At 74.1% G+C, this 229816-nt stretch carries 220 protein-coding genes, 3 tRNA genes and 2 riboswitches (1 of these 225 running past the window's edge); of the genes, 125 read left to right on the forward strand and 98 right to left on the reverse strand.

The window, feature by feature from the left end; translation table 11 throughout:
• Window positions 1-143: 143 nt before the first annotated feature.
• Window positions 144-1751 carry a methyl-accepting chemotaxis protein gene (locus O2W53_RS15705; protein WP_269163997.1) on the forward strand — a complete coding sequence of 536 codons (1608 nt, stop codon included), beginning with the start codon at window positions 144-146 and terminating at the stop codon, window positions 1749-1751.
• 23 nt (window positions 1752-1774) lie between these two features.
• On the opposite strand, the gene O2W53_RS15710 is transcribed toward O2W53_RS15705, so the two are convergent.
• The 3 genes from O2W53_RS15710 to msrA all read right to left on the reverse strand — a co-directional run bounded on the left by O2W53_RS15710 (window position 1775) and on the right by msrA (window position 3762).
• Entirely contained in the window at window positions 1775-2065 is a 291-nt protein-coding gene (locus O2W53_RS15710; protein WP_269163998.1) for a hypothetical protein, read from the reverse strand.
• 45 nt (window positions 2066-2110) lie between these two features.
• The gene (locus O2W53_RS15715; protein WP_269163999.1) at window positions 2111-3025 is read right to left on the reverse strand and encodes a haloalkane dehalogenase; all 915 of its coding nucleotides are present in this window, start codon (window positions 3023-3025) and stop codon (window positions 2111-2113) included.
• 83 nt (window positions 3026-3108) lie between these two features.
• Window positions 3109-3762, reverse strand: a complete 654-nt coding sequence (gene msrA / locus O2W53_RS15720; RefSeq protein WP_269164000.1) for a peptide-methionine (S)-S-oxide reductase MsrA — start codon at window positions 3760-3762, stop codon at window positions 3109-3111.
• Window positions 3763-3859: 97 nt separating this feature from the next.
• Between msrA and O2W53_RS15725 the strand changes: the two genes are divergently transcribed.
• The 5 genes from O2W53_RS15725 to O2W53_RS15745 all read left to right on the forward strand — a co-directional run bounded on the left by O2W53_RS15725 (window position 3860) and on the right by O2W53_RS15745 (window position 7220).
• Window positions 3860-4627, forward strand: coding sequence for an SDR family NAD(P)-dependent oxidoreductase (locus tag O2W53_RS15725; RefSeq protein ID WP_269164001.1), 768 nt, complete (start codon window positions 3860-3862; stop codon window positions 4625-4627).
• Window positions 4624-5646 carry an NADP-dependent oxidoreductase gene (locus tag O2W53_RS15730; protein ID WP_269164002.1) on the forward strand — a complete coding sequence of 341 codons (1023 nt, stop codon included), beginning with the start codon at window positions 4624-4626 and terminating at the stop codon, window positions 5644-5646. Before O2W53_RS15725 ends, O2W53_RS15730 begins: the two co-directional genes overlap by 4 nt.
• Before the next feature lie 129 nt (window positions 5647-5775).
• Window positions 5776-5976 (forward strand): hypothetical protein, encoded by a 201-nt coding sequence (locus O2W53_RS15735; RefSeq protein WP_269164003.1) that lies wholly within the window; start codon window positions 5776-5778, stop codon window positions 5974-5976.
• A gap of 22 nt (window positions 5977-5998) precedes the next feature.
• Entirely contained in the window at window positions 5999-6727 is a 729-nt protein-coding gene (locus O2W53_RS15740; RefSeq protein WP_269164004.1) for an alpha/beta fold hydrolase, read from the forward strand.
• A gap of 58 nt (window positions 6728-6785) precedes the next feature.
• On the forward strand, window positions 6786-7220 hold the full coding sequence (locus O2W53_RS15745) for a hypothetical protein (RefSeq protein ID WP_269164005.1): 435 nt from the start codon (window positions 6786-6788) through the stop codon (window positions 7218-7220).
• A 192-nt stretch (window positions 7221-7412) separates the two neighbouring features.
• Here O2W53_RS15745 and O2W53_RS15750 read toward each other — a convergent pair whose 3' ends face one another.
• From O2W53_RS15750 to O2W53_RS15770, 5 genes are all read right to left on the reverse strand, one after another.
• Window positions 7413-8516: a mandelate racemase/muconate lactonizing enzyme family protein gene (locus O2W53_RS15750; protein ID WP_269164006.1), complete on the reverse strand. Its 1104-nt coding sequence runs from the start codon at window positions 8514-8516 to the stop codon at window positions 7413-7415.
• A gap of 248 nt (window positions 8517-8764) precedes the next feature.
• A complete protein-coding gene (locus O2W53_RS15755; RefSeq protein WP_269164007.1) occupies window positions 8765-9067 on the reverse strand; it encodes an antibiotic biosynthesis monooxygenase in 303 nt (100 codons plus the stop codon).
• 82 nt (window positions 9068-9149) lie between these two features.
• Window positions 9150-10094 (reverse strand): UDP-glucuronic acid decarboxylase family protein, encoded by a 945-nt coding sequence (locus O2W53_RS15760; RefSeq protein ID WP_269164008.1) that lies wholly within the window; start codon window positions 10092-10094, stop codon window positions 9150-9152.
• A gap of 113 nt (window positions 10095-10207) precedes the next feature.
• Window positions 10208-11230, reverse strand: a complete 1023-nt coding sequence (locus O2W53_RS15765) for a 1-aminocyclopropane-1-carboxylate deaminase (RefSeq protein ID WP_269164009.1) — start codon at window positions 11228-11230, stop codon at window positions 10208-10210.
• Entirely contained in the window at window positions 11214-11861 is a 648-nt protein-coding gene (locus tag O2W53_RS15770) for a GntR family transcriptional regulator (RefSeq protein WP_269164010.1), read from the reverse strand. Before O2W53_RS15770 ends, O2W53_RS15765 begins: the two co-directional genes overlap by 17 nt.
• A 281-nt stretch (window positions 11862-12142) precedes the next feature.
• Between O2W53_RS15770 and O2W53_RS15775 the strand changes: the two genes are divergently transcribed.
• The gene (locus O2W53_RS15775) at window positions 12143-12421 is read left to right on the forward strand and encodes a rhodanese-like domain-containing protein (protein ID WP_269164011.1); all 279 of its coding nucleotides are present in this window, start codon (window positions 12143-12145) and stop codon (window positions 12419-12421) included.
• A 3-nt stretch (window positions 12422-12424) separates the two neighbouring features.
• On the opposite strand, the gene O2W53_RS15780 is transcribed toward O2W53_RS15775, so the two are convergent.
• Complete coding sequence (locus O2W53_RS15780; protein WP_269164012.1) at window positions 12425-12778, reverse strand: winged helix-turn-helix transcriptional regulator; 354 nt, start codon at window positions 12776-12778, stop codon at window positions 12425-12427.
• A 105-nt stretch (window positions 12779-12883) separates the two neighbouring features.
• On the opposite strand from O2W53_RS15780, the gene O2W53_RS15785 reads away from it, so the two are divergent.
• Entirely contained in the window at window positions 12884-13537 is a 654-nt protein-coding gene (locus O2W53_RS15785; protein WP_269164013.1) for an FMN-dependent NADH-azoreductase, read from the forward strand.
• A 16-nt stretch (window positions 13538-13553) separates the two neighbouring features.
• Here O2W53_RS15785 and O2W53_RS15790 read toward each other — a convergent pair whose 3' ends face one another.
• From O2W53_RS15790 to O2W53_RS15810, 5 genes are read right to left on the reverse strand one after another with little or no spacing between them, the layout of a single operon-like run.
• A complete protein-coding gene (locus tag O2W53_RS15790) occupies window positions 13554-14105 on the reverse strand; it encodes a GNAT family N-acetyltransferase (protein ID WP_269164014.1) in 552 nt (183 codons plus the stop codon).
• Window positions 14102-14827 (reverse strand): GntR family transcriptional regulator, encoded by a 726-nt coding sequence (locus O2W53_RS15795; RefSeq protein WP_269164015.1) that lies wholly within the window; start codon window positions 14825-14827, stop codon window positions 14102-14104. Before O2W53_RS15795 ends, O2W53_RS15790 begins: the two co-directional genes overlap by 4 nt.
• Window positions 14824-15621, reverse strand: coding sequence for a glucosamine-6-phosphate deaminase (nagB, locus tag O2W53_RS15800; protein ID WP_269164016.1), 798 nt, complete (start codon window positions 15619-15621; stop codon window positions 14824-14826). The genes O2W53_RS15795 and nagB overlap by 4 nt, the downstream gene beginning before the upstream one ends.
• A 2-nt stretch (window positions 15622-15623) precedes the next feature.
• Window positions 15624-16778 carry an N-acetylglucosamine-6-phosphate deacetylase gene (locus O2W53_RS15805; protein WP_269164017.1) on the reverse strand — a complete coding sequence of 385 codons (1155 nt, stop codon included), beginning with the start codon at window positions 16776-16778 and terminating at the stop codon, window positions 15624-15626.
• Between the two features lie 23 nt (window positions 16779-16801).
• The gene (locus tag O2W53_RS15810) at window positions 16802-18091 is read right to left on the reverse strand and encodes a PTS transporter subunit EIIC (protein ID WP_269164018.1); all 1290 of its coding nucleotides are present in this window, start codon (window positions 18089-18091) and stop codon (window positions 16802-16804) included.
• A gap of 213 nt (window positions 18092-18304) precedes the next feature.
• Between O2W53_RS15810 and O2W53_RS15815 the strand changes: the two genes are divergently transcribed.
• The 3 genes from O2W53_RS15815 to O2W53_RS15825 are packed head-to-tail and all read left to right on the forward strand — an operon-like array spanning window position 18305 to window position 19534.
• A complete protein-coding gene (locus tag O2W53_RS15815; RefSeq protein ID WP_036335999.1) occupies window positions 18305-18535 on the forward strand; it encodes a glucose PTS transporter subunit EIIB in 231 nt (76 codons plus the stop codon).
• Window positions 18532-19008, forward strand: coding sequence for a PTS sugar transporter subunit IIA (locus O2W53_RS15820; RefSeq protein WP_269164019.1), 477 nt, complete (start codon window positions 18532-18534; stop codon window positions 19006-19008). Before O2W53_RS15815 ends, O2W53_RS15820 begins: the two co-directional genes overlap by 4 nt.
• Window positions 19009-19024: 16 nt before the next feature.
• On the forward strand, window positions 19025-19534 hold the full coding sequence (locus O2W53_RS15825; protein WP_269164020.1) for a PaaI family thioesterase: 510 nt from the start codon (window positions 19025-19027) through the stop codon (window positions 19532-19534).
• Window positions 19535-19636: 102 nt separating this feature from the next.
• Here O2W53_RS15825 and O2W53_RS15830 read toward each other — a convergent pair whose 3' ends face one another.
• Complete coding sequence (locus O2W53_RS15830; RefSeq protein WP_269164021.1) at window positions 19637-20149, reverse strand: VOC family protein; 513 nt, start codon at window positions 20147-20149, stop codon at window positions 19637-19639.
• A 55-nt stretch (window positions 20150-20204) separates the two neighbouring features.
• Window positions 20205-20813 (reverse strand): ATP-dependent Clp protease proteolytic subunit, encoded by a 609-nt coding sequence (locus O2W53_RS15835; protein ID WP_269164022.1) that lies wholly within the window; start codon window positions 20811-20813, stop codon window positions 20205-20207.
• A gap of 174 nt (window positions 20814-20987) precedes the next feature.
• Here O2W53_RS15835 and O2W53_RS15840 point away from each other — a divergent pair, with 174 nt between their 5' ends.
• Both O2W53_RS15840 and O2W53_RS15845 read left to right on the forward strand, forming a co-directional pair.
• Entirely contained in the window at window positions 20988-21596 is a 609-nt protein-coding gene (locus O2W53_RS15840) for a GNAT family N-acetyltransferase (RefSeq protein WP_269164023.1), read from the forward strand.
• A gap of 125 nt (window positions 21597-21721) precedes the next feature.
• A complete protein-coding gene (locus O2W53_RS15845; protein ID WP_269164024.1) occupies window positions 21722-23020 on the forward strand; it encodes an Nramp family divalent metal transporter in 1299 nt (432 codons plus the stop codon).
• A 20-nt stretch (window positions 23021-23040) separates the two neighbouring features.
• Here the strand turns inward: O2W53_RS15845 and O2W53_RS15850 are convergent, their stop codons facing one another.
• Window positions 23041-24030, reverse strand: coding sequence for a helix-turn-helix transcriptional regulator (locus O2W53_RS15850; RefSeq protein WP_269164025.1), 990 nt, complete (start codon window positions 24028-24030; stop codon window positions 23041-23043).
• 61 nt (window positions 24031-24091) lie between these two features.
• Here O2W53_RS15850 and O2W53_RS15855 point away from each other — a divergent pair, with 61 nt between their 5' ends.
• Genes O2W53_RS15855 through O2W53_RS15865 form a run of 3 tightly spaced genes read left to right on the forward strand, consistent with a single transcriptional unit; the run spans window position 24092 to window position 25896 of the window.
• Window positions 24092-24499 carry a VOC family protein gene (locus O2W53_RS15855; protein WP_269164026.1) on the forward strand — a complete coding sequence of 136 codons (408 nt, stop codon included), beginning with the start codon at window positions 24092-24094 and terminating at the stop codon, window positions 24497-24499.
• A gap of 42 nt (window positions 24500-24541) precedes the next feature.
• Window positions 24542-25456, forward strand: coding sequence for a hypothetical protein (locus tag O2W53_RS15860; RefSeq protein ID WP_269164027.1), 915 nt, complete (start codon window positions 24542-24544; stop codon window positions 25454-25456).
• Entirely contained in the window at window positions 25342-25896 is a 555-nt protein-coding gene (locus O2W53_RS15865; RefSeq protein ID WP_269164028.1) for a dihydrofolate reductase family protein, read from the forward strand. Before O2W53_RS15860 ends, O2W53_RS15865 begins: the two co-directional genes overlap by 115 nt.
• Window positions 25897-25902: 6 nt before the next feature.
• Here O2W53_RS15865 and O2W53_RS15870 read toward each other — a convergent pair whose 3' ends face one another.
• Both O2W53_RS15870 and O2W53_RS15875 read right to left on the reverse strand, forming a co-directional pair.
• Complete coding sequence (locus O2W53_RS15870; RefSeq protein ID WP_269164029.1) at window positions 25903-26544, reverse strand: hypothetical protein; 642 nt, start codon at window positions 26542-26544, stop codon at window positions 25903-25905.
• A gap of 114 nt (window positions 26545-26658) precedes the next feature.
• Window positions 26659-27138, reverse strand: coding sequence for a hypothetical protein (locus O2W53_RS15875; protein WP_269164030.1), 480 nt, complete (start codon window positions 27136-27138; stop codon window positions 26659-26661).
• 25 nt (window positions 27139-27163) lie between these two features.
• On the opposite strand from O2W53_RS15875, the gene O2W53_RS15880 reads away from it, so the two are divergent.
• Window positions 27164-27943 (forward strand): SDR family NAD(P)-dependent oxidoreductase, encoded by a 780-nt coding sequence (locus tag O2W53_RS15880; protein ID WP_269164031.1) that lies wholly within the window; start codon window positions 27164-27166, stop codon window positions 27941-27943.
• 78 nt (window positions 27944-28021) lie between these two features.
• Here O2W53_RS15880 and fabG read toward each other — a convergent pair whose 3' ends face one another.
• From fabG to O2W53_RS15905, 5 genes are all read right to left on the reverse strand, one after another.
• Window positions 28022-28777 carry a 3-oxoacyl-ACP reductase FabG gene (gene fabG / locus O2W53_RS15885; protein WP_269164032.1) on the reverse strand — a complete coding sequence of 252 codons (756 nt, stop codon included), beginning with the start codon at window positions 28775-28777 and terminating at the stop codon, window positions 28022-28024.
• A gap of 101 nt (window positions 28778-28878) precedes the next feature.
• Window positions 28879-30288: a DUF6297 family protein gene (locus O2W53_RS15890; protein WP_269164033.1), complete on the reverse strand. Its 1410-nt coding sequence runs from the start codon at window positions 30286-30288 to the stop codon at window positions 28879-28881.
• 162 nt (window positions 30289-30450) lie between these two features.
• Window positions 30451-31128, reverse strand: coding sequence for an ABC transporter ATP-binding protein (locus tag O2W53_RS15895; RefSeq protein ID WP_269164034.1), 678 nt, complete (start codon window positions 31126-31128; stop codon window positions 30451-30453).
• A complete protein-coding gene (locus tag O2W53_RS15900) occupies window positions 31128-31757 on the reverse strand; it encodes a TenA family protein (protein WP_269164035.1) in 630 nt (209 codons plus the stop codon). The genes O2W53_RS15895 and O2W53_RS15900 overlap by 1 nt, the downstream gene beginning before the upstream one ends.
• Window positions 31754-32377, reverse strand: coding sequence for a TenA family transcriptional regulator (locus O2W53_RS15905; protein ID WP_269164036.1), 624 nt, complete (start codon window positions 32375-32377; stop codon window positions 31754-31756). Before O2W53_RS15905 ends, O2W53_RS15900 begins: the two co-directional genes overlap by 4 nt.
• A 44-nt stretch (window positions 32378-32421) precedes the next feature.
• Window positions 32422-32532, forward strand: a riboswitch (TPP riboswitch).
• Here O2W53_RS15905 and O2W53_RS15910 point away from each other — a divergent pair.
• The 7 genes from O2W53_RS15910 (at window position 32523) to O2W53_RS15940 (ending at window position 37789) form a co-directional block, all read left to right on the forward strand.
• Window positions 32523-33866, forward strand: coding sequence for a purine-cytosine permease family protein (locus O2W53_RS15910; RefSeq protein ID WP_269164037.1), 1344 nt, complete (start codon window positions 32523-32525; stop codon window positions 33864-33866). It overlaps the preceding riboswitch by 10 nt.
• The gene (thiE, locus tag O2W53_RS15915) at window positions 33863-34489 is read left to right on the forward strand and encodes a thiamine phosphate synthase (RefSeq protein WP_269164038.1); all 627 of its coding nucleotides are present in this window, start codon (window positions 33863-33865) and stop codon (window positions 34487-34489) included. Before O2W53_RS15910 ends, thiE (O2W53_RS15915) begins: the two co-directional genes overlap by 4 nt.
• Window positions 34486-35598: a glycine oxidase ThiO gene (gene thiO, locus O2W53_RS15920; protein ID WP_269164039.1), complete on the forward strand. Its 1113-nt coding sequence runs from the start codon at window positions 34486-34488 to the stop codon at window positions 35596-35598. The genes thiE (O2W53_RS15915) and thiO overlap by 4 nt, the downstream gene beginning before the upstream one ends.
• Window positions 35595-35801: a sulfur carrier protein ThiS gene (gene thiS, locus O2W53_RS15925; RefSeq protein WP_269164040.1), complete on the forward strand. Its 207-nt coding sequence runs from the start codon at window positions 35595-35597 to the stop codon at window positions 35799-35801. The genes thiO and thiS overlap by 4 nt, the downstream gene beginning before the upstream one ends.
• Before the next feature lies 1 nt (window position 35802).
• Window positions 35803-36627 carry a thiazole synthase gene (locus O2W53_RS15930; RefSeq protein ID WP_269164041.1) on the forward strand — a complete coding sequence of 275 codons (825 nt, stop codon included), beginning with the start codon at window positions 35803-35805 and terminating at the stop codon, window positions 36625-36627.
• On the forward strand, window positions 36624-37202 hold the full coding sequence (locus tag O2W53_RS15935) for a thiamine phosphate synthase (protein WP_269164042.1): 579 nt from the start codon (window positions 36624-36626) through the stop codon (window positions 37200-37202). Before O2W53_RS15930 ends, O2W53_RS15935 begins: the two co-directional genes overlap by 4 nt.
• Window positions 37203-37348: 146 nt before the next feature.
• A complete protein-coding gene (locus O2W53_RS15940; RefSeq protein ID WP_269164043.1) occupies window positions 37349-37789 on the forward strand; it encodes an ATP-binding protein in 441 nt (146 codons plus the stop codon).
• 11 nt (window positions 37790-37800) lie between these two features.
• Here O2W53_RS15940 and O2W53_RS15945 read toward each other — a convergent pair whose 3' ends face one another.
• Window positions 37801-40272 (reverse strand): SpoIIE family protein phosphatase, encoded by a 2472-nt coding sequence (locus O2W53_RS15945; protein ID WP_269164044.1) that lies wholly within the window; start codon window positions 40270-40272, stop codon window positions 37801-37803.
• Window positions 40273-40413: 141 nt separating this feature from the next.
• Between O2W53_RS15945 and O2W53_RS15950 the strand changes: the two genes are divergently transcribed.
• Window positions 40414-41553 (forward strand): hypothetical protein, encoded by a 1140-nt coding sequence (locus O2W53_RS15950; protein ID WP_269164045.1) that lies wholly within the window; start codon window positions 40414-40416, stop codon window positions 41551-41553.
• Between the two features lie 28 nt (window positions 41554-41581).
• Here O2W53_RS15950 and O2W53_RS15955 read toward each other — a convergent pair whose 3' ends face one another.
• A complete protein-coding gene (locus O2W53_RS15955) occupies window positions 41582-43393 on the reverse strand; it encodes a gamma-glutamyltransferase family protein (RefSeq protein WP_269164046.1) in 1812 nt (603 codons plus the stop codon).
• A gap of 123 nt (window positions 43394-43516) precedes the next feature.
• On the opposite strand from O2W53_RS15955, the gene O2W53_RS15960 reads away from it, so the two are divergent.
• Both O2W53_RS15960 and O2W53_RS15965 read left to right on the forward strand, forming a co-directional pair.
• Window positions 43517-43888 carry a hypothetical protein gene (locus O2W53_RS15960; protein ID WP_269164047.1) on the forward strand — a complete coding sequence of 124 codons (372 nt, stop codon included), beginning with the start codon at window positions 43517-43519 and terminating at the stop codon, window positions 43886-43888.
• A gap of 582 nt (window positions 43889-44470) precedes the next feature.
• Window positions 44471-45415 carry a nucleoside hydrolase gene (locus O2W53_RS15965; RefSeq protein ID WP_269164048.1) on the forward strand — a complete coding sequence of 315 codons (945 nt, stop codon included), beginning with the start codon at window positions 44471-44473 and terminating at the stop codon, window positions 45413-45415.
• On the opposite strand, the gene O2W53_RS15970 is transcribed toward O2W53_RS15965, so the two are convergent.
• Genes O2W53_RS15970 through O2W53_RS15985 form a run of 4 tightly spaced genes read right to left on the reverse strand, consistent with a single transcriptional unit; the run spans window position 45416 to window position 49056 of the window.
• Window positions 45416-46396: a glycine betaine ABC transporter substrate-binding protein gene (locus tag O2W53_RS15970; protein ID WP_269164049.1), complete on the reverse strand. Its 981-nt coding sequence runs from the start codon at window positions 46394-46396 to the stop codon at window positions 45416-45418.
• The gene (locus tag O2W53_RS15975; RefSeq protein WP_269164050.1) at window positions 46396-47226 is read right to left on the reverse strand and encodes an ABC transporter permease; all 831 of its coding nucleotides are present in this window, start codon (window positions 47224-47226) and stop codon (window positions 46396-46398) included. The genes O2W53_RS15970 and O2W53_RS15975 overlap by 1 nt, the downstream gene beginning before the upstream one ends.
• The gene (locus O2W53_RS15980; RefSeq protein ID WP_269164051.1) at window positions 47223-48422 is read right to left on the reverse strand and encodes an ABC transporter ATP-binding protein; all 1200 of its coding nucleotides are present in this window, start codon (window positions 48420-48422) and stop codon (window positions 47223-47225) included. Before O2W53_RS15980 ends, O2W53_RS15975 begins: the two co-directional genes overlap by 4 nt.
• Window positions 48415-49056, reverse strand: a complete 642-nt coding sequence (locus tag O2W53_RS15985) for an ABC transporter permease (RefSeq protein ID WP_036335960.1) — start codon at window positions 49054-49056, stop codon at window positions 48415-48417. Before O2W53_RS15985 ends, O2W53_RS15980 begins: the two co-directional genes overlap by 8 nt.
• Before the next feature lie 425 nt (window positions 49057-49481).
• On the opposite strand from O2W53_RS15985, the gene O2W53_RS15990 reads away from it, so the two are divergent.
• Window positions 49482-49838: an STAS domain-containing protein gene (locus tag O2W53_RS15990; protein WP_269164209.1), complete on the forward strand. Its 357-nt coding sequence runs from the start codon at window positions 49482-49484 to the stop codon at window positions 49836-49838.
• A 98-nt stretch (window positions 49839-49936) separates the two neighbouring features.
• Window positions 49937-50422 carry an ATP-binding protein gene (locus tag O2W53_RS15995; RefSeq protein ID WP_269164052.1) on the forward strand — a complete coding sequence of 162 codons (486 nt, stop codon included), beginning with the start codon at window positions 49937-49939 and terminating at the stop codon, window positions 50420-50422.
• Window positions 50423-50444: 22 nt separating this feature from the next.
• On the opposite strand, the gene O2W53_RS16000 is transcribed toward O2W53_RS15995, so the two are convergent.
• A complete protein-coding gene (locus O2W53_RS16000) occupies window positions 50445-50870 on the reverse strand; it encodes an AAA family ATPase (protein ID WP_269164053.1) in 426 nt (141 codons plus the stop codon).
• Between the two features lie 104 nt (window positions 50871-50974).
• Between O2W53_RS16000 and O2W53_RS16005 the strand changes: the two genes are divergently transcribed.
• Both O2W53_RS16005 and O2W53_RS16010 read left to right on the forward strand, forming a co-directional pair.
• Window positions 50975-51322: a PRC-barrel domain-containing protein gene (locus O2W53_RS16005; RefSeq protein ID WP_269164054.1), complete on the forward strand. Its 348-nt coding sequence runs from the start codon at window positions 50975-50977 to the stop codon at window positions 51320-51322.
• A 166-nt stretch (window positions 51323-51488) separates the two neighbouring features.
• Complete coding sequence (locus O2W53_RS16010) at window positions 51489-52334, forward strand: hypothetical protein (RefSeq protein WP_269164055.1); 846 nt, start codon at window positions 51489-51491, stop codon at window positions 52332-52334.
• Between the two features lie 12 nt (window positions 52335-52346).
• On the opposite strand, the gene O2W53_RS16015 is transcribed toward O2W53_RS16010, so the two are convergent.
• Both O2W53_RS16015 and O2W53_RS16020 read right to left on the reverse strand, forming a co-directional pair.
• Window positions 52347-53045, reverse strand: a complete 699-nt coding sequence (locus O2W53_RS16015) for an NYN domain-containing protein (RefSeq protein WP_036332547.1) — start codon at window positions 53043-53045, stop codon at window positions 52347-52349.
• A 178-nt stretch (window positions 53046-53223) separates the two neighbouring features.
• Window positions 53224-53619 carry an SRPBCC family protein gene (locus O2W53_RS16020; RefSeq protein ID WP_269164056.1) on the reverse strand — a complete coding sequence of 132 codons (396 nt, stop codon included), beginning with the start codon at window positions 53617-53619 and terminating at the stop codon, window positions 53224-53226.
• A gap of 190 nt (window positions 53620-53809) precedes the next feature.
• Between O2W53_RS16020 and O2W53_RS16025 the strand changes: the two genes are divergently transcribed.
• On the forward strand, window positions 53810-54349 hold the full coding sequence (locus O2W53_RS16025) for a GNAT family N-acetyltransferase (RefSeq protein ID WP_269164057.1): 540 nt from the start codon (window positions 53810-53812) through the stop codon (window positions 54347-54349).
• A gap of 5 nt (window positions 54350-54354) precedes the next feature.
• Here O2W53_RS16025 and O2W53_RS16030 read toward each other — a convergent pair whose 3' ends face one another.
• On the reverse strand, window positions 54355-55638 hold the full coding sequence (locus O2W53_RS16030) for a competence/damage-inducible protein A (protein ID WP_269164058.1): 1284 nt from the start codon (window positions 55636-55638) through the stop codon (window positions 54355-54357).
• Window positions 55639-55787: 149 nt separating this feature from the next.
• Between O2W53_RS16030 and O2W53_RS16035 the strand changes: the two genes are divergently transcribed.
• Window positions 55788-56618 carry a hypothetical protein gene (locus O2W53_RS16035; protein WP_269164059.1) on the forward strand — a complete coding sequence of 277 codons (831 nt, stop codon included), beginning with the start codon at window positions 55788-55790 and terminating at the stop codon, window positions 56616-56618.
• Complete coding sequence (locus tag O2W53_RS16040; protein WP_269164060.1) at window positions 56615-56950, forward strand: hypothetical protein; 336 nt, start codon at window positions 56615-56617, stop codon at window positions 56948-56950. Before O2W53_RS16035 ends, O2W53_RS16040 begins: the two co-directional genes overlap by 4 nt.
• A 9-nt stretch (window positions 56951-56959) precedes the next feature.
• Here the strand turns inward: O2W53_RS16040 and O2W53_RS16045 are convergent, their stop codons facing one another.
• The 3 genes from O2W53_RS16045 to O2W53_RS16055 form a co-directional block, all read right to left on the reverse strand.
• Entirely contained in the window at window positions 56960-58690 is a 1731-nt protein-coding gene (locus O2W53_RS16045; RefSeq protein ID WP_269164061.1) for a SpoIIE family protein phosphatase, read from the reverse strand.
• Window positions 58691-58884: 194 nt separating this feature from the next.
• Complete coding sequence (locus O2W53_RS16050; RefSeq protein WP_269164062.1) at window positions 58885-60618, reverse strand: protein kinase domain-containing protein; 1734 nt, start codon at window positions 60616-60618, stop codon at window positions 58885-58887.
• Between the two features lie 148 nt (window positions 60619-60766).
• Window positions 60767-61870, reverse strand: a complete 1104-nt coding sequence (locus O2W53_RS16055) for a glycerate kinase family protein (RefSeq protein ID WP_269164063.1) — start codon at window positions 61868-61870, stop codon at window positions 60767-60769.
• Window positions 61871-62059: 189 nt separating this feature from the next.
• On the opposite strand from O2W53_RS16055, the gene O2W53_RS16060 reads away from it, so the two are divergent.
• From O2W53_RS16060 to O2W53_RS16070, 3 genes are all read left to right on the forward strand, one after another.
• Window positions 62060-62455 (forward strand): hypothetical protein, encoded by a 396-nt coding sequence (locus O2W53_RS16060; RefSeq protein ID WP_269164064.1) that lies wholly within the window; start codon window positions 62060-62062, stop codon window positions 62453-62455.
• Between the two features lie 374 nt (window positions 62456-62829).
• A complete protein-coding gene (locus O2W53_RS16065) occupies window positions 62830-63759 on the forward strand; it encodes a 3-hydroxyacyl-CoA dehydrogenase family protein (protein WP_269164065.1) in 930 nt (309 codons plus the stop codon).
• 10 nt (window positions 63760-63769) lie between these two features.
• A complete protein-coding gene (locus O2W53_RS16070; protein ID WP_269164066.1) occupies window positions 63770-64570 on the forward strand; it encodes an enoyl-CoA hydratase-related protein in 801 nt (266 codons plus the stop codon).
• A gap of 49 nt (window positions 64571-64619) precedes the next feature.
• Here the strand turns inward: O2W53_RS16070 and O2W53_RS16075 are convergent, their stop codons facing one another.
• A complete protein-coding gene (locus O2W53_RS16075; RefSeq protein ID WP_269164067.1) occupies window positions 64620-64835 on the reverse strand; it encodes a hypothetical protein in 216 nt (71 codons plus the stop codon).
• Between the two features lie 145 nt (window positions 64836-64980).
• Between O2W53_RS16075 and O2W53_RS16080 the strand changes: the two genes are divergently transcribed.
• A complete protein-coding gene (locus tag O2W53_RS16080; RefSeq protein WP_269164068.1) occupies window positions 64981-65619 on the forward strand; it encodes an MBL fold metallo-hydrolase in 639 nt (212 codons plus the stop codon).
• Here O2W53_RS16080 and O2W53_RS16085 read toward each other — a convergent pair.
• Entirely contained in the window at window positions 65580-67448 is a 1869-nt protein-coding gene (locus tag O2W53_RS16085; RefSeq protein ID WP_269164069.1) for an EAL domain-containing protein, read from the reverse strand. The two genes, O2W53_RS16080 and O2W53_RS16085, sit on opposite strands and share 40 nt — an antisense overlap.
• A 104-nt stretch (window positions 67449-67552) precedes the next feature.
• On the opposite strand from O2W53_RS16085, the gene O2W53_RS16090 reads away from it, so the two are divergent.
• Window positions 67553-68668, forward strand: coding sequence for a GAF domain-containing protein (locus O2W53_RS16090; protein WP_269164070.1), 1116 nt, complete (start codon window positions 67553-67555; stop codon window positions 68666-68668).
• 11 nt (window positions 68669-68679) lie between these two features.
• Here O2W53_RS16090 and O2W53_RS16095 read toward each other — a convergent pair whose 3' ends face one another.
• A complete protein-coding gene (locus tag O2W53_RS16095) occupies window positions 68680-69420 on the reverse strand; it encodes a GntR family transcriptional regulator (RefSeq protein ID WP_269164071.1) in 741 nt (246 codons plus the stop codon).
• Window positions 69421-69505: 85 nt separating this feature from the next.
• On the opposite strand from O2W53_RS16095, the gene O2W53_RS16100 reads away from it, so the two are divergent.
• Window positions 69506-70534 (forward strand): ATP-dependent 6-phosphofructokinase, encoded by a 1029-nt coding sequence (locus O2W53_RS16100; RefSeq protein WP_269157651.1) that lies wholly within the window; start codon window positions 69506-69508, stop codon window positions 70532-70534.
• A gap of 5 nt (window positions 70535-70539) precedes the next feature.
• Here O2W53_RS16100 and O2W53_RS16105 read toward each other — a convergent pair whose 3' ends face one another.
• From O2W53_RS16105 to O2W53_RS16115, 3 genes are all read right to left on the reverse strand, one after another.
• A complete protein-coding gene (locus O2W53_RS16105) occupies window positions 70540-71448 on the reverse strand; it encodes a hypothetical protein (RefSeq protein ID WP_269164072.1) in 909 nt (302 codons plus the stop codon).
• Window positions 71449-71651: 203 nt separating this feature from the next.
• Window positions 71652-72965 carry a metallophosphoesterase gene (locus O2W53_RS16110; protein WP_269164073.1) on the reverse strand — a complete coding sequence of 438 codons (1314 nt, stop codon included), beginning with the start codon at window positions 72963-72965 and terminating at the stop codon, window positions 71652-71654.
• Window positions 72966-73002: 37 nt separating this feature from the next.
• Window positions 73003-74580 (reverse strand): CYTH and CHAD domain-containing protein, encoded by a 1578-nt coding sequence (locus O2W53_RS16115; RefSeq protein ID WP_269164074.1) that lies wholly within the window; start codon window positions 74578-74580, stop codon window positions 73003-73005.
• A 128-nt stretch (window positions 74581-74708) separates the two neighbouring features.
• Between O2W53_RS16115 and O2W53_RS16120 the strand changes: the two genes are divergently transcribed.
• Entirely contained in the window at window positions 74709-75683 is a 975-nt protein-coding gene (locus tag O2W53_RS16120; protein ID WP_269164075.1) for an endonuclease/exonuclease/phosphatase family protein, read from the forward strand.
• A gap of 172 nt (window positions 75684-75855) precedes the next feature.
• On the opposite strand, the gene O2W53_RS16125 is transcribed toward O2W53_RS16120, so the two are convergent.
• Both O2W53_RS16125 and O2W53_RS16130 read right to left on the reverse strand, forming a co-directional pair.
• Window positions 75856-76071 (reverse strand): RNA-binding S4 domain-containing protein, encoded by a 216-nt coding sequence (locus O2W53_RS16125; RefSeq protein ID WP_269164076.1) that lies wholly within the window; start codon window positions 76069-76071, stop codon window positions 75856-75858.
• Between the two features lie 60 nt (window positions 76072-76131).
• Window positions 76132-77067 carry an aldose epimerase family protein gene (locus O2W53_RS16130; RefSeq protein ID WP_269164077.1) on the reverse strand — a complete coding sequence of 312 codons (936 nt, stop codon included), beginning with the start codon at window positions 77065-77067 and terminating at the stop codon, window positions 76132-76134.
• A gap of 172 nt (window positions 77068-77239) precedes the next feature.
• Here O2W53_RS16130 and O2W53_RS16135 point away from each other — a divergent pair, with 172 nt between their 5' ends.
• From O2W53_RS16135 to O2W53_RS16150, 4 genes are all read left to right on the forward strand, one after another.
• On the forward strand, window positions 77240-77761 hold the full coding sequence (locus O2W53_RS16135; RefSeq protein ID WP_269164078.1) for a DUF1707 SHOCT-like domain-containing protein: 522 nt from the start codon (window positions 77240-77242) through the stop codon (window positions 77759-77761).
• Window positions 77762-77848: 87 nt separating this feature from the next.
• Window positions 77849-78226, forward strand: coding sequence for a nuclear transport factor 2 family protein (locus O2W53_RS16140; RefSeq protein WP_269164210.1), 378 nt, complete (start codon window positions 77849-77851; stop codon window positions 78224-78226).
• 145 nt (window positions 78227-78371) lie between these two features.
• Window positions 78372-79022, forward strand: coding sequence for an RNA polymerase sigma factor (locus O2W53_RS16145; protein WP_269164079.1), 651 nt, complete (start codon window positions 78372-78374; stop codon window positions 79020-79022).
• Window positions 79019-80047 carry a hypothetical protein gene (locus O2W53_RS16150; protein ID WP_269164080.1) on the forward strand — a complete coding sequence of 343 codons (1029 nt, stop codon included), beginning with the start codon at window positions 79019-79021 and terminating at the stop codon, window positions 80045-80047. Before O2W53_RS16145 ends, O2W53_RS16150 begins: the two co-directional genes overlap by 4 nt.
• A gap of 47 nt (window positions 80048-80094) precedes the next feature.
• On the opposite strand, the gene O2W53_RS16155 is transcribed toward O2W53_RS16150, so the two are convergent.
• Window positions 80095-80177 (reverse strand) — tRNA-Leu (locus O2W53_RS16155).
• Window positions 80178-80400: 223 nt separating this feature from the next.
• On the opposite strand from O2W53_RS16155, the gene O2W53_RS16160 reads away from it, so the two are divergent.
• The 7 genes from O2W53_RS16160 to pknB all read left to right on the forward strand — a co-directional run bounded on the left by O2W53_RS16160 (window position 80401) and on the right by pknB (window position 89601).
• Window positions 80401-81198: an FhaA domain-containing protein gene (locus O2W53_RS16160; RefSeq protein ID WP_269164081.1), complete on the forward strand. Its 798-nt coding sequence runs from the start codon at window positions 80401-80403 to the stop codon at window positions 81196-81198.
• Between the two features lie 21 nt (window positions 81199-81219).
• Window positions 81220-81681: an FHA domain-containing protein FhaB/FipA gene (locus O2W53_RS16165; RefSeq protein WP_269164082.1), complete on the forward strand. Its 462-nt coding sequence runs from the start codon at window positions 81220-81222 to the stop codon at window positions 81679-81681.
• Window positions 81678-83099: a PP2C family protein-serine/threonine phosphatase gene (locus O2W53_RS16170; protein WP_269164083.1), complete on the forward strand. Its 1422-nt coding sequence runs from the start codon at window positions 81678-81680 to the stop codon at window positions 83097-83099. Before O2W53_RS16165 ends, O2W53_RS16170 begins: the two co-directional genes overlap by 4 nt.
• On the forward strand, window positions 83099-84526 hold the full coding sequence (locus O2W53_RS16175; RefSeq protein WP_269164084.1) for an FtsW/RodA/SpoVE family cell cycle protein: 1428 nt from the start codon (window positions 83099-83101) through the stop codon (window positions 84524-84526). The genes O2W53_RS16170 and O2W53_RS16175 overlap by 1 nt, the downstream gene beginning before the upstream one ends.
• A complete protein-coding gene (locus O2W53_RS16180; RefSeq protein ID WP_269164085.1) occupies window positions 84523-85962 on the forward strand; it encodes a peptidoglycan D,D-transpeptidase FtsI family protein in 1440 nt (479 codons plus the stop codon). The genes O2W53_RS16175 and O2W53_RS16180 overlap by 4 nt, the downstream gene beginning before the upstream one ends.
• On the forward strand, window positions 85962-87677 hold the full coding sequence (locus O2W53_RS16185; RefSeq protein ID WP_269164086.1) for a serine/threonine-protein kinase: 1716 nt from the start codon (window positions 85962-85964) through the stop codon (window positions 87675-87677). Before O2W53_RS16180 ends, O2W53_RS16185 begins: the two co-directional genes overlap by 1 nt.
• Before the next feature lie 136 nt (window positions 87678-87813).
• Entirely contained in the window at window positions 87814-89601 is a 1788-nt protein-coding gene (gene pknB / locus O2W53_RS16190; protein WP_269164087.1) for a Stk1 family PASTA domain-containing Ser/Thr kinase, read from the forward strand.
• 27 nt (window positions 89602-89628) lie between these two features.
• On the opposite strand, the gene O2W53_RS16195 is transcribed toward pknB, so the two are convergent.
• Together O2W53_RS16195 and O2W53_RS16200 are read right to left on the reverse strand one after the other, a co-directional pair.
• Window positions 89629-90291 carry an aminodeoxychorismate/anthranilate synthase component II gene (locus O2W53_RS16195; protein ID WP_269164088.1) on the reverse strand — a complete coding sequence of 221 codons (663 nt, stop codon included), beginning with the start codon at window positions 90289-90291 and terminating at the stop codon, window positions 89629-89631.
• 145 nt (window positions 90292-90436) lie between these two features.
• Entirely contained in the window at window positions 90437-91183 is a 747-nt protein-coding gene (locus O2W53_RS16200; RefSeq protein WP_269164089.1) for a DUF881 domain-containing protein, read from the reverse strand.
• A gap of 151 nt (window positions 91184-91334) precedes the next feature.
• Here O2W53_RS16200 and crgA point away from each other — a divergent pair, with 151 nt between their 5' ends.
• Window positions 91335-91607: a cell division protein CrgA gene (gene crgA / locus O2W53_RS16205; RefSeq protein ID WP_269164090.1), complete on the forward strand. Its 273-nt coding sequence runs from the start codon at window positions 91335-91337 to the stop codon at window positions 91605-91607.
• 592 nt (window positions 91608-92199) lie between these two features.
• On the opposite strand, the gene O2W53_RS16210 is transcribed toward crgA, so the two are convergent.
• Window positions 92200-93360 (reverse strand): thiolase family protein, encoded by a 1161-nt coding sequence (locus O2W53_RS16210; RefSeq protein ID WP_269164091.1) that lies wholly within the window; start codon window positions 93358-93360, stop codon window positions 92200-92202.
• A gap of 99 nt (window positions 93361-93459) precedes the next feature.
• Here O2W53_RS16210 and O2W53_RS16215 point away from each other — a divergent pair, with 99 nt between their 5' ends.
• Window positions 93460-93861 (forward strand): PH domain-containing protein, encoded by a 402-nt coding sequence (locus tag O2W53_RS16215; protein ID WP_269164092.1) that lies wholly within the window; start codon window positions 93460-93462, stop codon window positions 93859-93861.
• On the opposite strand, the gene O2W53_RS16220 is transcribed toward O2W53_RS16215, so the two are convergent.
• From O2W53_RS16220 to dnaA, 15 genes are all read right to left on the reverse strand, one after another.
• Entirely contained in the window at window positions 93858-94601 is a 744-nt protein-coding gene (locus O2W53_RS16220; protein WP_269164093.1) for a rhomboid family intramembrane serine protease, read from the reverse strand. The two genes, O2W53_RS16215 and O2W53_RS16220, sit on opposite strands and share 4 nt — an antisense overlap.
• 131 nt (window positions 94602-94732) lie before the next feature.
• Entirely contained in the window at window positions 94733-95269 is a 537-nt protein-coding gene (locus O2W53_RS16225; RefSeq protein ID WP_269164094.1) for a peptidylprolyl isomerase, read from the reverse strand.
• 96 nt (window positions 95270-95365) lie between these two features.
• A tRNA-Ala gene (locus tag O2W53_RS16230) sits at window positions 95366-95438 on the reverse strand.
• Window positions 95439-95523: 85 nt separating this feature from the next.
• On the reverse strand, window positions 95524-95664 hold the full coding sequence (locus O2W53_RS16235) for a DLW-39 family protein (protein ID WP_166754335.1): 141 nt from the start codon (window positions 95662-95664) through the stop codon (window positions 95524-95526).
• 116 nt (window positions 95665-95780) lie between these two features.
• Window positions 95781-95854: transfer RNA gene (locus tag O2W53_RS16240), tRNA-Ile, on the reverse strand.
• 71 nt (window positions 95855-95925) lie between these two features.
• A complete protein-coding gene (locus O2W53_RS16245; RefSeq protein WP_269164095.1) occupies window positions 95926-96951 on the reverse strand; it encodes a DUF3566 domain-containing protein in 1026 nt (341 codons plus the stop codon).
• Between the two features lie 156 nt (window positions 96952-97107).
• On the reverse strand, window positions 97108-99576 hold the full coding sequence (gyrA, locus tag O2W53_RS16250) for a DNA gyrase subunit A (protein ID WP_269164096.1): 2469 nt from the start codon (window positions 99574-99576) through the stop codon (window positions 97108-97110).
• 126 nt (window positions 99577-99702) lie between these two features.
• On the reverse strand, window positions 99703-101739 hold the full coding sequence (gyrB, locus tag O2W53_RS16255; protein ID WP_269164097.1) for a DNA topoisomerase (ATP-hydrolyzing) subunit B: 2037 nt from the start codon (window positions 101737-101739) through the stop codon (window positions 99703-99705).
• 257 nt (window positions 101740-101996) lie between these two features.
• Complete coding sequence (locus tag O2W53_RS16260; RefSeq protein WP_269164098.1) at window positions 101997-103787, reverse strand: ABC transporter ATP-binding protein; 1791 nt, start codon at window positions 103785-103787, stop codon at window positions 101997-101999.
• Between the two features lie 14 nt (window positions 103788-103801).
• Window positions 103802-104827, reverse strand: coding sequence for a hypothetical protein (locus O2W53_RS16265; protein WP_269164099.1), 1026 nt, complete (start codon window positions 104825-104827; stop codon window positions 103802-103804).
• A gap of 22 nt (window positions 104828-104849) precedes the next feature.
• Window positions 104850-105350, reverse strand: a complete 501-nt coding sequence (locus O2W53_RS16270) for a DUF721 domain-containing protein (protein WP_269164100.1) — start codon at window positions 105348-105350, stop codon at window positions 104850-104852.
• Window positions 105343-106542 carry a DNA replication/repair protein RecF gene (recF, locus tag O2W53_RS16275; protein ID WP_269164101.1) on the reverse strand — a complete coding sequence of 400 codons (1200 nt, stop codon included), beginning with the start codon at window positions 106540-106542 and terminating at the stop codon, window positions 105343-105345. The genes O2W53_RS16270 and recF overlap by 8 nt, the downstream gene beginning before the upstream one ends.
• Window positions 106543-106648: 106 nt before the next feature.
• Window positions 106649-107590, reverse strand: a complete 942-nt coding sequence (gene gnd / locus O2W53_RS16280; RefSeq protein ID WP_269164102.1) for a phosphogluconate dehydrogenase (NAD(+)-dependent, decarboxylating) — start codon at window positions 107588-107590, stop codon at window positions 106649-106651.
• Between the two features lie 172 nt (window positions 107591-107762).
• Window positions 107763-108935 (reverse strand): DNA polymerase III subunit beta, encoded by a 1173-nt coding sequence (gene dnaN, locus O2W53_RS16285; protein ID WP_269164103.1) that lies wholly within the window; start codon window positions 108933-108935, stop codon window positions 107763-107765.
• Between the two features lie 731 nt (window positions 108936-109666).
• A complete protein-coding gene (dnaA, locus tag O2W53_RS16290; protein WP_269164104.1) occupies window positions 109667-111445 on the reverse strand; it encodes a chromosomal replication initiator protein DnaA in 1779 nt (592 codons plus the stop codon).
• Between the two features lie 719 nt (window positions 111446-112164).
• Here dnaA and rpmH point away from each other — a divergent pair.
• From rpmH to O2W53_RS16330, 8 genes are all read left to right on the forward strand, one after another.
• Complete coding sequence (gene rpmH, locus O2W53_RS16295) at window positions 112165-112302, forward strand: 50S ribosomal protein L34 (protein WP_036333061.1); 138 nt, start codon at window positions 112165-112167, stop codon at window positions 112300-112302.
• A gap of 1 nt (window position 112303) precedes the next feature.
• Window positions 112304-112696 carry a ribonuclease P protein component gene (gene rnpA / locus O2W53_RS16300; protein WP_269164105.1) on the forward strand — a complete coding sequence of 131 codons (393 nt, stop codon included), beginning with the start codon at window positions 112304-112306 and terminating at the stop codon, window positions 112694-112696.
• Complete coding sequence (yidD, locus tag O2W53_RS23945) at window positions 112693-113118, forward strand: membrane protein insertion efficiency factor YidD (protein ID WP_269164106.1); 426 nt, start codon at window positions 112693-112695, stop codon at window positions 113116-113118. The genes rnpA and yidD overlap by 4 nt, the downstream gene beginning before the upstream one ends.
• On the forward strand, window positions 113111-114214 hold the full coding sequence (gene yidC / locus O2W53_RS16310; protein WP_269164107.1) for a membrane protein insertase YidC: 1104 nt from the start codon (window positions 113111-113113) through the stop codon (window positions 114212-114214). Before yidD ends, yidC begins: the two co-directional genes overlap by 8 nt.
• A gap of 90 nt (window positions 114215-114304) precedes the next feature.
• Window positions 114305-114940, forward strand: coding sequence for a Jag family protein (locus O2W53_RS16315; RefSeq protein ID WP_269164108.1), 636 nt, complete (start codon window positions 114305-114307; stop codon window positions 114938-114940).
• 101 nt (window positions 114941-115041) lie between these two features.
• Entirely contained in the window at window positions 115042-115653 is a 612-nt protein-coding gene (rsmG, locus tag O2W53_RS16320; protein ID WP_269164109.1) for a 16S rRNA (guanine(527)-N(7))-methyltransferase RsmG, read from the forward strand.
• A 76-nt stretch (window positions 115654-115729) separates the two neighbouring features.
• Window positions 115730-116845 (forward strand): ParA family protein, encoded by a 1116-nt coding sequence (locus tag O2W53_RS16325; RefSeq protein WP_331253805.1) that lies wholly within the window; start codon window positions 115730-115732, stop codon window positions 116843-116845.
• A gap of 67 nt (window positions 116846-116912) precedes the next feature.
• A complete protein-coding gene (locus O2W53_RS16330) occupies window positions 116913-117944 on the forward strand; it encodes a ParB/RepB/Spo0J family partition protein (RefSeq protein ID WP_269164110.1) in 1032 nt (343 codons plus the stop codon).
• Window positions 117945-118006: 62 nt separating this feature from the next.
• Here the strand turns inward: O2W53_RS16330 and O2W53_RS16335 are convergent, their stop codons facing one another.
• From O2W53_RS16335 to O2W53_RS16375, 9 genes are all read right to left on the reverse strand, one after another.
• The gene (locus tag O2W53_RS16335; RefSeq protein WP_269164111.1) at window positions 118007-119011 is read right to left on the reverse strand and encodes a D-alanine--D-alanine ligase family protein; all 1005 of its coding nucleotides are present in this window, start codon (window positions 119009-119011) and stop codon (window positions 118007-118009) included.
• Window positions 119008-120450, reverse strand: coding sequence for an aminotransferase-like domain-containing protein (locus O2W53_RS16340; RefSeq protein WP_269164112.1), 1443 nt, complete (start codon window positions 120448-120450; stop codon window positions 119008-119010). Before O2W53_RS16340 ends, O2W53_RS16335 begins: the two co-directional genes overlap by 4 nt.
• A 35-nt stretch (window positions 120451-120485) precedes the next feature.
• Window positions 120486-121616 carry an N-acetylmuramoyl-L-alanine amidase gene (locus O2W53_RS16345; protein ID WP_269164113.1) on the reverse strand — a complete coding sequence of 377 codons (1131 nt, stop codon included), beginning with the start codon at window positions 121614-121616 and terminating at the stop codon, window positions 120486-120488.
• 236 nt (window positions 121617-121852) lie between these two features.
• Window positions 121853-122182, reverse strand: a complete 330-nt coding sequence (trxA, locus tag O2W53_RS16350; protein WP_036333052.1) for a thioredoxin — start codon at window positions 122180-122182, stop codon at window positions 121853-121855.
• Between the two features lie 59 nt (window positions 122183-122241).
• Complete coding sequence (gene trxB / locus O2W53_RS16355) at window positions 122242-123258, reverse strand: thioredoxin-disulfide reductase (RefSeq protein ID WP_269164114.1); 1017 nt, start codon at window positions 123256-123258, stop codon at window positions 122242-122244.
• 48 nt (window positions 123259-123306) lie between these two features.
• Window positions 123307-124941: a protein kinase family protein gene (locus O2W53_RS16360; protein WP_269164115.1), complete on the reverse strand. Its 1635-nt coding sequence runs from the start codon at window positions 124939-124941 to the stop codon at window positions 123307-123309.
• A gap of 70 nt (window positions 124942-125011) precedes the next feature.
• Complete coding sequence (gene murJ / locus O2W53_RS16365; RefSeq protein ID WP_269164116.1) at window positions 125012-126907, reverse strand: murein biosynthesis integral membrane protein MurJ; 1896 nt, start codon at window positions 126905-126907, stop codon at window positions 125012-125014.
• A 146-nt stretch (window positions 126908-127053) separates the two neighbouring features.
• Entirely contained in the window at window positions 127054-129333 is a 2280-nt protein-coding gene (locus O2W53_RS16370) for a DUF6049 family protein (RefSeq protein WP_269164117.1), read from the reverse strand.
• Window positions 129330-129806 (reverse strand): NUDIX hydrolase, encoded by a 477-nt coding sequence (locus O2W53_RS16375; RefSeq protein WP_036333049.1) that lies wholly within the window; start codon window positions 129804-129806, stop codon window positions 129330-129332. The genes O2W53_RS16370 and O2W53_RS16375 overlap by 4 nt, the downstream gene beginning before the upstream one ends.
• A 42-nt stretch (window positions 129807-129848) precedes the next feature.
• Here O2W53_RS16375 and O2W53_RS16380 point away from each other — a divergent pair, with 42 nt between their 5' ends.
• Window positions 129849-131351 carry a CCA tRNA nucleotidyltransferase gene (locus tag O2W53_RS16380; RefSeq protein WP_269164118.1) on the forward strand — a complete coding sequence of 501 codons (1503 nt, stop codon included), beginning with the start codon at window positions 129849-129851 and terminating at the stop codon, window positions 131349-131351.
• Here the strand turns inward: O2W53_RS16380 and O2W53_RS16385 are convergent, their stop codons facing one another.
• Complete coding sequence (locus tag O2W53_RS16385) at window positions 131352-132677, reverse strand: MFS transporter (protein WP_269164119.1); 1326 nt, start codon at window positions 132675-132677, stop codon at window positions 131352-131354.
• A 108-nt stretch (window positions 132678-132785) separates the two neighbouring features.
• On the opposite strand from O2W53_RS16385, the gene O2W53_RS16390 reads away from it, so the two are divergent.
• Window positions 132786-133457 carry a YqgE/AlgH family protein gene (locus O2W53_RS16390; RefSeq protein WP_269164120.1) on the forward strand — a complete coding sequence of 224 codons (672 nt, stop codon included), beginning with the start codon at window positions 132786-132788 and terminating at the stop codon, window positions 133455-133457.
• Window positions 133458-133589: 132 nt separating this feature from the next.
• Here the strand turns inward: O2W53_RS16390 and O2W53_RS16395 are convergent, their stop codons facing one another.
• The 3 genes from O2W53_RS16395 to O2W53_RS16405 form a co-directional block, all read right to left on the reverse strand.
• A complete protein-coding gene (locus O2W53_RS16395) occupies window positions 133590-134354 on the reverse strand; it encodes a hypothetical protein (RefSeq protein ID WP_269164121.1) in 765 nt (254 codons plus the stop codon).
• Between the two features lie 86 nt (window positions 134355-134440).
• Entirely contained in the window at window positions 134441-135520 is a 1080-nt protein-coding gene (locus O2W53_RS16400) for an inositol-3-phosphate synthase (protein ID WP_269164122.1), read from the reverse strand.
• 80 nt (window positions 135521-135600) lie between these two features.
• On the reverse strand, window positions 135601-136248 hold the full coding sequence (locus O2W53_RS16405) for a PadR family transcriptional regulator (RefSeq protein ID WP_269164123.1): 648 nt from the start codon (window positions 136246-136248) through the stop codon (window positions 135601-135603).
• 374 nt (window positions 136249-136622) lie between these two features.
• On the opposite strand from O2W53_RS16405, the gene O2W53_RS16410 reads away from it, so the two are divergent.
• Window positions 136623-139082, forward strand: a complete 2460-nt coding sequence (locus O2W53_RS16410; protein ID WP_269164124.1) for a transglycosylase domain-containing protein — start codon at window positions 136623-136625, stop codon at window positions 139080-139082.
• Window positions 139083-139107: 25 nt separating this feature from the next.
• Window positions 139108-140625: a glycosyltransferase family 87 protein gene (locus O2W53_RS16415; protein WP_269164125.1), complete on the forward strand. Its 1518-nt coding sequence runs from the start codon at window positions 139108-139110 to the stop codon at window positions 140623-140625.
• Here the strand turns inward: O2W53_RS16415 and O2W53_RS16420 are convergent.
• Complete coding sequence (locus O2W53_RS16420) at window positions 140580-141395, reverse strand: deoxyribonuclease IV (protein WP_269164126.1); 816 nt, start codon at window positions 141393-141395, stop codon at window positions 140580-140582. The two genes, O2W53_RS16415 and O2W53_RS16420, sit on opposite strands and share 46 nt — an antisense overlap.
• A gap of 171 nt (window positions 141396-141566) precedes the next feature.
• Here O2W53_RS16420 and rpsF point away from each other — a divergent pair, with 171 nt between their 5' ends.
• From rpsF to O2W53_RS16460, 8 genes are all read left to right on the forward strand, one after another.
• Window positions 141567-141854 (forward strand): 30S ribosomal protein S6, encoded by a 288-nt coding sequence (rpsF, locus tag O2W53_RS16425; RefSeq protein ID WP_036333081.1) that lies wholly within the window; start codon window positions 141567-141569, stop codon window positions 141852-141854.
• A 2-nt stretch (window positions 141855-141856) separates the two neighbouring features.
• A complete protein-coding gene (locus tag O2W53_RS16430; protein ID WP_269157708.1) occupies window positions 141857-142363 on the forward strand; it encodes a single-stranded DNA-binding protein in 507 nt (168 codons plus the stop codon).
• 99 nt (window positions 142364-142462) lie between these two features.
• Window positions 142463-142699, forward strand: a complete 237-nt coding sequence (gene rpsR / locus O2W53_RS16435; RefSeq protein WP_036333041.1) for a 30S ribosomal protein S18 — start codon at window positions 142463-142465, stop codon at window positions 142697-142699.
• A gap of 11 nt (window positions 142700-142710) precedes the next feature.
• On the forward strand, window positions 142711-143157 hold the full coding sequence (gene rplI, locus O2W53_RS16440) for a 50S ribosomal protein L9 (protein WP_269164127.1): 447 nt from the start codon (window positions 142711-142713) through the stop codon (window positions 143155-143157).
• Window positions 143158-143711: 554 nt separating this feature from the next.
• Entirely contained in the window at window positions 143712-145082 is a 1371-nt protein-coding gene (gene dnaB / locus O2W53_RS16445; RefSeq protein ID WP_269164128.1) for a replicative DNA helicase, read from the forward strand.
• A 5-nt stretch (window positions 145083-145087) separates the two neighbouring features.
• Window positions 145088-145618, forward strand: a complete 531-nt coding sequence (locus tag O2W53_RS16450; RefSeq protein WP_269164129.1) for a GNAT family N-acetyltransferase — start codon at window positions 145088-145090, stop codon at window positions 145616-145618.
• A gap of 104 nt (window positions 145619-145722) precedes the next feature.
• The gene (locus O2W53_RS16455; protein ID WP_269164130.1) at window positions 145723-146334 is read left to right on the forward strand and encodes a hypothetical protein; all 612 of its coding nucleotides are present in this window, start codon (window positions 145723-145725) and stop codon (window positions 146332-146334) included.
• A gap of 108 nt (window positions 146335-146442) precedes the next feature.
• Complete coding sequence (locus O2W53_RS16460; protein ID WP_269164131.1) at window positions 146443-147318, forward strand: GmrSD restriction endonuclease domain-containing protein; 876 nt, start codon at window positions 146443-146445, stop codon at window positions 147316-147318.
• 27 nt (window positions 147319-147345) lie between these two features.
• On the opposite strand, the gene O2W53_RS16465 is transcribed toward O2W53_RS16460, so the two are convergent.
• The gene (locus O2W53_RS16465; RefSeq protein ID WP_269164132.1) at window positions 147346-147804 is read right to left on the reverse strand and encodes a cupin domain-containing protein; all 459 of its coding nucleotides are present in this window, start codon (window positions 147802-147804) and stop codon (window positions 147346-147348) included.
• Complete coding sequence (locus O2W53_RS16470; protein WP_269164133.1) at window positions 147801-148391, reverse strand: class I SAM-dependent methyltransferase; 591 nt, start codon at window positions 148389-148391, stop codon at window positions 147801-147803. The genes O2W53_RS16465 and O2W53_RS16470 overlap by 4 nt, the downstream gene beginning before the upstream one ends.
• Before the next feature lie 31 nt (window positions 148392-148422).
• Here O2W53_RS16470 and O2W53_RS16475 point away from each other — a divergent pair, with 31 nt between their 5' ends.
• On the forward strand, window positions 148423-149757 hold the full coding sequence (locus O2W53_RS16475) for a DNA polymerase IV (RefSeq protein ID WP_269164134.1): 1335 nt from the start codon (window positions 148423-148425) through the stop codon (window positions 149755-149757).
• Between the two features lie 61 nt (window positions 149758-149818).
• Window positions 149819-150757 (forward strand): tetratricopeptide repeat protein, encoded by a 939-nt coding sequence (locus O2W53_RS16480; protein ID WP_269164135.1) that lies wholly within the window; start codon window positions 149819-149821, stop codon window positions 150755-150757.
• Window positions 150758-150772: 15 nt separating this feature from the next.
• Here O2W53_RS16480 and thiD read toward each other — a convergent pair whose 3' ends face one another.
• The 3 genes from thiD to thiM all read right to left on the reverse strand — a co-directional run bounded on the left by thiD (window position 150773) and on the right by thiM (window position 153044).
• A complete protein-coding gene (gene thiD, locus O2W53_RS16485; protein WP_269164136.1) occupies window positions 150773-151591 on the reverse strand; it encodes a bifunctional hydroxymethylpyrimidine kinase/phosphomethylpyrimidine kinase in 819 nt (272 codons plus the stop codon).
• Entirely contained in the window at window positions 151588-152253 is a 666-nt protein-coding gene (gene thiE / locus O2W53_RS16490; protein WP_269164137.1) for a thiamine phosphate synthase, read from the reverse strand. The genes thiD and thiE (O2W53_RS16490) overlap by 4 nt, the downstream gene beginning before the upstream one ends.
• Complete coding sequence (gene thiM, locus O2W53_RS16495) at window positions 152250-153044, reverse strand: hydroxyethylthiazole kinase (RefSeq protein WP_269164138.1); 795 nt, start codon at window positions 153042-153044, stop codon at window positions 152250-152252. The genes thiE (O2W53_RS16490) and thiM overlap by 4 nt, the downstream gene beginning before the upstream one ends.
• Window positions 153038-153131: riboswitch (TPP riboswitch) on the reverse strand. Its footprint overlaps the gene before it by 7 nt.
• 103 nt (window positions 153132-153234) lie before the next feature.
• Between thiM and O2W53_RS16500 the strand changes: the two genes are divergently transcribed.
• The 4 genes from O2W53_RS16500 to O2W53_RS16515 all read left to right on the forward strand — a co-directional run bounded on the left by O2W53_RS16500 (window position 153235) and on the right by O2W53_RS16515 (window position 157097).
• The gene (locus O2W53_RS16500) at window positions 153235-153795 is read left to right on the forward strand and encodes a hypothetical protein (RefSeq protein ID WP_269164139.1); all 561 of its coding nucleotides are present in this window, start codon (window positions 153235-153237) and stop codon (window positions 153793-153795) included.
• Entirely contained in the window at window positions 153792-155174 is a 1383-nt protein-coding gene (locus O2W53_RS16505; protein WP_269164140.1) for a LamG-like jellyroll fold domain-containing protein, read from the forward strand. The genes O2W53_RS16500 and O2W53_RS16505 overlap by 4 nt, the downstream gene beginning before the upstream one ends.
• Window positions 155175-155262: 88 nt before the next feature.
• Window positions 155263-156630: an HNH endonuclease signature motif containing protein gene (locus O2W53_RS16510; RefSeq protein ID WP_269164141.1), complete on the forward strand. Its 1368-nt coding sequence runs from the start codon at window positions 155263-155265 to the stop codon at window positions 156628-156630.
• A 20-nt stretch (window positions 156631-156650) separates the two neighbouring features.
• Window positions 156651-157097 (forward strand): GNAT family N-acetyltransferase, encoded by a 447-nt coding sequence (locus tag O2W53_RS16515; RefSeq protein WP_269164142.1) that lies wholly within the window; start codon window positions 156651-156653, stop codon window positions 157095-157097.
• On the opposite strand, the gene O2W53_RS16520 is transcribed toward O2W53_RS16515, so the two are convergent.
• Window positions 157094-158878, reverse strand: coding sequence for a helicase (locus O2W53_RS16520; RefSeq protein ID WP_269164143.1), 1785 nt, complete (start codon window positions 158876-158878; stop codon window positions 157094-157096). The two genes, O2W53_RS16515 and O2W53_RS16520, sit on opposite strands and share 4 nt — an antisense overlap.
• 91 nt (window positions 158879-158969) lie before the next feature.
• Here O2W53_RS16520 and O2W53_RS16525 point away from each other — a divergent pair, with 91 nt between their 5' ends.
• Window positions 158970-159812 (forward strand): alpha/beta fold hydrolase, encoded by an 843-nt coding sequence (locus O2W53_RS16525; protein ID WP_269164144.1) that lies wholly within the window; start codon window positions 158970-158972, stop codon window positions 159810-159812.
• Entirely contained in the window at window positions 159809-161536 is a 1728-nt protein-coding gene (bluB, locus tag O2W53_RS16530; protein WP_269164145.1) for a 5,6-dimethylbenzimidazole synthase, read from the forward strand. Before O2W53_RS16525 ends, bluB begins: the two co-directional genes overlap by 4 nt.
• Here bluB and O2W53_RS16535 read toward each other — a convergent pair.
• Window positions 161533-163359, reverse strand: coding sequence for a SpoIIE family protein phosphatase (locus O2W53_RS16535; protein ID WP_269164146.1), 1827 nt, complete (start codon window positions 163357-163359; stop codon window positions 161533-161535). The genes bluB and O2W53_RS16535 overlap by 4 nt on opposite strands.
• A 116-nt stretch (window positions 163360-163475) precedes the next feature.
• Here O2W53_RS16535 and O2W53_RS16540 point away from each other — a divergent pair, with 116 nt between their 5' ends.
• From O2W53_RS16540 to O2W53_RS16550, 3 genes are all read left to right on the forward strand, one after another.
• Entirely contained in the window at window positions 163476-164321 is an 846-nt protein-coding gene (locus O2W53_RS16540) for a helix-turn-helix domain-containing protein (protein ID WP_269164147.1), read from the forward strand.
• 4 nt (window positions 164322-164325) lie between these two features.
• Window positions 164326-164751: a VOC family protein gene (locus O2W53_RS16545; protein WP_269164148.1), complete on the forward strand. Its 426-nt coding sequence runs from the start codon at window positions 164326-164328 to the stop codon at window positions 164749-164751.
• A gap of 66 nt (window positions 164752-164817) precedes the next feature.
• Complete coding sequence (locus O2W53_RS16550; protein ID WP_269164149.1) at window positions 164818-165231, forward strand: DUF4190 domain-containing protein; 414 nt, start codon at window positions 164818-164820, stop codon at window positions 165229-165231.
• Window positions 165232-165249: 18 nt separating this feature from the next.
• On the opposite strand, the gene O2W53_RS16555 is transcribed toward O2W53_RS16550, so the two are convergent.
• The gene (locus tag O2W53_RS16555) at window positions 165250-168510 is read right to left on the reverse strand and encodes a DEAD/DEAH box helicase (RefSeq protein WP_269164150.1); all 3261 of its coding nucleotides are present in this window, start codon (window positions 168508-168510) and stop codon (window positions 165250-165252) included.
• Window positions 168511-168586: 76 nt separating this feature from the next.
• Here O2W53_RS16555 and pgm point away from each other — a divergent pair, with 76 nt between their 5' ends.
• Both pgm and O2W53_RS16565 read left to right on the forward strand, forming a co-directional pair.
• The gene (gene pgm / locus O2W53_RS16560) at window positions 168587-170221 is read left to right on the forward strand and encodes a phosphoglucomutase (alpha-D-glucose-1,6-bisphosphate-dependent) (protein ID WP_269164151.1); all 1635 of its coding nucleotides are present in this window, start codon (window positions 168587-168589) and stop codon (window positions 170219-170221) included.
• 498 nt (window positions 170222-170719) lie between these two features.
• Window positions 170720-171169, forward strand: a complete 450-nt coding sequence (locus O2W53_RS16565; protein ID WP_269164152.1) for an endonuclease domain-containing protein — start codon at window positions 170720-170722, stop codon at window positions 171167-171169.
• A 106-nt stretch (window positions 171170-171275) separates the two neighbouring features.
• Here the strand turns inward: O2W53_RS16565 and glpK (O2W53_RS16570) are convergent, their stop codons facing one another.
• From glpK (O2W53_RS16570) to O2W53_RS16585, 4 genes are all read right to left on the reverse strand, one after another.
• On the reverse strand, window positions 171276-172793 hold the full coding sequence (gene glpK, locus O2W53_RS16570; protein ID WP_269164153.1) for a glycerol kinase GlpK: 1518 nt from the start codon (window positions 172791-172793) through the stop codon (window positions 171276-171278).
• Window positions 172794-172857: 64 nt separating this feature from the next.
• Entirely contained in the window at window positions 172858-173595 is a 738-nt protein-coding gene (locus tag O2W53_RS16575) for an MIP/aquaporin family protein (protein WP_269164154.1), read from the reverse strand.
• A 158-nt stretch (window positions 173596-173753) separates the two neighbouring features.
• Complete coding sequence (glpK, locus tag O2W53_RS16580; RefSeq protein ID WP_269164155.1) at window positions 173754-175256, reverse strand: glycerol kinase GlpK; 1503 nt, start codon at window positions 175254-175256, stop codon at window positions 173754-173756.
• Entirely contained in the window at window positions 175249-175944 is a 696-nt protein-coding gene (locus tag O2W53_RS16585; RefSeq protein ID WP_269164156.1) for an IclR family transcriptional regulator, read from the reverse strand. The genes glpK (O2W53_RS16580) and O2W53_RS16585 overlap by 8 nt, the downstream gene beginning before the upstream one ends.
• A gap of 160 nt (window positions 175945-176104) precedes the next feature.
• On the opposite strand from O2W53_RS16585, the gene O2W53_RS16590 reads away from it, so the two are divergent.
• From O2W53_RS16590 to O2W53_RS16605, 4 genes are all read left to right on the forward strand, one after another.
• Window positions 176105-177835, forward strand: a complete 1731-nt coding sequence (locus O2W53_RS16590) for a glycerol-3-phosphate dehydrogenase/oxidase (protein WP_269164157.1) — start codon at window positions 176105-176107, stop codon at window positions 177833-177835.
• A 119-nt stretch (window positions 177836-177954) separates the two neighbouring features.
• Window positions 177955-178581 (forward strand): TetR/AcrR family transcriptional regulator, encoded by a 627-nt coding sequence (locus O2W53_RS16595; protein WP_269164158.1) that lies wholly within the window; start codon window positions 177955-177957, stop codon window positions 178579-178581.
• Window positions 178582-178604: 23 nt separating this feature from the next.
• Entirely contained in the window at window positions 178605-180845 is a 2241-nt protein-coding gene (locus O2W53_RS16600; RefSeq protein ID WP_269164159.1) for an MMPL family transporter, read from the forward strand.
• A 33-nt stretch (window positions 180846-180878) separates the two neighbouring features.
• Window positions 180879-181967: a M20 family metallopeptidase gene (locus tag O2W53_RS16605; RefSeq protein ID WP_269164160.1), complete on the forward strand. Its 1089-nt coding sequence runs from the start codon at window positions 180879-180881 to the stop codon at window positions 181965-181967.
• A gap of 20 nt (window positions 181968-181987) precedes the next feature.
• On the opposite strand, the gene O2W53_RS16610 is transcribed toward O2W53_RS16605, so the two are convergent.
• The gene (locus O2W53_RS16610) at window positions 181988-182992 is read right to left on the reverse strand and encodes a LacI family DNA-binding transcriptional regulator (RefSeq protein WP_269164161.1); all 1005 of its coding nucleotides are present in this window, start codon (window positions 182990-182992) and stop codon (window positions 181988-181990) included.
• A gap of 201 nt (window positions 182993-183193) precedes the next feature.
• Between O2W53_RS16610 and O2W53_RS16615 the strand changes: the two genes are divergently transcribed.
• The 10 genes from O2W53_RS16615 (at window position 183194) to O2W53_RS16660 (ending at window position 191819) form a co-directional block, all read left to right on the forward strand.
• On the forward strand, window positions 183194-184033 hold the full coding sequence (locus O2W53_RS16615) for a BtpA/SgcQ family protein (RefSeq protein WP_269164162.1): 840 nt from the start codon (window positions 183194-183196) through the stop codon (window positions 184031-184033).
• Window positions 184030-184920, forward strand: a complete 891-nt coding sequence (locus tag O2W53_RS16620) for a carbohydrate kinase family protein (RefSeq protein WP_269164163.1) — start codon at window positions 184030-184032, stop codon at window positions 184918-184920. Before O2W53_RS16615 ends, O2W53_RS16620 begins: the two co-directional genes overlap by 4 nt.
• An 86-nt stretch (window positions 184921-185006) precedes the next feature.
• Complete coding sequence (locus O2W53_RS16625; RefSeq protein ID WP_269164164.1) at window positions 185007-186023, forward strand: substrate-binding domain-containing protein; 1017 nt, start codon at window positions 185007-185009, stop codon at window positions 186021-186023.
• 3 nt (window positions 186024-186026) lie between these two features.
• Window positions 186027-186788, forward strand: coding sequence for an ATP-binding cassette domain-containing protein (locus O2W53_RS16630; protein ID WP_269164165.1), 762 nt, complete (start codon window positions 186027-186029; stop codon window positions 186786-186788).
• Entirely contained in the window at window positions 186785-187816 is a 1032-nt protein-coding gene (locus O2W53_RS16635) for an ABC transporter permease (protein WP_269164166.1), read from the forward strand. Before O2W53_RS16630 ends, O2W53_RS16635 begins: the two co-directional genes overlap by 4 nt.
• The gene (locus O2W53_RS16640) at window positions 187813-188850 is read left to right on the forward strand and encodes a phosphotriesterase family protein (protein ID WP_269164167.1); all 1038 of its coding nucleotides are present in this window, start codon (window positions 187813-187815) and stop codon (window positions 188848-188850) included. Before O2W53_RS16635 ends, O2W53_RS16640 begins: the two co-directional genes overlap by 4 nt.
• Before the next feature lie 3 nt (window positions 188851-188853).
• The gene (locus tag O2W53_RS16645) at window positions 188854-189603 is read left to right on the forward strand and encodes a glutamine amidotransferase (RefSeq protein ID WP_269164168.1); all 750 of its coding nucleotides are present in this window, start codon (window positions 188854-188856) and stop codon (window positions 189601-189603) included.
• Window positions 189600-190235, forward strand: a complete 636-nt coding sequence (locus tag O2W53_RS16650; protein WP_269164169.1) for a TenA family protein — start codon at window positions 189600-189602, stop codon at window positions 190233-190235. The genes O2W53_RS16645 and O2W53_RS16650 overlap by 4 nt, the downstream gene beginning before the upstream one ends.
• Before the next feature lie 70 nt (window positions 190236-190305).
• Entirely contained in the window at window positions 190306-191247 is a 942-nt protein-coding gene (locus tag O2W53_RS16655) for a hydroxymethylglutaryl-CoA lyase (RefSeq protein ID WP_269164170.1), read from the forward strand.
• 47 nt (window positions 191248-191294) lie between these two features.
• Window positions 191295-191819, forward strand: coding sequence for a flavin reductase family protein (locus O2W53_RS16660; protein ID WP_269164171.1), 525 nt, complete (start codon window positions 191295-191297; stop codon window positions 191817-191819).
• Here O2W53_RS16660 and O2W53_RS16665 read toward each other — a convergent pair.
• From O2W53_RS16665 to O2W53_RS16680, 4 genes are all read right to left on the reverse strand, one after another.
• Window positions 191816-194131: a SpoIIE family protein phosphatase gene (locus O2W53_RS16665; protein WP_269164172.1), complete on the reverse strand. Its 2316-nt coding sequence runs from the start codon at window positions 194129-194131 to the stop codon at window positions 191816-191818. The genes O2W53_RS16660 and O2W53_RS16665 overlap by 4 nt on opposite strands.
• A 75-nt stretch (window positions 194132-194206) precedes the next feature.
• On the reverse strand, window positions 194207-194695 hold the full coding sequence (locus O2W53_RS16670; RefSeq protein WP_269164173.1) for a hypothetical protein: 489 nt from the start codon (window positions 194693-194695) through the stop codon (window positions 194207-194209).
• Window positions 194688-195053 (reverse strand): hypothetical protein, encoded by a 366-nt coding sequence (locus tag O2W53_RS16675; RefSeq protein WP_269164174.1) that lies wholly within the window; start codon window positions 195051-195053, stop codon window positions 194688-194690. Before O2W53_RS16675 ends, O2W53_RS16670 begins: the two co-directional genes overlap by 8 nt.
• A gap of 54 nt (window positions 195054-195107) precedes the next feature.
• A complete protein-coding gene (locus tag O2W53_RS16680; protein ID WP_269164175.1) occupies window positions 195108-196100 on the reverse strand; it encodes an aldo/keto reductase in 993 nt (330 codons plus the stop codon).
• Window positions 196101-196291: 191 nt separating this feature from the next.
• Here O2W53_RS16680 and O2W53_RS16685 point away from each other — a divergent pair, with 191 nt between their 5' ends.
• From O2W53_RS16685 to O2W53_RS16790, 22 genes are all read left to right on the forward strand, one after another.
• Window positions 196292-197251, forward strand: coding sequence for a siderophore ABC transporter substrate-binding protein (locus tag O2W53_RS16685; RefSeq protein WP_269164176.1), 960 nt, complete (start codon window positions 196292-196294; stop codon window positions 197249-197251).
• A gap of 13 nt (window positions 197252-197264) precedes the next feature.
• Entirely contained in the window at window positions 197265-198302 is a 1038-nt protein-coding gene (locus O2W53_RS16690) for an ABC transporter permease (protein ID WP_269164177.1), read from the forward strand.
• The gene (locus O2W53_RS16695; RefSeq protein ID WP_269164178.1) at window positions 198299-199282 is read left to right on the forward strand and encodes an iron chelate uptake ABC transporter family permease subunit; all 984 of its coding nucleotides are present in this window, start codon (window positions 198299-198301) and stop codon (window positions 199280-199282) included. Before O2W53_RS16690 ends, O2W53_RS16695 begins: the two co-directional genes overlap by 4 nt.
• A gap of 13 nt (window positions 199283-199295) precedes the next feature.
• Window positions 199296-200054 (forward strand): iron ABC transporter ATP-binding protein, encoded by a 759-nt coding sequence (locus O2W53_RS16700; RefSeq protein WP_269164179.1) that lies wholly within the window; start codon window positions 199296-199298, stop codon window positions 200052-200054.
• Between the two features lie 93 nt (window positions 200055-200147).
• Complete coding sequence (gene ngg, locus O2W53_RS16705; RefSeq protein WP_269164180.1) at window positions 200148-201914, forward strand: N-acetylglutaminylglutamine synthetase; 1767 nt, start codon at window positions 200148-200150, stop codon at window positions 201912-201914.
• Entirely contained in the window at window positions 201911-202294 is a 384-nt protein-coding gene (gene crcB, locus O2W53_RS16710; protein WP_269164211.1) for a fluoride efflux transporter CrcB, read from the forward strand. The genes ngg and crcB overlap by 4 nt, the downstream gene beginning before the upstream one ends.
• Window positions 202291-202644, forward strand: coding sequence for a fluoride efflux transporter FluC (locus O2W53_RS16715; RefSeq protein ID WP_269164181.1), 354 nt, complete (start codon window positions 202291-202293; stop codon window positions 202642-202644). Before crcB ends, O2W53_RS16715 begins: the two co-directional genes overlap by 4 nt.
• 80 nt (window positions 202645-202724) lie before the next feature.
• Window positions 202725-204116 (forward strand): alpha,alpha-trehalose-phosphate synthase (UDP-forming), encoded by a 1392-nt coding sequence (locus O2W53_RS16720; RefSeq protein ID WP_269164182.1) that lies wholly within the window; start codon window positions 202725-202727, stop codon window positions 204114-204116.
• Window positions 204113-204856: a trehalose-phosphatase gene (gene otsB / locus O2W53_RS16725; protein ID WP_269164183.1), complete on the forward strand. Its 744-nt coding sequence runs from the start codon at window positions 204113-204115 to the stop codon at window positions 204854-204856. Before O2W53_RS16720 ends, otsB begins: the two co-directional genes overlap by 4 nt.
• Before the next feature lie 326 nt (window positions 204857-205182).
• Window positions 205183-207690: a chemotaxis protein CheA gene (locus O2W53_RS16730; protein WP_269164184.1), complete on the forward strand. Its 2508-nt coding sequence runs from the start codon at window positions 205183-205185 to the stop codon at window positions 207688-207690.
• Window position 207691: 1 nt separating this feature from the next.
• Complete coding sequence (locus O2W53_RS16735) at window positions 207692-208144, forward strand: chemotaxis protein CheW (protein WP_269164185.1); 453 nt, start codon at window positions 207692-207694, stop codon at window positions 208142-208144.
• Window positions 208145-208233: 89 nt separating this feature from the next.
• Window positions 208234-209841 (forward strand): methyl-accepting chemotaxis protein, encoded by a 1608-nt coding sequence (locus O2W53_RS16740; RefSeq protein WP_269164186.1) that lies wholly within the window; start codon window positions 208234-208236, stop codon window positions 209839-209841.
• 349 nt (window positions 209842-210190) lie between these two features.
• Window positions 210191-211786, forward strand: a complete 1596-nt coding sequence (locus O2W53_RS16745) for a methyl-accepting chemotaxis protein (protein ID WP_269164187.1) — start codon at window positions 210191-210193, stop codon at window positions 211784-211786.
• Window positions 211787-212247: 461 nt separating this feature from the next.
• The gene (locus O2W53_RS16750) at window positions 212248-213864 is read left to right on the forward strand and encodes a methyl-accepting chemotaxis protein (RefSeq protein WP_269164188.1); all 1617 of its coding nucleotides are present in this window, start codon (window positions 212248-212250) and stop codon (window positions 213862-213864) included.
• 153 nt (window positions 213865-214017) lie between these two features.
• Window positions 214018-214926: a hypothetical protein gene (locus O2W53_RS16755; RefSeq protein WP_269164189.1), complete on the forward strand. Its 909-nt coding sequence runs from the start codon at window positions 214018-214020 to the stop codon at window positions 214924-214926.
• Window positions 214927-215161: 235 nt separating this feature from the next.
• Window positions 215162-217717 (forward strand): glycoside hydrolase family 3 N-terminal domain-containing protein, encoded by a 2556-nt coding sequence (locus O2W53_RS16760; protein ID WP_269164190.1) that lies wholly within the window; start codon window positions 215162-215164, stop codon window positions 217715-217717.
• 152 nt (window positions 217718-217869) lie between these two features.
• Window positions 217870-219009 carry a protein-glutamate methylesterase/protein-glutamine glutaminase gene (locus O2W53_RS16765; RefSeq protein ID WP_269164191.1) on the forward strand — a complete coding sequence of 380 codons (1140 nt, stop codon included), beginning with the start codon at window positions 217870-217872 and terminating at the stop codon, window positions 219007-219009.
• On the forward strand, window positions 219006-219830 hold the full coding sequence (locus O2W53_RS16770; protein WP_269164192.1) for a CheR family methyltransferase: 825 nt from the start codon (window positions 219006-219008) through the stop codon (window positions 219828-219830). The genes O2W53_RS16765 and O2W53_RS16770 overlap by 4 nt, the downstream gene beginning before the upstream one ends.
• Window position 219831: 1 nt before the next feature.
• On the forward strand, window positions 219832-220227 hold the full coding sequence (locus tag O2W53_RS16775; protein ID WP_269164193.1) for a response regulator: 396 nt from the start codon (window positions 219832-219834) through the stop codon (window positions 220225-220227).
• Window positions 220224-220724, forward strand: coding sequence for a chemotaxis protein CheX (locus tag O2W53_RS16780; protein WP_269164194.1), 501 nt, complete (start codon window positions 220224-220226; stop codon window positions 220722-220724). The genes O2W53_RS16775 and O2W53_RS16780 overlap by 4 nt, the downstream gene beginning before the upstream one ends.
• The gene (locus tag O2W53_RS16785; RefSeq protein ID WP_269164195.1) at window positions 220721-221083 is read left to right on the forward strand and encodes a response regulator; all 363 of its coding nucleotides are present in this window, start codon (window positions 220721-220723) and stop codon (window positions 221081-221083) included. The genes O2W53_RS16780 and O2W53_RS16785 overlap by 4 nt, the downstream gene beginning before the upstream one ends.
• Entirely contained in the window at window positions 221080-221565 is a 486-nt protein-coding gene (locus O2W53_RS16790; RefSeq protein ID WP_269164196.1) for a hypothetical protein, read from the forward strand. Before O2W53_RS16785 ends, O2W53_RS16790 begins: the two co-directional genes overlap by 4 nt.
• A gap of 91 nt (window positions 221566-221656) precedes the next feature.
• On the opposite strand, the gene O2W53_RS16795 is transcribed toward O2W53_RS16790, so the two are convergent.
• The 3 genes from O2W53_RS16795 to O2W53_RS16805 form a co-directional block, all read right to left on the reverse strand.
• A complete protein-coding gene (locus O2W53_RS16795) occupies window positions 221657-222592 on the reverse strand; it encodes an alpha/beta fold hydrolase (RefSeq protein ID WP_269164197.1) in 936 nt (311 codons plus the stop codon).
• A gap of 64 nt (window positions 222593-222656) precedes the next feature.
• Window positions 222657-223847 (reverse strand): ATP-binding protein, encoded by a 1191-nt coding sequence (locus O2W53_RS16800; protein ID WP_269164198.1) that lies wholly within the window; start codon window positions 223845-223847, stop codon window positions 222657-222659.
• A 204-nt stretch (window positions 223848-224051) separates the two neighbouring features.
• The gene (locus O2W53_RS16805) at window positions 224052-224786 is read right to left on the reverse strand and encodes a TVP38/TMEM64 family protein (RefSeq protein WP_269164199.1); all 735 of its coding nucleotides are present in this window, start codon (window positions 224784-224786) and stop codon (window positions 224052-224054) included.
• 253 nt (window positions 224787-225039) lie between these two features.
• Here O2W53_RS16805 and O2W53_RS16810 point away from each other — a divergent pair, with 253 nt between their 5' ends.
• Window positions 225040-225429 carry a phage holin family protein gene (locus O2W53_RS16810; RefSeq protein ID WP_269164200.1) on the forward strand — a complete coding sequence of 130 codons (390 nt, stop codon included), beginning with the start codon at window positions 225040-225042 and terminating at the stop codon, window positions 225427-225429.
• A gap of 158 nt (window positions 225430-225587) precedes the next feature.
• Window positions 225588-229816, forward strand: the 5' portion of a protein-coding gene (locus O2W53_RS16815) for an NAD-glutamate dehydrogenase (protein ID WP_269164201.1). 655 nt of this gene lie beyond the right edge of the window; only the first 4229 of its 4884 coding nucleotides appear in the window; the start codon lies at window positions 225588-225590; the stop codon falls past the right edge of the window.

The following is a 229816-nucleotide window of genomic DNA, read 5'->3' on the forward strand; positions in this document are numbered from 1 at the left end:
GTGCCGGGCGGCCCGCGAGAGCCCGACACCGACCCGTGCACCTGATCGGGTGATCTCGTTCCGGAAGCGCGGCCTCGATGCCGATGGGATCACTGCCGATCGTGGCTCCACGGGCGGCGGGAGACACGCTCACGGGAGACCTCATGCCCCGCACCACGCGCCTGCCGGGCGCCCAGTGGTTCGCCGACCGGCCGGTACGGATCAAGATCCTCGCGTCCACGGCCGCCGCCGGCGTCGTCGCGTCGGTGATCGGCGGCCTCGGCCTGACCGCGCTCGCCGACTCGGCGGCGACCAGTGAGGCGATCTACGCCGACAACGTCCTCAGCATCGAGGAGATCGGCCTGATGATCGACGACGTCGAGCAGATCCGGCTGGCGATCAGCACCGCGACCGCCATCGACACCCACGCCCCACAGCTGTCCGACGTCCACACCCTGATCGCCGACTACGAGCACCAGGTGAGCGCCTACGCCGCGACCCACCAGACCGGGCGGGAGCACGACCTGCTCGTCGAGGCGACGGACGACCTGGCCCAGATCGACACGCTGACCAGCGCCGTCCTGGTGCCCGCCGCCGCAGCAGGCGGTGGGACGACCGCAGTGCCGCCCGGGGCCGAGCAGGTCGACCCGCTGCTCACCGAGGTGATCGCAGACCTCGACGAGCTGCGTGCCATCGACACCCGCGAGGCGGCGGCCGCGGCGGCCAACGCCCGGGAGTCCTACGAGCACCACCGGACCATCGCCCTCGTGGTGCTGGCAGTGGGGCTGGCGGTCGCCGTGGGCATCGGTCTGCTGGTGGCCTCGGTCATCACCCGGGGCATCCGCTCGGTGCAGCACGTGGCCGAGGGGCTGGCCCAGGGTGACCTGACCCGCAGCACCGGGCTGACCAGCAAGGACGAGCTCGGCCGGATGAGCGCCGCGCTGGACCAGGCGACCGGCACGATGCGTGGCGTGATGGCCGAGGTGGGCTCGTCCGCGGACGCGGTCGCCGCCGCCGCGGAGGAGCTGTCCGCCTCCGCGGCGCAGATCGCCTCCTCGGCCGAGGAGACCAGCACCCAGTCCCAGGTGGTGAGTGCGGCCGCCGAGGAGGTGTCCCGCAGCGTCAGCACCGTCTCGGCGGGCGCGGAGGAGATGGGCGCATCGATCCGGGAGATCTCGCTGAGCGCCAACGCAGCGGCCGGCGTCGCCGCCCAGGCGGTGGCCCAGGCCCGGGCGGCGACCACGACCGTCACCGCCCTCGGCGAGTCCAGCCGGGAGGTCACCGCGGTGGTCAAGCTGATCACCTCGATCGCCGAGCAGACGAACATGCTCGCCCTCAACGCCACCATCGAGGCCGCCCGGGCCGGTGAGGCCGGCAAGGGCTTCGCCGTCGTGGCCGGTGAGGTCAAGGAGCTGGCCGAGCAGACCGCCCGGGCCACCGAGGAGATCGTCCGTCGGGTCGAGGCCATCCAGGCCGACTCCTCGGGGGCGGTCACCGCCATCGACGGGATCAGCGGCGTCATCGAGCAGATCAGCGACCACCAGGCGACGATCGCCAGCGCGGTCGAGGAGCAGACAGCGACCACCGCGGAGATGGCCCGGTCGGTGACCGAGGCGGCCGGCGGCTCGAACGAGATCGCCGCGAACATCACCGGCGTCTCCCAGGCCGCGGACTCCACGACCCAGGCACTGACCCAGACGACGACGGCGGTGGCCGAGCTCTCCCGGATGGCGACCGGCCTGCGCGGGGCGGTGGGCCGCTTCACCTGGTGAGCCCCGGGCCGGACGGGCCGAGGTCAGGAACTCCCCTCGGCGCGGGACCGCGGTGCGTGCGTCGCCCTGCGCCGGCGCCACAGGGCGCCTGCGACGTCGACCAGGGTGCTGAGCACGGTGGCGAGGGCGAACGCCTGGACCGCCTGAGGGGCCAGGTCCCGGGTGTCGGCGGCGAGCAGGACCACGAGGTACACCGCCCAGACCGGGGCCAGCAGCAGCCAGCGACGTCGGTCCGTCAGGCCGGAGCGCCGCGTGACCAGCTCCGCGTAGCCGTAGCCCAGGCAGACACCGACGATCGTGACGAGCAGGTACACGCCTGGTCCCTCCTCCTGTCGACGGGGCGCAGCCTCGCGACCGGGCTACCGGGGAGTGGCCGCGATCAGGTCGACGGTCACCTGGGCCAACTGCGGGCCGACGTCCTCCTGGAGGAAGTGGCCACCCCCGGCCAGCGTGGTGTGCGGCAGGCCGTGAGCCCCGGGCACCAGCTTCTGGAACACCGCGTCGCCGCCGCCGGTGATCGGGTCGCGGTCGGAGAAGGCGGTGAGGAACGGCTTCTCCCAGGTGCGCAACACCGCCCAGGCCGCCCGGTTGGCCTCGGCCGCCGGGTCGTCGGGGCTGGTGGGCACCAGCGAGGGGAAGACCCGGGCGCCGGCCTTGTACCGGCCGTCGGGGAACGGGGCGTCGTAGGCCGCGACCACCTCGGGCGCCATCTCCGTCGCCGTCCCGTTGGAGACGATCCGGCCCACCTGCATGTCCGTCATGCCGGCCGCCGCCCGCTGCCAGGCCAGGAACGCCTCGCTCATCGGGTGGTCACCGGTGGGCAGGCCGGTGTTGGCGACGACGACCCGGACGAACCGGTCGGGGTGCTCGGCCACGAGGCGCAGGCCGAGCAGCCCACCCCAGTCCTGGCAGACCAGGGTCAGGTCGGTGAGCCCCAGCTCCTCCAGCAGCGCCTGCCGCAGCCACGCCACGTGCCGGGCATAGCTGTAGTCGGTCAGCTCGGTGGGCTTGTCCGACCTGCCGAAGCCGACCAGGTCCGGGACGACGACGCGCAGCCCGGCCGCGGTCAGCACCGGGATCATCCGGCGGTAGAGGAACGACCAGGACGGCTCGCCGTGCATGAGCAGCACCGTCTCGCCGTCGTCCGGGCCCTCGACGAGGACGGCCACCCGCAGCCGGCCGCCGTCCCCGTCGTCCACCTCGACGTACCGGGGCTCGAAGGGGAACTCCGGCAGGTCGGTGAACCGGTCCTCGGGTGTGCGCAGCGCGTCCATCACAGGCCTCCTCGACTGGTGGGACGGCCCCCTGCAGGGGCCCGCCGCGAGCTTGCGAGCGGTGGGGGGCAGGGGGTGTTTCTTCAGACGCCGGGGAGGCCGACCGGGCAGCTCACGCCGGTGGAGTTCACCGGGCAGTAGCCGCCCGGCACCTTGTAGAGGTACTGCTGGTGGTAGCCCTCGGCGTAGAAGAAGTCGCCCAGCGGGGCGATCTCGGTGGTGATGTCGCCGTAGCCGGCCGCGGTCAACCGCTCCTGGAACAGGTCGCGGCTCACCTTGGCGGCCGCCTCCTGATCCGGGCCCTGGGTGTAGACGGCCGAGCGGTACTGGGTGCCGATGTCGTTGCCCTGACGCATGCCCTGGGTCGGGTCGTGCTCCTCCCAGAACTCCTTCAGCAGGCGGTCGTAGGAGAGGATGGCCGGGTCGAACACGACCAGCACCGCCTCGGTGTGGCCGGTGCGGGCCGAGCACACCTCCTCGTACGTCGGGTTCGGGGTGTGGCCGCCGGCGTAGCCCGCGGCGGTCGAGTACACGCCCGGGGTCTCCCAGAAGACCTTCTCCACCCCCCAGAAACAGCCGGCGCCGAAGACGGCGGTCTGCAGACCCTCGGGGAAGGGCGGCTGGATGCGGTTGCCGTTGACCGCGTGCACCTCGGGGATGCCGGGCAGCGGCTCGGTACGGCCGGTCAGGGCGTCCGCCGCGGTGACCGGCTGGGTCTTGGCGCGGGAGAAGAACATGCCTGGACTGTAGGTCCGTCCTGCAAGGCGTCCCGCCCTGCGCCAAGGTGGCGGGGGCGCAAGGCAGCGCCACCGACGTGGAGGAGACCGCAGACACATGGGGACAGACGAGCTGTCGGGCCGGGTGGCCCTGGTGACCGGTGCGGCCAGCGGCCTGGGCCGGGCGGTCGCCGTCGCCCTGGCCGAGGCCGGGGCGACGGTCGCGCTGGGCGACGTCGACACCGAGGGTGCGGAGAAGACCCGCGCCCAGATCGGCCGGGACGCCGAGGTGGTGGCGCTCGACGTCACCGACGACGACGCCCGCCGGCGGGTGGTCGCCGACCTGTTCGCTCGGCACGGCGACCGGTTCGACCTGCTGGTGAACGTCGCGGGCATCGACCGGCCCGGCTACATCACCGACATCGACCTCGCCGACTACCGGATGGTCCAGGCGGTGAACTGCGAGGGCCCGGTCTTCCTGACCAGCGAGTTCCTCAAGACCGTCCAGCACCGCCCGGCGGACACCGTCGCCGACGTGGTGCACGTGACGTCGCTGTCGGCGGTGACCTCCGGCAGCGGCGCGATCGCGTACAACAGCTCCAAGGCCGCCTTCCGCAGCGCCACCCGGTGCATCCAGCGGGAGCTGCGGGAGAAGGGGACGGTCAGCCCGGACGGCACCGAGGTGCCCTTCCCGGCGCGGGTGCACAGCATCGTGCCGGCCGCGATGGACACCCCGATGATGGAGCGCTGGGGCATCCCGGCGCACCGGATGATGCCGCCCTCCGACGTGGCCCGGATGGTGCTGACCATGGTCACCATGCCGGACACCAGCTTCGTGCCCGAGGTCTTCGTGATCCCCCGCAACGAGCCGGACTTCCCGCGATGAGCATCTCCACCCGTGAGTGGCAGCTGGTCCGGCGCCCGCACGGCGAGCCGGTGGCCGAGGACTTCCGTCTCGTGACGATGGAGCGGCCGGACCCCGCGGACGGCGAGGTGGTGGTGCAGACCATCGCGATGTCGGTCGACCCGTACATGCGCGGCCGGATGAGCGCCGCGAAGTCCTACGCCGCCAGCTGGGAGCTGGGCGAGACGATGCAGGGCGGGACGGTCGGCCAGGTGGTCGCCTCCCGCTCGGACGCCGTCCCCGAGGGCGCGCTCGTGCTGCACGGCCAGGGCTGGCGGGACGTCGCCGTCGTCCCGGCCACGCACGTCTCCGTCGTCGAGCCGCTGCCGGGCCTGCCGTTGTCGCTGTACCTGGGCGTGCTCGGCATGCCGGGGCTCACCGCGTACGCGGGGCTGTTCCGGCTGGCCGACTTCCGGGAGGGGGACGCCGTCTTCGTCTCCGGCGCGGCCGGGGCGGTGGGCAGCCTGGTCGGCCAGTTCGCCCGGCTGCGCGGGGCGTCACGGGTCGTGGGCAGCGCCGGGACGCCAGAGAAGGTGCGCTGGCTGCAGGAGGAGCTGGGCTTCTCCGCGGCGTTCGACTACCACGACGGCAAGGTCGCCGACCTGCTCGGTGCCGCCGCACCCGACGGGATCGACGTCTTCTTCGACAACGTGGGCGGGGAGCACCTGGAGGCGGCGATCGGCGCCTTCCGGACCTACGGGCGGGCCGCGCTGTGCGGCTCGATCTCCGGCTACAACGCGACCACCGCGCCCCCGGGGCCGCGGAACCTGGGGTTCGTCGTCGGCAAGCAGCTGACGCTGCGCGGGTTCATCGTGGGCGACCACGCCGACCTGCGGCCGGAGTTCGTCGGTGCGGTGTCGGGGTGGCTGCAGGACGGCTCGCTCGTCGCCCGGGAGACGGTGGTCGACGGGCTGGACTCCGCCGTCGACGCGTTCCGGGCACTGCTGAGCGGTGGCAACACCGGGAAGATGGTCGTCCGGCTGGCGCCCGACCCCTCCTGACCCCGCGCGGGTGATCACCACAGGCTGAGGGCTGTCTCCGCTCCACCGAGACCACCCTCAGCCCGTGGTGATCATGCGGAGCCCGCGGCCGCCGGTTGGCGACCGCAGGATCAGGGCAGAGTGCTGATCATGTGGCTCTTCCTCACCCGCCGTTTCCGCATGTGGGTCATCCTCACCGTCCTCGCGCCGCTGGCCACCAATGTGCTGCGCAAGCTGGGCCAGGCCCTGCAGAAGCGCAACGGTCCCTCGGCGATCAGCAACGGCCTGCTCAAGGCCGGCGACCTCGGCGAGAAGGCGCGTGTGAAGCTGGGCGGCAAGCGCCGCCGTTGACCGCCCCCACCCCGAGGACGACGTGACCGCATCACCCACCCCCGACGCCGACCGCCCCGACCCCCGCTCCCCCGAGCTGGAACAGCGGTCGGCGGTCGGGGAGACCCGGGGCATCGCCCTGTTCTGTCACGGCGGAACCCCCGCCAGCATCGAGCCACCGAAGACCCGGGCGCTCTCGCTGGTGCGGATGCGGGCCTTCGAGCAGTACGTGCACGCCACCACCGCCGACCAGGGCATCGCCACCGCTGTGCTCCGGTACCGGGTCGCCGGCTGGAACGGGGAGGCGGCCGACGCCTACCAGGACGTCCGCTGGGCGATCGGGCAGCTGCGCGAGCAGCACGGCACCGACGTCCCGATCGTGCTGGTCGGGCACTCGATGGGCGGCCGAGCCGCGCTCCGCGCGGGCGGGGAGCCGTCGGTGACCGCGGTCTGCGCGCTCGCCCCGTGGACCCCGCCCGGTGAGCCGGTCATGCACCTGGGCGGTCAGACGGTGGTGATCCTGCACGGCCGCGGCGACCGCTGGGTGCCCGAGCGGCTGTCCGCGGAGTTCGCCGTCCGGGCCCGGCGGGCGAAGGCCCGGGTCGCCCGCTTCACCATCGTCGGTGGGCACGGCATGGTCCGCCGGTCGCAGAGCTGGCACCGCTTCGCCCGGGACGTCGTCCTGGCCGGGACCGGACTGGCGCCGATGCCCGAGGCGATCGCCTCCGCTCTCGCCCAGCCGAGCCCCGAGGGCCTCGCCGTCCCGCTCTGACCGGAGCCACCCGGCACTCGGCCTGGACGAGGGCGGGGTGTCCGGAGAGGGTGCCTGCGTGGATCGTTCCGACGTCACCTACAGCGCTCGGAGCCGACACCGCCAGGGCCGCTTCCTGCGCACCGCACGGCTGAACGCCGTCGGGTTCGGCGCCCTCGGTGGGGTGTGCCTGGTCGCGGCGGCCCTCTGCGCGCCGGCGCTGCGGAGGACGGGCTGGCCACTGCTCTTCCGGGCTGCGCCCGGACCGGTCGTCGTGGTGACGGGCCTGGTCGTCCTCGACCGACGGAAGTGGGCCGGGATGGTCACGAGCTCCTCGTTCACCGACGACCCCGCGGAGATGCGGGCGGTGGCCGACCGGCTGGGCGCCCTCGGCCTGCCGGTGAGCCTCGAGGAGCGTCCTCCGGGGACGCCTGTGCTGCGCTACGCCCACCGGCACGCCCGCCAGGTGCACGCTGCGTTGGCGGACATGGGGGTCCCCGCGCCCGTTCCCTGACCGCGACGACGAACCGCCGGGCCCTCGTCCGGGCGGCCTCCTCGGCCGCCCGCCGCGGTGGAGTCCCGACCAGCGCGACCGGTCTTCTGCTGAATGGAGTAGTAGCGGAGAGCGACTGGCGGAATGGGTGGGCGACTCCTACACCGGGCGGCCTCGCTCGACGAGCTCCTCACCCGGCAGGGCCGAGCCGATCTAGGCGAACGATGCGACGGGAAGGCCGAGGGCGCCGTCGTCGGGGACCACGCCGAGCCCGGGACCGGTCGGCACCTGGATGCGGCCGCCCTCGACCCGGACCGGGTGCGCCGAGTCGTAGTGGCGGTCCACGAAGGGTTCGGCGATCCAGACGCCCTCGAGCAGGCGGGGGTGCACGGTCGCGGCGACGTGGACGCAGGCCGCCGCGATGATGTCCCCGCCCCAGGAGTCGTCGCAGGTGTGGGGCAGCGAGCGTGCCTCGCAGACGTCGCGGACGGTGGCCATGGCTCCGAGGCCGCCCAGGCGGGTGACCTTGAGGCCGAACCCGTCGCACACCCCGAGCGAGATCGCCCGCAGCACCTCGCCGAGGTCCTCGGTGCTCTCGTCCAGGTAGACCGGGTGGTCCAGCTGGGGCCGGATCGCGGCGATCTCCTCCATGGTGTTGCAGGGCTGCTCGAACACGAACGGGATGTCGGCGCACTCCCGGTCGATCCGCAGGACGTCGCGCGTGAGCAGCGCCCGGTTGGCGTCGACGACGAGCGGGGTGCGGCCGGTCGCCTCCCACACCTTCCGGATCGCCTCGATGTCGACCTCGACCGGCCGTCCACCGACCTTCATCTGGAGGCGGGGGTAGCCCTCGGCGACCTTCTCCGCCGCGACGCGGGCGGTCTCGTCGGGGTCGTCGAGCGTCAGCGACCAGTACGAGTCGACCTGATCGGTCGTCGCGCCGCCGAGCATGTCGCACACCCTCAGGTCGTGCGCCTTGCCGAGCAGGTCGTACACCGCGATGTCGATCGCGGCCTTCGCGTAGTTGTGGCCGTGGAGCAGGCCGTGCAGCGCGCGCTGGACCGCCGCGGGCCCGGTCACGGTCCGGCCGATCAACCCCGGGGCCATCTGGGTCAGGGCCGCGCGGGCGCCGAGGGCGTGGGCCGCGGCGTGGGTCGGGCCGATGGGGCACGTCTCGCCCCATCCGGAGAGCCCGGTGTCCGACACGATCTGCACGACCGTCGAGTCCAGGGCGGTGTGGGCGCCCTCGGACATCCGGTAGACGGTGCCGTTCAACGGCAGGTCGACCTGGTAGAGGTGGATCTCGGCGATCCGCATGGCGCTCCTCCCGATCCGCGTGTCGCCTCGGGCAGCGCCCAGTACGACATCTGAGCCTGCGCAGCGAGGAAGATCGTACGGAGCCCCACGTGCCCGACCGCGACGTCGTCGCCCGCTCGGGCTGTCGACCATGAGGTTTCCGTGCAGGTCGGCCGATCAGTGCAACGGCCCAGAACCCGCATCCGAGATCAAACGGCCCGAGACCCCGGCCGTCTACCGCTCGCGGGTCGCCCACTCGATGGAGCAGGTCAGAACGCGGTCGGCTCCGCCAGCAGATCGCTGACCAGCTCGAGCGTCAACTCGGGAAAGCGTTCAGCCACCGACTCCGACATCAACCGCTCCCCCTCGGGTTCGTCGAACCCGCAACGCTCCCGGGTGGACGCGTCGGGCCAGCGGGCATAGGCGACCCACGTGCCGTCGGCCGCACGGTGCAAGCGGGACCCGTAGCTGCCGCAACCGGCGTGGATCGCGCGGGTCACCCGTTCCCAGCCGTCACGGAACTGCTCCTCGCTGCCTGGCCGCAGCCGCCACCGATAGACCACCGCGTACACGTGTCCTCCTCGTCCGGCGACGCGCTGCGCGTCGTCCGGGACGACCCTCACACCTCAAGGGCACTCGAGATCAACCCTCGGATCAGGCGACGACGGCGCGGAAGGACTCGATCGTGCGCTCGAGGCCCTCGCGCAGCTCCACCGTCGGCGCCCAGCCCAGCTGCTCGCGGGCCCGGGTGATGTCCGGCTGTCGCCGGGTCGGGTCGTCGACCGGCAGCGGCCGGCGGTCCAGCCCCGAGGCGGAGCCGGTGAGCTCCACGACCAGGTCGGCGAGCTCCCGGATGGTGAACTCGCCGGGATTGCCCAGGTTGATCGGCCCGGTCACCTCGCGCGGGCTCTCCATCATCGTCACCAGGCCGTCGATGATGTCGTCGACGTAGCAGAACGACCGGGTCTGCGCCCCGTCCCCGTAGACGGTCAGCGGCTCACCGTTCAGCGCGGCGACCACGAAGTTGGAGACCACCCGGCCGTCCTGCGGGTGCATCCGCGGGCCGTAGGTGTTGAACAGCCGGACGACCTTGATCTCCAGCTCGTGCTGCCGCCAGTAGTCGAAGAACAGCGTCTCCGCCGCCCGCTTCCCCTCGTCGTAGCAGGCCCGCGGGCCGATCGGGTTGACCCGGCCCCAGTAGTCCTCGGTCTGCGGGTGCACCTCGGGGTCGCCGTAGACCTCCGACGTCGAGGTGAGCAGGATCCGCGCCCCGGTCCGCTTCGCCAGGCCCAGCGCGTTGATCGAACCGTGCACCGCCGTCTTGGTGGTCTGCACCGGGTCGCGCTGGTAGTGGATCGGCGAGGCGGGGCAGGCCAGGTGGTAGATCTCGTCGACCTCCACGTACAGCGGGAAGGTGACGTCGTGCCGCATCAGCTCGAAGCGCGGGTGCCCGAGCAGGTGGGCGATGTTGGCCTTCGTCGACGAGTAGAAGTTGTCCACGCACAGCACGTCGTGCCCGAGGTCGACCAGCCGGTCGCACAGGTGCGAGCCGATGAAGCCGGCACCCCCGGTGACCATGACCCGCTTGCTCTGCGGCACGTCGTGCCCTCCTGTCGTCCTGCTGCGCACCCGGTCGAGTGGCCCCGCGGGATGCTCCCACGTCGGCCGCCGCCCGCTCCGCGGCGCACGGAGCGGACGGCGACCGGAGCGGGTCAGGAGAACAGCGCGCTGTAGCCGTTGAGCGCCGGCTGGCCGCCGAGGTGGGCGTAGAGCACGGTCGACGACCGGTCGATCTCGCCCCGGCCGACGAGGTCGATCGTGGCGGCCATCGACTTCCCCTCGTAGACCGGGTCGGTGACCATCCCCTCCGTGCGCGCGGCCAGCTCCATCGCCCGGATCGTCGTCTCGTCCGGGATCCCGTAGATGCCGGCGTGGTACCGCTCGTCCAGCTCCACGTCGTCCAGGGTCAGCTCGCGCTGCAGCCCGATCGCCGACGCCGTCCGCTGGGCGATGCGCAGCACCTGGTCCCGGGTCTCCGCGGGCTTCGCCGAGGCGTCCACGCCGAGCACCCGGCGCGGCCGGGCACCCTGCTCCTCCAGCTGCGCGAAACCGGCGACCATGCCGGCCTGGGTCGACCCGGTCACCGAGCAGACGACGACGGTGTCGAAGAAGACCCCGAGCTCCGCCTCCTGCTGCGCCACCTCGTGCGCCCAGTTGGCGAAGCCCAGCCCACCGAGCGGGTGGTCCGACGCGCCGGCCGGGATCGGGTACGGCTTGCCCCCGCGCGCCTCGATCTCCCGGAGCGCCGACTCCCAGCTCTCCTTGAACCCGATGCCGAAACCGGCCTTGACCAGCCGCACGTCGGCCCCGGCGAGCCGGGAGATCAGGATGTTGCCGACCTTGTCGTAGACGGCGTCCGGCCAGTCGACCCAGCTCTCCTGCACGAGCACGCACTTCAGGCCGAGGTGGGCGGCGACCGCGGCGACCTGGCGGGTGTGGTTGCTCTGCACGCCGCCGATCGACACCAGCGTGTCGCAGCCCTGGGCCAGCGCGTCGGCGACCAGGTACTCCAGCTTGCGGGTCTTGTTGCCACCGAAGGCGATGCCGGAGTTCACGTCCTCCCGCTTGGCCCACACCGCCGCGCCGCCCAGGTGCGCGGTCAGCCGGTCGAGCCGGTGCACCGGCGAGAGGCCGAAGAGCAGGGAGTGGCGGGGGAAGTCAGACAGACTGGGCATCGGGGGTCTCCTCCAGTTCGGACAGCAGCGCCGTCCAGATCTCGGTGGTGGTGGCGGACGCGGCGTCGACGTCCCCGGCTGCGCACGCGGCGATCAGCCGGTCGTGCAGTCCGACGGACTCGCGGCCGTGCGCGGCGGCGAACCGCTGCCGCTCCAGCCGGCGGATCGCCGGGGTGAAGCGGTCGATCGTGGCCCGGACGGCGCCGTTGCCGCAGCGGTCGAGCAGGACGTCGTGCAGCTCGTCGTCGGCGGCCAGCGCCCCGCCGGCGTCCCCGCGGTCGACGGCAGCAGCGAACCGCTGGTTGGCCGCCCGCATCACCGCCACGTCGTCGGCGGTCACCAGCGGCACCGCCTCACGGACGGCCAGTTCGTGCATCGCCCGGACGACGACGGCGGCGTCCCGGACCTGCCGGAGCACCAGCGGGGTGACCCGGGTGTGGCTCTGCGGCTTGGCCTCGACCAGGCCCTCGTCGGCCAGCCGGGACAGCGCTGCCCGGACCGGGGCGACGGAGAGCCCCAGACTGCCGGCCAGCTCGACGTCCTTGATCACCGCGCCGGGCGCGAGGTCGCCGACCACGATCGCGGTGCGGATGCGGTCGGCCGCCTGGTCGCGGAGCAGCACTCGCGTCACCGGCCGCAATTCCATGACGGACATCTGACATGTCAGTTGCCATCCGCGTCAAGGGCGGGATCGCTGCGGTGGTCGACAGTCGGGTGCCTGTCGGCCTGGCCCCACCCCCGCCAGCATCGTGATCATGGACTGGACGACCCCGCCCGCTGACGCCGCTGCCCACTTCGCCCGCCGGCTCGCCGTGGAGACCGACGTCTCCGACGTCTGAAAGGACCCTCCTGCCCCCCACCACTCGCAAGCTCGCGGCGGGCCCCTGCAGGAGGGCCGAGGACCAGGGGCATGTGCCAGGGGCGGTCCACCTGCCCGGCCGGGAGATCGCCGGCCGCGCGGCCGAGTTCGACCCCGGCGTCCCGGTGGTCACCTACTGCTGGGGTCCGGGCTGCAACGGTGCCACCCGCGCGGCCCTGGCGCTGGCCCGACTCGGCCACCCGGTGCGGGAGATGATCGGCGGGTTCGAGTACTGGGCCCGGGAGGGCCTGCCGGTGGAGTCGGCGACCGGGACCACCCGCCCGGCGGTCGACCCGCTCACCGCCCCGGCAGGGGTCAGCTGCGGCTGCTGAGCCTCAGTGCCGGCCCGCACACGACTGCGCGGGGAGGCTCTCGCGGGCCCAGGTGGTCAGCTGCTCGAGCACCGGCGTCAGGGACCGGCCCGCGTCGGTCAGCTGGTAGCTCACCGCCACCGGCGGCCCGTCGTCGACGGTGCGCTGGACCAGCCCCGCCGCGGCCAGCTCGGTCAACCGGTCGGAGAGCACGGAGTCGCTGATCCCGCCCACGGCCCGACGGAGCCCGGTGAACGTCGCCGGCCCGCCGGCGAGCACGCCGATGATCAGCCCGTTCCACCGCTTGCCGAGGAAGCCGAACGCGCGTGCCAGCGCGTCGTCGCACGCCTCCGGCGTGTGCACAAGGTCCTCGGCCACCCGGTCATCGTAGGACCGCCACCCCTCGTGCTCCTGCGATCGAAGTGCTAGCTTTCCCGAAGTGCTAGCAATCAGCTAGCTACTAGCTCTGAGGGAGTACTTGCCATGTCGCTGTTCCGTCTGGACGCCAGCATCCGGGTCGAGGGGTCGGCCAGCCGTGAGATAGCCGACATCGTCGAGCGCGAGTGGCGAGCCGGGAACCCCGACGCCCCGGTCACCCGCCGGCACGTCGGCACCGAGCCGCTGCCGGCCGACGCGTGGGGTGCAGCCGTCGCCGGCTCCTACCTCCCGGCCGAGCAGCGGACGCCGGAGCAGGCCGGCGCGCTGGCCCTCGCGGCGACGCTGACCGACGAGCTCGTCGACGCGGAGGCCATGCTCTTCGCCGTCCCGCTGTACAACTTCGGCGTCTCCCAGCACGTCAAGACCTGGGTCGACCTGGTGATCACCGACCCGCGGATGGGCCCGCGGGCCGAGCCACCGCTGGCCGGCAAGCCCGCCGTGCTGGCGGTGGTGCGCGGCGGCAACTACAGCGCGGGTACCCCCCGCGAGGGCTGGGACCACGCAACCTCCTGGCTGCGGCGCATCCTGGCCGACGTCTGGCAGCTGGACCTCCGGGTGGTCGAGCGGGACTTCACCCTGGTCGGGGTCAACCCGGCGCTGGACTCCTTCACCGAGCTGGCCGCCGAGCTCAAGGCCACCGCCGAGCGGGAGGCCGCCGAGCACGGCCGACTGCTCAGCAGCACCCGCGTCGCCGCCTGAGGCGCCCCCCCCTGGCTCAGTGCAGCGCCGGGGGCGGGTCGTCGGAGAGCCGGGACCAGAGCAGCTCGTCGTGCTTGACACCGTCCCCGTAGCGGTAGGACCGGCGCAGCCTGCCCTCGCGGGTGAACCCGGCCTTCGCCGCCACGCGGCCCGAGGCCGCGTTCTCCACCGCGTGGTAGAGCTCCACCCGGTCGATGCCGGTGGCGAAGGCCCAGCGGCAGACCGCATCCGCCGCGCGTGCCGCCACGCCTCGCCCCCGGGCGGCCGATGCGACCCAGTAGCCCAGCTGAGCATCGCCCTGCACGCGGTCGACCGAGTGCAGGGACACCGACCCGAGCAGCGTCCCGACGGCGTCGGTCACCGCCCAGGACGCCCGGTCGCCGCCGCTCCAGTCGGCCAGCCGGGCGACCATCTCGCGCACCTCGTCCGGGGAGCCGAAGCCGCGGGCGTTCCACTGCCGCAGCGCGGGGTCGGCGGCGAGCGCCCAGACCGCCGCCTGGTCCTCGCTCCGCCACGGCCGCAGCACCAGCTCGTCGACACCCAGGGTGCAGGGCTGCGGGTCGCTCACCCCTGCCCCAGCTCGACGGTCATCGCCACCTCGTAGCGGTCACCGCGGTAGGTCGACAGCGCATGCTCGGCCGGCCGGCCGGCGCTGTAGGAGACCCGGTCGAACACCAGCACCGGACGGGACGGCGACAGCCCCAGCAGGACGGCGGACTCCCGGTCGGCCTCCGCCGCCCGCACGGTCTGCTCGGCGCGCTCGATCGTGCAGTCGTACCGCTCGGCGAACAGCGTGTAGAGCGAGCCGGTGAGGTCGGCCTCGTCCAGGTCGGGCGCCACCGCGACCGGGTACCAGGCGTCGTCCACCGACATCGGCTGGTCGTCGGCCAGCCGCAGCCGGCGTACGTGCCAGGCCCGCTCCCCCACGGCCAGCTCCAGCGCGGCCCGGGTCGCCGGCGGCGGCACGGCCCGGGCGACCGCCAGGACGACGGTGCTGGGCCGCAGCCCGAGCCGGCGCATGTCGGAGTGGAAGGAGGCCAGGTGCAGCCGGGACCGCGCGGGCCGCTCGGCCACGAAGGTGCCCTTGCCCCGCACCCGCACCAGCACGCCCTCGCTGACCAGCTGGCCGATCGCCTCGCGCACGGTGATCCGGCTGACCCCGTGCTCGACGCACAGCTGGCGCTCGCCGGGCAGCGGGGCGCCCGCCGGGAGCCGGGTGGCCAGCTCGGTCAGCCGGCCGCGCAGCTGCTCGTGCTTGGGCACCACCCCGTCGACGATCAGCGCGGTCACCACCGCTGGTCGGTCAGCTTGTGGCTCAGCACGTAGCGGTAGTAGTCGGCCCGGTCCAGCTGGGCACCGGCCGCCTCGTCGACGACGAGCGTCACGTGCCGGTGCAGCTGGAGCACCGACGCCGGGCAGGACGCCGTCAGCGGCCCCTCCACGGCGGCGGCGATCGCGGCGGCCTTGGCCTCCCCGGTCGCCACCAGCACCAGGTGCTCGGCTCCCAGGATCGTGCCCAGCCCCTGGGTGATCACGTGCCGGGGCACCGCGGCGACGTCGTCGCCGAAGAACCGCGCGTTGTCGATCCGGGTCTGCTCGGTGAGCGTCTTGACCCGGGTGCGGCTGGCCAGCGACGAGCCGGGCTCGTTGAACCCCAGGTGCCCGTTGGCGCCGATCCCCAGCACCTGCACCGCCACCGGCCCGGCGGCCAGCAGCTTCGCCTCGTAGTCCAGGGCGGCCTGCAGCGGGTCGGCGGCCGCGCCGTCCGGGCCGTGCACCACCGCGGGGTCCAGCCCGAGCGCGTCGGTCAGCTCCCGGCGGATCACCTCGCGGTAGCTCTCCGGGTGGCCGCCGGGCAGGCCCACGTACTCGTCGAGCAGGAACGCCTGCACCCCGGCGAAGGACAGCCCCTCCTCCCGGTGCCGGCGCAGCAGCTGGCGGTAGGCCAGCAGTGGCGAGGACCCGGTGGCCAGGCCCAGCACCACCGGCCCGCCCCGGCCCAGCGCGGCCAGCACCGACCCGGCGACGGCGTCGGCGACGACCCTCCCGCAGTCCTCGGGGGTGGGCAGCAGGACGACCTCCACGGTCAGCTCTCCTCTCGGTGCACCCACGCACCGGCCCGCAGGACGGCGGTGGGGCTCAGGTCCAGGTCGGTGACGAGCACGTCGGCCCGCCGGCCCGGGGCCAGCTCGCCCACATCCTCGCGGCCCAGCAACCGGGCCGGGGTGGCGGTCGCCGAACGGACGGCGTCGGCCAGTGGAACTCCCGCAGCCACGGTCGCCCGGACGACGTCCACCAGGCGGGCGGTGCCTCCGGCGATGGCGGCCGACGCCCCGGTGAGCCGGGCGACGCCGTCGCGCACCTCGACCGGCAGCGAGCCGAGGCGGTAGCTGCCGTCGGCCATCCCGGCCGCGGCCATCGCGTCGGTGACCAGCGCGATCGCACCCGGACCGACCAGGTCGAACACGGTCGCCACCGTCTCCGGCGCCAGGTGCACCCCGTCGCCGATCAGCTCGACCACCAGCTCGCCGCGCGCCGCGGCGGCCAGGCAGGCGGCGACCGGGCCGGGCGCCCGGGAGAGCAGCGGCGGCATGCCGTTGAACAGGTGGGTCGCCGAGAGCGGACCGCCGGGGGCCGCCGACCGGATCGCGGCGGTGACCTCGGCGGCAGCGGCGTCGGTGTGCCCGAAGCTGGGCACCGCACCGTGCGCGCGCAGCAGGTCGACCAGCTCGGCCCGGTGCGCGGTCTCCGGGGCCAGCGTCATCGACACGACCGCCCCCCGCCCGGCGGCCAGCAGCTCGGCCAGCAGCGCGGGGTCGCCGGGGACCAGCGCGGCCGGGTCCTGGGCGCCGCAGCGGGCGGCGGAGAGGAACGGCCCCTCCAGGTGCACCCCGGCCAGCTCACCGGCCTCGACCAGCGGGGCCAGCACGGCCAGCCGCTCGCGCAGCACCGCCGCCGGGGCGGAGACCAGGCTGGCCACCAGGGTCGTCGTCCCGTGCGCCCGGTGGTGGGCGGCCGCGGCACGCACCCCGGCGGCGTCCGCGTCGGGGAAGCCGTGGCCGGCGGCCCCGTGACAGTGCAGGTCGACCAGTCCGGGCAGCAGCAGCGTCCCCGGCGCGGGGGGCGGCAGCTCGCCGGTCCAGTCCGCGGCAGGCCCGGCGAACGCGACCCGGTCGTCGACGACGGCGAGCACACCGTCGTCGACGACCGAGCCGCCGGTGACCAGCCGGCCCCGAAGCACGGGGCCGGCTGGCGCTGTCCCGCTCAGGATCGGGGACCCTCCTCGACCGTGCTGGTGACGGCACCGGTGCCCGGCGTCGCGGCCGGCCGCGGCGCGTCGTCGGTGCTGCCCACGACGGCCTCCGCGTCCTCCTCGCGGCCCGGCGTGCGCAGGTTCCACTTGCGGATGACGAAGCGGAAGAGCACGTAGTAGATGACCGCGTAGACCAGCCCGATCGGGATCAGCCACAGCGGCCTGGTCGCGATGCCGAAGTTGAGCAGGTAGTCGATCGCCCCGGCGGAGAACGTGAAGCCGTCGTGGATGCCCAGCGCGTTGGTCAGCGCCAGGGAGCTGCCGGTCAGCAACGCGTGCACCAAGTACAGCGGCCAGGCCACGAAGAGGAAGGAGAACTCCAGCGGCTCGGTGATGCCGGTGAGGAACGCGGTGAGGCCGGTGGACAGCATGACGCCGCCGACGATCTTCTTCTGGTCCGGGCGGGCCTCGTGCCAGATGGCGATCGCCGCCGCGGGGAGCGCGAACATCATGATCGGGAAGAAGCCGGTCATGAAGGTGCCGGCCTCGGGGTCGCCGGCGAAGAACCGGTAGATGTCGCCCTGGGCGCCGTCGTACTCGCCCAGGGTGAACCAGACCACCGTGTTCAGGATGTGGTGCAGGCCGAGCGGGATGAGCAGCCGGTTGACCGTGCCGAAGATGCCGCCGCCGACCACCGAGTTCTCCTCGACCGCCTCGCCCAGGTTGGTCAGCGCCGAGTCGAACAGCGGGTAGACCAGCGACATGAGCACCGCCACGAAGATCATCGTGAACGAGGTGATGATCGGGACGAACCGCCGGCCACCGAAGAAGGCCAGGTAGGTGGGCAGTTTGACGCGGTAGAACCGCTGCCACAGCATCGCCGTGAGGATGCCGACGACGATGCCGCCGAGCACCCCGAAGTCGATCAGCTCCTGGGTCTCCCCCTCGGCCGCCTCCCCCAGCACGACCGGGCTGAGCGCCTCGAACACGTTGGACAGCACCAGGTACCCGACGACTGCGGCGAGCGCCGTGGAGCCATCGGCCTTCTTGGCCCAGCCGATCGCGATGCCGACGGCGAAGATCAGCGGCAGGTTGGCGAACAGGGCGTCCCCAGCCGCGGCCAGCACGGCGGCGACGGTCTCCAGCGGCTCGAAGCGGCCGAGCAGGTCGGGCTGCCCCAGGCGCAGCATGAGGCCCGCTGCGGGCAGTGCGGCGATCGGCAGCATGAGGCTGCGGCCCAGGCGCTGCAGGCCGGCGAGGCCTCGGCGTTCCTTCGGCGGCGCTGCGGTGGGAGCGGACATGTGCGGTCTCCTCGGGGGCGCGAGCTCTGCGTTGACCGGCCACGCCCGTGGGCGACGTCGAACCGGTACGGTCCGGTCATGACCAGTTGACCGGGGAGGATGACGGGCACGACCGGCGCCTGTCAACACCCTGGACGCCAGCCGGTCGAGCCGCTTTCCTGGGCGCTTCGACAGCCAGTGCCGCGACCTCGCGGTCGCCGAGAGGAGATCCACATGGGCAAGGCCGAGCAGATCGTCGCCGGACTGGGCGGGGCAGCCAACATCGAGGACGTCGAGGGCTGCATCACCCGGCTGCGCACCGAGGTGAAGGACCCCTCGCTCGTCGACCAGGCGGCGCTCAAGCAGGCCGGGGCGCACGGCGTCATGGTCGCCGGGTCGATCGTCCAGGTCGTCGTCGGCCCGGAGGCCGACTCGCTGGCCGACGACGTCAACGACCTGCTGTGACCGCCGCGGCCCTCGTCGTCGCGGCGCCGCTGGCCGGCACCGTCGTCCCGATGGCCGAGGTGCCCGACCCGGTCTTCGCCGCCTCACTGGTCGGCGCGGGCGTGGCGGTCGAGCCCGGCGCGGACGCCGGGTCCGTCGAGGTGGTCGCACCGGTGTCCGGGCGGCTGCTCAAGGTGCACCCGCACGCCTTCATCGTGCTGACCCCGGAGGGCCAGGGCGTGCTGGTGCACGTCGGGCTGGACACGGTGAAGCTGGCCGGCGAGCCGTTCACCCTGCACGTCACCGAGGGCGACGAGGTCACCGTCGGGGACCGGGTGGTGACCGTGGACCTGGCCGCGGTGCGGGCGGCCGGCCTCTCGCCGGTCAGCCCCGTGGTGGTGATGGACGCCGCCGCGGAGACGGTGCCGCCGGTCGCCGCGGGCCGGGCCGTGGTCGCCGGTGAACCGCTGTTCCGCTGGCCCGCGGAGGGCTGAGCGCTACGGTCCGGCGGTGACCGAACGGGAACGGACCTTCGCCTGGGGCGATCCGATGCAGACCGCGACGGCCGCCCGCACCGCCGCCGGGCTGGACGTGCTGCGCGCTGTTGCGGCCGGGGAGCTCCCCGGGCCGCCGATCGCCGACACCCTCGGCTTCGACCTGGTCGAGGTGGAGCCGGGTCGGGTCGTCTTCGCGTTCGACCCGGCCGAGTACCACTACAACCCGATCGGCTCGGTGCACGGCGGCGTCTACGCCACGCTGCTCGACTCGGCCACCGGCTGCGCCGTCCACTCGATGCTGCCCGCCGGGGTGGGCTACACGAGCCTGGACCTGACGGTGAAGTTCCTTCGCCCGATCACCCTGGACACCGGCCGGGTGACCTGCGTCGGCACGGTGACCCACCTGGGCGGCCGGACGGCGCTGGCCGAGGCCCGCCTGCTCGACGCAGACGAGCGGCTGCTCGGCACGGCGAGCAGCAGCATCCTGGTCATCCGCCCCCAGCCCGGTACCCAGGTCGGCTGAGGCCCGCGCCGTCCTCGAGTGCGCAGTTGAGGTCGCCCCGCGCGGCGTGTCGCGCCGTGTCGGCGACCGCAACTGCCCACTCGGCGCGCGCCCGGGCGCCAGTCAGGCCGGGACGCTGACGCCGACGCCGCCCTTCGTCTCCGCGCCGTAGCGGGCGATCTCGGCGTCCAGGTCCAGCGGCCGGGTGATCGCGCCCTGCGCCTCGACGTCCGGGGTGATCAGGTCGGCCGGCAGCAGCCAGGACACCTCGAACTCGAGACCGTCGGGGTCCTTGGCGTAGAGCGCCTTCGTGGTGGCGTGGTCGGAGGCCCCGGCCAGCGCGCCGGCGTCGGCCAGGGCGCCGCGGATCCGGGCCAACTCGGCGAGCGTGTCGACCTCCCAGGCCAGGTGGTACAGCCCGACGGTGCTGCGCCCGGCGCCCGAGGGGCCGGCCTGGGCACCGACCGCGAACAGGCCCAGGTCGTGGTCGTTGGTCGACCCCTCGGCCTGCAGGAACACCGCCCGGCCGGGCATCTCCGTCTTCACCCGGAAGCCGAGGACGTCGCGGTAGAAGGCGGTACTGCGGTCGACGTCCCGGACGAAGAGGACGGCGTGGTTGAGGCGCTGGACGGGCACGGTGCACTCCTGCTGGTCGACGAGGACCCCAGTCTGCGCCTATTTACTTGATTCTTCAAGTAAGTGCACCCGGGAGTGCGGCTGCGTCGCGGAGCACGTGGTCGATGAGGCCGTACTCCCGGGCCTCGGCCGCGGTGAACCAACGGTCGCGGTCGGAGTCCCGCTCGACCTGGTCGACGTCCTGCCCGGAGTGGTGCGCCTGCAGTTCGTTCAGCTGCCGCTTGAGCCGCCCCAGCATCTCCGCCTGGATGGTGATGTCGGCCGCGGTGCCGCCCAGGCCGGCCGACGGCTGGTGCATCATCACCCGCGCATGCGGCAGGGCGTACCGCTTGCCCGCAGCTCCTGCGGTGAGCAGGAACTGCCCCATCGACGCCACCATGCCCATCCCGTAGGTCGCGACGTCGCAGTCGACGAACTGCATGGTGTCGTAGACGGCCATTCCGCCGGACACCGAGCCACCCGGTGAGTTGATGTAGAGGTGGATGTCCCGCGTCGGGTCCTCGGCGGACAACAACAGCATCTGCGCGGCGAGCTGATTGGCGATCACGTCGTCGACCTCGCGCCCGAGGAAGACGATCCGCTCCCTCAGCAGCCGGTCGTAGACGGCGTCTCCCAAGGTCGACGCGGTGCTGGTCTCTGTTGCCCGGAGCTGTTCGCTGGTCATCGCTGACTCTCCTGCTCGACGTCGGAATGGACGAGACCACTCAAGTGCGCGGCTACCGAGAAAGTCGAGGGGGAATGGCGGATTGCGCAGTCGGCGCAATTCTTGCGCTCTCCGCGAATGGTGATTGACGTACTCGCCCGGCGGCGGCGCGCCCGCCCGTGGTCTGATCGACCGGTGAGCGAACCCCCCGTCGTGCGCAAGGCCACCCGCGCCGACGTCCCCCGGCTGGCCGCCACGCTGGCCGCGGCCTACCCCGACTACCGCTGGACCTCCTGGGCACTGCCCGAGGACGGCCGCACCCAGCGGCTGTCCCGCTGGGCGGAGCTGTGGGGCGCGCTGGTGCCGGTGCTGGCCGGGACGGCGTGGGTCACCGACGACGTCGACGCGGCCGCCGCCTGGGTGGCCCCCGACGCACCGCCCCACGCCGCGGACGTCCAGGCGGTCGTCGACCGGGACCTGCCCCGGGTGTTCGGTGCCCGCCAGCCGGTCGTGCTGGCCAGCGAGCGGCTCGGCGCGCTCGGCCGACCGGACGAGCCGCACTGGTGGCTGCACGCCGTCGGCACCCGGCCCGCCGTCCGGCACCAGGGGCTGGGTGCGGCGGCGCTGCAGCCGGTGCTCGAGCGGTGCGACGCCGACGGGGTGCCGGCCGCGGCGACGGTCTACACCTCGACCGTCGTCCGCTGGCTGCAGCAGTCCGGCTTCGCCGTCACCCACTCGACCCGGACGGCGGTCGACCACGAGCTGCCGATCTGGACCCTGGTCCGCCAGCCCAAGCGGCGCTGACATCGACAGGTACACCGAGGTGAGCCTGACCTGACCCCCGGGGGCCACAGGTCGGCCCGGTTGGCCCCCGCGGGTCGGGCAGGACAGGAGCGACCACCCAGGCTCCAGCCCCCAGCGAGGCCCCCGTGTACCTGTCGAAGACCGAGGCCGCCGTCCTCACCAGCACGCTGCCGCGCACCCTGCCGCGGCCCACCCCACCGGCGCCGAAGGCGAAGCGCCGGCTGTGGCCGATGCTCGGGCCGGCGTTCGTCGCCGCGGTCGCCTACGTCGACCCCGGCAACTTCGCGACCAACTTCTCCGGCGGCGCCTCGTTCGGCTACACCCTGCTGTGGGTGATCGTCGCGGCCAACCTGATGGCGATGCTCATCCAGACGCTCACCGCCAAGCTGGGGCTGGCCACCGGGCGGGACCTGGCCACCTGCTGCCGCGAGCGGTTCCCCCGGCCGGTCACCTGGGGGCTGTGGGCGCAGGCCGAGGCGGTCGCCATCGCCACCGACCTGGCCGAGATCGTCGGCGGGGCGGTCGCCCTGAACCTGCTGTTCGGGGTGCCGCTGTGGATGGGCGGGATCATCACCGCGATCGTCGCGTTCGTCCTGCTGGCCGCCCAGTCGCGGGGGTTCCGGCCGTTCGAGCGGGTGATCACCGGGCTGCTGCTGGTGATCGGTGGCGGGTTCGTCTACACGCTGATCGGCGCCGGGGTCGACCCGGGCGGCGTCGCCTCCGGCATGGTGCCCAGCTTCGCCGGCACCGACAGCCTGCTGCTGGCCACCGGCATCCTGGGCGCCACGGTCATGCCGCACGTCATCTACGTGCACTCCGCGCTGACGCCGGGCCGGTACGGCGACACGGTCACCGCGGGGAGGTCGCACTCCGGACGGCGCGGGCTGCTGCGCGCCCAGCGGATCGACGTCTTCATCGCGATGGGGCTGGCCGGGCTGGTCAACGCCGCGATGCTGGTGATCGCCGCCCAGCTGTTCACCTCCGGCGACGGCATCGAGTCGCTGGAGAGCGTGCACGCCGGCCTGGGCGACCAGCTCGGCAGCGGCGCGGCCCTGGCCTTCGCCATCGCCCTGCTCGCCGCCGGGTTCGCCAGCTCCTCGGTCGGCACGCACGCCGGCCAGGTCGTGATGGCCGGCTTCCTGCGCAGGCACATCCCGGTGCTGGTCCGCCGGCTGATCACCCTCGCCCCGGCGCTGCTGGTGCTGGGCCTGGGCGGCGACCCGACGACGGCGCTGGTCTGGTCGCAGGTCGTGCTCTGCTTCGGCATCCCGTTCGCGCTGGTGCCACTGCTGTGGCTGACCTCCCGCAAGGACCTGATGGGCGGCTGGGTCAACCGGCGGGTCACCACGCTCACCGGCTCGGTCGTCGCCGCGCTGATCATCGCGCTGAACGGCTACCTGCTGGTGAGCACCTTCCTGGGCTGAGCGCGGCGCCGGGCGTCCGGTCAGCCGTGGCCCACGAGCCGGGCCGAGACGACCGCCATCTCCGCCCGCAGCTCGTCGGGTTCCACCTCCGAGACGTCCGCACCGAAGGTGGCGAGGATGCCGACGACCCCGGCCCACGACCACGCCCCCACGGTGAACCGGCACTGGCGGGCCGACACGCGCTCCACGACGGCTCCTGCCGGTGCCCAGCGGGCGGCCAGATCGGCGGGCAGCTCCATCAGGACGCTGCCCGTGCAGCGCCACCGGGCGACGGTGTCCCCTCGGTCGTGCCGGTTCACCACGTACTCGGCGACGTCGACCGCGGGGAGCGGCCGGCGCTGGAACGACGTCCCGGTCGGTGCGAGCGGGTGGACCCGGTCCACCCGGTGGACCACCCAGCCCGCGGCGGCCAGGTCGTAGGAGACCAGGTACCAACGGCCGGCCCAGACGGCCAGGTGGTGCGGCTCGACCCGCAGCGGCGGGCTGAAGTCGGTGCTCCCCGGCTCGGGACGGTGACCGTCGGGGCCGAGGAGGTCGAACCGCAGCACGTGGCCGCGGCGGACCGCGTCACCCACGGCGGCCAGGGTGGCGCGTTCGATCGGTGGGGCGGCGAACTCCCAGACGTTCGGGATGGCGGTGACCCGGAGCGCGTCCACCTGCGGCCGGAGGTGCACCGGGAGCACCTGGCGCAGGGTGGTCAGCGCCCGGGCCGCGCCGTCCCCGACACCGGCCACCGTGACGGGTGCGGTCTGCAGTGCCAGCGCGACGGCGACCGCCTGTTCGTCGTCGAACAGCAGCGGCGGGAGGGTGCCTCCCGCCGCCAGCCGGTACCCGCCGGTGGGCCCCGAGGAGGTGGTGACCGGGAAGCCGAGCTCCCGGAGGGCGTCGACGTCGCGGCGGAGGGTCCGGGAGCTGACGGCCAGCCGGCCGGCGAGCTCCCGCCCGGACCAGGCCCGGCCGGTGCTCAGCAACGACAGCAGGGTGAGCGCACGGGACGACGTGGTGGCCACGGCCCCACTCTGACCCCGATCGCGGACACCCCGCGTCCTCGACCGCTGCGACGGTCCTCCCATGACCGACAGATCAGGCTCCCGCATCGACCACCTCAACATCGCTGTGCCCGACCTCGCCGCCGCGATGGCGTTCTACGAGCCGGTCCTCGCCTCGATCGGGATCGCCCAGATGCTGGTGATCCCGGCCGGGGACCACGGCCCGGCGATGACCGGCTATGGCTGGTCCGACCGGAAACCGTTCTTCTGGCTCGTCGACGACGGCACCGTGGGCACCAACATGCACCTGGCCTTCACCGTCGACACCCGGGACGAGGTGCACGTGTTCCACGAGGCCGCGCTGGCCGCCGGCGCCACCGAACGGGAAGCACCCGCCGTCCGCCCGGAGTACCACCCCGACTACTACGGCGGGTTCGTCGACGACCCGCACGGGATCAACCTGGAGGCGGTGTGCCACCACCCGGCCTGACGCCCACTGGGCTCGCGCACCACGGGGCGGCACGATGACGAGATGGAGCTGCGCGAGCCCGTTGCCTGGGCGCCGGGGCTGTCGGTGCTGGCCGACACGAGCCCAGCGGCGTGGATCGAGGCCGCACTGACACCGACGGCCGGGTCAGCGACGGTCGCCGGGCTCGTCCCGCCGGTCTTCGAGTCCTACGCCCGGGTGCTGCCGCCCAGCTACGGGGACGAGCACGAGGACGGCGAGCCGCGGTACCGGTGGCCGGAGATCGCCGCCGCCACCGGGGTGCCGCTGACCGCCGAGACCCGGTTCGACGACCTGGTGGCCGGCTCCGACCGCTGGGGCCGGCCCTCCGACGGCGGGCTGGACGCCCGTGAGACCACGGCCCTCGCGCGCGTGCTGGGCGAGTGCACCGAGACGCCGACGGAGGCCTACTTCTGCCTGTGGGAGGGCTTCGGCCTCGAGGAGACCGAGGCATGGACCGGCCGGCCGATGCGCGTGGAGACCCCGCACCGGGCCTATCACCTGCTCACCGGACCGGTCGCCGCTGCGCCGGTGCTGCCCGCCGAGGTGCCGTGGCGGTGCGCGAGCCTGTGGTGGCCGGCGGACCGGGCCTGGCTGGTCGCCACCGACATCGACGGCTACCTCACCTACGTCGGTGGCAGCCGTGCGGCGATCGACGCCGTCCTCACGGCCCCGGACCTGGACGCCGTCGCCGTGCAGGCCTCCACCCCGCTGGACCCAGCTACGGCTGAGCACCGACCCGCCGATGAGGAACGGCGCCGGACGCCGTCTCAGGTACGACACCGACCCCGCCGGCACCGCCGGCCACCGACAGAGGAGCACCGGACATGGGCGCCATCAAGGTCCACGAGTTCACCACCGTCGACGGGGTGGTCGACACCCCCACGTGGACGATGGACTACGGCTTCCCCGACGACCTGGCCGCCTCCATCGGCGCGCTGACCGGCTCGTCGACCGGCATCCTGCTCGGCCGGAACACCTTCGAGATGTTCGCGCCGGCCTGGTCGACCCGCACCGTCGAGGACGACGAGGGCGCCCCGTTCTTCAACGACACCCGCAAGCACGTGGTCAGCTCCACGATGACCGACGCCGAGTCGGTCTGGCGGAACTCGATCGTGATCGGCGGCTACTCGGCCGACCGCATCCGCGCGCTCAAGGACGAGTCGGACGGCGACCTGTACGTCAGCGGCAGCGCCACGCTGGTGCGCGCGCTGCTCGCCGACGGGCTGGTCGACGAGCTGCACCTCTACGTCTACCCGCTGGCCGTGGGCACCGGCATCCGGCTGTTCCCGGAGGGCACGTCCCAGCCGCTGGCCCTGGTCGGCGTCGAGTCCCTGAGCAACGGCGTCGCCCACCTCACCTACGGCCCGGCCGCCGGCTGAGCCGGCTCAGGCCGGTACGACGGAGCCGGACGACGGGAAGAGCGGGAACTCGCTGAGGATGCCGGCGTCGGCCACGGCCTGGTCCAGGCCCCCGGCGTCGGCCACCGCCTGCTTGGAGATCATGACGTCGATGCCGTCGCCGGCCGGCCGGGGCCCGACCGCGTTGACCACCCCGGGGTGCTCACGGATCAGCCGCTGGGCCTCCGCCTGCAGGTCACCAGGGCGGAACGGCACCTGCTCCACCACCATCACGAAGTCGCCGGCGGCGTGGGCGTCGACGACCTGCTGGACGGCGGCCGGCACCGGGCCGTACCAGCGGACGGTGATCCGGGTGCGGTCGGTGCTGATCTCCGGGTCGCCGAAGTCGGGGCTGCCGCCGGCTGCGGCCCGCACCTCGTCGAGTGCGGCCATCATCTCGGCCGTCACCGGTGGGAGGCTGAGATCCTCGAGCAGCTCGTCGGGCGGCACCACGTGCGGCGACAGCTCATCGGGCAACGGGCCGGGTGACTCGGGCATCGGACGCAGCTCGACGTAGCCGGGCGGCTGCTCTCCCGGCGCACCCGGCTGCTGCGGCTGCTCCGCGCAGGACGTCAGCACCACAGCACCTCCCAGCAGCAACCCCGCGCTCAGCAGCCTGTTCGTCCACACGGCGGCGATGGTGCAGGTCGGCGGGGCCTCGTCCCGCCCGCCGACCGGTCCCGTGACCCAACGGTGACCCAGCCGAGGGGCCAGAGTCGCGACTTCGACCCCTCTGTCGCTGGCTCAGGGTGGTGGGGCCTCGCCGACCTCGGCGAACAGGGGGACGTCGCTGCTGATCCCGGCCACTGCCTGGTCCGCGCCACCGGCGGGTTCGGCGACCGCCGGGGGCACGAGCACCTCGACGCCGTCCCCCTCCGGGCGGGCGGTGGCGGCGGCCAGGACGCCCGGGTGCTCCCGGAGCAGCCGCTCCGCCTCGGCCCGCAGGTCACCCGGGCGGTACGGGGTCTGCTGGACGGTCACCTCGAACCCCGGGTCGGCCAGCAGGGCCCGCACCGGCCCGGGCAACTCGCCGTGCCAGCGCACGGTCAGCCGCTTCCGGTCCAGGCTGATCCCCGGGGTGCCGAAGTCCGGCGAGTCCCCGGCCACCTCGCTCAGCCGCTCGAGCAGGTCGTAGATCGCCGTCGGGCCGCCCGGGTAGGCCACGAACTCGCCGTGGCCCAGCCGCGGCGCCGGTCCGGCGGACGACTTCTTGCGTGCTGCCATGGTCGCCATCATCCAGGCTGGCCGCATGGAGATCTCCGGTGCACGGATCTGGGTCACCGGCGCCTCGACCGGCATCGGCGCGGCGCTGGCGACGGAGCTGGCCGACCGCGGGGCCCAGGTGGCGATCAGTGCCCGCGACGCCGAGCAGCTCGCCGAGGTGGCCGCCGGACGGATGGTCGTCGTCCCGCTGGACGTCACCGACCGGGCGGCCACCGTCGCGGCCGGCGAGCGGGTGCGGGAGGCGCTGGGCGGACTGGACGTCGCCGTGCTCAACGCCGGCACCTGGTCGTCGTTCCACGTGGAACCGTGGGACTCGCAGCTGTTCGCCGACCACCTGCAGGTCAACGTGATGGGTGCGGTGCACACCATGGAGGCCGTCGTCCCGCAGATGCTGGCCGCCGGGCGTGGCCGGGTCGTGGGCGTCGCCTCGGTGGCCGGCTACCGAGGACTGCCCGGCTCGGAGGCCTACAACGCGGGCAAGGCGGCGCTGATCAACCTGCTGGAGGGCCTGCGCGGATCACTGGCCCCGCGAGGTGTCGTCGTGCAGATCGTCAACCCGGGGTTCGTGACCACCCGGCTGACCGACCGGAACACCTACCCGATGCCGTTCAAGGTGCCTGCGGACGTCGCGGCCCGCACGATCGCCGACGGCATCGCCCGGGACAAGGCCGAGGTCGTCTTCCCGGTGCCGATGATGATCGCCATGAAGCTGGCCCGGCTGCTGCCGGTGCGGGTGTGGACCGGGCTGACCGCCGAGCTCGCCCGCCGGGGTCTGCACGGCGGGCCGAGCCGCCGCGCCGACTGACGGCGCGGCGGCCCGACGGCCCCGCTGGCTGCCCCCCGCCACGAGCCTGCGAGTGGCGGGGGGCAGCGGGGTCCTTCTTCAGGCGCGGGGGCCGCCGGCGACGTAGATGACCTGGCCGGAGACGAAGCCCGCGGCCTCGCTGCACAGGAACGAGGCGGTGTGCGCGATGTCCTCGGGCTGGCCGACCCGGGCGACCGGGATCTGCTTGGCGGCCATCTCCTTGAACTGCTCGTACGGCACGCCCACCCGCTCGGCGGTCTGCGCGGTCATCTCGGTCTCGATGAAGCCGGGGGCGATCGCGTTGGCGGTCACGTTGTACCGGCCGAGCTCGATGGCGAGGGTCTTGGTGAAGCCCTGCATGCCCGCCTTGGCCGCGGAGTAGTTGACCTGGCCGCGGTTGCCCAGCGCCGAGACGCTGGAGAGGTTCACGATCCGGCCGTACTCGGCCTCGACCATGTGCTTCTGCGCGGCCTTGCTCATCAGGAAGGCACCCCGCAGGTGCACGCCCATGACGGCGTCCCAGTCGGCGACGCTCATCTTGAACAGCAGGTTGTCGCGGGTGATGCCGGCGTTGTTCACCAGCACGGTCGGCGCCCCGAGCTCGGCGGCGATCCGCTCCACCGCGGCCTCGACCGACTCCTCCTCGGCGACGTTCGCGCCCACCGCGAGCGCCTCACCACCGGCCTTCTGGATCTCCTCGACCGTGCCCGCGCAGGCCGCCTCGTCCAGGTCGAGCACGGCGACCGCCATCCCGTCCTGGGCGAACCGCCGTGCGATGGCCGCGCCGATCCCGCGCGCCGCTCCCGTGATGATCGCCGTCCGCTGCTGAGCCACTGCATCTCCTCGTCGAGTTCGTCGGCGGACCCAGTCGTCCGGCCCGCCGTCCTGCCCCACTGCTTAGCACCACGCACGCAGGGCGCCCGCACCCGGCCGGGTCAGTCCGGGGGGAGGGCCGTCCCCACGGCGAGCGCGCCCAGTGCCAGCGACCACAGCAGCCCGGCGCCGACCAGCCACCAGGGAGCGGTGCCGAGCAGCAGCGCCAGGGCGACCGGCACGGTGCCCAGCAGGCCGACGTCCGGCCCGCGGACCAGCGTGCTGCCCACCCCGACCGGCACGGCGCCCATCGGCGAGGCGAGCACCGGCCCGGACCAGTCCAGGTCCGGGCGGTAGCCGGCGCGCACGGCCGCTCCGGCCCACGCCGGTGCGGTGACCGCGCCCAGCGCCAGCCACGCCACCGGCGCGCCGGTGCCCTGGCCGACGAGCAGCGCAGAAACCCCGCAGACCCCCACGAGCACCGCGGCCGGCACGACGGCCCGGGCCCAGACGACCGCCGCGCCGCCCAGCGGCAGCCCGCGGTCGGCGGCCGGCGCGGCGGACGCCCGCCGGCTCGGCTCACCCAGCGACGTGGCGGCGGTCCCCCAGCCGAGGACGACCGTCACCGCCACCAGCGCGGGCACCTCGGCCAGCCCCTCGGTGCGCGCAGCCAGCACCGGCAGCGCCGCCCCGACCGCCAGCTGCCCCCAGCGCCAGGGGGACCGGGCCAGCACCGCCAGGTCGCCGGCGACGACCGCCTGCCAGGGGCGCTGCACCCAGCGCCAGGCCAGCGGGCGCCGTGGCCGGTGCACCGTCGTCCCCAGCGCCCGGCCGAGCTCCCGGGTGTCCAGCGAGAAGACCGACGCGGTGGCGTACTGCGCGGTCTCCCCCGACGCACGGAGCGCACCGGCAGCGAGGTCGGCCAGCCGGCGGTCGGCCAGGACCAGGCAGAGGACGGCGACCCCCAGCAGCGCACCGAGCAGCCCCAGCGCCACCGGCGCCGGCAGCGACCAGGCCCGCCCCGCGACGTCCGGCAGGGCCACCCCCAGCCCGGCGACCACGCACCCGACGACGGCGGGACCGACCAGGGCCAGCGCGGTCACCGCCCCGGCGACAGCGGGCACCCAGCGGCCGCCACCACCGGCCTGCCGGACGACGAGCACCGCGACGGCGGTCACCGCCAGCAGCGCACCGCCCGCCAGCCCGGCGAGGACGCCGACCGGTGTCCGGCTCCAGGCCAGCACCACCGGGACGCCGACGACCAGCGCCGCCGCCACCGCCAGGCCGACCGCCCGGCGCAGCTCGCCGCGGAGCAGTCCGCGGCGCCCCGCGGGCAGGGGCAGCCACCACACCACGGCCGCAGGCGTGGCGCTGACCGGTCCCAGCCGGGCGAACAGCGCGGTCAGCCCGGCGGTCAGGGACAGCGCGACCGCCGCCGCGGTCAGCGAACCGGGGAGCACCGCCGCATCGGCAGCCGGGCGGGCGGCGATCTGCTCGCGGAGGCTGGAGACGGCGCCCCCGCAGAGCGCCACGAAGACCCCGGCGGAGGTGAGGCCGGACAGGGCGTCCCCGACCCGGGTCAGCCAGCTGGTGTCGGCCCGCGAGGCCGTCGCCCGGCGGGTGTACCGGCGGACGGCGGTGCCGCTCCACTCCTCCGCCGGCCGCGCCTGCAGCGGGGGCGTCGCCGCCGTGGCTCAGCCCTCCTGCAACGCCGCGACGGCGTCCTCGGGCGCGACCACCGGACACTCGTCCTCACCGATGACCAGGGCGTGGTCGGCGAGGGTGCCGATGAACGTCGGGTCGTGGCTGGCGAACAGCACCGCGCCACCGGCGTCCACCAGCGCCACGAGCCGGTCGGCCAGCGCCCGGCGCATCGCGGTGTCCAGGCGGCGTTCCGGCTCGTCGAGCACCAGCAGGTCGGCCGGTCGCACCAGTGCCCCGGCCAGCGCCAGCCGCCGGCGCTGGCCGGAGGAGAGCGCCGAGGGCAGCGCGCCGGCCCGGTCGGTCAGCCCGAAGGCGGCCAGCTCCGCCTCGACCACCCCCTCGGCGTCGGTGACCCCGTGGGCGCGGGCGGTGAGCAGCAGGTGCTCCGCACCGGTCAGTGACGGGAAGAACGCGTCGTCGTCCAGCACCCCGGCGACCGCCCGGCGGAAGCCGGCGTCCCGCTCGTCGACCGGGCCACCGGCGAAGCGCACCGTCCCGGTCAGCGGCGGCAGCAGGCCGACCATCGTCTGCAGCACGGTGGACTTCCCCGCGCCGTTCGGGCCGACCAGTGCGACCGCCGTCCCGGGCGCGACCGACACCGTCACCGGGGCGCACACCGGCTGGTCGCCGTAGCCGACCGACAGCTGCTCGGCGGCCAGCAGGACCATCAGCCGGGCCCCGCACCACCGCGCCACGCGGCGTCGAAGAAGCCGATCTCCAGCTCCATGGCCCGGCGGTAGGCGCGCCGCACCGCGGGGGTGTCGGCCGCTGTGTCGTCCAGCAGCCGCTCCAGCGTGGCCGCCAGCTCCTCGAAGGCCGGGTCGGCGTAGGTGGTGACCCACTCGGTGTACGGGGTGGCGGGCCGGCCGGCCAGCGACTGCCCGAGGTGGGCGTACAGCCGCATGCACGGCGTCATGGCCGCACAGGTCAGCCCTCCCCCGCCCAGGGCCGCCGTGGCGAGCAGGAACTCGGTGTAGGCCAGCGTGGCCGGCAGCGGCTCGACCACGGCCAGGTCGATGCCCCAGCGCGCCGCGTAGCCCTCGTGCAGCCGCAGCTCCTCGCGGACGCCGGCGAGCAGGTCGACGAAGACGTCCAGGCCGGCCCGGTCGGGGCTGTACGCGGCGCCGAGGGCGTAGGCGCGGGCGAAGGACTCGAGGAAGAACGCGTCCTGGGCGACGTAGCCGGCGAACCGGTCGGTCGGCAGGCTCCCGTCGGCGATGCCCTGCACGAACGGGTGCGCCAGCGCGACGGCGGCGAGGTCGGCGTTCTCGGCCCAGAGCCCGGCGGCCACGCTCACGGCGCCTGCACCGCCGGATCGCTGAGTGCCCCGTCCCCGAGTGCCATGCCCCAGAAGGCCACCTCGGCGGCGACGACGTCGAGGAAGACCGCGTCCCTGCCCCCGCCGACCGCATCGGCCGCCGCCTCCAGGCCGGCGACGTAGCCGGCGAAGCCCGGCACGGTCCAGTGCTCGACGAACTCCCGGTAGACCGGGGCCCCGGGCAGCGCGGTGGTCCAGGTGTCGAGGTAGGTGCGCTCGATGGTCCACAGCGCCGTCAGCGCGACCGGCACCTCGGCGGCGTCCAGTCGCTGCAGCAGCTCGGCGTAGGCCGCGGTGGCGGGCAGCGCGGGGGCGGTGAGGTCCAGGCCGCGGGCGGCCGCCTGCTCCTCGAACCAGGCCAGCTCCTCGACCAGCGCGACCAGGCCCCCGGCCAGGACCGCCTGCGCAGGCCGCGGTGCGCGGGCCAGCAACCGCGCCTGGAAGCGCAGCAGGTCGGCGACGAAGCGTGCGTCCTGCACCAGCCAGGTGTCGAAGGCCCCGGCGGGCAGCGACCCGTCGCGCACCGCGGTGAGGAACGGGTGCGCGGTGGCCCCGCGCCAGATCTCGGGATGGCGTTGCAGCAGCTCGGCGACCGGCACGGCGCGGACTCTACGAGGTGGCTATGGTGGCCCCGTCATGGCGTCGAGCCATGTGCGGGAGCTCGGAGGACCGGGCTGAGAGGGCGGCTGACGCGCCGCCGACCGCTGGAACCTGACCGGGTAATGCCGGCGTAGGGAGCCCGTGATGAGCACATCTGGAACCGTCGGCACGACCACGTCCGGGGCGGACGCACCCCTCACCCTCACCGAGCCACCGGCCCGCACGCTGGGCTTCCGCGAGTCCGCGGGCCTGTGGGGCAACCTGGGCATCAGCCTGCTGCTGCCGGTGGCCGCCGTCTACGTCGTCCTGCCCGGGCGGCCGCTGTCGGTCACGATCGGCGCGATCGTCGTCGGCGCGGTGATCGGCGCCTCGCTGCTGGGGCTGGCCGCCGCGGCCGGCGCCCGCGAGGGGGTGCCAGCGATGGTGCTGCTGCGCGGCCTGCTCGGCCGGCGGGCGTCCTACCTGCCCACCGCGCTGAACCTGGTGCAGTGCATCGGCTGGGCCACCTTCGAGATCGTGATCATCGCCGAGGCCGCGTCCCGGGTGCTGGACGCGCCGCGCTGGCCGTTCGTGCTGGTCGCCGGCGTACTGGCCACCGCCATGGCGCTGCGCCCCCTCGGCGTGGTCAAGGTGCTGTCCCGCTACGCGGTGTGGGCCGCGCTGGCCGCGATCGCCTACCTGTTCGTCGAGGTGCTGTCCGAGCCGCGGGCGGCGCTGGACAGCGGCGGCGCCGCGTCGTTCTGGACGGCGACCGACATCGTGATCGCCCTGCCGATCTCCTGGTTCCCCCTCGCTGCCGACTACACCCGGCACGTGCGCAGCGGCCGGGTCGCCGGGACCAGCACCGCCCTGGGCTACGGCCTGGCCACCGTCGCGATGTTCAGCCTCGGCGTGCTGGCGCTGGCGGCCTACGGCAGCTCGGGGCTGGACGTCATCGACGCGCTGCTCGCCGTGCCGCTGGGGGCGCTGGCGGTGCTGGTGCTCATCACGGTCGAGCTCGACGAGGCGTTCGCGAACGTCTACTCCACGGCCGTGTCGGCGCAGAACGTGGTGGCCCGGCTGGACCGCCGGCTGCTCGCGCTGGGCGTCGGTGCCACCGCCACCCTGCTCGCGCTGAGCTTCGACATCGTGGCCTACGAGCCGTTCCTCTTCCTGATCGGCGCGGTCTTCGTGCCGCTGATCGGCGTCTTCCTGGTCGCCTACGCACTGAGCGCCCCCGGCCGGTGGGACACCTCGGACACCGCTCCGGCCCGGCTGGTCTACCTGCTGCCGTGGCTGGCCGGGTTCGTCGCCTACCAGCTGACCCTGCCGACCTTCTTCTCCGGCGTCGGCGCCGGCTGGACCGCCTGGTGGACCGCACGCCAGACCGACCTGGGCATCGACCCGGCCAACGGCTGGTCGGCCTCGCTGATCAGCCTGGCCGTGGCGGCGTCCCTCACCGCGGTGATCGCGCTGCTCGGCGCCCGCCGCGGGCGGCAACGGGCATGACCTCCCCGCTGGGCCGGCTGCACGTGCTCACCGACGCGGACGGCGGACCGGCCGCGCTGGCCGCGATCGCCGCCGCGGTGGCCGCCGGTGCGCCGGTGGTGCAGGTGCGGGCGAAGGGCTGCAGCGACCGGGTGCTGTACGACTTCGCCCGGGCCGTGGTCGAGCTCTGCCGGCCGGCGGGCACCACCTGCCTCGTCAACGACCGGGTGGACGTCGCCCTCGCCGTCGGCGCCGACGGGACGCACCTGGGCGCCGGTGACCTCCCGCTCGCCGCCGCCCGGCGGGTCGCCGGGCCGGGGCACCTCCTCGGCGGCACGGCGCGCGACCCCGAGCTGGCCCGGCAGCTGGTGGCCGAGGGGGCGGACTACCTGGGCGTCGGTCCGGCCTTCGCCACCACCACCAAGACCGGGCTCCCCGACCCCATCGGGGTGGCCGGGGTCGGCGCCGTGGCCGCCGCGGTGCAGGTGCCCGTGATCGCCATCGGCGGGGTCACCGCGGCGCGGGTCGGCGCGCTGCTGGACGCCGGCGCCACTGGGGTCGCGGTGGTCGGCGCGGTCACCGCCGCCGCCGACCCCGGGGCCGCGACGGCCGAGCTGCTGCGGGCACTGGCGGGCGCCCGGTGATCGACGTGGCGGTGGCCGGCGGTGGGCTGATCGGGCTGTCGGTGGCCTGGCGGGCGGCGCAGCGCGGCCTGTCGGTCGCCGTCGTCGACGACGCCCCCGGCGCCGGCGCCTCGGCGGCCGCCGCCGGGATGCTCGCACCGGTCACCGAGGCCGCCTACGGGGAGGAGGCGCTGCTGCGGCTGTGCCTGGCCTCCCTGCAGCGCTACCCGGCGTTCGCCGCCGAGGTCGAGGCGGCCAGCGGGCTGCCGGTCGGGCTGCGCACCGTCGGCACCCTGGTGGTCGGCTTCGACGCCGACGACGTGCGGGCGCTGGACGCGCTGCACGGCTACCAGCAGGAGCTCGGGCTGGCCGTCGAGCGGCTGACCCCGCGGGACACCCGCCGCCGGGAGCCTGCGCTCACCCCCCGCCTACGCGGCGGGCTGGCCGTCGAGGGCGACCACTCGGTCGACGGCCGGGCCCTGCACCGGGCGCTGACCGCAGCCGCCGAGGCCGCCGGGGTGCGCCTGGTCCGCGACCGGGTGGCCGGTGTGCAGGTCGCCGGCGGGCGGGCCACCGGCCTGCAGCTGACCGGCGGCGAGGAGCTGGCCGCCGGCACCGTCGTCCTCGCCCTGGGTGCGCACAGCAACACCCTCCCCGGGGTGCCGCCGCTGCCGATCCGACCGGTCAAGGGGCAGATCCTGCGGATGGCCGGTGCGGCCGGGCTGCTCACCGGCACGGTGCGCGCGCTCGTCCGCAGCCGGCAGGTCTACCTGGTGCCCTACGGCGAGGACGGGTTGATCGTGGGGGCCACCACCGAGGACCGTGGCTTCGACGCCACCGTCACCGCCGGTGGGGTGCACGACCTGCTGCACGACGCGATCGAGGTGGTGCCCGGGGTGACCGAGCTGGAGCTGGTCGAGACCCTCGCCCGCTGGCGGCCCGGCACCGACGACAACGCCCCGCTGTTGGGGGCCAGCACGCTGCCCGGGCTGGTGCTGGCCACCGGCCACCACCGCAACGGCGTCCTGCTCACCCCGGTGACCGGTGACCTCGTCGCCGAGCTGCTGGCCACCGGCGAGCTGCCCGAGCTCGCCGCACCGTTCACCGTCGAGAGGTTCCCCCACCGATGACCATCTCGCTGACCGTCAACGGCAGCCCGGTCGAGCTGGCCGACGGCACGACCGTCGCCGCGCTCGTCGCCGACCGCACCAGCGGGCACGACCGGGTCGCGGTCGCCCGCAACGGCGACGTCGTGCCGCGCAGCAGCTGGGCGACGACCGAGCTCTCCCCCGGCGACCGCCTCGAGGTGCTCGCCCCCACCGCAGGAGGTTGACATGAGCGACGGCGAACTGACCGAGGACCTGGTCCCCGCGCTGGAGCAGGAGGAGTCGGCCGACCCCTTCACCCTGGGCGGGGAGACGTTCACCTCCCGGCTGATCCTGGGCACCGGCGGCCTGCCCAGCCTGGAGGTGCTGGAGCGGGTGGTCCGCGCCTCGGGCACCCAGCTGGTGACCGTGGCGCTGCGCCGGGTCGAGGCGGCCGCGGGCAGCGCGATGCTCGAGGTGCTCAACCGCTGCGGGGTGCGGCTGCTGCCCAACACCGCCGGCTGCCAGACCGCCCGGGAGGCCGTGCTGACCGCGCAGCTGTCCCGGGAGGCCTTCGAGACGGACTGGATCAAGCTCGAGGTCATCGGCGACGACCGCACGCTGCTGCCCGACGCCGTCGAGCTGATGGACGCCGCCGAACAGCTGGTCGCCGACGGCTTCACCGTGCTCGCCTACACCACCGACGACCCGATCCTGGGCCGCCGGCTGGCCGACGTGGGCTGCGCCGCGGTCATGCCGCTGGGCTCACCCATCGGCAGCGGGCTGGGCATCCGCAACCCCTACAACATCGCGCTGCTCCGCGAGGAGGTCAGCGTGCCGGTGGTGCTGGACGCCGGCATCGGCACCGCCTCGGACGCCGCACTGGCGATGGAGCTCGGGTGCGACGCGGTGCTGTTGGCGTCGGCGGTGACCCGGGCCCGGGAGCCGGTGCAGATGGCGCTGGCCATGCGGCAGGCCGTCGAGGGCGGCCGGCTGGCCCGGGGCGCGGGCCGGATCCCGCGCCGCTGGCTGGCCGAGGCATCGACGTCGATGCAGGGGCTGCCCGAGCTGTGAGCCTGCCGCGGCTGCTCGTGCTCACCGACCGCACGCAGTGCCGGGGCAGCCTGACCGCCACCGTGGCCGCCGCCGTCGACGCCGGGGCCCGGGCGGTGGTGCTGCGGGAGAAGGACCTGCCCCTCGCCGAGCGGTCGCGGCTCGCCGGGCAGCTGCGGGCCCTGCTAGACCCGGTGGACGGCGTCCTGGTGTGGGCGGGGGCCGCCGGCAGCGCGGGACGCACCGCCGTTCACCTGTCGGCGGCCGACCCGCTGCCGGCGCCGCGGCCCGGCTGGCTGGGCCGCTCCTGCCACTCCGCCGCCGAACTGGCCCGGGCCCGGGCCGAGGGCGTGGACCACGCCTTCCTGTCCCCGGTGTTCCTGACCGCCTCCAAACCCGGCCACGGCCCGGCCCTCGGGCTCCCCGGCCTGGCCGAGCTGGTCTCGCACGGTCCGCCCGTCTTCGCGCTGGGCGGCATCGGCCCGGACGACGTCCCCGGCTGCCTCGCCGCGGGCGCCTGGGGGGTCGCGGTGATGGGCGGGGTGATGCGCGACCCGTCCTCCGTGCGCGAGCACCTGGCCGCGCTGGCCGGCTGAGCGGGCGACGCGCCGCTCGACTGGCGCGACCCACCCCGGACCGGTGAGGTGGGCATCACATCGGGTTCATGATTAGACCTGCCCCTGCCGAGACAAGACAGGGGTTCGCCGTGGAGCGAGAAACGGCCAGACAGCGAGGAGACCGGGTGACGGGCGAGCGCACCAGCCTTGCGTGGCCGTCGACCCCTCCACCACCCGCCGAGGACGGCTGGGAGTGGGCGCTGAGCAGCGTGGCCGAACTCCCCAGGGTGCGTGCCCAGTTGCGCAGCGGGCTGGCCGAGGAGTCCCGGGGCGACGGTACGGCCGCCGAACTCGACGAGGCCGTCGTCCTGGCGTTCGACGAGATGGCCTCCAACGCCCTCCGGCACGGTGGTGGCGGGGTGCTTGCCCGCGTCCAGCGGACACCACGCGCCTGGCTGATCGAGGTGCGCGACTCCGCAGCCCAGCGCCCTCCGCAGCCGGCGATCGGGCGTGACCCCAGCCTGGGCGGGCTGGGCCTGTACCTGATCGCCGAGATGGCCGACGCGCACGGCTGGCACCTCACCGGAGACCAGAAGAGCGTCTGGGCGTTGCTGCCCCGCCGCTGAGCCGGCTCAGGTCAGCGGCGCAGCCGGACGGCGACCAGCGCGACGTCGTCCTCCGACCCCTGCGGGCGCAACCGCGCGACGATCGCGTCCAGCAGTTCCTCCAGCGGCAGCTCCCCCAGCTCGGTGAGCAGGCCGACCAGCCGGGCGACGCCGTCGTCCAGCGGCAGGTCCGGGCCCTCGACCAGGCCGTCGGTGTACAGCAGCACGGTGGCCCCGGGGGCGAGCACCGTCACCTGTTCCCGCCGGGAGGTGGTCGGGTCGACCCCGAGGATGAGGTCGGCCCGTTCCGTGGCCAGCACCTCCACCCGGCCGTCGGGGGTGTGCACCAGCAGCGGCGGGTGGCCGGCGTTGGACCAGCGGAGTTGGGTCTCGCCGCGGACCTGGTCGACCTGGTCCTGCTCCAGCCGGGCCACGGCCGCGGTGGCCAGGGTGCGCACCTGCAGCCCCTCGATCGCCCGGTCCAGGTCGGAGAGCACCGCCGCCGGCCCGCCACCGCTGCTGTAGGCGATGCCGCGCAGCAGGCTGCGCAGCTGCCCCATCGCCGCCGCGGCGACCGTGTCGTGGCCGACGACGTCGCCGATGGCCACCACCGTCGCCCCACCGGGCTGGAGGAAGGCGTCGTACCAGTCACCGCCCACCTGGGCGGCCTGGACGGCGGGCACGTACCGCACGGCGATCTCGGCGAGCTCGGGCTCGGGCGGGTCGGTCAGCAGGCTGCGCTGCAGCTCCTCGGCCATCCGGCGCTGCTGCTCCTGCAGCGCTGCACTGTCCAGCGCGACCGCCATCCGGTCGGCGACCTCCCGCACCAGCTCGCGCTCCCGCGCGTCCATCGGGGCCCGGTCGCGGCCGCGGTAGAGGCTCACCGCCCCGAGCACCCGCCCCCGGGCGGCCAGCGCGAAGACCACCGCGGTGCCGGGGTCCAGCGTCCAGTAGGCCTCGCGCACCTCGCCGGCCGGCAGCCCGTTGCCCACGGCGGCCGCCATGTCGGGGACGACGGTGACCTCGCCGGTCGCCAGGGCGGTCACGATCGGGGCGGTGTTGGTGAGCGCAGCCAGCCGGAGCCGGGCGTAGTCGGCCGCCACCGGGCGCAGCGCGGGGTCGCGGTGCCAGCTGGCCACGTCGTGCAGCCGGCCCCCCTCCTCGACCAGGCTGGCGATCCCCCAGTCGCAGAGGACGGGCACCACGGCCTCCACCAGCTCCTGCAGCGCGCCGGCTGATCCCTGCCGGTCGATGAGGGCGGTGGACAGGACGTCCGACACCCGGGCGAGCGTCGCGAGGCGCTCGGCGTCCCGGCGGGTGCCCTCCTCGGCGCGGCGACGCTCGGTGATGTCGAGGAAGTAGACCGACAGCCCCTCGGCGCTGGGCCAGGCCCGCACCTCGAACCAGCCGTCCAGCGGCGGCGGGTACCAGGCCTGGAACATCGCCGGCTCATCGGTCTGCATCGCGCGCCGGTAGTGCACCTCGAAGTCGCTGCCGACCGCGGCCGGGAAGAGCTGCCAGAGATCGCCACCCAGGAGCACCTCCCGGCTGTTGCCCAGCAGCCGCTCGGCCTCGGCGTTGACGTAGGTGAACGCCCAGTCCCGGCTGAGGGAGAAGAACGCCGCCGGCATCGACTCCAGCACCTGGGTGAGCCGCGCGTCGGACCGCCGCCGCTGGGTGGCGTCGTGCGCCACCCCGACGACCCGGACCGCCGTCCCCGCGTCGCCCAGGACGGCGCGACCACGGGCCCGCACCCAGCGGACGTCACCGCCGGGCAGCTGGACCCGGTGCTCCTGGTCGAAGCCCTCGCCGGTCACCAGCGCCGCGTTGATCGTGGCGGTGACGCCCTCCACGTCGTGCGGGTGCAGCCGCTCGAGCAACGCGCTCAGCGTCCCGGGGAAGACGGCGCGGTCCCAGCCGTAGAGGGCGAGCAGCCGGTCGTCCCAGACCAGCTGGTCGCCGACGGCGTCCCAGTCGAAGCTGCCGATCTCGGCCGCGTCGAGGGCCAACCCCCACCGCCACCGGGCGGCCTCGGACTCCGCGCCGGCCTCCACCAACCGGAGCTCCGCCGCGACGCACTCGGCGATCAGTTGCAGCACGGCGACGTCCAGGTCGGTCCAGTCCCGGGGCGCGGCCCCGAAGACGCACAGCGCGCCGCGCCGACCGTCCAGCGGCACGCCCAGGTAGGCGCCGATCTCACCGACGGTGACCGGTGCCCGGTCCGCGACCCGGTGGTCGTTCGCCGCGTCCCGGACGACGAGGGTCTCCCCCGCCTCGACGGTGACGGCACACAGCGACTCGGCCAACGGGAGCTCGACACCTGGTCGCCCGGCGCCCGGGCCGCTGACGACGGCCGCCGTCTGCACGTCACCGATCAGCGACACCTGGGCCACGTCGGTTCCCAGGAGCCGGGCGGCCAGGTCGGCCAACCGCTGGACCACGGGGCCCGCAGCCGCCTCGACGGCGCGGGCAGTGGCCCCGGGAGCGGGGTCGTACAGCGTCATCCGTCCCCCGCCCTCGCTTCCGTCCGCCTCGGACGGGGCCCCTCGTCGCCGCGTACCGGAACCCGATCATGCCTGCTGGCGTCGGGAACGGTCGCGGGGGCGTGCCGCGCGGATCCCCCGCCGGCGAGGGACGATGGCCGGGTGCAGGGAACCGCCGGCCCCCGGTCGCCGAACCGGCGGCCGAGCCGATGGGACCCTCGGTCCTGGTCCGGCGCCCTGGAGCGCACCTGGGCCCGGAACCCGCAGATCGGCCTGGCCCTGCGGGCCGCCATCGCGGCGACGATCGCCTGGGCACTCATCCAGCTGCTGCCCCAGCCCGCGCAGGAGTACCCCTACTACGCGCCGTTCGGCGCGGTGATCGCCATCTCGACCACGCTCGCCGGGTCTGCCCGGACCACCGCGCAGTCGGTCGCCGCCATCGCGATCGGCGCCGCGGTGGCCCTGGCCGTCGACGGGCTGCCCGTGCCGATCGTGGCCAGGGTCGGCCTCGTGGTGACCGCCGGGATGCTCCTCGCCGGATGGCACCGGCTGGGGGGCTCCGGCAGCTGGGTGCCCACCTCGGCGCTCTTCGTGCTGATCATCGGCGGCGGCGACCCGGTGGACTACGTGCTGGGCTTCGCCGGGCTCACGTTCCTCGGCGCGCTGATCGGGACCGCCGTCCTCGCCGTCTTCCCGCCGCTGCCGCTGGCGCCCTCGCAGACCGAGCTCGGCCGGCTGCGCGACCTGCTGGCCGCCCAGCTGGAGGACCTGGCGGACGGCCTGCAGCAGGAACACCCGCCCACCGAGGACGAGTGGCGCGAGCGCATCCACACCATCGACCCCGTGCTGGCCCAGATGCGGGCGGCGGTGCAGCAGACCGACGAGGCCCGCCGGGGCAACCTCCGGGCCCGCCGGCACCAGCAGGTCGCCGACCGGCAGTACGCCCAGGCCCGGGCGCTCGAGCGCCTGACCCTGATGGTGGAGGACCTCACCCAGCTGATCGCCGAGACCGAGACCGCCGACGTCTCGCACGTGGCGCTCGGCCCGGCGCTGCGGCCGGCCGCGGCCTCGGCACTGACCGGTCTGGCCGACGTGCTGCGCTCGGTGGAGGGGCCGGCCGCTGAGCCGGACACCACCCGCGGCGCCTACGACGAGCTGCACGCCCTCGAGGCGCAACTGCGGCGCGCCCGGCAGAGCACCGACGACGACCTGTTCGCTGCCAGCAGCGTCGCGCTGGCGATCCGGCGCTGCCTGGCCGCGGTCGTGCCCGAGGAGCTGGCCGAGGAGGAAGCGCCGGACTGACCCGACCGACGGCCCAGTGACCGACGGCTCAGCGGCCCACTGCGTACCCCTGCATCCCCCGCGGGTTGGCCCCGGCCCGCAGCACGCCGGTCTCCGGGTCGACCGAGACCGCGGACAGCCGGCCCAGCGACCAGGGGCCGGAGACGGTGACCGCGTGGCCGCGGCGGCGCAGCTCGTCGATCGTCTCCTCCCCGATCCGGGACTCGATCACGACCTCGTCCGGCGTCATCTCCCGCGGGAAGAACGACGACGGGAAGGCGGTGGTGTGCCAGGTCGGCGCGTCGATGGCCGCCTGGAGGTCCAGCCCGCCCAGCACGTGGGCCAGCCAGAAGCACAGCTGCCACTGCTCCTGCTGGTCACCGCCGGGGGTGCCGAAGGCGAGGGTCGGCACGCCGCCGCGCAGCGCCAGGGACGGGGTGAGCGTGGTGCGCGGGCGCTTGCCCGGCTGCAGCGAGTTGGGGAGCCCGGGCTCCAGCCAGAACATCTGCGCCCGGGTGCCCAGCGCGAAGCCGAGCGAGGGGATGACCGGCGAGCTCTGCAGCCAGCCGCCCGAGGGGGTGGCCGAGACGAGGTTGCCCCAGCGGTCGACGACGTCGACGTGGCAGGTGTCGCCCCGGGTGGTGCCCCGCGTGTCGACGGTGGGCTCCCCGACGCCCGCGATCGGGCCGGAGGAGGCGCGGCCGCCGGCGGTGACGAACTCGGGGAGCCGGGGCGGGCGCCCCCCTGGCGAGCCGGGCCGCAGCTCGGTGCTGGCCCGGTCGCTGATCAGCGCCCGCCGTTGCTCGGTGTAGCTCGTGGACAGCAGGTCGTCCACGGGCACCTCGGCCGTGTCCCCGTACCAGGCCTCGCGGTCGGCCATCGCCAGCTTCACCGCCTCCACGCTGGCGTGGACCAGGTCGGCATCGGCGGTGCCCGATGCGTACCCGGCCCCGGCCCCTGCTGCCGGGTGGCCGTCCAGCATCGCGAGCGCCTCGAGCAGCGCCGGGCCCTGGGACCACGGCCCGGCCTTCGCGAGCGTCCACCCCTGCCAGTCGAGGGTGACCGGCGGCTCGTACCTCGGGGCCCAGCTGGCCAGGTCCTCACCCGTCAGGAAGCCGCGGTGGGCACGACCGGAGTCGTCCATCACCGGGGAACGGGAGAACTCGTCGATCGCCTCGGCGACGAACCCCGTGTACCAAGCCGCCAGTGCCGCGTCGATCTGCGCCTCTCGGGAGGGTCCGCGCGCTGCGTCGAGCAGTCGGCGGTAGGTCGAGGCGAGGACCGGGTTGCGGAACAGGCGGCCGGCGGTGGGGGGTGCTCCGTCGGGGGCGAGCCAGGTGGCGGCCGAGGTCGGCCAGTGGGTGCGGAAGTGCTCGGAGACCGAGGCGACGGTCGCGGCGACCCGGGGGTGGACCGGGTGGCCGTGCTCGGCGTACTCGATGGCGAAGCGGAGGACGGCGCCCAGCGGCAGGGTGCCGTGGTCGCGCAGGAGGGTCAGCCAGGCGCCGAGAGCGCCGGGCACGGTGGCGGCGAGGAGACCGGTGCCCGGGACCAGGTCGAGACCGAGGTTCCCGAAGGCGTCGATCGTCGCGCCGGCGGGGGCGACCCCCTGACCGGACAGGACCACGGGGACCCCCGCGCCGGCGGCTGCCCGCGGGCTCCGGGCGAAGAGGATCGGGACCTCACCCCCCGGGCCGTTGAGGTGTGGCTCGACCACCTGCAGGGTGAGGCCCGCAGCGACCGCGGCATCGAACGCGTTCCCACCGGCCTCGAGGGTCGCCATGCCCGCGGCACTGGCGAGCCAGTGCGTCGAGGCGACCATCCCGAAGGTGCCGGCGAGCTCCGGCCGCGTGGTGAACATGTAGCCACCCTAAAGAAGTGTGGCCGGTTCGCACTGCGAGGCGACGGCGGTGCGGCAGGGGTGCTGGGCGCCTCTCGGAGCGGCACGACCTCGTCGTCGTCCGGCGCTCGATGCCGGAGGTCGATGTCCGACTGCCGGGGCTCGGGGAGCGCCGGCAGCGTCAGCTGGTGCGTCCGGGGCGCGACCGGCCTGTCCCAGCTGAGGGAGGCGCCGTTCGGGCCGCTGCCCCAGGCCGCGGCCCGCCGGCTCACGCCGCGCAGCCGGCTGACCAGCTGCCGCACCGGGGCGGTCAGCCGCGAGGGGGGCGCGGCCAGCCGGGTGGGGGTGGTGAGCAGGTCGACGGAGAAGTCGGTGGCGAACTCGATCGCCGCCTCCAGCTCGTGGTCCACGGCCGGCAGCGCGGACGGAGCGGGGGCACGCTCTGCCACCGGGGCGGCCGCCGGGACGGACACCGGGCTCGGGACGGACCGGTCCGACCCGTCGGTCAGCCGGTAGAGCGGCAGCGGCGTCGCACGCCAGGCGAGGTGGGCCCCGTCCCCGCCGGCGCCCCAGGTGGCGGCGCGGCGGGCGAGCTGACGCCGCCGGGAGCGGGGCAGGCGCACCGGGACGTCGTCGTCCGCGATCGGGCCGGGGCCCATGCCGAGCACGCCGATGGCGAGGCCGATCGCCAGACCGAACGCCAGGTCGGTGGTGTTGGGCGCCGGGGTGTCGGTGCCGAACAGCCCGAGCCGGCCGGTGTCCCGGGCAGCGGGCAGCTCGGTCGGCCGGACCGGTGCCATCTGGATCGCCATGTGCTGCCCTCCCGGGAAGTAGTCGCCGCGGCCGGGGAAGGGGCCGCGGGCAAGGAAGAAGTTACGGACGACGGAGCCCCGGGACCCCCGTTCGGGACACCCCCTCCCGACCGCGTGACCCAACCGTTGCCCGACCCCTCCACAGCGGTCGATGACCCCCCTCCGGACCCGGGCACTTGTCGACAGAACCGGACGAAACCGCAGCTCAGCCCGGCAATCGCCGGCCGATGACCTCGGCCGCCGATCCGACGCACCGGCGTGTCGGGCCGTCTGGTGGGATGGGCGGATGCGCACCCCGCTGGTGATCGACACCGACCCGGGCATCGACGACGCACTGGCCGTGCTGCTGGCGCTGGCCAGTCCCGAGGTCGACCTGCAGCTGGTGACGACGGTGCACGGCAACGTCGGCCTGGCCCAGACCACGGAGAACGCGCTGCGGGTGCTGCACCTGGCGGGGCGGTCGGACGTGCCGGTGGCCGTGGGCGCCCGCACCTCGCTGGTCTTCCCCCAACCGGAGCGGGCCGGCCACGTGCACGGGGCGGCGGGCCTGGGCGGCGTCGTGCTGCCCCCGTCCCCGGCCGCGGTCGACCCCCGGCCCGCGGTCGTGGCGCTGGCCGAGCTGCTGCTGGCCAGCGAGCAGCCCGTGACCGTGGCCGCGATCGGCCCGCTGACCAACATCGCCCTGCTGCTGGGGGTGTACCCGGAGGCGGCGGCGCGGATCGGCCGGCTGGTCGTGATGGGCGGCTCGGCGACCCGCGGCGGCAACGTCACCGCGGCCGCGGAGTTCAACGTGTGGGCCGATCCGGAGGCCGCCGCAGCGGTGTTCGGTGCGGGCCTGCCGACCGTGCTGGTGGGGCTGGACGTCACGCTGCCCACGGTGCTCACCGCGGCGGGGATCGCCCGGTTCGCCGCGGCCGGCCCGGTGGGCGCCCAGGCGGCGGCGGTCCTGCAGCAGTACGTCGACCACGCCCGCAGCAGCTACGGCGTCGAGGGCGTGGTGGTGCACGACGCCCTGGCGCTGACCGAGGCGATCGTGCCGGGCACGCTGACGGCCGTGCGCCGGGACGTCGTCGTCGACACCGGGCACGGGGCCGGGCGCGGGCAGACCCTGGTGGACCGCCGGACGACGTCGTCCTCGGCCACCGCGGTGGCGGTGGCCGAGGACGTCGACAGCGAGGCGGCGGTGGAGTTCCTGGTCAGCCGGTTGTGCGGGCTGGCCGAGCGGACCTGATCAGGCCGGCTCGACGAGCCCCGCGGAGACCATCCACTCCAGCGCGACGTCCCCGGGCTGCTCGCCGGCCACGTCGACCTGGGCGTTCAGCTCCTGCAGCACGTCGTTGGTCAGCAGCGGGGTGATCTGCCCGAAGAGGTCGGCGAGCTCGGGGTGCTCCTCGAAGGTCTCGGTGAGCAGCACCGGCGAGATGTTGTAGTTGGGGAAGAACGCCCGGTCGTCCTCGAGCACCGTCAGGTCCAGCGCCGTGATCCGGCCGTCGGTGGTGAACACCTCGCCGAAGTTGCACTGGCCCTGGTCGGTGGCCTCGTAGACCGCGCCGGTGTCCAGCGTGCTGACGTTGTCCCGCGGCACGCCCTGCGCATCCCCGAGCTCCAGGCCGTAGGTCTCCAGCATCGGGACGAACCCGTCGTTGCGGCTGGCGAACTCGCTCTCCACGCAGAAGGTCCGCTCCTCCACGGGCAGCTCGGCGATCTCCGACAGCGTGCTGATCCCGCCGAGGTCGTCGACCGCCTCGCTGCGGACGGCGAAGGCGTAGGTGTTGTTGGCCTCCGCGGGCGGCAGCCAGGTCAGGCCGTTGGCCAGTTCGGCGTCCCGGACGGCCTCGTACTGCTCCAGCGGGTCCGCGATCGGTGCGGTCTCGCCGAGGTAGGAGAGCCACGCGGTGCCGGTGTACTCCCACTCCATGTCGATCTCGCCGTTGACCATGCCCTGGCGAGCCGGCACGGAGCCGGGGATGTTGGTCCGGTCGACGACGTCGAACCCGGCGGTCTGCAGCGCGATCACGGCGATCTTGCCGAGGATCAACTGCTCGGTGAAGTTCTTCGACCCCACCACGATCTCCTCGCCCGCCACCCCCTCGATCGGCTGGATGTCGGCCGGCGCGGACGCCGGGGTGTACTGCGTGGCGGCCTGCAGGCCGCACCCGGTGAGGAGCGTGGCCGCCGCGAGGGAGAGGGCGGTGGTCGCGCGCGTGCGCATCAGAGTCCCTTCGGTCGGGCGACGTGCTCCACGACGCGGCCGAGCCAGTCGATGGCCAGCGCCAGGAGGGCGACGAGGACAGCGCCGCTGAACAGCAGGCTGTCCAGCGAGAGGTTGATGCCGGTGGTGATCAGCTGGCCCAGCCCGCCGCCGCTGATGAAGGTCGCCAGCGTGGCGGTGCCGACCAGCAGCACCAGGGCGGTGCGTACGCCGGCCAGGATGACCGGGACGGCCAGCGGCAGCTCCACCCGCAGCAGGACGGCGAGGGCGCTCATGCCCATCCCCCGGCCGGCCTCGACCAGGCGCGCGTCGACGCCCTGCAGCCCGACCATGGTGTTCCGCAGCACCGGCAGCACCGTGTAGAGCACCAGGGCCACGACCGCGGACCGGAAGCCGAACCCCAGCCAGGTGGCCAGCAGCACGAACAGCCCGATCGCCGGGGCGGCCTGGCCGGTGTTGGCCACGCCCAGCACCAGCGGCGTGGCCCGGCGGAACGGTCCGCGGGTGAGCAGCACGCCCAGCGGGATGCCGATCAGCAGCACGATGACGGCGGCGAACAGGGTGAGCTGCAGGTGCTCCACGATGCTGCGACCCAGCACGCCCCAGCCGAGCTGCCGCTGCTCGGTGTCGGCGAGCTCGGCGGTCGACCGCCAGACGACGAAGGCCAGCACCCCGGCCAGCACGAGGACCGGCTGCACGAGCAGTCCGCGCCAGGCACCGCGGGCCTCGTCCGCGGCGCCGCCACGGGCCGGCGTCTGGGTCTGGGCGAGCGCGTCGTCGACCTCGGTGTCGGGGTACGCCTCGGTGGCCGCGGGGCGGGGCGCCGTCATCCCTGCACCTCGTCGCGGGTGCGCTGGATCGCGGCCATCACCGTCTCCACCACCATGACGCCGGCGACGCCGTCCCGGCCGGTCACGACGACGCCGCCCTGGCTGGCGGCGAGCATCGTGTCCAGGGCGTCGTTGAGCGTGGAGCGCAGCCCGACCACCGGGAGCTTCTCGTCCACGGTGTCCGGCACGGTGGCCGCCCGGGACAGCTCCGCGAGCGACGGCCAGCTGATCGGCCGGCCACGGCGGTCGGTCACCACGACGTACTTCTCCCCGGCGGCCGACGCGCGGCGGACGACCTCGGCGGCGTCCTCGCCCACGCTGGCCTGCGTGGGGTGGATCAGCTCGACGTCGCCGACCCGGGTCAGGGTCAGCTGCTTCAGCGTCGCGCCGGCACCGACGAAGTCGGCCACGTACTCCTCCGCCGGGTCGGCGAGGATCGCCTCCGGGGTGTCGTACTGCACCACGCGGGCGCCGACGTCGAAGACCACGATCCGGTCACCGAGCTTCACCGCCTCGTCGAAGTCGTGGGTGACGAAGACGATCGTCTTGCCCAGCTCCTCCTGGATGCGGATCAGCTCGTCCTGCAGGCGCTGTCGGGTGATCGGGTCGACCGCGCCGAACGGCTCGTCCATCAGCAGCACGGGCGGGTCGGCGGCGAGCGCCCGGGCGACCCCGACGCGCTGCTGCTGGCCACCGGAGAGCTCGCGGGGGTAGCGGTCCCGGTACACCTCGGGGTCCAGGCCGACCAGCTCGAGCAGCTCGTCGACCCGGGCGGCGATCCGCTTCCGGTCCCACTTGAGCATCCCCGGGACCAGCCCGATGTTGGTGCCCACGGTCATGTGCGGGAAGAGCCCACCGGCCTGGATGACGTACCCGATCCGGCGGCGCAGCTGGTCGGCGTCCTGCCCGGTGACGTCCTCGTCGCCCAGGAAGATCTTGCCGCTGGTGGGCTCGACCAGCCGGTTCAGCATCTTCAGCAGCGTGGTCTTCCCGCAGCCGGAGGGGCCGACGAACATGACCATCTCACCGGCCGGGATGTCCAGGTCGACCGAGTCGACGGCCGGCGTCCCCTGACCGGAGTAGCTCTTGGTGACGCCCTCGAGCCGGATGGAGACGCCGCTGACCTGGCGCTCGGTGCTGGTCGGTGCGGGTGCGGCTGCGGTGGCGCCGCCGCGCTCAGCGGTGGTCTCAGACACGGATGCCCCTCGAGGTGGTCAGGCGACCGACCAGCACCAGCACCACGTCCAGGACGAGGGCCAGCAGGACGATCGCGATGGTCCCGACGAGCGTGGCGTTCAGTGCATTCGCACCGCCCAGCCGGGAGAGTCCGGAGAAGATGAAGCTGCCCAGGCCGGGGCCGAGCACGTAGGCGGCGATCGCGGCGATGCCCATGACCATCTGGGTGGAGACCCGGATGCCGGCCAGGATCACCGGCCACGCCAGCGGCAGCTCGATCCGCAGGAGCGTGCTCATGCGGCTCATCCCGATGCCGCGGGCCGACTCCACCAGCGAGCGGTCGACGCCGGCCAGGCCGACGACGGCGTTGCGCAGGATCGGCAGCGCGGCGTAGAAGGTCACCGCCAGCACGGCCGGGGTGATCCCGAACCCGAAGGGCGCCAGCAGGATGCCCAGCAGCGCGAAGGACGGGATGGTCAGCCCGATGGCCGAGAGCCCGTTGGCCAGCCCGGTGAGCCGCGGGCTGCGGTAGGCCAGCACCGCCAGCCCGATCGCGATCACGGTGGCCAGCAGCACGCACTGCACGACCAGGCTGACGTGCTGGAAGGCCTGGAAGGCGATCAGCCCGCGCCGGTCGACCAGGTACTCCCACATCGGCCCACCCCCTCTCCGCACCCAGGCCACGCTGGGCCGGGTGGTCGTCGTCCTGATGGAGCCGCACTCGGTCCGGCGAGGACTCGGGCGGCCTGGTGGGCGTGCGCCCCCGGCGCGCACGGCGCAGCTGCGGGGTGCTCCACCGCCGGACACGGGCCGTACCGCGCCGGCGGCCTCATCTCGGCCGTGTGACACGGTGTCACACCCGTCACGCGGATGGCGAGCTCGCCAGGTGACGAAGTGATGACTTTCCTGACCGGGTACAGGGACTGGCGTGCCTCGATCGGGGTAGTGACTCGGCCCGGTCCGCTCCGCGGGCAGGTGCCGACGGGAGACGATCGGCGGCGGACACCACGAACGTGTCCCGGTCTGGAGGAGGACCCATCAAGACGGTCAGGTCGGCAGCCGACGAGGCGCCGTTCCAGGTGCGGCTCGCGGACGGCCCGGAACCGGGGCAGGTCATCGCCTCCGTGTCCGGCGAGCTGGACGCCGCCAGCAACCCGCTGCTGCAACAGACCCTGCTGGCTGCGCTGCGCCAGGCGGAGGGCCTGCTCACCATCGACCTGTCCGGGGTCACCTTCTTCGGGTCCGCCGGGGTCACGGCGTTGGTGTGGGTCAGCCAGCACCCGGAGGCCGCCGGCAAGCACGTCGGGGTCATCGCGACCAGCCGCATCGTCACCGGGCCGCTGGAGCTGACCGGCCTGCTCCTGCGGCTGGACGTCCAGGGGATGCCGGGCGTCGCCGCCGGCCCGCAGGACAGCGAGGACCGGGCGCGGCGCTGACCGCGCCGAGCCGACACGTGACCCCCCGTGCTGCACGCGCCCTCTGCGTCCGCCACCATGGTCCCGGCGGAGACACCGGCCGGCGGGAGGCCCGAAGAGTGAGTGCACTGGTCTGGCCGGCGGCCGAGGTGCCCCACGAGGACGGCGACGTCTGGCGGTGGGAGCTCCCGACGGTGCACGACGCGTCCCGGGTCCGGATGGACCTGCGGGCCCGGCTCGCCCACCCGTCCCTGGCCGCCCGGTCCACCGAGGACGCGCGCGAGGGACTGCTGCTGGTGTTCGAGGAGCTCAGCTCGAACGCGCTGCGGCACGGTGGCGGTGCGGTGGTGGCGCTGATCGTCGCCGTCCCGACCGGCTGGCTGATCGTGCTCACCGACGGCTCGCCCGACACCCCGCCGCGCCCCGCGGTCGACCGCGACCCGGCCTATGGGGGGATGGGGCTGCCGATGGTGGCCCAGCTGTCGGTCGACTACGGCTGGTGCAGCGACGCCGAGCGCAAGCACGTGTGGGCCCGGCTGCCCTCCGGGCTGTCCACCGCCTCGGTCCCCCGGCCCCGCTCCTCCTCCGGCCCGGCAGGGGCCTGACGGAGCGCCTCGGTCCGGGAGTTCAGCTCCGCACCACCGTCACGTCGCTGAACCCCTCTGCGGTGCTCGGCACGGTGAGCCGCCCGGCTGCGCTGTAGAGCCCGACCAGCGGCACCCTCGCCCGCCCCTCGCGGGCCTCGTTGCGGGCCCGGCAGGTCTCCAGCGGTACGTCGAGGAACACCGCCCGGGCCGGGACGCCGGCGGCCGCCGCCAACGCGATCAGCGGCGCCCGCTCGGCCAGCGACGGCGAGGTGTTGTCGACGACGACGCTGGCGCCCTCGGCGAGCAGGGCGGCCACGGTCCGCTGCTGCCGGGCCTCGCGACGCCGGGCGTTCGGCCAGTGGTCCTTGCTGACCACCGCGTGCGTGCCGGCCAGGTGCTCGGTGACCCACCTGGACTTGCCCGACCCCTGCAGGCCGACCATCACCACGAGCTCCTGGCGTGCCATGGCCCATCCGGTACCCGCCCCGGCCCACGCAGTCGCTGCAGGGGTTGCGCGGCCACGGCACCGGGCATGGAGGGGCATCTGTCCCGAGACCCGAGGAGGGCCCCGTGTTCCCGGCCGAGAACATCCGTGACTGGCGCACCCTGAACGTCGTCGACCCGGACGGGAGCAAGATCGGGACGTTGGAGTCGGTGTACGTGGACACCACCACCGACCAGCCGTTCTTCGCCGCGGTCATCACCGGCTTCATCGGTCGGCGCCAGCTGACCTTCGTGCCGCTGACCGGCGCCACCGTGGCCCCCGACCACATCCGGGTCACCGTGTCCAAGGACCTCACCAAGAACGCCCCGTCCATCGACACCGACGGCGAGCTCACCGTCGAGCAGGAGCCCGACGTCTTCGCGCACTACTCGATGCCCTACACCGGCGGCGTGCGCCGGCTGGCCCGCCGCTAGCCGTACCGACCGGGGAGGTCGGTGCGGTCCGCTCCGGGACCAGCACCGGTTGGCCACCTCTTGTTCACGCAGAAGTCCCCCAGTTGTCAGCTGTTCGCTACCGACCTACTGTCCTCGGGGACCTGGGTCGCCGCTGCACTCGGGGCGTCGACTGCAGGGACTCACCATGCTGACCGTCATCCGGCCGCGCCGTCTGCTCGTGGTCCTGGCCGGGATGAGCCTCCTGCTGGGAGCCGTCAGCCTCGTGCTGAACCTCGTCGTGCTCGGCGCCGACACGCCGGGCCAGCTGGCGGCGGGGATGCGCTCCGGGGTGCTCGACCTGCTCAGCGTCAACCGGGAGGCGAACCTCCCGACGTGGTTCTCCTCGGCCCTGCTGCTGGCTGCCGCTGCCTCGGCGGCCGGAGTGGCCGCGTGGGCCCACCGGAACCGCGACCGCTGGCGGTGGCACTGGTCGGTCCTCGCCGCGGCGTTCGGCTACCTGTCGGTCGACGAGCTGCTGCGGTTGCACGAGCGGGCCAACCACCAGGTGGGCAAGGTCGTGGAGACGAGCGGGGTCTTCACCTTCGGCTGGTGGGTGCTGGCCGCCCCGCTGGTGGTCGTCTTCGCCGCCGCCTACCTCCGCTTCCTCCGCGGGCTCCCCGGACGGATCGGTCTGCTCATCGTCGTGGCGGGGACCCTCTACGTCGGCGGCGCCATCGGCATGGAGGTGGTGGGCAGCTGGCTGGCCGACGACCGCGGGACGCTGTCCGCTCCGTACGTCCTGGCCACCACGGCGGAAGAGGTGCTCGAGATGCTCGGCGTGGTCGTCTTCCTCTACGCCGTGACCACCTACGCGAACTCCCGGATGAGCGTCGTCGACGTACCCGTCGCGAGCGCCGCCACGAGCCTCGACGAGGCTGCGGACCGCGGTGGTCGGGGTCGGCACGACGACGCTGCGCGCCGGACCGCCACTGCCCCGGGCGTCTCGGAGTTCGACGACGACACCGGGATCGGCGGCGCCCGCGCGGCCTGACCGGCCCCTTCGTCAGCCGCGGCGGGCGGCGAAGAGACCGGCCGCGTCGCGCAGGCTCTTGGTCGGGCGCAGCCAGGCGCCGTCCGTCGGCAGGGCGTCCAGCCGGACGCGGTCCAGCGGCTCGACGAACGCCCCGGGCACGTCCTCGATGTCGACGAACTGCAGCAGCTCGGAACTGATCGCGTAGCCGGCGACCTCGCTGAACGCGACGACGACCACCTCGGTGCCCGCGCGCGCCAGGTCCTCGAGCGGCTCGGCGAAGTTCCGGCCGTCACCGGAGAAGACGACCAGGCGGCGCAGCTGGTGGCTGTGCGCCCGCACGCTGATGTGGTCGAGCATCGACTGGTCGATGTCGTCATCGGGCTGGAGCTTGGGCCGGGCGAAGACGGCGTAGCCGAAGCTGCGCAGCGCCTCCACCCAGCGCTGCAGCGAGGTGGCGTGCTGCGGCGGCACGTTGGCGAAGACGCAGGCCTCGACCTCCGGCGGCTGCACCGCCCCGAGCTCCTCGGCACCCTCGACGAACCACGCGGCGATCGCGTCGAACCGCGGCCGGGACGCCGCGGTCGGGCGCGCGCCGATCACGTTCGCCAAGGTCATGTCGATGTTCGGTGCGTCCCACACCAGCAGGTCCAGCGACGGGCGCGGCCCCTCGGACGAGAACCCCTCGTGCCCGTCCACCGATCCGGTCGCGTCGTCGAGGATCTCGGTCATCGGCCCAGTCTGCCGGTCGGGGTCCACCGGCGGGACCGGTGGGCGCGCGATCGCGGTGGGCGTGCCGCCCGGGGCGGTCGCCCGACGCCGACGGCGGCCGGTCACCGGACCGCTCCGACGCACCGACGACGGCACCGCGACCAGCTCACCCCGGCACCGTACGAGACGCACCGGACGCTCAGGTCGTGATGGTCACCAACCGCTTGATCGCCAGCAGGGCCAGCGGCGCGTAGCCGAGCACCAGCGGCGCGAAGCCGCTGATCCGCAGGCCGGTCGTCGTCCCGCCGTCCGGGCCGGCGCTCACCCAGTGCGCCAGCCCGAGCCGGGTCGGTCCGACGGTGACCTGCCAGCTCCACGACCGCGCCGCGTCGGACACCTCGTCGACGACGAACGGGACGGAGGTGCGCAGCGGGTCGTGCACCCGGCCGGTGACGCCCTGGGCGATCCGGGGGGCGGTGGCCTCCACCCGGCTGATCTGCGGGGACCACTCCGGCCAGCGAGCGGGGTGGACGAAGCGGTCCCACACCTCGCCGGGGTCGACCGGGCCGGTGGCGTGCAGGGTCACTGTGGTCACCCCGGACGGGTGCCCGCCCAGCTGCCGACTGACACCCGGGCGGGCTGATGGCCGGGATCCGCCCCCGAGAGTGACCCAGGCCGGTCCATCCGCGCCCGACCAGCATGCCCCCGGCCCGCCCACCGCGCAGGTCCGGTTCCACGTGGAACCCCCGACCAGCGCCGTCCGGACCGGACGCGAGGATGGTGGCGTGCCCGGGTCCTCGCCCTCACCGGTCCTCCGCGCGATGACGCCGGCCGACTGGCCCGCCGTCCGCGAGATCCACGCCGCCGGCATCGCCACCGGACTCGCCACCTTCGAGACCGAGCCACCGACCTGGGCGGCCTTCGACGCCTCCCGCCTGCCCGGTCACCGGCACGTGGCCACCGACGGCACCGGCGCGGTCCTCGGCTGGGTGGCGTGCAGCCGTGAGTCGCCGCGGGCGGCCTACGCCGGCGTGGTCGACCACTCGGTCTACGTCGCACCGCACGCGGCCGGCCGGGGCATCGGGCGGCTGCTGCTGCAGCGGCTGATCGACTCGACCGAGGCCGACGGCATCTGGACGATCCGGGCCGGGGTGTTCCCCGCCAACACGGCCAGCCTCGCGCTGCACGAGCGGCTCGGGTTCCGGGTGGTCGGCCGTCGGGAACGGATCGGCCGCCGGGTCATCGACGGGCGGGCGAGCTGGCACGACGTGCTGTTCCTCGAGCGCCGCAGCCGGGTGGTGGGCCGGGACGGCGACCCGGCCTGACCCCGTCAGGCCGCGGGGCCGCCGAGCAGGAGCTGGCGCAGCAGGTGCAGGGCGAGCGTCGTCGTCCGCTGGCGCACGGCCTCCCGCGACCCGAACAGGGTCAGTGAGCGGGCGACCGCGCCGTCCGGGCCGGCGGCGGACAGGTGGACGGTGCCGACCGGCTTCTCCGCCGTCCCGCCGCCCGGACCGGCGATCCCGGTGACGCCCACCCCGACGTCGGCGCCGAACCGGCGCCGGGCGCCCTCGGCGAGCGCGGCGGCGACCTCCGGGCTGACCGCGCCCGCGGCGGCCAGCGTGCCGGCCGGCACGTCGAGCAGCTGCGTCTTGGCACTGTCGGCATAGGCCGCGACCCCGCCGAGCACCCGGCGCGACGAGCCCGGCGGTGCGGTGAACCGCGCGGTGAGCAGCCCGCCGGTGCACGACTCGCCGATGCCCACCGTCCACCCACGCTCGTCCAGCGCGGCGGCGACCAGCTCGTCCACCGTGGGACCGTCGCTGAACAGCGTGTCGCCGAAGTCGGCGGTGACCACCTGCACCAGCCGCTGGTGCGCCGGTTCGGCGTCCGGGCCGTACCGGGTCACGATCTCCAGCTCGCCGTCCCGCAGGCAGGTGGTGATCTCCAGGCCGGTCACCTGGTCGTCGACCCGGCGCAGGGTGGCCGCCAGCTCGGACTCCGGCGTGCCCCACAACCGCAGCGTCGACTGGCGCAGCTCGGTGGCCCCGGCCAGCGCCCGGCGCACCGGCTCGGCCGCCAGCGCCGCCGGCCACATGCCCTGCAGCTCCGACGGCGGCCCGGGCAGCACCAGCACCGGGGGGCCGGTCCGGCCGTCGGCCACCGGGACGACGAGGCCCGGTGCCGTGCCTACCGGCTCCAGCACCGTGGCGCCCGCCGGGACCTGCGCCTGCTTGGCGACCCCGGCTGCGGTCGCCGCCGGGTCCATCCGCCAGCCGCGGCGGGCGCTGAGCCGGGCGACCACCTCGGCGATCCGCTGCTCCAGGGCAGGGTCCAGCGCCGAGGGCCGGCCCTGGAAGTCCCCGACCAGGGCGGCGGTCAGGTCGTCGGCCGTGGGGCCCAGCCCGCCGGTGGTGATCACCAGGTCGGTGCCCGCGCCGGCCAGGAAGGCGAGGGCGGCCCGCAGGTCCTCGGGCCGGTCCCCGACGACGACCACCGAACCGACGTCGACGCCTCGGGCGCGCAGCGCCTCGGCCAGCCACGGCCCGTTGCGGTCGGCCACCCGGCCGGTGAGCACCTCGGTGCCGGTGACGACGATGCCCGCGCGTGCTGCCACGGGACCGACCCTAGGCGGGACGCCGGACCACGGCGCGGGGGCAGGATCCCGGTGGCCTCCCGCGGCTACGGTGTCCAGCGCCCTGCCCCGCCGTCCGGCCGGAGTCGACCAGGCCGCCGGCGCCTCGGCGCACCCCACGAGGAGGACACGTGAGCCAGCCGCACCCGCCGATCCCCGAGCCACAGCCGCAGCCGCAGCCGGCACAGAGCGGCGCGACCCGGCACCCCGCCGGGGACCAGCACGCCCCCACCGAACACCCCGTCACCGAGCACCCGGCCACCGAGCCCGCGGTGACCGGCACGACCGACGATCCCCGCACCCAGTCGATCCTGCTGCCGCCCAGCCAGCGCGAGACGGTCGAGCCGGAGCAGACGGACGCCGGAGCGCACGGCAGCCACCAGCCGTACCAGCCCTCCTACGACCCGCCGACCGCCGTGCACGGGACCGGCCCGGTCGACGTCGGGTCCGGGTCCACGCCCACCCCGTCGCCCAGCCCGCCGCCGGTCCCGGGGCCGGCCACCACCCCCGGCACCGCGCCCGGCACGCCGTCAGCTGGGGCGCAGGACGGCGGGTCGTCGTCGTCCTCGGTCCGTTCCCGTCTCGCCGCCGTCCGCTCCTCGGGCCGGCCGGGGACGGAGCTGGTGGCCCTCCTGCTCGGCGTGCTCGGGCTCGCCCTGCTGGAACTCGGGCTCAACCTCGACTTCGTCAACCAGTCGCTGTGGGACGTCGTGCCCACGTGGTCGGCGTTCGCCACCGTCGCCGCCCTCGTCGCGCTGGTGCCCTCGGCCGTCGCCCTGGCCGGGCGGCGGGGGTCCGCCCGGACGGCGTGGCGGGTCGGCGCCGGTGGCCTGGTCGCCCTCGCCGCCTTCTGGGTGCTGATCGCCCTCCCGCTCGTCGCCAGCGACCGCGGCTTCTGGCTCACCGCCGCCCTGGCCGCCACGGGCGCCGCGGTGGTGCTGGCCCCGGGCCGCCCCGAGTGACCCGGGGCCGCGGCTGGTTCCTCTGCGCCGGGGTGCTCGCCCTCGCCTCGCTGGGGCTGCCGTGGGCCGGGCAGCTGTCCGGCACCGGGCACCCGGCGCGGGTCGCCGTCCTCGCCGCCCTGGCCCTGGCGGTGGTGGGGCTGCGCCGCCGGCAGGACCAGTGGCTCACCGCCGCGCTCGCCGCCGCCGGCGTCGGGCTGCTGCTCGGCGGGATCGACGCGTCGTCCGGCCGGGTGGCGCTGGCCGCCGCGGCGACCTGCCTGGTCCTCGGCTGCCGGGCCGCCGGGCACCGCATCGTCCCGTCCCGGTGGGCCGGGGGCACGGCGGGCTGAGCACGGGCACTACCCGCGCACCCGCACCGCCAGCACCGCGACGTCGTCGTCCACGGACCCGTCGAGCCCGGCGAGCAGCCGGTCGCACAGTTCCTCCAGCGGAAGGTGCGCCCACCGGGCGAGCGCCCCGGCCAGCCAGGCCGTGCCGTCGTCCAGCACCGCACCCCGGCGCTCCACCAGCCCGTCGGTGTAGAGCACGACCGTCGACCCGGGCACGAGCAGCTGGGTGTGGTCGCTGCGCAGCACGGACGGGTCGACGCCCAGCAGCAGGTCCGGCTCACGCTCCAGCACGGTGACCGTGCCGTCGGGGTCGAGCAGCAGCGGCGGCGGGTGCCCCGCGTTGCTCCACCGCAGCAACCGGTCGCCGGTGCCCACCTCCTCGACCGTGGCCAGGACGCCGGTGGCGAGGGTGGCCACCTGCAGGTCCCGCAGCGCCCGGTCCAGCGCGCTGAGCACCGCCCCGGGGGTCCCACGCCGGCTGTGGGCGACCCCCCGGAGCACGTTGCGGACCTGCGCCATCGCCGCCGCCGCGTGCCGGTCGTGCCCGGTGACGTCACCGATCACCAGGGCGAGCCGGCCGTCGCCCAGCAGGAAGGCGTCGTACCAGTCCCCGCCCACCTGGGCCAGCGACGCCGCCGGCAGGTACCGGACGGCGACCTGCAGGTCGTCGGCCTCGGGCGGCTCGGTGAGCAGGCTGCGCTGCAGCGCCTCCGCCATGCCCTCGACCACGGCGTGCTGCGCTCGCTCGTCCGCCCGGGCCCGGATCCGCTCCAGCGCCAGCGCGGACTGGCCGGCCAGTGCGTGCAGCAGCTCGAGGTCGCTCTCGGCCAGTGCCGGGGAGTGCATCCAGCCCACGCTCAGCGACCCGATCCGCCGGGAGCCGCTCTCCAGCGGCACCGCGGCCCAGGCCTGGACCCCGGTCACCGCGGCCACCCTGGCCAACTGGGGCGAGAACGCCTCGGTGGCCGCGCGGTCGGGCAGGACCACGCGCTCCCCGGTGCGGGCCGCGACGCAGCCGGGATAGGGCGCGTCCAACGGCAGCACCGTCTCCGGGCCGACGCCGACCGGGGCGATCCCGTCGGTGCGCACCAGCCGCAGCCGGTCGGCACCGTCGCACACCCCGATCACGCCGCCGTGGGCGCCCAGCACCACCAGGCCGCGCTCGTTGACCACCCGGGCGAGGTCGTCGAGGGTCTCCGCGCGCCCCAGAGCCAGGGCGACGCCGGAGAGGGCGGCGAGCCGGCGTGCGGTGTCCGCCTCGGCCTGGCGGGCGACGCGGAGCTCGGCGCTGCGGGCGAAGAGGTCGCTCTCCACCTCCAGCACCCGGCGGTGCCAGCGCTGCCCCCGGCCGCTGGGGTGGTCGGACATGGCCTGCTGGCGCACGTAGTCGGTGATGTCCTCGACCCGCTGGAGCAGGTGCCGGCAACGCCCCTCGTCGTCCAGCACCGGGACGCTGATCAGGCTCCAGAAGCGCTTGGTGAAGCCGCCGGAGCCGTCGGGGATGTCGAACTCCTGCACGGGCAGGGTCTGTGGGCGGCAGCTGTCCCGGGCACGCTCGAGGGAGGCCCGGATGCGGCTGCCACTGGCGTCGGGGGCGGTCGAGTCGGGGTTGCCGGGGAACGCCTCGAAGACCAGCTGCCCGACCAGCTCGGCCCGGGTCCGACCGGTGTTGGCCAGGTAGGCCGGGTTGGCGTCGACGATGACCAGCTCGGGCGTCAGCACCAGGTAGGGCGTGGGCATCGCGGCGAAGAGCGCCGCGTGATCAGGGGGCGATGCCGCCAGGTCCGCGGCAGGACCCGCGATGCCGGTCGGGTGGTCCGACCCGTTCGCCGCCGCGCTCACGACCCTGGATGCCCCCCATGGCCACTGCCTCGTCGGACCGGGCCTGTGGCGGGCAACATACCGGCGCTGGGCACCGCCGGGGGCTGCTCGGCTCAGTCCTTGTCGGGCTTGCCGTTCCCGCCACCGTTGCCGTTGCCGGTCCCGTTCCCGGGATTGCCGCCCGCCCCGTTGCCATTGCCGTTGCCGTTGCCGTTGCCGTTGCCCGGGGACGTCCCCGGCTCGGGAAGGGTCTCACCGTCGGCGGTCTCGCCGTCGTCCGTCTCGCTCTCGTCGGTCTCGTCCTCGCCCTCAGTCGCCTCGTCCTCGGCGCCGTCGTCACCCTCGGCTGGCGCCTCCTCGACCGGCGCCTCCTCGACCGGCTCCCCCGTCGGGCGCACGCCGGTCGTCGCGGTGGGCGTCGGGGTGGGGACCCGGGTGGGCCTCGGTGCAGGGGTGGTCGCCGGGACGGGAGCCGGCTGCTGGACCACGGTGTCGACCGTCCGCTCCCGACTCGGCCGGACCGGCGCCGGGGCGTCGCTGGGGGCGACCGCGTAGCTGACCAGGACCGTCTCCCCCGCGCGGAGCTCCGTCGCCAGCGGCGCGACGTCGACGACCGTGCCGGGGTCGGCGGAGTCGGTCTCCGTGGGCTGCGCCTCGACGACCAGGTCGAGGGCCTCCAGCTGGGCACGGACGGCGTCGACCGGGCGGCCCAGGTAGTCAGCGGCGTCCAGGACCACGGTGGCCGGGGAGGCCACCACCTCCCCGGGGACCTCCACGGCGGCCGCGATCGGCGTCGTCCCGGTCGGGGCGAACGCCTGCAGCACGACGGCCGCCAGACCGGCCCCGACCAGCAGCGCGACGAGCGGGACCAGCAGCCGGCCCAGGCCGCCCTGCGGGGCGGGACGGCGGGTGGAGCGCTCGGTGGCCGACGACGCCCCGGCCAGCGCGGCCGCGTCCGGCAGCAGCCAGAAGCTCTGCGTGTCGGTGCGCTGCACCGCCGGCAGCTCCCGCCCGGCGAGCACCTCGTCGATCGCCGCGACGACGGCCTCGCCGTCGGGGTAGCGCTGGGCAGGGTCCTTGACGATGGCGCGCTCGACCAGCCGCCGCACGCCCTCGGGCAGCTCCGCGGGGAGTGGGGCGGGCTGGTCGCGCAGATGGCGCAGCGCGATGGTCACCGAGTTGTCACCGTCGAAGGCGCGCCCACCGGTCAGGCACTCGTAGCCGACCATGCCCAGGGCGTAGACGTCGCTGGCCGCCGTGGCGTGTGCACCCGAGGCCTGCTCCGGGGAGAGGTAGGACGCGGTGCCGACCACCTGGCCGGTCTGGGTGAGCGGGACGCTCCCGGCCGACCAGGCGATGCCGAAGTCGGTGATCTTGACGGTGCCGTCCCACCGGACCAGCACGTTCCCCGGCTTGACGTCCCGGTGCACCACGCCGGCAGCGTGGGCGACGGCCAAGGCGGAGGCGGTCTGCCGGAGCACGTCGAGCGTCCGGTCCGGCGACAGGCGCTCCTCGCGGGCCAGCACGGTCGACAGCGACTGGCCCTCGACCAGCTCCATGACCAGGTAGGCCAGGTGCTCACCCGAGCCGTCGGCCGCCTGCTCCTCGCCGTAGTCGTAGACGGCGGCGATGTTCGGGTGGCTCAGCGCAGCCGCGTGGTGTGCCTCGGCGCGGAAGCGGGCCAGGAACAGCTCGTCACCGGTGTACTCGCTGCGCAGCACCTTGACCGCGACGGCCCGGTCGAGCAACTGGTCGTGCCCGCGCCACACCTGGCCCATGCCGCCGGAGGCCAGCAGGGTCGCCAACTCGTAGCGGTTCCCGAGGCTCCTCCTCGTGGGCTCCACCACCGTGCGCCGTCCCCTCGTCCTGCCTCGTCATCACGTACGAACCCCAGCCGGCCGGCGCTGGCGGGCTGGACGCACCGAAGGGGTTGATGCCCCGCCAGAGCGTTCGTACACATGCCGACGACCGGCTCGTCGGGCGACGAGACCAACGTCAGGTCGAGACGGACTGTTCCCGCGCGAGGCGCTCCCCCGCCGCCGCCAGCCAGTGAGCCGGGTCGGCCATCGCGCCCTCGACCGAACCGGCCAGCTCGGTGAGCGAGAGCGCGCGGGCCACCGGCAGCTCCTCGGCCGCCACGACCCGGCCGGCGACCACCGCCACCGGCACCGCCGCACCGCGCGCCCGCTCGACCAGGTCGCCCACCACCTTGCCCCGCAGCGACTGGGCGTCGAACTGCCCCTCGCCGGTCACCACGAGAGCCGCGCCCCGCAGTGCCTCGTCCAGACCTGCGGCAGCGGCCACCGCCTGCGCGCCACTGACGAACTCCGCCCCCCAGCAGGCCGCGAAGCCGTAGGCGGTCCCGCCGGCCGCCCCGGCCCCCGGCGCCTCCCGGTCGCCCCCGAGCAGGTCGGCCAGCCGGGCCAGCGCCGCGTCGAGCTCGGACACCTGCGCCGGGTCCGCGCCCTTCTGGGGCCCGAACTGGCCGGCGGCGCCCAGCGGCCCGAGCAGCGGTGCGGTGACGTCGACCAGGCACTGGACGCCTCCGGCCGGCGGCGGGACCAGCCCGGCCAGGTCGACCCGGGCCAGCCGGGACAGGGCGCCGCCGCCGGGGGGCAGCGGGGCCCCGTCGGCGTCCAGGAAGCGGGCGCCCAGCGCAGCCAGCGCACCGGTGCCGCCGTCGGTGGTGGCGGAGCCGCCCAGGGTGAGCATCACCCGGTTGACGGCCGGATCGGCGAGCACGGCAGCCAGCAGTTGCCCCAGCCCCCGGGTGGTGGCGCCCAGCGGGTCGGGCTGCTCGAGCAGCGGCAGCCCGGCCGCCCGGGCCATCTCCACCACCGCCGTCCCGTCGGGGAGCAGCAGCCAGGCGGCGTCCACCGGGCGCCCGTCCGGCCCGGTCACCGGCGCACTGCGCCAGCAGGCGGCCGGCAGGTCGTGCCCGAGCGCCTCGAGCGTGCCCTCACCGCCGTCGGCCAGGGGGACGGCGATCAGTTCGTCGCCCGGCCGCACCCGGCGCCAGCCGGCGGCCAGCGCCTCGGCGGCCGCCGCCGCACCGAGCGTGCCCTTGAACGAGTCGGGGGCGATCACCACCCGGGTCACCCTCGGTCACCGTCGCCGTCGTCGCCGCAGCACATGACCGGCAGCCTCGCCGGTGCCGGGGGCGGGCGGCAAGCCGGGGGGTCGGGCCGGCGAGGAACGTGCCGCCAACAGGTACCGATCGGCCCGGGACCTGCCGAGGAGGACCGCGACGGCCGCTCGCGCAAGCCCACGACCAGGAGTGCAGGTCCGATGATCGGTGCCACGTCCACCTCCGCCGCCCCCGCCCGGGCACTGCGACCCGTCACCGTGGGCGCCACACCGGCGCGCTGGCGGCGGAACACACTCGCCGCCCTCACCGCCGAGGACCGCGCACTGCTCGCCGAGGCGACCGGCGTGCAGCTGACCGCGGACGGCGAGCGGGCCGACGGACGCGTGCTGGTGCCAGCCGTCGCCTCCGCCGTCGCCCGGGACCGGCTGACCGGGCTGCTGCCCACCGGCCGACCGGTCAGCCGGGTCTACCTCGAGCAGATGTGGGCCGCCCTGCCCCTGGGGCCGGGCTCGGCCGGGACGATCAGCGACATCACCGCGCTGCTGGACGTGCTGGCCCGCCGGGACGCGCACCAGGCCCTGGCCCGCCCCGCCTGAGCAGACCGCACCGACCTCGCGTGGGCGTGGGCGTCGGCGTGGGCGTCGGCGTGAGCGTCGGTATCGGCGTCGGCGTCGGCGTGTCGTCGAGCGCGTGGCCGGCCGCACCGTCCGGGCGAGTCGACCTGCGGGCGCTTGTGCTCTGGTGCACCAGTGCAGCCAGAGCACAAACGGACCGGAGGGGCACCACCCGGTCAGCCGCGCACGGTGGCCGGACGCGCCCGTACCGCTGAACAGTGCCCGGCCCCACCGGTCGCCGGGTCGACGGGTCGGACTCGCCCTGCTGCCCTCGTGGCGCCCCGGCTCGCGGCGCGGGAACGGCCGTACCAGCAGAATGGGCCGCGCCCGGAACGCCGTCAGCAGAGGAGCTGTCGATGCACCCCCAGGACGCGCCGCCGACCAGCGACGGGACCGGCACCGACCGGACCAGCAGCGAACGGACCAGCACCGCACTGCCGGAGCAGGTCGGGGTGATCGGCGGCGGTCGGATGGGCGCCGGGATCGCCCAGGCGTTCCTGGTCGCCGGCGCACGGGTCGAGGTGGTCGAGGCCGGTGACGAGGCAGCCGAGGCCGCCCGTGGCCGGGTGTCGGCCGGCCTCGAGGAGGCCGCCCGACGCGGCAAACTCCGCGGTGAGGTCGCGGAGGTCCTCGACCGGCTGACCCTGGTCGACTCGCCCACCGACCTGACCGCGGACGCCGGCCTGGTGGTGGAGGCGGTGCCCGAGCGGGCCGACCTCAAGGTCGCCGTGCTCACCGCCGCGGAGGCGGTGCTGGGGCCGGACGCGGTCCTGGCGACCAACACCTCCTCGCTCTCGGTCACCGAGCTGGCCGCGGCGCTGCAGCGGCCGACACGCTTCCTGGGCCTGCACTTCTTCAACCCGGTGCCGGCCTCGAAGCTGGTCGAGGTGGTCGTCGCGCCGGAGACCGCCGAGGACGTCGTCGCGGCCTCCCGCGACTGGGTGCGGGCGCTGGGCAAGACCGACGTGGTCGTCCGCGACTCCCCCGGCTTCGCGTCGTCCCGGCTCGGCGTGCTGCTCGGGCTGGAGGCGATCCGGATGCTGGAGGAGGGCGTCGCCGACGCCGAGGCCATCGACGCGGCGATGGAGCTGGGCTACCGGCACCCGATGGGCCCGCTGCGCTCGACCGACCTCGTCGGTCTGGACGTGCGCCTCGCGATCGCCGAGTACCTCGCCGGCACCCTGGGCGAGCGCTTCACGCCACCCCAGTTGCTGCGTGACAAGGTGGCCGCCGGAGAGCTGGGGCGCAAGACCGGCCGCGGCTTCCACGACTACGCAGAGGACTGAGAGGACGACGATGTCCACACCCGGCTCCGAGCCCACCGTCAGCCGCGCCGACGCCGACGGCGTCGCCACGCTGACCCTGCAGCGACCGGCGCTGTCCCACCGGCTGCGCACCGAGCTGCTGGCGCACGTGCGGGACGTGGCCGCGGACGAGTCGGTGCGCGCCGTGCTGCTCACCGGCAGCGGCCGGGCCTTCTGCGTCGGCCAGGACCTCGCCGAGCACGTCGAGGAGCTCCGCTCCGAGCGTCCGGACGCCGGGCCGTCGCTGTCGGTGGTCGAAGCCGAGTACAACCCGCTGATGCTGGCCCTGGCCGCACTGCGGGTCCCCCTCGTGGTGGGGGTCAACGGCGCCTGCGCCGGCGCGGGCCTGGGCATCGCGCTCGCCGGAGACCTGCGGGTCGCGGCCGCCGGCGCGAAGTTCACCACCGCGTTCACCGGCATCGGGCTGTCCAGCGACTCCGCGCTGGCCTCGCGGCTGGTGCACTGCGTCGGCGGGTCCCGCGCCACGGAGCTGCTGCTGCTCCCCGAGCCGTTCCTCGCCGAGACCGCCGCCGAGTGGGGCCTGGTGCACCGCGTCGTCCCGGCCGCGGACGTGCTCGCCGAGGCGACCGCGCTCGCCACCCGGCTCGCTGCCGGGCCGACCCGGGCCTACCGGGCGGTCAAGACGGTGCTGGCGACGGCGGCCACCGACAGCCTCGAGGACACCCTGGCGCTGGAGGCGAGCCTGCAGACCGACCTGGGGGCGACCGCCGACCACCGCGAGGCCGTCGAGGCGTTCCTGGGCAAGCGACCGGCGGTCTTCACCGGCCGCTGATGGATCGAGGCCCTCTCCCTGGAGGAGGCCCTCGTTCCACGTGGAACCGCTAGCTGGCGGCGGTGCAGGCGGAGCAGACGTCGACGCCGGACACCGGCCAGTGCGCCTCGGTGGTCACCCGGGCCAGGGTCCCGCAGACGGTGAGCTCGCAGGCGCCGTCCAGGTCGGCGGGGGCCCGGTGCACCTCCACGGCGTGCCAGAGCGCGGTGGTCGGCCCGTGCGCACGGCTGCGGGCGGCGGCGAACGTCAGCGTCTGCGTGGTCACCCCGGGGTCGTCGGCAGCACCGGCCCGCCGGTGCAGGGGCCCCGCCGCCCGGCTCACCCCATCGGATGACCCGGCCCGGCGCCCAGGGGTGGACCCGGCGTGGCAGCGTGCACGGCGACGTCCCACCGCCTGCGAGGAGATCCTGGTGCAGCTCACCAAGCACGGACACGCCTGTGTGGTCCTGTCCGACGGCGACCGACGGCTGGTGATCGACCCGGGTGCGTTCACCGCCGACGACGCCTGGCACGGCGCCTCGGCCCTGTTGGTCACCCACCAGCACCCCGACCACTTCCTGCCCGACCGGGTCCGCGCCGCGCTGGACGCCGACCCGGCGCTGGAGGTGTGGACCAACTCGGCGGTGGCCGAGCAGCTGGCCGGCGCGGGCCCGCGGGTGCACGTGGTCGGTGCCGGCGACGCGTTCACCGCCGCGGGGTTCGGGGTCACCGTGCACGGGGAGTGGCACGCGGTGATCCACCCGGACGTCCCGCGGGTGCGCAACGTCGGGTTCCTCGTCGAGGAGCGGGTCTTCCACCCCGGCGACGCGCTCACCGTGCCCCAGGCCGCCGTCCCCACCCTGCTGCTGCCGGCGCACGCCCCGTGGTCCAAGACCGGCGAGCTGATCGACTACCTGCGCGAGGTGCGCGCCGAGCGGGCGCTGGCCGTGCACGACGGCCTGCTCAACGACACCGGGCTCGGTCTCGTGGCCGGGTTGCTCGGTGAGCGTGGCCCCGGCCAGCCGGTGCCCTACGCGCGCCTGGCCCCCGGGGAGTCCGTCGAGGCCTGAGGTCCGTCGGCCGGCGGCGCGAGGGACAGCGGCACCGTGACCCGCGGGTCCAGCTCGGCGATCCGGGCCGCGTAGCGCCGCACCCGGTCCCGCTCGGTGAGCAGCGCGCGCTCGGTCTCCACCTGGTCGGTGACGTCGGCCTGGATCCCGATGTACTGGACGACGGCGCCGGTCTCGTCGGTCACCGGGGTGAGCGTGCACTCGTTCCACCAGGTGCTGCCGTCGGCCCGCCGGTTGAGCAGCACCTCCCGGCACTCGGCACCGGCCGCGATCGCCGCGCGGATGCGGCCCACGGCGGCCGGGTCGGTGTCGGTGTCCTGCAGGAAGCGGCAGTTGCGGCCCAGCAGCTCGGCGGCGGGCTGCCCGGCCAGCCGCTCGAACGCGGGGTTGACGTAGACCAGCGGCTGGTCGGGCAGCCGCAGGTCCACGATGGTGACGCCGGTGCCGACCGCGGCCAGCGCCCGGTGCAGGAGCGCCTCCCCCGGATCCCCGGCGGACCGCCCGGTGAGCAGCGAGACCACGCCGGCCGGGACCGCCGACACCTCGCCGTCCTCCGTAGACGCACGCCGCACCGTGTTCGGCGCCACCCGGGAGAGCAGCGCCCGGGCGGCCCGCACCACCGTGTCGCGCTCGTAGGTGAGGGCGAAGGCGAACCGGCGCGCCATGTCCGGCCCGTCGTCCCCGAGGTCGCGGGCCAGCAGCGCGGCACTGAAGTGCGGGCTGAGCACCACGACGTCCCACTCGCCGCGCACCGGGTCGCCGGGCGCCAGGTCCGCTCCGCGGAGGCCGGGCATCGGCTCCACCGGCAGGTCCTCGCCCAGGGCGGCGACGAACCCGACCCGCTCGACCAGGTCCCGGTAGCGGAGCCGGGTCGCCGGCGTCACGTGCCGTGCCTCCTGGAACGTCGAGGCGACCACGCAGGTCTCCCCGAGTCGCAGGGCCTGCCGTTCCAGTTGCTTGCTGAGCTCGATCAGCAGCACCTTGGGCGCCTCCCGGACCGGCACGCGCGCCGGCAGGCAGGCGAACGGGGACACCAGCTCGCCCCGGGGGTCGACGGGCTGGACGGCGGGCAGCCGGAGCGTGCCCGGTCGCGCACCCGAGGCGGCACCGGGTCCCGGGCGCCCGAACAGCCAGCCCTGCCCCAGCGTCGCCCCCAGCGCCCGCGCCATGGTCAGGTGCGTGCCGTTCTCGATGCCCTCGGCGAGCACGAAGGCCCCGGTGGACTCGGCGTAGGCGTTGACCGCGTTCATGATCTCCGCGATCGCCGGGCCCGGACGTTCCTGCACCAGGCGCAGGTCGAGCTTGACGACGTCGGGTCGCAGCAACGGCATGAAGGCCAGCGAGAGGGACTCGGCACCGACGTCGTCCAGGGCGATCGCCCAGCCGAACTCCCGCACCCGTTCGACGGTCCGCAGCAGTTCCGCGGGGCGGGCGGCCAACGCGCGTTCGGTGATCTCCAGGACCACCCGCAGGTCCCCGGGCACGGGGAGCTCCGGGTCGAACAGCGCCGCCACGGGTGCGTCGTCGAGGACCTCGGGCTCGACGTTGACGAAGACGGTCGAGGGAGCCAGCAACCCCTGCGCCACCGCGCCGCGCAGTGCGGCGGCCCGGCACGCCTGGTCCAGCTCGGTGAGGCAGCCCGCGTCGCGCGCGGCGGCGAACAGCGCGTCCGGCGCCTCGAACGGGCCCTCCGGGCCGCGGGCGAGCGCCTCGTAGGCGACCACCCGTCCGCTGTCCAGCTCGACGATCGGCTGGAACACGCTCCGGACCGCACGGTCCGCGATCACCGCACGGATGTCGGTGGTCGACTGCTCCTCGAACTGCGCCACGTCGTCCCCCATCGGAGCCGGGCATCGACCCCTGGAGTCTGACAGCATCGTCGTGCCCCCGATCGGTGAGCACACCGGTGGGGATCGGCGGACAGGGGGGCACGGTGACCGTTGCGTACGCGCTGCCCACCTGGGCCGTCCTGCCGGCTCTGGCCGATGCGGCCCTCGACCGGGTCGCCCGGTCGGTGGCCGAGGAGCTGGCCGCTCCCCGTGCGCTGGTCGTCCTGGTCTCCAAGGCCGGGCAGGTCTTCCCCGGCGCCTTCGGCCTGCCCGAGCCGTGGGCCAGCCGCCGCTCGATGCCGCTGAGCCACTCGATGAGCAGGTGGGTGGCCACCAGCGGCAGTCACCTCGCACTGCGCGACGCCCGGGAGCACCCCGAGTTCGCCACCGGCCCCTCCGTCCGGGAGCTGAGCGCCGTCGCCTACGCCGGGATGCCGCTGTGGGACGTGCACGACCAGCCCATCGGCGTGCTGTGCGTCATCGACACACGCCCCCGGGACTGGACCGAGCAGGAGCTCGACACGCTGCGCCGGATGGCCGACGAGACCTCGCGGCAGCTGCGCTTCCGGGCGATCGAGCTGGCCGAGCAGGAGGCGCGCGCGGTCGCCCTCCGCGACGACAGCGCCGCCCAGAGCGCCGCGGAGGCGGCGCGCGCGGCGTTCGTGCTGGCGGAGGCCGACGCCGACCGGGCCCGGGTGGTCGCCCGGCTCAGCACCGCGCTGCTGTCGGCGGAGACGCTCCCCGACCTGCTGCACACGGTGGACCGGCTGGTCCGGTCGCCGCTGGGGGCCACCACCGTGCTGCTCGGCGTCGCCGAGGTGGGTGGCCCGGAACTGCGGGTCTGGTCGGCGACGGCCGGGGTGCCGAGCGGTCCGGACCCCGTCGCGTGCCTCCGGGTGGACGACGCCCACCCGCTGGCGGCGGCGATGCGCGAGCGGCACCTGGTGGCGGTCGCCAGCCCCGAGGAGTCCAGTGCCTTCCCTGGGCTGACCGAGCTGCCCGGGGCGGGACCGGTCCTCGCCATCCACCTCGCGCTCGGTCAACACCACTCGGACGCGGCGCTGCTGGTCGGCTGGACGCAGCCCCGGCAGCTGGACGCACCGGTGCGTGCCGTCGTCACCGACCTGGCCCGGCCGGTCGGCCACGCGCTGGACCGGGTGCTGCTGCGCGAGCAGCGCCTGCGGCTCACCGAGCTGCCGCCGGGGCCGGCCCAGGCCTGACCCGGCCCGGCTCAGCGACCGCCGACGGACACCTCGAACTCGACCTGGCTCACGTCGGGCCGCAGCCGGCTGAACGAGTGCACCAGCGGGTGCCCCGACGTGTCCCGGACGGTGGTGCGCACGACGAGCAGCGGTGAGCCCGCGGTCACCTGCAGCACGTCGGCCTCGTCCGCGGCCGCCGTCCCGACGTCGACGAAGAGCCGGGCGTGCGCCAGGTCGGCGGAGTACTCCCGGCGCAGGAACTCGTAGAGCGAGCCGTGGCTGAAGTCCTCGGTGGCCGCCTTCGGGTAGCGGGTGGCCGGCAGGAAGCTGCGGACGACGTGGTTGGGCAGCCCGTCCACGCTGCGCAGCCGGACCAGCTCCACGACGTCGTCGGCGGTGCCGACCGCCAGCTCGGCGGCGATCGCCGGAGCGGCCGGGACGACGCGCTGGGTGAGGACCGTGGTGCCCACCTGGGCGCCCTGCTCGGTCATCACCGAGTGGAAGCCGGCGATCCGGTGCACGAAGCTCTCGCGGTACTCGTGCCGGATGCCCGGCCGGCTGACGAAGGTGCCCCGCCCCTGCTCGCGGACCAGGTGCCCGTCGGCGACCAGCCCGTCGACCGCGCGGCGCAGGGTGATCCGGCTGACGCCGTACTCGGCGCACAACACCGGCTCGGGAGGGAGGAGGGTGTGTTCAGGCAGCGCGGAGGCGCGTCGCCGCAACGCCTCGCGCACGGCGAGGTACTTGGGCCCCGCCTCCGAACTCGCCACGCCCAGAAAGGTACTGCACCATGAGACGTCTAGACGTCATGACGTACGGTTCATCCGCCCGACCCCCTCGTCCGGAGGAGAGCACGTGCGCATCGGAGTCCTGACCGGCGGCGGAGACTGCCCCGGCCTCAACGCCGTCCTCCGGGCGGTGGTCCGCACCGCGGAGAAGCAGTACGGCAGCGACGTCGTGGGGTTCCGCAACGGCTGGCGCGGCCTGCTCGACGACGACGCGATGCCGCTGGACCGGCCCATGGTCCACAACCTGCTGACCCGCGGCGGCACGATCCTCGGCTCGGCCCGGGTGGCGCCGGAGAAGCTGCACGCCGGGCTGGGCCGGATGCGCGAGGTGCTCGACGCCCACGGGGTCGACGTGCTGGTGCCCATCGGCGGCGAGGGCACCCTCACCGCCGCGGCCTGGCTGTCCTCCGAGGGCGTGCCGGTGGTCGGCGTCCCGAAGACGATCGACAACGACATCGACGGCACCGACCTCACCTTCGGCTTCGACACCGCGGTCAGCATCGCGACCGAGATGATCGACCGGCTGCACACGACCGCCGAGTCCCACCAGCGCGTGCTGCTCGTCGAGGTGATGGGCCGGCACGCCGGCTGGATCGCGCTGAACTCCGGGATGGCCGCGGGCGCGCACCTGGTGATCACCCCCGAGCAGCCCTTCGACATCGAGGAGGTCTGCGAGATGGTCACCGCCCGGTTCGAGCGGGGCCACCGGCACGTCATCGGGGTGATCAGCGAGGGGGCCACGCCCAAGCCGGGCACGATGCCGCTGCGCGACGGCGGGCTCGACGAGTTCGGCCACCGGCGGTTCACCGGGGTCGCCCAGCAGCTGGGCGAGGAGCTGGAACGGCGCACCGGCAAGGAGGTGCGGACGACGGTGCTCGGCCACGTGCAGCGCGGCGGCACCCCGACCTCGTTCGACCGGGTGCTGGCCACCCGCTTCGGGCTGCACGCCACGATCGCCGCCCACGAGGGGCACGTCGGGCAGATGGTCGCGTTGCAGGGCACCGAGATCGGGCTGGTCCCGCTGGCCGACGCCGTGGCGCGGCTGAAGACCGTGCCCCCGTCGCGGCTGGGCGAGACCACCGCCTTCACCGGGTAGCGGCCTCACCACTCCCAGCGGTAGCCGAGCACGCACCGGCCGGGCGGCACCAGCTCGAACGACGCCTGACCGTCGACCAGCTCGACCGGCTCGGCCTCCTCGGCCGTCTCGGACTCCACCGAGGCCCAGCGGCCGCGCAGCAGCTCCCGCGGCCGGGCCGCCGGATCGAAGTGCACGGTGATCGCCAGGTGGCGGACCGAGGCGGAGACCCCGCGCCGGAACTCCGGCGCCGGGGGCTCGGGGTAGGCGAACACCGTCTGGTACTCCAGGTGCGTCGTCTGCCCGGGCAGCAGCGGCCGGGACAGCAGCACCTCGACCACGTGGATCGGGGTGCCCCGCACCCGGAACGCCCGGACCGGATCGCCGCCCTGCAGGACCGACACCGCGGCGTGCGCGGTGTCGAAGGCGTACGTGTACCGATCGGTCGGCTCGACGGCCTCCAGCAGCTGCCGGGTGTGGTGCAGCCGGGGGCTCCGGTCGGGCCCCACGTGGTGCTCCTCGGCCAGCTGCAGGGTGCGCCACGGCCGCGGCGGCATCGGGCCCTCGGCACCCAGTGCGCTGGCGACGACCAGCTGCCGGGCGGTGCTCCGCCCGCTGCGCAGGCTCCGCAGCTCGTCGGCGTGCTCGTCGGTCAGCTCGAAGGCCCGGATGAAGAGCTCGAGGGTCGCGTCGGAGATCCGGTCTCCGTTCAGTGCGCGGCCGACGCGGTTCTCCAGACTCCGTGACCGGTGGCCGTCGTCGACCTCACCGGCGTCGAACAGGTGCTCGGCCAGGACCGCGGCCACCGCGGCCCGGGACAGCTCACCGCGCCGCACCACGCTGTGCACCTGCCAGCGCCGCCGGTACCGCGGCTCACCCAGCAGCTCGGTCAGCCGCCGGGCCGCCAGCCGCAGGCCCCACGCAGGGTCCACCACCGCCCCACCCCCGTCGCGCCCCCCGGTCGCCCGCGCGGGCGGCAGCCCGCGGCGGACACGTCACGGCCACGTCCGTTGTGTACCAACGCGGAGCGGCGGCCGCGAGGCGCGGGGGGACTCACGGCCGCCGCCGACCGGCTCGTCAGCACGCGCCGGTCGGGTCCACACACCGCCCTGTCCCCGCGGGTGGGGACCGGCGGAGGTCACCGCGGCGGCGCGGTGGGAGTGCCCGGCTGCAGCTCGATCACGGTCACCTCCGGGCGGGCGCCCACGCGCATGGGCGGCCCCCAGTAGCCGGCTCCGGAGGAGACGTACAGCTGGGTGTCCCCCTGCTGCGACCAGCCCTCGACCACCGGCTGGTCCAGCAGGACGGCGTAGTCGAAGGGCCAGAGCTGGCCGCCGTGGGTGTGCCCGGACAGCTGCAGGTCGACCCCGGCGGCGCGCGCCTGCTCCACCTGCACCGGCTGGTGCGCCAGCAGGACCACGGGGACGGAGTCGTCCCGGCCGTCCAGCGCGGCGTCCAGGTCGGCGCCGTGGCCGGGCAGCCCGGAGGCGGCCGCCGTCCGGTCGTCGATGCCGGCCAGGTCCACCGTCGCGCCCCCGCGGCCGATGGACACCCGCTCGTTGCGCAGCACGTCGACCCCGAGGGTGAACAGGTGCCGCAGCCACTGCCCGGTGTCGACGAAGTACTCGTGGTTGCCTGTCACGAAGTAGACGCCCTGGTCGCTGACCAGGTCGGCCAACGGGGCGACGTCCTCCCGCAGCTCGCTGACCTCGCCGTCGACCAGGTCACCGACGATCGCCACCACGTCGGGGCGCTGGGCGTTGACCGTCTCCACGAGCCGCTCGAAGCGCCGCCCGCCGTAGGTCGAGGACAGGTGCCCGTCGGAGAAGGTGACGATGCGCAGCCCGGCCAGCGCAGGGTCCAGCCGCGGGATCCGGATCGGCACGCGGCGGACGACCGGGGCCGAGTTGGCCAGGACGACGCCGGTGCTCGCCGTCCCGACCGCGACCGCACCGGCTCCGACGGCCAGGGTGCGGGCCAGGAACAGCCGGCGGGAGGGGTCCGGCACGGTGCGGTCCGCCCGCACCGCACCGCTGCCCGGCTCCGGTGGAACCGCCTCGTCAGGCCCGCCCGGGACTGTCCGGGCCCCGCTCGGCTCGCTCACCGTGCCCGCTGCCGCCGCCACGTGCTCCGGCCGGCGCCCGCGCTGCACCAGCCGGGCGACCACCCGGACCGGCTCGGTCGCCAGCGTGGCGAGGAACAGGTAGAAGGCCAGGCCCAGCCAGGTGTACCCGACCCAGTCCAGCACCCCGTCACCGACCGACAGCCGGCCGCGCAGCAGGACGACGAGCACCGGCAGCACGGCCAGGACGACGAGCAGCACCGTCAGCCGGCGCCGGACACGGCCGGGCCGGGTGGTGCTGCGCACCAACCGCCACCAGAGGTAACCGTGCAGCAGGACCATGACGAGCAGCACGGTCAGGCCGAAGCCGAGCAGGCCGATCAGGGACACCGGCGCGCTCCTGGGGGTCGGGGTGGTGCGCCCGACGCTACTTCGACCGGGTCTTGAGCACCGAGCGCAGCTCCGGCCAGCGCAGCCAGAACTCCCGCTCCGCCTGCTGGCACCGCGCCTCCTCCAGGGCGTGCAGCCGGCCCCAGGTGAAGGCGTTCTCACCGGCTGCGAACGCCGCCCGGCCGAGCTGCGCGCAGAGCGGCCGGGTGACGAAGGTGTCCTGCCGGTCGCCGAGCACCTCCTGCACGCCCTTCAACGTCGAGACCAGCTCGGCCACCGGTGCGCCCAGCACCGACACCGCCGCCTCCGAGGTGTACCGCAGCCGCTTGGCGGCCTTGCGCACGTCGTGCAGGGCCTCGGCCTCGTCGGTGTCCTGGGCCGCCCCGACGCTGCGCCGCAACCGGCGGCCGGCGCGGTCGACGACCTCGCGGAGCACCTCCTCCGCGGGCCGGCTGGCGGCCTCGGTCAGCGGCGGCTCCTCGACCAGGGCGTCGAGGTCGTCGCGGAGCTGGAGGTACGCGGCTGCGTTCAGCGCCTTGCGCGCCCGGGCGTCGCCGGCCTGCTCGTCCCGGGTCGTCGCCTGCTGCAGCCGGGCGGCGACCGGACCGAGCACCAGCTCCGCGGGCTCGGCGGCGACCAGGTCGCGCAGGTGTGCCAGCGCCACCTCGGCGTCCCGGCTGGAGGACAGCGCCGACCCGACCTGGGCCAGCTCCTCCCGCAGCGGGTCGGTCCGGGTGCGGTCGAGCACCGGTCGGAAGGCGGCGAGCGTGCTGCGCAGCCGTCGGCAGGCCACCCGGACCTGGTGGACGCCGTCGGGCTGCCCGGTGCGGACCATCAGGTCGGCGTCCTGCAGCGCCCGGACCTGCGCGGCCAGCGCGGAACGGACGACGTCGCCGGCCGGTGTGCCCGGTGCATGCCGGTGCTTCTTCTTCTTGCCCTTCTTCTTCCCGGCCCGCTCCGGGGCCGCGGCCGGCGACTCGACCGCTCCGTCGGCGTCCGCCAGCCGGTGGGCGAGCACGCGGGTCAGCTTGGCCGGCGACGACGCCGGCCGGGCTCCTGCCGTGACGAGCAGCCCGGCGACGTCGGCGAGCAGCTGCTCGTCGCCGTCGACCAGCTCGACCTCCACCTCACGCCAGGTGGTGACCACGGCGGCCTCCCCCGGCGCGGCCGGCAGCGCGGTGCCCGTGACGTGGTCGTCGGCGACCTCGACCAGCACCCGGCCGTCGGCGTCGACGAGCTCACTGACCACCCGGCGGGTGCGCAGCGAGGCCACCTGGGCCGCCGGGGCGCGGCGGACGATGCCCAGCACCGGCTCCAACACGGCCTTGGGCGGGGTCTTGGTGGCCCTGCCGAGGGGGGAGTGCAGCTCCCGGCGCGCGCCGGCGACGGCCGGCAGCTTCACGTGCCAGCCGGCGTCCGGGCCGCCGGTGCGGCGCCGCATCGTGACCCGGGCCCGGGCCAGCCGCAGGTCGGTGGTGTCGAAGTAGGCGGCCTCCAGGGCGTGCTCGACCGGCTCGCGGACCTCGACCACGCCCGGTGCACCGCCGAGGTCGGGCAGTTCGAACGCCTCGTCGACGTCGAACTTCCGCTCGATCTCCACATGCTCGACAGCCACCAGCGTCACTCCTCCTGCACCGGGCCACCCTCTGCTGGGCGCCCCGTTGTGAGCCCTCCGTCCTACCGCACGCGGGTGAACGGCGCACCCGGCGGTGATCACCGTCTTGCGCTGGGCACCATGGACGCGTGCCCCGCCGACCTGCCGCGCGCCGCCGCTGGACCCCCACCGTCTTCGCGGTCCCGTGGGCCGTGGCGGCGGCGCTCCGGCTGACCGGCACCGAACGCGGCTTTCCCCTCGTGCCCGCACTGGCCTTCACGCCGTACGTGGCGGCCACCAGCGTGCTGCCGCTGACCGCCGCGCTGGTGTCCCGTTCGCGCGGTGCCACTGCCTTGTCGGCCGCCGCAGCCGCGGGGCTGGCGGCCGCGGTGCTCCGGCCCACGGCCCACGCCGCGCCGGCGCGGCGACCACAGGGGCCACGGCTGCGGGTCGTCTCGGCCAACATGCTGCACGGCCGGGCCGACCCGGCAGCGCTGCTGGCCCTCGTGGCCGACCAGGACGCCGACGTGCTGGCCCTGATGGAGGTCACCCCCGAGGCGGTGTCCGGCCTGCTCGGCGCCGGGGTGGCCGACCTGCTGCCCGCCGGTCACGTGGTGCCCGCCGGGGAGGGTCAGCCCGCCGGCGCCGGCGGGGCGCTCTGGACCCGGCTGGAGATCCGGGCGCGCACGGTGGCGCCGGGGCGCTTCGGGCAGCCTGCGGCCCGGCTGGTCGTGCCCGGTGCACCCGACGTCGAGCTGACCGCCGTGCACACGCACCCGCCGACCAGCTCCCCCGCCCAGGTCGCCAGCTGGGCCGCGGACCTGCGGCTGCTGCCCGACCCGGGGCCGGGGGTGCTGCGCGTGCTGGCCGGCGACTTCAACGCCACCCCCGACCACGCCGCCTTCCGACAGCTGCTGCGCCGGGGCTGGGTGGACGCCGCGGCGGCGGTCGGCGCGGCCCGGCGGGCCACCTGGTGGCCGATGCGGGTGTCGCACCCGCGGCTCACGCTGGACCACGTCCTGGTCGACCCACGGATCGCGGTGGACGGCCTGCAGGTGGTGCACGTGCCCGGCACCGACCACCGGGCCCTCGTCGCCGACCTGCGGTTGCCGGCGGTCAGCTGATCATCGGGAGGGAGTGTCCCGGGCGGCGGGTTCGCGGCACCGCCGCCCGGGCACTGCATCTCATGCCCGCATCCCGACCGGGTGCACGCGAGTTGTGTGACATCTGCGTTAACTCACCCGATCGCCCGCGCGGGGTGACCGCATGCGCACGGGCGCACACCCGATCGGCAGGTCAAGCGATGCGGATGTCGTCCTGCCCGGCCACCGAGACGACGTCGCCGCGGTGCAACTGGCGGCCGCGACGCTCCTCCGGCTCACCGTTCACCTGGACGTCCCCGGCGACCAGCACGTCCTTGACCTGGGCCCCGGTGGGGACGGCGTCGACCAGCTTGAGCAGCTGACCCAGCCGGATGGTGTCCTCGCCGGAGCGGAGTTCGATGGTGCGCACGGCACTGATCCTCCCCGCCACACACCGGGGTCAGCACATCGCCCACCGTGAGGTCGCTGCTCAGGCCGGGGTCCACCCCACGGTCCAGGTCCCCGACCAGGTCTCCCCCGGCGCGAGCACCAGCACGTCCACGTCGTCGGCCAGCGCGTTCGGCGGGCAGGTCATCGGCTCCACGGCCACGCTGCGCCGCCGCTGGTCCGCCGGCAGGGTGTCGCCGGTGTAGACCTGGAGCCAGGGCCAGGTCGGGTCCACGGCCACCTCGAGTGCACCGGCCGGCCCGCTGAGCCGGGTGCGCGCCCAGCCGTCGTCGTCCCGGACCAGGTCGGTCACGGCGGTGTCGATCGACCGGTCCCCGATCCGGCCGACCGCGCCGTCGTACGGGCGTCGCTCACCGGTGGGCAGGCCGCCGTCGAGCAGGAGGGCGGTGCGGGCAGGCACGGTCAGCTCGGCCGCGGCCACGTCGCCCGGGGCCGGCGCGCCGACCGAGAAGTAGGGGTGCATGCCCGCCCCGAACGGCGCGTCCTGGTCCCCGGCGTTGCGCACCCGCACGGTCACGGTGAGCTGGTCGGCCGTCAGCGTGTGGTCGACGGCGGCGGCCAGCCGGAACGGCCAGCCGGTGCGCGGCTCGATCGTCGTCCCGACCGTGACGGCGTCGGCGCGCTGGGCCAGCACCTGCCAGGGCTGAGCGGTGACCAGCCCGTGCACCGCGTTCGGGGAGGACTCGCTGACCACGTCCAGCTGGAGCTCCCGGCCACGCCAGGACCAGCGTCCGCCGCGGAGCCGGTTGGGCCAGGGCAGCAGGACGCCGCCGCGCCGCCCGGCCGGGACGGTGCCCGACGCGTACCCGTCCAGCACGTGCCAGTCGCCGACGACGAGCTCGCGCAGGGCTCCGCCGCGCAGGTCCACGGCCAGCCGGGCGGGGCCGGCGGTCACCTCGACGTCGCGCGGTTCGGTGGCCGGCCAGCGGAGGTCGGTGGACGAGGGCTCGAGCGGCATGCGGTCCTCCCGGGGAGACGGTTCGCGGACAGCTCACCACAGCGCAGCCGCCGCCGTTCCACGTGGAACCTGCCGCCTGACCCAGGTCACCGACGGGTCGTGACAGACGTCAGTGGCCTCGGCGGGCCGTGCAGCGACAGACTGGACGGGCACCGACGACGAGGAGCAACCGATGCCCGAGCCCCACCTGCGCGCCGCCGATGCCGACCGGGCGGCGGTCGCCGACGTCCTCGGCCGGCACATGTCCGCCGGCCGGCTCACCGTCGCCGAGTACGACGACCGGCTGGCCCGGGCCTACGCGGCGCGCACCTACGGCGAGCTCGCCGAGCTGACCACCGACCTCCCCGCCACCGAGCCGGCCGGGAGCCACACCCCCGAGGCCCCCGCCGTCGCCGGCCCGCCGGCCGGCCCGGCCGGGGGTGGCCCCTGGGCAGCCCACGGCTGGCACGGCAGCTCCGTCCCCTGGGCCGGCGGCGCGAGCATGCGCGCGGCCTGGGCGAGCTGGCTGAGCACCGCGGTGATCGTGGTGGGCATCTGGCTGATCACCTCGCTGGCCACCGACGGGTGGCTCTACCCGTGGCCGATCTGGGTGATCGGGCCGTGGGGGCTGGTCCTGCTCGCCCAGACCGTCGGCGGGCAGCGCGGGACCAGCTCCGACGACCGGGGCCGGCTGCCACACGGCGACCGGCGCTGAACCCGGGCGTGTCCCGGGTCAGCCGGCGACGGTGGGGGTAGCGGACGGGTCCGAGCCCAGGACCTCCGGAGGACCCCCGTGCACACCATGACCGACCGCTTCGCCGACGCCCTGCACCGGCTGGACGCCGACCGCGACCCCGGCCCCCTCGTCGAGCTCGCGGGGGAGGACACCCAGCTGGTCAAGCTCGACGAGCACCACGAGACCCGGGGCCGGGAGGGCGCGCAGACGTTCTGGACCGACTACCGCGACGTCTTCGACGAGATCGAGACGACGTTCACGCACACCGTGGTCGGTGAGTCGAGTGCGGCGCTGGAGTGGACCTCCACCGGCACCCTGCGCGACGGGAAGCCGTTCACCTACCGCGGGGTCACCCTGATCGAGGGCGACGAGGACGAGCTGTCCGGCGTCCGCACGTACTACGACTCGGCCGCCTTCATCCAGGGCCGCAGCGGCACCGCCTGACCTCAGCACCACAGCAGCGCCCCGGTGACCACCTGGCCACCGGGGCGCTGCTGTACCGACGTCGGTCGGCCGTGAACCGGATCGCCGGGTCCGGCCATGAAGGGGTGTGACGAGCCCACCCTCCGCTGCCGGAGAATCACCAACCGTGGTCGGACTCCGCTCCGTGCGCCGGTCGATCGACCCTCCGCCGGGTCCGGTGCCGCTGCGGGCCCTGCCCTCGGCCCTGCCCACCGACGCCGAGCTGATCGCCCGCTCGACCGCCGAGCCGGAGCAGTTCACCGCACTGTTCGACCGGCACGCCGCCGCCGTGCACCGCTACCTCGGCCGACGGGTGGGCGACCTCGCCGACGACCTGCTCAGCGAGACGTTCCTCATCGCGTTCCGCCGGCGCGCGGCCTACCGCCCGCAGCACGTGGAGGTCCGCCCCTGGCTGCTGGGCATCGCCACCCACGTCGTGCACGGGCACCAGCGCACCGAGCGACGCCGCTACCGGACGCTGGCCAAGGCCGCCGGGCAGCCGGAGGAGCACGCCGCCGACCCTGCGGACACCGTCGACCGGCTGGACGCCCAGGCGCTGCGCGGCCCGCTGGCCGGCGCGCTGGCGGTGCTGGCGCCCCGGGACCGGGACGCGCTGCTCCTGCTCGCCTGGGGCGACCTGACCTACGAGGAGATCGCCGCCGTCCTCGACGTCCCGGTCGGGACGGTCCGCTCCCGGCTGCACCGTGCCCGCCGGCAGACCCGCACCGCGCTCGGGGACGTCTCCCCGTTCGCCGACACCCCGGAGGAGACCCGATGAACGAGCTCACCGCACTCCGCGAGGCCGGCCCCGAGGCGCCGGCCCTCTCCCCCGCCGCACGCTCCGCCGCCCGGGCCGCCCTGCTGGCGGAGATCGACGGTCCCGTCCGCCGCCGGCGGCCCAGCCGGCGGACGGCGTGGCGGCTGGGTGCCGCGGGGGTCGCCGTCGGCGCGGCCTGGACGGCGGCCGTCGTCATCGCCGCGCCGGACGGTCCGGGGACGCCGGCCGACAGCGTCAGGCTCGTCGACTTCCAGATGCCCACGTTCCCGCTCTCGCTCGATCCGGTCCCCGACGGGCTCCGCCCGGCCTTCGACGGGGACGGCGACGGCGCCTCGATCGCCGCCTACGACGACCCCACCGGTGAGCACGGCTTCACCCTGTACGTGGGCGACGACGAACCGGAGCTGGGAGACCGGGACGTCACCGCCACCGAGGAGGTCACCGTCGACGGCGAGGACGCCGAGCTGGTCCGCTACTCCTCCACCTGGTGCACCGGCGACGACCCCGTCGAGGACTGCCCCCGTCGCTCGTCCACCTGGCTGACTTGGGAACGGTCCGACGACCAGTGGGTGACGCTCGACGCGTACGGGCGCTATGGCACCAGCACCCGGATGCTGCAGATCGCCGGTTCCCTGGTCGACCGACCGCAGCCCGCGACCCTGGACATCGGGCTGGCACCGGCCGGCTGGTCGGTGCAGTTCTTCAAGATGGGCCGCGTGCTGACGCTGGTCAACGACGCGTACGAGCAGCAGGAGATCACCGTCCACGTCCCGCTGCCGGAGGACGTGGCCCCGGCCGACCAGGTGCGCGACAGCATCATGGGCCCGATCGGCCCGCAGCTGGACGTGGTCGTGCACGACCGGCCGGCCCAGCTGGTGCTGGTCGACACCGGGTACCTGGACCAGCGCGGCTGGTTCCTTCAGGCGCAGTTCGCCGACGGGACGACGTTCACCCTGCAGGCGCCCGACGCGTTCACCCAGGAGCAGGTGCTCGAGTTCGCCGAGCAGGTGACCCACCGCCCCTGAGCACGACGAAGGCCCCCTCCCGGATCGGGAGGGGGCCAACGTGGGTGTGGGCAAGGGGGGAGTTGAACCCCCACGTCCTCTCGGACACACGGACCTGAACCGTGCGCGTCTGCCATTCCGCCACTTGCCCTGGCGAGGAAGGACAGTAGCAGCCCCCGGCGCGGCCCCTCGCAGCCCCCCGCTCGGCACGGCACCGACCATCGCCGGCGGCGCGCTGGTAGAACGGTGTGTCGACACGGCACGGACGAGATCGTCCGGGGCGTCCTGTGCTTCCCGACCGTTCCGGCGACTCTCCCCCGGTTACGATCGGCGCTCAGGGCAGTGGGAGGTCGACCGAGCGCAAGGGAGCGACTGTGGGTGCGCTGCAGCGCTTCGAACGACGCCTCGAGGGCATGGTCGGGCTGGCCTTCGCCCGGGTGTTCAAGGGGAAGGTGCACCCCGCCGAGATCGCCCATGCCCTCCAGCGCGAGGCCGATGAGCAGCGCTCGGTGCTCAGTGGTGACCGGGTGCTCGCCCCGAACGTCTTCGTCGTGACCCTCGGCCCCACCGACCACGAGAACCTGGTCGAGTGGTCCGAGCAGCTGGCCGCTGAGCTCGCCGACATGGTCGCCGAGCACATCGAGCGCGAGGGCTACCAGACCTTCGGCGACATCGAGGTCAGGCTGGAGCTCGACGAGGAGCTGCGCACCGGGGTCTTCGAGGTCGGCTCGCACGTCACCGGCGGGGCCTCGCAGCGATCGCCGGCCGCGCCACCGCCCCCGCCGCCCGGCCTGCCGCCGCTGCCGCGGCTGCCCGGCGCCTCCATGGGGGCCACCGACACCGGCGCCCAGGACCCCTCGATCGTGGGCCGCCCCGGCCAGCGGGTCAGCCACGTCCTGGTCGTCGACGGCCCGGGCACCAAGCACGTGCTCGAGCAGGGCAGCAACGTGCTGGGCCGCGGCACCGAGGCCGACGTCCGGCTGCCCGACACCGGGGTGAGCCGCAAGCACGCCGACGTCCAGCTCGTCGGCAGCGCGGTCGTCGTCGAGGACCTCGGCTCGACCAACGGCACACTGGTGAACGGTCGCCGGGTGGGGCGGCAGGAGCTGGCCGACGGCGACGTCCTCCGCATCGGTCACTCGGTGCTGGTGTACCGACAGGACGGCGCGTGAGCGCGGTCCCCGGGGGTCGCTGTGCCGGCTGAGATCGTGCTGCAGGCCTTCCGCTTCGGGTTCCTGATCCTGCTCTGGCTGTTCGTCTTCGCCGCCTTCCGGGTGGTCCGCGCCGACCTGTTCGGCGGCCGGGCCGGCCGGGTGGCCTCGGTGCCGCCCCGCGCCGCCGCCGCCCGCAAGCGCGGTGGCCGCGGGCCCCGCCACCTCGTCGTCACCGCCGGCCCGCTGTCGGGCACCCGCATCACCTTGGGGGAACAGGCCATCCTGATCGGCCGCGCCGACGACTCGACCCTGGTGCTCACCGACGACTTCGCCTCCTCCCGGCACGCGCGGCTGACCAACCGCGGCGGCCAGTGGTACGTGGAGGACCTCGGGTCCACCAACGGCACCTACCTCGACCAGCAGCGGGTACAGGGCCCGCTGCTGGTGGCCCCCAGTCAGCCGATCCGGATCGGGCAGACCGTCCTGGAGCTGCGTTCATGAGCTTGGTCCTCCGCTATGCGGCGCGTTCCGACCGCGGTCTGATCCGCGGCACCAACCAGGACTCGGTGTACGCCGGGCCCCGGTTGCTGGCCGTCGCGGACGGCATGGGCGGGCACGCGGCGGGCGACGTCGCCAGCAAGGTCGTCATCGCGGCGCTGGAGCACCTCGACGAGGACGCCCCCTCCGGTGACCTCCTCCAGGCGCTGCGGCACGCGGTCTTCGAGGGCAGCGAGCACCTGCGCGAGGTGATCCGGGAGTCCCCGCAGCTGGAGGGCATGGGGACGACGCTGACCGCCGTCCTCTTCGCCGGTGGCCGGCTGGGGCTGTGCCACGTCGGTGACTCCCGCGCCTACCTGATGCGCGACGGCGAGCTGCACCAGATCACCCACGACGACACCTTCGTCCAGACGCTGATCGACGACGGCCGGATCACCGAGGAGGAGGCCAACAGCCACCCGCAGCGCTCGCTGCTGCTGCGCGCCCTCAACGGCCAGGACGTCGAGCCGGACCTGTCGATGCGCGACGCCCGCGCCGGCGACCGCTACATGCTGTGCTCCGACGGCCTCTCCGGCGTGGTCAGCCACGAGACGCTCGCCGGCGCGCTGCGCGAGCCGGACGCCCAGGCGACCGCCGACCGGCTGATCGAGCTCGCGTTGCGCAGCGGCGGCCCGGACAACATCACCTGCATCGTGGCCGACGTCGTCGAGGACGACGGCCGTGGCGTGCTCGTCGAGCCGGTCGTCGACGGCGCCGCCGGCGACCACATCGGCCAGCGTGAGGTCGACCCCCGGTCGGCCGCCGGTCGCGCGGCGCTCGCCGACCCGCAGGCCACCGGGCCGTCCACCGCGCTGACCACCAGCTCCCCACCGCCGCGCCGTCGCCGGCCGCTGCGCACCGCGCTGTTCGCGCTGGCCGCCGTCGTGGTCCTGGGCGCCGCGACGATCGGCGCCTACCTGTTCGTGATGGGCCACTGGTTCGTCGGGGTCGCCGAGACCGCCGACGGCGACCGGGTCGGGGTCTTCCGCGGGCTCAACGCCTCCGTCGTCGGGCTGGACCTCTACCGCCTGGACGAGGCGACGGCGCTGGCCACCACCGACCTCACCCAGGCCGCCCGCAACCGGGTCAGCGACGGGATCCCGGCCGACGACCCGGACGACGCCGCACGGATACTGTCCAACCTCCGCGGCCAGCAGCTGCCGCTGTGCCGGACGACGTCCGCGCTGGCCACCGCCACCCCGTCCCCCACCCCGGCCCCGCCGGCGGAGCCCGCCCCCGCCCCCGTCCCGGGGCAACCGGACGCCGCCGCGGCCACGACGACCGTCACCACGACCGTGCCCGGCACGGACGCCACCGAGCCGACGACCTCAGCGCTGTCCCGTTCCGGTGAGCCGGGAGTGGACTGCCGGGAGGCCGACTAGTGGCTGCGCCGGTCAACGGCCCCGGCACCGACCCGCGCGCTGCCATCGCCCCCGGTACGGCCATCCCGACCCGACGGGGCACCGAACTGCTCCTGCTCGGCTTCGCGGTGCTCATCACGATGGCCGCGCACCTGATCATCGACATCACCGTCACCGGTTCCCCGGGCACGGAGCTGGCCACCTTCGGCCTCTGGTTCTCCGCGCTGTGGGTCGTCGCGCACGTCGTCGTCCGGCGGTTCGCGCCCTACGCCGACCCCCTGCTGCTGCCGTGCGTCGCGGTGCTGTCCGGGCTGGGCCTGTCGATGATCCACCGGCTGGACATCGCCGGTACCCAGCTCGGCGGCAGCAGCTCCGCGAGCGTGGACGCCCCGGTCCAGTTGGTGTGGGCCACGGTCGGGCTGGTGCTGTTCGTCGCCGTCCTGGTGATCGTGCGCGACCACCGGGCGCTCGCCCGCTTCGCCTACACCCTCGCCCTCATCGGGCTGGTGCTGCTGGCGCTCCCCGCGGTGCTGCCGAACTCGGAGATCAACGGCGCCAAGCTGTGGATCCGGTTCGGTGGCTTCTCCATCCAGCCCGGTGAGTTCGCCAAGATCTGCCTGATCGTCTTCTTCGCCGCCTACCTGGTCGACAAGCGCGACGTGCTGGCGCTGGCCAGCCGCCGGGTGCTCCGCCTGGAGCTGCCGCGTGGCCGCGACCTCGGCCCGGTGCTGCTGGCCTGGGTCGCCTCGATCCTGGTGCTGGTCTTCGAGCGCGACCTGGGCAGCTCGCTGCTGCTGTTCGGCATCTTCGTGGTGATGCTCTACGTGGCCACCGAGCGCGCGAGCTGGCTGGTCATCGGCCTGCTGCTGTTCGCCGGTGGTGCGTTCGTCGCCTACCAGCTCTTCAGTCACGTCCGGGTGCGGGTGGACACCTGGCTGGACCCCTTCGCCTACGCCGACACCGGCGGCTACCAGGTGGTCCAGTCGCTGTTCAGCCTCGGCACCGGCGGTCTGTTCGGTGCCGGCCTCGGCGGCGGGCGGCCGGACCAGGTGCCGGTCGCCAAGAGCGACTTCATCGCCGCCGCGATCGGTGAGGAGCTGGGCCTCTTCGGCCTGGTCGCCATGATCGTGATCTACCTGGTGCTGGTCGAGCGGGGGCTGCGCACCTCCCTGGTGGTCCGCGACGGCTTCGGCAAGCTGCTGGCCGCCGGGCTGGCCTTCTCCCTCGCCTGGCAGGTCTTCGTCGTCCTGGGCGGGGTCACCGGCCTGCTCCCGCTCACCGGACTGACCACGCCCTTCCTCGCCTACGGCGGATCGTCCCTGGTCGCGAACTTCGGACTGGTGGCGCTGCTGGTGCGGATCAGCGACGCCGCCCGCCGGCCGGCCGCCACGGCCGCGACCACACCGCCGCGGCTCACCGATGCCCCGACCGAGGTGGTCCAGCCGTGAACGCCCCGCTGCGCAAGGTGGCGATCAGCGTGCTGGTGCTGTTCACCCTGCTGATCGTCAACGTCAACGTGATCCAGGTGCTCCGCGCCGACGACCTGCGCGCGGACGCCCGCAACACCCGCGTGCTCACCGAGGAGTACGGCCGGGAGCGCGGGGCGATCGTCGTCGGCGGCAACGAGATCGCCTCCTCCGTCGAGACCGACAGCACCCTGCGGTACCAGCGCACCTACGCCAACGGACCGCTGTACGCAGCGGCCACCGGGTACTACTCGGTGCTGTTCGGCAACCGCGGGATCGAGCGGGTCGAGAATGAGGTTCTGCGCGGCACCGACGACCGGCTCTTCGGCCGGCGGCTGGCCGACCTGTTCACCGGCCGGGACCCCTCCGGCGGCAACGTCGAGCTCACCCTGGACCCGGCCGTGCAGGAGGCGGCGATGGCCGGCCTGGCCGGTCACGTCGGCGCCGTCGTCGCCCTCGACCCGTCCACCGGGGCGGTCCTCGGGCTGGCCAGCACGCCCACGTACGACCCGGGCCAGCTGGCCGGCAGCGACACCGCCGCGGTCCGCGCCTACGCCGAGCAGCTGGACGCGATGGAGACCGACCCGCGGACCAACCAGGCCATCTCCGAGCGCTACCCGGCAGGGTCGATCTTCAAGGTCGTCGTCGCCGCCGCAGCGCTGGCCAGCGGCGACTACACGCCGGAGACGGTCATCCCGGCCCCGCAGGACTACATCCTGCCGGGCACCTCCACCGACCTGCAGAACTTCGGCAACGAGCCCTGCAGCCCGACCGGCGAGCAGCCGCTGATCGACGCGCTCACCATCTCCTGCAACACCGCCTTCGCCCAACTCGGCATCGAGCTGGGCGAGGACGCGCTCCGGGAGATGGCCGAGGCGTTCGGCATCGACGGGGAGCGCATCGAGATCCCGCTGACCGTGCAGGGCAGCACGATCGGCGACATCGAGAGCGACGCCGCCCTGGGGCAGACCTCGATCGGACAGCGGGACGTCGCCCTGACCCCCATGCAGGCCGCGATGATCGCCGCCGCGGTCGCCAACGACGGCGACCTGATGAAGCCGTACCTGGTCGAGTCGATCCAGGCCCCGGACCTCTCGGTGCTCGACCAGACCGAGCCCGAGCAGCTGTCGGAGCCCTTCTCGGAGGAGGTCGCCGACCAGCTCACCGCGATGATGACCAACGTCGTCGACGAGGGCACCGGCCGCCGCGCCCAGATCAGCGGCATCGAGGTGGCCGGCAAGACCGGCACCGCGGAGAACGCCGGCCCCGACCACAACTGGTTCATCGGCTTCGCGCCTGCGGACGACCCGAGCATCGCCGTGGCGGTCTTCATCCGCAACGGCGGCGGCACCGGCGGGGACGTCTCCGCCCCGATCGCGCGCGCGGTCATCGAGGCCCACCTGCAGGGCGGCGGCTGATGGCCGTCCACGTGGGCAGCCAGCTGGCCGGCCGCTACGAGATCACCGCCCCCATCGCCACCGGCGGGATGGGGGAGGTCTGGCAGGCCCGCGACCGCACCCTCGGCCGGATCATCGCGGTCAAGGTGCTGCGCAGCGAGTACACCGGCGACTCGAGCTTCCTCATCCGGTTCCGGAACGAGGCCCGGCACACCGCCGCCCTGTCGCACCCGAACATCGCCTCGGTCTACGACTACGGCGAGACCACCCAGGACGGCCAGCGCCTGGCCTACCTGATCATGGAGTTCGTCGAGGGCAAGCCGCTGGTCACCATCCTGGCCGAGCGCGGGCGGCTCACCGCCGAGCAGACCCTCGACGTCCTCGGGCAGGCCGGTGACGGCCTCTCCGCCGCGCACGACGCCGGCATGGTCCACCGGGACATCAAGCCCGGGAACCTGCTCGTGCGGCCGGACGGCGTGGTCAAGCTGACCGACTTCGGCATCGCCTACGCCCGCGACGCCGCCCCGCTCACCCGCACCGGGATGGTGGTCGGCACCGCGCAGTACCTCTCCCCCGAGCAGGCCCAGGGGCACGTGGTGACCGCCGCCTCCGACGTCTACTCGCTCGGCGTGCTCGGGTACGAGTGCATCGCGGGGGTGCGTCCCTTCGACGGCGAGTCGCAGGTGGCGATCGCGCTGGCGCAGATCAACCGGCCCCCACCCCCGATGCCCGCGGACGTGCCGTGGCAGGTGCGGGCGCTGATCGAGCGCGCCCTGGCCAAGGACCCCGCGGCCCGCTTCCCCGACGGCGCGGCCTTCGCCGCCGCGGTGCGGCAGGTGGCGGCCGGTGGCCCCGTGCCGGCCGCCACCGCCATGACCCAGGTGGTCGGGGACGACGGCACGGCGACCACGATGTTGCCGGCGACCGGCCCGGGCACCACCGTGAACCCCTCGACCGCGCCCCGCACCATGCCCCCGCTGCACGGCCCCCCGGTCGACGGCGACGGGGCGAGCAGCTGGACCGGCGACGAGGCCGACCCGCAGGACCAGCGGCGCACCCGGCTGCTGTGGGCCGCGGCGGCCCTGGCCCTCGTCGGGCTGGTCGCCGCCGGGGTGTTCCTCGTCATGTCCGGGAACGGCGAGCAGGACGGCTCCGCGGCGCCGGGTGGCGCCAGCTCGCCCTCGGCATCCGCATCGGCATCCACCAGTGCCTCCGGCGCCATCGCGTTCGACGTGGCCGACTACGTCGGGGACGACGCCGACCTCGTCAGCGCCCAACTCGTGGGCCAGGGCTTCACGGTGCGGCAGGAGGACGCCACCGCGGAGGAGCTGGAGGAGGCCCAGATCGCGCTGGCCGAGAACGCCGTCGTGACCGCCGACCCCGCGCGCGGTCCCCTCGAGGAGGGGGCGACGATCACGCTGGCCGTGGCCGCCCAGGCCTACGCCCCCGAGGACGACGAGGACGTCGAGCAGAGCAGTGCCCCGACGCCGGCCGCCCCCGCCCCCGACGACGGGGACGACGAGGGCGAGGACGGCGGCAGGTCCACCCCCCCGACGACCGCCACGGTGACCGCGACGGTCACGCGGAGCAGCCCGACGAACACGAACCCGCCCACGTCGTCGGCCCCACCCCCCGCAGCCCCCACCACCTCGACAACGCCGCCGGCGGAGGCCCCGACCACCACGGCCGTCCAGGAGGACGCGTTGGGGTCGGCCAGCACCGTAGGCAACCAGTGACACACGCGTCCCCCGGCGCTCGCGTCGTGCCTGCCGCGAGCCCGCCAGCGATTAGGCTCCGCGACGGCGTACCGCTCCCCGGTCCAGCCACCCCGGAGCCGCGACCGCCGCACCGCACCACCCGAGAGGACCACCGATGACCACCCCCCAGGTGCTCGGCGAGCGCTACGAGATCGGCGGGGTGCTCGGCCGCGGTGGCATGGCGGAGGTGCACCGGGGACGCGACCTCCGGCTGGGCCGGGAGGTCGCGGTCAAGGTGCTGCGCCAGGACCTCGCCCGCGACCCGTCGTCGCAGGTCCGGTTCCGCCGCGAGGCTCAGGCCAGCGCGTCGCTGAACCACCCGGCGATCGTCGCGGTCTACGACACGGGGGAGGACCGCACCGCCACCGGCGCGACCCCCTACATCGTCATGGAGTACGTCGAGGGCGACACCCTGCGCGACGTGCTGCGCCGCGAGCGGCGCCTCCCCCCCGAGCGGGCCATGTCGCTCACCGCCGACATCTGCGCGGCGCTGGACTTCAGCCACCGGAACGGCATCGTGCACCGGGACGTGAAGCCCGGCAACGTCATGATCACGCCACAGGGCACCGTGAAGGTGATGGACTTCGGCATCGCCCGGGCGGTCTCCGACTCCGCCGCGACGATGACGTCGACGGCCGCCGTGATCGGCACCGCCCAGTACCTCTCCCCCGAGCAGGCCCGCGGCGAGGGCGTCGACGCCCGCTCCGACGTCTACTCCGCCGGCTGCCTGCTCTACGAGCTGGTCACCGGAACCCCGCCCTTCACCGGCGACTCCCCCGTCGCCGTCGCCTACCAGCACGTGCGGGAAGACCCCCGGACGCCGTCGTCGATCAACCCGGAGATCACCCCGGAGCTCGACGCCATCCTGCTCAAGGCGATGAGCAAGAACCCGGCCAACCGCTACCAGTCCGCCGCCGACATGCGCGCGGACCTGCTGCGCGCCGTCGCCGGCCAACGGGTCGAGGCGACGCCGGTGATGAGCGACGCCGAGAAGACCACGATCATCGGCGTGACCCCCGGCGGGTACGGCAACGACGAGTGGGACGACGGGCAGACCGACGACAAGCGCCGGCGCAACCGGATCATCGCGATCGTCGTCGCCGTCCTCGTCCTGATCGCCGCCGGCATCGGCCTGGCGGTGGCCCTGACCTCGAATCCCGACGAGCCCGAGGCCCCCGTGGTCGAGCAGGTCGCCGTGCCGGACCTGGTCGGTGACCCGCAGGCCGACGCCGAGGCCGAGATCCTGGCCGCGGGCCTGCAGGTCGGCACGGTCAGCCGCGAGCCCAGCACCCAGGCCCAAGAGGACACCGTGCTCAGCTCGAACCCGGCCGCGGGCACCCCGCTGGACCCGGAGGAGCCGGTGGACCTGGTCGTCGGCGGCGGCCCCAACACCATCGCCGTGCCCGACGTGCTGGGCGACGACCAGGACGAGGCGATCGACCGGCTGGAGGGCGCCGGCTTCACCGGGAGCAAAAGCACCGACCAGGTCCCCAGCCTGCAGCCCGCCGGCACCGTCGTGGCCCTCGACCCTGCGCCGGGCAGCCAGGCCGCCCCGGACGTGTCCTTCCGGCTGAGCATCTCGACCGGCTCGATCACCCTGCCCGACGTGCGCGGGCTCACCGAGCCCGCCGCCCGGGAGGCCCTCGTGGACGCGGGGCTCGACAACGGCGTCATCGTGCCGAACAACGTCGAGCGGGACGACGCCACGCCGGGCACCGTCGTCGACACCGACCCGGGGCCGCGGGCCTCCGTCTCGGCCGGCGAGACGGTGACGCTGCTGATCGCCGTCCCGACGCCTGCGGAGCCGACCCCGACCCCGACCCCCACGCCGACGCCCACCCCGACCACCCCGGCGGCTCCGCCGACGACGGAGCCCACCCCACCGGCGCAGCCCAACGGCTGAGCACGGGCCACTCGCGGGGTGGCCGGCTCAGATCGTGACGGTGGTGAGCCGGCGGGCAGTGGCTGCCGCCGCCTCGACCCGGGCGGGGTCCGGTGCCAGCCCACAGCTGGACAACCAGTTCGCCAGCAGCCGATGCCCGCCCTCGGTGAGCACCGACTCGGGGTGGAACTGCACCCCCTCGATGGGCAGCTCCCGGTGCCGCAGCGCCATCACGATGCCCGACGGCGTGCGGCCGGTGACCTCCAGCTCGGCCGGGACGCTGTCGGACTCCACCGCGAGCGAGTGGTACCGGGTGGCGGTGAACGGGCTGTCCAGCCCGGCCAGCACGCCCACACCCTCGTGCACGACCTGGCTGGTCTTGCCGTGCAGCAGCTCGGGCGCCCGGCCCACCACGCCACCGAAGGCCTCGGCGATCGCCTGGTGCCCCAGGCAGACCCCGAGGACCGGCAGCCCGGCATCGGCGGCGGCCCGCACCATCGGCACCGTCACGCCGGCATCGACCGGCGTGCCGGGGCCGGGGGAGAGCAGCACCCCGGCGAGGTCCAGGTCGGCGAGCTCGTCGACGGTCACCGCGTCGTTGCGGCGCACCAGGCTGGGCACCCCGAGCTGGCCCAGGTACTGGACGAGGTTGTAGACGAAGCTGTCGAAGTTGTCGACGACGAGCACCGGCCGGACGGCGGGCAGGCTCATCGCTGGACACTCACGTCGGTGCGGGACACGAGGGGCTCGATCTCCAGAGGGCGGTGTCGGGCGGCCCGGATGGGCCCCCACGGGCTCAGGTGTACACGGAGGAGTGCGCCGTCACCATGATCGGGACGGCCGGGCGCAGGACGGCTCAGCCGACCCTGGCGTACTGCATGTCCAGGGCGCCGTCATAGGCCGACAGGGTCAGGTGGTCCTGCTCCTCGACGTCGAAGGTCAGCCCGTAGTCGTCGGCCGCCTCCTGGAAGACCTGCACCCCCGGGGAGGCGGCGAGCTCGTCCCGCATCTCGTCGGCGTCCCCGACGGCGGTGATCACGTACGGCGGTGAGTACGTACGGCCGTGCAGCAGCAGGGTGGGCCCGACGCAGATGACGGCGCTGGTGGAGATCAGCCGCTGCCCCATGATGGCCACGCCGTCGGCACCGGCCACCCACAGCGCGTTCACCACCCCCTGGACGTCGGACTGGTGGATCACCAGATTGTCCGGGTTGCCCTCGGTCGGCGTGGTGCCGGCGGACGGGCGCGGGGCGTCGTCCAGCTCGATGGCCAGGCCCGGCCCGGTGATCTCCGCGAGCCCGGCGGAGCTGACCCCGGGGGCGGCCCCCTGCTGCACGGCGGCGACCTCGCCGTTCCGCGAGGCCGCCAGGTCGGTGAGCGCCTGCACCTGCTCCTGCAGGGCGGCCAGCTCGGCCTGCTGACCGGCGACGGTGGAGTCACGCTCCTCGATCAGCGCGGACAGCTCGGTGACCTCCCCGCCCCGCAGGTCGGTGCCCTGTGCGGTCGTGCTGGAGGTGGCGAACAGCAGACCGGCGGCCAGGGCGACGACGGGCACGAGCCCGACCCACGGGTCGAACCGGCGGGGGCGCCCGATGCGGGTCATGCACACCTCCTGGTGTCGCCGCCCACCCCCGGAGGGGCGAACAGGGGTGACGCCGCCGCGCGACGGGGCGGGACTGCTGGCCCTCTCAGCTTAGGCTGGTGGGCGTTCACGCCGGGGCGTCAGGCCACCGGCCCGGGAGGGAGTCCGCCAGGTGCCGAAGTCGAAGGTGCGCAAGAAGTCGGTCTACACGCCGCCGGAGGGCGTGCTGCCCGCGAGCGCGGCCCGGGCCCAGGCCGCGCAGCCGAGCCCGCGGTGGTACGCCCCGGTGATGGTCGGGCTGATGCTGCTCGGCCTGCTGTGGATCGTCGTCTACTACGTGGCAGGCGACCGGATCCCGCTCATGACGACGTTGGGCCCGTGGAACTTCGCCATCGGCTTCGGCGCCATGGTCGCCGGGTTGGTCATGTCGATGCGCTGGCGCTGACGCCCGCGCACGGCTCGACCGACAGGCCCTCGTCCCTCCGGGACGGGGGCCTTCGTCGTGTGGGCCCTGTCCGCCCGGGCGACGCTGACCGGTCGGTACTCCGCTCGGTGACCAGTGCACAGCGAGCCGTGACCGGCTCGCTGGGTCGACAAACGGTCAACGTGCAGGTCAGGGGCTCGCCGGAAGATCGTCTGTGCACAGCGGGTCGCGCCGTCCACAGGCGGGGTGCTCCGCCATCCACCGGGTTGTCCACGATCTGTGGGTTCTCCGGACCGCAGCTCCCCCGGCTGACCTGCGGGAATGCCTGCGATGTGACCACTGGGACGAAAACGGCACAGGGGTAACTACACCCGTGGAACTCCGTCCCCAGCTGTGTACACACCTGTGGGAAAACTGCTGGCTCGAGTGGCCCGCCCGGAGGCGGTCGGGGGCTTACTACCCGGCTCACCGCAGCGCAAACCAGCAGCGTGACGGGCCGTTCCCGCGCGTGTCCGGACGAGTTGTCGACATCCCCACCCCGGCGGACTGTCCCGGAACGCCCACAGCCCCCGTCCGCGTGGACGGGGGCTGTGGACGGCGGGCACCGGGTCGGTCAGCGGTCGAGGAGTTCCAGGATCGTGGCGTTGGCCATGCCACCGCCCTCGCACATCGTCTGCAGCCCGTACCGGGTGCCGGTGGCCTGCATGTGGTGGACCAGCGTGGTCATGATGCGTGCGCCCGAGGCGCCCAGAGGGTGCCCGAGCGCGATCGCGCCACCCAGGGGGTTGACCGCCTCGGCGGCGGCGCCGATCTCCCGGCGCCAGGCGAGCGGCACCGGGGCGAACGCCTCGTTCACCTCGAAGACCCCGATGTCGGCCAGCGCCAGCCCGGAGCGGTCCAGCACCTTGCGGGTGGCCGGGATGGGTGCGGTCAGCATGATCACCGGGTCGTCACCGGCGACGACCGTCGTGTGCACCCGGACCACGGGGGTGAGCCCCAGCTCGCGGGCTCGTTCGGAGGTGGTGACCAGGAGCGCGGCCGACCCGTCGGAGATCTGGCTGGCGTTGCCGGCGCTGATCACGCCGTCGGCCTGGAAGGGGGTCGTGAGCGCTCCGAGCGCCTCGAGCGTGCCGCCGGTGCGGATCCCCTCGTCGGCGGTCACCACCGCACCCTCGGGGGTGTGGACCGGGACGAGCTGCGCCTCGAAGGCCCCGTCGGCCTGGGCCTTGGCGGCCCGCTCGTGCGAGGCCAGCGCGAACTCGTCGAGCTCGGCCCGGGACAGGCCCCACTGCGCCGCAATCATCTCCGCGCCGACCCCCTGGTTGGGCGCGACCCCGCCGTAGCGGGCCAGGTACTGCGGCCCCAGCGGCCGGCCGGCCGACCCGTCACCGGCCGAGGAGCCCATCGGCACCCGGCTCATCGACTCCACCCCACCAGCGACCACGACGTCCGCCTGACCGCTGATGACGGTGGCGGCGGCGAAGGCGACCGCCTGCTGGGAGGAGCCGCACTGCCGGTCGATGGTCGTGCCGGGCACCGTCTCCGGCCAGCCGGCCGCCAGTGCCGCGACCCGGCCGATGTTGCTGGTCTGCTCGCCGACCTGGCTCACGCAGCCCCAGAAGACGTCGTCGACGACGGCGGGGTCGAGGCCGGTGCGCTCCACCAGGGCCTGCAGAACGGTGGCGGACAGGTCGGCGGCGTGCACGCCGGACAGCCCGCCGCGCCGCTTCCCCACCGGTGTGCGGACGGCGGCACAGATGACGGCATCGCGCATGGACCACTCCTCATCGCAGACGGTGACGTCTCAGACGTCCGGTTGCTCGATGCTAGGCGCCGCGCACCGGCCCGCGGGCAGTACTGACAAGCTGGCCCCGTGCACTGGTCGCCACGGATCGGCGAGGCGGTGGCGATGGCCGCCGCCGGCGTGGCCCTCGCGCTGGCCACCCTGCTGGTCGACCCGGTCGGGCGGTTCCTCGTCGGTGGCGGCGCCGTCCTGCTGCTGGGCCTGGCCGCCCGCGACCTGCTGCTGCGCCCCCGGCTGCGTGCCGACGACCACGGGGTGACCGTGCGGGCGCTCAGCGGCGGGACGACGATCGCCTGGCCCGCGCTGCGCGCCCGGGTGCGGACGTCACGACGGTGGGGGTTGCGCGCCCGCACGCTGGAGCTGGAGGACGGTACGGACGAGGCCGTCCTGGTCGTGCTGGGCCGCCGGGAGCTGGGGCAGGACCCGGAGGCGGTCGCCCGGGCCCTGCACGCCGCCGGCGCAGGGCGCTAGCGCAGCCCGCCGAACACCAGCACCAGCAGCACGACCACGAGGGCGGCGACCCCGCCGACGACGACCGGCCGCCGGCGGCCGCCCAGGACGAGGATGCCGGCCGTCAGTGCCCCGACGACGAGCCCGCCGAGGTGCCCGAGCAGGGACACCCCGGGCAGGAAGCTGATCGCCAGGTTGATCACCAGCAGGGTGAGGAGCCCGCGGACGTCCTGCTTCTGCTTCAGCAGGACCACGCCGAAGGCGCCCAGCAGGCCGTAGATCGCCGCCGAGGCGCCGACCACCGCACCGAGGTAGTCGCCGAACAGCTGCAGGGCGGCCACGCCGCCCAGCGCGGAGACCAGGTAGACGGTCAGGAAGCGGCCCCGGCCCAGCATCCGTTCGAGCTCGGAGCCGAACAGCAGCAGGGCGAGCATGTTCAGCGCCAGGTGCACCGGCCCGACGTGGGTGAAGGCGCTCGTGACCACCCGCCACCACTCACCGACGTCGACCAGGTAGGGGACGATCGCGAAGTCGTCCTGCAGTGGTGAGCGGAAGCTGCGCAGCGGGTTGACGCCGACGCTGATCGCCGAGCCGGCGGTCGCGAGGGCGACCAGCAGGTTCAGCGTGATGAGGGAGAGGGTGACCGGCCCCCACCGCCGGACTTGGCTGCGCAGCCCGGTGGTGCGCTTGGGACGACGGACGGTGGCGTTGCCGGCCCGCACGTCGTCCGGGCACTGGAAGCCGACCGCGGCCGGGTTCATGCACTCCGGGCAGATGGGCCGGCTGCAGCGGACGCAGCGGACCCCGGTGGGCCGGTCCGGGTGCCGGTAGCAGGTGGCAGGGGGCGCCGGCTGCGGCTCCGCGCCGGCGCCCCCGCTGCCCTCAGGGGTGCTCAGCTGCGCTGCACCTCGACGGAGGTGATCACGATGTCCTCGACCGGGCGGTCGCCGCGGGCGGTCGGGGCGGTGGCGATCGCGTCGACGACCTGGCGGCTGGCGTCGTCGGCCACCTCACCGAAGATCGTGTGCTTGTTGTTCAGGTGCGGGGTGTTGGTGACGGTGATGAAGAACTGGGAGCCGTTCGTGCCGGGGCCCGCGTTGGCCATGGCCAGCAGGTAGGGGCGGTTGAACGACAGGTCGGGGTGGAACTCGTCGCCGAAGCGGTAGCCGGGGCCACCGGTGCCCTGACCCAGCGGGTCGCCACCCTGGATCATGAAGCCCTGGATGACGCGGTGGAACACCGTGCCGTCGTAGAGCTTGTCGGTGGTCTTCTCGCGGGTACGCGGGTCGATCCACTCGCGGCTGCCCTCGGCGAGCTCGGTGAAGTTCGCGACCGTCTTGGGGGCGTGGTCGGGGAACAGGTCGACGGTGATGTCGCCGTGGTTGGTGTGCAGGACGGCGCGCCGTGCGGCGGAGGTCTGTTCAGTCACGACGACCACTCTCCCACTGCTGACCGGGAGGCTGCTGGGCGCCCGGTGCGTCCGGGCTGTGCCCGGCGGTCGGCGAGGGCCCTCGAGGGGCCGGAGTGGAGACGAGGGGAATCGAACCCCTAACCCCCGCCTTGCAAAGGCGGTGCTCTGCCAATTGAGCTACGTCCCCGGAGGGCATTTCTACGCTGTCCCCGGAGGGCATTTCCACGCTGTCCCCGGGGGACTGCGGTGGTCGGTCGACCGCAGTCGCGGGATCAGGCGCCGGGCGTGCTGACCGAGCCCGGACCGCGGGTCGCCTCGGCCCACAGGTCGGCCTCGCCCTTGCCGGAGCTGCGCTTGCGCACAGCCGCCAGGGCACTGGCCGCGAGCGCTGCCATCGCCAGCTTCTTCAGCACGCGGGACCTCCTCGAACGGTGTGGGCCACCGCGGTGCCGGTGACCGCTGCCGGGACCCAGCGGCGGGCGACCGTGATCCCCGTGGAGATCGCCGTCGCCCGCCGTCGGTGCACGGGTGGGCCTGGGAGGACTTGAACCTCCGGCCTCATCCTTATCAGGGATGCGCTCTAACCGTCTGAGCTACAGGCCCGTGGACCGGTGAACAGCTTACCTGCCCGGCTGAGGCCCCCGACGCGGGGGGCCTCAGCGGGTGCGGCTCGCTCAGTCGCGCTCGGCGAGGGTGACCTCGAGGCCGCCGACCAGGTCGGAGCAGAGGTTGTAGACGAACGTCCCGACGGTGCACAGCGCCGTGAGCAGCACGATGTTGATCGCCCCGATCACCGCGGCGCCACCGAAGACGACGCCGGCGGTGATCACCTCACCGCCCCCGTCCGTGGCATCGGTGGTGGTGGCCAGCTGCCCGATCAGGTCGTTGACCGTGTCGAAGACGCCCAGGCTGCTGAGCACCCCGTACAGGATGCCGACCGCGACCATCCACACGAAGAACAGCGCGATCGAGAGGACGAGCGAGATCTTCAGCGCCGACCAGGTGTCGATGTGGCGCAGCTGCAGCCGGGCCCGGCGCGGGCCACGGTTGACGGCGCCGCGCCCCTTGCCGGAGGGGGCTCGACCGGCGCCCTGGCCCGCCGGCCGGGCCGCCGGCCTGGCCGTGGGGCGCGCGGGGTCGGGCCGGGCCGCCGGGTCGATCGGGCGCGCAGCCGCCGGGGGCAGGCCGACCGCCTGGGTCGAGTCGACCGGGACCGAGCCGGCCGCCGGCACTCCGCTGCGCGGTGCGGCGCCCGCCGGCCGGTTCGCCGGAGCGGACGGCGTGCCGGCACCGGCAGCACCGCCCCGACCCGGGCCACTGGCCGGGGAAGACGCGTCCACCGGCGGGGTGCCGGCCACCGAGGGCTTGCTCGCCGGGGACGCACCGGCCGAGCGACCGGTCGTCGCAGCCCTGGCTGCGCCGCCGGCCGAGGATGCACCACCACCGGCCGGACCGCCGTCAGCGGCCTTCGCGGGGGCAGCCGCCTTCGCGGGGCCAGCGGCCTTCGCGGGGCCAGCTGCAGCCGGCGCGGCCGGCGAGCCGGACGACGGCTGGCCGCCGTCCTCCGTCGAGGGCGCGGTGGCCGCACCGGCCGACTGGGGCCGGTCGGCGACCGGGGGGGCGCCCTCCGGTACCGCGTCGGCGGTGCCGTCCCCCTCACGGGAGTCGGTACGCACCGAACTGCGTGCCCGGTCGCTCATCCCAGTCTCCTGTCGCCCTGCGGCCCTCGCCGCGTCGGTGCACCCACCGGGTCCGCCATGGTGCAGGGGGCGGTGGGCCGGTCACTGCGGTGGTCGTCGCACAGCCCGGAGCGCGGACGTCGTCGTCCGCAACACCGGTCTGGCATCCGCCCCACCCTAGGCGTCGGGTTCGTCGTTGTCCGTCGTACGCGCGATAGCCACGATGGAGACATCCTCCGGCAAGTTCATGAGCTTGACACCCATGGTCGCCCGGTCCCGGGTGTGCCGGACCCCGTTCACCGGCGTACGGATGACCCCGCCGCCGGAGGTGATGGCGTACAGCTCGTCGCCGAGCACCACGGCCAGCGCACCCACCAGGGCGCCCTTGCGGGCCTTGGGGTCGGCGGTGAGCACGCCCTTGCCGCCCCGGCCCTGCTCCGGGTAGTGCTCGATCCCGGTGCGCTTGGCGTAGCCGCCCTCGGTGGCCACGAGGACGTCGACGCCCTCCTGGACGACGATCATCGACAGCAGCGTGTCGTCCGGCGCCAGCGAGATGCCGCGCACGCCCTCGGTGGCCCGGCCCATGGGGCGCAGCTGCTCGTCGTTGGCCTTGAAGCAGATCGACATCGCCTTGCGGGTGACCAGCAGCAGGTTCTGGTCCGGGCTGATCATCGCCGCACCGACCAGCTCGTCGTTGTCGCGCAGGTTGATCGCGATGACGCCGCCGGAGCGGGGGGAGTCGAAGTCGGTCAGCCGGGTCTTCTTCACCTGACCGCGGGCGGTGGCCAGCACCAGGTACGGGGCGACCGTGTAGTCCTTGATCTGGATGACCTGGGCGATCTTCTCGTCCGGCTGGAAGGCCAGGATGTTGGCCACGTGCGCGCCACGGGCGGTACGGGCCGCCTCGGGCAGCTCGTAGGCCTTGGCCCGGTAGACCCGGCCCTTGTTCGTGAAGAACAGGATCCAGTCGTGGGTCGACCCCACGAAGAACTGCTGGACGAGGTCGTCCTGCTTGAGCTGCGCACCCATGACGCCCTTGCCGCCGCGCCGCTGCGAGCGGTAGAGGTCGGCCTTGGTGCGCTTGGCGTAGCCGGTGCGGGTGATCGTGACGACCACCTGCTCCTCGGCGATGAGGTCCTCCATGGAGACGTCACCGTCGTTGGCCACGAACTGGGTGCGCCGGTCGTCGCCGTACTTCTCGACGATCTCGGCGAGCTCGTCGTGGACGATCTGCCGCTGCCGCTCGGGGGAGTCCAGGATCGCCTGCAGCTCGGCGATGCGGGCCTCGATCTCGGCCAGCTCGTCCAGGATCCGCTGCCGCTCCAGGGCGGCGAGCCGGCGCAGCTGCAGGTCCAGGATCGCGACGGCCTGGATCTCGTCGACGTCCAGCAGCTCCATCAGCCCGCTGCGGGCGGCCTCGGCCGACTCGCTGCGGCGGATGAGGGCGATGACCTCGTCCAGGTGGTCCAGCGCCTTGGCGTAGCCGCGCAGGATGTGTGCCCGCTCCTCGGCCTTGCGCAGCCGGTAGCGCGTGCGCCGGACGATGACCTCGATCTGGTGGGTCACCCACAGCCGGATGAGCTCGTCCAGCCGCAGGGTGCGGGGCACGCCGTCGACGATGGAGAGCATGTTGCAGCCGAAGGTGGTCTGCAGCTGGGTGTGCTTGTAGAGGTTGTTCAGCACGACCTTGGCGACGGCGTCGCGGCGCAGCGTGATCACCAGCCGGCGACCGACCCGGTCGCTGGACTCGTCGGCGATCTCGGAGATGCCCTGCAGCCGGCCGTCGCGGACGCCCTCGGCGATCGACTCGGCCAGGTTGTCCGGGTTCACCTGGTAGGGCAGCTCGGTGACCACGAGCTGCACCCGGCCCCGGCTGTCCTCCTCGACGGTGACGACGGCGCGCATCCGCACCGAGCCGCGGCCGGTGCGGTAGGCGTCCTCGATGCCCTCGCGGCCGACGATCAGACCGTGGGTCGGGAAGTCCGGGCCCTTGACCCGCTCCATGCACGCGGTCAGCGCCTCCTCCGCCTCGGCCTCGGGGTGCTCGAGCACCCAGAAGACCGCGGCAGCGACCTCGCGCAGGTTGTGCGGCGGCATGTTGGTGGCCATGCCGACGGCGATGCCGGCCGAGCCGTTGACCAGCAGGTTGGGGATCCGCCCGGGCAGGACCAGGGGCTCCATGTTCTTGCCGTCGTAGTTGGGCTGGAAGTCGACGGTCTCCTCGTCGATGTCCCGGAGCATCTCCATGGCCAGCGGGGTGAGCCGGGCCTCGGTGTACCGCATGGCCGCGGCCGGGTCGTTGCCCGGCGAGCCGAAGTTCCCCTGGCCGTCGATCAGCGGGTAGCGCATCGACCAGGGCTGGGCCAGCCGCACGAGGGCGTCGTAGATCGACGAGTCACCGTGCGGGTGGTAGTTGCCCATCACCTCGCCGACCACGCGGGCGCACTTGACGGTCGCCCGGTCGGGCCGGAACCCCTGGTCGAACATCGCGTACAGCACGCGGCGGTGCACCGGCTTGAGGCCGTCCCGCACGTCGGGCAGTGCGCGGCCGACGATGACCGACATCGCGTAGTCGATGTAGCTGCGCTGCATCTCCTGCTGGAGGTCGACCGGCTCGACGCGGTCGCGGCTGGGTGTCTCTGTCACGTCTGGTTCTCCACAAGTCGATACACAGCGGTGGATGAATGCGCATTACGAGCGCCCTCGGGCCCGTGGCCCCGGCCCCCTCGCCCCCCACCGCGAGCTCGCGGTGAGGGGCGAAGGGGTCCTTGCTCAGACGTCGAGGAAGCGGACGTCCTTGGCGTTGCGGGTGATGAAGCTGCGGCGGGCGACGACGTCCTCGCCCATCAGCACGCTGAACAGCTCGTCCGCGGCGGCGGCGTCATCGAGGGTGACCTGGCGCAGGATCCGGCTCTCCGGGTTCATCGTGGTCTCCCACAGCTCCTTGGCGTCCATCTCACCGAGGCCCTTGAACCGCTGGATCGCGTCGTCCTTGGGGAGCTTGCGGCCCTCGGCAGCGCGGCTCTTGAGCAGCTCGTCCCGCTCCCGATCGGTGTAGACGTAGTCGTCGGCGTGCTTGTTGCCCCACTTGATCTTGTACAGCGGCGGCTGCGCCAGGTAGACGTGGCCGGCCTCGACCAGCGGCCGCATGAAGCGGAACAGCAGGGTCAGCAGCAGCGTGGTGATGTGCTGGCCGTCGACGTCGGCGTCGGCCATCAGGATGATCTTGTGATAGCGCAGCTTCGACAGGTCGAACTCGTCGTGGATGCCGGTGCCGAAGGCGGTGATCATCGACTGGACCTCGGTGTTCTTCAGCACCCGGTCGATGCGCGCCTTCTCGACGTTGATGATCTTGCCGCGGATGGGCAGGATCGCCTGGTACATCGAGTCGCGGCCGGACTTCGCCGACCCACCGGCCGAGTCGCCCTCGACGATGTAGACCTCGGAGTTCCGCGGGTCGGTCGAGCGGCAGTCCGCCAGCTTGCCCGGCAGGCCACTGACCGTGAGCAGGCTCTTGCGGGCGAGCTTGCGGGCGTCCTGCGCCGCGCGGCGGGCCCGGGCCGCCGAGGTGGCCTTGGTGATGATCGTCTTCGCCTCGGCCGGGTTGGCCTCGAACCAGTGCCCGATCTGGTCGTTGCAGACCTTCTGCACGAAGCCCTTGACCTCGGTGTTGCCGAGCTTGGTCTTGGTCTGGCCCTCGAACTGCGGGTCGCCGAGCTTCACCGAGACGATCGCGGCCAGGCCCTCCCGGATGTCGTCACCGGTGAGCTTGTCGTCCTTCTCCTTGAGCAGCTTCTTCTCGATCGCGTACTTGTTCACGATCGAGGTCAGCGCCGCTCGGAAGCCCTCCTCGTGGGTGCCGCCCTCGTGGGTGTTGATGATGTTCGCGAAGGTGTGCACCGACTCGGAGTAGGCGTCGGACCACTGCATGGCGACGTCGACGGACATCGCGGTGTCGTTCTTGCCCACGCCGTCGGCGGAGAAGCCGATGACCGAGCGGTGGATCGCGGTCTTGCGGCGGTTGATGTAGGTCACGTAGTCGACCAGGCCGCCGTCGTAGCGGTAGGTGACCTCGGTGGGCTCGAAGGCCTTGTCCTCCGCACCGACCGTCGGCGCGGCCTCGGCCAGCGAGGCCTCGTCGCCGGCGCCGGTCTCGGCCTTGCTGTGCCCGGGGCGCTCGTCGCGCAGCACCATGGTCAGGCCCTTGTTGAGGAAGGCCATCTCCTGGAGCCGGCGGTTGATCGTGTCGAAGGAGTAGACCGTCGTCTCGAAGATCGTCGGGTCGGCCCAGAACGTGATGGCCGTGCCCCGCTTGTCCGTCGGGCCGACCTCGGTCAGCGCGCCGGGCTTGGCCACGTCGTAGTGCTGGGTCCACTCGGTCCCGTTGCGCCAGATGCGCACGTCCAACGCATGGGACAGCGCGTTGACCACGGTCACGCCGACGCCGTGCAGGCCGCCCGAGACGCCATAGCTCTTGCCGTCGAACTTGCCGCCCGCGTGCAGGATGGTCATGACGACCTCGACCGTGGGCCGCTTCTCCACCGGGTGCATGTCGACCGGGATGCCCCGGCCGTTGTCCTCGACCCGGACCCCGCCGTCGGCGAGCAGGGTCACCCGGACGGTGTCGCAGTAGCCGGCCAGCGCCTCGTCGACGGCGTTGTCCACCACCTCCCACACCATGTGGTGCAGGCCCCGCTCACCGGTCGAGCCGATGTACATGCCGGGGCGCTTGCGGACCGCGTCCAGCCCCTCCAGGACGGTGATGGAGCTGCCGGAGTAGGCGTTCTCGGTCTGCGGCTGAGCGACCACGTGGGGCCCTTCTCTTGCGCAACCTCGCGGCCGCGGCGCCACGTCGACGACGATGTCGAGGCGCGCAGGACGGCTCTCAGCGGGCTGCTGGGGGTGTGTCCTCTCCAGAGTACCGGGTGGGTACACACCAGACCGGCCGTCCACGGCCTGACGTGGCTCGAGAGCCTCTCCCGACTCACGCGCCACCACCGGTGTTGCCCCCCAGGTCGACACGCCGTCCTGCGGCGACTGGTGCCGACGTTCCACGTGGAACGCGGCTACTGGACCAACAACTGGGCGGTGGCCAGCTCGCGGTAGAGCGGGCTGGTGTCGACCAGCTCGGCGTGCGTGCCGACCGCCACCACCCGGCCGGCGTCCAGGACGACGATCTGGTCGCTGTCGATCACCGTCGACAGCCGGTGGGCCACGACCAGCAGCGCCCGGTCGGCCGCCGCGGCGGCGAGGGTGTCGCGCAGCAGGCCCTCGTTGCGGGCGTCGAGGCTGGCCGTCGGCTCGTCGAGCAGCAGCAGTGCCGGCCGGGCCAGCAGGGACCGGGCGATCGCCAGCCGCTGGCGCTCACCACCGGACAGCAGCACCCCGTCGTCCCCGACGGAGACGTCCAGTCCCCGGGCGGAGCGCTGCACGACGCCGGTGAGGCCCACGTCGGCCAGCGCCTGCCACAGCTGCTCCTCCCCGGCGTCCGGCGCGGCGAGCAGCAGGTTCTCCCGCACCGTCCCGGCCAGCACCGGCGCCTCCTGCTCGACGTAGCCCATCCGGGCCCGGAGCGCGGCGCGGGGCAGCTCGCGCACGTCGGTGCCGGCCCACCGGACCGTCCCGGCCGACAGCGGGTAGAAGCCCTCGACCAGCGCCAGCACCGTGGACTTGCCCGCGCCCGACGGCCCGACGAGGGCCACCCGGCTGCCGGCCGGCACGGTAAAGGAGACGTCGTCCAGCACCGCCGTGCCGTCCGGGTAGCCGAAGCCCACGCCGTCCAGCTGGAGCAGCGGCACGGGGTCCGCGCCGGTCGGGGTGTGGAGCACCACCGGCGACCGGCCGGCTGCCGGTCGCTCCGGCTCCTCGTCGTGCTCGGGTTCCAGCGCGAGCACCTCCTGCACCCGGGCGAGCGCGCCCAGACCGGTCTGCAGCTGGGTGTAGGAGCCGATCAGCTGTCCCAGCGGCATGACCAGCAGGAACAGGTAGAGGATGAAGGCGACCAGGTCGGCGACGGCGATCGAGCCGGTCGCCACCCGGTAGCCGCCCAGCCCCAGCACCGCCAGGAACGCGCCCTGGACGGCGATCGAGCCGGCCGGTGAGACCAGCGCCTCCAGCCGGGCGACCTGCACCCCGGCGGTGAACGCCCGCTCGGCGCTGGTGCCCACCGTGGCCACCTCGCGGGCGGTGGCCCCGCTCGCCCGGATGGTGCGCACCGCCGACAGCGCGCGCTCCACCGCTGCGCTCATCGCGCCGACCTGCTCCTGCGCCTGCCGGGACAGCTCCCGGACCCGGCGGGAGGCCAGCACGGCGGTGGTCACCCCGACGCTGACCGCCAGGACGGTGACCAGCAGCAGCCAGACGTCGACCAGGGCCATCGCCACCAGCGCGCCGACGCCGACGACCACCGACCCGACGATCTCCACCACACCGCTGGTGACCGCGGCGCGCAGCAGCGTGGTGTCCGAGCCCACGCGCGACATGAGGTCGCCGGTCCGGCGCCGGTCGTACTCGGCGATCGGCAGCCGGAGCAGCCGGTCGACCAGCAGCCGCCGGGTGCTGAGGACGACGCCCTCGGCGGTGCGCTGCAGCAGGTACTGCTGCCCGGCCCCGAGCACGGCGGCCAGCACCAGGACGACGACCAGCGCGACCACCCCGGGCAGCACCGCACCGCCGGAGCCGACCGCGCCGATCACCTGCCCCACCAGCGCCGGCTGGGCCAGCGCGGCCGCGGCCGAGAACAGCGAGAGCACCGCGGCCGCACCCAGCGCCCGGCGGTGCGGGCGCAGCAGCGGCAGCAGCTCGCGCAGCCCGGCGGACGGCGCGGGCTCCTCCGTCGCCGGCCCGCCCGAGGTCATCGCGGTGGTGCCGCTCAGGCCGCGGCGGCGAGGGCGCCGACCACGGCGGCCAGCAGCCGGGCGTGGTGCTCGATCAGCTGGGGCCGGTTGGCGTCGGGCCGGATGGCGGCGACGAAGCCGGCCGCCGACCAGACCTCGTCGCCGTCGTCGGTGCCCAGCAGCGACTGCCGGACGACGGGGTCCTCGGCGATCCGGCGGACCTGCGGGCCGTCCTCGGCGGCGAGCAGCACCCAGCGGCGGTCGAACTCGGGGTCCGGGCTGGGGATCTGCAGCATCCCGCCGGTGCCGTGCCGCCACATGCGGGCCGGGGACAGCCGGAAGGCGGGCACCGAGCCCAGCACCGGCGCCGCGGTGATCGCGTGGGTGCTCACGAAGCCGCGCCCGACCGGGGAGACGATGTCGAAGGCGACCAGGTCCAGGCCGTTGCCCCGGCCGCGCACGACCCGGCTCGCCTGGTCCTCCTTCCCGGGGCGGACCGGCGCCGACCGCACCAGCGCGGTGAGCGGCTCGTCCTCCGGGGCGGTGCCGTCGGAGAGCACCCAGCCGAACTGCTGCGCCCACAGCTCCGTGCCGTAGGGGTCCGCGGCGACGGCCGGGTCCGGCTGGACGTCGCGGTACCCGGCGCCGGCGTCGTCCCCGGACCGGGAGCGCCCGCCACCGAACAGGCCACCCAGCCCCCGGCGGGGACGGTCGGTCTGCTCGGGCGGTGGCGCATCGGACCGCTGCTGGTCGGCACCCGGCGGCTGCCAGCCGGCCTCGCCCCGGGTCGTGGCCGGCGGGACGGACGCCTGCGGGGTGGACGGAGGTGGGGACGTGGCCGGGGGCGGGGAGGTGGCCGGGCGGTCCGGCTCCACCGCCGGCAGGTCCCAGCCCGGCGGCTGCCAGGCCTGGGACCCGGTCCGCTCGTCGTCGGGGCGGGGAGCGGCGGGGTCGGGCTCACCGCCGCCGGGCGTGTCCCCGCCGAGGTGCGCGGGCTCCTGCCACTGGCCGCCGGCGCCGTCGTCGAACCCGTCCCGGTCGCGGTCGCGCGGGCTGCTCATCGCTGACTCCTCGTCTCGCTGGTCATCCGTACGTGTCCCGCGGCCCACGGCCACGGACGGTGCGCGGGCCCTTCTTCCAGCTCGGCGCCGTCGGACCGACAACGCGCAGCTTGGTCACGACGTCCCCGCCGACCCCGGCACGCAGCTTGCCCAGGATGCTCGGTGCCAGCAGGCGCAGCTGCGTCGCCCAAGCCGTGGACTCCGCGACCACCAGCAGCTCGCCCTCGTTCAGCGACTCCGGCCGGCAGTGCGCGGCGATCTCCGGCCCGACCAGGGCGTCCCAGCGCCCGAACACCGCACCGACCTTGGTGCGGGCGGTCCAGTCCTGCTGGGTGACCAGCGAGTCGACCAGTGAACCGAGCAGCTGAGGGTCGTCGGCGCCGGGTCCGGGGCCGGTCCAGCGGCGCCGCGGGCCGGCCACCCGGCGACGGGTCGGCTGCGGCCGGGACGCCGAGGCCGCACGGGCGGCCTCCAGCGCCGCGCGGGCGATGTCGGAAGGTCGTGCCGGGCGTTCCTCAGCCACCGTCCACCCCTGCCTCCCCCGTTGCCGCGCTCTCCTCGGTCGGCTCCCCGGGCAGGATCCGCGCCTGCCCGTCGGCGATCTGCACCCGGGTGCCCAGGAGCACCGCCGGGACGTCCTCGGCGACCGCCGCGGTGATCAGGGTCTGCTCGGCACTGCGGGCGACCTCGGCCAGCGCAGCGCGGCGGCCGGAGTCCAGCTCGGCGAAGACGTCGTCCAGCACCAGGATCGGGTCGTCGCCGTCGGCGCGCAGCAGCGCGAAGCAGGCCAGCTTCACCGCGAGGGCGAAGGACCACGACTCACCGTGGCTGGCGTAGCCCTTGGCCGGCGCCGGGCCCAGGTGCAGCACCAGGTCGTCCCGGTGCGGACCGACCAGGGTCACCCCCCGGTCGACCTCGTCCTTGCGCCGCTCGGCGACCCGCTCGCGCAGTGCCGCGGCGAGCTCCTCGGCGCCGGGCAGCACCCGCGCCGGGTCGACCGGCGCCCCGTCCCCGGCCAGCGGCACCGAGCTGCTGTAGCCCAGCGCCGCCCGGTCGGCGCCGGGACCGGCCACCCCGGCGTAGGACTCGGCGACGTAGGGGGCGAGGTCGGCGACGAGCTGCAGGCGGGCAGCCAGCAGCTGACCGCCGAGCTCGGTCAGGTGGCCGTCCCAGACGTCCAGGGTGGCCAGCGCGTTGCCGCGGGCGAGCTTCGCCGTCTTCAGCAGGGCGTTGCGCTGCTTGAGCACCCGGTCGTAGTCGCTGCGCACCCCGGCCAGCCGCGGGGTGCGGCTGACCAGCAGGTCGTCGAGGAAGCGCCGGCGTTCGGCCGGGTCGCCGCGCACCAGGGCGAGGTCCTCGGGGGCGAACAGGACCGTCCGGACCAGCCCGAGCAGCTCCCGTGGCCGGGGCAGCGGGGCCCGGTTGACCCGCACCCGGTTGGCCCGGCCGGGGTTGATCTCCACCTCGACCAGCAGCTCGCGGTCGTCCCGGCGCAGCGCCGCCCGCACCACCGCCTGGGTCGCGCCGTGCCGCACCAGCGGGGCGTCGGCGGAGACCCGGTGGCTGCCCAACGTGGCCAGGTAGCCGACCGCCTCGACCAGGTTGGTCTTGCCCTGGCCGTTGCGCCCCACCAGCACGGTCGGGCCCGGCGTCAGCGCCAGGTCCGCGGACTCCCAGCTGCGGAAGTGCCCGACCTGCAGGTGCCGGAGGTACACGGGTCAACCTCCCCGTGACGTGATGGAACGGCCCCCTTGCAGGGTCCCGCCACGCGCTTGCGAGTGGTGGGGGGCAAGAGGGTCCTTCATCACGCGGGGTCCTTCATCACGCGGGGTCCTCGGCCTCCGCCGGCTCGGCCGCCTCGACGGCCTGGACGGCGTGTCCACCGAACTGGTTGCGCAGCGCGGCCACCGCCTTCATCGTCGGGGAGTCGCTCTGCCGGGAGGCGAAGCGGGCGAACAGCGAGGCCGAGATCGCCGGCATCGGGACGGCGTGCTCGATGGCCTGCTCGACGGTCCAGCGGCCCTCACCGGAGTCCTCGGCGTAGCCGGAGATCTTCTCCAGCTCCGGGTCGTCCTGCAGGGCGCGGACCAGCAGGTCCAGCAGCCAGGAGCGGATGACGGTGCCCTGGGTCCAGGAGGCGACGACGCCGGGCACGTCCTCGATCAGGTCGACCGCGGCCAGCAGCTCGTAGCCCTCGCCGTAGGCCTGCATCATCGCGTACTCGATGCCGTTGTGGACCATCTTGGCGAAGTGGCCGGCGCCGCACGGGCCGGCGTGCACGAAGCCCGCGCCCTCGATCGGCTGACCGGCCTCGTCCTTGGGTGCCGGCGGCTTCAGCGCGTCGAAGACCGGCTGCGCCTTGGCGACGTCCTCCTTCGAGCCACCGACCATCAGCGCGTAGCCGTTCTCCAGCCCCCACACGCCACCGGAGACCCCGGCGTCGATGTAGCCCAGGCCCTTGGCGCCCAGCTCCGTGGCGTGCTCCTGGTCGTCGGTGAACTTGGAGTTGCCCCCGTCGATGACCACGTCACCGGGGCTGAGCAGCTCGCCCAGCTCGCGCACCGTCGCCCGGGTGGGCTCACCGCTGGGAACCATCACCCAGACGATCCGGGGCGCCTCCAGCGCCTCGACGAGCGCCTCGAGGCTCTCCACGTCCCGCTTCTCGGAGAACGAGTCGTACCCGACCACGTCGTGACCGGCGCGACGCAGCCGCTCGGCCATGTTGCCGCCCATCTTGCCCAGTCCGACCATCCCCAGCTGCACGTCTTCTCCTCCGTCGTCGGTGTCTCGCTCGTGGGCCGCGGTCCTCCCGCAGCAGGTCTCGGTGGGCAGCCGCACCGTCGCGGCGCACCCGTCGCGCCAGGGCGCGGCCCGGGGCACGAGCCGTCGCCCATCGTGCTCGCCCTCCCCGGCGCTCGCGCGCCGGGGACCGCGCCTAGCCGGGCAGCCGCACCGGCATGATCAGGTACCGGTACGAGCCGGCCCGCTCGGCGGGCCTGCCGTTGTCCTCGTCGTCGGCAGAGGGCTCGTCGACCCCGGACAGCACGGCCGGCTTCAGCGCCGTCGTGAAGTCCATCCGGGCGCGGTCGGTGTGCACCGCGGCCAGGCCGTCGAGCAGGAACGTCGGGTTGAAGCCGATCGTCAGCGGCTCCCCGTCGAACTCGACGTCGCAGCGCTCCTCGGCCTGGCCCTCGTCGTCGGTGCCGCCGGCGCGCAGCGTGACCTGGCCGGGTGTGAACTCGCAGCGCAACGGCGTGCCGCGCTCGGCGACCAGGGCCACGCGCTTGGCGGCGTCGGTGAACAACCCGACCGGCAGGGTGGCGAAGGACGACGACTCGCTGGGCATGATCGCGCGGTACTTCACGAACTCCGCGTCCAGCAGCCGGGTCGTGGTCCGACGGTCCTTGCCCGACATGCCGAGGATGCCCTCCCCGGAGCCACCCGACGCCAGCGAGAGCACCACCTCGGGGCCGCTGGTCAGCGTCTTCGCCGCGTCGGCCAGGGTGCGGGCCGGCACCAGGACGGCGGCGGACAGCCCCGGGGTCTCCGGACGCCAGGCGAACTCCCGGACGGCGAGCCGGTAGCGGTCGGTCGCGGCGAGGGTGACCAGGTCGTCCTCGATCTCCAGCCGGACGCCGGTCAGCATCGGCAGGGTGTCGTCCCGGCCGGCGGCGACGGCGACCTGGCCGACGGCCTCGGCGAACGCGTCGCTGTCCACGACCCCCGCGGTCGACGGCATCGACGGCAGGGACGGGTAGTCCTCGACCGGGAGCGTGGGCAGGCTGAACTTCGCGTTGCCGCAGGAGATGGCCAGCCGGGCCCCCTCGGCGACCACGTCGACCGGGTGCGGCGGCAGGGCCCGGGTGATCTCGGCGAGCAGCCGGCCGGGGACCAGCGCACGGCCTGCCTCGGTGGACTGCACGTCGACCTCGGACCGGGCCGAGACCTCGTAGTCGAAGCCGGAGACCGCCAGCTGGCCGCCCTCCACCTCCAGCAGGATCCCGGCGAGCACCGGCACCGACGGCCGCGGCGGCAGGCTGCGCGCCGTCCACGCCACGGCCTCGGCGAGCACCTCACGTGCCACCCGGAACTTCATCTCGTCATCCACCCCAAGCTCGTCTGCGCCGGCTGCTCCCGCGCGGTCTGCGGCGCCCATCCTCTCCTGCCGGCCCCCCGCTGTGACCAGTCCCCTGGTCACAGCTGCGCTGGAGGGTCACCGGACCCGTTCTGCAGGTGCTCCTCGGGGCGGAGGGCGCAGCCCCCGCACCGGCCCGTCCCCACCGAGAGTGTGGTTCGAGAACACCTGGGAGATATAGCTCATCTTCGTCATCACAGGTGTGGATCCTGGGGACGGGACCCCTTCGTGCAGGTCACCCCCGGAATGGGCCTGTTGGCTCGCTGTGGGCCGGTGGGCGTCCGCCTGTGTCGACACGTGGACAACTCGACCGCCGTGCACCGTCGCCGTGCCCTCTCCACCCCGCATCCCCCCTCCACCCGCAGGTCCGTCCCCACCCGGTGTGGGTCCCGTGGGCTGTCCACCGGCACCGGTGGGCGACTTGTGGACACCTGGGGGACGGCGCCGTGCCGGGTGCACCCGCTGGACCTGCGCAGATGCGGCTGGTCGCGGGACGAGGGCGGCCGTGGGCAGTGGGTCCCGGCTCTCCCCAGGCTGTGTACAGATCTGGGGACAAGGAGACACGGAGGCCGACTCGACGCCGGCGGAGCCACTCCGGTCGGGCACCGCGAGGGCGCGCCGGAGCCACCGGACCGGCGGGCGGTCGGTGTCCGGACGTGCGACGGCCGAGCCCCAGCCGGTGGGACCGGGACTCGGCCGGAGGATCAGGAGCGGGCGCGGCTCTTGATCCGGGCGGTGAGCTCGGTGACCTGGGTGTAGGTCGCCCGGCGCTCGCTCATCAGGCCGGTGATCTTCTTGACCGCGTGCATGACCGTGGTGTGGTCCTTGCCGCCGAACGAGGCCCCGATCCGCGGCAGGGAGAGCTCGGTGAGCTCCCGGCACAGGTACATGGCGATCTGCCGGGCGTTGACCAGGGTGCGGCTGCGGTTGGCGCCCTGCAGCTCCTCCATCGTCACGGAGAAGTACTCGGCGGTGGCGGCCATGATGATCGCCGCGGTGATCTGCGGGCCCTGCTCGTCGCTGATCAGGTCCTTGAGCACCATCTCGGCCAGCGCGAGGTCGACCGGCTGCTTGTTCAGGCTGGCGAAGGCGGTGACCCGGATCAGCGCGCCCTCGAGCTCGCGGATGTTGGTCTGCACCTTGCTGGCGATGAACTCGAGCACCGCGTCGGGCGCCTGCAGCCGCTCCCCGTAGGCCTTCTTGCGCAGGATCGCGATCCGGGTCTCCAGGTCGGGTGCCTGGACGTCGGTGATCAGGCCCCACTCGAAGCGGGTGCGGAGTCGGTCCTCCAGCGTCGTCAGCTTCTTCGGCGCGCGGTCGGAGGTGATGACGATCTGCTTGCTGGCGTTGTGCAGCGTGTTGAAGGTGTGGAAGAACTCCTCCTGGGTGCGCTCGGCGCGCTCCAGGAACTGGATGTCGTCGATCAGCAGGAAGTCGATGTCCCGGTAGCGACGCCGGAAGTCCTCGGCCCGGCCGGAGTGCACCAGGTTGATGAACTCGTTGGTGAACTCCTCGGTGCTGACGTACCGCACCCGCACGTTGGGGAACATCCGCGCCGCGTAGTGGCCGATCGCGTGCAGCAGGTGGGTCTTGCCCAGCCCGGAGTCGCCGTAGATGAACAGCGGGTTGTATGCGCGGGCCGGGGCCTCGGCGACGGCGACGGCGGCCGCGTGCGCGAACCGGTTGCTGTTGCCGATGACGAAGCTGTCGAAGACGTACTTGCCGTTGAGCCCCGGGTCCAGGCCGCCGGGCCGCCGGTCGGCGAACAGGGGGACGGCGCCGCCGCCGCGGCCCGAGCGCTCGGCGGGGCGGTCAGCGGTGCCCTCGTTCCCCGGCGCCTGGTCGCGGCCGGCGTCCCCCGGGTCCCGGTCCCACGGGGCGAGCCGGCGGGGGCCGCCGTCGGACTGGTCGTCGGAGGCCGATCCCCGCGACCAGTCGCGCCCGTCCCCGGACTCGGGCAGCCAGGCCTCGGCCCGGGCGGCATCGGTCCGCACCCCGAAGGCGCTCCGCCCGTCGTCGACCCGGTCCCGGTCGGCGCGGTCCTCGGCGGCCCGGTCGTGCGCCGCCCGCTCGCGGGCAGCCAGCTCCTCCGAGGCGCGGTCGTGGGCCAGCCGGTCCTGGGTGAGGCGGTCCTGGTCCAGCCGGTCCTGCTCCGCGGTGGGCCAGCGACGAACCTCCGGCTCGGCGCCGAGCCGAGGTGCCTCGGGGGCCGGCGGCGGCACCGGCATGTCCTCCAGCTGCACCGCCACCCGGATGTCCCGGCCGATCTCCGCGGACAGCGCCTCGGCCAGCACCATGCGCATGCGGGACTCGAGCACCGTCTGGGTGAACTCGTTGGGCGCGGCGAGCACGGCGGTGTCCTCGAACAGGCCGAGTGGGCGGGTGAGGTTGAGCACCGCCTTCTGCTGCGGGGTCAGGCTGCTGGCGAGCCTCTCGCGGGCCTGGTTCCAGACCGTCGCCAGGTCGACCGGATCGTCGGCCATCGACTGTGTCCCTTCCCGTGCCTTCGGTGCTCTGCCTCTGGTGTGACGCCTCTGGTGTGACCCCGGAGCCGCGGTGCGGCCCCGGAGCCGTCGTCCACAGGTGGGACGGAGGTCGGGGACCCGCTGGATCCCCCGTCGGTTCCCCAGCTGTGGACGTCCGGCGGTGCTGCGTCCACATGAGTGTCCACAGTCTGTGCACGCTCGGCGACACGTGGTCCGATGACCGGCGTCCGCGCTGCCGGGCACGACGTCATGGCTGGTGAGCGCCCCGGCAGGGGCGATCGGAGGGGGGTCCGGCGAGCGATCGGCCGACGGGGTCGGCAGGAGAACCGGCGCCCGGTCGTCCGACCCGGAGCGACGGCGACGCTAACAGCCCCGTCCACAGGCGCACAACGACGACGGCGCCCGGCACGCGGATCGGCTGCGGCGTGTCCGGCGCCGGGTGGCCCGATCAGCGGTGCACCATGAGCGGTCCGGCCAGCAGACCGGGACCCGTCGGGTCTCGGCTATGCTGGTCGGAGTCTGTGCACGGGAGTCGGCGCACGCCCTGAGGTCGTGGGGTGTGACCACCGGGTCCGTCGCACAGCAGACCAGCCTCGGGAGACCGGGACGGTCGCAGGTCCCGGGGGCACCCGGGGCCGATGACCTGCCCGGCCCCGCGCGTGCGCTGCCCGACCGGGTGCGCGCCGCATCGACGTCGTCAGCAGTGGGAGTCCCTCGTGAGCAAGCGCACGTTCCAGCCGAACACCCGTCGTCGGGCCAAGACCCACGGCTTCCGGCTGCGGATGCGCACCCGGGCCGGGCGCGCGATCCTCGCCGCTCGCCGTGGCAAGGGTCGCAACAAGCTCTCCGCCTGAGGTGCTGCCTGCGCAGGCACGCCTGCGCCGGCGGCCGGAGTTCACCGCGGTCATGCGGTCCGGCCGGCGTGCCGGGCGGCCGACCCTGGTGGTGCACTACCTCTCCGAACGGCCCGTCGCCCGGGTCGGGGGTCCGCTGGACCCTTCGACCGGGCCGCGGGCCGGTTTCGTGGTCGGCAAGGCCGTCGGCAACTCCGTCTGCCGGCACCGGGTCACCCGGCAGCTCCGCCACCTGGTCGGCGACCGCCTGGACCGGCTCCCCGCGACCGCGGACCTCGTCATCCGGGCCCGCCCGGAGGCGGCCGACGCCGGTTCCGCCGTGCTGAGCCGCGACCTGGACGCCGGTCTCGACCGGGTGCTCGGCGGACACGGCCCCCGGGCACGGCGGCCGTGACGATCGCGCCCGCCCGTGGGTTGCTGGCCGCCGTCCGCTTCTACCAGCGGGCGATCAGCCCCGCGTTCCCGCCACGGTGCCGCTTCGAGCCCACCTGCAGCGCCTACGCGGCCGAGGCCATCGAGGTCCACGGCGCCGGCCGGGGCAGCTGGCTGGCCGTGCGCCGGCTGGCGAAGTGCGCGCCCTGGCACCCCGGTGGCGTCGACTTCGTCCCGCCGCGGCGCGGGGGCGCTGCGGCCGGCGACGGACCGCCCGACCCGGGCTCAGGAACCGCTGGGCCCACCCACTCGTCGTGCACAGCGGCGCACCCGCCCGAACCGTCCGCGGCGACCGCGTCGACGGCTGACGGCACACGTCGTCCCGACCGTGCCACCCCGCCGGCTCCGCGCCGGTCTGCGCAGCAGGAGGCTGGCGTTGCTTGACTGGCTGTACACCGCGATCGCGTGGGTGATGAAGCAGTGGCACTCACTGTTCTCCACGTTCCTGGACCCGGCGAGCGGGATCACCTGGGCGCTGTCGATCGTCTTCCTGGTCGTCACCATCCGCATCCTGCTGTTCCGCCTGTTCGTCAAGCAGGTGAAGAGCCAGCGGGCGATGCAGGAGATCCAGCCGGAGATCCAGAAGCTCCGCAAGCAGTACGGCAGCGACAAGCAGGGCTTCAGCCAGGCGATGATGGCGCTGAACAAGGAGCGCGGGGTCAACCCGCTGGCCGGCTGCCTGCCGATCCTGCCGCAGATCCCGATCTTCCTGTCGCTCTTCCACGTGCTGCGCCGGATCGCCCCCGGCAAGGACGGCCTCTACAGCTGGTCCGACACCCTCACGAACCAGGCCGCCTCGGCCCAGCTGTTCGGTGCGCCGATCTCCGCCTCGTTCAACATGACCGGGGCGAAGGAGCAGGCGATCCTCGGTCTGCCGGACGTCGGTTACACCAACATCCGGATCGTCGCGTTCCTGCTGATCGTGATCATGTGCGGGACGACCTTCTTCACCCAGAAGCAGATCATGCGGCGCTCGGGCCCGGTCGAGGGTCAGGCCGCGATGGTGCAGAAGCTGCTGCTCTACGGCATGCCGCTGAGCCTCTTCGTGTCCGGCTTCTTCTTCCCGATCGGCGTGCTCCTCTACTGGTTCACCAACAACCTGTGGACCCTGGGCCAGCAGTTCTACATCCTGAAGAAGCTGCCCCCGCCCGGGTCGCCGGCCGCGCTGGCCAAGGCCGCCGCCGACAAGCCGCAAATCGACCCGAAGTCCCTCGCCCCCAAGCCGGGCGCGAAGCCGGTGCGCCCCAAGTCGGGCACTCGCGGGGCGACCGCGGCCCCCTCCCCCACGGTGGACGGCGACGGCGCCACCCCCGACGCGCCGCCGGCCGGTGCGACCCCCGCCGAGGGGACCGGACCCGCGGAGGGCGGTTCGGCCAACGGCCGGCCCCCGGGTGGCGGAGGCCCCCGCCCCCGCACGGGCTCCTCGGGCAGCCGGTCGTCGGCCGGGCCCGCCAACCGAGGCAAACGCAAGCGCCGCTGACCGGCTGCGGCACCCGGGTGCGAGCCCGCGGCGTGCCCGCCCCCTGACCACCGGGCTCGCCCGGCCGCCTGCACGACCCTGGAGGACTCCGTGAGTGCATCCGACAACGACACCGTGGCCACGTCCGAGGCGACCTCGGACGCCCTGCTGACCCCGGCCGGCGGGAGCGGTGACCCCGCGCTCCCCGACGCCGACCCGGCGTCCTCCGACGCCGTCGTCGAGCCGGTCGACGTCGAGGACGAGTCCGACGACGAGGACGGCGGGGACGGCCTGCTCGTCCGCGAGGGGGACGTCGCCGGCGACTACCTCGAGCGGTTGCTCGACATCCTGGACGTGGACGGCGACATCGACCTGGACGTCGAGGGTGACCGGGCCTCGGTCGCGGTCGTCGGCGGCCAGCTGAAGACCCTCATCGGGCCCGACGGCGCCACGCTGGAGGCGCTCCAGGAGCTGACCCGGCTGGCGGTGGCCCAGTCCACCGGTGTCCGCAGCCGGCTGATGCTCGACATCGGGGGCTTCCGGGCCAAGCGGCGCGCAGACCTCACCAGCCTGGCGTCCGCAGCGGCCGAGCGGGTCGCCGAGAGCGGAGCACCCCAGCGCCTCTCGCCGATGAACCCGTTCGAGCGGAAGGTCGTGCACGACGTCATCGCCGCAGCCGCCGGTGTGCGCAGTGAGTCGGAGGGCGAGGAGCCGAACCGGCGCGTCGTGGTCCTGCCGGACCGGTGACCGAGGAGGAGGGCCAGGCCGAGTGCCCGCCGTCCGCAGCTGATCCGTCCGGTCCCGTTCCGGAACCATCGGCGGCGGCCATCGCTCTGTTCGGTCCGGCTGTGGAGCAGGCGGCCCGCTACGTCGGGATGCTCGCTGGTGACGGTGTGGTCCGAGGGCTGATCGGGCCGCGTGAGGTGCCCCGGCTGTGGGACCGCCACGTGCTGAACAGCGCTGCGCTGGCCGAGGTGGTGCCGCAGGGCAGCCGGGTGGTCGACGTGGGCAGTGGCGCCGGGCTCCCCGGCGTGCCGCTGGGGCTGGCCCGGCCTGACCTCACGCTGACGCTGGTCGAGCCGATGGCCCGTCGGGTGGAGTTCCTCCAGGACGTCGTGACGGAACTGGGCGCTCCCTGGCGGGTGGTGCGCGGGCGTGCCGAGGAGCGGTCGGTCGTCCGGGCGGTCGGGCCGGTGGACGTGGTCACGGCGCGGGCGGTGGCGCCGCTGCCGCGACTGGTGGGCTGGTGCCGTGGGCTGCTGGCCCCGGGGGCCCAGCTGATCGCCCTGGTCGGCGCCCGGGCAGCAGCCGAGGTGCCGGATCTGGTGCCGGAGTTGGAGGCTGCGGGCATGCGGGACGTGCACACGCGGGCAGTCGGTGTCGAGCTCGGTGCCGCAGCCACTACCGTGGTGCTCATGACGCGCGCTGGCACCTCCCGGTCCGGGCGCTCGGCAGGGTGAGCCGGTTTCACGTGGAACTCGCCGTAGCGACCGCGCCCTGTTCCACGTGGAACACGGTGGTGAGGAGGACGCACCGATGACGGACCCGGGCGAGCGCCTGCGCAACAGCCTCGCCGCTGATCTCCCGGTCGGTCCCGACTTCGACAGCCCGATCGCCATGGAGGCGATGCGGGCCACGCGCGTGCTGCACGCCGCTGACCAGGAACCCTTCCCGGCGCCGGGCCGGATCCGGGTGGTCACGGTGGCGAACCAGAAGGGTGGCGTCGGGAAGACGACGTCGACGGTCAACCTGGGTGTCGCCCTGGCCATGTACGGGCTGCGGACGCTGGTCATCGACCTCGACCCCCAGGGGAACGCCAGCACCGCCCTCGGTGTAGAGCACACCGTGGGCACCCCCTCGATCTACGACGCGCTCGTCGGCGACAACACGCTCGCCGAGGTCACCCACCCGACGACAGCGAGCCCGAACCTCTTCTGCGTCCCGGCGACGATCGACCTCGCCGGCGCGGAGATCGAGCTCGTCTCCGTGGTCGCGCGGGAGCACCGGCTGCGGCGCTCGATCGAGGCCTATCTGCACGAGCTCCCCGCCGAGGAGCGCCCGCACTACGTCCTCATCGACTGCCCGCCGTCCCTGGGGCTGCTCACGCTGAACGCGCTGGTGGCCGGGGACGAGGTGCTGATCCCCATCCAGTGCGAGTACTACGCCCTGGAGGGCCTCGGGCAACTGCTGTCGAACATCGACCTGGTACGCGCCCACCTGAACCCGGGCATCTCGGTGAGCACGATCCTGCTCACCATGTACGACGGTCGTACCAAGCTCGCCGACCAGGTGGCCGACGAGGTGCGCAACCACTTCGGTGACCTGGTGCTCGCGGCGGTCATCCCGCGGAACGTCCGGGTGAGCGAGGCGCCGGGCTACGGGCAGTCGGTGCTCACCTACGACCCTGGCTCCCGTGGCTCGACCAGCTACGTGGAGGCCGCGCGGGAGCTCGCCCGCCGGGGAGCGGCCCTGCCGGCGTCGACGCCTCAGCCGATCAGCCAGCCTCCTCCCCCACCACCGGTCGCCGCACCGGTCTACCCGCCACCGGTGGGCGGGCCGCCGCCACCGGTGGCCGGGCCGCCGTCGGTGGCGGCACTGGTGCTCGGTGAGCCGGCGACGGCTCCGGCCCAGCGCGGACGGCACGCGACGTGACCCCGGTGCGCTCCATTCCCACCCCCGAACCGCGTCTGCGGACACCGGGCATCTGCGAGGAGGACCAGTGACCAAGCGCGGCGGTCTGGGGCGGGGCCTGGCGGCTCTGATCCCCACCAGTGCACCGGCTCCCACGGCGACCCCAGCGGCTCGTGCGGCGGAGGCAGCCGAGGTCGCCGCCACGGCGGTCGACCAGGCCGGGGCCACCCCTCCGGAGGCCACTCGAACGGCGTCGGTGCACGAGCTCCCGAGCCGTGCGCTCGAGGAGGTCGCCGGCGTCCCCGGCGCGCAGCTGCGCGAGCTGCCGGTCGACGACATCGTCCCGAACCCCAAGCAGCCGCGACAGGTCTTCGACGACGAGGCGCTGGAGGAGCTCACCCACTCGGTGCGCGAGTTCGGTCTGCTCCAGCCGATCGTGGTGCGGGAGGCGGGCGACGGCCGCTACGAGCTCATCATGGGCGAGCGCCGGCTGCGTGCGTCGCGGGCGGCCGGCCTGGAGACCGTGCCCGCGATCGTCCGGGACACCACCGACGACGCCATGCTGCGCGACGCCCTGCTGGAGAACATCCACCGGGTCCAGCTCAACCCGCTGGAGGAGGCAGCCGCCTACCAGCAGCTGCTCGAGGAGTTCGGCGCCACCCACGAGGAGCTGGCCAGCAAGATCGGGCGCAGCCGCTCCCAGGTCACCAACACCATCCGGCTGATGAAGCTGCCGGTGAAGGTGCAGACCCGGGTGGCCGCCGGCGTCATCTCGGCCGGTCACGCCCGGGCTCTGCTCGGTCTGCCGGAGGCGGAGGCGCAGGACGCCCTGGCCACTCGCATCGTCGCCGAGGGCATGTCGGTCCGGGCGACCGAGGAGGCCGTCGCGATGGCGGTCGCCGACTCCCCCACCGCGGCCCGCCGTTCCGCCCGGAAGATCAGTGCCCCCGGGGTCGAAGATCTCGCTGGCCGGCTGTCGGACGTGTTCGAGACCAAGGTGAAGGTGCAGATCGGCCGGGCCAAGGGCCGGATCGTCGTGGAGTTCGGCTCGGTCGACGACCTGCAGCGGATCGTCGGGATGATGGCGCCCGACATCACCGGGCGCAGCCAGCAGGAGTGAGCGCCGCAGTTACGTCACAGACGTAACTCGGTGGGAGGTGGTCGTCCGTCCGGACGACCACCTCACCCGGTGATCGGCCCTTCGGCCGCCGCGCGCGCGAGCAACCGGCCGAGGACGTCGCCGAGCCCGTACCCGGCTGCCTCGACCGCCATCGGGAACATCGACGTCTCCGTCAGTCCCGGGGAGACGTTCACCTCGAGGAACTGCACCGCGCCGTCGGGGGTGACGATCGCGTCGGTGCGGGACAGGCCGGCCAGCCCCAGCACCTCGTGCACCCGCAGGGCCACCTCCGACGCACGAGCAGCGACCTCGTCGGAGACCCGCGCCGGGGAGTGGTACTCGGTCATCCCGGGGGTGTACCGGGAGGTGTAGTCGAAGACCCCGGACTCGGGGGCGATCTCGACCGCAGGAAGGGCTTCCGGACCGTTCCCCAGGTCGATCACCGAGAGGGCCAACTCGACCCCGTCGACGAACCGCTCCACCATCACCGTGTCGCCGTAGGCGAAGCAGCTGACCATCGCGGCCGGTAGGTCCTCGACCCGGCTCACCCGCTGCACGCCGAGCGACGAGCCACCCGAGGCCGGCTTCACCATGAGCGGGAGTCCGAGCCGGGCCACGATGAGGTCCAGGACGGCGCCGGCGCCCAGCTCCCGGAAGGTGCTGTGTGGCAGGGCGACCCAGTCCGGGGTCGTGACCCCGGCGGTGCGCACGACCGACTTGGCGGCCGGCTTGTCCCAGGCCAGCCGGCAGGCAGCGGCCGGGGAGCCGACGTAGGGCACGCCGGCCAGGTCCAGCACGGCCCGGAGCGCCCCGTCCTCGCCGGTGGCGCCGTGCAGCGCGATGAACACCGCGTCGGCCGGCGAGGCCGCCAGACCGGGCAGCAGCTCGGCGTCGGCGTCCCGCATCTCCGCGTCCACCCCGGCCCGGGTCAGCGCCTCGACCACCTGCCCGCCGGAGTTGATGCTGACCTCGCGCTCGAAGGTGAGCCCACCGGCGAGCACCAGGGCCCGCAGCGGGGTCGTCGGAGCGTCGGGTGCCGCCTCCGCTGTGGCCGCCTGGTCGGTCATGGCTGACGGTCCTCGCTCTGGTCGCTGTTCGCCGGCCCGATGATCGGCGGCGGGGTCGTTCGGCTGCTCTCCGGCCGGGTCGTGGCCGGGCCCACCGCGCGGAACGTCCCGGTGTCGACGGCGTCGAAGGTGGAGTGCAGGTCCAGCTCGGCCTCGATCACCCGGGCCAGCCGGCGCACCCCCTCGCGGATCTGGTGCGGCTCGGGATAGCAGTAGGACAGCCGCATGTGCTCCCGGCCACCACCGTCGGCGTAGAAGCCGATCCCGGGCACGTAGGCGACGTGGGCGGCGACCGCACGGGGCTGCATGAGCTTGGCGTCCAGGCCGTTCGGCAGCTTCAGCCAGACGTAGAACCCGCCGTCCGGCTTGGTCCAGGTGGTGCCCGGCGGCATGAGCGCGGTGAGCGACTCCAGCGTGGCGTCCCGCCGCTCGCGGTACAGCTCGGTGAAGACCTTGATCTGCTCGCGCCAGGGCTGGGTGTCCAGGTAGCGGGCGACCGCGTACTGGGTGAGCGAGGGCGGGCAGAGGACCTGCGCCTCGGTGGCGAGCACCAGCTTCTCCCGCACGGCCAGCGGGGCCAGCACCCAGCCCACTCGCAGGCCCGGGGAGAAGGTCTTCGAGAACGACCCCAGGTAGATGACCCGGTGCTCGTTGCGGGCGCGCAGGGCGCGCATCGGCTCCTTGTCGAAACCGAGCAGCCCGTACGGGTTGTCCTCGATGACCAGCAGGTCGTACTGCTCGGCGATCGCCATGATCGCCTCGCGGCGGACCTCGGTCAGCGTGACGCCGGCGGGGTTGTGGAAGTTCGGCACCGTGTACAGGAACTTCACCCGGTCACCGCGGGCCCGGCACTCCAGCAGGGCCTCCTCCAGCGCCTCGGGGATCAGCCCGTCGTCGTCCATCGCGACGTGCCGGACGTGGGCCTGGGCGGCCTGGAAGACCCCGAGGGCCCCGACGTAGGAGGGCGCCTCGGCGAGGATGACGTCACCGGGGTCGACGAAGACGCGGGTGACGAGGTCGAGCCCCTGCTGGGAGCCGACGGTGACGACCACCTCGCTGGGCGAGGCGTCGGTGATGCCCTCCAGGGCCATGACGTCGCAGATCCGCTCCCGCAGCCGGGGGTCACCCTGGCCGGAGCCGTACTGCAGGGTCTGGGCGCCCATGCCGGACACCAGCTCGCCGATCATCGACCCGACGGCGTCCAGCGGCAGCGCGGTGACCGCGGGCATGCCCCCGGCGAGCGAGACGACCTCGGGCCGGCTGACCACGGAGAACAGCGCCCGGATCTCCGAGCTCTTCATGCCGTGGGTGCGTGCTGCGTACCGGTCGGCCAAGGGGTCCAGCCGCGGGTGCCGCGGGGAGACGTGCGGGGACGCACCGCTGGAGTGCGCCCCGGCCTGACCGGTTCCGACCGACGGGCCGGGCACAGGAGGGGTCACCTCTCGGAGTCTATGCCCGCCTCCCTGCCAGCCGTTCAGCCGCGGGCGGGCAGCAGGAAGGTGCCGGTGGCCGGGTCGGCGTCGGCGGGCAGGAACAGCCGCTGGACGGCGGCCACGACGGCCTGGGCGACGGTGCTGCGCAGCCGGGCGTCCAGCAGCAGCAGCCGGTCGACCGGGTGGGAGAGGTAGCCGCAGTCGATCCGGACGGCGGGCATCCTCGTCATCCGCAGGATGTCCCAGGTCTTGGGGTGGGAACCACAGTCGAGCATGCCGGTGCGGGCGATGACCTCGCGGCGCACCAGGTTGGCGAACTCCTCGCCGACCGTGGAGCTCGCCCCGGACCCGGTGCCGTAGTAGTAGCTGGCGACGCCGCGGGCGTGCGCCGACCCGTGGGCCTCCATGTGCAGGGAGAGGAAGAGGTCGGCACGAGCCTGGTTGGCGAAGGCGGTGCGGTCCTCCGCGGTCTGGTCCACGGTGCGGCCGCGGGTGAGGTACACCGTGGCACCCGCGGCGGCCAGCCGGCCCTCGATCCGGGAGGCGAGGTCGAAGACCAGGTCGGCCTCGGTGGTCTCCCCGGCCGTGTACCCGCTGTCCGTACCGCCGTGGCCGGGGTCGATGACGATGACCCGGCCGATGAGGTGCGGCCCGGAGTCGACCAGCGAGGCGCTCTGCCGCAGCAGCTGCGGCCGGCCACCGGTGACCCGGCGACCCAGCTGCTTGAGCGCGCGCAGCGTGGCCGGACCGCACGTGCCGTCGGCGGTCAACCCGTAGTCGCGCTGGAACGCCCGCAGGCCCAGCTCCGTGTCGGCGCCCAGCATGCCGTCGGCCCGGCCGGCGTCGTAGCCGAGCTCCAGGAGCAGCTCCTGCAGCCGCCGGACGTCGTCCCCCCGGGTCGGCCGCTCGGGGTCGAACCGCAGCAGCCGGTCGCCCAAGGACCAGCGTGCCTCGTGCAGTGCCCGGTAGGTCTCGTCACCCACCCGGCCGTCGACGGAGAGCCCGCGCACCTGCTGGAAGTGTCGGACGGCGAGCTCGGTGGCTGCGTCGTAGCCCGCGTCGTCCGGACGCTCTGGTCGCTCCGGCTCATCGGTCAGCAGGCCGAGGGAACGGAGCATGGTCTGCACCTCCGCCACGGCGGGACCGGTGCTGCCAGGTCGCAGGACGTCCATGCGCAGGTCGTCGCTCCTCGCTCGGGTCAGGACGGCCGGTCGAGGCCGCTGGAGACGATTGTGGCGGGTGTGCACGACCGGACGGTGCACCGGGTGACCCGGTGCCCCCTCCGGGTGACCGTCGCCCGGAACGGGCGAGGCCCGCCGGTCCGGGGGGACGGGCGGGCCTCACCATGCGATCCGCACCGCAGCGGAGGGGCTGCGGTGCCGCGTCGGCCGGTGGCCGGCCCGACGGATCAGAGGTAGTCGGACAGGTCCGACAGGATGGCGCCCTTGGGCTTGGCGCCGATGATGCTCTTGACCGGCTTGCCACCCTGGAAGACCGTCATGGTCGGGATCGACATGACCTGGTAGTCGCGGGCGATCTGCGGGTTCTCGTCGATGTTGAGCTTGGCGATCGTCAGCTTGTCGGCGTGCTCGGCCGCGATCTCCTCCAGCACGGGGGCGACCATCTTGCACGGCCCGCACCACTCGGCCCAGAAGTCGACCAGCACGGGCTTGTCGCTGCCCAAGACGTCAGTGGCGAAGCTCGAGTCGGTGACGGTCACGGTGTTCTTGCCTGCCATGGTGCTGCTCCTTGCTCAGAGGGGACGGTGCAGTCTGTGGTTTCAGCGCAGTCTGTGGTTCAGCGCTCGTCGAAGGTCTCGGCGAGCCAGCGCTCGGCGTCGATCGCCGCGGCGGCGCCGGTGCCGGCCGAGGTGATCGCCTGCCGGTAGATGTGGTCGACCACGTCGCCGCAGGCGAAGACGCCGTCGACGTTGGTGTCGGTCGTCGGGTGGGAGACCACCACGTACCCCTCGTCGTCCAGCTTCAACTGCCCGACGAAGAGCTCAGTGCGGGGGTCGTGGCCGATGGCGACGAACATGCCGGAGACCGGGAGCTGCTCCGTCGCGCCGGTGGCCACGTCGGTCAGCTCCACCGCCTCGACGGTGGTGTCGCCGTGCACCTCGGTGACCTGCTTGCCCAGCGCCCAGCGGATCTTCTCGTTGTCCTGCGCGCGCTTGACCATGATCTTCGACGCGCGCAGCTCCTCGCGGCGGTGCACCACGGTGACCGACTTGGCGAAGCGGGTGAGGAAGGTGGCCTCCTCCATCGCCGAGTCGCCGCCGCCGACGACCGCGATGTCCTGGTCGCGGAAGAAGAAGCCGTCGCAGGTGGCGCAGGCGGAGACACCGCGGCCGAGCAGTCGCTGCTCGTTGTCCAGCCCGAGGTACCGGTACTTGGAGCCGGTGGCGACGATGACGGCGTGCGCGCGGTGCACCTCCTCGCCGACCTTGATGATCTTCGGGTCGACGGTGAGGTCGACCTCGGTGACGTCCCGGGCGACCAGCTCGGCGCCGAAGCGCTCGGCCTGGGTGCGCATGTCGTCCATCAGCTGCGGGCCCTGGACGCCCTCGGGGAAGCCGGGGAAGTTCTCGACCTCGGTGGTGGTCATCAGTGCACCGCCGAACTGGGACCCCTCGAACACGAGGGGGTGCAGGTTCGCGCGGGCGGCGTACGTGGCAGCGGTGTACCCGGCGGGACCGGACCCGATGATGATCAGGTCGCGGATCCCGTCGTGCTCGGCCGGAGGGATCTCCGGGGCGGCAGCGGTCGGGACCGTCAGGCCGGGAGTGGGGTCGTTGCTCGTCACAGGCGGCACAACGGACAGCCTAGGGCGGTCATTCCCTGGGGGCGGCCGGGTCCTTCGTCAGCCGGCTGCGGTGACGCTGACCTCGGCCAGGTCGGCGCTGAAGCCATCGTCGACGGGGACGAGGCCGGTCACCCACACCAGCACGTACCGGGTGGTCGCCGGCTCGGCGAACTCCAGCACGTCCTCGCCGGTCAGCTCCGCGGAGGCGGCGACGTCGAACGCCTCCAGCCCGGCCTCCAGTGAACCGCCGGTGCGCACCTCCACGGTCGCCCCGGGCCGGGTCGTCTGCAGCGCGACGCTGCTCACCGGCTGCTCGCTGCCCAGGTCGTACAGGACGCCGACGCCGGGCTTCAGGTTGCCGAAGTCGGCCGAGCCCCGGTAGTTCAGCGTCGACCACGCGGTGCTCGGGTCGCCGTCGAAGGACAGCGGGACCTCGTCGTCGTTCTCCGGCTCGCCGTCGCCGAACGGGTCGAAGACCGTGGCGCCGGTGAGAGGCACCGGGGCGCCGGCTGCCGGCGGGGCCGGTGCCGGCTCCTCACCGGGTGCCGGGGCGGCCGCGGCGGTCGTGCTGGACTCCGGCGTCGACCCGGTCGGACCGCCCTCGACGCTGCCGGCCACGGAGAGCACGTTGGTGCCGAACCACCAGCCGATGGCCACGACGAGGGCCAGCGCCAGCACCGGCAGCCCGATCACGGCCAGTCGCCGCCGGGCGGACGACGACGCCTCGCGCTCGGCGACGCCGTCGTCCTCGGCCGCGAAGGTCCCGTCGAGCACGAGGTCGCCCTCGGTGCCGTACCCCGCCGGCCCGGCGGACAGCGGTCGGGACAGCGACGCCCCGGGGACGGGCGGCAGGTGGTTGCGGACCAGCCGGACCGGCTGGTCCTCGTCGCCGTCGTCTTCGGCGGTCTCGTCGGCATCGGCCAGGTCGCGCCGGTCGCGCAGGCGGCGCACCCAGCCGCTGTCGGTGAGGCCGTCGGGCCGGGCGGCCTCCTGCGGGCCGGTACGCGGACGCTCGACCAGCAGCGAGACCATCGTGGTCACGCTCGACAACCCGGTGGCCGGGTCGGTCGACCGGGCCCGGCGCACCAGGGCGGCGAGGTCGGGCGAGGAGATCTCGGCGGGCCGGGCTCCGGGCAGGCCGGTCAGGCACAGCTCCAGCAGCGCCCCCAGGGCGGTGATGTCGCCCTTCTCGGTGCCGCTGGCTGCCGGCACCGACAGCAGGCCGACCAGGCCGCCGGGACGCAGCACGACGTGCTCGGGCGTGAGACCGCCGACGGCCAGGCCCACCCGATGGGCCTCCGCGACCCCCTCGGCCAGCCGGCGGACCACCGCGCGCGCCTCGCGCTCGGACAGCGGGCCCTCGGTGGCGAGCCGGTCGGAGAGCCGGATGCCCTCGATCCACTCGTTGACGACGTAGGCGGCGCCGCCGGGCTCGGTGCGGCCGGTGCCCTCGGCGGCGTCGTAGACCATCGCCAGCGCGGGGGTGGCCAGCCCACCGGCGGTCAGCGCGCGGTTGATCCACTCCCGCGCGGCCGGGCCGCCGGGGGTGTGCACCCGCAACGCCACGTCACGGTTGAGCACCCGGTCACGGGCGCGCCAGGTGCGGATGACGCCGGTGGGCGTCTCCTCGTCGGGGGCCACCTGGTCCAGCGGGCGGTAGCGGTCGGGCAGGCCGGTTGTCGTCGACGTCACGGACGCTGCCGACCCCCTGCTCGTTCACGGCCGGGAACGGCGCCCCCGGTTCTGGCCCGAGACCGCCTGGTCACCGTGAGCGCCCGAGTCGAGCCCGGACCCCGGCCAGTAATCCGCGGAGCTCCGGGACACCGGCCATCACGGCACCCGCGACGACCGCGCTGCCGATGACCACGGTACCGAGGACGACCGTCCCGAGCGAGCCCGGCACCGAGGTGCCCAGTGACCTGCCCGCGAGCGACACGGCGGCCCAGCCGAGGGCCCCGGCGACGGCCGAGACCGCGGCCATCCGCAGCACCGTGGTGCCTGCCTCGGCGCTGGCCCGCACCCCGAGCTTGCGCTCCAGGGCGATCGCGCCCACCACCCAGCCGGCCACGTAGGTGGCGCTCGTGGCGATCATCAGCCCGGCCACGACGTGCTCCGGCTCGACCAGCACCGGCACGAGCAGCATCAGCGGCACCCGGACGGCGACCATCGCCACCTGGATGAGCGTGGGGGTCCGGGCGTCCTTCATGGCGTAGAACACCCGGAGCTGGAGCAGCGTCACCGCCATCGGGAGCAGGCCGAACGCACCCACCGCGAGGGCGACGCCCACCCCGCGGGCGTCGTCGACGTCGGCGTTCCCGCGGGCGAAGGCCACGATGCCCACGGCGGGGCCCAGGACCACCAGCAGGGCGGTCACCGGCAGCAGGCCGGTCGCCGACAGTCGGGTGCCCAGTGAGAGGTCGGCGACGACGCCGTCCATGTCGTGCCGGGCGGCCGCCCGGCTCATCCGGGGCAGGAGGGCGGTCAGCAGCGCGACGCCGATGATCCCGTAGGGCATCTGGAACAGCAGGCTGGCGTTGGCGAACGCGAAGGGGCCGAGGCCACCGGCGTCGGCGGCGGCGTTGGCCACGATGCTGGCGACGACGACACCGACCTGGCTGACCAGCACGTAGCCGATCACCCAGAGCCCGAGCGTGCCGGCCTCGCCCAGCCCGGTGCCCCGCAGCCCCCACCGCGGCCGCAGCGGCACCCCGTGCCGGCCCAGCAGCGGAAGCAGCACGAACGCCTGCACGGCGATGCCCAGCGTGGTGCCGATGCCCAGCAGCCAGACCTGGAAGGCGGTGATGGTGAGCGGCGTCAGGTCGCCCGGCCCGGCCGCCAGCAGGAACACCGCGCCGGTGGCGATGACCACGACGTTGTTCAGCACCGGCGCCCAGGCCGGTGGCCCGAACACCTGTCGGGAGTTGAGCACCGCCGTCGCCAGCGCACCGATCCCGTAGAACACGATCTCCACCAGCAGGATCCGGGCCAGCCAGTTGGCCAGCTCGACCTGGCCCTCGTTGTCCGGGGTGTCCCGGATGCCCATCAGCCAGGTCAGCGCGGGTGCCGCGAGCACGGCCACGACGGTGAGCGCGGCCAGGCCGACGGTGGCCAGGGTGAGCAGCCGCTGGGTGTACCGCACGCCCCCGTCGGCGTCCCGCTCCTGCGCGCTGACCAGCAGCGGGACGACGACCGAGGTGAGCACCCCGCCGAGCAGCAGCTCGTAGACGATGTTGGGCAGCGTGTTGGCCACGGTGTAGGCGTTGCCGACCAGGCCGAAGCCCAGGGCGGCGGTGAGCACCACGGTGCGCAGGAAGCCGGTCAGCCGGGAGACCAGGCTCGCCACGGCCATCGTCCCGGCCGCGCGCAGGATGCCGCCGCTGCCACCGGAGCGACCCTGGCGGACCTCGGGGTCCTCCGGCTCGTCCTCGAGGTAGCGCGGCACCGCCGGGATGACCGGGATGAGCTGGGTGTCGTCCGGGCCGGGCACGAAGCGCCGGGGCCGCGCCGGTGGCGGCACCGGGGGCAGCACGGCACGCCGGCGGGCGGCGTCGGCCGGACGGTTCCCCGTCGGCCGCGCCGCCGGGTAGCCGGCGGGTGGCGGTGGCAACGGTCGCGGGGAGAGCGACGGGGCCAGGGTCTCGGGCTGGTTGCCGACCACCGGCCCCGGGACGGCGGTGGTCGGAGTGGGCGGCGGACTGGGCTGTGCCCCGCGGTACGGAGGCGGGGGCAGCGGTGCGGGCGTCCGGGGCCGCGCGTCGGATGAGCCGGTGCGCTGGTCCTCCGACCCGGCCGGTGGGCCGCCGCTCACACCGGGCTCCGGGTGGGCGGCAGGCCGACCGCCTCGTCCGCGGTGGGGGCCGGCTCGCCGCGCCGGCGGCGCAGCACGAAGCGCACCGCCCGGCGGAGGAAGAGCAGGGCCAGCAGCGCGGCGGCGCCGAGGGTGATCGCCAGGGTGACCGGGCCGTACGCGGTGCTCCGCACCTGCAGCTGCACCGGCTCGCCCAGCGGGACCTCGGTGGGCGTGGTCAGCCGTGCGGTGACGGTGAACCCGCCGGACTGTTGGACGTCGGCGGGCACCTCGATCTGGGTGAGCGACTCCGGCCCCAGCGTCTGCACGCCGATGTCCTCGGTGGTGAGCTGGACGTTGCTGCGGGCCTGGAGGTCCAGCCGGACCTCGACGGCGAAGGGCAGGTCGTTGCGCACGGTGAGCACGAGCGGGGCGTCACTGGAGGCGAGGGTGTAGGTCCCGTCCGCCGGGGTGACCAGCGTGACCTGCTCCCGCAGGCGGGCGACCGTGTCCCGCAGGTCGGTGACCGCGGCCTGGGACGCCGCCGGCTGGCCGCGCCACTGCGCGGACGCCGCCCGGGCGATCGCCGCGTCGTACCCGGCGAGCGCCGCGTCGGCGTCGCCGACCACGGCGGCGGCGAAGTCGTCCCGCACCCGCGAGGTCTCCACGATCCCGGCCATCGTCGCGGCCGGCAGCCGGACGTCCGGGTCGGTGCCGGTCAGCTCCCCGACGTCGGCGGCCGGGCCGTCGGCCGCTGCGGCCACCGAGAACGGGACCAGCCACGGTTGGGTGTACGTGTCGGTCATCATCGCGGCCACGGTGCCCGGGTCCGGGTCGACCCAGCGGGGTGGGGCGACGAGCACGGTGGAGCCGACGCCGTCGGCCTGCTGGGCGTGCAGCGCCGCGAGCTCGGCCAGGTGGCGCTGTTCGACCAGTCGCCCCGCCCCCGGCTGGAGGGTCGCGGCCTCGACGGCCTCGGCCAGTTCCCCGTCGGCGACCAGCGTGGTGACCGGCCCGCCGTCGGTCGTCAGGTCGCCGCGGGCGACGGCCGGGTCGCCGTCGTCCCCCACCGCCCGGCTGCCGCCGGTCAGCCCGTCCTCGGCCAGCACCACGGTGCCGACCCCGCCGTCGACCAGGGTGGCCAGGGTGGCCTCGTCGACGGTGCCACCGGCCGGCCAGGCCAGGTCGGTGCGCGGCTCCACGCCGAGCACCTCCTCCACGATCGCGGCCCCGGCGCCGGTCTCCCCGGACGGGCCGGCCGCGGGCGCCGGGACCAGGGCCCCGTCTGCGGTGCCGGGCTGGCGGGCGGTGCCCTCACCGGGCAACGTGCGGAGGAGCGCATCCGGCCGGCCGGCCGCGACCAGGGCGTCGGCGTCGGCGTCGGCGTACGGCAGGGCCACCACGTCGTGGTCGGCGGCCAGTCGGCGCAGTCGCTCGAGGAGTGCGGCCGCGTCGGCGGTGCCGGTGCCCTCCTCGCCGTCCACCAGGTAGGGGCCGGCGGCCATGGCCGACAGCTCCTCGAGCAGCGCCGGGTCGACGGCGAGGGTCACCGGCACGACGGGCTCGGTCTCCGCCGGCGTCGGAGCCGTGGTGCGCGGCAGCTGCTCCACGGTCTCCAGGACCCGGTCCAGCCGGCCGCCCTCGGCCACCTGGGCGGCGAGCGCGTCGTCGGTGAAGGCGCCGGTGGCGTCCCGGTGCGGGCGGTCGGTGATCGGCCAGAGCCACGCCACGCCCGTCCGGGTGGCCGGCTCCGCCGGCTGGACGACGAGGTGGGTGGACAGCTCGGCCACCCGCTCGGTGACCCCGTCGGCACGGGTGCCGTTGACGTTGACCAGGAACGGGTACACCCCGTCGGCGGTGAGCTGCAGCCCGTCGGCGGTGCTGGGGTAGGTGAACGTGACCTCCTCCCCTGGCTCGAGCTCGTCCGAGGACACCTCGAGGAAGGGCGTGGTCGCCGCGGTGTGGTCACCGGGCCGGGCGAGGTCGGCGGCGAGCCGGCTGCGCGAGGTCAGCACCTCGCCCCGCTGCAGCCGCACCTCCAGGTCCTCATAGGTCTCGGTGCTGTCGTTGCGCAGGGTGGCGGTGACCTCGACGGCGGCGCCCGGCGTGACGGTGCGCGGCTCCAGCCGGTCCAGGGTCAGCTCCAGGGGCCGGTCGGCCGACGAGCCGGTCGCGCGGCCGGCGTCGCCGGGCGCTGCGGACGCGGCCGGGACGCCCAGCATCCCGCCGACCACGGTCACGAGGGCGCCGAGCAGCACCTGCCGGCCGCCGGCGCGGCCGGCGGCCCGCCGGGTCACGCGCTGTCGGCCAGCAGGCCGGGCGCGCGCTCGACCAGCGCACGCTCGTCGGCGTAGGCCAGACGCCCGCCGAGCTCGGTCAGCGGCACCCAGGCGACCTCGGTGACCTCGACGTCGGCGTCGGACAGGGCGCCGCCGGTGGCCCGGAGCAGGAAGTGGTGGACCGTCTTGTGCACGCGGCGGCCGTCGGCGACGAACCAGAAGTCGATGATGCCCAGCGGGGCGACGACCTGGCCGATGATGCCGGTCTCCTCCGCGACCTCACGGACGGCGGTGTCCTCCGGGGTCTCGCCCTGCTCGATGTGCCCCTTGGGCAGCGACCAAAGCAGGCGACCGCGGCGGTCGGTGCGGCCGATCAGCGCGGCGCGCGGCCCGGTGACCTCGTCATCTGCGACCACCAGCCCTCCCGCCGAGGTCTCGTCGACCCGACGCAGCCGGCGGCCGGGGCGCTGCCGCCCGCCCGTCCCAGCCATGTCAGCAGGGTAGCGCGCGACACGGCACTACCCTCGACCGTCGTGTCAACCGAGCCGTCGCGTCGCGCCCCCTCCGGCCCGACCCCACCACCCCCGCCCGTCCCCGCGGCGGTGCAGCAGACGGTGCGCGAGCTCGTCGAGGTCTCCCCCGTGCTGGTCGCCCTCGGCGAACGGTTCTCCGCAGCCGGCCACGAGGTGCACCTCGTGGGCGGTTCGGTGCGCGATGCCCTGCTGGCGTCCGGGACGGGACGGCCGCTGCCCACCGGCGACCTGGACCTGACCACCGACGCCCGGCCGGAGCAGACCCTCGAGGTGCTCCGGGGCTGGGCCAGTTCCACGTGGAACACCGGCATCGCCTTCGGCACCGTCGGCGCCGAGGTGCGCGGCGAGCGGGTGGAGATCACCACCTTCCGCGCCGACCGCTACGACCGGGAGTCCCGCAACCCGGAGGTCGCCTGGGGCACCTCGCTCACCGACGACCTGGCCCGGCGCGACTTCACCGTCAACGCGATGGCGGTCTCGCTGGGCCCCGACCGCACGGTCACCGACCCCTTCGGCGGGCTGGGCGACCTGCTGGCCCGGCGGCTGCGCACCCCGGGCCGGGCGGTCGACTCCTTCGCCGACGACCCGCTCCGGATGCTGCGGGCGGTCCGGTTCGTCGCCCAACTGGGGCTGACCCCGGACGACGAGGTGGTCGAGGCGATGACCGCCCTCGCCCCCGAGCTCGGCCGGATCACCGCCGAGCGGGTGCAGCACGAGTTCTCCCGCACGCTGCTCAACGACGCCCCCGGCCCGGCGCTGGACCTCTTCGTCTCCACCGGGCTGGCCGACGTCGTCCTGCCCGAGCTGTCCGCGCTGCGGATGGAGATCGACGAGCACCACCAGCACAAGGACGTCTACGTCCACTCGCTGACCGTGCTGGACCAGGCGATCGCGCTGGAGAAGGCCGACCCCGGAGCGCAGTCCCCCGACCTGGTGCTGCGGCTGGCGGCGCTGCTGCACGACATCGGCAAGCCGGCCACCCGGCGGCACGAGGACCGCGGCCGGGTCTCCTTCCACCACCACGAGGTCGTCGGCGCCAAGCTGGTGCGCAAGCGGCTGCTCGCGCTGAAGTACCCGAAGGACGTCGTCGAGGCGGTCTCCCGGCTGACCTTCCTGCACCTGCGCTTCCACGGGTACGGCCGCGGTGAGTGGACCGACTCCGCCGTCCGCCGGTACGTCACTGACGCCGGTGACCTGCTGCCGCAGCTGCACAAGCTGGTCCGCTCCGACTGCACCACCCGCAACCGGCGGCGGGCGGCGGCGCTGTCGGCGACCTACGACTCGCTGGAGCAGCGGATCCAGGAGCTGTCGGAGCTGGAGGACCTGGCCCGGGTGCGGCCGGACCTGGACGGCAACCGGATCATGGAGCTGCTGGAGATCCCGCCGGGCCGCGAGGTCGGCGAGGCCTGGCGCTTCCTCAAGGACCTGCGCCTGGAGCGGGGGCCGCTCGAGCCCGAGGAGGCCGAGGCCGAGCTGCTCGCCTGGTGGCGCAGCCGCAGCTGACTACGGGGTGAGCGACACCCGCAGGGCGAGCGGGGCGTCGTCGGTGCGCCGGGCCTCGGCGCGGGCCCAGCGGCTGAACGCCACGGCGGTGAGCAGGTAGCCGGCGGCGATGCCGACCAGCAGCACCCAGCTGACGCCGGACGCCGGCATCAGGAACGCCCCGGCCAGCAGCGCCGCCACGAAGGTGGCGTTGAACAGGGTGTCGTAGACGGAGAAGACCCGGCCGCGGAAGTCGTCGTCCACCGCCTCCTGGAGCGTGGTGTCGACACAGATCTTGATGCCCTGGGCGACGAACCCCAGGACGAGGACGGCGGCCACGATGGCCGCCGGCCGGAACAGCCCGCCCAGCACCAGCTGGCCGGTGCCGCCGAGCACCAGCAGCCCGACCACCCAGGCGGCCTTGCCCCACCGGCGCACCGCCCACGGCGTCACCGCGGCCGCCAGCAGGGTGCCGGCGGCGCCGGCCGCGAGCACCTGGCCCAGCCCGGCCAGCCCGCCCGGGAAGAGCCCGGTGTCGTCGGCGAAGGAGTTGCGGTAGAGCAGCAGCGTCATGAGGGTCAGCAGCCCGTACATCAGCCGGTGCACCGCCATCACCGACAGGATGGCCGTCGCCGGTGGGTGCGCCAGCATGTGCCGCGCGCCGGCCACCATCCCGTGCAGCACGTCGCGGGCGCTGACCGTGGCGGCCAGGCTGAGGTGGTCGGGGCCGAGGTGGCCGCGCGGGAAGCGGGAGACGACGGCGGAGGCCACCAGGTAGGGCACCGCCGAGGCCAGGGCCAGGCCGGCGTAGCCGCCGCTGCCGGAGCCGATGAGCGCGGTCGCGCCGATGGCGACCCCGCCGCCCAGCACGCCGGCCACCGCCCCGGACGTCGTGGACAGCGCGTTCGCCGAGACCAGCGAGGGTGCGTCGGTGGTGTGCGGCAGCCCGGCGGAGAGCGCAGAGAGCACGAAACGGTTGACCGAGAACACCAGCAGCCCGGCGACGTAGAACCCGATCCCCTGGATCCCGGCCAGGATGAGCGCAGCGACCGCGACCACGAGGACCGCGCGGACCACGTTGGCGACCAGCAGCACCTGCCGGCGGCTCCAGCGGTCCAGCCACACCCCGGCGAACGGACCGACCAGCGAGTACGGCAGCAGCAGCACGGCGAACCCGGCCGCGACGTCGATGGGGTTGGTGGCCTGCTGGGGGTTGAACAGCACCGTGCCGGCCAGCGCGGCCTGGAAGACGCCGTCGCCGAACTGCGAGGACAGCCGGGTGGCCAGCAGGCGGCGGAAGTCGGCGCGCAGCAACAGATGACGCACGGTGGTGGGCGCCTGCTGCATCCCAGCCACACTACGTCGCCGGTGGCCGGGCGGCAGCCGAGGTCGGGCGGTCAGGAGGCAGGCCGATGGGCCACCCCTCCGGCTCGTCCCTGATGCACACTGGAGGCGATGAACCCGGTGCCCTCGTCACCCGACCCCGAACGTCGTCCCGCCGCCGGCCAGGCTGCGGGGCGGGGCCGGCGTACCGGCGTACCGGCCCTGTCGGTCGGCTCGCTGGACGACGTCCGGCCGGGCTCCCTGCTGGTCGCGATGCCGGCCCTGACCGACCCCACCTTCGCCGGGGCGGTCGTCTACGTCCTGGACCACGCCGACACCGGCACCATCGGCGTCGTGCTCGGCCGGCCCAGCGAGGTCCGGATCGGCGACGTGCTGCCGGGGTGGTCGGAGCTGGCCGTGGAGCCGGGCGTCTTCCACGTCGGCGGGCCCTGCGAGGCCGACACCGCCCTGTGCTTGGCCACCCGCCGGGGCAGCACGCCGCTGCCGGACGACAGCGGGCTCCGTGAGGTGGCCGGCGCGGTGCACCTGGTCGACCTGGACAGCGACCCGGCGGAGCTGGACGGCGAGATCGGCGGTCTGCGGGTGTTCGCCGGCTACGCCGGGTGGTCGGCCGGGCAGCTGGCCGGCGAGCTGGCCGAGGGCGCCTGGGCCTGCGTCACCGGGATCCCCGCCGACGTGCTGACCGGCGCGTCCGGGCCGGAGCTGTGGCGGTCGGTGCTGGGCCGCCAGTCGGGCCGGCTGGCCGTGCTCTCCACCGCCCCGGCGGACCCCTCCGCCAACTGAACCGGCTCCTGGGCCGCCATGACCGCGTGTCGACTCCCGGATCCGGTCGCGGCCTGGTAGGAAGGGGACCGCAGGAGGGGGCGACCTGGGGAAGAGGCCGCCCCCTCCTGCTCTGTCTCCAGCCCGGCGTGGCTACAGGCCCAGCGCCGCCGCGAGGTCCGGGTGCTCGGCGAGGCTCACCGTGTCGCTGTCGGCCGGGAGCGTGATGTCCCGCTCGCCGTGGTCGGCCAGGGTGATGGTGACGGGGACGTCCTGCAGCGTGGTGGAGTACTGCACCAGCAGCTCGCTGTCGGCGGCCACGGCGATCGCCGTCCCCGTCGGGTTCTGGAAGACCGAGGCCAGCTCCCCGTTGATCGACTGGCTGCCCGCCCAGGTGTAGCCGGCGAAGGACCGTGGGTCGTCGGCCGTCGGGGCGGCGAGCTTGGGCACCATCTGGACCAGCACGTCCAGCAGCGAGGCGGTGCCGCCGGCCTGCGTGGTGGCGATCGGGCGGCGCACGTAGGTGGCGGGCGGGAGGCCGGCCTCCTCCAGCGCCTCGGCCAGCCCCGGGACGTCGCCCTGCCACAGGTCCTCACCGGTGAAGAAGAGGGTGCGGGTGTCCTCGGGGCGCCCGTCGGCGTAGCTGGTGACGGCCTGCGCCCGCCCGATCCCCTCGGCGAAGTCGATCTCGCCGGTGAGCGTGAGGACGGCGCCCTCGGCGTAGGGGGCGGTCACCTCGAAGTCGGCGCCGCCCTCCTCGAGGTCGGCGGCGAGCACCTGACCGAGGACCTCGGCCTCCTGGGTGGTCACCGGGTCGCCGGGGACGCGCTGGACGGTCTCGTCGTCCCCGCACCCGGCCAGCAGGGCCAGTGCCACCAGCAGGGAGGGCACGACCAGGGGCGGGCGGCGCAGCTGCATGCCCCAACACTAGGAGCCGGGCCGGGGCCCGGACGCGGAACGGCCCGCACCCGGTGAGGGGTGCGGGCCGTTCGGTGCTCCTGCTGTCAGCGCTCGATGTCGCCGCGGATGAAGGCCTCGACGGCGTCCCGGGCCTCGCTGTCGCTGTACTGCTCCGGCGGGCTCTTCATGAAGTAGGACGACGCGGACAGGATCGGCCCGCCGATGCCGCGGTCCAGGGCGATCTTCGCGGCCCGGACGGCGTCGATGATGATGCCGGCCGAGTTCGGGGAGTCCCAGACCTCGAGCTTGTACTCCAGGTTCAGCGGGACGTCGCCGAACGCGCGGCCCTCCAGGCGGACGTAGGCCCACTTGCGGTCCGAGAGCCACGGCACGTGGTCCGACGGGCCGATGTGCACGTTGCCCTTGCCCATGTCCCGGTCGACCTGGCTGGTGACCGACTGGGTCTTGGAGATCTTCTTGGACTCCAGGCGCTCCCGCTCGAGCATGTTCTTGAAGTCCATGTTGCCGCCGACGTTGAGCTGCATCGTGCGGTCCAGCTGCACGCCGCGGTCCTCGAACAGCTTGGCCAGCACCCGGTGGGTGATGGTGGCGCCGACCTGGCTCTTGATGTCGTCGCCGACGATCGGCACCCCGGCGGCGGTGAACTTGTCCGCCCACTCCTTGGTGCCGGCGATGAAGACCGGCAGCGCGTTGACGAAGGCGACGCCGGCGTCGATCGCGGCCTGCGCGTAGAACTCCGCTGCCTGCTGCGAGCCCACCGGGAGGTAGCAGACGACGACGTCGGCGCCGGACTCCCGCAGCGCGGTGACCATGTCGACCGGGGCGTCGTCGGACTCCTCGACGATCTCGCGGTAGTACTTGCCCAGCCCGTCGAGGGTGGTGCCGCGCTGCACGGTGACGCCCAGCGGCGGCACGTCGGCGATCTTGATGGTGTTGTTCTCGCTGGCGACGATCGCCTCGGAGAGGTCGCGGCCGACCTTCTTGGCGTCGACGTCGAACGCGGCGACGAACTCGACGTCGGAGACGTGGTAGTCGCCGAACCGGACGTGCATGAGGCCGGGGACCGACGCGGTCTCGTCGGCGTCCCGGTAGTACTCGACGCCCTGGACGAGCGACGCGGCGCAGTTGCCGACGCCGACGATGGCGACCTTGACCGATGCCATGGACTGACTCCCTCCGACGGACCCGAGCCGGGTCCGGACTGTGTGCGATGGGTGCGGTGCAGTGGTTCAGGTGGTGCAGCTCAGGTGGTGACGTCGTTCGGTGGTGGGGGCGGGGTGGGCGTCTGCGCTGGGGGGGTACGGGTGGGCGACTGCTCCGCCCGGGCCGCTTCGGCGCGTGCGTCGTCGCGTTCGCTGTCGATGAGCTCGGTGAGCCAGCGGACCTCGCGGTCGACCGAGTCCAGGCCGTGCCGCTGCAGCTCGAGGGTGTAGCGGTCGAGCTTCTCCTGGGTGCGGCGCAGCGAGTCCATGAGCCGGTCGCGCTGGCGCTCAACGGTGCGCCGGCGGCCCTCCAGGATGCGCAGCCGCACGTCGGCGGCGGTGTGCCGGAAGAAGGCGAGGTGGACGCCGAACCGGCCCTCGTCGTCGTAGGCCTCTGGACCGGTCTGGCTGACCAGGTCGGCGAAGCGCTCCTTGCCCTCGGCGGTGATCGCGTAGACGACCTTCCCGCGCCGGCCGGTGAGCGCCGGGGCGTCGGCGGGCAGCAGGGACCGCGGGGTCGGGTCGTCGCTGGCGATCAGGCCGGCCGCCTGCAGGCGCTTGAGCGCCGGGTAGAGCGAGCCGTAGGAGATCGACCGGAGCCCACCGAGGACGGCGGCCAGTTCCTTGCGGAGCTCGTAACCGTGCATCGGCGACTGCTGCAGCAGGCCCAGGATGGCGAACTCGAGCACGGCGCCACCTCCTGGTCTGCCGGCGTTCACCGGATCGATGTATCGGCACGATACATCTGAGCGCTGCACTGCGCGCAAGTCGGACAGCCAGTTGACGGGTGTCCCATCCGTCCCATGTCGACCTGTGGAGGAGGTCGTGAACCGCTGGTCAGTGCGTACATTGGCGGCCGTGCCCGGACGTCGTTCGGTGGTGGACCACGCACTGGGTCGCCGGGACGCGCACCACGCGAGGACCGCCGCCAGGTGTCGTCCCGCCCGGCTGAGCTGACGCGCTCCCAGCCGACACACAGCTGAAGACGCCACCCTGGGCGCGCAGGCACCGCGAGCAGTTCGGCGCCTGAGCACCCCACGACCTGCAGGAAGGGGCCCACCGCGTGCCTCCCCACGACGAGACCGCCCGCGTCACCCCCGGTGGCGGCGCGGTCCGCCGTCCCCCGCCGGCCCGCGCAGGCTCCGGCGGCAGTGGTGCCGGCGGGGTCCGCCGCCCACCGGCCGCCCGGGCCCGGACGACGGCGGCCCGTGACGGTGGGGGGCGTCCGGCGGCCCGGTCCGGTGGCGGCAGCGGTGGTGGCCGTCCCCCGGCGAAGCCGCCGACGGGCGGTCGGCGGCCCGGGGGCAGCAGCCGGCCGCCCGGTGGTGGCAAGAAGAAGGGTGCGAAGCCGAAGCGCCGGCGCTGGCTGAAGGTGCTCGCCGGGCTGTTCCTGAGCATGCTGGTGCTGCTGGGCGTCTTCGTCGGCGTCGTCTACGCCACGACCGAGGTGCCCACGCCGGAGTCGGTGCAGAACGACCAGACGACGGTCGTGTACTACGCCGACGGCGTCACCGAGATGGCCCGGCTGGGCAACGAGAACCGGACGAACGTCACCCTGGCGCAGATCTCCGAGCCGGCCCAGAACGCCATCCTGGCCGCGGAGAACCGGGCCTTCTACACCGACCCGGGCATCTCCTTCACCGGGATCGTGCGGGCGGCGTGGAACAACCTGACCGGTGGCTCGACCCAGGGTGGCTCCACCATCACCCAGCAGTACGTGAAGAACGCCTTCCTGACCTCCGACCAGACGTTCAGCCGGAAGTTCAAGGAGCTCTTCCTCGCCGTCAAGCTCGACAACGAGTACTCGAAGGAGCAGATCCTCGAGAACTACCTCAACACGATCTACTTCGGCCGCGGGGCGTACGGCATCGAGGCGGCGGCCAACACCTACTTCGGGGTGCCCGCCGCGCAGCTCACCCCCGAGCAGGGCGCGGTGCTCGCCGTGCTCATCCGGAACCCCAGCGCCAACGACCCGGAGACCAACCCGGAGGGCGCCAAGCAGCGCTGGGGCCCGGTCCTGGACGCGATGGTCGAGCAGGGCTGGCTGGACGCCGCGGCACGCGAGGCCGCGGCCTACCCGGCGGTGCTGCCCAACACCGGCAGCAGCTCCGGCATCCCGGAGGGCCCGCAGGGGCTGATCGTGCGCCAGGTCCTCGACGAGCTGGAGCGGCAGCCGTTCAGCTACTCGCGCGACGACATCTACTCCGCCGGTCTGCGGATCACCACGACCGTGGACAAGGCCAAGCAGGACGCCGCGGTCGCCGCGGTGAACGAGGTGATGGCCGGTGAGCCGCAGAACCTGCAGGAGGCACTGGTCGCGGTCGACCCGGCGACCGGCGGCGTGCTGGCCTACTACGGCAACGCGTTGAGCAGCAGCGAGGACCCGGCTGTCGACACCACCGACTACGCGCAGGCGCTCAAGCCGCCGGGCTCGTCGTTCAAGCCGTACACCCTCGCGGCCGCACTGGAGAACGGCTTCAGCGTCGGCACCCGTCGCGACGGCAGCTCGCCGCAGGAGTTCGAGGACCGGCCCGGGCTGCCGGTGGTGAACTCCGGGAACGCGCAGTGCGGCAACTGCACGCTCAAGGAGGCGATGACCAGGTCGCTGAACACCACGTACTACGGGCTCGCCTACGAGGTCGGCCCCGAGGTGGTCGCCGAGACGGCCCGGGAGATCGCCGGTCTCCCGGCGACGTGGGACCCGAACCAGGACGACCCCACGGTGCCCGAGGACCTGACCGGGTTCGAGACGCTCAGCATCCCGACGACCAACACCACCGGTGGCTCGATCGGCATCGGGGAGTACGCGGTCCGGCCGATCCAGCAGGCCGCCGGCTTCGCCACCTTCGCCGCCGGTGGGGTGCACCACGCGACGCACTTCGTCGCCTCGGTCGCCGACAGCGCCGGGACGGTGCTGGGCACGGGGACGACCGCCTCCACGCAGGCGATCTCGCCCGAGGTGGCCAACGACGTCACCTTCGCGTTGACCGATGTGGCCGAGAGCTCGGAGCTCGGGCTGGACGGCAACCGGCCGGTCGCGGCGAAGACCGGAACCCAGGGCCTGGACCGCACCGACAACTCCGACGCCTGGATGGTGGGGTACACGCCGTCGATCTCCACCGCAGTGTGGATCGGGGCGAAGGGCACCGAGGCCATCACGAACGCCCGGGGCAACATCATCTACGGGTCGGGGCTGCCGGGGGAGATCTGGCAGCAGTTCATGAACACCGTGCTCGAGGGCACGCCGGAGCAGCCACTGCCGTCGAAGGCGCTGATCGAGGGCAACCCCGACAGGGGGATCCCGGAGCCGACGACGGAGGCCCCGGCCCCGACCACGAGCGAGGCGCCGGAGCCGGAGCCGGCACCGGTCACCAGGCAGGCTCCGGCCCCCAGCAGGGCACCGAGCACCAGTTCGGCTCCGGTCACCAGTGAGGCGCCCGTGGTGGAGGAGCCGGTCGCACCGACACCGGTCACCCCGGCCCCGTCGACGGCGGCACCGACCACCACGGCCCCGAACGGCTGATCGGGGCAGCAGGCAGACTGACCTGGTGAGTGCGACACCGACGGGCCCGTCCGTCCCGGCCGACCAGCCGGGGGGCGGGCCCGAGGTTTCTGCACCGCCGGGACCCGACCGCATCGTGCCGTCCTGGACCGACCCGGTGGCGGTCCAGGCCAGCGAGGCGGTGGGCGGCCCCTGGGGTCGGCACGCCGTCACCGGGCGCGCCCGCTTCTGGACGCCGCTGCGGGTGAGCCTGCTGTTCACCGTGGTCGTGCTCGGGCTGGCCTGGGCCAAGCAGGCGCCGTGCGCCACCGGCAACTGGACGGGCAGCAAGCAGTACACCCACTTCTGCTACAACGACGCCGTCCCGCTGTTCTTCACCCACGGGATCGGCGACGGGCAGGTGCCCTACCTGGACTCCGCCGTCGAGTACCCGGTGCTCACCGGTGCGCTGATGCAGCTCGCCGCGGTGGTCGCGCGGGGCTGGGACGGGCTCGCGGCGGGCATCTCCACCGTGCCGGTGGCCAGCTTCTACGTCGTCACCTGTCTGCTGCTGTCGGCACTGGCGCTCCTGGTCACCCGTGGCGTCCTGGGTCTGGCCGGCCGCCGGCCCTGGGACGCCGCGATGGTCGCGCTGTCGCCGCTGCTGCTGGTGCACGCCTTCACCAACTGGGACCTGCTGGCCATCGCCCTGACCACCCTCGGCATGTGGGCCTGGGCGCGCCGGCACCCGGTGATCGCCGGCGTGCTGATCGGGCTGGGGGTCGCGGCGAAGCTGTACCCGGTGATCGTCCTCGGCGTGCTCTTCGTGCTGTGCCTGCGCGCCGGCCGGCTGCGGGCGTGGCTGTCGGCGATCGTGGCCGCCGGGTTGGCCTGGCTGGCGGTCAACCTGCCCGTCGCCCTCGTCGCGCCGGAGAACTGGGCCCGGTTCTTCACCTTCAGCGACGTCCGGCCGGCGAACCCGGAGAGCATCTGGGCGATCGCCCTGGACCTGACCGGCGACCGGATCCTGGACGGTCCGCTGGCCGAGGGGCAGACGCCGTCGGTGCTCAACACGACCGTCGCGGTGGTGTTGCTGCTGTCGGCCGCGGCCGTGGCCTGGCTGGCCCTGGCGGCCCCGCTGCGCCCGCGGCTGCCCCAGCTGGCGTTCCTGCTGGTCGCGGCCTTCCTGCTGCTGAACAAGGTGTGGAGCCCGCAGTTCTCGCTGTGGCTGCTGCCGCTGGCCGTGCTGGCCCGCCCGCGGTGGCGCTCGCTGCTGCTCTGGCAGGCGACCGAGGTGCTGGTCTGGATGACGACCATGCTCTATTACCTCGGGGCGGACGAGAACGGCCTGGACGTGGAGTGGTTCTACCTCGCCGTGGTGGTGCGCGACGTCGCCGTCCTCGTCCTGATGGCGCTGGTCGTGCGGGAGGTGTGGTCCCCGGACCGGGACCTGGTGCGGCGCAGCTGGCCGGGCACCGACGACCCCGCCGGCGGCGTCCTGGACCAGGCCCCCGACCGGTTCACGCTGCGGCGCAGGCCTCAGCCGGCGAGCGCTCCGCGCAGCAGGGTGATCTCCTCGGCGTGACCCGCGGTGTCCCCGGGGGTCTCCAGGACGACGGGGGCGCCGGCGGTGCGGGCCACGCCCACCAGCAGCTCCAGCGGGATCTCCCCGGTGGTCAGCGGCGCGTGCCGGTCGCGACCGGAGCCGGCCGGGTCACGGCTGTTGTTCAGGTGCACCAGGTCGATCCGCCCGGTGATCGCCCGGACGTCGTCCACCACCCGGGCGAGGTCCCAGCCCGCGGCCCAGGCGTGGCAGGTGTCCAGCACGAACCCCGCGCCGAACTCCCCCACGGCCTCCCACAGCCGGGCGACGGCGTCGAGCTCGCGGGCCATCGCGTTGTCCCCGCCGGCGGTGTTCTCGATGAGCACCGGGACGCCGAAGCCGCCCTCGTCGGCCTGCCGGGCGAAGGTCTTGCGCCAGTTGTCGACGCCGGCCGCCGGGTCGTCCTTCGCCAGCACGTGCCCGCCGTGCACGACCATGCCCCGAGCGCCGACCGCGGCCGACGCCTGGGCGTGCTGGCCGAGCAGCTTGCGGCTGGGGATCCGGATCCGGTTGTTCGTCGAGGCGACGTTGAGCACGTAGGGGGCGTGCACGAACACGGCGACGTCGGAGCCGAGCAGCGCCTCGGCGTCCGGGCGCGGCTTCGGCGCCTTCCAGCCCTGGGGATCGGCGAGGAACACCTGCACCGCGTCGGCGTCCAGCTCGGCGGCGCGGGCCAGCGGGCCGCCGTCCAGCAGCTCGTTCTCCTCGGTCAGGCCCGGTCCGACGTGCACGCCGATCAGCTGCTCAGCCACCCGCAGGAGACTAGGCCTCCCGCCGCCCGGGCACAGCGGGTGGAACCCACTGGTAGCCTGGTCGGTGCGCGTCCTCTCCTGCTCCGAGCAGGTCCGGGCGCGCGACGCATGTACGACCCTCCTGCTGCAGACACCCTGCGGCCGCTGAGACCAGAGGAGGTGGGGTTCTCCGTGCGTAACTACGAACTGATGATCATCCTCGACCCTGAGCTCGAGGAGCGGACCATCGCTCCCAGCCTGGATCGTTTCCTGACCGTCGTCACCAACTCCGGTGGCACCGTCAAGACCGAGATCTGGGGCCGCCGCCGGCTGGCCTACGAGATCGACAAGAAGGCCGAGGGCATCTACGCCATCGTCGACATCCAGGCCGAGCCGGCCGCCGTCGCCGAGCTGGACCGTCAGCTGAACCTCAACGAGTCCATCCTGCGCACCAAGCTGATGCGCCCCGAGGCTCACTGACCATGGCCGGCGAGACCGTCATCACCGTCATCGGGAACCTGACGGCCGACCCGGAGCTGCGGTTCACCCCGTCCGGCGCCGCCGTCGCCAACTTCACCGTCGCCTCGACGCCCCGCACCTTCGACCGTCAGTCGCAGGAGTGGAAGGACGGCGAAGCGCTGTTCCTCCGCTGCAACGTCTGGCGTCAGGCGGCGGAGAACGTCGCCGAGTCGCTCACCCGCGGTTCGCGGGTCATCGTGTCGGGCCGGCTGAAGCAGCGGTCCTTCGACACGAAGGAAGGCGAGAAGCGCACCGTCATCGAGCTGGAGGTCGACGAGATCGGCCCCTCCCTGCGGTACGCCACCGCCAAGGTCACCCGCGCTGCGCGCAGCGAGGGTGGCGGCGGCGGGTTCGGCGGCGGCGGCGGCAACAGCGGTGGCAGCGGTGGCGGTGGTGGTGGCTTCTCCGGTGGCGGAGCGAGCGACCCCTGGTCCACCCCGCCGGCGTCGTCCGACGAACCGCCCTTCTGATGAAGGACCCCGTCGCCCCCCACACCACGCTCCGCGCGGCGTGGGGCCCTGCGACGGGGCCGACAAACTCCCTGTACTGATCTCTCAGGAGAACCCCAAGTGCCCAAGCCTCCCCCCCGCAAGATCAAGAAGAAGGTCTGCCAGTTCTGCAAGGACAAGGCGACCTACATCGACTACAAGGACACGACCCTGCTGCGGAAGTTCATCTCCGACCGCGGCAAGATCCGTGCCCGCCGCGTCAGCGGCAACTGCAGCCAGCACCAGCGTGACGTCGCCGTGGCCGTGAAGAACAGCCGCGAGATGGCACTGCTGCCCTACACCTCCACGGCGCGCTGATCATGAGCACCATGAAGCTGATCCTGACGCAGGAGGTCACCGGTCTCGGTTCCTCCGGCGACACCGTCGAGGTCAAGGGCGGTTACGCCCGCAACTACCTCCTGCCCCGCGGGCTGGCCATGCTGGCCACCCGTGGTGCCGAGAAGCAGGTCAACAGCCTGCGCCGGGCGCGCGCTGCCCGGGACGTGCGTTCGCTCGAGGAGGCCCAGGCGGTCGCCGGTCAGCTCTCGAAGCTGACCGTCACGCTGCCGGCCCGGTCCGGTGACGGTGGTCGCCTCTTCGGCCGCATCACCACCGCCGACGTCGCCGCCGCGGTGACCTCGGCCGGTGGCCCGGAGCTCGACCGTCGCCGGATCGAGCTGCCCAGCAGCATCAAGAGCCTCGGCACCCACACCGTCACGGTGCGGGTCCACCCGGAGGTCTCCGTGCCGGTGACCGTGGACGTCGTCGCCGGCTGATCCACAGCACTGTCCCCACGAGGGGCGTCGGACTCCGGTCCGGCGCCCCTCGTGGCGTTCCCGGGGTCTGCTGGGCGTCCTCCCGTGTCGACACGGGCGCCGTCCCGCCGTGGACGGCAGGTGAACGGCGCCCCCGACCCGTCCGGCACCGCGCAGCGCCGCCGAGCCTCGACGACGGCGTCCCCACCGCCGACCCGTTACGCGTGTGACCTGCGGGGATCTGCCGACACGCCCGGGCGGCGAGTTCTGCGACGAGTTCCCGGATTTCTCCTGTCCACACCCCGGGAGAGGCTCCGGCGCAGGTGACGAGGGGGTGGCGGGGACGCGACGTCCGCGGGTCCACCACGGTCTCCACACGGTGACCGCCTCTGTCCACCGACTTGTCCACAAGTTGTGCAGATCGGCGTGCACAGCGGTGTTGGACGCGCCCCCTCCCGGGTTCCTAACGTCACCCCCAGCTACCGCCGGGCACGAACTGTCGGCGCCCGGTGGTAGCTGTTGTCCGAACGCACGTTCGAACGGCAGCAGGAGCAGGGGACGAGGAGAACATCAGCGTGGCGGTCGTCGACGACATCAGCAGGCCGAGGGCCACGGCTCCGGAGTACGACCGGCAGCCCCCTCAGGACGTCGCTGCCGAGCAGTCGGTCCTGGGCGGCATGCTGATGAGCAAGGACGCGATCGCCGACGTGGTCGAGGTCCTGGCGGGCCCGGACTTCTACCGCCCGGCCCACCAGGTCGTCTTCGACGTCATCCTCGACCTGTACGGCCGGGGTGAGCCCGCCGACGCGATCACCGTCGCCGCGGAGCTGAACCGCACCGACCAGCTGTCGAAGATGGGCGGCGCGGTCTACCTGCACACGCTCATCGCCTCCACCCCGACCGCGGCGAACGCCGGGTACTACGCGGCGATCGTCGCGGAGCAGGCGGTGCTGCGGCGGCTGGTCGAGGCCGGCACCCGGGTCGTCCAGCTCGGTTACGGCGCGGCCGGCGGGAAGGGCGACGTCGACGACATCGTCGACCGCGCCCAGCAGGAGATCTACGACGTCACCGAGAAGCGGATGAGCGAGGACTACTCCCGCCTCGCCGACGTCCTGCAGCCCACGATGGACGAGCTGGACGCCATCGCCTCCCGCGGTGGCACCGCGCGGGGCGTCCCCACCGGCATCCGTGACCTCGACGAGCTCACCAACGGCCTGCAGGCCGGCCAGATGGTGGTCATCGCCGCCCGCCCCGGTGTCGGCAAGAGCACGCTGGGGCTGGACATCGCCCGCTCGGCCACGGTGAAGCACCACATGCCGGCGGCGATCTTCTCGCTCGAGATGAGCAAGCACGAGATCACCATGCGTCTGCTGTCGGCCGAGGCGAAGGTGCCGCTGCACCACATGCGCGCCGGCACGCTGTCGGACGAGGACTGGTCGAAGCTGGCCCGCCGGATGGGTGAGATCGCCGACGCCCCGCTCTACATCGACGACTCCCCCAACATGACGATGATGGAGATCCGGGCCAAGGCGCGGCGGCTCAAGCAGCGCAACGACCTCAAGCTCATCGTCATCGACTACCTGCAGCTGATGACGTCGGGCAAGAAGGTGGAGAGCCGCCAGCAGGAGGTCTCGGAGTTCTCCCGTGCGCTGAAGCTGCTGGCCAAGGAGCTCGAGCTGCCGGTGATCGCGATGAGCCAGCTGAACCGTGGCTCGGAGCAGCGGCAGGACAAGAAGCCGATGCTCTCCGACCTCCGCGAGTCCGGCTCGATCGAGCAGGACGCCGACATGGTGATGATGATCCACCGCGAGGACATGTACGAGAAGGAGTCCCCGCGGGCCGGCGAGGCCGACATCATGCTGGTCAAGCACCGCAACGGCCCCACCGCGAACGTCACCGTCGCCTTCCAGGGCCACTACAGCCGCTTCGTCGACATGGCCAACTGATCCCCGTGCCCGACCTGGTCGAGCCGACTCCGCGGTTGCACGTCGCCTGGCTCGCCGCGCACCGCGAGTGGGGCGCCGGGGTGCACGAGGACGGCGCCGGCCTGCGGCCCGAGGACGACGTCGAGACGCCCGAGGGCTTCGCGGCCTGGGTCGAACGGCTGCGCGAGGAGTCGGACCCGGGGCGGCCCATCGCCGAGGGGCTCGTGCACTGCACCTACTGGTGGATCGTCGAGGGCGACACCGTGCTGGGGGCCATCGCGCTGCGCCACCAGCTCAACGACTTCCTGCTCCGGGCAGGCGGTCACATCGGGTACGGCGTCCGCCCCTCGGCCCGCCGGCGCGGTGTGGCGACCTGGGCACTGGGCCAGGTGCTGAGCCGGGCCCGTGCTCTGGGGCTGGACCAGGTGCTCCTCACCTGCGAGGAGGGCAACCAGGCCTCGGCGCGGGTGATCGAGCGGGCAGGTGGGCTCCTGGAGGACGTCCGGGACACCGAGCTGGGCCGCGCCCGGCGGTACTGGATCCCGCTCCCCCGCTGACCGGCGTTCACTCGATCGGGGATACGAGACCCGGGCGACTCAACCATGGGCACCCGGCTGCCGATGCTCCAGGCAACGCTCGATCCACGACCTGGAGGTCACCTGTGCTCTCGCTCCTCTCCGGCCTGCTCACCAAGGCCGTCTCCGCCTCACTGGCCGCCAAGGTGGCCGCCGGCGCGACGGCCGTCGTCGTGGCCGGCGGTGGCGCTGCCGTGACCACCCAGGTGGTCACCGCCGCGGCCGAGCCGACGACGTCGGAGGTCAGCACCACGGAGGACACCGCCGTCACCGAGCCCACAGGCGTCGTTGACCCGACCGAGGCCCCGGAGACCTCGGAGCCGGCCGCCCCCGAGGCGCCGGAGACCGAGGAGCCCACGGCCGACCCGACCACCGAGCCGACGCCCGAGCCGACGCCCGAGCCGGAGCCGGAGGAGACCGAGGAGCCCACGGCCCCCGAGGTGCCGGCCGAGCCGTCGGCCCCGGTGAACCACGGACAGGTCGTCTCGTCGGTCGCCAAGTCCAGCTTCGCGACGGGCCGGGAGCACGGCCAGGCCGTCTCCTCCGCCGCGCGCAACAAGGCGAGCAAGAACGAGCCCGCCCCTGCCCCCGCTCCCGCCCCCGAGGTCGACAGTGCCGAGGCCGTCGAGGTCGCCAGCACCGCTGACGCGACCAGCAACGGCAACGGCAACGGCAACGGTCGGGGTGGCCGGGGCTGATCCCCCCGCGCCGGGCGGCGACACGTCGCCCGGCGCGCCCGGCAGGTCCGCCGATCCGGGCCGCACGGAACCTACCGTCGGGGCTGGCCGACTCCCCGGGGGCTCCACGTGAAACACCGCATCACCGCGCTGGCCGCGCTCGCCGTCTTCGGCACCGCCGCCTGCGCACCGGCCGACACCCCGGCCGCCACAGGAGCGGACATCGTCTCCGAGGCCGCCCAGCAGTCGCCCTCCGCCGCCCCCACGTCTGGCCAGTCCGCCGCCGACGTGCTGGCCACGCTCCCGGTGAAGGGCCGCGCGGCGAAGACCGGTTACGACCGTGACGAGTTCGGTGCCACCTGGGCCGACGTCGACCGCAACGGCTGCGACACCCGCAACGACGTGCTGGCCCGCGACCTGACGCAGGAGCAGTTCCGGCCGGGCACCCAGGACTGCGTGGTGGTCAGCGGCACCCTGGTCGACCCGTACACCGCCCAGACCATCGCGTTCGAGAAGGGCGATGGCAGCAGCGTCGACATCGACCACGTCGTCGCGCTCAGCAACGGCTGGCAGACCGGCGCGTTCGGCTGGGACGAGGCCCGGCGCACCGCCTTCGCCAACGACCCGCTCAACCTGCTCGCCGTCGACTACGCGGCGAACCGGCAGAAGGGCGACGGCGACGCCGCCACCTGGCTGCCGGACCACCGCGGCTACCGCTGCGCCTACGTCGCCCGCCAGGTCGCGGTGAAGGCCATCTACGGCCTGTGGGTCACCCAGGCCGAGCACGACGCCATCGCCCGGGTGCTGGACACCTGCCGAGGTGAGCCGGTCCCGACAGCGGCCGCGCCGGTTCCGGTGGACGTTCCCGCGGGAACGTCCACCGCGGTCGAGCCCTTCGCGAACTGCGACGCCGCCCGGGCAGCCGGCGCGGCACCCCTGCACCGCGGCGACCCCGGGTGGTCCGACCGGATGGACGGCGACGGGGACGGCACCGCCTGCGAGTGACTCACCCCGGCCGGTGCACAGTCGGGCTCAGTCCCGCAGGTTGAGCTGGTCGTGCCGGAGCGCGAACTCGTCGATCTCCGCTGGTGTCGGGGTCCGGCCACCGGCGTGCAGCTCCAGCAGCCCCTCGAAGTACTCCTCCCGCGGGATGCCGGGGGTGAAGAGGATCTGGAACCGGGCCCCGACGTCCGGGCCGACCGACCGGAACGCGTGCACCCCGGAGCGCGGCACGTAGACCAGGTCACCGGCGTGCGCCGTCGTCCACTCGCCGTTCGCCAGCACCGCCAGCGACCCCTCCAGCACGTGGAACGACTCGCTGAACGTGCGGTGCAGGTGCGGCCCGGGGCCGCTGCCGCCCGGGGCCATGGTCACCTCGAACAGCCCGAAGTCGCCGCGGGTCTGCGCGCCGGTGGCGACGAACCGGGTGCGGCCCGCCGAGCGCTGGTCGTCGCGCCGGGAGAAGGTCGCCGGGTCGGGCAGGAGGGTCATGCCGGGCGCAGGACGGCGACCAGGAAGTCGGCGTCCGGGGAGTAGGGCCGCAGGTCCCAGGTGGACAGCAGCACGTCGGGGGTCAGTCCGGCGCCGTCGGCGTCGGCGAGGAACTCCTCGAAGGCGTAGCCGCGCCCGGCGCCGAAGCCGATCGCCGCCCGCCCGTCCGGGCGCAGGTGGGTGCGCAGCCGGCGGAGCACCTCGCTCCGGGTGCTCGGCGCGAGGAAGGCCATCACGTTGCCGGCGCAGACGATCCCGTCGAACCGGTCGGGGAGGTCCAGTTCGGCGAGGTCACCGACCAGCCAGTGGGGCCCGGGGTGGTCGGCCTCGGCGGCGGCGATCAGCACCGGGTCGGCGTCCACCCCGACCACCTCGTGCCCGGCGGCGAACAGGACGGCGCCGACCCGGCCGGGACCGCAACCGGCGTCCAGCACCCGGGCGCCGCGGGGCAGCAGCGCGTCGACCAGCCGCGCCTCCCCCGCCAGGTCCGCGCCCTCGGCGGCCAGCCGGCGGAACCGCTCGACGTAGGCGGCGGAGTGTGCCGGGTCCTCCTGGGACATCCGGCTCCAGCTGCTCTGTTCGACCATGCGGTCATCATGGCGCGGCATCATGGAGGGCGTGCGTCGGGAGCCCAGCATCCTGCACCTGGACCTCGATGCGTTCTTCGCCGCCGTCGAGCAGCGGGACAAGCCCTCCCTGCGCGGCCGGCCGGTCGTCGTCGGGGGCACGGGCGGCCGCGGCGTCGTCTCCACCGCCTCCTACGAGGCCCGGGCGTTCGGCGCCCGCAGCGCCATGCCCACCGCCGAGGCGCGCCGGCTCTGCCCGCCGGGCACCGCCTTCCTCGGTGGCCGCTTCGCCGCCTACCGGCGGACGTCGGAGGTGGTGATGGCGCTGCTGCGGGAGCTCTCCCCGCTGGTCGAGCCGGTCTCCATCGACGAGGCCTACGTCGACCTGGCCGCCGGTGGGCACGACCTGTCGGTCCCCGGGGTCACGGCGCTGGCCGCCGAGCTCAAGGCCCGGATCGCCGTCGCCACCGGCGGCGTCACCGGGTCGGTCGGGATCGGCACCTCCAAGGCGGTGGCGAAGATCGGCTCCGAGCTGGACAAGCCGGACGGGCTGACCGTCGTCCCGCCCGGGGAGGAGCTCGCCGTCCTGCACCCGCTGCCGGTGCGCGCCCTGGGCGGCGTCGGGCCGGCGACGGCCGAGCGGCTGGCCCAGATCGGGGTGAAGACCATCGGCGACCTGCACCGGCTGTCGCTGGTCGACCTGACCAGCCTGGTCGGCCAGGCGCACGGCGCCGGGCTGTACCGGCTGGCCCGCGCGGACGATGACCGGCCGGTGGTCACCGACCGGGAGGCCAAGTCGGTCAGCGCCGAGGAGACCTTCGCCCGCGACCTGACCGACCCGGCCCGGCTGGCCACCGAGATCGAGGCGCTGGCGACCCGGGTGGGCAGCCGGCTGCAGCGCTCGGGCACCTCCGGGCGCACCGTGACGCTGAAGGTCCGCCGCTACGACTTCAGCACCCTCACCCGGTCGCAGACCCTGGCCCACGCCGTCGACGACCCGCGACAGATCGCCGAGATCGCCCACCGGCTGCTCGGCGCCGTGGACCGCAGCGGCGGCCTCCGGCTGCTCGGCGTCGGCGTCTCGGGGCTGTCGCCGTACGCGCAGGGCGACCTGTTCGCCGAGCCCACCGAGGTGGTGGAGCCCGTCGAGCTGGTCGAGCCCGCGGAGCTGCCGGCCGACCCGGATCCGGGCCCCGTCGTCGTCGCCTGGTACCCGGGGCAGGACGTCGTCCACCCCGACCTCGGCTCCGGCTGGGTGTGGGGCAGCGGGCTCAACCGGGTGACCGTCCGGTTCGAGGGCCCGCGCACGACGCCCGGTCCGGTGCGCACGCTGGCCGCCGACGACCCGGCCCTCCAGCCGGCCGACCCACCGGACTGGACCCCCTGAACGGGTGGACCCGCCCCTTCGGGGCATGCGCCGGACCCGGTGATCACGACAGACTGCCGACGTGCCCCTGGACCCGGAGAACGGCCCCGACGTCGACGCCCTCGTCGACCGCGGCTGCGCGCTCGCCGACCTGGGCGACCACGAGCAGGCGGTCGAGCTCCTGGGGAGGGCGGCAGCGCACGGCGACCCGGTCGCGCTCCGCCACCTGGGCTCCTGCCTGGGCGTCCTCGGACGCTGGGCAGAGGCCGCCGTGGCGTACCGCCGGGCGGCCGATGCCGGACAGGACGACGCCTGGCTGGACCTGGCCCGGGCGCTGCTGCGGCTGGGGTGCTGGTCGGAGGCGGAGACCGCCGCCCGGACTGCGGTGGACCGGGGAGAGCCGGGAGGCTGGGCCGCGCTGAGCGTGGCGCTGCAGGGCCAGGACCGGGCGGCCGAGGTCGAGCGGACGTTCCGGGTCGCGGCCGAGCGCGGCGCGCACCCGGCGGCGCTGGAGCTGGCGTACCTGCTGCGGTCGTCCGGGCGGCAACTGGCGGCCTGGCACTGGGCGCAGGTCGCTGCGGACGCCGGCAACCCGGTGGCCCGCGCGACCCTGGCCTGCTGGCGCTGGCAGGAGAGCCACGACCGGGCTCTGGAGCCGGAGCTGCGGGCGGGCGCCGACCACCACCAGCACGCCCGTACCGGCCTGGCCGACCTGCTGCGCAGTACGGGGCGGGTCGAGGAGGCCCGGGCGGTGCTGGAGCGGGGCGCGGCCCGTGGTGAGGTCGCGACCTGGCTCCCGTTGGGCAACCTGTACCGCGACGAGCTGGACGACGCCGTCGCCGCCGAGGCCGCCTACCGGGCCGGGGTCGAGGGCGGTGACCTGCACGCCCACCACAACCTGGCCGTGCTGCTGCTGGAGACCGGCGACGTCGACACCGCCGTCGAGCACTTCTCCATCGCCGCCGCCGGCGGCGACGAGCTGGCCGCCCGGGTGTTGCGCGAGGTCCTCGGCGACAGCTGAGTCAGCGCGGCCGGCTCACCAGTGGCCGGCGAAGTGGTGCACCGGCCCGTGCCCGGAGCCGACGCCGAGGGACTCCCCCGCCTCGAGCGCGGCCTGCAGGTAGTCCCGGGCCCCGTCGACCAGCGGCGCCCAGTCCAGCTCGTCCCCCGCGAGCCGAGCGCGGGCGGCCAGCGCCGCGAGCGCCGAGGACAGCGTGCAGCCGGTGCCGTGGGTCGACGACGTCGCCACCCGCGGCCGCCGGGTCTCCAGCACCCCGGCCGCCGTCGCCAGCACGTCGACGCTCTCGTCCCCGCCCAGGTGCCCGCCCTTGAGCAGCACGGCCACCGGCCCGAGTTCCAGCAGCGCGCGGGCCTGCGGGGCCAGCTCCTCGACCGTCGTCGCCGGCGCCACGTCCAGCAGGGCCGCCGCCTCGGGCACGTTCGGGGTGAGCAGGTCGGTCACCGGCAGCAGGTCGGTGCGGACGGCGTCCACCGCCTCCTCCGAGATCAGCCGGTCGCCGCTGGTCGCCACCATCACCGGGTCGCAGACCACGGGGCCGCCCGGGCGGTCGGCCAGCGCGGCGGCGACCGTCCGCACGACGTCCGCGGTGCCGAGCATGCCGAGCTTGGTGGCGTGCACGGTCACGTCGTCCAGCAGGGTGGCCAGCTGCGCGCCGACGAACTCGGCCGGCACCTGGTGCACCCCGGTGACGCCGCGGGTGTTCTGCGCGGTGAGTGCGGTGAGCACCGCGGTGCCGTAGACGCCGAGCGCGCTGAAGGTCTTCAGGTCGGCCTGGATGCCGGCGCCGCCGCTGGGGTCGCTGCCGGCCACGGTCAGGGCCACTGCTGCGGTCATCGGGCCACCAGCTCCCCGGCCATCGCGGCGCGCAGCGTACGGGCGGCGGCCGCCGGGTCGGTGGCGGCGCAGATGTCGGAGACCACGCAGATGCCGTCGACCCCGGTGCCGGCCACCGCAGCGGCCGTGGCGGCGGAGATGCCGCCGATGGCCACCGACAGCAGGCCCCCGGCGCGGGCCCGGGTGGCCAGCGCGCGGGTGCCCGGGAGCTCCAGGGCGGCGCCGGCGTCCGGCTTGGTCGGCGTCGACCAGACCGGGCTGAGCCCGACCAGGTCGGCGGTGCCGGGCGGGAGGGCGAGCACGTCGTCGAGCTCGGCCGCGCTGCCGACGGAGACGCCGATCAGGGCGTCGGGCCCCAGCAGCGTCCGGACGTCGGCGGCCGGCAGGTCGTCCTGGCCCAGGTGCACGCCGTCGGCCCCGGTGAGCAGGGCGACGTCGACGGCGTCGTTGACGAAGAGCCGGACGTGCGGGGTCGGCCGGAGCACCTCCTGCACCGCGCGGGTGAGGGCCAGCAGGTCGCGGCGGCCGGCGGTCTTGTCCCGCACCTGGACGGCGGTCACCCCACCGGAGACGGCGGCGGCGACCACCTCGGGCACCGACCGGGGCGCGCAGAGCAGCGTGTCGGTGACCAGGTAGAGCCGGGGGTCGAAGCCGGCCCTCATGCGCTGCGGACGTCGGCGCGGGCGAGCGCGTCGCCGTCGACCGCGTCCAGCGCGTCCAGCCACAGCGCGGCGAAGGTGCCGGGCCCGGCGGCGAGCCCAGCGGCGGCCTCGGCGGCCAGCGCCACGTGCGCGTGGGCGGCGACCACGGCGATGAGCGGGTCACCGGTGGTGGCGGCGTAGGCGGCGACGATGCCGCCGAGCGCGCAGCCGGCGCCGGTGGTGCGGGTGAGCAGCGGGGAGCCGCCCCCCACCCGGACGACCCGGTCCCCGTCGGTGACGACGTCGACCGGACCGCTGACCGCGACGACGCCACCGGTCCGGCGGGCCAGCTCCTGCGCCGTCTCCAGCGCCGCCTCCGGGGAGTCGGTGCTCTCCACGCCACGGCCGCCCTTGCCCGCGCCGGCCAGGGCCAGCACCTCCGAGGCGTTGCCCCGGACGACGGTCGGGCGCAGCTCCACCAGGTCGGCGGCGAGCTCGGTGCGGAAGGTGAGCCCGCCGACGGCCACCGGGTCCAGCACCCACGGGGTGCCCACCTCGCCGGCGGTGCGGGCGGCGAGCCGCATCGCCTCGGCGGTGCGCTGCTGCACCGTGCCCACGTTGACCAGCACAGCGGAGGCGACAGCGGCGAACTCACCGGCCTCGGCCGGGTCGTCGACCATGGCCGGTGCAGCGCCGATCGCCAGCAGCGCGTTGGCGGTGATCGTCTGCACGACCGTGTTGGTCAGGCAGTGCACCAGGGGTGCGGAGTCGCGCAAGGCCGTGCCGGCAGCGCGCAGATCGATGGCGTCCATCGCCGTGACATCCCTTCGCCAGTACCAACTGGAGCAGGTTCGACGGGTGTGCTCTCAGTCCCCGGTGGGACACCCCGTGTCAGCTCCCGACGCTAACACCGCCCTGCTCACCCGGGAGGGTGACGGGGGAGCTCAACGTCCGGTCCGGTCCCGCCGATGGAACGGGGTGAGGTCTCATCGTGCGCGCCGGGTGCGCCTCGGCACGGCTGTCTCGGCCGGCACGGCGCTGGTGCTGGCCGCAGCCCTCGTGTGGCACGGCGCCTACGCCGGGTTCAGCGACACCACCGTCAGCCGGCCGTTGCCCACCGTGAGCACCGGCACGCTCACTCTGACCGACGACGACTCCGCCGTCCGGATGTTCACCGCCACGGGGCTGCGGCCCAGGGCCACAGCCACCAGGTGCATCGCCGTCGCGGCCGCCGGGTCGCCGGCGACCGTCCGCTTGTACGGCACCGGCCGGAGCAGCACCAACGGGCTGGCGGGTCAGCTCGACCTCACCATCGCCGTGGGGACGGGAGGCGGCAGCGGCAGCTGCACCGGCTTCCAGCCCTCCGCCACGGCCTACACCGGCACCCTCGCCGCATTCCCCACCGACGGCTGGACCGTCGGCGTGGGCAGCTGGACCAGCTCCGGGGCAGCGCCGACCAGCCGGGTCTATCAGATCGGCTACACGCTGCGGGCGAGCGCACCCGCCAGCACTCAGAACGGCACCGCGACGCTCAGCCTCGTCTGGGAGGCACGCACCCGATGACCGCCACCCGCGTCGCCGCCTGGCGCCGCAGCACGTCCGCGCTGGTGGTCAGCAGCCTCGCCCGGGCGCTGCTCGGCACCGTGGCGCTGCTGCTGCTCGCCTCCGTCGCGCCGACCGTGGTCGGCTGGCAGACCACCGTCGTCCTGTCCGGGTCGATGGCACCCGGCGTCTCCCCCGGGGACGTCGCCGTCGTCCGGCCGGTGCCCGCCGCGGAGCTCGCCGTCGGTGACGTGCTCCTCGTCGACGACCCCGACTCCCCCGGCCTGTTGCGCCTACACCGGCTGGTCGCCGTCGAGGACGGCGGCCTGCGCCTGCAGGGCGACGCCAACCCCACCCCTGACCCGCAGCTCGTCGACCCGTCCGCCGTGCACGGCGTCGGGGCGCTCCGGCTGCCCGGTCTGGGCCTACCGGTGCTGTGGGCCGCCGAGGGCCGGGCGCTCCCCCTCGCCGGCGGTGCGGCCCTGCTCGCACTCGTCGTCGCGCTCGCGCTGGCCCACCGCACGCCCGAGGACGGCGAGGAGCCGGCGACGGGGAACCCGTGGCGGGCCGCCCGGGCCGCCGTCCCCGCGGTCGCCGTCGGCCTCGCCGCCCTGCTCGGCGCCCTGCCCGGACTCTCGGTGGCGGGCGCCGTCTTCACCGCGACCACCGCGAACGACGCCAACTCCTGGGCCTCGGCCCGCTACTACACCTGCACCTCCGCCGGCGCGAGCGCGCCCGGCTATCTGGCCCTGCAGGAGAGCGCCGGGCCGGTCGCCGCGAACAGCGGGCTCTACGCCGGCGCGGTCAACGGGTACTACAGCGGCGGCGGGGTGACCTACCGGGTCCCCGGCCCGGCCTGCGGCGGCGACGGCAAGGCGGTCAGGCTCGACGGTGGCTCCGGCTTCGTCTACTCCACGACGGCGCTGGCCAACCCCCAGACCTTCACCGTCCAGGTCTGGTTCTCGACCACCACCAGGGAGGGCGGCAAGCTGATCGGGTTCGGCAACGGCAGCAACGGGGCCGCCTCCAGCCAGTACGACCGGCACGTCTACATGACCAACTCCGGCAAGCTCACCTTCGGCGTCTACAGCGGGTCCCCTCAGACGACGACGTCCCGCGACGGGTACAACGACGGCGCCTGGCACCAGATGACGGCCACCTTCTCCCCGGGCACCGGCCTGCGGCTCTACGTGGACGGCGCCCTGGTCGCCGCGCGCCCGGAGGCGACCTCGGCCGAGCCGTTCACCGGCTACTGGCGGGTCGGGTACGACTCGATCGGCCCGACGTGGCCGGCGAACCCGCGGAGCGAGCACTTCGCCGGGTCGGTCGCGCACGTGAGCGTCTACGCGAGCGTGCTGTCCGACGCGGACGTCGCCGCCCAGTACCGCGCCGCCGGCTGAGCCGCGGACCCGCTGAGGCGTTCCCGCGGGAACGTCGCCGGGTCGCTGAGCTGCGGTTCCTGTCGTACCTCGGCCCTAGCGTCGGGTCATGGGTGCAGTCGCGGCGGTGCGTGGGATGTCGGAGCAGCGGTCGGTCGAGGAGCTGGCCCGGGAGATCCGGTCGGGGGCGGTGCGGCTGGCGGCGGCGACCGCTGCCTGGCTGCGGCTGGTCGCGGAGTTCGACGCCCGCGAGGGCTGGGGCGAGGTCGGCGTGCAGAGCTGTGCGCACTGGCTGGCCTGGCAGTGCGGGATGAGCCCGGGTGCCGCGCGGGAGCACGTGCGGGTCGCCCGCGCGCTCGGCTCGCTGCCGGTGACGGCGGAGGCGTTCGCCGCGGGCCGGCTGTCCTGCTCGAAGGTGCGGGCGATCACCCGGGTGGCCGATGCCGGCACCGAGGTCGAGCTGGTCGAGCTGGCGCGGCACGCCACGGCCTCCCAGGTGGAGCGGGTCGTGCGGGCCTGGCGCCGGTCGGACGCCGTCGACGAGGAGCTGGTCGCGGAGAAGCGGTTCTTCCAGTGGCACTGGGACGCCGACGGGATGCTCGTTCTGCAGGTCCGGATGGACGGCGAGGCCGGCGCGGCGCTGCTGGCGTCGGTCGAGTCGCTGGCCGAGCTCGACGCCCGCCGGGACCGCGCCGCCACGACCCGGGCGGCCGCTGCCGCCGCCGACTGCCCGGCGGACCCCAAGACGTTCCCGCGGGAACGGATGAGCGCGCGGCGATGCCGGGCGCTGGCCCAGCTGGCCGAGGTCGCCGCCGACACCGGACGACGGGCGGGCGACCCGCCGCGCCGGGAGGTGGTGGTGCACGTGGACGCCGACGTCCTGGCCGACGACGCCGCGGCGGGGCGGGCGCACCTGGAGGGCGGCCCGCCGCTCACCCCGGCGCAGGTCCGGCGGATGGCGTGCGAGGCGGCGCTGACGGTGGTCGTCGAACGGAACGGTCAGCCGCTCGCACTCGGTCGGCGCCGGCGGCTGGCCACCGTGACGCAGCGGCGGGCGCTGCTGGCCCGGGACGGCGGCTGTGCCCGGCCGGGCTGCACCGAGACCCGGATCGAGCGGCTGCACGCCCACCACCTCACCCCGTGGCGGCTGGGTGGCCGCACCGACGTGTCGGCGATGGTGCTGCTCTGCGACGTCGACCACGGCCTGGTGCACGACGAGGGTCTGGTGCTGGACCGTCGGGGGCGGGAGCTGGTGGCCCACGACCGGGCCGGGCAGCGGGTCTGGGGTCCGGCCGACCCGGCCTTCGCCGACGGCCTGCCCGCGAGGGAGGCCGCGTCGTCGCGGCCGCTGCTGACCCTGGTGCCGGACGCCGCACTGCCCGATGCCTGGCCGGCCGGCGGGGAGCGGATGGACCTCGGGCACGTCGTCTGGGCGCTGCTGGCCCACCGCGAGCACCTGCGGCGAGCGGCGTCCTGACCGCTTGCGACGATGCACCGGTGACCGATGCACCCGCCCTGCGCGAGGCGGCCTTCGCCGAGCTGACCCCGGCCGAGCTCTACGGGATCCTGCGGCTGCGGGTCGACGTCTTCGTCGTGGAGCAGGCCTGCCCGTACCCGGAGCTGGACGGACGGGACGCCGAGCCGACCACCGTGCACCTCTGGCACGAGGCGGACGACGGCACGGTGTTGTCCACGATCCGGGTGCTGACCAACGGCGAGGACCGGGCGATCGGCCGGGTCGCCACAGCGGAGGGTGCCCGGGGTCGAGGGCTGTCTGCCCAGCTCGTCGCCCGCGGCATCGAGCTGTGCGCGGGGCGCACGATCGACATCGGCGCCCAGGCGTACCTGGAGTCCTGGTACGAGCGGTTCGGGTTCCGTCGCTCGGGGCCGGACTACGTCGAGGACGGCATCCCGCACCTGCCGATGCGGCTCGCGCCCCGCTAGTCGGCTCCGGTCAGCGAGGTCGTGGGCAGCCAGTCGGCGTCGAGCAGCTCGGCGATCTGCTGCAGCCCGGCGGTGTCGCCGCCGGCGGTCGAGCCGGTGACCGCCAGCCGCTCGACCATCACCCGGGCCACGTCCTCCTCCACGGTGTCCTGGGCGAAGGCCACCCGCCACGGTGAGACCTGGTGGTCGCGGTGCGTGCGGCCGGTGACCTGCCGGGCGGCGATCCCGGAGAACCGCGGCTGGTGGAACAGCCCGACCCGCGGCGTGGTCGACGCGGTGCGCCCGCCGGGCAGCACCTCCCCGGCGTGCAGGCTGATCGAGGCGGTCACGGTGAACACGCACACCGGGGCCTCCCCCGTCTGGAAGCGGAGCCGCTCGGCCTCCACGTCGAAGCGGTCCCGGCCGTAGATCGAGGCGACGGCGACGCCGCCGTCCAGCAGGGCCTCCCGGATCGGGTCGGCGGCGGTCTCGACGAACTCCACGGACACGGCGACCTGCCGGTCGGCCTCCACCTGGGCCTTCACCCAGTCGACCGTGGCCTGCGCGCGGATCAGCCCGGCCTTCTGCCGGAACCGCAGCAGCGCTGCCCGGCCGCGGGCGGCCTCCCGCTTCCGGCGGGCCAGCTGCATCTCCGCACGGAACTCCGACCACTCGGCCTCGTACTGCGCGCGCTCGGCCGGGGTCAGCTCGACCGGGGTGCCGGTGACCGACACCGGCCCCCACGGGGCGGGGCGGTGCAGCGTGGCCGGCGGGTCGGTGTCGGCCAGCCAGCTGCGCAGCCGGGTCAGGTCCGCCCGGCGCTCCTCGGCGTCCTCGGTCCAGCTCCAGCCGTACCGGGCACGTTCCACGTGGAACCCGTGCGCCGCGAGCCGGCTGGGCAGGTCGGCCCACTCCTTCAGCGGTTCCCCGTGGACGGCGGCGAAGTGCGGCGCGAGGTAGGGCAGCTCCAGCGGGGTGTGTGCCGGGGTCGCGGTGGCCAGCAGCACGTACGGGGCGTCCTTGACCCGGCCGGCGCCGGACACTGACCGCCAGTGCTTCCACCGCTGCGTGGTGGTGTGCCGGACCATGTGCGCCTCGTCGGCGACCACGACGTCGAACCGCTGCCCGGTGGCCTTGGTCAGCCCGGCGACCTTGCCCAGCCGGTCCCAGGTGGTCACGCACCAGCGCAGCCCGCTGTCGCCGAAGGCCGCGATCGAGCGGGCCCAGTGTGGCACCGTGATGGCCGCCGGCCGGTCGGCGACGACCAGCACCGTGCGGACCGGCCGCTGCTGGTCCGCGCGCCGGGCGGCGATCTGCCCGACGGCCAGGACGGCGGTGCCGGTCTTGCCCACGCCCGGGTCGTCGCCGAGCAGGAACATCCGCCCGCCGGCGGCCTCGTGCGCGGCGATGACCGCCGCCCCGGTGACCTGCTCCGGCCGCGGGGACATCGGGCGGCCCGTCGGCACCGGTCGGGGCTCGGCGTTCAGCTCGTCCTCGAGGAACCGTTCCAGGCTGTACGGCGGCGGGTCGTAGGGCGCCAGCGCCGCGGGCAGGGTGGCGCCCACGTACACGTGCGCGGACAGGCCGGCGTGCCAGCTCGCCCCCGGTGCCGGCGCGCGGAACGGGACGGCGAGCACCCAGACCCGCTCCCCCGGCCCGGCGACCGGCAGCTCGGCGCCCGCCTTCGGCGCGGCCTTCCGGGGGGCGGCCTTCCGGGCGGCTGCCTTCCGCGGCGCCGCCGTCCGGGTGGTCGTCGTGGTGGTGCGGGACGAGCTGGTGGGGCGCCGTCGGCGTCCGGGCACGGGGGAACTCCTGGGGGTCGACGGCCGGTCCGCGCGACGTTACGGGCGCCCACCGACACCCGGGCGCAACGACATGTGCTGCGATCAGCGCATGACCGAGGACATCCGCCTGTCGGCCCGCACGCTCGGCGACACCGGGCCCCACGTGGTCTTCGTGCACGGCCTGTTCGGCCAGGGCCGCAACTGGACGACGATCGCCAAGGCGCTGGCCGCCGACGGGCACCGGGTCACCCTGCTCGACCTGCCCAACCACGGGCACTCCCCGTGGACCGACCGGGTCGACTACGTCGACATGGCCGAGTTCGTCGCCGCCGAGCTGGCCCAGCTGGGCGAGCCGGTGACGCTGGTCGGGCACTCGATGGGCGGCAAGGTGGCGATGCAGCTGGCGCTGCGCCGTCCCGAGCTGCTGCGCGCCCTCGTCGTCGTCGACATCGCCCCGACCGACTACCCCGAGTCCGGTGGCCGGACCGAGGACCCCGACGAGGAGGCCTCCCCGTTCGCCGCGTTCATCACCGCGATGCAGGGCATGGACCTCGACCGGCTGGAGACCCGGGAGGACGCCGACCAGGCGCTGCGCGCCGCCGTCCCCAGCACGATGGTGCGGTCGTTCCTGCTGCAGAGCCTGGTCCGGGACGGCGTCGGGGAGGGTGACGGCTGGCGCTGGCGGCTGAACCTGGAGACCTTGGCCCGCGACCTGGGCGAGCTGCGCCGGTTCCCCGATCCGCCGCCGGGGGCCACCTACGAGGAGCCGGTGCTGTGGATCGCCGGGGCCAACTCCACCTACGTGCTCGACGACGACCGGCCGCGGATGGACGAGTTGTTCCCGACGACCCGGCTGGTGCGGGTGAAGAACGCCGGGCACTGGGTGCACTCCGAGCAGCCCGAGGTCTTCCTGGAGACGGTCCGCCGGTTCCTGCGGCAGGTGGAGGGATGACGTACCCGCGGCCGGTGCCGCTGATCGGCGACGGCACCGCGGCCACTGAGCGCGCCGCCGACCCCGCCGGCTGGGCGCTGCCGGAGGCCGACCGGGCCGGGCTGTACCGCACGGTCGAGGCCCGCCGCGACGTCCGGCGCTACCGCCCGGACCCGGTGCCCGACGAGGTGCTCACCCGGGTGCTCACCGCCGCGCACCAGGCGCCGTCGGTGGGGCACAGCCAGCCGTGGCGGTTCGTCGTCGTCCGGGACGCCGGCATCCGGGACACCGCCGCCGTCCTCACCGACCGGGAGCGGCTGCGCCAGGCCGCCCAGCTCGACCCGGACGCCGCCGCCCGGCTGCTGGACCTGCAGCTGGCCGGCGTCCGGGAGGCGCCACTGGGCGTCGTCGTCTGCTGCGACCGGCGGGCCCCGGCGGCCGGCGTGCTGGGCCGGGCGACCTTCCCCGACGCCGACCTGTGGAGCTGCGCCACCGCCGTCCAGAACCTGTGGCTGGCCGCGCGGGCGGAGGGCCTGGGCGTCGGCTGGGTGACGCTGTTCCGCCCCGACGAGCTCGCCGGCCTGCTCGGCCTGCCCGACGGGGTGGTCACCCTCGGCTGGCTGTGCCTGGGCTGGCCCGACGAGCGCCCGCCGGCGCCGGGTCTGGAGCGGGCCGCCTGGTCGCGTCGGCAGCCGCTGTCCGACGTCGTGCTGGCCGACCGGTGGCCGGCCGAGGAGGCCGCGCCCGCGCCGCCGCCGTCCCGGCTGCGCAGCCCGGCGCCCGAGCAGGTCGTCGGGGCCCGGGACGACGCCGACCGGCTGCTCACCCCGCCGGGGTCGCTCGGCGTGCTGGACGGCGCGGTCGCCCGGGCGGTGGCGCTGGGCCGGGGCGGTCTGTCCGGTGGTGTGCTGCTGCTCGCCGCCGCCGACCACCCGGTCACCGCGCACCGCGTCTCGGCCTACCCGGCGTCGGCGACCCGGGACGTCGTCACCGCCGCGGTCGCCGGGGTGGCGATGGGGGCGACCGCCGCCCGGTCGGCGGGGCTGGACCTGGTCGTGGTGGACGCCGGGGTCGCCGGGCCGGCGGTGCCCGGTGCGGTCGTGGCCCGGCCGTCGGGAGCCCGCGGTGACCTGATGACCGGGCCGGCGATGACCGCGGCGGACGCCGCTGCGCTGCTGGCGGCCGGCCGGGCACTGGGCGTCGAGCACGGCCGGGCAGGGCTGGTGGCCGTCGGTGAGGTGGGCGTCGGCAACACCACGGTCGCCGCCGCCCTGGCCGCCGCGCTGTTGCACGTGGAACCAGCCGTGGTGGCCGGGCTCGGGTCCGGCGCGGACGCGGCCATGGTCGAGCGCAAGCGGGACGTCGTCGCGGCGGCGCTGACCCGGGCCGGCCCCGACCTCGACCCGCTGACCGCGCTGGCCGAGCTGGGCGGACCCGAGCTCGCCGTGCTCGCCGGGGTGGTGCTGGGGGCGGCGGAGGCAGGGGCGGTCGTCGTCCTCGACGGGTTCGCCACCGCGGTCGCGGCGCTGGTCGCCGTGCTGCTGGAGCCCGCGGCGCAGTCGGCGCTGGTGGCCGGGCAGCGCAGCCGGGAGCGGGGCAGCGACGCCGTCCTGCAGGCCCTCGGCTGCGAGCCGCTGCTGGACCTGCGGCTGCGCGCCGGCGAGGGGGTCGGGGCGGTGCTCGCCGCCGGCCTGCTCCTGCACGGGCTGCGGATGCGCCGGGAGACCGCCCGGGTCGAGGCCTAGGTCCCAGCGGTGGGTGGTGCGACCCGGACGGCGATGAGGGCCACGTCGTCGTCGGCGCCGGAGGCGGGCAGCAGCGTGTCGACCACCCGGTCGCACAGCGCGTCCAGGCCCAGCGCGGCGGCGCCGGTGAGCACCCCGACCAGGCGCTCCAGGCCCTGGTCGAGGTCCCGGGCGCCGGCCGGGCCGGCGCCGTGCTCGATCAGCCCGTCGGTGTAGAGCAGCAGCGTGGACCCGGCGGGCAGGGAGCACAGGTGGTCCGGGCGCAGCTGGTCGGGCAGCACGCCCAGCGGCATCCCGACCGGGTCGGTGAGCACGTCGACGCGGCCGTCGGCGTGCAGCAGCAGCGGCGGCGGGTGCCCCGCCGAGGACCAGCGGATGCTCCGCTCTCCACCGGGGGAGGTCGCCGGGTCGCCGTCGATCTGGGCGACCAGGACGGTGGCGAACACCCCGTGCGCCAGGGTGTCGCAGGCGGCGTCCACGGCGGCCAGCACGGTGCCGGCGGTCGCGGTGCCGTCGTGCCCGGCCATCCGCAGCATCGTGCGCAGTTGGCCCATCGTGGCCGCCGCCTCGATGTCGTGGCCGGCGACGTCGCCGATGACCAGGCTGGTGGTGCCCCGGGCGTCCAGGTAGGCGTCGTACCAGTCCCCGCCGACCAGTTGGGCATCCCCGGCCGGCTGGTACCGGGCGGCCAGCTGCAGGTGCTCGGGGTGGGGCAGCACCGGGGGCAGCAGCGCACGCTGCATCGTCTCCGACATCGAGCGCTGCCAGGCGTAGGCCAAGGCGTTCTCCACCACCAGTGCGGCTCGGTCGGCCATCGCGGTGACCAGCTCCTGCTCGACCCCGCTGTACGGCGGTGCCGCCCCGGTCCGGGCCACCACCAGGACCGCGACCACGCCATCGCGGCTGCTCAGCGGCGCGACGAGCGCGCTGCTGACCCCCAGTCGGGCGGCCGCGTCCCGCTGGTCGGGGGTCAGCGCGGCGTCCGCGGGGACGTCGATCAGCTGGACCCGGCCGGTCACGGCGACGTGGCCGGGACCGGAGGCCTCGCCGATCCGGCGGCCCATGCCGTGCACCCACTCCTCGAGGACCGCGAGCTGGTCGGGGTCGGCGTGCCGGACGGCCACGGGGGCCAGGCTGCCGTCGCGCTCCACGGTGCAGACGTAGGCGAGGGCGCCCAGTGCCGGGACGGCCAGCCGGGCGATCGCCTGCCAGACGCCGGCGGGCTCCAGGCCGGCGGTGAGCAGGTCGCCGATGCGGGCCAGCAGGGCAGCGCGGTCCGCCTCCGCCCGTGCCTCGGCCCGGGCCTGCTCGGCCCGGAGCATGGTCACCCGCAACGCCACCTCACGGGACGCGATGGCCGCCAGGTCCTCCAGCAGCTCGATGTCGTGCGTGGTCCACTCGTGGGCGACGGTGTCGACCACGCAGAAGCTGCCGAGCACCTCCCCGTCGGGGGTGTGCACCGGGAAGCCGGCCCAGGCGCGGACGCCCAGCTCCTCGACGTGCGGGTTCCGCTTCGTCCGCTCGTCGGCGGTCACGTCGTCCAGGACCAGGGGCTCCCCACCCAGCACGTACTGGCAGAAGGACTCCTCGACGGTGCTCTGCACGGGGCCACCCGGCTCCGTGCCCTGGCGGCTCAGCCAGTAGGACCGCTGGTCGTCGACGACGGTGAGCAGGGCCACCGGTGCCCCGGTCAACCGCCGGGCGAGGGCGGTCAGCCGGTCGAAGGACTCCTCGGCGGCCGCGTCGAGCAGCTCGGTGGCACGTACCGCGGCGACCCTCGCCCGGGCACCGGCGCTCTCCGCAGCGGTCACCGGGTGGGGCACGGACGAGCCGTCGGGTCTCCGGGGTGCACGGCACCATTGAACACAGCAGGGACGACGACCGGTGGCCGGTGCCGCGAGAGGGTGACGTGCCGGACCGGGACCGCCATCCTGGTGCGGTGTCCGACGAGTGGGTGCACGTCCGCCCGCACCCGGCGCTGCGCCCGTTCGTCCCCAGTGCGGTGGGCTACCGGTACGGCGGGTCCGCCTCGGGGGTGCACCGGGGGCTGCCGTCCCCCTTCCTCACCTTCGTCGTCACCGTCGACGAGCCGCTCGTGCTGGCCGCGCACCCCGACCCCCAGCAGGCGCCGGGCCGGTACGACGCGCTGCTCGGTGGGCTGCACACCCGCCCGGCGCTGATCACCCAGACCGGGCGGCAGACCGGCCTCCAGCTGGCGCTCACCCCGCTGGGCGCCCGGGCGCTCCTCGGCCTGCCGGCCGGAGAGCTGGCCTCCCTCGACTGCCCGGTCGCCGACGTGCTCGGGGCCGACGGCGCGGAGCTGACCGAGCGGGTGCGGTCCGCGCCGGACTGGGCGGGCCGGTTCGCCGCCGTGGAGGACGTGCTGCTGCGTCGGGTGCGGGCCGGGGCCGGACCCGCGCCCGAGGTCACCGAGGCCTGGCGGCTGACCCTCGCCTCCGGTGGGCGGCTCCGGGTCGCCGACATCGCCGGGCGGGTGGGCTGGTCGGAGCGGCACCTGCTCGCCCGGTTCCGTGCCGAGACCGGGCTGACCCCGAAGGAGGCGGCCCGCGTCGTCCGGTTCGACCGGGCCCGCCGGGCGTTGACCGCCCGGGTGACCGGCGGCGGCCCACCCGACCTGGCCGCCCTCGCCGCGGCCACCGGCTTCGCCGACCAGGCGCACCTGACCCGCGAGTGGCGGGCCTTCAGCGGCCTCCCGCCGACCCGGTGGCTGGCCGCGGAACTCGGATTCGTCCAAGACGGCCGGACGCCCGGGTCGACATCCTGATCCCATGACCGAGACCACAGACACCCGATCGACCACCGCTCCCCCGCCCACCGTCTGGCCCGCCTTCCGGGCCCGGGACGCCCGCGCCCTGATCCGGTTCCTCGTCGACGCCCTCGGCTTCGAGGAGACCGCCGTGTACGGCGAGGGCGACGTGGTCCAGCACGCCCAGCTGTCCTGGCCCCCCGGCGGCGGGGTGATGCTCGGCTCGGTGCGCGACGACGAGGGCTGGACGGTCGCCCCGGGCAGCACCGGCTGCTACCTGGTCAGCGACGACGTCGACGCGCTGTTCGATCGCGCGGTCGCGGCCGGCGCCGAGGTCTTCCGGCCGCTGCAGGACACCGACTACGGCGGGCGCGAGTTCGCCGTCCGCGACCCGGAGGGCAACCTGTGGAGCGTGGGCAGCTACCGGGGCGAGCCGCGGCGCAGCTGAGCCGGGCTCACCCGTCGGGTGGGTGGGTGCTGGTCGTCGCCCCGATCGGCTCCTAGGGTCGGGCAGATGAGCCAGGACGACGGCGACCAGTACCCGCAGCCGCAGCCACAGCCGCAGGGGAACGTCCCTCCGCCCCATGGCAGCTCGGTGCCGTACGGGCAGCAGTACGGCCAGCCCTTCGGGCAGCAGCCCTACGGTCAGCCCCCGTACGGCCCGCCGCCGTACGGGTACGGCTACGCGCCGCCGCGGAGCACGAACGGGCTCGCCATCGCCTCCATGGTGCTCGGGATCGTCTGGCTGTACTGGCTCGGCAGCATCCTCGCCCTGGTGTTCGGCTACGTCGCGAAGAAGCAGATCCGCGAGCGCGGCGAGAACGGTGGCGGCATGGCCACGGCCGGCATCGTCCTCGGCTGGGTCGGCGTCGGGCTGTTCGTGATCGTCGTGTTGTTCGGCGTCGCTGCCAGCACCGGCTACAGCTGACCATCCCCCCGTCGCCGGTCAGCTGAAGAGACCACGCACGTCGTCGGCGGTGAGGGCACCTGAGGCGAGCGCGCCGTCGTCGACGACGCGGGAGAACAGGGCCTGCTTGCGGGCCTTGAGCTCCATCACCTTCTCCTCGATGGTGCCGACGGCGACCAGCCGGTAGACCATCACCGTCTTGTCCTGGCCGATCCGGTGCGCCCGGTCGACGGCCTGGGCCTCGCTCGCCGGGTTCCACCACGGGTCGAGGACGAAGACGTAGTCGGCCTCGGTGAGGGTGAGCCCGAAGCCGCCGGCCTTGAGGCTGATCAGGAACACCGGGGCGCTGCCGGTGCGGAACTCGTCGATCCGAGCGTCCCGGTCCCGGGTCCGCCCGTCCAGGTAGACCCAGTCGATGCCCTCGGCGGTCAGCCGGTCACGGATGCTGCCCAGGAACCGGGTGAACTGGCTGAAGACCAGCACCCGGTGCCCCTCGGCGACCACCTCGCGCAGGTGGTCGAGGAACGCGTCGGTCTTGCTGGCGCGCACGTCGGCGTAGGCCGGGTCGATCAGTGCCGGGTCCAGGCTGAGCTGCCGCAGCAGGGTGAGCGACCGGAAGATGGTCATCCGGTTCTTCGACATGTCCTCGACCAGCCCGAGGACCTTGCTCCGCTCCCGCTGCAGGTGGGTCTGGTACAGCTTCTCGTGCTGCGGGTTCAGCACCACCTCGAGCACCTGCTCCTGCTTCGGTGGCAGTTCCGCGGCGACCAGTTCCTTGGTCCGTCGGCGCACCAGCGGGCGGATCCGGCGGCGCAGCAGGGCCAGCTTCTCCGCGTCGCCGTCCCGCTCGATCGGGATCCGGTAGAACTCGGTGAACCGCTCCGGGTCGGGGAAGAGGCCGGGCGCGACGATCGACATCAGCGCCCAGAGGTCCATGACGCTGTTCTCCAGCGGCGTCCCGGTGAGCGCCAGTTTCACCGGCGCCGGCAGCATCCGGGCGACCTGGTAGGTGCGGGCCTGGTGGTTCTTCACGAACTGCGCCTCGTCGAGCACGAGCCCGCGCCAGGACAGCGACGTCCAGGAGTCGGCGTCGATCCGGAACAGCGCGTAGGACGTGACGACGACGTGCGCGCCGGCCACCCGGTCGTGCAGCGCGGTGCCCGCCTTGCGTTCGGTCTCGTCGACGGCGACCACCCGCAGCCCCGGGGCGAACTTGGCCGCCTCCCGGGTCCAGGTGGAGACGACGCTGGTCGGCGCCACCACCAGCACCGGTGCGGCGTCCAGCTCGCCGGCCTCGTGTGCCCGGCAGAGCAGGGCGAGGGTCTGCAGCGTCTTGCCCAGCCCCATGTCGTCGGCGAGCACCCCGCCCAGCCGGTGGTCCCAGAGGAACGCCAGCCAGCCGTAGCCCTCCCGCTGGTAGGGCCGCAGCTCCGCGTCCAGCCCGGCCGGTGGCGGGGGTGGCTCAGCCGTCTCGACGTCGATCAGGCCCCGCACCTCGCGGGTCCAGCGGTCGCTCTGCTCGGTGACCACCCCCAGCCCCAGCAGCTGCTCCCACAGCCCGGCGGAGAAGCGGCTGACCTGCACCTCGTCGCCGGGCAGGTCCCGCAGCTCGCGGGCCTCCTCGATCAGCAGCCGCAGCTGCTCGAACTCCGGGCGCTGCAGGGAGAACCAGGTGCCGCTGATCAGCGCCAGCCGGGTGCGGCCGGCGGCCAGCGCGGAGAACAGCGTCGCGAACGGCACGTGCTGGCCGTCCATGGTCACCGAGATGCCGAGGTCGAACCAGTCGGACTCCCGGCTGTCCCGCGCGGTGAAGCTGATCTGCGGCGCCGAGGTGGTCTGCCGGTAGGACGTCGGGGTGCCCACCACGGTCACGTCGACGTCGGGGTCGGCGCGCAGGGCCGGGAGCACCTCGGTGGTGAACTCCAGCGCCTCCATGCCGGCCAGCTCCACCCGCTCGGCCAGCCGGCGCTCCGGCGTCCACAGCTCCGGCAGCCCACCGACCGGGCCGGGCAGCGCCTCGACCAGCAGCTGCTCGGCGGCCGGGTCGCGGCCATCGGCCGGGCCGGCCGTCGCCGACGGGGCGAACGACCGGTCGCCGTACCGAACCGACCAGGCCACCGTGACCGTCGCGTCACCGGGGTAGGTCACCTCGGCGGCCAGCCTCGGGGGTGCGACGTCGGGCAGGTCCACCGAGCCGTCGGCCGAGATCACCGGGACGGCACGTCGCAGCCCCGGGTAGAAGTCGCGCTGGAAGCGGTCGACGTCGCCGGCCGGGATGCCGATCACCCCGCCCCGGGCCACCAGGCCGGCCAGCACCGGGGGCACCGGGGAGTCCAGCCGCGCGAGCACCAGCCCCGGCGCGCCCTCGGGCGCCTCGTCGCGGGCCGGACCGTCGACGGTGACCCCGTGCGGGGGCATGCCGAGGAAGGAGAGCGCCGCCGGGTCGACCGCCCGCCCCGCCACCCGCAGCACGGCCGACAGCTCGGTGCGGTCGCCACCGTCGCGCAGGTCGACGGCCACGTCCGCCTCGCCCTCGGCGAGCACCACCGGACGGGGCTGGCGGTCGGCGGTCACCAGGGGGACGCCGTCGGCCACCGCCTCGGCCAGCAGCCGCCAGAGCCCGGGGCCGAACTCGTGCAGGTACACGTCGACCGGGGCGTACGAGTAGAACTGGTTGCGCGCCGCCTGGTGGGTGGCGTGCAGCGCGCGCATCGCCGCCACGTGCGCCGGGTCCCAGCCGGACCGGCTGTTGTCGTACTGCAGCTGACGCCAGGAGATCCCGCTGCGCACCCACTGCCCCCGCTTGCCCGGGACCACCGGCCGCAGCCGTACCAGCCGCTGCAGGGTGCCCGGCGCGCCGACCGAGCTCCGGCCCCGCCCGGGCGCCTGCTCGACCAGCTCGAACTGCAGCCCGATCGGCACTGCCGTGCGCGGTCGGCGGTCGGCCGCCGCGGCCACCAGCTCCTCGAGCTCGGCCTCCCAGCCGGCCGCCACCGGGGACGCCTTCAGGTTCGAGCGCAGGGACAGCAGGACGGCGACCGCGTGCTTGCAGTCGTCGCCCACCGGGCAGGTGCACGCACCGGCCCAGCCCACCCGGCCGCCGTCGGTGCGCACCACCGTCGTCCGGTAGGGCTCGGGCGCGCCGCCCTGGACCAGACCGGTCAGCCGACGTGCGTCGTCGGCCAGCCGGAGGTCGAGGACGCCGCGGGCGACGTAGCGGCGGGCGCGGTCGAGCACGTCGGCGCCGACGGCGTCGACCAACGCCGCGTCGGTGACCATCTCCCGCCAGTCACCGAGCACCCGGCCAGGTTACGGCGGGGCACCGACAGGGTGGCCCAGGTCGCGGTGACCGGGCGTGCGGCGCGAAGATCAACGCATGAGCTCCGACCGCGCCGGCCAGCCCGCCCAGCCCTCCGACCTGGTCGACGTCCCCCACCTGCTGACCGCGTACTACACGGTCGACCCGGACCCGCACGACGTCGCTCAGCAGGTCGCGTTCGGCACCTCCGGGCACCGGGGCTCCTCGCTGGACGGCGCGTTCAACGAGGCGCACATCCTCGCCACCACCCAGGCGATCTGCGAGTACCGCGCGCAGCAGGGGTTCGACGGCCCGCTGTTCGTCGGCCGGGACACCCACGGGCTGTCGGAGCCGGCGTGGGCGAGCGCGCTGGAGGTGCTGGCCGCCAACGACGTCACCGTGCTCGTCGACGCCGCCGACCGGTACACGCCCACCCCGGCGGTCAGCCACGCGATCCTCGCCGCGAACCGGGGGAAGACCAGCGGGCTGGCCGACGGCATCGTCGTCACCCCGTCGCACAACCCGCCCCGGGACGGCGGCTTCAAGTACAACCCGCCCTCGGGCGGTCCGGCCGACACCGACGCCACCGGCTGGATCGCCAAGCGGGCCAACGAGCTGCTGGCCGCCGGCCTGGACGGGGTGCGGCGGGTGCCCTTCGCGCGGGCCCGTGCCGCAGCGCAGTCCTACGACTTCCTGGGCACCTACGTCGACGACCTGCCGAACGTGCTCGACCTGGACGCCGTCCGGGCCGCCGGGGTCCGGATCGGTGCCGACCCGCTCGGCGGTGCCGCCGTCGACTACTGGGGGGCGATCGCCGAACGGCACCGCCTGGACCTCACCGTGGTCAACCCGTTGGTCGACCCCACGTGGCGGTTCATGACGCTGGACTGGGACGGCAAGATCCGGATGGACTGCTCCTCCCCCTCGGCGATGGCCTCGCTGATCGGTGCGAAGGACGAGTTCCAGATCGCCACCGGCAACGACGCCGACGCCGACCGGCACGGCATCGTCACCCCCGACGGCGGGCTGATGAACCCCAACCACTTCCTCGCTGTGGCGATCTCCTACCTGTTCAGCCACCGCGACGGCTGGGGTGCCGAGACGGCGGTGGGCAAGACGCTGGTGTCGTCGTCCCTGATCGACCGCGTGGTCGCCGACCTCGGCCGGCGGCTGGTCGAGGTGCCGGTCGGGTTCAAGTGGTTCGTGCCGGGGCTGCTCGACGGGTCGGTCGGGTTCGGTGGCGAGGAGTCGGCCGGGGCGTCGTTCCTCCGCCGCGACGGTGGCGTGTGGACGACGGACAAGGACGGCATCCTGCTCGCCCTGTTGGCCTCGGAGATCCAGGCCGTGACCGGGAGCTCGCCCTCGGAGCTGCATGCGTCACTGACGCAACGGTTCGGTGAGTCGGCCTACGCGCGGGTCGACGCCGCGGCGACCCGGGAGGAGAAGGCCGCACTCGGCAAGCTCTCCCCCGACGCCGTCACCGCCACCGAGCTGGCCGGCGAGCCGATCACCGCGAAGCTCACGAAGGCGCCGGGCAACGACGCCGCGATCGGCGGCCTGAAGGTCACCACGGAGAACGCCTGGTTCGCCGCCCGCCCGTCCGGCACCGAGGACGTCTACAAGGTCTACGCCGAGTCCTTCAAGGGCCCCGACCACCTCGCCCAGGTCCAGGAGGAGGCCAAGGCCGTCGTCTCCGCCGCCCTCACCCCCTGACCCCCACCGGGGCAGAAATGGCCATTTCTGCCCCGGTTGTGGACGACGCCAGCGGCGCTTGCCCCTGATTCGGCACGCTGCCGGGATGTCCAGTCGTCTCAGCCGCCTGACCGGGGTCTTCGTCGGGAGCCACGCGATCGCCCAGGGCGCGGTGACGGCGAAGGAGCTGCGCTCGCTCGGGTACCGACGGCTCGTTCAGGGGGTCTACGCAGATCCGGCACTCGACGTCGACCACCGGCTCCGCTGTCGCGCGGTCGCGCTGCTCCTGCCGGCAGGTGCGGCCATCGGCGGCCACTCCGCGGCGGCCTGGCACGGAGCTCCGTTCGCCGGGCTGTCGGAGCCCGTGACGGTCATCCGGCCGCCGGACGTCGACTGGCGAGGGCCGCGGCAGGTTCGTGTCCATCGGTCGCCGCTGGCCGCGGGTGACGTCCTGGTGGAGGGCGAGGTGCCGGTCACCTCCCCCTCCGGACGGCCTGGGACGTCGCCGCCCTGGAGCCGGTGGGCACGGCCGTGGCTGCGCTCGACGCCATGGTCCGGGTCGGTGCTGTGCAGACGGCAGCCATGTCGGCGATGGTCGAGGCCGGCGCCGGGCGCTGGGGAGTGAGCAGGGTGCGGCGGGCATTCGCGCTCGTGGACCCGCGGGCGGAGTCTGCGCCGGAGTCCAAGGTGCGGGTGGCCCTGCTGCTCGCCGGACTGACCCCGGTCCCCCAGCTCGTGGTGACTCACGCTGGTCACTTCCTCGCGCGGGTCGACCTGGGCTGGCCGGAGCAGAAGCTGGCCGTCGAGTACGAGGGTGCACACCACTTCGAGGGCGAGCAGATCGTCCGCGATGACCACCGCTACGCCGCCCTCCTCGCCGCAGGATGGCGCGTCATCCGGCTCAGCGCCGCCGACCTGCGGGACCTGGACGGCGTCGTCCGTCGGGTCGAGGCCGCTCTCGGTGCCTGACGAGAGGGCAGAAATGGCCATTTCTGCCCCTGGGGTACGGGGGCGGACGCACCGCAGGCCCGGCGGAGCGGACTCCGGCGGGCCTGCGGTGGTCAGTGGTCCGGCGTCAGCTGACGTCCTCGTCCACCCAGTCCAGCGACTTCGTGACCGCCTTCTGCCAGTTGCGGTAGTAGCGCTCCCGCTCGTCGGTGGGCATCTGCGGGTCCCAGCGCTTGTCCTCGGCCCACTTGGCGGTGAGCTCGTCGAGGTCGGACCAGAAGCCGACGGCGAGCCCGGCCGCGTAGGCCGCGCCCAGCGCCGTCGTCTCGGCGATCTTCGGTCGGATCACCGGGACGCCGAGCAGGTCGGCCTGGAACTGCATGAGCAGCTCGTTGCCGACCATCCCGCCGTCCACCCGGAGCTCGGTCAGGTCGACCCCGGAGTCGGCGTTCATCGCGTCCAGCACCTCGCGGGTCTGGTAGGCGGTCGCCTCCAGGACGGCGCGGGCCAGGTGCCCCTTGTTGACGAACCGGGTGAGCCCGACGACGGCGCCGCGGGCGTCGGAGCGCCAGTGCGGGGCGAACAGGCCGGAGAACGCCGGGACGAAGTACGAGCCGCCGTTGTCGTCGACCGAGCGGGCCAGGTCCTCGATCTCCGGGGCGCTCTTGATCATCCCCAGGTTGTCCCGGACCCACTGCACGAGCGAGCCGGTGACCGCGATCGAGCCCTCCAGTGCGTACACCGGCTTGGCGTCCCCCAGCTGGTAGCACAGCGTGGTGAGCAGCCCGTTCTGCGACGGGACGGCCTCCTCGCCGGTGTTGAGCAGCATGAAGTTGCCGGTGCCGTAGGTGTTCTTGGCCATGCCCTTGGTGAAGCAGACCTGGCCGAACGTCGCCGCCTGCTGGTCGCCCAGCGAACCGGCGATCGGCACCCCGGCCAGGAAGCCGGCCTTGCGGCCCTTGCCGTACTCCTCGGAGTTGGAGCGGATCTCCGGGAGCATGGACATCGGGATGCCCATCTCCTGGGCGATGTCGGCGTCCCAGGCGAGCGTCCGGTAGTCCATCAGCATGGTGCGGGAGGCGTTGGAGACGTCGGTGAGGTGCAGTCCGCCGTCCGCGCCGCCGGTCATGTTCCAGATCAGCCAGGAGTCGATGGTGCCCATGAGCAGCTCGCCGCGCTCGGCGCGCTCCCGGGCGCCCTCGACGTTGTCCAGGATCCAGCGGACCTTGGGGCCGGCGAAGTAGGTGGCCAGCGGCAGGCCGACCTTGTCCTTGTAGCGGTCGGCGCCCCCACCGAGGGCGCCGAGCTCCTCGATGATCTTCGTGGTGCGGGTGTCCTGCCAGACGATCGCGTTGTAGACCGGCTCGCCGGTGCTCCGGTCCCAGACCACCGCGGTCTCCCGCTGGTTGGTGATCCCGACGGCGACGATGTCGGAGGTGCCGGCGTCGCTGCGGGCCAGCGCCTGGCCGACCACCTCGCGGGTGTTGCGCCAGATCTCCATCGCGTCGTGCTCGACCCACCCGGCGCGCGGGAAGATCTGCTCGTGCTCCTTCTGGCCGACGGACACGACGGCGCCGTCGTGGTCGAAGATCATGCACCGGGTGCTCGTGGTGCCCTGGTCGATCGCGGCTACGTACTGGGCCATGGGGGTTCCTCCTGGATGCGGGAGGGGCCAAGATCGCGATCTTGGCCCCGGCGGGCAGGTCGGGTCAGACGTTGACGTGGGAGAGCAGGCCGGCCAGGACGGCGCCGATGACCGGGCCGACGATCGGCACCCAGGCGTAGCCCCAGTTGCTGTCGCTCTTGCCCCGGATGGGCAGGACGGCGTGGGCGAGGCGCGGACCGAGGTCACGGGCCGGGTTGATGGCGTAGCCGGTCGGGCCACCGAGCGAGGCGCCGATGCCGACGACGAGCAGGGCGACGGCCAGCGGGCCGAGCTGGCTGGGGGTGTCCCCGAACCGCAGGATGATGTAGACGAGCACGAACGTGCCGACGACCTCGGTGATCACGTTGTCCTTGACCGTGCCGATGGCCGGGCCGGTGGCGAAGGTGCCCAGCTGGGTGCCCGCGGCCTCCGGGTCGTTGTAGTGCCCGTAGTAGGCCAGGTAGGCCACGACCGCACCGATGAAGGCGCCGACCAGTTGCCCGGCGAAGTACACCAGCGTGCTGGCCACGCTGACCTCGACGCCCGGGGCGTAGGTGTCGGTCCCGCTGACCAGCAGGCCGACGGTGACGGCCGGGTTGATGTGCGCCCCGGAGGTCGCCCCGGCGAAGACGCCGGCGAAGACGGCGAGCCCCCAGCCGAAGATGATGACGATCCAGCCGCTGTTGTTGCCGTTCGTCTTCGGCAGCACGACGTTGGCGACCACGCCGACGCCGAGCAGCAGCAGGATCCCGGTGCCGAGTACTTCACTGCCGAAGACGGTCCACAGACCGACGGTGTCCACGAGTAGGCGCTCCTCACGACGGGCCCGCGTCGTCGCGGGCCGTGCTGATCCAGGACGGGCCTGTGGCGGTGGTCACCACGCGTCCCGTCGTGCGAGGACCGTAGGAGCAGGCTGTGAGCTGGACAACAGTCGGGGTGCGACATCGTCGGACGACGACGTCAGGGAGCTCCCCAGGCGATGCTCAGCTCGACCGCCCGCTCCCAGCGGGGGTACTCCGCGGTCAGCGCCCGCGCCCGCTCCGGCGTCGGCGTCCACTGGGCCGACCGGTGCCAGTTCCGGCGCAGCGCCTCGATGTCCGACCACACCCCGACGGCCAGGCCGGCGGCGTAGGCGGCCCCGAGCGAGACCGTCTCCCCCACCATCGGTCGCACCACCGGGGTGTCCAGTGCGTCGGCGACGAACTGCATGAGCAGGTTGTTGGTGGTCATCCCGCCGTCCACCCGCAGGGCCGGCAACGACAGGCCGGAGTCGGCGGCCATGGCCTGCACCACGTCGCGGGTCTGCCAGCCGGTGGCCTCGAGCACGGCCCGGGCCAGGTGCCCCTTGGTGACGTAGGAGGTGAGCCCGGCGACCAGGCCGCGGGCCTCCCCCCGCCAGTGCGGGGCCAGCAGCCCGGAGAACGCCGGGACGACGTAGCAGCCGCCGTTGTCGCCGACCGTGCGGGCGAGGGTCTCCACCTCCGCGGCCGAGCTGATGAGGCCCAGTCCGTCCCGCAGCCACTGCACCAGTGCACCGGCGACGGCGACCGATCCCTCCAGCGCGTACCGGACCGGCTCCCCGGCCAGCTGGTAGGCCACCGTGCTGATCGACCCGGAGCGGGTGCGCACCAGCTCGGTGCCGGTGTTCTGCAGCAGGAAGCTGCCCGTGCCGTAGGTGCACTTGGCCTCGCCGGGGGCGAAACAGGCCTGGCCGAACAACGCCGCCTGCTGGTCGCCCAGCGCCCCGGCGATCGGCAGGGCCCGGTTCAGCGCGGTGGCCGTGCCCAGGACGCCGACCGAGGGGCGGATCTCCGGCAGCATCTCCGCCGGGATGTCGAAGAAGGCGAGCAGGTCGGGGTCCCACCGGCAGCTGCGCACGTCCATCAGCAGGGTGCGGCTCGCGTTGGTCACGTCGGTGACGTGGACGCCGCCGTCCGGCCCGCCGGTGAGGTTCCAGATCAGCCAGGTCTCCATGGTGCCGAACAGCAGCTCACCGCGTTCGGCGCGCTCCCGGGCGCGGGGCACGTGGTCGAGGATCCAGCGCAGCCGCGGGCCGGAGAAGTAGCCGGCGATCGCCATCCCGCTGCGCTCGGCGACCAGGGCGGCGTCGGGCCGGGCGGCCAGCTCCGTCACCAGGTCGGCCGTGCGGGTGTCCTGCCAGACCAGCGCCCGGGTCACCGGCCGGCCGGTGACCCGGTCCCAGACCACGGTGGTCTCCCGCTGGTTGGCGATGCCCAGCGCCACGACGTCCCCGGCGTCGGGCACGTCGCCGAGCACCTGCGCGGCGGTCCGCTGGGTGTTCGCCCAGATCTCCATCGGGTCGTGCTCGACCCAGCCGGGGCGGGGGAAGTACTGGTGGTGCTCGCGCTGGCGGACGGCGACCATCCGGCCGCCGCGGTCGAACACCAGTGACCGCGTCGACGTCGTCCCCTGGTCGACGGCCAGCACGTAGCGGTCAGCCACCGCCGTGCCCCAGCTCGCGGGACACCGCGTGGGCGGCGTCGACGACCATGGCCAACAGCAGGCTGCGGGGTACGCCGCGGGCGTCGAACAGCGAGGTCAGTGCCCCGCTGACGCCCAGGGCGGCGACCACCAGGCCACCCGCGTCGCGGACGGGGGCGGCGATCGCGCCCAGGCCCGGCTCCTGCTCGCCCCGCTCCGCCGCCCAGCCGTGGGCGCGCACCTCGGCCAGCTCGGGCGGGTGGGTGGCCCCGTACGCCAGCAGCACCTTGCCCAGCGCGGTGCTGCGCGCAGGGAGGGCGGTGCCGACCTCGAGCACCTGCGCGGAGTCGTCGGGGCGGAAGACGTGGTGGACGACGACGACCTCCGTGCCGGCGAGGGTGGCCAGCCGCACCGCCTGCCCGCTGCGGGAGGCCAGGGCGTCGGCCCAGTTCGAGGAGCGGGCCCGCAGCTCGTTGACGTCCAGGGGCGTGCCCAGCCGGAGCAGCCCGGGGCCCAGTGCGTAGCGGCCGGTGGCCGGGTCCTGCGCCACGAAGCCGACGTGCAGCAGGGTGCGGAGCAGGCTGTGCGCGGTCGTCTTGGCCAGCCCGACCGCCGCGGCGATGTCGGTGACGCCCAGCGTGCCGCCGGAGCCGGCCACCACGCGCAGGATCGCCGCTGCCCGCTCGATGGACTGCACGGTGCCCGGCACGGCGCCCGACGCTAGGCCATCGCGGGCCCGGATGGTGACCCAGCGCACGTGAGTTGTCCGACCATGTCAGACAGCCGCCGTCGACGGTCCGTCGCGCACCGACCTACCGTGGGTGCATCGTGCGCCGTCGTCGGCGATGGCCCGTACCGAGGAGTTCGCAATGACGGCAGTCCGCCCACTCGGCCCCGAGCAGCGCGCCCAGGCCTGGGCCGACCTCGCGGCCGGTGACTTCGAGGTCCTGGTGATCGGCGGCGGGGTGACCGGCGCCGGGGTCGCCCTGGACGCGGCCACCCGCGGCCTCAAGACGGCGCTGGTCGAGGCCCGTGACTTCGCCAGCGGCACCTCCTCGCGCTCCTCCAAGCTGTTCCACGGCGGGCTGCGCTACCTCGAGCAGTTCGACTTCGGACTGGTCCGGGAGGCGCTGCACGAGCGCGACCTCTCGGTCAACCGGATCGCCCCGCACCTGGTCAAGCCGGTGCCCTTCCTCTACCCGCTCACCCACCGCGGCTGGGAGCGGCCCTACGTCACCGCCGGGCTCGCGCTCTACGACGGGCTCGCCCGGCTCGGCTCGCTGGCCGACCCGATGCCCGCGCAGAAGCACCTGACCCGCACCGGTGCCCGCCGGATGTTCCCGGCGCTCAAGCCCGATGCGTTCGTCGGCGCCGTCCGGTACTACGACGCCCAGGCCGACGACGCGCGGCACACCCTGACCGTGGCCCGCACCGCCGCCGCCTACGGGGCCACCGTGCTCAACTCCGCCGAGGTCGTCTCCTTCGAGCACGCCGGCGGCCGGGTGGTCGGGGCGAAGGTGCGCGACGTCGAGACCGGCAACGAGGTCGACGTCTGCAGCGAGGTGGTCGTCAACGCCACCGGGGTGTGGACCGACGACGTCCAGACCCTGGTCGGCGGCCGCGGCCGGTTCCACGTGCGTGCCAGCAAGGGCGTGCACATCGTCGTCCCGCGCGACCGGATCAACGGCGAGGCCGGCCTGATCCTGCGCACCGAGAAGTCGGTGCTGTTCGTGATCCCGTGGGGCAGCCACTGGATCATCGGGACGACCGACACCGACTGGGAGCTGGACAAGGCCCACCCGGCCGCCAGCAAGGCCGACATCGACTACATCCTCGAGCACGTCAACGAGGTGCTGTCGGTTCCGATCACGCACGCCGACATCACCGGGGTCTACGCCGGGCTGCGCCCGTTGCTGTCCGGTGAGCAGGAGTCGACCAGCCAGCTCTCCCGGGAGCACGCGGTCGCCCGGCCGATGCCCGGCGTCATCGCCGTCGCCGGCGGCAAGTACACGACCTACCGGCCGATGGCCGCCGACGCGGTGGACGCCGTAGCCGAGGACGTCACCCGCCGGGTCCCGCCGAGCGTCACCGAGAACATCCCGCTGGTCGGCGCCGAGGGCTACGCGGCGATGGTCAACTCCCTCGACGGGCTCTCCGACCGGTGGGGCATCCCGCGCTTCCGCGCCGAGCACCTGCTCAACCGGTTCGGGTCGCTCACCCCCGAGGTGCTCGACCTGGCCACCGACGCCCCCGAGCTGCTCGAGCCGGTGCCCGGCGCCGAGGAGTACCTGATGGTGGAGATGGTGTGGTCGGCCGCGCACGAGGCCGCGCTGCACCTGGACGACCTGCTGGCCCGGCGCACCCGCATCTCCATCGAGACCCCGCACCGCGGGGTCGACTCCGCCGCGCCGGTCGCCCGCGCCGTGGCCGGGGTGCTGGGCTGGGACGACGAGCGGATCGCCAGCGAGGTGGAGAGCTACACCGCCCGGGTGGAGGCCGAGCGTCGCTCGCAGGAGGCTGCCGACGACCAGGAGGCCGACGCCGCCCGGGTCGCCGCACCGGACACCCGCGCCGTCGCCGTCGGCCGCGCACTGGGCTGAGCTCGTCGCGTACACCGCGTGACGCCGGTGCCCGGCGCTCCCCCGATGGGGGGACCGGGCACCGGGCGTGACGCAGTTCGCATGTCGATGCACGGCTGTATCCAATACAGTCCTGCATCGTGACCGACGTCGACCTGCAGCGGCCCAAGCGCCGTCGTGAGGCGACCGTCGAGCGGCTGCTGGACGCCGCCCTGCAGACCTTCGCCGAGCAGGGCTTCGCCGCGGCCAGCGTCGAGGACATCTGCAGCCGCGGTGGGCTCACCCGCGGTGCCTTCTACTCCAGCTTCAAGACCAAGGACGAGCTGTTCGAGGCGTTGATGACCCGCGAGGTCGAGCGCGACCTCGCCCGGGTCGCCGAGCTCCTCACCGGCCTCGCCGACGAGCCGGACCCCCTCGCCGCCGCGGTCGACCGGGTGCTGGGTGCCTTCCGCTGCGACCGCACCTGGGCCCTGGTGGTCACCGAGTACACGCTGCACGCCGCCCGGAACCCCGAGGCCGCCGAGGTGCTGCGCCGGCACGACGACCAGCTCGGCAGCCGGCTCGCCGAGCTGGTCGACCGGATGGCCGCCGAAGCGGGGCTGACCTTCACCCTGCCCGCGGCCGACCTCATCGGGGCGGCCACCGCGCTGCTCAGCGGGCTCACCGTCATGTCCCTCACCGCGCAGGGCGACCTCGAGCCCCTGCGCCGCACCGCCCTGCTCTCCCTCGTCCGCGGTGCCGTGTCGAGCACCCCGACCACCCCCTGACCCGGCTGAACCCAGGAGAACCGATGTCCACCCTGCTCTACCGGATCGGCCGCGCGGCCTACCGCCGCCGCGGGCTGTTCTCCGTGGCCTGGCTCGCGGTCCTCGGCCTCGTCGTGACGCTCTTCCTCACCATCGGCGGGGAGTTCGACGACGAGTTCACCATCCCCGGCTCGGAGTCCCAGGCGGCACTGGACCGGCTCGACGAGGTCTCCCCCGCAGCCGCCGGGGTCGGCGCGCAGCTGGTGTTCATCGCCCCCGAGGGCGCCGCGGTGGCCGACCCGCAGTACGCCGCCGCGATCGCGGAGACCGTGGCCGCGGCCGGCCAGGTCGACCAGGTGGCCGGGGTGCAGGACCCCTTCGCCACCCAGTCGATCAGCCCGAACGGGCGCGCAGCCCTGGCGCCGGTGCAGTACTCCGTGCAGGGCCCCGAACTCGGCGAGACCGCCCTGGAGGACCTGCAGGCGGCCACCACCGCGGCCACCGACGCAGGCCTGGAGGTCGAGGTCGGCGGGGCCGCCTTCAACACCGGCGCGGTCACCGTCGGCCCGGTGGAGCTCATCGGCGTCGTGGTCGCCGTCCTGGTCCTCGTCATCACGTTCGGCTCGCTGCTCGCCGCCGGCATGAACCTGCTGACCGCGCTGGTCGGCGTGGGCATCGGGCTCACCGGGCTGCTGGCGACGTCCGGGCTGATCACGCTCTCCTCGACCGCCCCGACGCTGGCGCTGATGATCGGCCTGGCGGTCGGCATCGACTACACGCTGTTCATCCTGTCCCGGCACCGCTCGCAGCTGGCCGCCGGCATGGACCCCGAGGAGTCCGCGGGGCGGGCCGCCGGCACCGCCGGGTCCGCCGTCGTCTTCGCCGGCCTGACCGTGATCATCGCGCTCTCCGGGCTCGCCGTCGTCGGCATCCCCTTCCTCACCGTGATGGGCCTGGGCGCCGCCGGGACCGTGCTGGTCGCCGTCCTGGTCGCGCTCACCCTGCTGCCCGCACTGCTGGGCTTCGCCGGCTCCCGGCTGGTGCCCAAGCCGGGGTCCCGCGCCGACCGTCGCGAGCGCGCGCTCGCCGAGCACGACGGTGTCCCGGCGCGCACCGGTGGCGCCCGCTGGGGCGCCTTCGTCACCCGCCGGCCGCTGCTCACCGTGCTGGTCACGGTCGTCGGCCTGCTGGTGATCTCGATCCCGGCGCTGCAGCTGCGGCTGGCCCTGCCCGACGCCAGCACGGCCCCCGAGGAGAGCACCACCCGGCAGGCCTACGACGCGGTCAGCGAGTTCTTCGGCCCCGGGGCCAACGGCCCGCTCATCGTCTTCCTCGACGGTCTGGAGCCGGCGACCGCCGAGCAGACGGCCGGCCAGGCCGCCGCCGCGATCGGCGGCACGCCGACCGGGCAGCCCGGGGAGTTCACCGGCGGGCTGGACGACGTGGCCTTCGCCGCGCCCCAGGTGCTGGCCGACGGCACCGCCGCGATCGTCCAGGTCGTGCCGGAGAGCGGTCCGCAGGACGAGGCGACGACCGCCCTCGTCGCCGAGCTGCGCGACCTCGCGGACGACCTGGAGGCCGACACCGGCGCCGACGTGACGGTGACCGGGCAGACCGCCGTCGCCATCGACGTCTCCGACCGGCTGGGCAACGCGCTGCTGCCGTTCACCCTGGTCGTCGTGGGCCTGGCGCTGGTCCTGCTGCTGCTGGTCTTCCGCTCGGTCCTGGTGCCGGTCAAGGCCGCGCTGGGCTTCCTGCTGTCGGTCGGCGCCTCGTTCGGCGCCGTCGTCGCGGTCTTCCAGTGGGGCTGGCTGATGGACGTCTTCGGCGTGCCGGCCACCGGGCCGGTCATCAGCTTCATGCCGATCCTGCTGATGGCGGTCCTCTTCGGCCTGGCCATGGACTACGAGGTCTTCCTCGTGTCCCGGATGCGCGAGGAGTTCGTGCACGGGGCCGCCCCGCAGGTCGCGGTGGTCGCCGGCATGCGGCACGCGTCCCGGGTGGTGGTCGCGGCGGCGCTGATCATGTTCTCGGTGTTCGGCAGCTTCGTGACCATCGAGGACGTGACCGTCAAGGCGATCGCCTTCGGGCTCGCGGTCGGCGTCCTGGTCGACGCCTTCGTCGTCCGGATGACGCTGGTGCCCGCCGTGCTGGCGCTGCTGGGCCGCTCGGCCTGGTGGCTGCCGCGCTGGCTGGACCGGCTGCTGCCCGACCTGGACGTCGAGGGCGCCAAGCTCGGCCGGACCGTCGAGGCCGAGCGCACCCCGGAGCCGGTGGGCAGCTGAGCGGCGGGCAGGGGCGCGGGCCATGATCGGTCCATGAGCGCCCCTGCCCTGGACGTCGCCGAGCTGATCCGCGAGCTGGTGCGGACCCCGACCATCTCCGGCGACGCGGCCGGTCAACGGGGCCTGCTCGGCCTGGTCACCGACGTGGCGACGGAGGCGGCCCCGCACCTGCAGCGCACCGAGGGCCCCGACCGCGAGCAGCCCTGGACCCTGCTCACCTCCGCCACCGACCCGGCGAGGCCACGGCTGGTCATCGCCTGCCACGTCGACACGGTCCCGGCCAGCGACCCCGACGGGTGGCAGCGGGACCCGTTCGGCGCCGACCTGGACGACGGCCGGATCTGGGGTCGTGGCGCCTCGGACATGAAGGCGGGGGTGGTCGCTGCGGTCGCGGCGCTGGCCGCGGCGGACCCGGAGACGCCGCTCGCCCTGCTGCTCACCAGTGACGAGGAGATCGGCTCGCGGGGTGCCGCTGCGGCGGCAGGGGCCGTGGCGGACCTGTCGGTGGGCGCCGTCGTCGTCCCGGAGGCGACGGGCAACCGGGTGGTCCTGGGCCACCGGGGCGCACTGTGGCTCGCCGTCCGGACCCGGGGGGTCGCCGCCCACGGGAGCACGCCCGAACGCGGCCACAACGCGCTGCTGGACCTGGTCGCGGTGCTCGGCCGGGCGGGCCGGGAGCTGCCGCTGACCAGTGCGCCGTTCCTGGGCGCCGAGACCTGGAACCCCGGCGTGCTGCACAGCGGCACGGTGCCCAACGTCGTCCCGGACCGGGCGGAGGTGCTGATCGACCAGCGCACCGTGGGCACCGGTGAGCGGCTGACCGCCTGGTGGCGCTCCCAGGCCGAGGTGGCGGAGGTCGACGTCCTGGTCGACCTCCCGGCGGTGCGGACTCCCGCCGACGACCCGTGGGTGGCCACCCTGCCCGTCGAGGTGCAGGACGCGCCGGCCACCTACTTCACCGACGCCTCCGTGCTCACCGCGGTCACCGGCGGGGCGCCGATCGTGGTGTGGGGGCCGGGAACCCCCGCGGTGATGCACGCCGTCGACGAGCACGTCGAGGTGGCTGAGGCCGAGCAGGCCGCCGCCGCCTTCGCCGACGTCCTCGCCCGCTGGCCGCGCTGACCGGTTCCACGTGGAACCGGTCAGCGGCTGGTGCTCGACCGGATGGTGAGCGAGGGCCGTAGCGCCACCCGCGAGGGCGGGGCCTCCTGCGCGCCCAGCACCCGAGACAGCAGGCGCACCGCCTCGGCCGCGATCTCCGCCTGCGGCTGCCGGACGGTGGTCAAGGACGGATGGCTCAGTGCGGCGAACGGGATGTCGTCGAACCCGGTGACCAGCAGGTCACGGGGGACGTCGACGCCTGCCGCCGCGCACGACTGCAGCATCCCCAGGGCGATCAGGTCGTCGGCGCAGACGACGGCGTCCGGTCGGGGGCCGTCGGCCAGCAGTGTGCGGGCGGCTTGTCGGCCCCACTCGATCGAGTACTCGCCCAGCAGGACGTCCCTCTCGCGCACGGCGATGCCCAGGCGTTCGGCGTGCCGGCGGAACCCCGCGACCCGCAGTTCCGTCGAGGAATTGGTGAGCTGCGAGCTGACGAACGCGGCGGAGCGGACACCGCGGTCGGCCAGGTGCTCCATGACCAGTTCCAGTGCGGCGTCGTCGTCGACCCCGACCCAGTCGCTGTCGACCCCGGTGACGTAGCGGTCGACCTGAACCAGGGGCAGCTCGTCCGCGGCCCGCCGCACCGCCGTCGTGCTCAGGCTGCCGTGCACCGGGCTGATGATGATGCCGTCGACCTGGCGGGCGACGAGGCTGCGCAGTCGCTGCGCCTCCAGCTCCGGGTCCGAGCGGGAGGAGCACAGGAAGAGCTGTCGGCCGGCGTCCTGCAGGGCGTGCTCGACGTGCTCGACGAGGCCGGTGAAGAAGGGGTTGGCGATGCTGGGGACCACCATGCCGACGGTGTCGGTCCGGCTGCGACGCAGTGCGCTGGCGATGCCGTTCCCGGCGTAGCCGAGTTCGTCGGCGGCGCGACGGACCTGGTCGACGACGGCCGGGGAGACCGGCTTGGCCCCGGACAGTGCGCGGGAGACGGTCGCCGTCGACACCTGCGCCAGCTCGGCGACGTCGCGGATGGTCACCCGCCCCACGCGCCCTCCTCTGTCGGCCCACTGACCACGTCATCATCGCCGACCGCGCGTGCGGGAGCGTGCCGCACGTCCGTGTCCAACGGATGACGCACGGCTGACCAGCGGAAACATGAATGTAAACGATTGCCTATTGACGGGGCAGTGGGGTTCGCCACTACCGTCGACCTCGTTGTGCAATCGATTACCTGGATGGGCGTGGACATGGCAGCGCAGCTCGGTGTGTACCCCCGCAAGCCCTCGGCGATGGCCGAGCTCTTCGGCACGGAGAAGACGCTCGTGGGTGCTGTGCACCTGCCTCCGCTGCCCGGCAGCCCCTCCTACCGCGGTCAGTCGGTGGCCGAGCTGTGCCGGTTCGCCGTCGAGGAGACGCAGGCCTACGTCGGCAACGGCTTCGACACCGTGATCGTGGAGAACCACTGGGACCTGCCGTTCCTCAAGCCGGGGGAACACGGGTACGAGGTGGCCGCGACGATGGGCGTGATCACCGCCGCCGTCGTCGCCGAGCTCGGCACGAAGGTGGGGGTCAGCGTGCTCTCCAACGCCGGCCAGTGCTCGGTCGCCGCTGCCTGGGCCGCCGGGGCAGGCTGGATCCGGGTCAACCAGTGGGCCAACGCCTACGTGGCCAACGAGGGGATCATCGAGGGCCAGGCGGCCAGTACCACCCGGTACCGGCACGCGATCGGGGCCGACCCGGTGAAGGTCTTCGCCGACGTGCACGTCAAGCACGGCGCACACGCCATCGTCGCCGACCGCACGCTGGCCGAGCAGACCGAGGACGCCGAGTTCTTCGACGCCGACGTCCTGATCGCCACCGGCTCCCGCACCGGTCACCCGACGTCCGTGGCCGAGGTCGTCGGCATCCGCGACCACACTCAGCTCCCCGTGATCATCGGCAGCGGCATCGACCCGACCAACGTCGGTCCACTGCTCGCCGAGTGCGACGGCGCGATCGTCGCCTCCGCCGCCAAGGAGAACAGTCGGTGGTGGGGACGGGTCGACCCCGAGAAGGTGCGCGCCGTCGCGCGGGCAGCCGGCCGGTGATCGTCTTCTGCGGGTACGCCAACCTCGACGTGGTCGGCCGGGTGCCCCACGTCCCGCGTCCCGACGAGCGGGTGCACGCCGTCACCGTGGAGCACCTGCCGGGCGGGATGGCCGCCAACGCGGCGGTCGCAGCTGCCCGCGCCGGTGCGCAGGTCGCCTTCGCCGGCGTGGTCGGCGACGATCCGCTGTCCGCCCGGTTCCTCGCCGAGCTCACGGCTGAGGGCATCGACACCGGGTGGACCGACCGCACCGGTTTCCTGTCCACCGCGATCGTGCTGGTGGACGCCGACGGCCGGCGCTCGGTGGTGAGCGAGGACGACGCCCTGGGGCCGGCCCACGTGACAGCGGTCGCCGACCGGCTGGCTGCCGACGGTGGGCTGCTCTACCTCGACGGCTACCGCGCGGCAGAGCTCGAGCAGGCCGTCCGGGCGGGGGTCCGCCTGGCCGTCGACCTCGACGGCTGCGACGACCGCGACGTCGCCGTCGCCGCGATGCAGGCCGCCGACCACGTCGTCGTCGGGCGCCGGCGGCTCACCGAGCTCCTGGCGGTGCCGGCTGCCGAGTGGGCCGCGCTGGCACGAGCCGCCGGGGTGACGCTCGTCGTCACCGACGGGGCTCGGGGATGGTCACTGCACCAGCCCGACGGTTCGGTGGCGGCCCGGCCCGCGCTCGAGGTCGAGGTCGTCGACGACACCGGGGCCGGCGACTGCTTCACCGGCACCTACCTGGCCGCGCTGGCCGCCGGCTCCTCCCCGCCCACTGCGGCGACCCGTGCCGGCGTCGCCGCCAGCCTGTCCTGCACCGTCCCGGGCGCGCGCGCCGCGCCCGCCCCGGCACTCGTCGACGCAGCTCTGGCCGGGGCTCCGGTCGGCTCGTCTGCCACCTGACGCACCACCTGCACCGCCGCTCCCCAGCACCGCCGTTCCCGCGCACCGCGATCCCGCAGCATCCGGCACCGCACCCTGGAGGACCCATGAAGCGCCCCCTCGCCCTAGCCGCAGGCGCGTGCCTGCTCGCCCTGGCCGCCTGCGACAGCGCCCCTGCGCCGTCGGCCGACGGCGAAGCCGAAGCCAGCGGCAGCTCGTCGGCCGGCTCGCTGCCGGAGCCCAGCGTCCAGCCGGTCGGCTGCGAGACCGACGAGCCCCTGGAGATCGGCCTGGTGACGATCAACCTGCAGGCGCTGTTCTTCAACCAGATCAACGACGCCGCGCAGGCGATGGCCGACGAGTACGACGTCGACCTGCAGATCATCAGCGGCAACGACGACTCGGTGACCCAGGCGAACGCGATCAACACGCTGGTCGCCGACGGGGTGGACGCGGTGATCGTGGCCGCGGTCGACACCGAGGGCATCAAGCCCGCGATCCGGGCGGCGGACGCCGCGGGCATCCCCGTGGTGGCGGTGGACGCCATCGTCGACGACCCGGCAGTGGACGCCCAGGTCGGCACGGCGAACGCCGAGGGCGGGGCGCTGATCGGTGCGGAGCTGCTGGAGATCTCCGGTGGCGAGGGCGAGGTCGGCATCGTCAGTGCCCTGAACAGCACCATCCAGCTGGAGCGCCAGCAGGGCTTCGAGGAGGCCGTCACCGCCGGCGGGATGACCATCGGCACCGTGGTCGACGGCCGCAACGTCCAGGAGAACGCTCAGGCGGCCGCGGAGAACCTGCTCACCGGCAACCCGGATCTGGAGTACGTGTACGCCACCGGTGAGCCGGCGCTCATCGGCCTGGCCGCCGCGGTGCGCAGCCAGGGCGCGCAGGACCGGGTGACCGCCGTCGGCTGGGACCTCTCCGATCCTGCTGTCGAGGGCCTGGAGGAGGGCTGGATCGCCGGCGTCGTCCAGCAGAACACGTTCGAGTTCGGCTACCAGGCGATGGCCGCGGCGATCGACCTGGCGTGCGGCAACCCGGTGGAGAAGGAGAACCCCGTCGACATCCAGATCGTGACGCCGGAGAACGTCTCCGACTACCTCTACTACCTGGAGGGCTGAGGCATGGCTGACGAGACCGGGGACCTCCTCGTCGAGCTCGAGGGCATCACCAAGTCCTACGGGCCGGTGAAGTCACTGCGCGGGGTCGACCTCACCCTGCGTCGCGGGGAGGTCCTCGGCCTCGTCGGCGACAACGGTGCCGGCAAGTCCACGCTGATGAAGGTGCTGGCCGGGGCCGTGCAGCACGACGCCGGGGAGATCCGGGTGCACGGCCGGCCGGTGCGCTTCAGCAACCCCTCGGCCGCACAGGACGAGAAGATCGGCATCGTCTACCAGGACCTGGCGCTCTGCGACACCCTCGACGTCGCCAGCAACCTGTTCCTCGGCCGGGAACCCCGCAAGGGCCCGTTCCTCGACCGGAAGGCGATGCACGAGCGGGCCGCGCAGATCCTGGCCGACCTGCACGTCAAGGTCACCAGCACCCACCAGGAGATCGGCACCCTCTCCGGCGGTCAGCGGCAGACGGTGGCCATCGCCCGCGCGGTGTCCTTTGCCCCCGACGTGCTCATCCTCGACGAGCCGACCGCCGCGCTCGCCGTCGCCGAGGTCGAGTCGGTCCTGCGGCTGATCGCCGACGTCGCGCGCCGCGGGGTCGGGGTCATCCTGATCACCCACCGCCTGCAGGACCTCTTCCGGGTCTGCGACCGGATCACCGTGATGTACGAGGGGCAGAGCGTCGACGACGCGCTCATCAAGGACCTCGACATCGAGAAGCTCGTCGGTCTCATCACCCGTTCCGCCCCCGGGCAGGAGGAAGCAGCGTGACCACCACGACCACCACCGCACCGCCCGGGGAGTCGGCCACCCGGCTGGCCCAGCAGCAGTCCTGGTGGGAGCGGGTGAACAAGGCCACCTTGGTCATGGCCGGGGTCACCCTGGCCGTCTGCGTCTTCTTCGCCGTCGCCTCCGACGCCTTCCTGACCTTCGCGAACATCTCCAACGTGGCCACCCAGGTGGCGCCGGTGGTGATCATCGGGGTGGCGATGACGTTCGTGATCACCTCCGGCCAGATTGACCTGTCGGTCGGCTCGATCGTCGCCTTCGTGTCCGCGGTCTCCGCCCAGCTGCTGCAGACCGGTTGGGACTCCTCCCTCGTGCTGATCGCCGGGGTGCTCCTGGGCGCCGGGTGGGGCCTGGTGAACGGGTGGTTCACCGCCTACGCCGGGATCCCGGCGTTCATCGTGACGCTGGCGACCCTGTCGGTGATCCGGGGTATCGCGCTGCTGACCACCGAGGGCTTCTCGGTGCCGATCGAGCGCTCGACGTTCGTCGCGCAGCTGGGGACGGCGCGGTGGCTCGGCTTCTCCAGCAGCGCCTGGATCGCCCTGGTGTGCGTCGTCCTGGGGATCGTGGTGCTGCACCGGACCCGCTTCGGTCAGTACGTCATCGGCATCGGCTCGGCCGAGGAGTCCGTCCGCCGGGCCGGCGTGAACGTGCGGCGGATCAAGATGCTGGCGCTCTGCCTGAGCGGGCTCGCCGCCGGGGTCGCGGGCCTCCTCATCGCCGCCCGGCTCGGCTCCGGCTCGGCGAACGCCGCCCAGGGCTTCGAGCTCACGGTCATCGCCGCGGTCGTCATCGGCGGGACCAGCCTCTTCGGCGGACGGGGGACGGTGGTGGGCACGCTGATCGGGGCAATCCTGACCGGCGTCATCGCCAACGGGCTCACCCTGATGGGGGTCAGCCCGTTTCTGACGCCGATCATCACCGGGACGGTGCTGCTCGCCGTGATCTGGGTGAACCTCCGCGGCAAGGACATCGGCGGGGCACTGCGTGGCCTGGTGGGCGGCCGGTGAGCACGGTCCGCACGGTCCTCGGCGACGTCGACTCGGCCGACCTGGGCGTGGTGCTCCCCCACGAGCACCTGGTCAACGACAACACCGTGGCCTTCCGCCCGGCGGCCGACCCCCGCCTGCGCCGGCTGCTGGACGCCCCGGTGTCGGCGGGCCTGGCCTGGCTCCTGGCCGACCACCCCTACGAGAACGCCGACAACTGCCGGCTGGACGACCTCGACGCCATCGCCGCGGACCTGCAGGTGTTCGCCTCCGTCGGAGGACGGACCGTTGTCGACCTGACCCCACCGGGGATCGGCCGCGACCCGGAACGGCTGCGGGCGCTGTCCGAGCGCACCGGCGTGCAGGTGGTCATGGGCTCGGGCTGGTACCTCCAGGCCAGCCACCCGGCCCACCTGGCCACGTCCACGCCCGATGAGCTGGCCGCCGAGCTGGTGGCCGAGTTCGACGCAGCGCACGACCTCCGGCCCGGCGTCATCGGCGAGATCGGGGTCTCCCCCGCCTTCACCGACGACGAGCGGACCGCGCTGCGGGCTGCCTGCCGGGCGCAGCGTGATGTCGGGGTGCCGCTGTTCGTGCACCTCCCCGGCTGGCTGCGGCGCGCCCACGAGGTGCTCGACGTCGTGCTCGACCAGGAGGGGGTCGACCCGGCCGCCGTCGTCCTGTGCCACATGGACCCCTCCGGAGGGGACCCCGACCACCAGCGGTCGGTCGCCGCCCGCGGGACGTTCCTCGAGTTCGACATGGTCGGCATGCCCTTCGACTTCCCCGGGGAGGGCCGGTCGCCGTCACCGGCGGAGACCACCGCTGCCGTCGTGACGCTGGTCCAGGCCGGGCACGGCTCCCGCGTCCTGCTCTCGCACGACCTGTTCCTCAAGGCGATGCTCAGCCGCTTCGGCGGCAACGGGCTGGCCTACGTCCCCGTCGTCTTCGCCGACCGGCTGCGCACTGCTGGCCTCGCCGATGACGTGGTGGCCGCACTCATGACCGACAACCCGCGGACGTTGTTCGACGGCGCCGCACGGAAGGAACGCTGACCGATGGCCCGGATCCTGATCGCCGGTGAGAGCTGGATGACCACCTCGACGCACGTCAAGGGGGTGGACGAGTTCTCCGTGCACTCCTACGTGGAGGGCGTCGGACCGTTGCGTGACGCGCTCACCGGTCGCGGTCACGTGGTGGAGCACCTGCCGGCGCACCTCGTGCCGACCCACTTCCCGGGGGACGCCGCAGCACTGTCCGCCTACGACCTCGTGGTGCTCTCCGACATCGGCGCGAACTCCATCCAGCTGGCCCCCCAAGTCTTCGAGCGGTTCCAGCCCGGTGAGGACCGCCTCGGGGCGCTGCGCGACTGGGTGGGCGACGGCGGTGCGCTGCTGATGATCGGCGGCTACCTGTCCTTCAGCGGTTTCCAGGCTCGGGCGGCGTTCCGGCAGACGGCGATCGCCGAGGTGCTCCCGGTGACGATGCTCCCCGAGGACGACCGGGTCGAGAGCCCGGCCGGCATCGCACCCACCGTCGTCGACCCCGGGCACGCCGCGCTGGGCGGCGCTGGCGCCGACTGGCCCGGACTGCTCGGGTACAACCGGACGGTCGCCAAGGACGGCGCCGAGGTGCCCGCCCTGGTGGGAGAGGACCCGCTGGTCGCACTCGGCCCTTTCGGCGCCGGCCGGGCCGGGGTCTTCACCTCCGACTGCTCGCCGCACTGGGCGCCGCCGGCCTTCTGCGAGGAGTGGCCGGGCTACGCGGACCTCTTCGACGGCCTGGTGCGCTGGCTGGTCCGCGGGTGACCGGCGGCCGCTCGGCGCGGCTGGTCGAGCGGCACGCCGCCCTGCTGGACCGGGCCTGCGACATCCGGTTCGTCCGGGAGGCGACGGCGGGCACGCTCCCGGCCGGGGACTTCGCCCGGTACCTGCTGGTCGAGGAGGCCTTCGTGCTGACCGCGGCCCGGGTCCTCGGCCGGGTCGTGTGGGAGTCGGAGGGCTGGGCGGAGCTGCTGCCGTCCGCTCGGTCGCTCACCAACCTCGTCACCGAGCAGCGCGACTACTTCGCGGGCCTGCGCCACCGCTGGCCGGTCGAGGACGCAACGGCGACGCTGGCGCGCGCCGCGGTGCTGTCGGAGCTGGTGCTGCGACAGGTGACCAAGGCCGGCCGCCCCGCCGCGCTGACCGGGATGCTCGCCGCCGAGACGATGTACGCCCGCTGGTGCGCCGCGGCCGCCGCGCAGCCGGCCGACCGGCACCCCGACCTGCAGGCCTGGATCGACCTGCACGCCGAGCCTGCCTTCCTGGGACAGGTGGCGGCGTTGCGCGCCGACGTCGATGCGCTCCCGCCGGAGCTGGCCGACGACACCGCGCTGGACCGCTGGTTCGCCGCGGTGTTGGAAGCGGAGATCGTCTTTCACGACGCGGTCCACGGCTGACCCGGGGCCCGGTTCCACGTGGAACCGGGCCCCGGGGGCAGGATGGGCGTCGACGGCGAGGAGGCCCGACGTGAACGAGTTCGACCTGGTGCTGCCGACGGCGGTCGACGTCCGAGAGGTCGGGATGCGGGACGGGCTCCAGCTGGAGGACCCGGTCCCCCTGGCCGACAAGCTGGCCATGCTCGAATCGCTGGTGGCCACCGGCGTCCGGCGGATCGAGGTGACCTCCTTCGTCTCGCCGAAGGCGGTGCCCGCCCTGGCCGACGCCGACCAGGTCGCCGCCGAGCTGCACCGCTTCGACGGCGTGCACTTCTCCGCCCTGGTGGCCAACCCGCGGGGCGCGATCCGGGCGGTCGACGCGGGCATCGCGCACCTGGAGTACGTGGTCTCCGCCGCCGACTCGCACAGCCGCGCCAACGCCGGCCGCTCGACCGCCGAGGCCGTCGCCGCGGTGGGACAGATCGCCGAGCTCGCCCACGGCGCCGGCGGGTCCCTGGAGGTCATCGTCGCCACCGCCTGGGACTGTCCGTTCGACGGGCGGACGCCGGTGGCCCGCACCGTCGACGTCACCCGGGCCGCGGTCACCGCCGGCGCCGACCAGCTGTGCCTGGGCGACACCATCGGCACGACCACCCCGGCGCGCGTCGTGCGGCTGCTGGACGAGGTCCGCCGGGCCTGCCCGGGCGTGCCGCTGGGCGTGCACTTCCACGACACCCGCGGCACCGGCCAGGCCAACGCGCTGGCGGCGCTGCAGGCCGGCGTCACCCAGCTCGACGCCTCGGTCGGCGGTCTGGGCGGCTGCCCGTTCGCGCCGGGCGCCAGCGGCAACATCGCCACCGAGGAGCTCGTCTACTGGCTGGCCGACGCCGACGTGGCCACCGGCATCGACCTGGACGCCGTCCTGGCCGCGGCCGCGGTCACCGAGCGGGCCGTCGGTCACCAGCTGCCCAGCTCCCTGTACCGGGCCGGTGGGCGCAACGCGCCCCGCGGCGCGGTGGTCAGCGGTGGGTGACCGGTCGCACGGTGCCCCACCGGGTCGCGCGTGATGGGATCGGCGGCGTGAACCCAGGAGCGGACGTCCCCCCGGCAGTGGTCGACCCCTCGGTGATGCGGAACGTGCTCGGGCACTTCGTCTCCGGCGTCACCGTGGTGACGGCGGTGGCCGCCGACGGCCCGGTGGGCTTCACCTGCCAGTCGTTCAGCTCGCTGTCCCTGGACCCGCCGCTGGTCGCCTTCGCCCCGGCCCGCACGTCCCGCACCTGGCCGTTGCTGCGCGGGGCCGGCCGGTTCTGCGTCAACGTGCTCGCCGATGAGCAGAGCGGACTGTCCCGGCAGTTCGCCCGGTCCGGCGCCGACAAGTACGCCGGCGTGCAGTGGTCACCCAGCCCGCACGGCTCCCCCGTGCTCGCCGACGTCGTCGCCTGGATCGACAGCGAGCTGTGGGCCGAGTACGACGGCGGCGATCACACGATCGTCGTCGCGCGGGTGCTCGACCTCGGCGCCGACGCCTCCCGCACGCCGCTGCTGTTCCACCGCGGCGCCTACGGCCTCCAGCAGGCGCGACTGGACCCCGAGGAGAGCTAGCCGAAGCGCAGGGCGAGCACCGCGACGTCGTCCCGGCGGTCCGGGTCGGCGCCGACGGCGTGCAGGCACAGCGCGGCCGGGTCGTCGTCGACCGGGGCGTCGCCGAGTCGCTGGACCAGTGCAGCGATCCCCTGGTCCATGTCCTGGCCGGGCCGCTCGATCAGCCCGTCGGTGTAGGCCACCAGCGTGGCCCCGGGCGGGATCTCCACCGCCCGGGACTGCCGCCGGTGCGTCACGTCGACACCGATCAGCATCCCGGTGATCCCGTCGAGCATCTCGACCGTGCCGTCGACGTGGCGCAGCAGCAGCGGCGGGTGCCCGGCGTTGGCCAGCAGCAGCCGCCAGGGCTCCCCGTCGGCGCCGGGCCGCTCGACCCGGCCGTAGATCATCGTCGCCATCGGGGCCACGTGCAGGCCCTGCACCAGGCGGTCGACCCGGCCGAGGATCTCCCCCGGGTCGCCGTCGTCGGCGTCCCAGGCGCAGGCCCGCAGCAGGCCGCGCAGGTGCCCCATCGCCGCGGCTGCCGCGACGTCGTGCCCGACCACGTCCCCGACGGCCAGACCGACGCTGCCGTTGGGCAGGTGGAGCAGGTCGTAGAAGTCGCCGCCGACGTCGGCGGAGCTCGAAGCACTGAGGTAGTGGGCCGCAGCCGTGACGCCGGGGATCTCCGGCAGCTGGGGCAGCAGCGAGCGCTGCAGCGTCTCGGCGACGGAGTGCTCCTGCTGGTACAGGCGGACGTTGTCCATCGCCATGGCGGCCCGGCGGGACAGGTCGCGGGCCAGGTCGACGTCGTCGGCTCCGAACCGCCGGTCCTGGCTCTCGGCCACCAGGGTGAGCGCCCCGAGCGTGCGACGGCGGGCGACCAGCGGCACGGTGAGCTGCGAGGAGGTGCCCAGCTCGGCCATCACCGCACGCAGCGCCGGGTCGGGGGCGGCGGCGAGCAGGATCTCGTCGGTGATCTCCGGGACCAGGACCGGCTCGCTGGACCGGAGCACCCGCCGGATGGGTGCGGCGTCGGGCAGGTCGGCGATGCGCAACGCGGCGAAGCGGCGCAGCTCCTCGGTCATCCCCCGCCGGTGGGCGGCCGAGGTGCCGGAGACCGAGCCGTGCTCGTCCACCAGGGTGAGGAACACCCAGTCGGCGAGCAGCGGGACACAGAGGGAGGCCAGCCGATCGAGCAGGTCGTCCATGTCCAGGGTCGCGCTGAGCGTGCTGGTGGCCTCGGCCATCAGTGCCAGCCGGCTCTGTGCCTGCTCGGCCTCGACCCGGGCGGCGTCGGCGGAGGCGTGGGCCTCCTCGGCGTCCCGCCGGGCGGCCTGCTCGGCGGCGAACGCGGCCTGGCGGTCGTCCTCGACCCGGACCCTCTCGGTGACGTCGGTCTGCACGCCCACGAAGCTGACCAGCGTGCCCTCGCCGTCGAACACCGGGGTGATCGAGACCTGGTTCCAGAACGCCGTGCCGTCCTTGCGGTAGTTGAGCAGCGTGGTGGTGACCGGCTGCTCGTCGCGCAGCGCCTGGCGCAGGTCGTCGATCGCCTTCTGCTCGGTCGCCGGGCCCTGCAGGAAGCGGCAGTTGCGGCCGACGCTCTCCTCGTAGCCGTACCCGCTGATCCGGGTGAACGAGGGGTTGACCCACACCAGCGGGTCGTCCTCCTGCCGCGGGTCGGTGATGGTGAAGGCGATGTCGGTGGCGACGACCGCACGTTCCCGCAGCGCCTGCAGCTGCGTCTCGGGGTCCGTGTCGTCGCGCCCGTCGAGCTCGAGGAAGACCACCAGCGACAGTCGTTGTTCGCTGTCGTCCCTGGACAGGGGAAAACCGCTCACCCACAGCACCCGGTCGGCATCGTCCCCGGCGTCCGCGGCGCGCTGGGCGTTCGAGCTGTCCCGGGGGCTGAGCCGGACCGCCTCGCCGGCGACCAACCGCCCGGCGGCGACGTCGGACAACGGGCCGGTGCTCTTCGCCAGCGGCGCACCGGACAGGTCGGTGAGCCCTGCGGAGGCGCCCCAGGCGTCGATGGCGACCGGCAGGCGCACGTTGCCGGCGAGTTCGATGGCTGCGGTGTTGGCGTAGGTGACGGTGCCGTCGGTCTGGTCGATCACCAGGACGGCGACCGGGACGTCGGAGAGCACCCCGGGCAGCGCGGCCTGGGCGCTCCGCTGGCTGTCCGTCCCGGAGACCGCTGCCTCGGCGGCCCCGACGACCGACGCCTGCTGGCGGGTCTGCTCGGGCTGGTCGGGGCTGCTCGGCAGGGCATCGACCAGTGCAGCGGCGGCTTCGCGGGGGACCGGGACCGGTCGCCTGTCGGACGGCACTGCGCGATGTTACGAGAGGAACTTCGGTTGCGCACCACAGAGCGCCGCTGGGCGGGAGGACGTCCCCCGCACGGGTCACCTGGGTCGGTCGGGCCCGTCGCCCTGGGCGACCCGGGACTGGTGGCGCAGCCACAGCAGCCCGAGCACCGGGAGCAGCAGCGGCACGTACCCGTAGCCCTGCCCGTAGCCGGACCAGACCGTCGCGTCCGGGAAGGCGGCCGGGTCCAGCAGCGACAGCGTGCCCACCACCAGGACGCCGGCGAGTTCGATGGAGCAGGAGACCACGGCGGTGCGCCGGCCGCCGCGGCCACCGCGGGCCAGCCCGATCGTGGCGATCACGTAGACCACCGCGGCGACGGCCGACAGCAGGTAGGCCAGCGGCGCCTCGTCGAACTGGGTCGACAGCTGCACCGCCGCCCGGGCGCCCGCAGCGAGTGCGAACACCCCGTAGAGCGCCACCAGCACCCGCCCGGGGCCGCGGATCGTCCCCGGGGTGTCGCTCGTCGCCTCCCGGGCCGGCCGGCCCAGCGCGCCGCCGCCGGTCGCCCGGCCCTCGTCAGCCACCGGTGACCTCCCAGAGGTCCAGCAGCCGCCAGAGCATCACCGCGACGGCCAGCGCGGCGACACCGAGCACGGTGCCCGCCCAGCGGGTGGGTTCCGAGCGGGCCCACAGCACACCGGCCACCGGCAGCAGCACGACGCTGACCAGGTAGGCGAGGAAGGTCGGCAGGTCCTCGGGCCGGTCACCGCCGGCGAGCGCGGCCACCGCCACGCCGAGCTGCACCAGCAGCAGGAGCTCCAGCACCGCCGTCCCGGCCAGGTGCGCGGTGCCGATCCGGCGGCGCAGCGCTGTGCTCAGCCCGCCGAGGGCGGCCAGCACCACGGCGACGACGGTGGCGGCGACGACGAGCGGTGTGCTCACCGGTGGCGGCCGGTCAGGGTGGGTGGCACGGGCCCATCCTGCCCGGCGGCCGGATCAGCGGTGCACGGTGGACATGTCCGGGTACCGGTCGCCGGCCGCGGCCCCGGCCGGTGCGGCCTCGTCCAGTGCCCGGAGGTCCTCGTCGGTGAGGACGACGTCGGCGGCGGCCGCGTTCTCCTCCAGGTACCGGACCCGCTTGGTGCCGGGGATCGGCACGACCGTCGGGGCGCCGGCCCGGCCGGACCGGGCCATCACCCAGGCGAGGGCGAGCTGGGTGGCGCTGACGCCCTTGGCCGCGGCGAGCTCGCGGACTCGGTCGACGAGCTCCAGGTTCCGGGCGAACGCCTCGCCCTGGAAGCGGGGGTTGCGCCGGCGGAAGTCGTCGGGCTCGAGGTCGTCGACGCTGCGGATCTGCCCGGAGAGGAACCCGCGGCCGATCGGCGAGTAGGCGACGAAGCCGATGCCCAGGTCCGCGCAGGTGGCCAGCACACCGTCCTCCTCCGGGTCGCGCGTCCACAGCGAGTACTCGGTCTGCAACGCCGTGACCGGGAGGACGGCGTGCGCCCGGCGGATGGTGTCGGGCGCGGCCTCGGAGATGCCGGCGTGCCGGATCTTCCCCGCCTCCACCAGCTCGGCGAGCGCGCCCCAGGTCTCCTCGATCGGCACGGTGGTGTCGACCCGGTGCTGGTAGTAGAGGTCGATGACGTCGACGCCCAGCCGCTGCAGGGAGGCGTCGCAGGCCCGGTGCACGTACTCGGCGCGGCCGTTGATCCGGATGAAGGAGCCGTCTTCGCCGCGCTCGTTGCCGAACTTGGTGGCCAGCACCACCTCGTCGCGGCGGCCGGCGATGGCCTGGCCGACGAGCCGTTCGTTGGTGAAGGGGCCGTACATGTCGGCCGTGTCGAGGAACGTGACGCCGAGGTCGAGGGCCCGCCGGACGGTGCGCTCGGCCTCGGCCTGGTCGCCGGTGCCGTAGAACTCGCTCATCCCCATGCAGCCCAGACCCTGGGCGGAGACGGTGAGGTCGCGGAGCTGTCGGATCTGCATGGCCCCCTCCTGCCCGCCGCCCGGGGACCGCAACCCGATGCCCGGCCGGGGCGCGTCCCACTGGGTGGGAGATACGCCCGTCCTGGTCACGAAAAGGTCACGGCGAGGTGACAACCACGGTGTCGGCTGGTTGGTTAGGCGGGCCTAAGTAAGCCCAGCCTCTCCTCAATGAGCTCGACCTGGAGTCCCGCATGTCACGTACGTCCCGGCCGCTCGCCGCGACCGCCCTGTCCCTGTCCGCCGTTCTGGCCCTCGCTGCCTGCGGAGGCGGCGAGGGGGGTGCTGCGGCCTCGACCGAGTCGAGCAGCGGCCCCGCCGAGGTGACCGTGACCCACGCGCAGGGCGAGACCACCGTGCCCGTCGACCCGGAGACCGTCGTCGTCTTCGACGTCGGGGTCATCTCCACCCTGGACAGCCTCGGCGTGGAGATCGCCGGTGTGCCGGACGCGGTCTACCCGGAGGCGCTGGCGGACTTCGGCGGGGACGAGTACCCGAAGGTGGGCTCGTTGTTCGAGCCCGACTACGAGGCGGTCAACGCCCTGGAGCCGGACCTGATCATCGTCGCCGGGCGGTCGTCCACGGTGTACCCGGAACTGGCCGACATCGCCCCGACGATCGACCTGACCGTCGACAACACCGACTTCCTCGCCTCCTTCGAGGAGCGGACCACCGCACTGGCCGAGGTGTTCGGCGAGGAGGAGGCGGTCGCCGAGCGGCTGGCCGCCATCGAGGAGCGGGCTGCCGAGGTGGCCGAGGCCGCCGAGGGTGCCGGTGAGGCGCTCATCGTGATGACCAGCGCGTCGGAGGTCAGCGCGTACGGCGCCGGCTCCCGCTACGGGATCGTCCACAACGAGCTGGGGCTGGCCCCCGCGGACACCGGGCTGACCGAGGCCAGCCACGGTGACGCGGTGTCCTTCGAGTACCTGGCCGAGACCGACCCGGCCATCATGTTCGTCCTCGACCGGGATGCCGCCATCGGCGAGAGCGGGGCCGCCGCCGAGCAGGTGCTGGACAACGAGCTCGTGCGCGGGACCACTGCCTGGGAGAACGACGACGTGTACTACCTGGACTCCGGCGTCTGGTACATCGCGCCGAACGGGCTGCCCTCGGTGGAGGCGATGATCGAGGAGATCGCCGCCGCGGTCGAGTGACGGCACTCCGCGCATGACCAGCACGTCCGAACGACCGGTCGACGCCGCACCTGCCCCCGGGGGGCGGGTGCGGCGTCGCCGCGGTGTGCAGCCGTGGCACCTGGCGGCGGCGGCGCTGCTGCTCGCCGTCGGTGCCCTGGCCTCGCTGTTCATCGGCGTCAGCGACCTCACCCCGCTGGACCTGCTGGACGCCGACGAGTCGAAGGCCACGGTCTTCTGGGCGAGCCGGGTGCCCCGGCTGGTCTCGATCCTGCTGGCCGGATCGGCGATGGCGGTCGCCGGCCTGGTGATGATGTCGCTGACCCGCAACCGGTTCGTCTCACCGCAGACGGCGGGCACGACCGAGTGGGTCGGCCTCGGGATCGTGGTGGCCACGCTCGCGTTCGGCAGCACGTCGGTGTTCGGCAAGATGGCGATCGCGACCCTCTTCTCGCTGGCCGGCACCTTCTTCTTCGTCTGGTTGCTGCGGCGCATCGTGCTGACCGACATGATCGTCGTCCCGCTGGTCGGCATCCTGCTCGGCGGCGTGGTCATGGCGGCCGCCACGTTCCTGGCCTACCGGTTCGACCTGCTGCAGTCGGTGGACGCCTGGATGAACGGGGACTTCTCCGGGGTCCTGGCCGGGCGGTACGAGCTGCTGTACCTGGTCCTGGCCGCCACGGTGGTGGCCTACCTCTACGCCGACCGGTTCTCCGTGGCCGGCATGGGCGAGAGCTTCGCGATCAACCTGGGCATCGCCTACACCCGGGTGGTCACGATCGGCCTGGTCATCGCCTCGGTGGTCACTGCGATCGTCGTGGTCACCGTCGGCAACATCCCCTTCCTCGGCCTGGTCGTGCCCAACATCGTCACGCTGGCCATGGGCGACAACCTGCGCCGGGTGCTCCCGGTGACGGCGCTGACCGGGGCGGGCTTCGTCCTGGTCTGCGACGTGCTCGGCCGGACGATCCGGTACCCCTACGAGGTGCCGGTGGGGATGATCGGCGGCGTCATCGGCGGGGTGGCGTTCATCTGGCTCCTGCTCCGGGCGCGCACTCGGGGCGTGTCGTGAGCACCGCCGTCCTGACCGCGTCCCAGCGCTCCGCCCGGAGGAGGCGGACGGTGGTCGTCCTCGGCGTGCTGACCGCGGCCGCGGTGGTCGCCTTCCTCACGGTCGACGTGACCGGCTCCTGGGACTACGCGTTGCAGCAGCGCAGCCGGCGGCTCGCGGCCATGGCCGTCGTCGCCGTGGCGGTCGCCGTCTCGACCGTGCTGTTCCAGACGGTGGTCAACAACCGGATCCTGACCCCGGAGATCATGGGGTTCGACCGGCTCTTCGTGCTCATCCAGACGGTCGGGGTGTTCCTCCTCGGCGCCGGCACGGTCGCCACGGCCGACCCCCGGTTGCGCTTCGTCGTCGAGGCCGTCGTGCTCGTCCTCTTCGGGGCGGGGCTCTACAAGGTGCTCTTCGGCCGCACGGAGCGCGACGTCTACGTGCTGGTCCTGCTCGGGGTGGTCCTGGGTGGCCTGTTCACCAGCCTGACCCTGCTGATGTCCCGGCTGATCGACCCCAACGACTTCCTGACCCTGCAGGACATGATGTTCGCCAGCTTCAACTCCGTCGATCGGCAGTTGCTGCTGCTGTCGGCCGTCGTGGTCGGCGCCGTCGTCCTCGCCGTCTGGCGGCTGGTCCCCCGGCTGGACGTCATCGCGCTGGGCCGGGACACCGCGCTGAACCTCGGCGTCGAGCACCGGCGGGTGGTCAACCGGGCACTGCTCGCCGTGGCGGTCCTCGTGGCCGTGTCGACGGCCCTCGTCGGACCGGTGACCTTCTTGGGCCTGCTGGTCGCCAACCTCGCCCGCCAGCTGCTGGGCACCCACCGCCTCGCCTGGGTGCTGCCCGGGGCGGCACTGCTGGCCCTGCTCGCCCTGGTGGGCGGCCAGCTGGTCCTGGAGCAGGTCTTCGGCTTCAACTCGGCCCTGAGCATCGTCATCAACTTCGTGGGCGGGATCGTGTTCATCGCCCTCCTGATCAGGGAGCCCCGCCAGTGAGAGGGCAGGACCAGTGATAGAGATCGAGTCGGTCTCGAAGTCCTACGGCGACGTCCGGGTGGTCGACGACGTCAGCGTGCAGATCCCGGCGGGTGGGATCACCTCGATCATCGGTGCCAACGGCGCCGGGAAGTCGACTCTGCTGTCGGTCGCGGCCCGCCTGCTGCCGGCCGACAGCGGCCGGGTCCGGGTGGACGGGATGGACGTCGCCACGACGCCAGGGCCCCAGCTGGCCCGGCGCCTGGCCGTGCTGCGCCAGGAGAACTCGATGACGGTGCGGTTGACCGTCCGGGAGCTGGTCGAGTTCGGGCGCTTCCCGCACTCGGCCGGTCGGCTCACCGCCGAGTGCCGGCGCCGGGTCGACGAGGCGATCGCCTGGTTCGAGCTGGAGCCGTTCGCCGACCGGCACCTGGACCAGCTCTCCGGAGGCCAGCGCCAGCGGGCCTACGTGGCGATGGTGCTGTGCCAGGGCACCGACTACGTGCTGCTGGACGAGCCGCTGAACAACCTGGACATGCGGCACTCCGTGCAGATGATGCGGATGCTCCGCCGGATGGCCACCGAACTGGGCAAGACGGTGGTCCTCGTCGTGCACGACATCAACTTCGCGTCCGCCTACTCCGACCGGATCGTGGCCATGCGGGACGGCCGCGTGGTGGCCGACGGGCCGACGGCGGAGATGATGGACACGGCGGTCCTGCGGAAGGTCTTCGACGTCGAGGTGGACGTGCACGAGATCGCCGGGCAGCGGGTCGGCGTCTTCTGGTCCTGACGCTCCCGGCCCCGGCGGAGCCGGCGCGGCCACCGACGGCCCCCCGGTTCCACGTGGAACCGGCCGGAAACGTCGGTCGCCTACGGTGGACCGGTGACCAGCGCACCCCGGAGGTTGGCCGGCCACCGCACCCGTCGCGAGGTCGGCGCGGCGTTCAGCAGCCGCTCCTGGCAACGGCCCGCAGCGCACGAGCGCGCGGGCATGCAGGACGACGTCGTGCTGGACATGGGCTGGGGCCGGCTGGTGTTCGGCCAGACCTTCGACGACCTGTCCGGCGTGCTCGCCGCGCTGCGGGCCGAGGAGTCCGGGCGGCGGGACATCTGCGTCTACCCCTGGGACCCGCAGGTGCTCGTGGGCATGGCCCCCGACGAGCTGTTCATCGACCCCTCCTTCGTCTACCGGCTGCCGCTGCACCGCTACCGGCCCCGGGAGGAGGTCATCCGCGGCGTCTTCGTGCGCACCGTGACCTCCGCGGCCGAGATGGACCGGGTCAACGAGCTGTACGCCCGCGCCGGCATGGTCACCGGGGACGCCGCCACGATGTGGCGCAACCACCGCACCCGCACCTTCACCTACCTGGTCGCCGAGGACGTGCGCACCGGGCAGGTGATCGGCACGGTCACCGGCGTCGATCACCACCTGGCGTTCGGCGACCCGGACGGCGGCGCCAGCCTGTGGTGCCTGGCCGTCGACGCGCAGGACGCCCCGGCGGGCGCCGGTGAGGCGCTGGTGCGGGTGCTGGCCGAGCGCTACGCGGCGCGGGGCCGGGCACACCTGGACCTCTCGGTCATGCACGACAACCGCGCGGCGATCGCGCTCTACCGCAAGCTGGGCTTCTCCCGGATCTCCGCGGTCTGCGTCAAGCGGAAGAACCCGATCAACACCCCGTTGTTCGCCGCTCCCCCGCCCGGCCTGGGCCAGCTCAACCCCTACGCGCGGATCATCGCCGACGAGGCGCTGCGCCGCGGGATCCGGGTGGAGGTCACCGACGCCGAGTTCGGCGAGCTGCGGCTGGCGCTGGGCGGGCGCACGGTGCTGACCCGGGAGTCGCTCTCGGAGTTCACCTCCGCGGTGGCGATGAGCCGGTGCGACGACAAGCGGGTGACCCGCCGGATCATGGACCGCGCCGGCGTCCGGGTGCCCCGTGGCGCCGTGGTGGCCGACGGCGCGGACGCGGCCGCCCGGCAGCTGCTGGCCGACTGCGGCGCCGTGGTGGTCAAGCCCGCGCGCGGGGAGCAGGGCAAGGGCATCACCGTGGGCGTCCGCGACGAGCCGGCCCTGGAGCGCGCCCTCGCGCTGGCCGTGCAGTACTGCCCCGACGTCCTGGTCGAGGAGCTGGTCGCCGGCGACGACCTGCGGGTCGTGGTGATCGACCACCGGGTGGTCGCCGCCGCACTGCGCCGGCCGGCCGAGGTGGTCGGCGACGGCCGGCAGGACGTCGCCGCGCTGGTCCGGGAGACCAGCCGCCGCCGGCAGCGGGCCACCGGCGGGGAGTCGAGCATCCCGCTGGACGACGCCACGGCCGAGGTGGTCGCCGACGCCGGGCACACGCTGGACGACGTCCTGCCCCGGGGCGAGCGGCTGCGGGTGCGGCGGACGGCGAACCTGCACACCGGCGGCACGATCGACGACGTCACCGACCGGCTGCACCCCGACATCGCGGCGGCGGCCGTGCGGGCCAGCCGGGCCATCGGCATCCCGGTGACCGGGCTGGACTTCATGGTCCCGGACGTCGAGGGCCCCCAGCACGTGTTCATCGAGGCCAACGAGCGGCCCGGGCTGGCCAACCACGAGCCGCAGCCGACCGTGGCCCGCTTCGTCGACCTGCTGTTCCCCGAGACGCGCGGGGCGAGCCGCTGACCGGCTACGTCGCCGCCGCCCTCGGCGGGGTGCTCGGTGCGCTGGCCCGCTGGGGCGTGGCCGAGGCCCTCCCCTCCCCCGCCGGGAGCTGGCCGTGGGCCACGCTGCTGGTCAACCTCACCGGGTGTGCGCTGATCGGCGCCCTGCTGGCCCTGCTGCTGGCCCGGCACCGGGACTCCCCGTGGCTCCGGCCGTTCCTGGCCACCGGCGTGCTCGGTGGGTACACGACGTTCTCCACCTTCGCGGTCGAGACCGTGCAGCTGGCCGAGGACGGTGCCGTCGCCCTCGCCGTCGGCTACGTGCTGGTCTCGGTCGTCGGGGGCGTGCTGGCGGTGGCCGCCGGGCTGACCGCCGGCCGCGCGGTGGTGAGCCGGCCGTGACGGCGCTGTGGGTGGCGCTGGGAGCGCTGGCCGGTGCACCGCTGCGACTGCTCGCCGACCGGGTGGCCACCGCCCGCCGGGGCCCGGGCAGCGTGCTGGGGACGCTCACGGTCAACGTGCTGGGCAGCGCCCTCCTCGGCGTGCTGCTGGGCCGGTCCGACGTCTCCCCCGCCGTCCTGGCGCTGGTGGGCACCGGCTTCTGCGGCACGCTCACCACCTTCTCCACCTTCGGCTGGGACGTCGTTCGGCTGGTGGAGGAGCGCGCCGTCCTGCGGGCGCTGGGCTATGTCACGGCGTCCCTGCTGCTCGGGCTGGGCGCCGCGGCGACCGGGTTCCTGCTCTCCCGCTGAGCCGCGATGCGCACGTGGTGGGCCCCGTCACCTAGGGTCGGGGCGGGATGAGTGGATCAACGCGCACCGGAGGAGACCAGGTGGAGGCCGACAGCCCGGTGGTGGTGGTGGCGAACCGCCTGCCCGTCGACCAGGTGACCGACCCCGACGGGACGACGCGCTACCAGCGCAGCCCCGGCGGCCTGGTCACCGCACTCGAGCCGTTCGTCGCCGGTCGCGGCGGCGCCTGGGTCGGCTGGTCGGGCGCGGCGGGTGACGCCCCCGAGCCCTTCGAGTCCGGCGGCATGTCGCTGGTGCCGGTGGCGCTGACCGAGGAGGAGGTGGACCGCTACTACGAGGGGTTCTCCAACGCCTCGCTGTGGCCGCTCTACCACGACGTCGTCGAGAAGCCGGAGTACCACCGCAAGTGGTGGGACGCCTACGTCCAGGTCAACAAGCGGTTCGCCGACCGGGCCGCCGAGGTGGCTGCCGAGGGCGCGATCGTCTGGGTGCACGACTACCAGTTGCAGCTGGTGCCGGCCATGCTGCGGCAGCAGCGCCCCGACCTGACCATCGGGTTCTTCCTGCACATCCCGTTCCCGCCCTACGAGCTGTTCACCCAGCTGCCGTGGCGTTCGGCGATCATCGAGGGGCTGCTCGGTGCCGACCTGATCGGCTTCCAGCAGCCGTCGGCGGCCAGCAACTTCGTCAACCTCGCCCGGCGGCTGCACGACCTGCAGTGCAAGGGCAACGCCATCTCGTACGAGGGCCGCACGGTCACCGCCAAGGCGTTCCCCATCTCCATCGACGTGGCCGCCTTCGACGAGCTCGCCCGCACCCCGGAGGTGCTGGCCCGGGCCGCGGAGATCCGCGAGGAGCTCGGCCAGCCGGACAAGATCGTGCTCGGCGTCGACCGGCTCGACTACACCAAGGGCATCGGGGTGCGCCTGGAGGCGTTCGAGGAGCTGCTCGAGGACGGCGCCCTGGAGGCCCCCTCGACGGTCCTCGTGCAGGTGGCCACCCCCAGCCGCGAGCGGGTCGAGCACTACGTGACGATGCGCGAGACCATCGAGCAGCAGGTCGGGCACATCAACGGCGTCTACGGCTCGATGGCCGGGCCGGCCGTGCACTACTTCAACCAGTCGATGCCCCGCGAGGAGCTGGCCGCGATGTACCGCGCGGCTGACGTCATGCTGGTCACGCCCTACCGCGACGGGATGAACCTGGTCGCCAAGGAGTACGTCGCCGCCCGCGGTGACGACGGCGGCGTGCTGGTGCTCAGCGAGTTCGCCGGTGCCGCCGCCGAGCTCAAGCAGGCGCTGCTGGTCAACCCGCACGACATCGCCGGGGTGAAGGCGCAGCTGCTGCGCGCGCTGCGGATGGAGCCGGCCGAGAGCGCCAAGCGGATGAAGGCGATGCGCCGGTACGTCACCAAGCACGACCTCGACCACTGGGCGAACTCGTTCTTCGAGTCCCTGCAGGCGCAGGCGTGACGACCGCCCTCGACCAGGCGCTGGACGAGCTGGCCGGACGCCGTCCGCTGCTGCTGGCCAGCGACTACGACGGCGTGCTGGCCCGGCTGCGGGACGACCCGGCCGCGGCGGTGCCCGAGCCCGGCGTCGGCGAGCTGCTCGCCCGGCTGGCGGCCGTCGACGGGGTGACCGTCGCGCTGGTGAGCGGCCGCGGGGTGGCCGACCTGCAGGCGACCAGCGGGCTGACCGGCCCGTTCCGCTGGGTGGGCAGTCACGGCGCGGAGTTCGACGGGCCGCTCACCGGTGACCTCGCCGTCCGGCGTGACCAGCTCGCCGCGGCGCTCGCCCCGCTGGTCGAGGCCGTCCCCGGTGCCCGGCTGGAGCACAAGCCGGCCGGTGCCGCGGTGCACGTGCGCACCGTCGCCGACCGTGCGGCGGCCGCCCGGCTGCTCGCCGACGTCGCCGCCGGCCCGGGAGCCGACCCTGCGCTCACCGCGAAGCCGGGCAAGGACGTGCTGGAGCTGGCGGTGACCGACGCCGACAAGGGGTCGGCGCTGCTCCGGCTGCGCACGGAGCTGGGCGCCCAGGGGGCGCTGTACCTCGGCGACGACGTGACCGACGAGGACGGCTTCCGCGCCCTGGCGCCGGACGGCGTGACGGTCAAGGTCGGGGACGGCGACACCGCCGCCGCCCACCGGGTGCCCGACCTGGACGGTGTGCGCGCCGTCCTCGAGCGGTTGGCTGCGGCCCTGCGCGCCTGAACCGGACGCCCCCACCGGCCTCACCAGGCCCTTCCCGTTCCCTGCTCCCCCACTGTGACCGTCGGCCCCCCGGGTCGGCGGTCACGGTCGTCTCCGGGGCTGCCGATTCGTCACATCACGCCGTGGTCTCACGTCCTGACCAGGTCGGACGCTGATCCGCGGCCATTGTCGACATGGGCATGAAACACCAATTCAGACCCATGTAATGGCAATTGTGAAAAGGCGAGCGCTCGCCTGGAATTCACCTTCAGGTGGTCCGGCGGGCGCCGATGAAGCCATCGCTGTGTGGGGCAGGCCCCACGGCGCACCAAGGGGAAGAGGCAGGCGTGGAAGGTCTGGACGACATCGTCGAGGAGTTCCTCGTGGAGAGCCACGAGAACCTCGACCAGCTGGACCAGGATCTGGTCGCCCTGGAGCAGGACCCCCGTTCACGGGACCGGCTCTCGAGCATCTTCCGGACCATCCACACGATCAAGGGCACCAGCGGCTTCCTGGCCTTCAACCGGCTGGAGGAGATCGCGCACGTCGGGGAGAACCTGCTGTCCCGGCTGCGGGACGGCGCCCTGGAGCTGACCCCGGTCCGCACCGACGCACTGCTGCAGATGGTGGACACCATCCGCGCCCTGCTCGCCGCGATCGAGGCCACCGGCGGGGAGGGCTCCGTCGTGGTCGCCGACACCGTCGCCACGCTCAGCGCCGTCCTCGAGGACGCCCCCGCCCCGGTCGCCGTGCCCGAGCCGGAGGCCGCGCCGGCCGTGGCTGAGGTGCCGGCCGAGGAGCCGGTCGAGGCCCTGGCGGCCCCGGCCAAGCCGGCCCCCGCCAAGCGCGCCGCTGCCAAGAAGGCGCCGGCCAAGAAGGCCGCGCCGAAGACCCCCCGTGTCACCAAGGCCGCCGTGCCGGTCGTCCCGTCGCCGGCCCCGGTGCCGGCCGCCGAGATGCTCCCGGCCGCACCGCCCGCGCCGGCTCCGGCCGTCGACGTCCCGAAGGAGGTCCCCATGGAGGTCCCGGTGGCCCAAGCCCCCGTCGAAGCCCCCGCCTTCCCCCCGGCCTCGGCCGAGCCCGCCCCGGAGCCCGGTGAGGAGCGCGCCGGTGCACAGCCGGGCCGCCGGGCCGTGGCCGACAGCACCATCCGGGTCGACGTCGACCTGCTCGACGCCCTGATGCTGCTCGTCGGCGAGCTCGTGCTCACCCGCAACCAGATCGTCCAGTACGTCGGCCGGCAGACCGACCAGGACCTGGTCCGGGCCTCCCAGCGGCTGAACCTGATCGCCAGTGAGCTGCAGGAGGGCGTCATGAAGACGCGCATGCAGCCGATCGACCACATCTGGAGCAAGCTCCCCCGCGTCGTCCGCGACCTCGGTCTGCAGTGCGGCAAGTCGGTCCGCCTGGAGATGGAGGGCCGGGAGACCGAGCTGGACAAGACCCTGCTCGAGGCGGTCAAGGACCCGCTGACCCACCTGGTCCGCAACTCCGTCGACCACGGCGTCGAGCCGGCCGGGGTCCGCACGGCCGCCGGGAAGCCGGCCGAGGGCGTGCTGACCCTGCGGGCCCGGCACGAGAGCGGCCAGGTCGTGGTCGAGGTCGCCGACGACGGCGCCGGGATCGACCCGGTGAAGATCGGCGCCAAGGCCGTCGAGCGGGGGCTGCTCACCCCGGACGCGCTGTCCCGGATGAGCCCCGCCGACATCCTGCAGCTGGTCTTCCTGCCCGGTTTCTCCACTGCCGCCGCGGTCACCAACGTCTCCGGCCGCGGCGTCGGGATGGACGTGGTCAAGACCAACATCGAGTCCATCGGCGGCACGATCGAGGTCGAGTCGGTGCCCGGGCGCGGCACCTGCACCCGGCTCCGGATCCCGCTGACCCTGGCGATCGTCCCGGCACTGACCATCGAGTGCGCCGGCGACCGCTACGCCATCCCGCAGATCAGCCTGCAGGAGCTCGTCGCCCTGGACGCCGAGAAGGCCGCAGCCGCCGTCGAGGAGGTCGGTGGGGCGTCGGTCTACCGGCTCCGTGGCGAGCTGCTCCCCCTGGTGCACCTGGCCGACGTCCTGGGCCTGCCCTCGGACCGGCACGACGGCCACGTCGTCATCGCGGTGCTCCGCTCGGAGGGACGCCGGTTCGGGCTGGTCGTCGACCGGGTCATCAACACCGAGGAGATCGTCGTCAAGGCGGTCGGCGGCCAGATGAAGGCCATCGGGCTGTACTCCGGGGCCACCGTGCTCGGGGACGGCGCCGTCGCGCTCATCCTCGACGTCCAGGCGCTCGCCCGCCGGGCGCTGCGCGCCGAGACCGCCGAGCGCCAGGAGGCCCGCGTGGCCGCCAGCGTCACCATCGCCGTCCAGGAACGCCAGCGGATGCTGCTCGCGGCCATCGGCGGCGGCCGGCGGGTCGCCATCCCGCTGGACACCGTCACCCGGCTGGAGCAGGTGCGCAGCGAGACCGTCGAGCGGGTGGGCTCCCGTGAGGTGGTCCAGTACCGCGGCGCGATCCTGCCGATCGTCCGGCTCGACCGGCACCTGGGCGCGTTCGGCGACACCGAGCGGGAGACGCTGGAGGTCATCGTCTACGCCGACCACGGGCGCAGCGTGGCGATCGTGGTCGAGGAGATCCTCGACATCGTCGACGGCGAGGCCTCGGTGCACAGCGACATCGACGACCTCGGCCTGCTCGGTTCGGCCGTCATCGGCGACCGCGTCACCGAGCTGCTCGACGTCCGGGCGGCCATCCTCGCCGCCGACCCGGCGTTCTACACCACGGCCCCGGCCGCCTTCCCCTCCCCCGATGCGTTCGACGTCGACGGCGCCGGGTTCCCCGCCCCCCTGATGGAGGTCTGACATGAGCACCGCGACCGAAGCCTGGACCGTGCCGGCGACCAGTCAGCTCGCCACCTTCTGGCTGGACGGCGACCTCTACGGCGTCGAGGTCGAGCACGTCCAGGAGGTGCTGCGCAGCCAGAGCATCACCCGGGTGCCGCTGGCACCGCCGGCCGTCGCCGGCCTGATCAACCTCCGCGGCCAGGTCGTCACCGCGATCGAGCTGCGCGAGCGGCTGAGCCGCCCGGCCCGGCCGGAGGGTGAGCAACCCGTCGTGATCGTGGTCCGGTTGCACGGCGAGGCGGTCAGCCTGCTGGTCGACAGCATCGCCGACGTCGTGGACGTCGACGTCCGCGACTTCGAGGCCCCGCCGGACACGCTCGACGGTGCGGCCCGCGACCTGATCCGGGGCGCCTACAAGCTGTCCGGCCAGCTGCTCCTCGCCCTCGACGTGAACCGCGCCGTCGGCACCTGAGCACGGGGGCCCCGTCCTCCCCCGGACGGGGCCCCACCCCCCGCACCACTCCCCCCACCCGATCCGCTCCCTCTCCCTGGAGAAAGACCATGAGCACCACAGCACTCCCCTCTCGGCGGCTCGGGTGGTTTGCCGACCGACCGATCGGCGTCAAGATCGGGGCGGTCGTCGCCCTGCTCGCCCTCGTCGTCCTCGGCACCAACGCACTGGCGATCAGCCGGATCACCGAGATGCGGGACGGCCAGCAGGCCATCTACACCGAGAACCTCAAGCCGCTGAACGCCCTGTCGGCGGTGCAGCGGGCCACCGCGGCGCACCGCGCCCGCGTCCTCGAGTACGCCTTCTCCGACGTGGCCCGGCAGCAGGAGCTGATCGGGCAGATGGAGGAGAAGCAGGCCGACGTGGACGCCGCCCTGGCCGAGTACCAGCCGCACATCGTCGACCAGGCCGCGATGGACAAGTACCTGGACGCTCGGGCGTCGCTGCTCCAGCTGTTGACCTCCACCGCCTTCCCGACGGGCGCCACGGGCAACATCGTCGGCTACGCCCAACTGGTGCGCGAGACGATGCAGCCGCTCTTCGACGACATCGCCGACGGGCTGGAGGAGGAGGGCATCGCCCAGTCCGAGCAGGCGGCGGCGCGCAACGCCACGGCCGCCGACGAGGCGAGCAGCTCCATCACGCTCCTGCTGACCGTCTCGATCGTCTCGATCGTCGTCGCAGCCGGGCTGGCCTTCCTGGTCATCCGCCGGATCCTCGCGACGGTCGGCTCCGTGCAGCGTTCCGTGCAGGCGATGGCCGACGGTGACCTGACCGTGCTGCCCGAGGCGCGCGACCGGGACGAGGTCGGCCAGATGGCCGAGTCGCTCGCCGCCGCGCAGATCAACCTCCGCTCGGTGATGGCCTCCGTCGTCGCCTCGTCCGATGCGGTCGCGGCCGCATCGGAGGAGCTGTCCGCCTCCTCGGCCCAGATCTCCGCCTCGGCGGAGGAGACCTCCGCGCAGTCCGGCGTCGTCTCCGCCGCTGCGGAGGAGGTCAGCCGCAACGTCGCCACCGTCGCGGCCGGCGCCGAGCAGATGGGTGCCTCGATCCGGGAGATCAGCCAGAACGCGAACGAGGCCGCCCGGGTCGCGGCCCAGGCGGTGGCCGAGGCCGAGACCACGAACGCCACGGTGATGAAGCTGGGTGACTCCTCGCGGGAGATCGGCAACGTGATCAAGGTGATCACCAGCATCGCGGAGCAGACGAACCTGCTGGCGCTGAACGCCACGATCGAGGCGGCGCGTGCTGGTGAGGCGGGCAAGGGCTTCGCGGTCGTGGCGAACGAGGTGAAGGAGCTGGCGCAGGAGACGGCGCGGGCGACGGAGGACATCGCGCGGCGGGTGGAGGCGATCCAGGGCGACACGACGGGTGCGGTGTCGGCGATCGGTCGGATCAGCGAGATCATCGGGTCGATCAACGACTTCCAGCTGACCATCGCCAGTGCGGTGGAGGAGCAGACCGCCACCACCAACGAGATGTCCCGGTCGGTGCAGGAAGCCGCCGGCGGGTCCACCGAGATCGCCACGAACATCACCGGTGTCTCCACGGCAGCGTCGTCCACCACCCAGGCACTGGGCCAGACCCGGCAGGCCGTGGACGAGCTCTCCCGGATGGCCAGCGACCTGCGCACCACGGTGGCCCGCTTCTCCTACTGAGAGGAACCGCAAGACTCCCGCGGCCGCTGTCTCGCCCCCTTCCCCGGGCGAGGCGGCGGCCGCGGTGCTTTTCCCCTTCTCACTCCCGAGTCGACAAAGAGCTGGCCGAGTGCGTTCGTCGACCATTCTCGGCGCCGTTCCACGACACGTGCGTCACAGCGGTACCAACCATTACCGGATCCACCACCATTGCTCGTGCAGCACCCTCGGGAGACGCCAGGACGACGATGTGCGGGCTGATCCGAGAATGCGGTCCACCGCCGACCCGGAGAACGCAGCGCACCTCTGCCGGACCGGTGCAATCGTTCTCATCCGCGCTCCACCGCCGTTCCCGACCAGGAGACCCGCCATGCACTCCCCCGCCCCGACCGGCCCGCTGAGCTGGTTCGCCGACCGCCGGCTCGCCGTGAAGTTCGGCATCATGATCGGCGTCGTCGTCCTGGCCTTCGGTGCCCTGCTGACCGCGACGCTCACCTCGAACGCCACCGTCCGCAGTGCCAGTGAGCACCTCGACCGGCTCGACCAGGCCGCGGAGCTGGTGCTCCAGCTCGACACCCGGGCCAGCGAGCTGAAGGTGGACGGCCTCAAGGCCCTGGTGAGCCCGTCGCCGTCCGACCAGCTGGCGGACGTGGCCGACGACATCGCGACGGCGGAGGCACTGCTGGCCGAGCTGCAGGACGTCCCGCTCGGCGGCGCCAGCGCTGCCGCCGCGGCCGGGGTGCAGTCGACCTTCGGCGACTACCAGGAGGCGCTGGCGGCCTTCGTGGAGGCGGCCGTGGCCGACCAGGTCGGCATGCGGGCGCGGTTCGAGGAGATCCAGGCCGCCAACGACCTCACCGACGGGGCGGTCGGCGCCGCGAAGGACGCCCTGGCGGCGGAGTCCGACGCAGCCCACGCCGAACTGGAGGCGGCCATCGCCCAGGCGGCCCGCAGCAGTGAGATCGCCGCGGCCCTGGGGTTGGTGGCCATCCTGGTCATCTGCCTGCTCACCCAGCGCTCGCTCAGCCGGCCGCTGCGACGGGTGCAGACCTCGCTGGAGGCCATGGCCACCGGTGACCTGACCGTGGACGCCGACGTCTCGTCCCGGGACGAGGTCGGCCAGATGGCGGTCGCGCTGGGGACGGCGCAGGAGCACCTCCGGTCGGTGATCGCCTCGGTGGCAGCGTCCTCGGATGCGGTCGCGGCGGCGTCGGAGGAGCTGTCGGCGTCCTCCGCGCAGATCTCCGCCTCGGCGGAGGAGACCTCGGCGCAGTCCGGTGTCGTCTCGGCGGCGGCCGAGGAGGTGTCCCGCAGCGTGGCGACGGTGGCGGCGGGTGCCGACGAGATGAGCTCGGCGATCCGGGAGATCAGTCAGAGCGTGAACGAGGCCACCCGGGTCGCCGCCCAGGCCGTGGGCGAGGCGGAGACCACCACGCAGACCATCACCAAGCTCGGCACGTCGTCGCAGGAGATCGGCGCGGTCGTGAAGGCGATCACCTCGATCGCGGAGCAGACGAACCTGCTGGCGCTGAACGCCACGATCGAGGCGGCGCGTGCTGGTGAGGCGGGCAAGGGCTTCGCGGTGGTGGCGAACGAGGTGAAGGAGCTGGCGCAGGAGACGGCGCGGGCGACGGAGGACATCGCGCGGCGGGTGGAGGCGATCCAGGGCGACACGACGGGTGCGGTGTCGGCGATCGGTCGGATCTCGGAGATCATCGGGTCGATCAACGACTTCCAGCTGACCATCGCCTCTGCGGTGGAGGAGCAGACCGCGACGACGAACGAGATGTCCCGGTCGGTGCAGGAGGCCGCCGGCGGGTCGACGGAGATCGCCACGAACATCACCGGGGTGTCGGCGGCGGCCAGCTCGACGACGCAGGCGCTGGGTCAGACCCGGCAGGCGGTGGACGAGCTGTCCCGGATGGCGAGTGACCTGCGGGGGAGCGTGGCCCGCTTCACCTACTGACGCCACTCGGCCCGACGGCCGGCACCTCTCCCTGGAGAGGTGCCGGCCGTCGTCGTCGTGCGGCGTCGGGCACCCATTTGCCGACCATTTCGAGGATCGACATGGAGACATTGGCGGCGGGTCGCCGGAGTTTCGTGGGAACCATCCCGCGACACGACCATCGAGTGTCGTGAAGTGTTGTCCGGGAGTACATCCTGTCCGTGGCGTCGCCATTCGGAACTGCTCGACGGACACTCCTGGACACGTTCTCGGAGAAGTCGACAAGGGAATGGTCAGCGTAGGTCGTCACACTTTGTGTGACGCACAATGCGACACGCCCCACGAACGGCACTCGCCATTACCGGATCGGTCATCATCGTCCTCGCCCACCGATCACACGAACGTGGTCGGTGGAGGGAGTGGCCGGGTAGTCGGTCCAGCCCTGTCACCCGCCCAGTGCGCACCCCCCCTCAGGAGAAAACATGTCCGTCAGCCCGCTGGCCCGCACCGCCTCGTGGTGGGGGGACCGAGGAGTGAAGACCAAGATCCTCGCGGCCGTGGCCGTTCCGGCGGTCGCCGCCGGCGCCATCGGCGTCCTCGGCATGCAGGCCATGTCCGAGGCCACCTCCAGGGCCGAGGTGCTCTACGAGAACAACCTGAAGAGCGTCGCGGCCGCGGGCGACATGAACCGCAGGATCAGCGACATGCGGGTCCTCGCGCGTGACGCGATCCTCTCCACGGGCCCGGCGGACGCCCAGGTCAACCTGGACCAGTTGGATCCGCTGCGGGTGGAGTTCGACACGTTCGCTGATGCGTACGCCGCCGGTGGGCTGGGGGACGGGCGCGAGAAGGCCTACGACCACCTGATGGCGACCGTCGACGAGTACGTCACCTTCCAGAAGACCGTGTTGGCGCCGCTGGCCCTCACCGGGGACGTACAGGGCTGGATCGTCGCGAACGACGCGGGCGGTGCGCCGCTGGTCGAGGCGATGACCGAGGACATCCAGGACCTCCGGGAGCGGGAGGACGCGGCCGCCCAGGAGCGGTTCGAGGCCATCGACTCCGCCGCCACCGCCCAGGCCACGAGCTCGATGATCATCCTGGCGGTCGCACTGATGGTCGCCCTGGCAGTCGGGTTGTTCGTGGCGGTCGGGATCGCCCGGGCCACCCGCAAGGTCCAGCAGGTCACCGAGGCGCTGGCCGGTGGCGACCTGACCGTCACCAGCGGGCTGACGACGCGCGACGAACTCGGCCGGATGGGGGCCTCGCTGGACGAGGCGGTGAGCGAGCTGCGCGGGGTCATGGCCTCGGTCGTGGCCAACGCCGACGCAGTGGCGGCGTCGTCGGAGGAGCTGTCGGCCTCCTCGAGCCAGATCTCGGCATCGGCCGAGGAGACCGCCGCCCAGTCGGGCGTCGTCTCGGCGGCGGCGGAGGAGGTCTCCCGGAACGTGGCGACGGTGGCCGCGGGCGCGGAGGAGATGGGTGCCTCGATCCGGGAGATCAGCCAGAACGCGAACGAGGCCGCCCGGGTCGCCGCCTCGGCGGTGGCCGAGGCCGAGCGGACCAACGCCACGGTCGTCAAGCTCGGTGAGTCCAGCCGGGAGATCGGCAACGTGATCAAGGTGATCACCTCGATCGCGGAGCAGACGAACCTGCTGGCGCTGAACGCCACGATCGAGGCGGCGCGTGCTGGTGAAGCGGGCAAGGGGTTCGCGGTGGTGGCGAATGAGGTGAAGGAGCTGGCGCAGGAGACGGCGCGGGCGACGGAGGACATCGCGCGGCGGGTGGAGGCGATCCAGGGCGACACCTCGGGTGCGGTGTCGGCGATCGGTCGGATCTCGGAGATCATCGGGTCGATCAACGACTTCCAGCTGACCATCGCCTCGGCGGTGGAGGAGCAGACGGCGACGACGAACGAGATGTCCCGGTCGGTGCAGGAGGCGGCCGGCGGGTCGACGGAGATCGCCAACAACATCACCGGCGTCTCGACCGCCGCCGACTCGACCACCCAGGCGCTGTCGCAGACCCGCCAGGCGGTGGACGAGCTGTCCCGGATGGCCAGTGACATGCGGGGGAGCGTGGCCCGCTTCACCTATTGAGCGAACAGTTTGAACAGTCTGTGACGGGGCACTGACCGTCCGGCTGCAACGCGCGGAGGTCATCCGCTCGCCGTCCCGCGAGCGGGTGACCTCCGCATGGCGTTGTGGTCCGGGCCCCCAGCACGATGGCCTGACCACTTCCTTGGAGGCGACGTGCCCTACTCCCTGGTCAGCGCTGCGACGCTCGGCTTCGACCTCGTCCGACTGCCCGCCGGTGGCCAGGTCGCCGACGTCCTGGTGACCGGCATCGGTGCCGACGCCGCCACCCTGCACCGGATCGCGGCGGCGCACCCCGCCGCCGGCCGCCCCGACGACGAGCGCGCGGACCTCGCCGTCCGCGCCCGCCGGGCCCACGAACTCGCCGCCGGCGGCGTCCCCCAGCTGCGCGACCTGACCGACCCGGGTGGCGGCGAGGACCGGTCCGCCCGCCTGGTGGCCCTGCTCGAGCGGGGCACGATCGGCAACACCCCGGCCCTGGAGCGGCTGGTGCGTGACGACGTCCTCGGCCCGGAGCACCCCGTCGTGGCCGACCTCGACCCGGCCGTGGCCGCCCAGGCCGCCGACGTGCTGGCCGACGCCGCCACCGGCTGGTGGGCCTCGGACGCACTCGACGCCCCCACGCGGCAGGAACTGACCGGCCCGTTCGCCACCGCGACCGCCTGGGAGCCCGGCCCGCGGCCCGACCTGGGCCCGGCTGCCCCTGGTGTCGCTGCGTTCTTCGCCGAGCTGCGCGACATGGACGAGGCCGGCCGCCGGCGCTGGCGGATGGCCGTCGACGCCGGGCGCGCGCAGCGCCGTCCCTGGGCCGCGGCGATGCACGGCGCCGCGTGGGCCGCGCACGTCTCCGGCCGGACGCGCACCCTCGCCGCGGTCCAGCTGATGACCGTCGGGGTCTTCGCCGAGGCCGGCTTCTCCCCGCGGGACGGCGCCGAGGGCGTGTGGAACGCGCTGGCCGGCTGCGTGCAGGGCCTGTCCATGGCCGACCTGCTCGACGAGGAGTCCCTCGCCGTGCTGGGTGGCCCGTGGAGCGCGGTGACCGGGCGCGACCTGCCCATCGGCTGATCGTCCACGGGCTCCAGCGCCGTCCGGCGTGTCGCCCCTGCGTGTCACCGGAACCTGTGTATGGGCTTTGACGCCGCGCGGTGAGCGGTCCACGATCCGTGGGCGCAACCGTCCGACGGCCGAGACCGAGCCGATCCGTGCACCGCAGCACACGAGGACCGCAATGACGCACTCCTCCTTGCCCCGTCGCCGCACCCGCACCCGCAGGGCCGCAGCCGCGCTCTCCGTCGCAGCCGTGACCATCACGGTCGTCCCGGCGCTGGCCACCGCGGCCTCTGCCGCCACCGGCGACGCCACGCTCGCCGCCACCAGTCCCATCGTGACCACCCCGGACGGCGGGACGGCGACCGTCGTCGTCCAGCTCGACGTCGAGGGTGGCGGCACGTTGCCCGCCGACGTGACGGCGCAGTGGGCGACGGGAGCCGGCAGCGCCACGGCCGGGGAGGACTACGCGCCGGTCAGCGGCACGATCACCTTCCCGGCGGGTACGGCGTCCGGCGCCACCCAGCAGCTCACGGTGCCCACGGCCCCGTCGGCCGAGGGCGAGACGGCCGAGACGATCTCGATCGACCTCGCAGCCGACGACGCCTCCATCGGCACCAGGCCCACCGTGGTCATCGACGCCCACGGGCTGCCCTACCTCGACGCGTCCCTGCCAGTGCCCGCGCGGGTCGACGACCTGCTCGGGCGCATGTCGCTGGCGGCCAAGGTCGGCCAGATGACGCAGGCCGAGCGGGCCGAGGTCGACGACAGCCAGGCCCAGATCGCCGACCTGATGCTCGGCTCGCTGCTGTCCGGCGGAGGCTCCGGTCCGGAGGAGAACGACCCCGAGGCGTGGGCGGACATGGTCGACGGCTACCAGCTGTGGACCCGGCTGACCCCGCTGCAGATCCCGCTCATCTACGGCGTGGACTCCGTCCACGGCCACAACAACGTCGTCGGCGCCACCGTCTTCCCGCACAACATCGGCCTGGGCGCCACCCGCGACCCCGCGCTGGTCCAGGAGACGGCGCACGTCACCGCGGAGGAGACCCGGGCCACCGGCATCCCGTGGACCTTCGCACCGTGCCTGTGCGTCGCCCGCGACACCCGCTGGGGCCGCACCTACGAGGCCTTCGGCGAGGACCCGTCGCTGGTCGTCGAGATGGAGACGTCGATCGACGGCTTCCAGGGCGGCGACGTCAGCGCGCTGGACGACCCCGACCGGGTGCTGGCCACGGCGAAGCACATCGGTGGCGACGGCGACACCGAGTACGGCACCGGGGACGACCTGGGTTCGGGCCCCAGCACCTACCCGATCGACCAGGGCATCACGGTGACCAGCCGCGAGGAGTTCGAGCGGATCGACCTGGCACCGTTCATCCCCGCCGTGCAGCAGCACCACGTCGGTTCGATCATGCCGTCCTACTCCAGCACCGACTACACGGAGGACGGCCTCGGCAACCCGATCAAGGCGCATGCGGACGCGAGCGTCCTGACGGAGTTCCTCAAGGACGAGGTCGGCTTCGACGGCTTCGTCATCAGCGACTACCACGGGATCGACCAGATCCCGGGCGACCGGGCCAGCGACGTCCGCACCTGGGTCAACGCCGGCGGCGACATGGCCATGGAGCCCGACGACTACGCCTCCTTCGAGATCACGCTGATCAACGAGGTGCTGGAGGGGCGGGTGCCGCAGGAGCGGATCGACGACGCCGTCCGCCGCATCCTCACCAAGAAGTTCCAGCTGGGCCTGTTCGAGCAGCCCTTCGCCGACCGCACCAACCTCGACCAGGTCGGGTCGGCCGAGCACCGCGCGGTCGCCCGGCAGGCGGCCGCCGAGTCGCAGGTGCTGCTGAAGAACTCCGACGACGCGCTGCCGCTGGCCGACGACGCCCCGCTGTACGTGGCCGGGCGCAACGCCGACGACCTGGGCAACCAGATCGGCGGCTGGAGCATCACCTGGCAGGGGCAGTCGGGCCGGCACACCGAGGGCACGACGATCCTGGAGGGCATCGAGCAGGTCGCACCGGACGCCGACGTGACCTTCAGCGTCGACGCATCCGCCCCCATCGACCCGGACGCCACCGGCGTCGTCGTCGTGGGGGAGACCCCGTACTCCGAGGGGTACGGGGACGTCGGCGGGCCGCTGTGGGCCTACGACCCGGCCGACGAGGGCATGCCCCGGGAGCCCAAGACCATGGACCTCAGGGCTGAGGACCAGGCCGTCATCGAGACGGTGTGCGCGCAGACGGCGACGTGCGTCGTCCTCGTCGTCTCCGGCCGGCCGCTGGTGCTCAGCGACCAGCTCGGGGACATCGATGCGCTCGTCGCCTCCTGGCTGCCGGGCAGTGAGGGCACCGGCGTCGCCGACGTGCTGTTCGGCCGCACCCCGTTCACCGGGCAGCTGCCGCAGAGCTGGCCGCGCACGGTCGAGCAGGGCGAGCTCAACGTCGGGGACAGCACGTACGAGCCGCTGTACCCGTTCGGTTGGGGGCTGAGCACGTCAGCGGACCTCCCGCTGTCCGACGCCCAGGTGAGCCGACTCGCCGAGACACTCGCCGGCGGGGACGCGGGTCGGTTGACCGGGCCGCTGGCGGCGCTGCAGAACGCCCAGGGGCTCGATGCTGAGGACCCGCGGGTCCGGGAACTGGTCGGGGCGCTACGCCAGGTGGTCCAGCAGCTCGTCGCGGACCCGGTGACCGGTGTGCCGGCCCCGGCGGCAGACCGGATCGCGCGTGCCGACGTGGCCCTGCTCGAGGAGGACGTCGCGACGACCGTGCGCTTGCTGGTGGAGGCCGCCACGGTCTGACCCGTTCCGCCGAGGGCGCCCCCGCACCACCGTGTGCGGGGGCGCCCTGTGCGTGTCCGCCCTTCTCCGGATTACCGCTCAAGGCCCGGCCCCCGATGCCGATACAGCTCTAGAGCGGCCCACCGGCCGGCACATCGGCTGCGGGGGAACGCGTGGAACAGATCAGGGTGATGGTCGTCGACGACTCCGTCGTCGTCCGCAAGATCGTGACGGACGTGCTGTCCGAAGACCCGATGATCACCGTCGTCGGCACAGCGCCGAACGGTCGGCTGGCCGTGGCCAAGCTCGAGCAGCTCAAGCCCGACCTGGTCACGATGGACATCGAGATGCCGGAGATGAACGGCATCGAGGCGGTGCGCGCCATCCGCAGTCGTGCGGGCGGCCAGACGTACAGCCGGGTGCCGATCATCATGTTCAGCACGCTGACCGAGCGCGGTGCCTCCGCGACCCTGGACGCGCTGTCCGCCGGCGCCAACGAGTACGTGACCAAGCCGGCGAACGTCGGCAGCGTCGCGCAGTCGATGGAGAGCGTGCGTCAGCAGCTCATCCCGAAGATCAAGGCCCTCACCGGCCGGCCGCAGACCAGTGGCCCCGCGGCCGCCCCGGTCGCGGCGCCGGTCGCCGTCCGCCCGCCGGCGGCGCGCACCCGCGCCCCGAAGGAGCCGGCGGTGCTGGTGATCGGCTCCTCCACCGGTGGCCCCGAGGCGCTGACCAAGGTGCTGCCGCTGCTGCCGGCCTCGCTGCCGGTGCCGGTGCTGCTGGTGCAGCACATGCCCCCCGTCTTCACCCGCCAGTTCGCCCAGCGGCTGGACCGGCTCTGCCCGCTCACCGTGGTCGAGGCCGCCGACGGCACCCCGCTGGTGCCCGGCACCGTGCACATCGCCCCCGGTGACTTCCACCTGACCGTGGGCACCAGCGGTGCCAACAAGCGGACGGCGCTGAACCAGGCGCCGCCGGAGAACTTCTGCCGTCCGGCCGTCGACGTCCTCTTCCGGTCGGCCGTGGCCGCCTACGACGGCGCCGTGCTCGGCGTCGTGCTGACCGGCATGGGCTCCGACGGGCGCATCGGCGCCGGGCAGATCCGGGACGCCGGCGGCACCGTCGTCGCCCAGGACCAGGCCACCTCCGTGGTCTGGGGCATGCCCGGTGCGGTCACCCAGGCCGGCTTCGCCGACGAGGTGCTGCCGCTGGCCCGGATCGCCGAGGCGATCGTCCGACTGCTCCCGACCCCACGCCCGGCCGCCAGCTTCGCCGCTGCCCGGGCCGCTGCCCCGATGGGAGGCCGGCGATGACCCTCACCGCCACCAGCTTCGACTGGGTGCGCCAGCTGGTGCACCGCGAGAGCGCGATCGTCCTGCAGCCCGGCAAGGAGTACCTGGTCGAGGCCCGGCTGCTGCCGATGGCCCAGCAGCGCGGCCTCTCCGGGGTCAGCGAGCTCGTCGAGTCCGTCCGCAGCCGGCCGGACCCGGCGACCACCCGGCGGATCGTCGAGGCGCTCACCACGAACGAGACGTCCTGGTTCCGCGACGGCGACCCGTTCACCGCGCTGACCAGCACCGTGCTGCCGCAGCTGCTGGCCGCCCGCCGGCCCGACGAGCGGCTGCAGATCTGGTCGGCGGCCTGCTCCAGCGGGCAGGAGGCGTACACGATCGCCATGCTGCTGTCCGACGCGATGCCCAACGCCGCCACCCGGGTGTCGATCACCGCGACCGACCTGTCCCGGCAGATGGTGGAGCGCACCCGCGCCGGCCGGTTTAGCCAGCTGGAGGTCAACCGGGGGCTGCCCGCCACCATGCTGGTGCGGCACTTCACCCGCAGCGGGAACGAGTGGGAGATCGCCCCGGCGCTGCGCCGGATGATCACCGCGACCGAGTGCAACCTGGCCGCGCCGCTGCCCCGGATGGGCCCCTTCGACGTGGTCTACCTGCGCAACGTCCTCATCTACTTCGACCTGCCCACCAAGCAGGCGATCCTCACCCGAGTCCGCCAGCTCATGCGCCCCGACGGGTGGCTGTTCCTCGGAGCTGCGGAGACCACGCTCGGGGTCGACGAGAACTGGGAGCGGGTCGTCCTCGGCCGCGGCTCCGCCTACCGCCCGCGAAAGGGAGCCTGACGTGCGAGCTCTGGTGATCGACGATTCCCGCGCCATGCGGCGCATCGTCGGCAGCATCCTCAAGGACTTCGGATACGAGGTGCGTGAGGCCGGAGACGGCCAGCAGGCCCTCGACGCGCTGCAGGAGGGCAAGGCCGAGGGCTGGGTCCCCGACCTGTGCTGCATCGACTGGAACATGCCGGTGATGGACGGGCTGCAGTTCGTCATGGCCGTCCGCGCCAACCCCGACTTCCGCCAGGTGACGCTGATGATGGTCACCACGGAGAGCGAGACCGGCCAGATCGTCAAGGCGCTGGCCGCCGGTGCCCACGAGTACCTGATCAAGCCGTTCACCGCCGACGCGCTCCGCGACAAGCTCGCGCTGCTCGGCCTGCTCCCCGAGGGGGTGTCCGCGTGACCCTGCAGGAAGCCCAGCCGATCAGCGCGCTGCTGGACCAGGCGACGGTGCAGAGCATCGCCGACGAGATCTGGCCGGCGCTGGTCGGTGACGGCGAGGCGTTCGTGCCCGTCCCGGTCGCACCGCCGGCCGAGGTGGTCAGCGCCTGGGTGACGATCAGCGGCCCGTGGGACGGCGCCGTCGTCCTCACGTGCGCGCCGGCCACCGCCGAGGCGCTCGCCGAGAGCGTCCTGATGACCCGGCCGCCCACGGTCGTGGACGACGAGGACGTCGCCGACGCGCTCGGCGAACTCGCCAACGTGCTCGGCGGCAACATCAAGTCCGTCCTGCCGGGGCCCTCCAGCCTCGGCCTCCCCCAGATCGGTTCCGCGCCCACCACCGGGCGGCTGGACGACGTCTGCCGCGTCAACGGTCAGTGGCGCGGACAGAGCCTGACCATCACCGTGCAGGGCGCCACCGAGGCGCTGCACCCGAGCGGAACTGAGGTGCCGCAGTGAAGATCCTGGTGACCGACGACAGCCGTGTCATGCGGCAGATCGTGATCCGCACCCTCCGACAGGCGGGCTACGACGACCACGACATCGTCGAGGCCGTCGACGGACGCGACGCGTTCGACAAGGTCGGGTCGGAGAAGCCCGACCTGGTCCTCTCCGACTGGAACATGCCCGAGATGACCGGCATCGAGTGCCTGGAGGCGCTGCGCGCCTCCGGCTCGCAGGTGCCCTTCGGCTTCGTGACCTCGGAGGGCTCGCCGGAGATGCGCGAGAAGGCGGCCAACGCAGGCGCCCTCTTCCTCATCGCCAAGCCGTTCAACGAGGACACGTTCAAGGAAGCCCTGGACGGGGTGATCGCATGACCGCCCCCGCACCGGCGCTCCTGCCCAACCCCAAGGACGTCCGCGACCTGCTGGAGGGGCTGTTCGGCAAGGACGTCACCGTCGCCCCGGGCGACCCGGTGTCGCTCAACGACAAGCCGGCCGTCGCCGTCTACGTGGACCCGACGATGGCGACCACCGCCCTCTGCCTGGTCGACATCCGGCTCGCCGCCTGGCTCGCCGGGGCGCTGGCCCTGCTCCCCAAGGGCGGGCTCGAGGACGCCATCGACGAGGGCGAGCTCTCCGAGATGCACCTGGAGGTCGTCTACGAGGTGGTGAACGTGGCCGCCGCGCTGTTCAACGGCGGGGGCGTCAACCACTCGAAGCTGTACAAGCTGCACGCACCGGGGGAGTCGATCCCGGGGGACATCGCCGGCCTGGCCGCGGCGTTCAACCGGATCGACCTCAAGGTCGACGTGGCCGGCTACGGCTCGGGCAACCTGTCCATCGTGATGGCGCACTGAGCTCCACGTACGACCAGCAGGACCCGGACGACCAGGGGAGCGGGACCGGTGCGCGAGCACCGGACCCGCTCCCCTGGTCGTTCGTCCGTGGTCAGCGACCGCGGGCGGCCGCCTCCCGCACCGCGTCGGTGATCGCCCGGATGCCCTCCGCCGTCCAGAGCAGGGAGTCGTGGTCGGTGCCGGGGACCTCGCGGGCGGTCACGTGGGTCTCGCCGAGCTGCATCGGCTCCAGCCGCACCTCGTCGTAGAGGCCGGGCACCTCACCCTGCATGCCGCGGGTGGCCCAGAGCAGGGCCGCCGGCACCGGGAGGTCGGTGGTGGCCTCGAGCACCACCTGGTTGCGGAGCATGTCCGCGCCGTCGACCCGGACCGCCTCGTGCACCACCGCGCTGCGCAGCTCCGGGGGCGTTCCGGTGAGGTCGCGGACGAAGAACGCGGACACCGGCGGGTCGTCGACCCACCGGCCCACCGTCGGGTGCTCGGACCAGAAGTCCCGGACGGCGGGGAGGTCGGGGAACGTGCGGTCCAGCCGGTCCAGGGTGGGCCCGAGGAAGGCGCCCAGCATCGCGTCGGTGTCCGCGGCCGGCGGGACGGCGAAGGGCAGGCCGCCGTCGACCAGCACCAGCCCGTGCACCATGTCCCGGGCCACCCCGGCGGTGGCCAGCGCGGCGACGAACCCACCCATCGAGTGGCCGACGAGCACGGTCGCGTCGGCCCCGGCCTGGGCGTCGGCGCCGAACCGGTCGAGCAGCGCGGCGAGGTCCGCGGCGTGCACGGACAGGCCGTAGGGGCCGGGGAGCCCGGCGCTGCCGGCCCGCCCCCGCAGGTCGGGGGCGACCACCTCGCACTCACCGGCCAGGGCCGTTGCGACCGGGCCCCAGACCGCGGCGTTCCCGGTGATGCCGTGCACCAGCACGACCAGCGGGGCCCCCGGGGCGTCGGCCGCCCAGTACAGGGCGGCGAGCTCACCCCCCTCGACCGGGACGGTGATCTCCTCGGGGGAGCGGACGTCGGCAGGGGTGCTCACCCCGGCCACCATGCCGTCCCGGCGTCGAGGTTGCACGTGGAACACGACTCGATCGGGTGCGGGACTACTCCGGGGCGTGCCGGAGCAGATAGCGGCCGAAGTGCGGGACGGTGAAGGCGATCTGGCCGCGCTCGGCGGAGTAGACCAGGCCCTTCTTGATCAGTGAGTCGCGGGCGGGGGAGAGGGAGGCCGGCTTGCGGCCGAGGGTGACCGCGACGTCGGAGGTGCCCACCGCGGCGCCGGTCGGCCCGCCGAGCTCGGCCATCGCGTGCATGTACTCCCGCTCGGCGGGGGTGGCCCGGTCGTAGCGGGAGCCGAAGAAGCCCACCGCGAGCTCGGCCTCGGCGGCCGGTGCGGCCATAGCCACGTCGTCAGCGGTGATCGGCGAGGCGGCGGCGACGTCCCAGGTGACCTTGCCGTAGGCCTGCACGAAGTAGGGGTAGCCGTCGGCGGCGGCGTAGAGGGCGTCCAGTGCAGCGGTGTCGAACTCGACGTCCTCCCGCTCGGCCGGGGCCAGCAGCGCCCGGTCGGCGGCGGACCGGTCCAGCCGGTCGATCCGCAGGTAGCGGAAGAGCCGTTCGGAGTAGCTCTTGGACGCGCTCAGCACGGCGGGCAGGTGGGGGAGCCCGGCGCCGACGACGATCAGCGGCGAGCCCTGCTGGGAGAGCTCGTGGCAGGCGGCGCAGATCGCCGAGACGTCGTCGGTCTGCACGTCCTGCATCTCGTCGATGAACAGCGCGACGCCCTTGCCCACGTCGGCGGCGAGGCCGGCCACGTCGCTGAGCAGCTCGACCAGGTCGATCTCCATGTCGCCGGAGTCGGCACGGCCGGTGGTGGCCGGCACGTCGATGCCGGGCTGCCAGCGGTCGCGCACCTTCGCATCAGCAGGTGCCTGACGCTGGGCGAAGGCCTTGAGCGTGCCCAGGACGGCTTCGGTGGACTCCTGGTCGGGGTGGCGCAGCTCGCGCAGCGCCATGTGCAGCGCGGCCGACAGTGGCCGGCGCAGCGACTGGTCCGGGCGGGCCTCGATCTTCCCGGTGCCCCAGCCGCGGGTGATCGCCGCGGAGCGCAGCTGGTTGAGCAGCACGGTCTTGCCGACCCCGCGCAGCCCGGTGAGCACCAGTGAGCGCTCCGGCCGCCCGCGTGCGATCCGTTCCAGGACGACGTCGAAGGCCGACAGCTCGGTGTCCCGGCCGGCCAGCTCGGGCGGGCGCTGGCCGGCGCCGGGGGCGTACGGGTTCCGGACGGGGTCCATGTCGAGCACCCTATGCCGGTGTCTTGCTGTTGGGTTAGAGACCGTTAGACGACGGCATCGACCGCCGTCTCGACCTCAGTCTGGCCGTGTCTAGCAAGGACGCTAGACAGACCGATACGGCGTCAGACGGACCTCGAGGAGTCGCGGTGACGGCGATGACGCTACCACGGTGTTCGAACACCCGTTCGAACGCGGTTGTCCTCGTCAGGCTCCCGGCCCGCCGGCGCCGGCCGTCCGTCGACGACGGTGGGTGGCCACGCCCAGAACCACGAGGGCCAGGGTGAGCGGGACCAGGCTCGCCAGCAGTGGGACCCCGCCGCGCCCGGCCGCGCCCACCGTCGCCCCGATCGACACGTGCAGCACGGTGCCCGGCACCAGGCCCAGCGCGCTGCCGGCGAGGTGGTCGCGCCACCGCATGCCGGACAGCCCGGCGGCGTAGCTGACCACGGTGAACGGCACGACCGGCGTCAGTCGGCCGATCAGCACGGCGAGGAACCCGCGCTCGGACAGCAGCGCGTCGGCCCGGGCCAGCCGCGGCCCGGCCAGTCGGGTGACCACCTCCCGGCCGAGCCCGCGGGCGAGCAGGAACCCGGCGGCGGCGCCGAGGACGCCGCTGGTCAGCGCCAGGGCGAGGCCGCCCCAGAACCCGGCGAGGACGCCGGCGAGCAGGGAGAGCGCGGTGCGGGGCACCGGCGCGAGCGTGGCCAGCGCCAGGCCGGCGACGAGGGTCGCCCAGCCGAGGGGGCCGACGTCGGCGAGCCAGTCGCGCAGGGTGGCGACGTCGGGGAGGTCGGCCGTCAGCGCGACGGCGCCACCGGCCACGACCAGGGCGACCAGCAGCAGGGCGCGTCGCAGCGTCCGGGCGGGCAGTCGGCGCAGCCCGGCGGTCAGCCGACGGGGGAGCGGCGCCGCGGCTGGGTCCTGCGGCGGCGCGCTCACCGGCTCAGTCTCCCAGCGCAGCGCCCCGCCGGGGGGCGACTCCCGGCGGGGCGCGCGATGACCGGTCCGGGCGGGCGCCTCGCGGCGACCGGGCCGGTAACCGGGTCAACGAGCGGCGAGCTCGGTTGTTCCCCACCGGATCGTGTGACATGCGGCTCTGTCGGGCCGTCTGTCGATGTCTAGCGACGACGCGAGAGTCGGTTAGACGGGGGGAGTCCCGCCCATCGTGATCAGTGCGGGTTACCGTGCCGCCGTGGCCACGATCGGCAAGTTCGCCGTCCGCGTCGTCGTGCTCGCGGCGATCATCTTCGCCGTGACCCGGCTCGTCGAGGGGATCGAGGTGATCGGCAACCCCACCGGCTTCTTCGGCGAGACCGGCACCTACCTCTGGGTCGCGCTGCTGTTCGCGCTGGTCAACTCCATCGTCGGGCCCATCGTCCGGCTGCTGGCGCTGCCGTTCGTGATCCTCACCCTCGGTCTGTTCCTGCTGGTGATCAACGCGGCGATGCTCGGCCTCACCGCGGCGCTGTCCGACCGGTTCACCGTCGACGGCTTCCTGGCCGCCCTGTTCGGCGGGTTCCTCATCGCCCTCTTCAGCTGGATCGCCGAGCTGGTGCTGCCGTTGAAGGTGCGCGGCCACTAGCGTCGGTGAGCATGGCTCGTCTGGGTTCGGAGTCCGAACGGTCCACGCGCATCCCGGCCGGTCCGGGGGGCGACCCCGCCCAGGTCCGCCCGGGTGGGGGGACCGGTGACGCTCCCGTCGACGGCCTCGTCGAGAGCCCTGTCGACAGTCCTGTGGACATGGCCTCGCTGGAGGCGGCGCAGGAGGAGAAGCGCCGGCTGCTGGACCGGGCGGCCACCGCGGCACGCGGGCTGCTGACCGACCAGGTCGCCCTCCCGGCCGGCGTCCAGTCGGCCGACACCCCGGTCCTGCTGCACCGCTTCTACGCCGGTGAGCCGGCCGCGGAGGTGGTCGGCCACGACCCCGCGGACCTGGCCGCCCTCGCGCTGGGACACCTCCGGCTGGCGGCCTCCCGCCGGCCGGGCACCCCGGTCGTCGACGTCCACCGCACCGACGGCGGACGGGCCGTGCTCCGCGTCGTCGTCGACGACATGCCGTTCCTCGTCGACTCGGTGACCGCCGAGGTGACCCGGCAGGGCATCGCCCCGGACCACATCGTGCACCCGGTCGTGGTCGTCCGGCGGGGCACCGACGGCACGCTGGTCGACTTCTGCGACAGCGCCGACGCCGCCACCTGCGGTGCCGACGCGATCGCCGAGTCCTGGATGTCCGTCGTCCTCTCCGGGCAGGTCGACGAGGAGGCCGCCACCGACCTGCTGGCCGGCATCGGGACGGTGCTCGACGACGTCCGCCGCGCGCACACGGACGCCGCCGCGCTGGCCGGGCGGGCCGGGGAGATCGCCGACGCACTGGACCGCCTGCCGGCCCCCGAGGACGCCGGCCACCCCGCCGACGACCCGGCCGAGGCCGCGGCGCTGCTCCGCTGGCTGGCCCGGGGCAACTTCCTCTTCCTCGGCGCCCGCGCCGTCGAGCTGGTCGGGGACTCCGCCGAGCCGGCGGTCGACGTGGTCGCCGGCTCCGAGCTCGGCGTGCTGCGCAGCTCCCCCGAGCGCGCCACCTCGGTGGCGCCGGCCGCGCTGGCCGCGCCGGGTGCGGGGGCCGTCCGCCGGGTCCGGGTCACCAAGGGCGACGCCCGCTCCACGGTCCAGCGCCCGGCCTGGCTCGACCTCGTCGTCGTCGACCTGCCCAGCGACTCGCCGGGCAGCCGCGGCCGCCTGCACCTGCTGGTGGGCCTGTTCCCGAACGAGGCGTACACCAGCAGCGTCCGGGACGTGCCGCTGGTCCGGCGGACCGCCGACGCCGTCCTGGCGCGCTCGGGGGTGCCCGCCGACAGCCACTCGGGCAAGCAGCTGCTCGACGTCCTGGAGACCTACCCGCGCGACGAGCTGCTGCAGGTCGACGTGGACGAGCTGCTGCCGGTGGCGCTGGCCGTGCTGCACCTGCGCGAGCGCCGGCAGACCCGGTTGTTCCTGCGCCGCGACCCGTTCGGCCGGTTCTTCTCCGCCCTCGTCTACCTCCCCCGCGACCGGTACACGACGCAGGTCCGGCTGACCATGCAGCGGCTGCTCCTGGAGCAGCTGGGCGGCACCCACGTGGAGTTCACGGTCCGGTCCAGCGAGTCGGTGCTCACCCGCCTGCACTTCATCGTCCGGGTGCCGGTGAGCCGGCGGGGTGGCCCGTCGCTGCCCGACGTCGACGTCCCGGCGCTGGAGGAGGCGCTGGCGGCGGCCGCCCGCAGCTGGACCGACGACCTGGCCGACGCCCTGGTCGCCCGGCACGGGAGCGACGCACCCCGGCTGCTGGCCCGGGTCGCCGACGCCTTCCCCGCGGCCTACCAGGAGGACTTCCCGGCGGAGGTCGCCGTGGAGGACCTCGCGCGGCTGGACCGGCTGGCCCCCGGTGGGCTGGACCTGCGGTTGCGGGCGCCGGCCGGCCCGGAGGGGGAGCGCCGGCTGACCGTGTACCGGGTGGGGGAGCGGCTGCTGCTGTCCGACGTGCTGCCGGTGCTGCAGCACATGGGCGTCGACGTGCTCGACGAGCGGCCCTACGAGGTCGACCGGATCGGCGCCCCGATGGCCTGGGTGTACGACTTCGGCCTGGCGTCGCCGACCGTCGAGGTGCCCTTCGCCGGCACGCTGCCCGAGCGCTTCACCGACACGATCACCTCGGTCTGGGCCGGCCGCGCGGAGGACGACGCCCTGAACTCCCTGGTGCTGCTGGCCGGGCTGACCTGGCGGCAGGTGGCCGTGCTGCGTGCCTACGTGCAGTGGCTGCGCCAGGGTGGGCTGCCCTTCGGTCAGTCCTACGTGCAGGAGACGCTCGCCGCGCACCCGGGGATCGTGGCCCGGCTGGTCGCGCTGTTCGAGACCCGGTTCCACCCCGACCGGTCGGCGGGCCGCGAGGCGCGCACCACCGCCCTGGTCGAGTCGCTCACCACGGCGATCGGCGAGGTGGCCTCGCTGGACGCCGACCGGGTCCTGTCCTCGCTCCTGGCCGCCGTCCGGGCGACCCTGCGGACGACGGCGTACACGGCCGGCGTGTTCACCGAGGGCGCCCCGCTGGCGCTCAAGCTGGACCCCTCCGCCGTCCCGGACCTGCCCGAGCCCCGCCCGGCGCGGGAGGTGTGGGTCAGCTCGCCGCAGGTGCTCGGCGTGCACCTGCGCTTCGGCGCGGTGGCCCGCGGCGGGCTGCGCTGGAGCGACCGGCGGGAGGACCTGCGCACCGAGGTGCTCGGCCTGGTCAAGGCGCAGACGGTGAAGAACACCGTGATCGTGCCGACCGGGGCCAAGGGCGGCTTCGTGGTGCTGCGCGGACCGGGGGAAGGCGCGTCCCGCGACGAGGTGCTCGCCGAGGGCAAGGCCTGCTACACCCAGTTCATCGGCGCGCTGCTGGCGCTCACCGACAACCTGGTGGATGGTGCCGTCGTCCCGCCGCAGCGGGTCGTCCGGCACGACGGCGACGACACCTACCTGGTGGTCGCCGCCGACAAGGGGACGGCGACCTTCTCCGACCTGGCCAACTCGGTGGCGATCGAGCGCGGGTTCTGGCTGGGCGACGCGTTCGCCTCCGGCGGCTCGGTCGGCTACGACCACAAGGCGATGGGCATCACCGCCCGCGGCGCCTGGGAGTCGGTCACCCGGCACTTCCGCGAGCTCGGCGTCGACGTGCAGGCCCAAGAGGTCACCGTCGTCGGCGTCGGCGACATGTCCGGCGACGTGTTCGGCAACGGCATGCTGCTGTCCGAGCAGCTGCGGCTGGTGGCCGCCTTCGACCACCGGCACGTCTTCGTCGACCCGACCCCGGACGCCGCCGTCTCCTTCGCCGAGCGCCGGCGGCTGTTCGAGCTTCCGCGTTCCTCCTGGGCCGACTACGACCGCTCGCTGATCAGCGCCGGCGGCGGGGTGTGGCCCCGGACGGCGAAGTCGGTGCCGGTGTCCGCGCCGATGCGCGCGGCGCTGGGGCTGGCCGACGACGTGGCGGCCCTGAGCCCGCCCGAGCTGGTGCGCGCGGTGCTGCTGGCCCCGGTCGACCTGCTGTTCAACGGCGGGATCGGCACCTACGTGAAGGGCGCCGGGGAGAGCGCGCTGGACGTGGGGGACAAGGCCAACGACGCGGTGCGGGTCGACGGCGGCCAGCTGCGGGTCCGGGTGGTGGGCGAGGGCGGCAACCTGGGCCTGACCCAGCGGGGGCGGATCGAGTACGCGCTGGCCGGGGGGCGGGTGAACACCGACGCGATCGACAACTCCGCGGGCGTCGACACCTCCGACCACGAGGTCAACATCAAGATCGCGCTGAACCGGGTGGTCGACGAGGGGCGCCTGGAGCCGGACGACCGGGCTCGGCTGCTGGAGGAGATGACCGACGAGGTGGCCGCGGCCGTGCTCGGGGACAACTACGCGCAGAACGCGACGCTGGCCACCGAGTGCGCCGCAGCGCGAGGGCTGCTCGACGCCCACCAGCGCTACCTGCGGGCCCTGGAGCGGGCCGGCCGGCTTGACCGTGCGGTGGAGGCACTCCCCGACGACCGGGCGTTGGCCGAGCGCCGCCGCGACGGTCAGGCCCTGACCGGGCCCGAGCTGTCCGTGCTGCTGGCCTACGCCAAGATCGAGGCCGGCGACGCGGTGCTGGACTCGGGGTTGCCCGACGACCCGGCGCTGGCCGAGCTGCTCCAGGACTACTTCCCGACCGCACTGCGTGCCCGGTTCCCCGCCGCGCTGTCCAGCCACCCGCTGAGCCGGGAGATCGTGGCCACGGTGCTGAGCAACCGGGCGGTGAACACCGCCGGGGTGACCGGGCTGTTCCGGCTGGGTGAGGAGACCGGTGCCCCGGTCGCCGCAGTGGTGCGGGCGCACACCGTCGCCCGGGCGGTGTTCGACGTCGACCGGCTCTGGGACTCCCCCCGGGACCTGGACAACCGGGTGCCGGCCGCCACCCAGGTGCACCTGCG

Origin of the sequence: Modestobacter sp. VKM Ac-2978 (assembly GCF_026968025.1) — a bacterium.
GTDB lineage: Bacteria > Actinomycetota > Actinomycetes > Mycobacteriales > Geodermatophilaceae > Modestobacter.

Excerpts from the sequence above, each read along its gene's own strand:
- O2W53_RS16735 (WP_269164185.1), top strand. The coding sequence starts at position 207,692 with ATGAGCACCGCGACCGAAGCCTGGACCGTGCCGGCGACCAGTCAGCTC.
- O2W53_RS15945 (WP_269164044.1), bottom strand. The coding sequence starts at position 40,272 with ATGACGCTGTACGACCCCGCTCCCGGGGCCACTGCCCGCGCCGTCGAG.
- O2W53_RS15955 (WP_269164046.1), bottom strand. The coding sequence starts at position 43,393 with ATGTTCACCACGCGGCCGGAGCTCGCCGGCACCTTCGGGATGGTCGCC.
- O2W53_RS16170 (WP_269164083.1), top strand. The coding sequence starts at position 81,678 with ATGAGCTTGGTCCTCCGCTATGCGGCGCGTTCCGACCGCGGTCTGATC.
- O2W53_RS16550 (WP_269164149.1), top strand. The coding sequence starts at position 164,818 with ATGAGCCAGGACGACGGCGACCAGTACCCGCAGCCGCAGCCACAGCCG.
- O2W53_RS16740 (WP_269164186.1), top strand. The coding sequence starts at position 208,234 with ATGAGCACCACAGCACTCCCCTCTCGGCGGCTCGGGTGGTTTGCCGAC.
- O2W53_RS16070 (WP_269164066.1), top strand. The coding sequence starts at position 63,770 with ATGTCCACACCCGGCTCCGAGCCCACCGTCAGCCGCGCCGACGCCGAC.
- O2W53_RS16335 (WP_269164111.1), bottom strand. The coding sequence starts at position 119,011 with ATGACCGACCAGGCGGCCACAGCGGAGGCGGCACCCGACGCTCCGACG.
- O2W53_RS16015 (WP_036332547.1), bottom strand. The coding sequence starts at position 53,045 with ATGACCGAGATCCTCGACGACGCGACCGGATCGGTGGACGGGCACGAG.
- O2W53_RS16220 (WP_269164093.1), bottom strand. The coding sequence starts at position 94,601 with ATGAACCCGGCCGCGGTCGGCTTCCAGTGCCCGGACGACGTGCGGGCC.
- O2W53_RS16430 (WP_269157708.1), top strand. The coding sequence starts at position 141,857 with ATGGCCGGCGAGACCGTCATCACCGTCATCGGGAACCTGACGGCCGAC.
- glpK (WP_269164153.1), bottom strand. The coding sequence starts at position 172,793 with ATGGCCCAGTACGTAGCCGCGATCGACCAGGGCACCACGAGCACCCGG.
- O2W53_RS15750 (WP_269164006.1), bottom strand. The coding sequence starts at position 8,516 with ATGCGGATCGCCGAGATCCACCTCTACCAGGTCGACCTGCCGTTGAAC.
- O2W53_RS16600 (WP_269164159.1), top strand. The coding sequence starts at position 178,605 with ATGTCCACCCTGCTCTACCGGATCGGCCGCGCGGCCTACCGCCGCCGC.
- O2W53_RS16525 (WP_269164144.1), top strand. The coding sequence starts at position 158,970 with ATGACCGAGGACATCCGCCTGTCGGCCCGCACGCTCGGCGACACCGGG.
- O2W53_RS16465 (WP_269164132.1), bottom strand. The coding sequence starts at position 147,804 with ATGACCCTCCTGCCCGACCCGGCGACCTTCTCCCGGCGCGACGACCAG.
- O2W53_RS15970 (WP_269164049.1), bottom strand. The coding sequence starts at position 46,396 with ATGCGCACGCGCGCGACCACCGCCCTCTCCCTCGCGGCGGCCACGCTC.
- O2W53_RS16690 (WP_269164177.1), top strand. The coding sequence starts at position 197,265 with ATGACCAGCACGTCCGAACGACCGGTCGACGCCGCACCTGCCCCCGGG.
- msrA (WP_269164000.1), bottom strand. The coding sequence starts at position 3,762 with ATGTTCTTCTCCCGCGCCAAGACCCAGCCGGTCACCGCGGCGGACGCC.
- thiM (WP_269164138.1), bottom strand. The coding sequence starts at position 153,044 with ATGGACGCCATCGATCTGCGCGCTGCCGGCACGGCCTTGCGCGACTCC.
- O2W53_RS16375 (WP_036333049.1), bottom strand. The coding sequence starts at position 129,806 with ATGGCTGGGACGGGCGGGCGGCAGCGCCCCGGCCGCCGGCTGCGTCGG.
- O2W53_RS15895 (WP_269164034.1), bottom strand. The coding sequence starts at position 31,128 with ATGGTCCTGCTGGCCGCCGAGCAGCTGTCGGTCGGCTACGGCGACCAG.
- O2W53_RS15810 (WP_269164018.1), bottom strand. The coding sequence starts at position 18,091 with ATGTCCGCTCCCACCGCAGCGCCGCCGAAGGAACGCCGAGGCCTCGCC.
- O2W53_RS16200 (WP_269164089.1), bottom strand. The coding sequence starts at position 91,183 with ATGACCCGCATCGGGCGCCCCCGCCGGTTCGACCCGTGGGTCGGGCTC.
- O2W53_RS16680 (WP_269164175.1), bottom strand. The coding sequence starts at position 196,100 with ATGCAGATCCGACAGCTCCGCGACCTCACCGTCTCCGCCCAGGGTCTG.
- thiE (WP_269164038.1), top strand. The coding sequence starts at position 33,863 with ATGACCTCCCCGCTGGGCCGGCTGCACGTGCTCACCGACGCGGACGGC.
- O2W53_RS16130 (WP_269164077.1), bottom strand. The coding sequence starts at position 77,067 with ATGCCGCTCGAGCCCTCGTCCACCGACCTCCGCTGGCCGGCCACCGAA.
- O2W53_RS16510 (WP_269164141.1), top strand. The coding sequence starts at position 155,263 with ATGGGTGCAGTCGCGGCGGTGCGTGGGATGTCGGAGCAGCGGTCGGTC.
- O2W53_RS15705 (WP_269163997.1), top strand. The coding sequence starts at position 144 with ATGCCCCGCACCACGCGCCTGCCGGGCGCCCAGTGGTTCGCCGACCGG.
- pgm (WP_269164151.1), top strand. The coding sequence starts at position 168,587 with ATGAGCTCCGACCGCGCCGGCCAGCCCGCCCAGCCCTCCGACCTGGTC.
- O2W53_RS16065 (WP_269164065.1), top strand. The coding sequence starts at position 62,830 with ATGCACCCCCAGGACGCGCCGCCGACCAGCGACGGGACCGGCACCGAC.
- O2W53_RS16185 (WP_269164086.1), top strand. The coding sequence starts at position 85,962 with ATGGCCGTCCACGTGGGCAGCCAGCTGGCCGGCCGCTACGAGATCACC.
- O2W53_RS16790 (WP_269164196.1), top strand. The coding sequence starts at position 221,080 with ATGACCGCCCCCGCACCGGCGCTCCTGCCCAACCCCAAGGACGTCCGC.
- O2W53_RS15910 (WP_269164037.1), top strand. The coding sequence starts at position 32,523 with ATGAGCACATCTGGAACCGTCGGCACGACCACGTCCGGGGCGGACGCA.
- O2W53_RS16645 (WP_269164168.1), top strand. The coding sequence starts at position 188,854 with ATGGCCCGGATCCTGATCGCCGGTGAGAGCTGGATGACCACCTCGACG.
- O2W53_RS15880 (WP_269164031.1), top strand. The coding sequence starts at position 27,164 with ATGGAGATCTCCGGTGCACGGATCTGGGTCACCGGCGCCTCGACCGGC.
- O2W53_RS16135 (WP_269164078.1), top strand. The coding sequence starts at position 77,240 with ATGCCCGAGCCCCACCTGCGCGCCGCCGATGCCGACCGGGCGGCGGTC.
- O2W53_RS15765 (WP_269164009.1), bottom strand. The coding sequence starts at position 11,230 with ATGCCCAGTCTGTCTGACTTCCCCCGCCACTCCCTGCTCTTCGGCCTC.
- O2W53_RS15855 (WP_269164026.1), top strand. The coding sequence starts at position 24,092 with ATGACCGACAGATCAGGCTCCCGCATCGACCACCTCAACATCGCTGTG.
- O2W53_RS16400 (WP_269164122.1), bottom strand. The coding sequence starts at position 135,520 with ATGGCATCGGTCAAGGTCGCCATCGTCGGCGTCGGCAACTGCGCCGCG.
- O2W53_RS15875 (WP_269164030.1), bottom strand. The coding sequence starts at position 27,138 with ATGGCAGCACGCAAGAAGTCGTCCGCCGGACCGGCGCCGCGGCTGGGC.
- O2W53_RS15730 (WP_269164002.1), top strand. The coding sequence starts at position 4,624 with ATGAGCATCTCCACCCGTGAGTGGCAGCTGGTCCGGCGCCCGCACGGC.
- thiD (WP_269164136.1), bottom strand. The coding sequence starts at position 151,591 with ATGACCGCAGCAGTGGCCCTGACCGTGGCCGGCAGCGACCCCAGCGGC.
- O2W53_RS15985 (WP_036335960.1), bottom strand. The coding sequence starts at position 49,056 with ATGTGGGAGTACCTGGTCGACCGGCGCGGGCTGATCGCCTTCCAGGCC.
- O2W53_RS16685 (WP_269164176.1), top strand. The coding sequence starts at position 196,292 with ATGTCACGTACGTCCCGGCCGCTCGCCGCGACCGCCCTGTCCCTGTCC.
- O2W53_RS16345 (WP_269164113.1), bottom strand. The coding sequence starts at position 121,616 with ATGGACGTCCTGCGACCTGGCAGCACCGGTCCCGCCGTGGCGGAGGTG.
- O2W53_RS16770 (WP_269164192.1), top strand. The coding sequence starts at position 219,006 with ATGACCCTCACCGCCACCAGCTTCGACTGGGTGCGCCAGCTGGTGCAC.
- O2W53_RS16630 (WP_269164165.1), top strand. The coding sequence starts at position 186,027 with ATGGCTGACGAGACCGGGGACCTCCTCGTCGAGCTCGAGGGCATCACC.
- O2W53_RS16150 (WP_269164080.1), top strand. The coding sequence starts at position 79,019 with ATGAACGAGCTCACCGCACTCCGCGAGGCCGGCCCCGAGGCGCCGGCC.
- bluB (WP_269164145.1), top strand. The coding sequence starts at position 159,809 with ATGACGTACCCGCGGCCGGTGCCGCTGATCGGCGACGGCACCGCGGCC.
- thiS (WP_269164040.1), top strand. The coding sequence starts at position 35,595 with ATGACCATCTCGCTGACCGTCAACGGCAGCCCGGTCGAGCTGGCCGAC.
- O2W53_RS16605 (WP_269164160.1), top strand. The coding sequence starts at position 180,879 with ATGAGCGCCCCTGCCCTGGACGTCGCCGAGCTGATCCGCGAGCTGGTG.
- O2W53_RS15835 (WP_269164022.1), bottom strand. The coding sequence starts at position 20,813 with ATGACCAGCGAACAGCTCCGGGCAACAGAGACCAGCACCGCGTCGACC.
- O2W53_RS16800 (WP_269164198.1), bottom strand. The coding sequence starts at position 223,847 with ATGGACCCCGTCCGGAACCCGTACGCCCCCGGCGCCGGCCAGCGCCCG.
- O2W53_RS16140 (WP_269164210.1), top strand. The coding sequence starts at position 77,849 with ATGACCGACCGCTTCGCCGACGCCCTGCACCGGCTGGACGCCGACCGC.
- O2W53_RS16745 (WP_269164187.1), top strand. The coding sequence starts at position 210,191 with ATGCACTCCCCCGCCCCGACCGGCCCGCTGAGCTGGTTCGCCGACCGC.
- pknB (WP_269164087.1), top strand. The coding sequence starts at position 87,814 with ATGACCACCCCCCAGGTGCTCGGCGAGCGCTACGAGATCGGCGGGGTG.
- O2W53_RS16010 (WP_269164055.1), top strand. The coding sequence starts at position 51,489 with ATGCTGACCGTCATCCGGCCGCGCCGTCTGCTCGTGGTCCTGGCCGGG.
- dnaA (WP_269164104.1), bottom strand. The coding sequence starts at position 111,445 with ATGGCCGACGATCCGGTCGACCTGGCGACGGTCTGGAACCAGGCCCGC.
- O2W53_RS15965 (WP_269164048.1), top strand. The coding sequence starts at position 44,471 with ATGCGCACCCCGCTGGTGATCGACACCGACCCGGGCATCGACGACGCA.
- O2W53_RS16505 (WP_269164140.1), top strand. The coding sequence starts at position 153,792 with ATGACCGCCACCCGCGTCGCCGCCTGGCGCCGCAGCACGTCCGCGCTG.
- O2W53_RS16325 (WP_331253805.1), top strand. The coding sequence starts at position 115,730 with ATGACGGACCCGGGCGAGCGCCTGCGCAACAGCCTCGCCGCTGATCTC.
- O2W53_RS16245 (WP_269164095.1), bottom strand. The coding sequence starts at position 96,951 with ATGAGCGACCGGGCACGCAGTTCGGTGCGTACCGACTCCCGTGAGGGG.
- O2W53_RS16750 (WP_269164188.1), top strand. The coding sequence starts at position 212,248 with ATGTCCGTCAGCCCGCTGGCCCGCACCGCCTCGTGGTGGGGGGACCGA.
- trxA (WP_036333052.1), bottom strand. The coding sequence starts at position 122,182 with ATGGCAGGCAAGAACACCGTGACCGTCACCGACTCGAGCTTCGCCACT.
- O2W53_RS15960 (WP_269164047.1), top strand. The coding sequence starts at position 43,517 with ATGTCCGACTGCCGGGGCTCGGGGAGCGCCGGCAGCGTCAGCTGGTGC.
- O2W53_RS15815 (WP_036335999.1), top strand. The coding sequence starts at position 18,305 with ATGGGCAAGGCCGAGCAGATCGTCGCCGGACTGGGCGGGGCAGCCAAC.
- O2W53_RS16260 (WP_269164098.1), bottom strand. The coding sequence starts at position 103,787 with ATGACCTCGGGCGGGCCGGCGACGGAGGAGCCCGCGCCGTCCGCCGGG.
- O2W53_RS16390 (WP_269164120.1), top strand. The coding sequence starts at position 132,786 with ATGAACCCGGTGCCCTCGTCACCCGACCCCGAACGTCGTCCCGCCGCC.
- O2W53_RS16045 (WP_269164061.1), bottom strand. The coding sequence starts at position 58,690 with ATGCCCACGCCCTACCTGGTGCTGACGCCCGAGCTGGTCATCGTCGAC.
- O2W53_RS16385 (WP_269164119.1), bottom strand. The coding sequence starts at position 132,677 with ATGCAGCAGGCGCCCACCACCGTGCGTCATCTGTTGCTGCGCGCCGAC.
- O2W53_RS16590 (WP_269164157.1), top strand. The coding sequence starts at position 176,105 with ATGACGGCAGTCCGCCCACTCGGCCCCGAGCAGCGCGCCCAGGCCTGG.
- O2W53_RS16060 (WP_269164064.1), top strand. The coding sequence starts at position 62,060 with ATGATCGGTGCCACGTCCACCTCCGCCGCCCCCGCCCGGGCACTGCGA.
- rplI (WP_269164127.1), top strand. The coding sequence starts at position 142,711 with ATGAAGCTGATCCTGACGCAGGAGGTCACCGGTCTCGGTTCCTCCGGC.
- O2W53_RS16470 (WP_269164133.1), bottom strand. The coding sequence starts at position 148,391 with ATGGTCGAACAGAGCAGCTGGAGCCGGATGTCCCAGGAGGACCCGGCA.
- O2W53_RS16210 (WP_269164091.1), bottom strand. The coding sequence starts at position 93,360 with ATGCGCGATGCCGTCATCTGTGCCGCCGTCCGCACACCGGTGGGGAAG.
- O2W53_RS15715 (WP_269163999.1), bottom strand. The coding sequence starts at position 3,025 with ATGGACGCGCTGCGCACACCCGAGGACCGGTTCACCGACCTGCCGGAG.
- O2W53_RS15930 (WP_269164041.1), top strand. The coding sequence starts at position 35,803 with ATGAGCGACGGCGAACTGACCGAGGACCTGGTCCCCGCGCTGGAGCAG.
- O2W53_RS16625 (WP_269164164.1), top strand. The coding sequence starts at position 185,007 with ATGAAGCGCCCCCTCGCCCTAGCCGCAGGCGCGTGCCTGCTCGCCCTG.
- O2W53_RS16615 (WP_269164162.1), top strand. The coding sequence starts at position 183,194 with ATGGCAGCGCAGCTCGGTGTGTACCCCCGCAAGCCCTCGGCGATGGCC.
- O2W53_RS16545 (WP_269164148.1), top strand. The coding sequence starts at position 164,326 with ATGACCGAGACCACAGACACCCGATCGACCACCGCTCCCCCGCCCACC.
- O2W53_RS15725 (WP_269164001.1), top strand. The coding sequence starts at position 3,860 with ATGGGGACAGACGAGCTGTCGGGCCGGGTGGCCCTGGTGACCGGTGCG.
- O2W53_RS16000 (WP_269164053.1), bottom strand. The coding sequence starts at position 50,870 with ATGGCACGCCAGGAGCTCGTGGTGATGGTCGGCCTGCAGGGGTCGGGC.
- O2W53_RS15865 (WP_269164028.1), top strand. The coding sequence starts at position 25,342 with ATGGGCGCCATCAAGGTCCACGAGTTCACCACCGTCGACGGGGTGGTC.
- thiE (WP_269164137.1), bottom strand. The coding sequence starts at position 152,253 with ATGAGGGCCGGCTTCGACCCCCGGCTCTACCTGGTCACCGACACGCTG.
- O2W53_RS16195 (WP_269164088.1), bottom strand. The coding sequence starts at position 90,291 with ATGAGCCTGCCCGCCGTCCGGCCGGTGCTCGTCGTCGACAACTTCGAC.
- O2W53_RS15975 (WP_269164050.1), bottom strand. The coding sequence starts at position 47,226 with ATGACGGCGCCCCGCCCCGCGGCCACCGAGGCGTACCCCGACACCGAG.
- O2W53_RS15785 (WP_269164013.1), top strand. The coding sequence starts at position 12,884 with ATGTCGCTGTTCCGTCTGGACGCCAGCATCCGGGTCGAGGGGTCGGCC.
- O2W53_RS15860 (WP_269164027.1), top strand. The coding sequence starts at position 24,542 with ATGGAGCTGCGCGAGCCCGTTGCCTGGGCGCCGGGGCTGTCGGTGCTG.
- O2W53_RS16395 (WP_269164121.1), bottom strand. The coding sequence starts at position 134,354 with ATGCAGCTGCGCCGCCCGCCCCTGGTCGTGCCCTCCCTGCTGGTGGCA.
- O2W53_RS15735 (WP_269164003.1), top strand. The coding sequence starts at position 5,776 with ATGTGGCTCTTCCTCACCCGCCGTTTCCGCATGTGGGTCATCCTCACC.
- O2W53_RS16265 (WP_269164099.1), bottom strand. The coding sequence starts at position 104,827 with ATGAGCAGCCCGCGCGACCGCGACCGGGACGGGTTCGACGACGGCGCC.